Source organism: Rahnella sp. R3(2024) (assembly GCF_042920125.1).
GTDB classification, from domain to species: domain Bacteria; phylum Pseudomonadota; class Gammaproteobacteria; order Enterobacterales; family Enterobacteriaceae; genus Rahnella; species Rahnella rivi.
The window spans coordinates 4089703-4320388 of record NZ_JBHGBU010000001.1; the positions used below are offsets into that span (position 1 = coordinate 4089703).

196 protein-coding genes, 2 tRNA genes, 1 pseudogene and 1 other annotated feature (2 of these 200 running past the window's edge) are annotated in these 230686 nt (G+C 56.1%); of the genes and pseudogenes, 80 read left to right on the forward strand and 119 right to left on the reverse strand.

Translation table 11 applies throughout. The features are described 5' to 3' along the window. Positions 1–157, forward strand: the 3' end of a protein-coding gene (locus ABSH60_RS18675) for an ABC transporter ATP-binding protein (RefSeq protein ID WP_056780780.1). It extends 866 nt beyond the left edge of the window; the window shows 157 of its 1023 coding nt (coding positions 867–1023); the start codon falls outside the window, past its left edge; it ends in the stop codon at positions 155–157. A 29-nt stretch (positions 158–186) separates the two neighbouring features. After that, complete coding sequence (gene oppF, locus ABSH60_RS18680) at positions 187–1191, forward strand: murein tripeptide/oligopeptide ABC transporter ATP binding protein OppF (RefSeq protein WP_390975819.1); 1005 nt, start codon at positions 187–189, stop codon at positions 1189–1191. Between the two features lie 70 nt (positions 1192–1261). Here oppF and ABSH60_RS18685 read toward each other — a convergent pair whose 3' ends face one another. Together ABSH60_RS18685 and cls are read right to left on the reverse strand one after the other, a co-directional pair. Next, the gene (locus tag ABSH60_RS18685; RefSeq protein ID WP_056780777.1) at positions 1262–1585 is read right to left on the reverse strand and encodes an HI1450 family dsDNA-mimic protein; all 324 of its coding nucleotides are present in this window, start codon (positions 1583–1585) and stop codon (positions 1262–1264) included. A gap of 80 nt (positions 1586–1665) precedes the next feature. Further along, positions 1666–3126 (reverse strand): cardiolipin synthase, encoded by a 1461-nt coding sequence (gene cls, locus ABSH60_RS18690; protein WP_056780773.1) that lies wholly within the window; start codon positions 3124–3126, stop codon positions 1666–1668. Positions 3127–3406: 280 nt separating this feature from the next. Here cls and ABSH60_RS18695 point away from each other — a divergent pair, with 280 nt between their 5' ends. Beyond that, a complete protein-coding gene (locus tag ABSH60_RS18695; RefSeq protein ID WP_056780770.1) occupies positions 3407–3589 on the forward strand; it encodes a YciY family protein in 183 nt (60 codons plus the stop codon). On the opposite strand, the gene ABSH60_RS18700 is transcribed toward ABSH60_RS18695, so the two are convergent. Both ABSH60_RS18700 and ABSH60_RS18705 read right to left on the reverse strand, forming a co-directional pair. Beyond that, positions 3590–3781: a YnfU family zinc-binding protein gene (locus tag ABSH60_RS18700; RefSeq protein WP_338019865.1), complete on the reverse strand. Its 192-nt coding sequence runs from the start codon at positions 3779–3781 to the stop codon at positions 3590–3592. It abuts the gene before it with no gap. A gap of 83 nt (positions 3782–3864) precedes the next feature. Continuing rightward, the gene (locus ABSH60_RS18705; RefSeq protein ID WP_056780765.1) at positions 3865–4161 is read right to left on the reverse strand and encodes a YciI family protein; all 297 of its coding nucleotides are present in this window, start codon (positions 4159–4161) and stop codon (positions 3865–3867) included. A 213-nt stretch (positions 4162–4374) separates the two neighbouring features. Between ABSH60_RS18705 and ABSH60_RS18710 the strand changes: the two genes are divergently transcribed. After that, entirely contained in the window at positions 4375–5106 is a 732-nt protein-coding gene (locus ABSH60_RS18710) for an energy transducer TonB (RefSeq protein WP_122095516.1), read from the forward strand. An 80-nt stretch (positions 5107–5186) separates the two neighbouring features. On the opposite strand, the gene yciA is transcribed toward ABSH60_RS18710, so the two are convergent. The 4 genes from yciA to ABSH60_RS18730 form a co-directional block, all read right to left on the reverse strand. Then, positions 5187–5627, reverse strand: coding sequence for an acyl-CoA thioester hydrolase YciA (gene yciA, locus ABSH60_RS18715; protein ID WP_056780758.1), 441 nt, complete (start codon positions 5625–5627; stop codon positions 5187–5189). 74 nt (positions 5628–5701) lie between these two features. Further along, positions 5702–6241 (reverse strand): septation protein A, encoded by a 540-nt coding sequence (locus ABSH60_RS18720; protein WP_056780754.1) that lies wholly within the window; start codon positions 6239–6241, stop codon positions 5702–5704. Positions 6242–6340: 99 nt separating this feature from the next. Continuing rightward, complete coding sequence (locus ABSH60_RS18725; protein WP_390975244.1) at positions 6341–7093, reverse strand: YciC family protein; 753 nt, start codon at positions 7091–7093, stop codon at positions 6341–6343. Between the two features lie 122 nt (positions 7094–7215). After that, the gene (locus ABSH60_RS18730; RefSeq protein WP_136375055.1) at positions 7216–7581 is read right to left on the reverse strand and encodes a YkgJ family cysteine cluster protein; all 366 of its coding nucleotides are present in this window, start codon (positions 7579–7581) and stop codon (positions 7216–7218) included. 291 nt (positions 7582–7872) lie between these two features. On the opposite strand from ABSH60_RS18730, the gene ompW reads away from it, so the two are divergent. Beyond that, positions 7873–8505 (forward strand): outer membrane protein OmpW, encoded by a 633-nt coding sequence (ompW, locus tag ABSH60_RS18735; RefSeq protein ID WP_136375054.1) that lies wholly within the window; start codon positions 7873–7875, stop codon positions 8503–8505. A gap of 67 nt (positions 8506–8572) precedes the next feature. Here ompW and ABSH60_RS18740 read toward each other — a convergent pair whose 3' ends face one another. From ABSH60_RS18740 to ABSH60_RS18765, 6 genes and pseudogenes are all read right to left on the reverse strand, one after another. Continuing rightward, positions 8573–8887, reverse strand: coding sequence for a BON domain-containing protein (locus ABSH60_RS18740; protein WP_390975247.1), 315 nt, complete (start codon positions 8885–8887; stop codon positions 8573–8575). Positions 8888–9129: 242 nt separating this feature from the next. Next, entirely contained in the window at positions 9130–9936 is an 807-nt protein-coding gene (gene trpA / locus ABSH60_RS18745; protein WP_136375053.1) for a tryptophan synthase subunit alpha, read from the reverse strand. Continuing rightward, positions 9936–11129: a tryptophan synthase subunit beta gene (gene trpB / locus ABSH60_RS18750; RefSeq protein ID WP_183848127.1), complete on the reverse strand. Its 1194-nt coding sequence runs from the start codon at positions 11127–11129 to the stop codon at positions 9936–9938. Before trpB ends, trpA begins: the two co-directional genes overlap by 1 nt. 41 nt (positions 11130–11170) lie before the next feature. Further along, positions 11171–12535 (reverse strand): bifunctional indole-3-glycerol-phosphate synthase TrpC/phosphoribosylanthranilate isomerase TrpF, encoded by a 1365-nt coding sequence (gene trpCF, locus ABSH60_RS18755; protein ID WP_217204061.1) that lies wholly within the window; start codon positions 12533–12535, stop codon positions 11171–11173. Between the two features lie 3 nt (positions 12536–12538). Continuing rightward, positions 12539–14142: pseudogene (gene trpD, locus ABSH60_RS18760) on the reverse strand (bifunctional anthranilate synthase glutamate amidotransferase component TrpG/anthranilate phosphoribosyltransferase TrpD). Position 14143: 1 nt separating this feature from the next. Then, positions 14144–15706: an anthranilate synthase component 1 gene (locus ABSH60_RS18765; RefSeq protein WP_390975249.1), complete on the reverse strand. Its 1563-nt coding sequence runs from the start codon at positions 15704–15706 to the stop codon at positions 14144–14146. 42 nt (positions 15707–15748) lie between these two features. Next, positions 15749–15851, reverse strand: a sequence feature (Trp leader region). A gap of 327 nt (positions 15852–16178) precedes the next feature. Between ABSH60_RS18765 and ABSH60_RS18770 the strand changes: the two genes are divergently transcribed. The 3 genes from ABSH60_RS18770 (at position 16179) to rluB (ending at position 19365) form a co-directional block, all read left to right on the forward strand. After that, the gene (locus ABSH60_RS18770; RefSeq protein ID WP_056780715.1) at positions 16179–17102 is read left to right on the forward strand and encodes a PHP domain-containing protein; all 924 of its coding nucleotides are present in this window, start codon (positions 16179–16181) and stop codon (positions 17100–17102) included. A gap of 37 nt (positions 17103–17139) precedes the next feature. Next, on the forward strand, positions 17140–17760 hold the full coding sequence (locus ABSH60_RS18775) for an L-threonylcarbamoyladenylate synthase (RefSeq protein WP_056780712.1): 621 nt from the start codon (positions 17140–17142) through the stop codon (positions 17758–17760). A 714-nt stretch (positions 17761–18474) separates the two neighbouring features. Continuing rightward, positions 18475–19365, forward strand: a complete 891-nt coding sequence (gene rluB, locus ABSH60_RS18780; protein ID WP_183848129.1) for a 23S rRNA pseudouridine(2605) synthase RluB — start codon at positions 18475–18477, stop codon at positions 19363–19365. A gap of 98 nt (positions 19366–19463) precedes the next feature. Here rluB and cobO read toward each other — a convergent pair whose 3' ends face one another. Then, positions 19464–20054, reverse strand: coding sequence for a cob(I)yrinic acid a,c-diamide adenosyltransferase (gene cobO / locus ABSH60_RS18785; RefSeq protein WP_056780705.1), 591 nt, complete (start codon positions 20052–20054; stop codon positions 19464–19466). Between the two features lie 38 nt (positions 20055–20092). Then, positions 20093–20854, reverse strand: a complete 762-nt coding sequence (locus ABSH60_RS18790) for a YciK family oxidoreductase (RefSeq protein WP_390975252.1) — start codon at positions 20852–20854, stop codon at positions 20093–20095. A gap of 358 nt (positions 20855–21212) precedes the next feature. Between ABSH60_RS18790 and sohB the strand changes: the two genes are divergently transcribed. Next, the gene (sohB, locus tag ABSH60_RS18795; protein WP_056780698.1) at positions 21213–22256 is read left to right on the forward strand and encodes a protease SohB; all 1044 of its coding nucleotides are present in this window, start codon (positions 21213–21215) and stop codon (positions 22254–22256) included. A gap of 93 nt (positions 22257–22349) precedes the next feature. On the opposite strand, the gene ABSH60_RS18800 is transcribed toward sohB, so the two are convergent. After that, positions 22350–22601, reverse strand: coding sequence for a YciN family protein (locus tag ABSH60_RS18800; RefSeq protein ID WP_056780695.1), 252 nt, complete (start codon positions 22599–22601; stop codon positions 22350–22352). Between the two features lie 461 nt (positions 22602–23062). Here ABSH60_RS18800 and topA point away from each other — a divergent pair, with 461 nt between their 5' ends. The 3 genes from topA to acnA all read left to right on the forward strand — a co-directional run bounded on the left by topA (position 23063) and on the right by acnA (position 29865). Beyond that, positions 23063–25660, forward strand: coding sequence for a type I DNA topoisomerase (topA, locus tag ABSH60_RS18805; RefSeq protein WP_122095507.1), 2598 nt, complete (start codon positions 23063–23065; stop codon positions 25658–25660). 363 nt (positions 25661–26023) lie between these two features. Then, positions 26024–26998, forward strand: coding sequence for an HTH-type transcriptional regulator CysB (gene cysB, locus ABSH60_RS18810; RefSeq protein WP_056780687.1), 975 nt, complete (start codon positions 26024–26026; stop codon positions 26996–26998). Positions 26999–27189: 191 nt separating this feature from the next. Continuing rightward, positions 27190–29865, forward strand: a complete 2676-nt coding sequence (gene acnA, locus ABSH60_RS18815) for an aconitate hydratase AcnA (protein WP_122095506.1) — start codon at positions 27190–27192, stop codon at positions 29863–29865. Between the two features lie 81 nt (positions 29866–29946). On the opposite strand, the gene ribA is transcribed toward acnA, so the two are convergent. Further along, positions 29947–30552, reverse strand: a complete 606-nt coding sequence (ribA, locus tag ABSH60_RS18820; protein WP_056780679.1) for a GTP cyclohydrolase II — start codon at positions 30550–30552, stop codon at positions 29947–29949. Positions 30553–30849: 297 nt separating this feature from the next. On the opposite strand from ribA, the gene pgpB reads away from it, so the two are divergent. The 3 genes from pgpB (at position 30850) to lapB (ending at position 33358) form a co-directional block, all read left to right on the forward strand. Further along, positions 30850–31605 carry a phosphatidylglycerophosphatase B gene (pgpB, locus tag ABSH60_RS18825; RefSeq protein WP_136375330.1) on the forward strand — a complete coding sequence of 252 codons (756 nt, stop codon included), beginning with the start codon at positions 30850–30852 and terminating at the stop codon, positions 31603–31605. 265 nt (positions 31606–31870) lie between these two features. Further along, complete coding sequence (locus ABSH60_RS18830; RefSeq protein WP_056781019.1) at positions 31871–32182, forward strand: LapA family protein; 312 nt, start codon at positions 31871–31873, stop codon at positions 32180–32182. 6 nt (positions 32183–32188) lie between these two features. After that, positions 32189–33358 carry a lipopolysaccharide assembly protein LapB gene (gene lapB, locus ABSH60_RS18835; protein WP_056780671.1) on the forward strand — a complete coding sequence of 390 codons (1170 nt, stop codon included), beginning with the start codon at positions 32189–32191 and terminating at the stop codon, positions 33356–33358. Positions 33359–33433: 75 nt separating this feature from the next. Here lapB and ABSH60_RS18840 read toward each other — a convergent pair whose 3' ends face one another. Beyond that, entirely contained in the window at positions 33434–33721 is a 288-nt protein-coding gene (locus ABSH60_RS18840; protein ID WP_056780668.1) for a hypothetical protein, read from the reverse strand. A gap of 191 nt (positions 33722–33912) precedes the next feature. On the opposite strand from ABSH60_RS18840, the gene pyrF reads away from it, so the two are divergent. After that, complete coding sequence (pyrF, locus tag ABSH60_RS18845) at positions 33913–34641, forward strand: orotidine-5'-phosphate decarboxylase (RefSeq protein WP_056780663.1); 729 nt, start codon at positions 33913–33915, stop codon at positions 34639–34641. A gap of 12 nt (positions 34642–34653) precedes the next feature. Further along, positions 34654–34983: a stress response translation initiation inhibitor YciH gene (gene yciH / locus ABSH60_RS18850; protein ID WP_390975257.1), complete on the forward strand. Its 330-nt coding sequence runs from the start codon at positions 34654–34656 to the stop codon at positions 34981–34983. Positions 34984–35053: 70 nt separating this feature from the next. Here the strand turns inward: yciH and osmB are convergent, their stop codons facing one another. Then, positions 35054–35272: an osmotically-inducible lipoprotein OsmB gene (osmB, locus tag ABSH60_RS18855; protein ID WP_056780657.1), complete on the reverse strand. Its 219-nt coding sequence runs from the start codon at positions 35270–35272 to the stop codon at positions 35054–35056. A gap of 401 nt (positions 35273–35673) precedes the next feature. On the opposite strand from osmB, the gene araD reads away from it, so the two are divergent. After that, entirely contained in the window at positions 35674–36369 is a 696-nt protein-coding gene (gene araD / locus ABSH60_RS18860) for an L-ribulose-5-phosphate 4-epimerase (protein ID WP_056780654.1), read from the forward strand. Between the two features lie 12 nt (positions 36370–36381). Here the strand turns inward: araD and ABSH60_RS18865 are convergent, their stop codons facing one another. From ABSH60_RS18865 to ABSH60_RS18875, 3 genes are read right to left on the reverse strand one after another with little or no spacing between them, the layout of a single operon-like run. Beyond that, positions 36382–37125: a DNA-binding transcriptional regulator YciT gene (locus ABSH60_RS18865; protein ID WP_122095503.1), complete on the reverse strand. Its 744-nt coding sequence runs from the start codon at positions 37123–37125 to the stop codon at positions 36382–36384. Between the two features lie 60 nt (positions 37126–37185). Further along, positions 37186–39618 carry a formate C-acetyltransferase/glycerol dehydratase family glycyl radical enzyme gene (locus ABSH60_RS18870; protein ID WP_390975260.1) on the reverse strand — a complete coding sequence of 811 codons (2433 nt, stop codon included), beginning with the start codon at positions 39616–39618 and terminating at the stop codon, positions 37186–37188. Positions 39619–39623: 5 nt separating this feature from the next. Next, on the reverse strand, positions 39624–40523 hold the full coding sequence (locus tag ABSH60_RS18875; RefSeq protein WP_390975262.1) for a glycyl-radical enzyme activating protein: 900 nt from the start codon (positions 40521–40523) through the stop codon (positions 39624–39626). Positions 40524–40669: 146 nt separating this feature from the next. On the opposite strand from ABSH60_RS18875, the gene fsa reads away from it, so the two are divergent. After that, entirely contained in the window at positions 40670–41335 is a 666-nt protein-coding gene (gene fsa / locus ABSH60_RS18880; protein ID WP_056780627.1) for a fructose-6-phosphate aldolase, read from the forward strand. Between the two features lie 261 nt (positions 41336–41596). Then, a complete protein-coding gene (gene kdgT / locus ABSH60_RS18885; RefSeq protein WP_056780622.1) occupies positions 41597–42592 on the forward strand; it encodes a 2-keto-3-deoxygluconate transporter in 996 nt (331 codons plus the stop codon). 44 nt (positions 42593–42636) lie between these two features. On the opposite strand, the gene lsrK is transcribed toward kdgT, so the two are convergent. Both lsrK and lsrR read right to left on the reverse strand, forming a co-directional pair. Continuing rightward, positions 42637–44229, reverse strand: a complete 1593-nt coding sequence (gene lsrK / locus ABSH60_RS18890) for an autoinducer-2 kinase (RefSeq protein ID WP_168734077.1) — start codon at positions 44227–44229, stop codon at positions 42637–42639. 70 nt (positions 44230–44299) lie between these two features. Beyond that, complete coding sequence (gene lsrR / locus ABSH60_RS18895; RefSeq protein WP_056780619.1) at positions 44300–45286, reverse strand: transcriptional regulator LsrR; 987 nt, start codon at positions 45284–45286, stop codon at positions 44300–44302. Between the two features lie 231 nt (positions 45287–45517). On the opposite strand from lsrR, the gene lsrA reads away from it, so the two are divergent. Genes lsrA through lsrG form a run of 6 tightly spaced genes read left to right on the forward strand, consistent with a single transcriptional unit; the run spans position 45518 to position 51393 of the window. Beyond that, the gene (gene lsrA, locus ABSH60_RS18900) at positions 45518–47080 is read left to right on the forward strand and encodes an autoinducer 2 ABC transporter ATP-binding protein LsrA (protein WP_390975265.1); all 1563 of its coding nucleotides are present in this window, start codon (positions 45518–45520) and stop codon (positions 47078–47080) included. Continuing rightward, a complete protein-coding gene (gene lsrC, locus ABSH60_RS18905; protein ID WP_390975267.1) occupies positions 47074–48150 on the forward strand; it encodes an autoinducer 2 ABC transporter permease LsrC in 1077 nt (358 codons plus the stop codon). The genes lsrA and lsrC overlap by 7 nt, the downstream gene beginning before the upstream one ends. Then, complete coding sequence (gene lsrD, locus ABSH60_RS18910; protein ID WP_217204073.1) at positions 48150–49175, forward strand: autoinducer 2 ABC transporter permease LsrD; 1026 nt, start codon at positions 48150–48152, stop codon at positions 49173–49175. Before lsrC ends, lsrD begins: the two co-directional genes overlap by 1 nt. A 28-nt stretch (positions 49176–49203) precedes the next feature. Next, positions 49204–50205 (forward strand): autoinducer 2 ABC transporter substrate-binding protein LsrB, encoded by a 1002-nt coding sequence (lsrB, locus tag ABSH60_RS18915; RefSeq protein WP_371414292.1) that lies wholly within the window; start codon positions 49204–49206, stop codon positions 50203–50205. A gap of 18 nt (positions 50206–50223) precedes the next feature. Next, positions 50224–51099 carry a 3-hydroxy-5-phosphonooxypentane-2,4-dione thiolase gene (gene lsrF / locus ABSH60_RS18920; protein ID WP_390975270.1) on the forward strand — a complete coding sequence of 292 codons (876 nt, stop codon included), beginning with the start codon at positions 50224–50226 and terminating at the stop codon, positions 51097–51099. Between the two features lie 3 nt (positions 51100–51102). Continuing rightward, the gene (gene lsrG / locus ABSH60_RS18925) at positions 51103–51393 is read left to right on the forward strand and encodes a (4S)-4-hydroxy-5-phosphonooxypentane-2,3-dione isomerase (RefSeq protein ID WP_056780596.1); all 291 of its coding nucleotides are present in this window, start codon (positions 51103–51105) and stop codon (positions 51391–51393) included. A gap of 147 nt (positions 51394–51540) precedes the next feature. Here lsrG and ABSH60_RS18930 read toward each other — a convergent pair whose 3' ends face one another. The 5 genes from ABSH60_RS18930 to ABSH60_RS18950 all read right to left on the reverse strand — a co-directional run bounded on the left by ABSH60_RS18930 (position 51541) and on the right by ABSH60_RS18950 (position 56201). Next, a complete protein-coding gene (locus ABSH60_RS18930; protein WP_238485167.1) occupies positions 51541–52386 on the reverse strand; it encodes an amino acid ABC transporter ATP-binding protein in 846 nt (281 codons plus the stop codon). A 27-nt stretch (positions 52387–52413) separates the two neighbouring features. Then, entirely contained in the window at positions 52414–53328 is a 915-nt protein-coding gene (locus ABSH60_RS18935; protein ID WP_056780589.1) for an amino acid ABC transporter permease, read from the reverse strand. Between the two features lie 35 nt (positions 53329–53363). Continuing rightward, complete coding sequence (locus ABSH60_RS18940; protein WP_056780587.1) at positions 53364–53867, reverse strand: GNAT family N-acetyltransferase; 504 nt, start codon at positions 53865–53867, stop codon at positions 53364–53366. A 15-nt stretch (positions 53868–53882) separates the two neighbouring features. Further along, positions 53883–54812: an ABC transporter substrate-binding protein gene (locus ABSH60_RS18945; RefSeq protein ID WP_200930324.1), complete on the reverse strand. Its 930-nt coding sequence runs from the start codon at positions 54810–54812 to the stop codon at positions 53883–53885. A 204-nt stretch (positions 54813–55016) separates the two neighbouring features. Then, positions 55017–56201, reverse strand: coding sequence for a M20 peptidase aminoacylase family protein (locus ABSH60_RS18950; RefSeq protein WP_122095490.1), 1185 nt, complete (start codon positions 56199–56201; stop codon positions 55017–55019). A gap of 236 nt (positions 56202–56437) precedes the next feature. On the opposite strand from ABSH60_RS18950, the gene ABSH60_RS18955 reads away from it, so the two are divergent. The 6 genes from ABSH60_RS18955 (at position 56438) to ABSH60_RS18980 (ending at position 63201) form a co-directional block, all read left to right on the forward strand. Then, entirely contained in the window at positions 56438–57424 is a 987-nt protein-coding gene (locus ABSH60_RS18955; RefSeq protein ID WP_390975273.1) for an MsnO8 family LLM class oxidoreductase, read from the forward strand. A 9-nt stretch (positions 57425–57433) separates the two neighbouring features. Continuing rightward, a complete protein-coding gene (locus ABSH60_RS18960; RefSeq protein WP_136377298.1) occupies positions 57434–58771 on the forward strand; it encodes an LLM class flavin-dependent oxidoreductase in 1338 nt (445 codons plus the stop codon). 185 nt (positions 58772–58956) lie between these two features. Then, a complete protein-coding gene (locus tag ABSH60_RS18965; RefSeq protein ID WP_390975275.1) occupies positions 58957–59934 on the forward strand; it encodes an acryloyl-CoA reductase in 978 nt (325 codons plus the stop codon). Positions 59935–60128: 194 nt separating this feature from the next. After that, positions 60129–61103, forward strand: coding sequence for a chemotaxis protein (locus tag ABSH60_RS18970; RefSeq protein WP_122095487.1), 975 nt, complete (start codon positions 60129–60131; stop codon positions 61101–61103). Positions 61104–61393: 290 nt separating this feature from the next. Beyond that, positions 61394–62488, forward strand: coding sequence for a diguanylate cyclase (locus ABSH60_RS18975; protein WP_390975278.1), 1095 nt, complete (start codon positions 61394–61396; stop codon positions 62486–62488). Positions 62489–62661: 173 nt separating this feature from the next. Further along, positions 62662–63201, forward strand: a complete 540-nt coding sequence (locus ABSH60_RS18980; protein WP_056780564.1) for a DUF2058 domain-containing protein — start codon at positions 62662–62664, stop codon at positions 63199–63201. Positions 63202–63210: 9 nt separating this feature from the next. Here the strand turns inward: ABSH60_RS18980 and ABSH60_RS18985 are convergent, their stop codons facing one another. Together ABSH60_RS18985 and ABSH60_RS18990 are read right to left on the reverse strand one after the other, a co-directional pair. Continuing rightward, complete coding sequence (locus ABSH60_RS18985; protein WP_390975280.1) at positions 63211–63909, reverse strand: pseudouridine synthase; 699 nt, start codon at positions 63907–63909, stop codon at positions 63211–63213. A 219-nt stretch (positions 63910–64128) separates the two neighbouring features. Next, a tRNA-Asn gene (locus ABSH60_RS18990) sits at positions 64129–64204 on the reverse strand. 265 nt (positions 64205–64469) lie between these two features. Between ABSH60_RS18990 and ABSH60_RS18995 the strand changes: the two genes are divergently transcribed. Both ABSH60_RS18995 and katG read left to right on the forward strand, forming a co-directional pair. After that, on the forward strand, positions 64470–65495 hold the full coding sequence (locus ABSH60_RS18995; RefSeq protein WP_056780558.1) for an LLM class flavin-dependent oxidoreductase: 1026 nt from the start codon (positions 64470–64472) through the stop codon (positions 65493–65495). A gap of 261 nt (positions 65496–65756) precedes the next feature. Next, a complete protein-coding gene (katG, locus tag ABSH60_RS19000) occupies positions 65757–67967 on the forward strand; it encodes a catalase/peroxidase HPI (protein WP_390975282.1) in 2211 nt (736 codons plus the stop codon). Positions 67968–68202: 235 nt separating this feature from the next. On the opposite strand, the gene ABSH60_RS19005 is transcribed toward katG, so the two are convergent. The 3 genes from ABSH60_RS19005 to ABSH60_RS19015 all read right to left on the reverse strand — a co-directional run bounded on the left by ABSH60_RS19005 (position 68203) and on the right by ABSH60_RS19015 (position 71137). After that, positions 68203–69234, reverse strand: coding sequence for a methionine synthase (locus tag ABSH60_RS19005; protein ID WP_122095463.1), 1032 nt, complete (start codon positions 69232–69234; stop codon positions 68203–68205). Positions 69235–69261: 27 nt separating this feature from the next. Then, positions 69262–70245: a putative oxygenase MesX gene (locus tag ABSH60_RS19010; RefSeq protein WP_390975284.1), complete on the reverse strand. Its 984-nt coding sequence runs from the start codon at positions 70243–70245 to the stop codon at positions 69262–69264. A gap of 331 nt (positions 70246–70576) precedes the next feature. Next, entirely contained in the window at positions 70577–71137 is a 561-nt protein-coding gene (locus tag ABSH60_RS19015) for a TetR family transcriptional regulator (RefSeq protein WP_390975286.1), read from the reverse strand. 157 nt (positions 71138–71294) lie between these two features. Here ABSH60_RS19015 and ABSH60_RS19020 point away from each other — a divergent pair, with 157 nt between their 5' ends. Then, the gene (locus tag ABSH60_RS19020; RefSeq protein WP_390975288.1) at positions 71295–72077 is read left to right on the forward strand and encodes an SDR family NAD(P)-dependent oxidoreductase; all 783 of its coding nucleotides are present in this window, start codon (positions 71295–71297) and stop codon (positions 72075–72077) included. Between the two features lie 168 nt (positions 72078–72245). On the opposite strand, the gene ABSH60_RS19025 is transcribed toward ABSH60_RS19020, so the two are convergent. The 3 genes from ABSH60_RS19025 to ABSH60_RS19035 all read right to left on the reverse strand — a co-directional run bounded on the left by ABSH60_RS19025 (position 72246) and on the right by ABSH60_RS19035 (position 74948). Beyond that, positions 72246–72321: transfer RNA gene (locus tag ABSH60_RS19025), tRNA-Asn, on the reverse strand. A gap of 143 nt (positions 72322–72464) precedes the next feature. After that, the gene (gene mtfA / locus ABSH60_RS19030; protein ID WP_056780536.1) at positions 72465–73241 is read right to left on the reverse strand and encodes a DgsA anti-repressor MtfA; all 777 of its coding nucleotides are present in this window, start codon (positions 73239–73241) and stop codon (positions 72465–72467) included. 171 nt (positions 73242–73412) lie between these two features. Next, complete coding sequence (locus tag ABSH60_RS19035; protein ID WP_260307176.1) at positions 73413–74948, reverse strand: EAL domain-containing protein; 1536 nt, start codon at positions 74946–74948, stop codon at positions 73413–73415. A 226-nt stretch (positions 74949–75174) separates the two neighbouring features. Here ABSH60_RS19035 and ABSH60_RS19040 point away from each other — a divergent pair, with 226 nt between their 5' ends. Then, complete coding sequence (locus ABSH60_RS19040; protein ID WP_056780532.1) at positions 75175–76188, forward strand: alpha/beta fold hydrolase; 1014 nt, start codon at positions 75175–75177, stop codon at positions 76186–76188. A gap of 86 nt (positions 76189–76274) precedes the next feature. Here ABSH60_RS19040 and ABSH60_RS19045 read toward each other — a convergent pair whose 3' ends face one another. After that, a complete protein-coding gene (locus ABSH60_RS19045) occupies positions 76275–76781 on the reverse strand; it encodes a phenolic acid decarboxylase (protein WP_122095459.1) in 507 nt (168 codons plus the stop codon). Positions 76782–76941: 160 nt separating this feature from the next. Between ABSH60_RS19045 and ABSH60_RS19050 the strand changes: the two genes are divergently transcribed. Next, complete coding sequence (locus ABSH60_RS19050) at positions 76942–77388, forward strand: LysR family transcriptional regulator (protein WP_390975291.1); 447 nt, start codon at positions 76942–76944, stop codon at positions 77386–77388. 27 nt (positions 77389–77415) lie between these two features. Further along, positions 77416–77838, forward strand: coding sequence for a LysR substrate-binding domain-containing protein (locus ABSH60_RS19055; protein ID WP_390975822.1), 423 nt, complete (start codon positions 77416–77418; stop codon positions 77836–77838). A 24-nt stretch (positions 77839–77862) separates the two neighbouring features. Here ABSH60_RS19055 and ABSH60_RS19060 read toward each other — a convergent pair whose 3' ends face one another. Continuing rightward, positions 77863–79491: a phosphoethanolamine--lipid A transferase gene (locus tag ABSH60_RS19060; RefSeq protein WP_390975293.1), complete on the reverse strand. Its 1629-nt coding sequence runs from the start codon at positions 79489–79491 to the stop codon at positions 77863–77865. 383 nt (positions 79492–79874) lie between these two features. Between ABSH60_RS19060 and lpxA the strand changes: the two genes are divergently transcribed. Continuing rightward, entirely contained in the window at positions 79875–80663 is a 789-nt protein-coding gene (gene lpxA / locus ABSH60_RS19065) for an acyl-ACP--UDP-N-acetylglucosamine O-acyltransferase (RefSeq protein WP_390975295.1), read from the forward strand. Between the two features lie 21 nt (positions 80664–80684). Here lpxA and ABSH60_RS19070 read toward each other — a convergent pair whose 3' ends face one another. The 4 genes from ABSH60_RS19070 to ABSH60_RS19085 all read right to left on the reverse strand — a co-directional run bounded on the left by ABSH60_RS19070 (position 80685) and on the right by ABSH60_RS19085 (position 84358). After that, a complete protein-coding gene (locus ABSH60_RS19070; protein ID WP_390975297.1) occupies positions 80685–81698 on the reverse strand; it encodes a DUF2891 family protein in 1014 nt (337 codons plus the stop codon). A 12-nt stretch (positions 81699–81710) separates the two neighbouring features. Next, positions 81711–82658, reverse strand: coding sequence for a 5-oxoproline transporter, DUF979 family subunit (locus ABSH60_RS19075; protein WP_390975824.1), 948 nt, complete (start codon positions 82656–82658; stop codon positions 81711–81713). Then, complete coding sequence (locus tag ABSH60_RS19080; protein ID WP_056780508.1) at positions 82658–83347, reverse strand: DUF969 domain-containing protein; 690 nt, start codon at positions 83345–83347, stop codon at positions 82658–82660. The genes ABSH60_RS19075 and ABSH60_RS19080 overlap by 1 nt, the downstream gene beginning before the upstream one ends. A gap of 351 nt (positions 83348–83698) precedes the next feature. Next, positions 83699–84358, reverse strand: a complete 660-nt coding sequence (locus ABSH60_RS19085; RefSeq protein WP_056780504.1) for an epoxyqueuosine reductase QueH — start codon at positions 84356–84358, stop codon at positions 83699–83701. Positions 84359–84544: 186 nt separating this feature from the next. Here ABSH60_RS19085 and ABSH60_RS19090 point away from each other — a divergent pair, with 186 nt between their 5' ends. The 6 genes from ABSH60_RS19090 (at position 84545) to dsrB (ending at position 89473) form a co-directional block, all read left to right on the forward strand. Then, positions 84545–85555 (forward strand): AI-2E family transporter, encoded by a 1011-nt coding sequence (locus ABSH60_RS19090; RefSeq protein WP_056780501.1) that lies wholly within the window; start codon positions 84545–84547, stop codon positions 85553–85555. A gap of 215 nt (positions 85556–85770) precedes the next feature. Then, positions 85771–86829 (forward strand): alcohol dehydrogenase catalytic domain-containing protein, encoded by a 1059-nt coding sequence (locus ABSH60_RS19095; RefSeq protein WP_390975300.1) that lies wholly within the window; start codon positions 85771–85773, stop codon positions 86827–86829. A 166-nt stretch (positions 86830–86995) separates the two neighbouring features. Next, the gene (locus ABSH60_RS19100; protein ID WP_056780492.1) at positions 86996–87340 is read left to right on the forward strand and encodes a hypothetical protein; all 345 of its coding nucleotides are present in this window, start codon (positions 86996–86998) and stop codon (positions 87338–87340) included. A gap of 246 nt (positions 87341–87586) precedes the next feature. Continuing rightward, the gene (locus ABSH60_RS19105) at positions 87587–88375 is read left to right on the forward strand and encodes an ion transporter (protein ID WP_390975302.1); all 789 of its coding nucleotides are present in this window, start codon (positions 87587–87589) and stop codon (positions 88373–88375) included. Positions 88376–88673: 298 nt separating this feature from the next. Beyond that, positions 88674–88883: a transcription antiterminator/RNA stability regulator CspE gene (gene cspE, locus ABSH60_RS19110; protein ID WP_013575246.1), complete on the forward strand. Its 210-nt coding sequence runs from the start codon at positions 88674–88676 to the stop codon at positions 88881–88883. Positions 88884–89275: 392 nt separating this feature from the next. Continuing rightward, complete coding sequence (gene dsrB / locus ABSH60_RS19115) at positions 89276–89473, forward strand: protein DsrB (RefSeq protein ID WP_056780486.1); 198 nt, start codon at positions 89276–89278, stop codon at positions 89471–89473. An 85-nt stretch (positions 89474–89558) separates the two neighbouring features. Here the strand turns inward: dsrB and ABSH60_RS19120 are convergent, their stop codons facing one another. From ABSH60_RS19120 to ABSH60_RS19140, 5 genes are all read right to left on the reverse strand, one after another. Beyond that, positions 89559–91256, reverse strand: a complete 1698-nt coding sequence (locus ABSH60_RS19120) for a methyl-accepting chemotaxis protein (RefSeq protein WP_390975305.1) — start codon at positions 91254–91256, stop codon at positions 89559–89561. Positions 91257–91495: 239 nt separating this feature from the next. Beyond that, positions 91496–92110, reverse strand: a complete 615-nt coding sequence (rcsA, locus tag ABSH60_RS19125) for a transcriptional regulator RcsA (protein ID WP_183846810.1) — start codon at positions 92108–92110, stop codon at positions 91496–91498. A gap of 388 nt (positions 92111–92498) precedes the next feature. After that, positions 92499–93689 carry a glycoside hydrolase family 88 protein gene (locus ABSH60_RS19130; protein WP_217204104.1) on the reverse strand — a complete coding sequence of 397 codons (1191 nt, stop codon included), beginning with the start codon at positions 93687–93689 and terminating at the stop codon, positions 92499–92501. A gap of 31 nt (positions 93690–93720) precedes the next feature. Further along, positions 93721–95007, reverse strand: coding sequence for an oligosaccharide MFS transporter (locus ABSH60_RS19135; RefSeq protein WP_217204105.1), 1287 nt, complete (start codon positions 95005–95007; stop codon positions 93721–93723). Between the two features lie 42 nt (positions 95008–95049). Next, positions 95050–96888: a DUF2264 domain-containing protein gene (locus ABSH60_RS19140; RefSeq protein WP_390975308.1), complete on the reverse strand. Its 1839-nt coding sequence runs from the start codon at positions 96886–96888 to the stop codon at positions 95050–95052. A gap of 248 nt (positions 96889–97136) precedes the next feature. On the opposite strand from ABSH60_RS19140, the gene ABSH60_RS19145 reads away from it, so the two are divergent. Next, positions 97137–97988, forward strand: coding sequence for an AraC family transcriptional regulator (locus tag ABSH60_RS19145; RefSeq protein ID WP_122095447.1), 852 nt, complete (start codon positions 97137–97139; stop codon positions 97986–97988). A 5-nt stretch (positions 97989–97993) separates the two neighbouring features. Here ABSH60_RS19145 and ABSH60_RS19150 read toward each other — a convergent pair whose 3' ends face one another. Beyond that, the gene (locus ABSH60_RS19150; protein WP_390975310.1) at positions 97994–99382 is read right to left on the reverse strand and encodes a CoA transferase; all 1389 of its coding nucleotides are present in this window, start codon (positions 99380–99382) and stop codon (positions 97994–97996) included. A 389-nt stretch (positions 99383–99771) separates the two neighbouring features. Here ABSH60_RS19150 and ABSH60_RS19155 point away from each other — a divergent pair, with 389 nt between their 5' ends. Then, entirely contained in the window at positions 99772–101427 is a 1656-nt protein-coding gene (locus ABSH60_RS19155) for a glucan biosynthesis protein (protein WP_390975312.1), read from the forward strand. 142 nt (positions 101428–101569) lie between these two features. Here ABSH60_RS19155 and ABSH60_RS19160 read toward each other — a convergent pair whose 3' ends face one another. Then, positions 101570–101752 carry a hypothetical protein gene (locus ABSH60_RS19160; protein WP_056780449.1) on the reverse strand — a complete coding sequence of 61 codons (183 nt, stop codon included), beginning with the start codon at positions 101750–101752 and terminating at the stop codon, positions 101570–101572. Between the two features lie 389 nt (positions 101753–102141). Here ABSH60_RS19160 and ABSH60_RS19165 point away from each other — a divergent pair, with 389 nt between their 5' ends. After that, positions 102142–103239 carry a glycerol dehydrogenase gene (locus ABSH60_RS19165; protein WP_122095444.1) on the forward strand — a complete coding sequence of 366 codons (1098 nt, stop codon included), beginning with the start codon at positions 102142–102144 and terminating at the stop codon, positions 103237–103239. 33 nt (positions 103240–103272) lie between these two features. Here the strand turns inward: ABSH60_RS19165 and ABSH60_RS19170 are convergent, their stop codons facing one another. Further along, positions 103273–104559 carry a DUF445 domain-containing protein gene (locus tag ABSH60_RS19170; RefSeq protein WP_056780443.1) on the reverse strand — a complete coding sequence of 429 codons (1287 nt, stop codon included), beginning with the start codon at positions 104557–104559 and terminating at the stop codon, positions 103273–103275. Positions 104560–104708: 149 nt separating this feature from the next. Between ABSH60_RS19170 and ABSH60_RS19175 the strand changes: the two genes are divergently transcribed. The 3 genes from ABSH60_RS19175 (at position 104709) to ABSH60_RS19185 (ending at position 109795) form a co-directional block, all read left to right on the forward strand. Then, positions 104709–106367 (forward strand): multidrug ABC transporter permease/ATP-binding protein, encoded by a 1659-nt coding sequence (locus ABSH60_RS19175; protein ID WP_390975315.1) that lies wholly within the window; start codon positions 104709–104711, stop codon positions 106365–106367. Positions 106368–106396: 29 nt separating this feature from the next. Beyond that, positions 106397–107215 carry a hypothetical protein gene (locus ABSH60_RS19180; RefSeq protein ID WP_183846829.1) on the forward strand — a complete coding sequence of 273 codons (819 nt, stop codon included), beginning with the start codon at positions 106397–106399 and terminating at the stop codon, positions 107213–107215. Positions 107216–107365: 150 nt separating this feature from the next. Beyond that, on the forward strand, positions 107366–109795 hold the full coding sequence (locus ABSH60_RS19185) for a DUF3772 domain-containing protein (protein WP_056780435.1): 2430 nt from the start codon (positions 107366–107368) through the stop codon (positions 109793–109795). An 895-nt stretch (positions 109796–110690) separates the two neighbouring features. On the opposite strand, the gene ABSH60_RS19190 is transcribed toward ABSH60_RS19185, so the two are convergent. The 10 genes from ABSH60_RS19190 to ABSH60_RS19235 all read right to left on the reverse strand — a co-directional run bounded on the left by ABSH60_RS19190 (position 110691) and on the right by ABSH60_RS19235 (position 122996). After that, positions 110691–113834, reverse strand: coding sequence for a CusA/CzcA family heavy metal efflux RND transporter (locus ABSH60_RS19190; RefSeq protein WP_390975318.1), 3144 nt, complete (start codon positions 113832–113834; stop codon positions 110691–110693). After that, the gene (locus ABSH60_RS19195) at positions 113831–115072 is read right to left on the reverse strand and encodes an efflux RND transporter periplasmic adaptor subunit (protein WP_390975320.1); all 1242 of its coding nucleotides are present in this window, start codon (positions 115070–115072) and stop codon (positions 113831–113833) included. Before ABSH60_RS19195 ends, ABSH60_RS19190 begins: the two co-directional genes overlap by 4 nt. Next, positions 115069–116325, reverse strand: a complete 1257-nt coding sequence (locus tag ABSH60_RS19200; RefSeq protein ID WP_390975322.1) for a TolC family protein — start codon at positions 116323–116325, stop codon at positions 115069–115071. The genes ABSH60_RS19195 and ABSH60_RS19200 overlap by 4 nt, the downstream gene beginning before the upstream one ends. Before the next feature lie 14 nt (positions 116326–116339). Beyond that, positions 116340–116675 (reverse strand): copper-binding protein, encoded by a 336-nt coding sequence (locus ABSH60_RS19205; RefSeq protein ID WP_390975325.1) that lies wholly within the window; start codon positions 116673–116675, stop codon positions 116340–116342. A 101-nt stretch (positions 116676–116776) separates the two neighbouring features. Continuing rightward, positions 116777–117196 (reverse strand): hypothetical protein, encoded by a 420-nt coding sequence (locus tag ABSH60_RS19210; RefSeq protein WP_390975327.1) that lies wholly within the window; start codon positions 117194–117196, stop codon positions 116777–116779. Between the two features lie 173 nt (positions 117197–117369). Further along, entirely contained in the window at positions 117370–118377 is a 1008-nt protein-coding gene (gene corA / locus ABSH60_RS19215; RefSeq protein ID WP_056780417.1) for a magnesium/cobalt transporter CorA, read from the reverse strand. Positions 118378–118384: 7 nt separating this feature from the next. Further along, positions 118385–120001 carry an efflux transporter outer membrane subunit gene (locus tag ABSH60_RS19220; protein WP_390975329.1) on the reverse strand — a complete coding sequence of 539 codons (1617 nt, stop codon included), beginning with the start codon at positions 119999–120001 and terminating at the stop codon, positions 118385–118387. Continuing rightward, entirely contained in the window at positions 119985–121553 is a 1569-nt protein-coding gene (locus ABSH60_RS19225; protein WP_183846849.1) for a DHA2 family efflux MFS transporter permease subunit, read from the reverse strand. Before ABSH60_RS19225 ends, ABSH60_RS19220 begins: the two co-directional genes overlap by 17 nt. Continuing rightward, entirely contained in the window at positions 121550–122731 is a 1182-nt protein-coding gene (locus ABSH60_RS19230; RefSeq protein WP_390975332.1) for an efflux RND transporter periplasmic adaptor subunit, read from the reverse strand. Before ABSH60_RS19230 ends, ABSH60_RS19225 begins: the two co-directional genes overlap by 4 nt. Positions 122732–122822: 91 nt before the next feature. Then, positions 122823–122996: a hypothetical protein gene (locus ABSH60_RS19235; RefSeq protein WP_156362042.1), complete on the reverse strand. Its 174-nt coding sequence runs from the start codon at positions 122994–122996 to the stop codon at positions 122823–122825. Between ABSH60_RS19235 and ABSH60_RS19240 the strand changes: the two genes are divergently transcribed. Then, complete coding sequence (locus ABSH60_RS19240; RefSeq protein ID WP_122095433.1) at positions 122995–123906, forward strand: cation diffusion facilitator family transporter; 912 nt, start codon at positions 122995–122997, stop codon at positions 123904–123906. The two genes, ABSH60_RS19235 and ABSH60_RS19240, sit on opposite strands and share 2 nt — an antisense overlap. Positions 123907–123989: 83 nt before the next feature. Here ABSH60_RS19240 and ABSH60_RS19245 read toward each other — a convergent pair whose 3' ends face one another. The 10 genes from ABSH60_RS19245 to narX all read right to left on the reverse strand — a co-directional run bounded on the left by ABSH60_RS19245 (position 123990) and on the right by narX (position 134786). Further along, a complete protein-coding gene (locus ABSH60_RS19245) occupies positions 123990–124136 on the reverse strand; it encodes a DUF2474 domain-containing protein (protein WP_217204176.1) in 147 nt (48 codons plus the stop codon). A 38-nt stretch (positions 124137–124174) separates the two neighbouring features. Next, complete coding sequence (gene cydB / locus ABSH60_RS19250; protein WP_390975334.1) at positions 124175–125182, reverse strand: cytochrome d ubiquinol oxidase subunit II; 1008 nt, start codon at positions 125180–125182, stop codon at positions 124175–124177. 1 nt (position 125183) lies between these two features. Further along, entirely contained in the window at positions 125184–126608 is a 1425-nt protein-coding gene (locus tag ABSH60_RS19255; RefSeq protein ID WP_390975337.1) for a cytochrome ubiquinol oxidase subunit I, read from the reverse strand. An 827-nt stretch (positions 126609–127435) separates the two neighbouring features. Further along, positions 127436–128527, reverse strand: coding sequence for an iron-containing alcohol dehydrogenase (locus ABSH60_RS19260; protein WP_390975339.1), 1092 nt, complete (start codon positions 128525–128527; stop codon positions 127436–127438). Positions 128528–128591: 64 nt separating this feature from the next. Continuing rightward, a complete protein-coding gene (locus ABSH60_RS19265; protein ID WP_122095429.1) occupies positions 128592–129446 on the reverse strand; it encodes a MurR/RpiR family transcriptional regulator in 855 nt (284 codons plus the stop codon). A gap of 3 nt (positions 129447–129449) precedes the next feature. Then, entirely contained in the window at positions 129450–130769 is a 1320-nt protein-coding gene (locus ABSH60_RS19270) for an MFS transporter (protein ID WP_122095428.1), read from the reverse strand. A gap of 207 nt (positions 130770–130976) precedes the next feature. Further along, positions 130977–131315, reverse strand: a complete 339-nt coding sequence (locus ABSH60_RS19275) for a hypothetical protein (RefSeq protein ID WP_056780385.1) — start codon at positions 131313–131315, stop codon at positions 130977–130979. A 116-nt stretch (positions 131316–131431) separates the two neighbouring features. Further along, positions 131432–132193: a siderophore-iron reductase FhuF gene (gene fhuF, locus ABSH60_RS19280; RefSeq protein ID WP_390975342.1), complete on the reverse strand. Its 762-nt coding sequence runs from the start codon at positions 132191–132193 to the stop codon at positions 131432–131434. Positions 132194–132348: 155 nt separating this feature from the next. After that, positions 132349–132999, reverse strand: coding sequence for a two-component system response regulator NarL (narL, locus tag ABSH60_RS19285; protein ID WP_056780379.1), 651 nt, complete (start codon positions 132997–132999; stop codon positions 132349–132351). Beyond that, positions 132996–134786, reverse strand: a complete 1791-nt coding sequence (narX, locus tag ABSH60_RS19290; RefSeq protein ID WP_390975826.1) for a nitrate/nitrite two-component system sensor histidine kinase NarX — start codon at positions 134784–134786, stop codon at positions 132996–132998. The genes narL and narX overlap by 4 nt, the downstream gene beginning before the upstream one ends. A 375-nt stretch (positions 134787–135161) precedes the next feature. Between narX and ABSH60_RS19295 the strand changes: the two genes are divergently transcribed. Continuing rightward, positions 135162–136580 (forward strand): NarK family nitrate/nitrite MFS transporter, encoded by a 1419-nt coding sequence (locus ABSH60_RS19295; protein WP_056780373.1) that lies wholly within the window; start codon positions 135162–135164, stop codon positions 136578–136580. Between the two features lie 184 nt (positions 136581–136764). Beyond that, complete coding sequence (locus tag ABSH60_RS19300; protein WP_390975344.1) at positions 136765–139698, forward strand: autotransporter outer membrane beta-barrel domain-containing protein; 2934 nt, start codon at positions 136765–136767, stop codon at positions 139696–139698. 17 nt (positions 139699–139715) lie between these two features. Here the strand turns inward: ABSH60_RS19300 and rcnR are convergent, their stop codons facing one another. Then, positions 139716–139988 (reverse strand): Ni(II)/Co(II)-binding transcriptional repressor RcnR, encoded by a 273-nt coding sequence (gene rcnR, locus ABSH60_RS19305; RefSeq protein ID WP_056780366.1) that lies wholly within the window; start codon positions 139986–139988, stop codon positions 139716–139718. A 121-nt stretch (positions 139989–140109) separates the two neighbouring features. Here rcnR and ABSH60_RS19310 point away from each other — a divergent pair, with 121 nt between their 5' ends. The 4 genes from ABSH60_RS19310 to ABSH60_RS19325 all read left to right on the forward strand — a co-directional run bounded on the left by ABSH60_RS19310 (position 140110) and on the right by ABSH60_RS19325 (position 143638). Beyond that, positions 140110–140979 carry a nickel/cobalt efflux transporter gene (locus tag ABSH60_RS19310; RefSeq protein WP_390975346.1) on the forward strand — a complete coding sequence of 290 codons (870 nt, stop codon included), beginning with the start codon at positions 140110–140112 and terminating at the stop codon, positions 140977–140979. 104 nt (positions 140980–141083) lie between these two features. Next, positions 141084–142064, forward strand: a complete 981-nt coding sequence (locus ABSH60_RS19315; RefSeq protein ID WP_390975348.1) for an alpha/beta hydrolase fold domain-containing protein — start codon at positions 141084–141086, stop codon at positions 142062–142064. A gap of 47 nt (positions 142065–142111) precedes the next feature. Next, the gene (locus ABSH60_RS19320; RefSeq protein ID WP_390975351.1) at positions 142112–143041 is read left to right on the forward strand and encodes a LysR substrate-binding domain-containing protein; all 930 of its coding nucleotides are present in this window, start codon (positions 142112–142114) and stop codon (positions 143039–143041) included. A 99-nt stretch (positions 143042–143140) separates the two neighbouring features. Beyond that, the gene (locus ABSH60_RS19325; protein WP_056780352.1) at positions 143141–143638 is read left to right on the forward strand and encodes a DUF2501 domain-containing protein; all 498 of its coding nucleotides are present in this window, start codon (positions 143141–143143) and stop codon (positions 143636–143638) included. 795 nt (positions 143639–144433) lie between these two features. On the opposite strand, the gene nth is transcribed toward ABSH60_RS19325, so the two are convergent. The 11 genes from nth to ABSH60_RS19380 all read right to left on the reverse strand — a co-directional run bounded on the left by nth (position 144434) and on the right by ABSH60_RS19380 (position 156382). After that, positions 144434–145072, reverse strand: a complete 639-nt coding sequence (gene nth / locus ABSH60_RS19330; RefSeq protein WP_056780350.1) for an endonuclease III — start codon at positions 145070–145072, stop codon at positions 144434–144436. Next, the gene (locus ABSH60_RS19335; protein ID WP_122095420.1) at positions 145065–145763 is read right to left on the reverse strand and encodes an electron transport complex subunit E; all 699 of its coding nucleotides are present in this window, start codon (positions 145761–145763) and stop codon (positions 145065–145067) included. The genes nth and ABSH60_RS19335 overlap by 8 nt, the downstream gene beginning before the upstream one ends. Then, a complete protein-coding gene (gene rsxG, locus ABSH60_RS19340) occupies positions 145756–146388 on the reverse strand; it encodes an electron transport complex subunit RsxG (RefSeq protein WP_056780344.1) in 633 nt (210 codons plus the stop codon). Before rsxG ends, ABSH60_RS19335 begins: the two co-directional genes overlap by 8 nt. Positions 146389–146397: 9 nt before the next feature. After that, positions 146398–147450, reverse strand: a complete 1053-nt coding sequence (gene rsxD / locus ABSH60_RS19345) for an electron transport complex subunit RsxD (protein ID WP_056780341.1) — start codon at positions 147448–147450, stop codon at positions 146398–146400. Continuing rightward, positions 147451–149562, reverse strand: a complete 2112-nt coding sequence (rsxC, locus tag ABSH60_RS19350; protein ID WP_390975357.1) for an electron transport complex subunit RsxC — start codon at positions 149560–149562, stop codon at positions 147451–147453. It abuts the gene before it with no gap. Between the two features lies 1 nt (position 149563). Continuing rightward, positions 149564–150130: an electron transport complex subunit RsxB gene (gene rsxB / locus ABSH60_RS19355; RefSeq protein WP_056780337.1), complete on the reverse strand. Its 567-nt coding sequence runs from the start codon at positions 150128–150130 to the stop codon at positions 149564–149566. Further along, complete coding sequence (gene rsxA / locus ABSH60_RS19360) at positions 150130–150711, reverse strand: electron transport complex subunit RsxA (protein WP_056780334.1); 582 nt, start codon at positions 150709–150711, stop codon at positions 150130–150132. The genes rsxB and rsxA overlap by 1 nt, the downstream gene beginning before the upstream one ends. Before the next feature lie 39 nt (positions 150712–150750). Beyond that, entirely contained in the window at positions 150751–151191 is a 441-nt protein-coding gene (locus tag ABSH60_RS19365) for a DUF2569 domain-containing protein (protein WP_056780331.1), read from the reverse strand. 254 nt (positions 151192–151445) lie between these two features. After that, a complete protein-coding gene (dcuC, locus tag ABSH60_RS19370; RefSeq protein WP_183846874.1) occupies positions 151446–152813 on the reverse strand; it encodes an anaerobic C4-dicarboxylate transporter DcuC in 1368 nt (455 codons plus the stop codon). 1022 nt (positions 152814–153835) lie between these two features. Beyond that, positions 153836–155038 carry an FAD-dependent oxidoreductase gene (locus tag ABSH60_RS19375; protein ID WP_390975361.1) on the reverse strand — a complete coding sequence of 401 codons (1203 nt, stop codon included), beginning with the start codon at positions 155036–155038 and terminating at the stop codon, positions 153836–153838. A gap of 60 nt (positions 155039–155098) precedes the next feature. After that, positions 155099–156382 (reverse strand): MFS transporter, encoded by a 1284-nt coding sequence (locus ABSH60_RS19380; RefSeq protein WP_056777497.1) that lies wholly within the window; start codon positions 156380–156382, stop codon positions 155099–155101. Between the two features lie 138 nt (positions 156383–156520). Between ABSH60_RS19380 and ABSH60_RS19385 the strand changes: the two genes are divergently transcribed. The 4 genes from ABSH60_RS19385 (at position 156521) to ABSH60_RS19400 (ending at position 161326) form a co-directional block, all read left to right on the forward strand. Beyond that, complete coding sequence (locus tag ABSH60_RS19385; protein ID WP_390975365.1) at positions 156521–157426, forward strand: LysR substrate-binding domain-containing protein; 906 nt, start codon at positions 156521–156523, stop codon at positions 157424–157426. A gap of 164 nt (positions 157427–157590) precedes the next feature. Then, positions 157591–158814, forward strand: coding sequence for an ROK family transcriptional regulator (locus ABSH60_RS19390; RefSeq protein ID WP_056777491.1), 1224 nt, complete (start codon positions 157591–157593; stop codon positions 158812–158814). A 197-nt stretch (positions 158815–159011) separates the two neighbouring features. Beyond that, positions 159012–159698 carry a dethiobiotin synthase gene (gene bioD / locus ABSH60_RS19395; protein ID WP_056777489.1) on the forward strand — a complete coding sequence of 229 codons (687 nt, stop codon included), beginning with the start codon at positions 159012–159014 and terminating at the stop codon, positions 159696–159698. Between the two features lie 119 nt (positions 159699–159817). Then, a complete protein-coding gene (locus ABSH60_RS19400; protein WP_390975368.1) occupies positions 159818–161326 on the forward strand; it encodes an MFS transporter in 1509 nt (502 codons plus the stop codon). Here ABSH60_RS19400 and ABSH60_RS19405 read toward each other — a convergent pair. From ABSH60_RS19405 to hutC, 6 genes are all read right to left on the reverse strand, one after another. Continuing rightward, positions 161323–162981, reverse strand: coding sequence for an ABC transporter permease subunit (locus tag ABSH60_RS19405; RefSeq protein ID WP_390975370.1), 1659 nt, complete (start codon positions 162979–162981; stop codon positions 161323–161325). The two genes, ABSH60_RS19400 and ABSH60_RS19405, sit on opposite strands and share 4 nt — an antisense overlap. A 55-nt stretch (positions 162982–163036) precedes the next feature. After that, complete coding sequence (locus ABSH60_RS19410) at positions 163037–164017, reverse strand: ABC transporter substrate-binding protein (RefSeq protein WP_122095412.1); 981 nt, start codon at positions 164015–164017, stop codon at positions 163037–163039. Positions 164018–164037: 20 nt separating this feature from the next. Beyond that, positions 164038–164787: an ATP-binding cassette domain-containing protein gene (locus ABSH60_RS19415; protein WP_390975372.1), complete on the reverse strand. Its 750-nt coding sequence runs from the start codon at positions 164785–164787 to the stop codon at positions 164038–164040. 126 nt (positions 164788–164913) lie between these two features. Continuing rightward, positions 164914–165738 carry an N-formylglutamate deformylase gene (hutG, locus tag ABSH60_RS19420; RefSeq protein WP_390975374.1) on the reverse strand — a complete coding sequence of 275 codons (825 nt, stop codon included), beginning with the start codon at positions 165736–165738 and terminating at the stop codon, positions 164914–164916. Further along, positions 165735–166994, reverse strand: a complete 1260-nt coding sequence (gene hutI, locus ABSH60_RS19425) for an imidazolonepropionase (RefSeq protein ID WP_390975376.1) — start codon at positions 166992–166994, stop codon at positions 165735–165737. The genes hutG and hutI overlap by 4 nt, the downstream gene beginning before the upstream one ends. Positions 166995–167095: 101 nt before the next feature. Then, complete coding sequence (gene hutC / locus ABSH60_RS19430) at positions 167096–167896, reverse strand: histidine utilization repressor (protein ID WP_136376670.1); 801 nt, start codon at positions 167894–167896, stop codon at positions 167096–167098. A 264-nt stretch (positions 167897–168160) separates the two neighbouring features. Between hutC and ABSH60_RS19435 the strand changes: the two genes are divergently transcribed. The 4 genes from ABSH60_RS19435 to hutU all read left to right on the forward strand — a co-directional run bounded on the left by ABSH60_RS19435 (position 168161) and on the right by hutU (position 173449). Beyond that, positions 168161–169534 carry a formimidoylglutamate deiminase gene (locus ABSH60_RS19435; protein WP_390975378.1) on the forward strand — a complete coding sequence of 458 codons (1374 nt, stop codon included), beginning with the start codon at positions 168161–168163 and terminating at the stop codon, positions 169532–169534. Further along, positions 169531–170106 carry a HutD family protein gene (locus ABSH60_RS19440; RefSeq protein ID WP_390975380.1) on the forward strand — a complete coding sequence of 192 codons (576 nt, stop codon included), beginning with the start codon at positions 169531–169533 and terminating at the stop codon, positions 170104–170106. The genes ABSH60_RS19435 and ABSH60_RS19440 overlap by 4 nt, the downstream gene beginning before the upstream one ends. Before the next feature lie 81 nt (positions 170107–170187). Continuing rightward, positions 170188–171738, forward strand: a complete 1551-nt coding sequence (gene hutH, locus ABSH60_RS19445; RefSeq protein ID WP_390975382.1) for a histidine ammonia-lyase — start codon at positions 170188–170190, stop codon at positions 171736–171738. A 28-nt stretch (positions 171739–171766) separates the two neighbouring features. Then, positions 171767–173449 (forward strand): urocanate hydratase, encoded by a 1683-nt coding sequence (hutU, locus tag ABSH60_RS19450; RefSeq protein ID WP_056777453.1) that lies wholly within the window; start codon positions 171767–171769, stop codon positions 173447–173449. Between the two features lie 159 nt (positions 173450–173608). Here hutU and ABSH60_RS19455 read toward each other — a convergent pair whose 3' ends face one another. Together ABSH60_RS19455 and ABSH60_RS19460 are read right to left on the reverse strand one after the other, a co-directional pair. Continuing rightward, positions 173609–175693, reverse strand: coding sequence for a bifunctional diguanylate cyclase/phosphodiesterase (locus ABSH60_RS19455; protein WP_056777448.1), 2085 nt, complete (start codon positions 175691–175693; stop codon positions 173609–173611). Between the two features lie 389 nt (positions 175694–176082). Beyond that, the gene (locus ABSH60_RS19460; protein ID WP_390975384.1) at positions 176083–177132 is read right to left on the reverse strand and encodes a substrate-binding domain-containing protein; all 1050 of its coding nucleotides are present in this window, start codon (positions 177130–177132) and stop codon (positions 176083–176085) included. 271 nt (positions 177133–177403) lie between these two features. Between ABSH60_RS19460 and ascF the strand changes: the two genes are divergently transcribed. Both ascF and ABSH60_RS19470 read left to right on the forward strand, forming a co-directional pair. After that, complete coding sequence (gene ascF / locus ABSH60_RS19465) at positions 177404–178879, forward strand: PTS cellobiose/arbutin/salicin transporter subunit IIBC (RefSeq protein WP_238485033.1); 1476 nt, start codon at positions 177404–177406, stop codon at positions 178877–178879. A gap of 25 nt (positions 178880–178904) precedes the next feature. Then, entirely contained in the window at positions 178905–180335 is a 1431-nt protein-coding gene (locus ABSH60_RS19470; protein ID WP_390975387.1) for a 6-phospho-beta-glucosidase, read from the forward strand. 108 nt (positions 180336–180443) lie between these two features. Here the strand turns inward: ABSH60_RS19470 and ABSH60_RS19475 are convergent, their stop codons facing one another. The 6 genes from ABSH60_RS19475 to ABSH60_RS19500 all read right to left on the reverse strand — a co-directional run bounded on the left by ABSH60_RS19475 (position 180444) and on the right by ABSH60_RS19500 (position 187383). Continuing rightward, positions 180444–180695 carry a hypothetical protein gene (locus tag ABSH60_RS19475; protein ID WP_390975389.1) on the reverse strand — a complete coding sequence of 84 codons (252 nt, stop codon included), beginning with the start codon at positions 180693–180695 and terminating at the stop codon, positions 180444–180446. A 45-nt stretch (positions 180696–180740) separates the two neighbouring features. After that, positions 180741–181823: an Ig-like domain-containing protein gene (locus tag ABSH60_RS19480; protein WP_390975391.1), complete on the reverse strand. Its 1083-nt coding sequence runs from the start codon at positions 181821–181823 to the stop codon at positions 180741–180743. A gap of 90 nt (positions 181824–181913) precedes the next feature. Beyond that, a complete protein-coding gene (locus ABSH60_RS19485; RefSeq protein ID WP_390975393.1) occupies positions 181914–182804 on the reverse strand; it encodes a SinI family autotransporter-associated protein in 891 nt (296 codons plus the stop codon). 59 nt (positions 182805–182863) lie between these two features. Next, complete coding sequence (locus ABSH60_RS19490) at positions 182864–184927, reverse strand: inverse autotransporter beta domain-containing protein (RefSeq protein ID WP_390975395.1); 2064 nt, start codon at positions 184925–184927, stop codon at positions 182864–182866. Positions 184928–185496: 569 nt separating this feature from the next. Beyond that, on the reverse strand, positions 185497–186168 hold the full coding sequence (locus ABSH60_RS19495) for a helix-turn-helix domain-containing protein (RefSeq protein WP_390975397.1): 672 nt from the start codon (positions 186166–186168) through the stop codon (positions 185497–185499). A 207-nt stretch (positions 186169–186375) separates the two neighbouring features. Beyond that, positions 186376–187383 (reverse strand): LacI family DNA-binding transcriptional regulator, encoded by a 1008-nt coding sequence (locus ABSH60_RS19500; RefSeq protein ID WP_217202745.1) that lies wholly within the window; start codon positions 187381–187383, stop codon positions 186376–186378. Positions 187384–187591: 208 nt separating this feature from the next. On the opposite strand from ABSH60_RS19500, the gene ABSH60_RS19505 reads away from it, so the two are divergent. Next, positions 187592–188671: a 1,4-beta-xylanase gene (locus tag ABSH60_RS19505; protein WP_390975399.1), complete on the forward strand. Its 1080-nt coding sequence runs from the start codon at positions 187592–187594 to the stop codon at positions 188669–188671. A 45-nt stretch (positions 188672–188716) separates the two neighbouring features. Here ABSH60_RS19505 and fhuB read toward each other — a convergent pair whose 3' ends face one another. The 5 genes from fhuB to ABSH60_RS19530 form a co-directional block, all read right to left on the reverse strand. Further along, the gene (gene fhuB, locus ABSH60_RS19510) at positions 188717–190654 is read right to left on the reverse strand and encodes a Fe(3+)-hydroxamate ABC transporter permease FhuB (protein ID WP_390975401.1); all 1938 of its coding nucleotides are present in this window, start codon (positions 190652–190654) and stop codon (positions 188717–188719) included. Beyond that, entirely contained in the window at positions 190647–191549 is a 903-nt protein-coding gene (locus ABSH60_RS19515; RefSeq protein ID WP_217202748.1) for an ABC transporter substrate-binding protein, read from the reverse strand. The genes fhuB and ABSH60_RS19515 overlap by 8 nt, the downstream gene beginning before the upstream one ends. Then, positions 191549–193897 carry a TonB-dependent siderophore receptor gene (locus tag ABSH60_RS19520; RefSeq protein ID WP_390975403.1) on the reverse strand — a complete coding sequence of 783 codons (2349 nt, stop codon included), beginning with the start codon at positions 193895–193897 and terminating at the stop codon, positions 191549–191551. The genes ABSH60_RS19515 and ABSH60_RS19520 overlap by 1 nt, the downstream gene beginning before the upstream one ends. 117 nt (positions 193898–194014) lie before the next feature. Then, complete coding sequence (locus ABSH60_RS19525; RefSeq protein ID WP_390975405.1) at positions 194015–195049, reverse strand: FecR domain-containing protein; 1035 nt, start codon at positions 195047–195049, stop codon at positions 194015–194017. Further along, on the reverse strand, positions 195042–195578 hold the full coding sequence (locus ABSH60_RS19530) for a sigma-70 family RNA polymerase sigma factor (RefSeq protein ID WP_390975407.1): 537 nt from the start codon (positions 195576–195578) through the stop codon (positions 195042–195044). Before ABSH60_RS19530 ends, ABSH60_RS19525 begins: the two co-directional genes overlap by 8 nt. A gap of 193 nt (positions 195579–195771) precedes the next feature. Between ABSH60_RS19530 and ABSH60_RS19535 the strand changes: the two genes are divergently transcribed. From ABSH60_RS19535 to cobA, 7 genes are all read left to right on the forward strand, one after another. Continuing rightward, entirely contained in the window at positions 195772–196989 is a 1218-nt protein-coding gene (locus ABSH60_RS19535; RefSeq protein WP_056777404.1) for a nitrate regulatory protein, read from the forward strand. Positions 196990–197268: 279 nt separating this feature from the next. Continuing rightward, the gene (locus ABSH60_RS19540; RefSeq protein WP_056777400.1) at positions 197269–198531 is read left to right on the forward strand and encodes a CmpA/NrtA family ABC transporter substrate-binding protein; all 1263 of its coding nucleotides are present in this window, start codon (positions 197269–197271) and stop codon (positions 198529–198531) included. 11 nt (positions 198532–198542) lie between these two features. Continuing rightward, a complete protein-coding gene (ntrB, locus tag ABSH60_RS19545; RefSeq protein ID WP_056777397.1) occupies positions 198543–199451 on the forward strand; it encodes a nitrate ABC transporter permease in 909 nt (302 codons plus the stop codon). 9 nt (positions 199452–199460) lie between these two features. Continuing rightward, entirely contained in the window at positions 199461–200258 is a 798-nt protein-coding gene (locus ABSH60_RS19550; protein ID WP_056777394.1) for an ABC transporter ATP-binding protein, read from the forward strand. Positions 200259–200279: 21 nt separating this feature from the next. Next, on the forward strand, positions 200280–204476 hold the full coding sequence (gene nirB / locus ABSH60_RS19555) for a nitrite reductase large subunit NirB (protein WP_390975410.1): 4197 nt from the start codon (positions 200280–200282) through the stop codon (positions 204474–204476). Then, positions 204473–207142 (forward strand): nitrate reductase, encoded by a 2670-nt coding sequence (locus ABSH60_RS19560; protein WP_183846927.1) that lies wholly within the window; start codon positions 204473–204475, stop codon positions 207140–207142. The genes nirB and ABSH60_RS19560 overlap by 4 nt, the downstream gene beginning before the upstream one ends. Before the next feature lie 23 nt (positions 207143–207165). Beyond that, positions 207166–208026, forward strand: a complete 861-nt coding sequence (gene cobA, locus ABSH60_RS19565; RefSeq protein WP_056777505.1) for a uroporphyrinogen-III C-methyltransferase — start codon at positions 207166–207168, stop codon at positions 208024–208026. Between the two features lie 978 nt (positions 208027–209004). Here cobA and ABSH60_RS19570 read toward each other — a convergent pair. Genes ABSH60_RS19570 through ABSH60_RS19585 form a run of 4 tightly spaced genes read right to left on the reverse strand, consistent with a single transcriptional unit; the run spans position 209005 to position 214084 of the window. After that, entirely contained in the window at positions 209005–210609 is a 1605-nt protein-coding gene (locus ABSH60_RS19570; protein ID WP_390975412.1) for a dipeptide ABC transporter ATP-binding protein, read from the reverse strand. Continuing rightward, positions 210606–211436 (reverse strand): ABC transporter permease, encoded by an 831-nt coding sequence (locus ABSH60_RS19575; protein WP_056777385.1) that lies wholly within the window; start codon positions 211434–211436, stop codon positions 210606–210608. The genes ABSH60_RS19570 and ABSH60_RS19575 overlap by 4 nt, the downstream gene beginning before the upstream one ends. Positions 211437–211441: 5 nt before the next feature. Then, positions 211442–212431 (reverse strand): ABC transporter permease, encoded by a 990-nt coding sequence (locus ABSH60_RS19580; RefSeq protein WP_056777370.1) that lies wholly within the window; start codon positions 212429–212431, stop codon positions 211442–211444. A 36-nt stretch (positions 212432–212467) separates the two neighbouring features. Then, complete coding sequence (locus tag ABSH60_RS19585) at positions 212468–214084, reverse strand: ABC transporter substrate-binding protein (protein ID WP_056777366.1); 1617 nt, start codon at positions 214082–214084, stop codon at positions 212468–212470. A 317-nt stretch (positions 214085–214401) separates the two neighbouring features. On the opposite strand from ABSH60_RS19585, the gene ABSH60_RS19590 reads away from it, so the two are divergent. Beyond that, positions 214402–215694: an NtaA/DmoA family FMN-dependent monooxygenase gene (locus ABSH60_RS19590; RefSeq protein WP_390975415.1), complete on the forward strand. Its 1293-nt coding sequence runs from the start codon at positions 214402–214404 to the stop codon at positions 215692–215694. A gap of 304 nt (positions 215695–215998) precedes the next feature. Here the strand turns inward: ABSH60_RS19590 and ABSH60_RS19595 are convergent, their stop codons facing one another. Continuing rightward, positions 215999–216268 (reverse strand): hypothetical protein, encoded by a 270-nt coding sequence (locus ABSH60_RS19595; RefSeq protein WP_390975417.1) that lies wholly within the window; start codon positions 216266–216268, stop codon positions 215999–216001. A gap of 298 nt (positions 216269–216566) precedes the next feature. Here ABSH60_RS19595 and ABSH60_RS19600 point away from each other — a divergent pair, with 298 nt between their 5' ends. Then, positions 216567–218195 (forward strand): dipeptide ABC transporter ATP-binding protein, encoded by a 1629-nt coding sequence (locus tag ABSH60_RS19600; protein WP_390975419.1) that lies wholly within the window; start codon positions 216567–216569, stop codon positions 218193–218195. On the opposite strand, the gene ABSH60_RS19605 is transcribed toward ABSH60_RS19600, so the two are convergent. From ABSH60_RS19605 to ABSH60_RS19635, 7 genes are all read right to left on the reverse strand, one after another. Beyond that, complete coding sequence (locus tag ABSH60_RS19605) at positions 218192–219031, reverse strand: rhodanese-like domain-containing protein (RefSeq protein WP_390975421.1); 840 nt, start codon at positions 219029–219031, stop codon at positions 218192–218194. The genes ABSH60_RS19600 and ABSH60_RS19605 overlap by 4 nt on opposite strands. After that, positions 219018–220019, reverse strand: a complete 1002-nt coding sequence (locus ABSH60_RS19610; protein WP_390975423.1) for an ornithine cyclodeaminase — start codon at positions 220017–220019, stop codon at positions 219018–219020. The genes ABSH60_RS19605 and ABSH60_RS19610 overlap by 14 nt, the downstream gene beginning before the upstream one ends. Before the next feature lies 1 nt (position 220020). After that, the gene (locus tag ABSH60_RS19615; protein WP_390975829.1) at positions 220021–221019 is read right to left on the reverse strand and encodes a pyridoxal-phosphate dependent enzyme; all 999 of its coding nucleotides are present in this window, start codon (positions 221017–221019) and stop codon (positions 220021–220023) included. A 64-nt stretch (positions 221020–221083) separates the two neighbouring features. Beyond that, a complete protein-coding gene (locus ABSH60_RS19620) occupies positions 221084–222466 on the reverse strand; it encodes a M20/M25/M40 family metallo-hydrolase (RefSeq protein WP_390975425.1) in 1383 nt (460 codons plus the stop codon). Next, on the reverse strand, positions 222463–223377 hold the full coding sequence (locus ABSH60_RS19625) for an ABC transporter permease (RefSeq protein ID WP_136375195.1): 915 nt from the start codon (positions 223375–223377) through the stop codon (positions 222463–222465). Before ABSH60_RS19625 ends, ABSH60_RS19620 begins: the two co-directional genes overlap by 4 nt. Position 223378: 1 nt before the next feature. Continuing rightward, positions 223379–224239 carry an ABC transporter permease subunit gene (locus ABSH60_RS19630; RefSeq protein ID WP_390975427.1) on the reverse strand — a complete coding sequence of 287 codons (861 nt, stop codon included), beginning with the start codon at positions 224237–224239 and terminating at the stop codon, positions 223379–223381. Next, a complete protein-coding gene (locus ABSH60_RS19635; protein ID WP_390975430.1) occupies positions 224236–225729 on the reverse strand; it encodes an ABC transporter substrate-binding protein in 1494 nt (497 codons plus the stop codon). Before ABSH60_RS19635 ends, ABSH60_RS19630 begins: the two co-directional genes overlap by 4 nt. 188 nt (positions 225730–225917) lie before the next feature. Between ABSH60_RS19635 and ABSH60_RS19640 the strand changes: the two genes are divergently transcribed. Further along, a complete protein-coding gene (locus ABSH60_RS19640; RefSeq protein WP_390975432.1) occupies positions 225918–226574 on the forward strand; it encodes a GntR family transcriptional regulator in 657 nt (218 codons plus the stop codon). A gap of 73 nt (positions 226575–226647) precedes the next feature. Here the strand turns inward: ABSH60_RS19640 and ABSH60_RS19645 are convergent, their stop codons facing one another. From ABSH60_RS19645 to yahO, 4 genes are all read right to left on the reverse strand, one after another. Further along, positions 226648–227991 (reverse strand): LLM class flavin-dependent oxidoreductase, encoded by a 1344-nt coding sequence (locus ABSH60_RS19645; protein ID WP_122095378.1) that lies wholly within the window; start codon positions 227989–227991, stop codon positions 226648–226650. A gap of 32 nt (positions 227992–228023) precedes the next feature. Continuing rightward, positions 228024–228584: a GNAT family N-acetyltransferase gene (locus tag ABSH60_RS19650; protein ID WP_390975435.1), complete on the reverse strand. Its 561-nt coding sequence runs from the start codon at positions 228582–228584 to the stop codon at positions 228024–228026. 10 nt (positions 228585–228594) lie between these two features. Next, positions 228595–229593 (reverse strand): MsnO8 family LLM class oxidoreductase, encoded by a 999-nt coding sequence (locus tag ABSH60_RS19655; RefSeq protein ID WP_390975437.1) that lies wholly within the window; start codon positions 229591–229593, stop codon positions 228595–228597. 203 nt (positions 229594–229796) lie between these two features. Next, positions 229797–230075 carry a DUF1471 family periplasmic protein YahO gene (yahO, locus tag ABSH60_RS19660; protein ID WP_056777315.1) on the reverse strand — a complete coding sequence of 93 codons (279 nt, stop codon included), beginning with the start codon at positions 230073–230075 and terminating at the stop codon, positions 229797–229799. Between the two features lie 330 nt (positions 230076–230405). Here yahO and ABSH60_RS19665 point away from each other — a divergent pair, with 330 nt between their 5' ends. Continuing rightward, positions 230406–230686 carry the 5' portion of a phytanoyl-CoA dioxygenase family protein gene (locus ABSH60_RS19665; RefSeq protein ID WP_056777312.1) on the forward strand. It continues 487 nt past the right edge of the window, so the window shows 281 of its 768 coding nt (coding positions 1–281); the start codon lies at positions 230406–230408; its stop codon lies off the right edge, out of view.

The window sequence follows — 230686 nt, forward strand, 5'->3', positions numbered from 1 at the left end:
GGGTAACCCGCCGAACCTGCTGCGCCTGCCTAAAGGCTGTCCGTTCCAGCCACGTTGTCCGCACTCGATGGATATTTGTGCCACTGCACCTCCGCTTGAGCGTTTCGGTGATGGTCGTTTGCGTGCGTGCTACAAGCCGCTGGAGGAACTGGTATGACAGACAATACAATCATGGACAGCGCGGCAATGAACACCCATGCGCCGGAGAAAAAAGTCCTGCTCGAAGTGGCCGATCTCAAAGTCCATTTCGACATCAAAGATGGTAAACAGTGGTTCTGGCAGCCTTCGAAAACCCTGAAAGCGGTCGATGGCGTGACGCTGCGTCTGTATGAAGGGGAAACGCTGGGCGTCGTGGGGGAGTCCGGTTGTGGCAAATCCACCTTTGCCCGTGCGCTGATCGGCCTGGTGAAAGCGACCGATGGCCGTGTGGCGTGGCTTGGCAAAGACCTGCTGAATATGTCTGATAACGAGTGGCGTAAAACCCGCAGTGACATTCAGATGATTTTCCAGGATCCGCTGGCGTCGTTGAATCCACGTATGACCATCGGGGAAATTATCGCCGAACCGCTGAAAACCTATAACCCGAATATGCCTCGGTTAGAGGTGAAAGAGAAAGTGAAGGCGATGATGCTGAAGGTCGGGCTGTTGCCTAACCTGATCAACCGCTATCCGCATGAATTCTCCGGCGGTCAGTGTCAGCGTATCGGTATTGCACGCGCACTCATCCTTGAGCCGAAACTGATAATCTGTGACGAACCGGTTTCCGCTCTCGACGTTTCCATTCAGGCGCAGGTGGTTAACCTGCTGCAACAGCTGCAGCGCGAAATGGGGTTATCCCTGATCTTCATCGCGCACGATCTGGCCGTGGTGAAACATATCTCCGACCGTGTTCTGGTCATGTATCTGGGCCACGCTGTTGAGCTGGGGACCTATGATGAGGTGTACAACAATCCTCAGCATCCGTATACCCGTGCGCTGATGTCAGCGGTGCCGGTTCCCGATCCGGATAAAGAGCGCAACAAAGTCATTCAGTTGCTGGAAGGGGAATTGCCTTCGCCGATCAACCCGCCGTCAGGCTGCGTTTTCCGCACACGCTGTCCGATTGCCGGTCCGGAATGTGCGATGACCCGTCCGTTGCTTGAAGGCAGTTTCCGCCATGCGGTTTCCTGCCTGAAAGTCGACCCGCTCTGATAAAGCGCCTCAGGCGCAAAGCATAAAAAAACCTGCCGGTGGCAGGTTTTTTTTCATGCAGCTTTTAAGATTACTCTTTCCAGAGAATATGGCAGAGCTTGTGATCTTTCTCGCGGCACAGCAGTACGCGGGCAAAGATATCATTGATCGGCTGGTCTTCTGCATCAGCCAGACCAATCACCACTTCGGCGAAGAAGTCAGGATTCAGATCGAAATCGACGTGATCCACCCAGTCTTCTGCCGGATCGTACAACTCAGCGCCGCCGCGTTCTTCAAATTGCAGATTGAAGATCAGGATATCTGCGGGGTCGAGGTTATCTCCAGCCAGTTCCAGAAAGATATCATAGGCTTGCTCAAGCGTTTCGTCTTCGGTCAGGCGATTATTCAGGTCCATAGCGTTCTCATTTACAAAAAGTGTATTCAGGCATCAAAAAAGCCGGTACTGCGTCTATTACACCACGCCCAATCCGGCATTTACAGCAGCGGACTGAAAAAGTAGAACAAACGCTCGACGATACGGTGCCAGAAAGGCCGTTTGAGCCAGGCTTCGACATCCAGCAGGTGCGAACGGGCAATATAATCGTCCTGAACACGGCCAAGATCATCACCAAATCCGGCGTCATCGATCACCAGCGTTATCTCGAAATTCAGCCACAGGCTGCGCATATCCAGATTTACCGTACCCACCAGACTCAGCTGCCCATCGACAAGAATACTTTTGGTGTGCAGCAGACCGTCTTCGAACTGGTAAATTTTGACACCGGCTTCCAGTAATTCTCCGAAGAACGCTTTGCTCGCCCAATCCACCATCATTGAATCGTTTTTCATCGGCAGAATGATACTGACGTCCACCCCGCGCTGGGCGGCGGTACAAATCGCATGCAGCAGATCATCGCTTGGCACCAGATACGGTGTGGTCATCACCAGTTGTTCGCGAGCGGAATAGGTCGCGGTCAGCAACGCCTGGTGGATCATATCTTCCGGGAAACCCGGCCCGGAGGCGATAACCTGAATGGTATGGCCACTTTCCTGCTCGAACGGCATCTGGTTGAGATCCGGTTCGGGCGGCAAAATGCGTTTACCGGTTTCAATCTCCCAGTCACAGGAGTAGACGATGCCCATGGTGGTGGCGACCGGGCCTTCCATGCGCGCCATCAGATCAACCCACTGACCGACACCGGCATCCTGTTTGAAGAAGCGGGGATCGACCATGTTCATGCTGCCGGTATAAGCCACATAGTTATCGATCAGCACTACTTTGCGGTGCTGACGCAAATCCATACGGCGCAGGAACACACGGAAAAGATTAACCTGCAACGCTTCGACCACTTCGATACCGGCATTACGCATCATTGCCGGATACGGGCTGCGGAAGAAGGCCACGCTGCCCGCAGAGTCCAGCATCAGGCGGCAATGGATACCGCGACGAGAAGCCGCCATCAGCGATTCTGCGACCTGATCCACCAGCCCGCCGGGCTGCCAGATATAGAAAACCATCTCAATATTGCTGCGTGCCAGTTCGATGTCGCGCATCATCGCCTTGAGGACGTCATCGCTGGTGGTCAGCAGTTGCAGCTGATTCCCTTTGACACCCGCAATGCCCTGACGACGCTCGCACAGCTGGAATAATGACGCGGCAATTTCGCTGTTTTCGGTCGCGAAAATTCGCTGGCACTCTTTTAAATCGTTCAGCCAGCGAGCCGTGGAAGGCCACATCGCTTTCGCCCGCTCGGCGCGGCGTTTGCCCAAATGCAATTCACCAAACGACAGATAGGCAATAATTCCGACCAGAGGAATGATGTAAATGATCAACAGCCACGCCATGGCAGAAGGCACCGCGCGGCGTTTCATTAAAATACGTAACGTCACGCCGGCTATCAGTAACCAGTAACCAAAAACCAGAAATCCGCTGATTACCGTATAAAAAGTTGTCATAAAGACGAAAAATCCTGTTCGAAAGCCATGGGCATAAGTGTACGTGTTTGGGGAGTTCTTTTAACCAACTTTTTCCCACCAATCAATCAGCTACCTCTTAAAGCAACCCGGCGATAAGAAAATCATCAGGGTGCTGACTTCAAGGTTAGCTGATTACGGTCAACAAGGTGAGAAACAAGACTTGGATAACACGATCATCGGCCTATAATGTCCCGGCTAAATTCTTCCGTTCTTATTCTTTCATGATTGAACAGTGACGGCCACCACGGGACACAGGTGTATGAAACGCAGTAAAAATGAAGTCGGTCGCTGGCGCATGTTACGCCAGACTCAGCGCCGGAGAAGCCGCTGGCTGGAAGGTCAGTCGAGACGCTATCGTCACATCTACCGTATTCGTCAAATCCACCATCAACAACATCAGCGCCTGTCATTGTATGCCGTGAACTACGAATGGGGTTCATGATTAGCGGGATTTAGGCTGAAAAAGCGCGCCACATTTTTTACAGACCAGCGTGGAGTTTTTGCGAACTTTGGTGCTGATTTGTTCAGCAACATAACCGCATTCCGGGCAGGTAACCTTCGTGGTTTTACTGGTTAGAAACTTCAGTCCGTCGAAGAATGACATAATGCTTACCTCATGGGCAGGGGTGTACATCCTAACACAGAAGCCATGAAAGCATTGTGACGGGTTGCGGGGTTATTGCGTCACGAAGGTTGCGTTCGTGACGCTCACCGGGCTTAGAAAACGCGTTTGAACGGTTTTACTGTGACGGATTTATACACGCCAGCCGCGACATACGGATCGGCATCTGCCCAGACCTTTGCCTCTTCCAGCGTTTCAAACTCAATCACTACCAGCGAGCCGGTCATGCCAGCGGTACCCGGATCTTCGCTGTCAATGGCCGGTGTCGGGCCGGCAATCACTACGCGTCCCTGGTCATGTAATGCTTTCAGGCGTTCAATGTGTGCAGGGCGGGCCGCTGCGCGTTTTTCCAGTGAATCGGAAACATCTTCAGAATAGATAACGTAAAGCATGAGCCACCTTAAATTTGATTTTAATAAGCATTCTGTCCGGGTTCAGTGCGGGCAGAGTGATGTGCAGAATTAACATAGCTAAACCTGAAGCCGGATGAAAGTGCTTTGCGCGGGATCAAGGCAGAGGTTATTTGAGAATAGTTGTCATCTCGGTGTTGAATATGATTGCTATTTACATTTAAACTTGCGGCTTCACGGGGAAAAAGAATCATTATGCCGCTAAAAAAGTTTAGGTTTATTCGCAAGGTTTCTTTGCCGGTGGCACTTTCCGTCGGCTTACATGCTGCAGTTATTGCCGCTGTGCTTTATGTCACGGTGAGCGACGCACTCAAGCTGCCAGTGCAGGAACAGAAAGTCATGAGTGTGACGATGGTCAATCCTGCTGACTTTGCGCCACCACCGCCACCGCCTCAGGCAGAACCGACACCGCCGGAACCTGAACCAGAGCCGGAAGTGGTTCCAGAGCCACCGCCGCCGCCGGAAGCCGTGGTGATCCCGGAACCCCCAAAACCTAAGCCGAAACCGGTTAAAAAACCGGTGGTGAAGCCGAAGGTAAAACCCGTTGAGCGTCCGGTAGAAAAGCCGACACAAACGGTTCAGACGGCACCGGTGACCAGCAACCAGCCCGTGACCAAGCCGGCCAACCAGCCGCCAGCGTCAAGTAATACGCAAAGTTCCAGCGGTCCGCGTCCTCTTGAACGTGGCAAACCGTTCTATCCGGCGCGTGCTTTAGCGTTACGCATCGATGGCCGTGTCCGTGTTCAGTTTGATGTAGACAGTGACGGTCGCGTGGAGAATGTGCGTATTCTCTCAGCTGAACCTCGCAATATGTTTGAACGCGAAGTGAAGCAGGCGATGCGTAAGTGGCGCTATGAACCGAAGGCTGCCAGTAACCTGGTGGTTAATCTGGTATTCAAAGTGGAAGGTGGTTCGTCCGTCGAGTAAGCCACGCTTTCAGTAGCGCATAAAAAAGGTCGCCCTTTAACAGGCGACCTTTTTTGTTTCTAAAGCATGACGGCGTTTTATTAATCCTGCGACACACCGTCAGAATCAACGCTGAAATTACTGCGGCCGTCTGGCAGCTGGCGCGATTTGCCTTCTTCATCCACGGCAACATACGTGAAGACCGCTTCAGTGGCTCTGTAACGCTGCCCGATGGGCTCGGAGGAGACTTTCTTAACCCAGACTTCCACATTGATGGTGATGGAGCTGTTGCCGGTGCGGATGCAGCGTGCGTAGCAACATACAACATCTCCCACAGCGACAGGTTTGAGGAACGTCATGCCGTCCACTCGCACTGTCACCACACGACCTTTGGCGATCTCCTTGGCCTGAATCGCACCCCCCATATCCATCTGCGACATTAACCAGCCGCCAAATATATCGCCATTCGCATTGGTATCCGCGGGCATTGCCAGCGTACGCAGCACCATTTCACCATTAGGTAAGCTATGTTTTTCGTTCATAGAGAGTGGCTTCACACAGTTCAATGATTTCAAAAATTAAGGCCTTTCAGAGAAAGGCCCAGACAGGAGAACACTTATTTTTTTTCTTCATCCGGCATATGCCGGTAAATATACACCCCGCTCAGCAGGGTAAATACCAGCGTCAGGACCGTCAGGCCGAACACTTTAAAGTTAACCCAGATATTTTGCGGTAACCAGAATGCGACGTAAATATTCGCCAGACCGCAGAGCAGGAAAAATATCGCCCAGCTGACATTCAGTTTATTCCACACGTGATCGGGTAATGTCAGTTCTTTGCCCAGCATCCGCTGAATCAGCGGTTTTTTCAGCACCAGCTGGCTTATCAGCAGTGCGCCAGAGAACAGCACGTAAATCACGGTCACTTTCCATTTAATGAATTCATCATTATGGAAAACCAGCGTCAGGGTGCCGAACACGGCAACCATGGCAAAGGTGATTAATGTCATTTTTTCAATTTTGCGGTACACCACCCAGGTGATGACCAGCGCCAGCGCCGTGGCAGCGATTAACGCGCCTGATGCGACGAAAATGTCGTAAAGCTTATAAACCACAAAAAAGACAATCAGGGGAAGAAAATCGAGGAGCTGCTTCATACTTCATTCCATGTTTTATGTATGGGATGACTATACCGGAATCATTTCGCGGACAAAAGAAAAGGGCGCCTGAGCGCCCTTTAAAAAGAGTTGTAAATATTACACGCGTAATTTTGTGTAAAGACGGAACAGATAAATCAGCAATAAGGCAGAAACCAGATTGCTCAGCGCGCTCAGGATCACCGCGGCAACGTCAGGAGACAGCATCGCCAGGCGGCTCACCACCAGCAACAGCACCATTTTTGCTGCCAGCCAGAACATGATCGCCGGAACCACTAAGCGCAGATTCGCGAACGCCAGTTTGCTGCTCACTTTTACGGATTTGAACACGCCGATTTTTTCATTAACGCACAGCACCGGAGACAGGGACGTCGCCACCGCCAGCACAATGCCCGGAACGACGAACAATGTCAGACCCAGTTGCACCAGTAGCGTACAAATCAGCATCAGACCGAACAGGCGAGGCATAATCGGTGCCGCAGCGCCAAGTGCCCGCAGCGCGCTGGTCCGCATTCCGCCGGAAACCTGCTGAAGCAGAACTAACATTCCGCCAACCAGTAACACATTGCCGATCAGCGCAGAAAAAGTGGCCGCTGCAGAAACCTGAAGCAACACTTTCTGCTGGTCAGGCGACATGCTTTGAACCAGCTCCTGAATACTCATGCCGGTGTTACTCAGCAAATCGTCGCTGCCTGCACTGAGCACGCTAAGCTGGTCGCTGCCAGGCATGAAAATCTGGTTCAAGATGACGGTAATTAATGCGGTCAGCACGCAGAGCAGCAAAATGCTACCCAACTGATTACGCATAAAATTAAAACTGTCACGGTACAACGTACTGGCCGTGATAGGCATGAACGCTCCTTGGCAAAAAGCAAAAAACAATAAGACGGCGATTGTAACCTTTAAATGGTTATCGCCGATAGTTTTGCGCTGACTTCCTGTCATTTTGCATGATGATTTGCTGCCTGAAGCCATCAGCTAACAAAATCAGGTAACGGTAAATTCACTTCCAGCGGGGGCAGGCCGTAATGCGCACGGGCGCGGTCACAGGCGGAGTTACTCACGTCATTCAAACCCGACTGATCGAATTCGCGGCAGGGTGAGGGGCGGTTAAGGTAAATGGAACAGGAAACAGACTGACCCACTTCACCTTCCAGAGCGATACAGCGCGGTGACTTACTGCCAGTGCCCTGCATACAACTCAAAAAGGGAGTGACTTGCTCTGTCAGCGCCTGCGGAACGCGTCCGCCAGCCTCTTCAGATTCAGCCCAATAAAAGGATACCCGGAAATACGCACAGCATGCGCCACAGGTCATACAGGGATTGTTCATTTCGCTCATTTTGGAAAGCGGCAGACTCCTTTACTGCACCAAACCAAAATCCACAGAACTGTCCAAACTACGCAGTGCCTTTTTTTTAAGCAACAGATATTCGCTGCATTTGTGAACTCAACAAATTCCCTCGTTTTTGATGTAGATCAATTCCTTTGTTTTTATAGATTTAGATCGGTTTGCGAAAGATGCAATTTGTGAAAATTTGTTTTAAAGATGTGATCCCGCGTAGATCAAACCATGCCACAGAGTGGGTATCATTCGCGCGGTGAATACTAATCCATACAAAGGGAAGGGATAATGAAAGCAGCATATTGGGCACTCGTCGCGGCAGCGGCATTTCCGGCGGTTGCGAACGCACATCAGGCAGGGGATGTGATTTTTCGCGTAGGAACAGCCACGGTTCGTCCGACCGAAGGATCAGACAATGTACTTGGACTGGGTTCTTTTGATATCAATAACAATACGCAGATGGGCATGACACTCGGCTATATGTTTACCGATAACATCGGCGTCGAGTTACTGGCCGCCACGCCGTTCCAGCATAAAGTCGGGCTGAAAAGCACCGGCACCATCGCGGAAGTGAAACAGTTGCCGCCGTCTCTGATGGCGCAGTACTACTTCGGAGATAAGCTGGATAAACTGCGTCCGTACCTCGGTGTGGGTATCAACTACACCACCTTTTACGACACAAATTTCAACCAGACTGGCCGCGATGCGGGATTGTCAGACCTGAGCGTAAAAGACTCCTGGGGCGTGGCTACGCAGGCCGGTCTTGACTACAACCTCGATGAGAACTGGCTGATCAACATGTCTGTCTGGTGGATGGATATTGATACGGAAGTGAAATTCAAAGCCGGTGGCGAGCAGCAAAACATCAACACCCGGATTGACCCGTGGGTCTTTATGTTTGGCGTCGGCTACCGTTTCTGATCGACGATACAGGCATAAAAAAGAGGCGCTCAGGCGCCTCTTTCACGTTTATTTCCGGCAAGCCTGATTACTTCAGACGCATGTCGTTCTCAATTGAACGAACACCGGCCACGCCGCGCGTCACTTCTACCGCTCGGTTAGCATCAGCGGTTGACGTCACAAAGCCACTCAGCTGTACGCGACCTTTAAAGGTTTCGACGCTGATTTCACGCGATGCGATGGTTTTATCTGCCAGCAAGGCTGATTTCACTTTCGTCGTCACCACGGTGTCATCGATATAACCGCCGGTTCCTTCTGATTTTTTTGTTGGCGCACAGGCGGCAACGGCCATTACCACAACGGCTGCCATGCAGAACGCAGACAAGATCTTGAATAGCTTCATAAATAACTCTCCATGCTTTGTTATAAAACCAAAAGAAACGATCAGTACACATAAGGCCTGAACTCACGCAAGCGATGCGGTCAGAGCCCGTATAATCATAGGCTTGGTGAGTGATTTTAGTTTGGTTTATTCATGGGGTTTATACAAATAAATAGGCAACTATTTAAGTGCAGAAAAATCGCAAAGAGGTGAAAAGAGACAGAACGCGAGTGTTTTAACCCCTCACGTTCTGTTTATACCGGTTATGCGCGGGTGGCGGCTTTCATTTCACTGACGAAACGGGAAAGCTGAGCCAGCATTTCGGAAGGCTGGTGCAGATTGTTTTCGATAATACGCACGGTCGCAGAACCGGAAATAGCCCCTGCTGCGCCTGCAGCCAGGGTTTCTTTCACCTGCGCAGGTTCGGAAATACCGAAGCCCTGCAGAGGTGGCGCGGCGTTATATTCACGCAACTTATCGACCAGATGATTCAGAGGCGTCAGCGCACGCTTTTCAGTGCCGGTCACGCCAGCGCGTGACAGCAAATACGTGTAGCCGCGGCCGTGCGAGGAGATCTCGCGCAGCAAATCGTCTGATGCATTAGGCGGACAGATAAAGATGGGGGCGATACCGTGGCGCAGCGCGGCTGCACGGAATGGCGCAGACTCTTCGAACGGCACATCAGCCACCAGCACAGAATCGACGCCCACTTCAGCGCAGCGCTGATAGAAGGTTTCAATGCCGTTATGGAAAACCAGATTAGCGTACATCAGCAGGCCAATGGGGATGTCCGGGTGTTTTTCGCGAATGCGTGCCAGCATGTTGAAGCACTGCGTCGGCGACACCCCGGCAGCAAAGGCACGCAGGTTAGCATTCTGGATAACAGGGCCGTCGGCCAGCGGATCGGAGAACGGGATGCCCAGTTCCAGCGCATCGGCACCGGCTTCAATCAGCGTATCAATGATTGACAGTGACAGCTCAACGCCCGGGTCACCAAGCGTAACGAAAGGAACAAACGCGCCTTCTTTTTTGCTTTCCAGACGCGCGAATAATTGCTGATAACGTTCCATTAAATTTCTCCCCGGGCAGTCAGGATGTCATGTACGGTGAAAATATCTTTGTCACCGCGACCCGACAGATTCACCACCAGAATTTGTTCTTTCTCCGGTGTTTCTTTGATCATTTTCAGTGCGTGTGCCAGCGCATGTGAGGATTCCAGTGCCGGAATAATCCCTTCATGGCGGGACAAAGCTTTAAAGGCTTCCAGCGCTTCGTCATCGGTGATCGAGACATATTCCGCACGGCCAATGCTGTTGAGATGCGCATGCTGCGGGCCGACGGACGGGAAATCCAGACCGGCGGAGATAGAATAAGATTCTTCGATCTGGCCTTCTGACGTCTGCATCATGGGCGCTTTCATACCAAAATAAATACCCACGTGGCCGTGTTTGAGCGGTGCGCCGTGCTGCCCGGTTTCAATGCCCAGGCCGCCCGGTTCAACGCCAATCAGCTTCACGCTGGTGTCGTCGATGAAATCAGCAAACATCCCGATGGCATTGGAACCGCCGCCGACACAGGCGATCACCGCATCCGGCAGGCAGCCTTCGCGTTCCTGCATTTGCGCTTTGGTTTCTTCGCCGATCATGCGCTGGAATTCACGCACGATGGTCGGATACGGATGCGGACCTGCCGCGGTGCCGAGCATGTAGTGAGCGGTTTCATAGCTGCCAGACCAGTCGCGCAGCGCCTCGTTACAGGCATCTTTCAGCGTGGAGGAGCCGCTGTGCACCGGGATCACTTCCGCACCCATCAGACGCATACGGAACACGTTCGGGGACTGACGCTCGATGTCTTTGGCGCCCATATAAATGCGGCATTTCAGGCCGAGCAGGGCACAGGCCAGTGCTGACGCTACGCCATGCTGACCGGCGCCGGTTTCAGCGATGATCTCCGTTTTGCCCATGCGTTTCGCGAGCAATGCCTGACCCAACACCTGGTTCGTTTTGTGCGCACCGCCGTGCAATAAATCTTCGCGCTTGAGGTACAGCTTGGTTTTAGTGCCAGCCGTCAGGTTTTTACACAGCGTCAGCGCCGTCGGGCGGCCTGCGTAGTTTTTCAGTAAATCAATGAATTCAGCCTGAAACTCAGGGTCGCGCTGTGCGCTGACAAAAGCTTCTTCCAGCTGCGCCAGCGCAGGCATCAGAATTTGCGGCACATACTGGCCGCCAAATTCGCCAAAGTAGGGATTAAGTAAAGTCATGATATTCCGTCCTGTCTGTCAATTTTTGCGTCATTGCGTGCGGCTTAATACGCACGCAATGTCTGGAATACGGCGGTGATTTTTTCGGCATCTTTGATGCCCGGCTCGCTTTCAACACCGGAATTGAAATCCAGCCCCGCGCAACCGAGCTGCGCGGCTTCGACGCAGTTATCTGCGCTCAGACCACCGGCAAGCAGCACATTGCTCAGATCCTGACCGGCCAGCTTGCTCCAGTCGAAACGATAACCGGTGCCGCCTTTACCGTTGTCCAGCACGTAGCGGTCAACATTTTTCAGGTCGCGTGACGGGATGCTGTCTTTAACGCTCAGCGCTTTCCAGATCTGAATATTTTCTGGCAGCGCCGCGCGCAGTTCATCGATGTACGTCTGGCTTTCCTCGCCGTGAAGCTGCACGGCGGCCAGGTTCAGTGTCTGAGCCGTTTCAGCCACGTTGCTGACCGGTTCGTCACGGAATACGCCGACATATTTCAGCGGTGCGCCGTTCTGTACTTCTTTCGCCAGCGTATGTGTCACAAAACGCGGTGACCCTTCGACGAAAATCAACCCGCCGTAAATGGCACCGGCTTCATGCGCGGCCCGGGCGTCCTGAGCGCGGGTCAGACCGCAGACTTTATTATCACCCAGCAGCACACGGCGTACCGCGCTGTTCAGGTTCTGTTCAGACATCAGCGCGCTGCCAATCAGGAAACCATTGGCGAAGCGGCTCAGCTCACGAATTTGCCCGTAGGTGTTGATCCCCGATTCGCTGATGACGGTGACGCCGTGCGGTACACGCGGGGCCAGCTCGCGGGTGCGGTTGAGATCGATAGACAAATCGCGCAGATCACGGTTATTGATGCCGACCACTTTGGCTTTCAGTTGCACCGCGCGATCCAGTTCTTCTTCATTACTGGCTTCCGTCAGCACGCCCATATTCAGGCTGTGGGCGACGGCGGCAAGCTGAACGTACTGATCATCATCCAGAACTGACAGCATCAGCAGAATCGCATCGGCCTGATAGAAACGGGCCAGATGGATCTGATACGGGTCGATAATGAAATCTTTGCACAGCACCGGCTGCGTGGCGGTTTTGCTGACCAGAGGCAGGAAATCAAAGCTGCCCTGGAAGTATTTTTCGTCGGTTAATACGGAAATAGCGGAGGCGTAGTCTTTATACACGCTGGCGATTTCTACCGGATCAAAGTTTTCGCGGATCTTCCCTTTCGACGGAGAGGCTTGTTTGCACTCCAGAATAAAGGCCGTTCTTGCGCCTTGCAGGGCATGGTAGAAACTGCGCTGGCTCTGAGTTATTTCATTCTGAAAGCTGGCCAGCGGTTGTTGTTCTTTACGCGCCGCGACCCAAATTTCTTTGTCGCGAACAATCTTGTGGAGCACGGTTTCCTGCTGCATCACTTATCCTCTTGCTGCCAATGCCAACACGCGCTGGTAGGGTTCACCACTGCGCATGACGGCCAATGCCTGTTGTGCGTTTTGTTTTAAATCTTCCTGACCGAAAAGGCGCAGCAGCATCGCCACATTGACGGCTACCGCGGCTTCATGGGCCGGATCACCTTTACCTTGTAATAAGCGTGCCAGAATGTCACGGTTTTCTTCCGGTTCGCCACCGAGCAGGGATTCAATAGGGTAATTGTCCAGACCGAAGTCCTGCGGCGTCACCTCGTAGGTGGTAATTTTGCCGTCTTTCAGCTCGGCCACCTGCGTGGCTGCGTGGATCGCGACTTCATCCATACCTGCGCCGTGAACCACCGCCGCACGCTCGTAACCCAGTGCCCGCAGCGTTTCTGCAATCGGCAACACCAGTTCCGGGCTGTATACGCCTATCAGCGCCAGCGGCGGACGTGCCGGGTTAATCAGCGGGCCGAGCACGTTAAACAGGGTGCGGGTTTTCAGTGATTTGCGCACCGGCATCGCATGGCGAAAACCGGTGTGATACTGCGGCGCAAACAGAAAACACACATTCAGGTCATCAAGCGCCGCGCGGGATCCTTCCGCCGGCATATCCAGACGGATACCAAACGCGGCCAGTAAATCCGATGAACCGGAACGACTGGATACGCTGCGGTTACCGTGTTTCGCCACACGCGCACCACAGGCAGCCGCCACAAAGGCGCTGGCGGTAGAAATGTTGATGCTGTTCGTGCCATCGCCGCCGGTACCGACGATATCCGCGAACGGATAATCCGGGCGTGGGAATGGCTCGGCATGCGCCAGCAGCGCCTTTGCCGCACCGGCGATCTCAGCCGGTTGCTCGCCACGCACTTTCATACTGATTAAGGCTGCCGCTAACTGAGCCGGTTCCAGTTCGCCATTGACGATGGCGGTAAATAACTGCTGGCTTTCTTCCTGCGTCATCGGCTGTGCGCGATACAGATTCTCCAGAATGCCGGGAATAGTTTGCGTTTGCATGATCGCTCTCCTTACGCCAAAGCCCAGGCCAGTGTCTGCTCAAGCAGACGGGCGCCCTGTGAAGTTAAAATGGATTCCGGATGGAACTGGAAACCGCATACGCGATCTTCTTCATGACGCACCGCCATCACCATGTCGCCGTAGCGTGCGTTAACGGTCAGCCCGTCGGGGATCTGGCTGCCGACCAGCGAGTGGTAACGCGCCACCGGCAGAGGGTTGTTCATTCCGGCAAACATGCCTTCATTATCATGCGTAATCGAAGACGCTTTGCCGTGCAGAATTTCACCTGCCTGGCCGACAAAACCCCCGTAGGTTTCCACAATCGCCTGATGACCAAGGCAGATGCCGATAATCGGCAACTGACCGCGCAGACGTTTGAGCAATTCAGGCATGCAACCGGCTTCTGACGGGGTGCCCGGTCCCGGAGAGAGCACCAGCACCGGTTTTTCCAGCTGGCTAAGTTTTTCGATAATCACGTCAGCCGGGATCTGATTGCGGTAAATCACCACGTTGTGACCGCTTGAACGCAACTGATCGACCAGGTTGTAAGTAAAGGAATCGACGTTATCGATGAGTAAGATATCGGCCATCTTAAAATACCTCTTTCGCATTGTGGGCAGTGGCGATGGCGCGCAGTACAGCACGGGCTTTATTACGGGTTTCGTCGGCTTCGGCCTGCGGTACGGAATCCAGGACCACGCCGCCGCCAGCCTGCACGGTGGCGATGCCGTCTTCAACGTAAGCAGAGCGGATGACGATGCAGGTATCCAGATCGCCGTGGGCGGTGAAGTAACCCACCGCGCCGCCATAGCTGCCGCGTCGGGTTTGTTCGGAAGCCGAAATCAGCTGCATAGCGCGCACTTTCGGCGCACCGGTCAGCGTGCCCATATTCATTACCGCCTGATAGGCGTGCAGTACGTCGAGATCATGACGCAGCGTGCCGACCACACGGGACACCAGATGCATCACGAAAGAGTAACGGTCCACTTTGGTCAGGTCGGCGACATAACGGCTGCCCGGCTCGCAGATACGTGCCAGATCGTTACGCGCCAAATCCACCAGCATCAGATGCTCGGCCAGCTCTTTGTGATCGGTACGCATTTCCAGTTCGATGCGGCTGTCGAGATCCAGATCCAGCGAACCGTCGGCACGGCGGCCGCGCGGACGGGTCCCGGCAATCGGGTAAATTTCAATCTGGCGGTTAGTGGCGTCATATTTCAGCGCGCTTTCCGGGGAGGCGCCAAACAGCGTGAAATCATTGTCCTGCATAAAGAACATGTACGGGCTTGGGTTGTTATTCTTCAGCGTTTCATACGCGGCCAGCGGAGCAGGGCAAGGCAGGGAGAAACGGCGCGAAGGCACCACCTGGAAAATCTCGCCGGCGCGGATGGCCACTTTCATTTTCTCAACCACAGCACCGAACTCTTCATCACTCTGGTTCACGCTCAGTTGCATTTCCGGCACGTTCTGCTGCGGGATGGCGTGCGGTGGCTGTTGCAACTGATGTTGCAGTTGTTCGAGGCGGGCATGCAGACGCTGTTTCTCATCAGCCGACGGCGTAAACAGGCTGGCCTGCAAACGACAGCTGCGGTTCTGGTGATCCAGCACCAGCAGCGTTTCAGAAAGATAGAAACAGAAATCCGGGCAACGCTGGTCGGAGGCTAATACAGGTAAATCTTCAAAACCGGCGACCAGATCATAAGCAAACAGCCCGCCGAGGAACATCGCCTCTCGCTCCTCTGCCGGAGATTCAACGCAGGTCAGAATGCTGCGTAACGCGTCGAACACTGAACGGGAACGCAAACGCGCATCTTCATCCTGCATCTGATCGATACCAGGGAACGTCAGTTCGCGGCCATTCGGGCGGACGTCATTGCGAATTTCAGCAGGCAGCGCGGCATCAATCAGCGGCAGTAAAGAGGCACCGTTCGGCGTCAGGGCCTGAATGGACACCTGCGAACCCAGCGCGGTGATGCGCAGGGCGCTGTCAACAATCAGCAGGCTTTTCAGGTTTTCTTTACTGGTCACTTCGGAGGACTCAAGCAGCAGGGTCGCAGGACGCGCGCCGCACAGCTGATGAAAAATGGCCGTCGGGTCGCCGCGATAACATCCCTGCGCGGTCAGCAATTCTAAACGAGGTGTTGGAGTTGTCATTTTGCTTCCTGAATTTTTATCAACGTTTTCAAATAAACGGCCATAAAAAAGCCCGCATTAAGCGGGCTTCGGAAATCTTGCAGCGTCTGATGACAGCTATGCGTGATTACTCCGCCCGACAAGGGGAAGTACGCCACCAGCTGAGAACCGCCATCATGTGAATTTTCATCATCAGACACTCTTGTTAGTTTATGAAAGCTAAGGTTTTAAAAACTAAGCTTTCTGAATCGGTTTGTCACGACGTTCTTCAGCGAACTGCCTCGTGAACTTGCGTACTAGTAAACTAGTTCACGGATATAAAGTCAACCCTCTTTTCAGCGGATTTCACAACTTTAGTGCGCTCAGATGTTATCGCACCGTAACAGTGCGTAACGGCGAGGTGAAAACATCGGCAAGATAGCCCTAACGTGAGGCGGCCTAACGCGTTATGATATGAACTGCATTCAGAAAAGGTTAAATCCCCGACGTGACGATGACTTTACCCACAACAGTTTCACCCCCGAAAGACGACCAGAATCTCAGCACGGCCTTCACGCTTTACGATCTCCACAGCCATACCACGGCGTCGGACGGCTATTTAACGCCTGAAGCACTGGTCGCGCGGGCGGTTGAAATGCGCGTCGGCGTACTGGCGATCACCGATCATGACAGTACCGAAGGGCTGGCACGTGCGGCGCAGGCGATTGCGCAGCAGCAATTGCCGCTGGTGCTGATTAATGGTGTTGAGATTTCCACTTTGTGGGAAAACCATGAGATCCACATTGTCGGGCTGGGCATTGATCCGCAGCATCCGGCGATGATGAGTTTACTCAGTGCGCAGGCCGGTTTGCGTCAGCAACGCGCGCAGGAAATGGGCAACCGGCTGGCGAAAGCGCGCATTGACGGTGCCTGGGAAGGCGCGCTGCGTCTGGCCAATGGCGGAGCCGTCACCCGTGCGCATTTCGCCCGCTATCTGGTGGAATTCGGCGCGGCGGATAACATCGCGCAGGTGTTCAAAAAATTCCTCGCCAAAGGCAAGACCGGCTACGTTCCGCCACAGTGGTGTACAATAGAACAAGCGATTGATGCGATTCATCAGTCAGGCGGGCAGGCCGTCGTCGCCCATCCGGGGCGATATGATCTTTCGACTAAGTGGCTGAAACGCTTACTGGCGTATTTTGCTGAGCAGGGCGGTGATGCGATGGAAGTCGCCCAGTGTCAGCAGGCACCGAATGAGCGTGCGCAGCTGGCAGCCTACGCCCGTGATTATCAGTTACTGGCCTCGCAGGGTTCAGATTTCCATCAGCCCTGTTCGTGGATTGAGCTTGGCCGCAAACTTTGGCTTCCCGCAGGCGTTGAACCGGTATGGCAACACTGGCCGCTTGCGATGACACAGCCTGAAATTGAACCGGTCTGATGCCTGACCGGAAAAGAATAAAGAGTGAGAGGATCCAATGAGTCAATATTTCTATATTCATCCCGAAAATCCGCAGCCGCGCCTGATCAGTCAGGCGGTAGAGCTGCTGCGTAAAGGTCAGGTCATTGTCTATCCGACCGATTCCGGTTACGCCCTGGGTTGTCGTCTTGAAGAAAAAAATGCGATGGAGCGGATTTGCCGGATCCGTCAGTTAGACAGCAACCACAATTTCACACTGGTATGCCGCGATTTGTCCGAGCTTTCGACGTATGCCTATGTCGATAACGGCGCTTTCCGCCTGATGAAAAACAACACGCCGGGCAACTACACCTTCATTCTGAAAGCGACCAAAGAAGTGCCGCGCCGTCTGATGAGTGAAAAGCGCAAAACCATCGGTCTGCGCGTGCCCTCCAATCCTATCGCCATCGCCTTGCTCGACGCGCTGGGCGAACCGCTGATGTCTACCACGCTGATGATGCCGGGCAATGATTTTGCCGAATCTGATCCGGAAGACATCAAAGACCAGCTGGGCAAACTGGTGGATCTGGTTATTGATGGCGGCTCCATCGGCCAGCAACCGACCACGGTGATTGATCTGACCGAGTCGGTTCCGGAAGTGGTCCGCGAAGGGGCCGGCGATCCGACGCCTTTCCGCTAAGCATTTACGCGCTACTGGCTAAAAAATAATCACCCTGACAGCCCCCGAAGCATACAAATTGCAGATAATTGTGTATAATGGCGGGCTGACTTTTTGTAAGTCATTGTATTGATAAGTAATGCTGTCTGGCGATGTGTTTTATCTGTGCATGTGTCGAGTGATCCCGTGCAGAAATGAAGTTTCCGCGACAGTCCGCTTATCTCCCAAACTGAATTTTGACGGGCAGGCGATGTTCACATCGTGCTGGCCGCTCCCCCCGACGCCTGTGAAGGCGACAAATGAGGCTGCTCAATGAGCGAGAAGTATAATTCCCAGAAACACTCCAGTGACAGATCCAAACCGGCACGTTCACCAGGTGATAAGCCGAAAAGCGGCAGAAACTCCGGTGCAGCGAAAGCCCGTCCTGAACTGTCACGTGCTGAAAAACGCGGCGAAAAGCCACGTTCAGACAAGCCACGTAGCGATAAACCTAACAGTGATAAACCCCGCAGCGACAAACCGCGTTCAGACAAACCACGTTCTGATGCCGGTCGCAGCGATTCACGTTCTGATTCCCGCATCGAAAAACCAGGTCGCGGCAAGACGCGTCCTGAAAATCCACGCGGTGAAAAACCTCGTGCGGTGAAACCACGCGCCGGCAAGCCAAAAGCTGAAACGCTGTTTGATGAAACCGGTGACGAAGACGAAGTGAAGTACCAGAAGCCGAAAAATGCGCTGGACAGCACCGAAGGGCAAAGCGAAAAGCTGCAAAAGGTGCTGGCACGTGCGGGCCACGGTTCGCGTCGTGAAGTGGAAGCGATGATCCAGGCCGGGCGCGTCAGCGTCGACGGTAAAATCTCTACGCTCGGCGACCGTGTTGAAGTCACCGGCGGCACAAAAATCCGTCTCGACGGCCACGTGCTGTCAGTGATGGAGTCTCAGGACACCGTGTGCCGCGTACTGGCGTACTACAAGCCGGAAGGCGAGTTATGTACCCGCAGTGATCCTGAAGGCCGCCCGACCGTCTTCGACCGTCTGCCAAAAATGCGCGGTTCGCGCTGGATTGCCGTTGGCCGTCTTGATGTCAACACCTCGGGCTTGCTGCTGTTCACGACCGACGGTGAACTGGCAAACCGCCTGATGCACCCAAGCCGTGAAGTTGAACGTGAGTATGCGGTGCGTGTATTCGGTCAGATTGATGATGAAAAAATCAAACAGCTGAGCCGTGGCGTGCAGCTGGAAGACGGCCCTGCCGCTTTCCGCTCCATCAAATTCCAGGGTGGCGAAGGTCTTAACCAGTGGTACAACGTGACCCTGACAGAAGGCCGTAACCGTGAAGTGCGTCGTCTGTGGGAAGCCGTTGGCGTTCAGGTCAGCCGTCTGATCCGCGTTCGTTACGGTGATCTGAATCTGCCAAAAGGCCTGCCTCGCGGCGGCTATAAAGAGCTGGATCTTCCGGACATCAACTACCTGCGCACGCTGGTAGAAATGAACGAAGAAACCGTCAGCAAAATGCCGGTAGAACGTGACCGCCGCCGTGTGAAAGCTAACCAGATCCGTCGCGCCGTTAAGCGCCACACTCAGGTTGCTCCTGCACGCCGCAGTGCCCCGGCGAAAAGAGGCTAATCGCGACTTAGCGATATTGTTTCGAATCCGCTGAAGAACCGCAGTCACTGACTGCGGTTTTTTTTGATCTCCATTCAGGGAGATGACGAATACGCCTGTTACCAGTCGATTCCCTGTTGCGCCATAATTCCGGCATCAAAAGCATGTTTCACCGGGCGCAGTTCGCTGACGGTATCGGCCATTTCCAGCAAATCGCGATGGCAACCCCGGCCAGTGATGATGACTGTCTGATGCGCCGGACGCGCATTCAGTGCATCCACCACGTCCTGCAATTCGAGATAGCCGAAACTGACCATGTACGTCAGCTCATCAAGCACCACCAGATCTAAAGACGCATCGGCAAGCATCCGCTTTCCGTGCTGCCATACGGCCTGACAGGCCTGCGTATCCGTCTCTTTGTTCTGGGTTTCCCAGGTAAAGCCAGTCGACATCACCTGAAACTCAACACCGTGCGGTTCGAGCAGGTTTTTTTCACCGTTCGGCCATTCTCCTTTGATGAACTGTATGACCGCAGCGCGCATCCCGTGACCGACGGCGCGGGTGACGGTGCCGAAAGCCGCCGTGGTTTTGCCTTTGCCGTTGCCGGTGAAAACAATCAAAATTCCGCGCTGTTCTTTCGCGGCGTCAATGCGTGCATCGACCTGTTCTTTTAACTTTTGCTGGCGCTGCTTGTGGCGATCTTCGGTCATGAAAGGCTCCGTTGTATTTTCAGGGCATTCTGGCACGGCTATTCGGCAGGGCCCGCTTTGCGGCCTGGCTGGGCATCAAAACTCATGCCGGTTTTACGGCGGCTGTCATCACCCATCAGGTACAGATACAGCGGCATAATATCGGCAGGTGTCTTGAGCTTATCCTTATTTTCATCCGGAAACGCCGAGGCACGCATACTGGTGCGCGTGCCGCCGGGGTTGATGCAGTTGACCCGCAGCCCGGTGTGCTTATGTTCTTCCGCCAGCACCTGCATCATCCCTTCGGTGGCAAACTTCGAGACGGCATAGGCGCCCCAGCCGCTGCGGCCTTCGCGCCCCACGCTTGAGGTGGTGAAGACCAGTGAAGAGCTGGCCGATTTCAGCAACAGCGGCAACAGCGCCTGCGTCAGCATGAAGGTGGCGTTCACGTTCACCTGCATCACGTTCATCCAGTCCTGCAAGTCGATGTCTGCCATCGGCGTGATCTCGGTGAGCAGCCCGGCGTTGTGCAGAACACCGTCGAGATGCGGTACCCACTGTGCAATCTGATCCGCAACGCGCTGGCAATCCTGCTGGCTGGCAGTGAGCAAATCAAGAGAATAAATGAAAGCAGGTCGCAGATTTCTCGCCGCAATCTCCTGCTGAACGCTGGCCAGTTTACTTTCGGTACGGCCAAGCAAAATCACCTGAGCGCCGAAGCGGGCATAGGTGAGGGCGGCTTCGCGGCCAATGCCGTCGCCTGCGCCGGTCACCAGAATAATGCGGTGATTGAGTAAGTCAGATTTCGGATGATAGTGCACGTTCTGTCCTCATAACGGGTCGGAATGTGGCGGCAAATGGCCGTCGTCACATGCGTCATTTGTAAAATCAAAACGCCGGAAGTGGGAGATATTGCGCTCAACCAGGGTCCGGCATTTCGGCGGAATTAGGGTGTGTTTCAGGTGTGATCACCGGTTATATGCCTGAAATGAACATGAGTTTCAATGATTAACCGAAAAACAGACAGCTCTTTTGTAACAAAATTGGAACAGACACGCATCCGTATTTACCTCTGGCTGACAATGTCACATTCCCGCAAGACGCCGGTTAAGCTATTGTCTAGAATGTTCAGCATCTTTATTACCACGGTTTTATTTGCACATTGAAAAGGCGGTTTGAGTGGATTTACTTTCTCTTTATGGGTTGTTTTTAGCCAAAGTCGTCACCGTTGTCATTGCCATCGGCGCACTGGTGGTCCTGGTGGTCGGGCTTCGTCAGCGTAAATCTCAGGGTAAAGGTGAGTTACAGCTGACAGACCTGGGTGAACAATATCGCGAGATGCAGCGTGAAATGCGCACTGCAAGGCTCAATCCCGCAGAGCAAAAACTGCGCGGAAAAGAGCTGAAGAAAAAGGATAAAGCAGAAGCCAGACAGAAGAAATTGCAGGCGAAAACCGGCGAGAGCAAACGCAAGCCTTGTCTGTATGTGCTGGATTTCAAAGGCAGTATGGACGCCCATGAAGTGACCTCGCTGCGTGAGGAAATTTCTGCGGTGATGGCCGTCGCCACGCCGGAAGATGAAGTGTTGTTACGTCTGGAAAGTCCCGGCGGTGTGGTCCACGGATACGGCCTGGCGGCCTCGCAGTTAGTGCGTTTACGCCAGAGCGGCATCCGCCTGACGGTGGCGGTAGACAAAGTGGCGGCCAGCGGCGGTTATATGATGGCCTGCGTTGCCGATCGTATTGTCGCGGCACCTTTTGCCATCATCGGTTCCATCGGCGTGGTTGCGCAAATTCCTAACTTCAACCGCTTGCTGAAAAAGAATGATATCGACATCGAATTGCATACTGCTGGCGAATTCAAACGGACGCTGACCCTGCTGGGTGAAAACACCGAGGAAGGTCGCGAGAAATTCCGTGAAGATCTCAACGAAACGCATGTGCTGTTCAAAGATTTTGTGCACCAGAATCGCCCTTCACTGGACATTGATGCCGTGGCGACCGGTGAGCACTGGTTTGGCACGCAGGCGCGTGAAAAGGGGCTGATCGATGCCATCGGAACCAGTGATGATTTGCTGATTGCTGAAATGAAAAATCATGAGGTGATTGCAGTGCGTTACGCACGTCGCAAACGCATGATGGACCGGTTCACCGGCAGCGCGGCAGAAAGCGCCGACCGCCTGTTCCTGCGCTGGTTGCAGCGCAGTCAGAAACCGCTGCTGTAACCGAACATTCAATAATGAAAAAGGGACGAACGTCCCTTTTTTTATCACTGTTTTTTACCGGTAAATCTTCAGACAATCCCGGTTGGCATTCGCTTAATTTTCGAGATGGTATTTTTCTGAAAACAGATGTGCCAGATGTTTAAACATATTAAATACGGCCGTTGTTTTTCGGGTGGGTAAACCGTCGTCATCCATGAAGAATTCCCCGCGGAAAACCAGCACATTGCCTTTCTGCTCAACCTCTGTGGCGATCATTCCCTGCATGTAATCTTCATGTTCACGGATAACCTTATTCGCTTCGATCAGTAAAGCTTCACGACTAATTGCCGATGTATTTTCGTGCATGTTATTTACTCCCCACTATAATTTCTGACGATATTGTAATCCTGCTGACGATAAAACCGCAAATCTGCTGGGGTTAATCCTTTAAGTAAGTGGTCATGTTTTGCGCAGTCAGGGGAAAAGTTTCACCACTTTATCGAAATGGGGGATTCGGTGTTAATTAGGTTGCGCAGCGATTTTTATCAGGTAGAGTGTGGGATTTTGTGGCTTCAGGTGGAATGTTTTGTTTACGCTTGGTCATTATTTGACGTGAAAACAGGCACAGTCCGCTGAACCCTGTCTGGTTAATCCCTCGCAGAATCAGTGTTTTGAACCTCTGGAAGTCAGATCGCTCGTTCTTTGAAAGAAATGAGTTGACGTTCTGACTCACTGCCGCAATATAAAAAAAGACATGATATTGTGCCGCGGCATAACTAGACAAAAACTTCTTCAGCTGATGAAGAATCATTCAGGTAAAGGTAATTATGGGCAAAGCTCTCGTAATAGTTGAGTCCCCGGCAAAAGCCAAAACGATTAATAAATATTTAGGAAATGACTACGTGGTTAAGTCCAGCGTCGGTCATATTCGTGATTTACCGACCAGTGGATCCGCTGCTAAAAAAACCGCCGTCTCAACCGAAGAAAAGCCAAAGAAAAAAGTAAAAAAGGATGAGAAAACTGCGCTGGTTAATCGCATGGGCGTCGATCCTTATCACGGCTGGGAAGCGCAATACGAAATACTTCCGGGCAAAGAAAAAGTGGTTGCCGAGTTAAAAGCGTTAGCCGAAAAAGCTGACCACATCTATCTCGCAACCGACCTTGACCGCGAAGGAGAGGCGATTGCCTGGCATTTGCGGGAAGTGATTGGCGGTGACGATAAACGTTTCAGCCGCGTGGTCTTCAACGAAATTACCAAGAACGCGATTCAGAACGCTTTTAAAGAACCGGGCGAACTGAATATTGATCGTGTAAATGCCCAGCAGGCGCGTCGTTTCATGGACCGCGTGGTGGGTTACATGGTGTCGCCACTGCTGTGGAAGAAGATTGCCCGCGGTTTATCCGCCGGTCGTGTTCAGTCCGTGGCGGTGCGTCTGGTGGTCGAGCGTGAAAAAGAAATTAAAGCGTTCGTGCCGGAAGAGTATTGGGAATTGCATGCGGATTTGCTGGCGAAGAAAGATACCGCGCTGCAAATGGAAGTCACGCATCATCTCGACAAACCGTTTAAACCGGTTAATAAAGAACAAACTCACGCTGCGGTTTCGCTGCTCGAAAAAGCGCGTTACACGGTCGTCGATCGTGAAGACAAACCGACCAGCAGTAAGCCGGGTGCACCTTTTATTACGTCCACGTTGCAACAGGCTGCCAGCACGCGTCTGAGCTTCGGCGTGAAGAAAACCATGATGATGGCCCAGCGTCTGTATGAAGCCGGTCACATTACCTACATGCGTACCGACTCCACCAACCTGAGTCAGGATGCGGTAGAAATGGTTCGCGGCTACATCGGTGAGAATTTCGGTGATAAATACCTGCCGAAAGCGCCGTTGCAGTACAGCAACAAAGAGAATTCACAGGAAGCGCACGAAGCGATTCGTCCTTCTGACGTGGCCGTGGTGTCTGAACAACTGAAAGACATGGAAGCCGATGCCCAGCGTTTGTACCAGCTGATCTGGCGTCAGTTTGTTGCCTGCCAGATGACACCGGCGCAATACGATTCTTCCACGCTGACGGTGAAAGCGGGCGATTACTCCCTGCGCGCCAAAGGCCGTACTTTGCGTTTCGACGGTTGGACGAAAGTCATGCCAGCGCTGCGTAAAGGCGATGAAGACCGCATTCTGCCTGCTATTGAAGTCGGCACCGACCTTGATCTGCAACAACTGCTGCCCACTCAGCATTTCACCAAGCCGCCTGCGCGTTTCAGCGAAGCGTCACTGGTTAAAGAGCTGGAAAAACGAGGCATTGGCCGTCCGTCTACCTATGCGTCGATCATTTCGACCATCCAGGATCGCGGCTATGTTCACGTTGAAAACCGCCGTTTCTACGCCGAGAAAATGGGTGAAATCGTCACAGATCGTCTGGAGCAAAACTTCCGCGAACTGATGAACTATGATTTCACCGCGCGCATGGAAGACGGTCTGGATCAGGTTGCCAACAACAAAGCTGAGTGGAAAGCCGTGCTCGACGAATTCTTCACCGAATTCAGCAAGCAGCTGGAAACCGCAGAAAAGGATCCGGAAGAAGGCGGTATGCGCCCGAACCAGATGATCCTGACCAGCATTGAGTGCCCGACATGTGGCCGCCCGATGGGTATCCGTACCGCCAGCACTGGGGTGTTCCTGGGCTGTTCCGGTTACGCATTGCCGCCGAAAGAACGCTGCAAAACCACCATCAACCTGATCGCGGATGCCGAAGTGCTCAACGTGCTGGAAGGGGATGAGGCAGAAGCCAATGCGCTGCGTGCGAAACGTCGTTGTGGCAAATGTGGCACTGCGATGGACAGCTACCTGATCGACAACCAGCGTAAGCTGCACGTCTGCGGTAACAACCCGGAATGTGACGGTTACGAAATCGAGCAGGGCGAATTCCGCATCAAGGGCTATGACGGCCCGATCGTTGAGTGCGAGAAATGTGGTTCTGAAATGCACCTGAAAATGGGACGTTTCGGCAAGTACATGGGTTGTACCAATGACGAGTGCAAAAACACCCGTAAGATCCTGCGTAACGGTGACGTTGCACCGCCGAAAGAAGATCCGGTTCCGCTGCCTGAGTTGCCGTGTGAGAAATCAGACGCCTACTTCGTTCTGCGTGACGGCGCTGCCGGTGTGTTCCTCGCGGCCAATACTTTCCCGAAATCGCGCGAAACCCGTGCGCCGCTGGTGGAAGAGCTGAAGCGCTTTAAAGATCGCTTGCCGGAGAAACTGAGTTATCTTGCGGATGCGCCCGTCGCTGACCCGGAAGGCAACAAATCGATGGTACGTTTCAGCCGCAAAACTAAGCAGCAGTACGTGTCTTCGGAAAAAGACGGCAAAGCCACTGGCTGGACAGCGTTCTTCGTTGACGGCAAATGGGTGGAAGGCAAAAAGTAATCATTGCCGTTAGCCCGCCTGTCAGGCGATAACTCATTGTTACTCTTTTGTGAAAAACCAGTCCTCCGGGCTGGTTTTTTTATTGCATTCAGATCTATCATCGACAGGTTTCTGACAACTTTCTTCTCAGGCTTATGCTGTCTGCGTTAATCCTTATGTTATCTGGCTATACAACGTGTTAATTCTTGATATAATTGTTATATAAAATTTATTTTTATTCACAATAGTAATAAGCTAATGCGTCTGCCTCATAAAAAGGCGCGTTTACAGACTTCGGGCATTCAATAAAAATCATTTCCAGTCTGTTCAGCCGGCAGGCGAACAGGGATGGTGACAGGGTTTGAAACCAGGGTGGTATGAGATATGAAATTGCAGCAACTGCGCTACATCGTAGAGGTTGTTAATCACAATCTGAACGTCAGTTCGACGGCAGAAGGCCTGTACACGTCGCAGCCAGGGATCAGCAAACAAGTCAGAATGCTGGAAGATGAGCTCGGTATTCAGATCTTCTCCCGCAGCGGAAAACACCTGACGCAGGTCACACCGGCAGGGCAGGAAATCATCCGTATCGCCCGCGAAGTGTTGTCCAAAGTCGATGCGATCAAGGCCGTGGCCGGTGAGCACACCTATCCTGACAAGGGATCGTTGTATGTCGCCACCACGCACACGCAGGCACGCTACGCCTTGCCGAACGTGATTAAAGGCTTTATCGAGCGTTACCCGCGCGTTTCACTGCATATGCATCAGGGCTCTCCGACGCAAATCGCGGAGGCCGTTTCAAAAGGCAACGCTGATTTCGCCATTGCTACCGAAGCGCTGCACCTGTACGACGATCTGATCATGTTGCCTTGCTATCACTGGAACCGCGCGGTGGTGGTTCAGCCAGATCATCCGCTGGCGGGTAAAGAGAAGGTCACCATTGAAGAGCTGGCGGCCTATCCCATCGTCACTTATACCTTTGGTTTTACCGGTCGCTCGGAACTCGATACCGCGTTTAACCGCGCCGGTCTGACGCCAAAAATTGTGTTCACCGCCACTGATGCGGACGTGATCAAAACCTACGTGCGGCTGGGGTTGGGCGTGGGCGTGATCGCCAGTATGGCGGTCGATCCGGTTCAGGATCCGGATCTGGTGACCGTGGATGCGCGGGATATTTTCACCTACAGCACCACCAAAATCGGTTTCCGCCGCAGCACGTTCCTGCGCAGCTACATGTACGATTTCATCCAGCGCTTCGCACCGCATCTGACGCGTGACGTGGTAGATACCGCAATTGCCCTGCGCTCGAATGAAGATATCGAAGAGATGTTCAAAGACATCAAATTACCGACGAAATAATTCCGCCTCTATTTCTGATGTAAAACGTCCCGCGCCATCTTCTGATGACGCGGGATTTTTTTATCGGATGATCCGTTTGAGCTGTTATCAAAATGTTAACAATAATATGTGTTATCTTTATATATGCACTTATAAGCCAGCGGGTTATTCCTCTTTCGCCCAGCTGGTGCTGTGAAGCATAAGGAGAAGCTATGTCGTCCGATATTCGTAACAGAAGTCTGGATAAGCTGGCAGTCCAGGGTAAGGAGTTCCACTACTACAGTCTGCCACTTGCCGCCAAAACGCTGGGTGATATTCAGCGCCTGCCTAAATCTCTTAAAGTCCTGCTCGAAAATCTGCTGCGCCACGTTGACGGTGACACTGTCACGGAAAATGATTTGCTGCAGCTGGTGGAATGGCAAAAAACCGGCCACGCTGACCGCGAAATTGCTTACCGCCCGGCACGCGTTCTGATGCAGGATTTCACCGGGGTACCCGCCGTGGTGGATCTTGCCGCAATGCGTCAGGCCGTTAAACGCCTCGGTGGCAATGTCGATCAGGTGAATCCGTTATCGCCGGTCGATCTGGTTATCGACCACTCGGTCACCGTGGATGAGTTTGGCGATGAAGAGGCGTTTGATGAAAACGTCCGGCTGGAAATGGAGCGCAATAACGAGCGTTATCAGTTCCTGCGCTGGGGTCAAAAAGCCTTTAACCGTTTCCGTGTGGTGCCGCCGGGCACCGGTATTTGTCACCAGGTCAATCTGGAGTATCTCGGTCAGACCGTCTGGCATGAAGAACAGAATGGCAAAACGGTGGCTTATCCCGATACGCTGGTCGGTACCGACTCCCACACCACCATGATCAACGGCCTGGGCATTCTGGGCTGGGGTTGCGGCGGTATCGAGGCTGAGGCGGCGATGCTCGGACAGCCGGTTTCCATGCTAATCCCGGACGTGGTGGGCTTCAGGCTGACGGGAAAACTGCGCGAAGGCATTACCGCAACCGATCTGGTGTTAACCGTCACGCAGATGCTACGTAAGCATGGCGTGGTGGGTAAATTCGTTGAATTCTTTGGCGACGGTCTGGCCGATCTGCCGCTGGCGGATCGCGCGACCATTGCCAATATGTCGCCTGAGTTTGGTGCAACCTGCGGGTTCTTCCCGGTGGATGACGTCACCCTCGGCTACATGAAACTCAGTGGCCGCAGCGATGAACAAATCGAACTGGTGAAAGCCTATTCACAGGCGCAGGGCTTATGGCGCAATGCCGGTGATGAGCCGGTGTTCACCAGCACACTGGCGCTGGACATGGGCGATGTCGTGCCGAGTCTGGCCGGTCCGAAACGTCCGCAAGACCGCGTTGCGCTGCCGGATGTGCCAAAAGCCTTCAAAGCAGCCACCGAACTGGAACTGGGCAATAACAAGCCTGGGCATACCGACAAAGAAAGTTTCACTCTTGATGGTCAGCATTACTCGCTGGACACCGGCGCGGTGGTCATTGCGGCAATCACCTCCTGTACCAACACCTCCAACCCGAGCGTACTGATGGCGGCCGGGCTGCTGGCCAAAAATGCCGCTGAAAAAGGGCTGACCAGTAAACCCTGGGTGAAAACTTCGCTGGCACCGGGCTCTAAAGTGGTGACCGATTATCTGAATGCCGCCGGGCTGATGCCGTATCTGGAAAAACTGCGCTTCAATCTGGTGGGCTATGGCTGTACCACCTGTATCGGTAACTCCGGCCCGCTGCCTGAGCCTGTTGAATCCGCCATCAAAAGCGGTGATTTAACGGTGGGGGCTGTGCTGTCGGGTAACCGTAATTTTGAGGGGCGCATCCATCCGCTGATCAAAACTAACTGGCTGGCATCGCCGCCGCTGGTGGTGGCTTACGCGCTGGCCGGGAACATGAACGTGAATCTGACGACCGATCCGCTCGGTGAAGATCAGCAGGGTCAGCCGGTTTATCTGAAAGACATCTGGCCAACGGCGGCGGAAATCGCGCTTGCCGTCGGGCAGGTCACGACGGAAATGTTCCACAAAGAGTATGCCGAAGTGTTCAACGGCGACGCCAGCTGGCAGGCGATTCAGGTCGAAGGGACGCCAACTTACACCTGGCAGGAGGATTCCACCTATATCCGCCATCCGCCGTTCTTCAGTGACATGAAGGCTGAACCGGATGCCGTGGAAGATATTAAAGACGCGCGCATTCTGGCGATTCTGGCGGATTCCGTTACCACCGATCACATCTCACCGGCCGGGAACATCAAAATCGACAGTCCGGCGGGACTGTATCTGAAAAACCACGGTGTCGAACCGAAAGCCTTTAACTCGTACGGCTCCCGACGCGGTAACCATGAAGTGATGATGCGCGGGACGTTTGCCAACATCCGTATCCGCAACGAAATGGTGCCAGGCGTGGAGGGTGGCTATACGCGCCACATCCCGTCGCAGGAACAGCTGGCCATTTACGACGCGGCGATGCGCTATCAGCATGAAAGCGTGCCGACGGCGGTGATTGCCGGCAAAGAGTATGGTTCCGGCTCCAGCCGTGACTGGGCAGCGAAGGGGCCGCGCCTGCTGGGCGTGCGCGTGGTGATTGCCGAATCCTTTGAGCGGATCCACCGTTCGAACCTGATCGGCATGGGCATTTTACCGCTCGAGTTCCCGCAGGGCGTGACGCGCAAAACGCTGAAACTGACCGGCGACGAGCAGATCAGCATCAGCGGGCTGCAAACGCTGAAACCTGGGCAGGAGGTGCCGGTGCAGATCGCGTTCGCTGACGGCCAGACGCAAACTATCAACGCACGCTGCCGTATCGATACCGGCAACGAACTGACCTATTTCCAGAACGGCGGCATTCTGCATTACGTGATCCGCAAAATGTTGTGATGGGTAAAATGCGTTAATACTGCGTTTTCTGCATAAAAAAGGGCACCTTCATAAGGTGCCCTTAATATTTGCCGGTCAGAATTACTTGTGGCGCAGATCGTTATCGAGCAGATGGCCCATTTTGGCCGCTTTGGTCGATAAATAACGCTCGTTTTCCGGGTTACGCCCGACGACCAGCGGAACGCGTTCGACGATGTTGATCCCGGCTTCTGTCAGAATTTCGACTTTTTTCGGATTGTTGGTCAGCAGGCGGACCGAATCAACACCCAGCAATTTGAACATGTCGGCGCACAGCGTGAAGTCACGTTCATCGGCGGCAAAACCGAGCTGGTGGTTGGCTTCGACGGTGTCGTAGCCTTTGTCCTGCAGGGCATAAGCGCGGATTTTGTTCAGCAAACCGATGTTACGGCCTTCCTGACGGTGATACATCAGAATGCCGCGACCTTCTTCGGCGATGTCGTTTAACGCTGCTTCGAGCTGAAAACCGCAGTCGCAGCGCAGGCTGAAGAGGGCATCGCCCGTCAGGCATTCAGAGTGAACGCGTGCCAGAACGGGCGTTTCACCACTGATGTCACCAAAAACTAACGCCAGGTGGTCATGCCCGGTGGCCAATTCTTCAAAACCCACCATCAGGAAATCACCCCAAGGTGTCGGCAGATTGGCTTCTGCCACCCGTTTCAGCTGCATTTTACGCTCCAAAAAAAACACAAATTGTCTTCATTTACAGTGAGTATTTTACTTATTGATGCGCATCCTACGTGCGGATGCGGTGTCAGGATAGGGAATCGGTGCCTTTCCTTCACAACAGGGCACCATTTTGCCACAGTTTGACCTGCGCATTGACGGGAATATTTGAACAAATAGTTCATAACTTATGAACTATAACAGTAACCTCAACAACCCGGATTTAAGGAATGTGCAAGAATTACAACATTGCTACACTTCTACTCTTTTACGCATTTTACGAAAACAGAAAGGACGACTATGTTTGATATCGCCAAACGCACCGCCCTCGGGGCACTTCTTCTGCTTATCATGCCAGCGGCGGTGTGGGTCAGTGGCTGGCTATGGACACCCGGCGGCAATCCGGCGATTTTACTCCCGCTTTACTGGGTGACCGAAACCGTCAGCCAGCCCTGGGGAGTATTGACCACGGTTATTCTGTGCGGCTGGTTCTTATGGTGCCTGCGTTTTCGTCTCAAAGCGGCAATCGGGCTGGTGCTGATGATTTCTGTGGCGCTCCTGATCGGCCAGTCCACCAAGACGTACATCAAAAAGGAAGTGCGTGAGCCGCGCCCTTACGTCGCCTGGCTGGGCACTGATCATCAGATGAACGTTGAAGAATTTTACGGTCTGAAACGCAAGGCTCGCAGCCAGCAGGTGAAAGAACTGCTCGGCGATAACGTCCAGATCCCGCACTGGCTGAACAGAAGCTGGCAGAAAGATACCGGTTACGCATTCCCGTCCGGCCATACCATGTTTGCTGCCACCTGGGCGTTACTGGGTATCGGGCTATTGTGGCGCCGTAAACACTACAAGACGGTGACCGCGCTGATGGTGTGGTCGGTGGTGGTGATGGGCAGCCGGCTGATGCTGGGCATGCACTGGCCGCGCGATTTGATTGCCTCAGTGGGGATAAGCTGGCTGCTGGTGACGCTGGCCTGCTGGCTGACCGACCGTTACATCGGTCCGCTGACGCCGCCACCGGCAGAAGATCAGGACATCGCAGAGCGCGACTGAGGCGGTTTTCACGCGCACAGCATTTCTGAAAAGAGGGGGGCTTTTACCGTTCCCCTTTGATTTCACGCAGATCGTCCCCATATCACTGATATGTTGTTTTCACCGGTTCACGTCGCCGATCGCAAAAGTCGTGCGATCTTCAGACAGTTACTCTTTTAACCCTCTGCAATGTTTCCCAGCTTTGTGCAGAAATGCTAACTTATTAGGTCGGGACGAGAGTTTTTGGCATAATTCATCCGGTACACCCGGCATTACAGGAATGAATGTGAAATATCTGCTGATTTTTTTATTTTTACTGGTCATCGTGGTGATTTCCATCACGTTAGGCGCGCATAACGATCAAACTGTGACCTTCAACTATTTGCTGGCGCAGGGTGACTATCGCGTATCGACGCTGCTCGCCGTGCTGTTTGCGACCGGTTTCATTCTGGGATGGGTCATCTGCGGATTGTTTTACCTTCGTGTACGCCTTTCACTTGGCCGTGCTCAGCGCAAAATCAAACGTCTGGAACTGCAAATCGAACCCGTGGCTGTCGTGACGCCGCCTGCAGCATCTTATGATGTCAGCAAGGAATAATCCTTTATGTTAGAGCTGCTGTTTCTGTTGTTGCCCGTTGCGGCCGCCTATGGCTGGTACATGGGGCGCAGAAGTTCTCAGCAGGACAAACAGGAAAATGCTAACCGCCTGTCGCGTGAATACGTAGCCGGGGTTAACTTCCTGCTTTCCAATCAGCAGGATAAAGCGGTCGATCTGTTCCTCGAAATGTTGAAAGAGGACAGCAGTACGGTCGAAGCGCACCTGACTCTGGGTAACCTGTTCCGCTCCCGTGGCGAAGTCGATCGCGCGATACGTATCCACCAGTCCCTGATGGAAAGCGCCTCGCTGACGTTCGAACAACGTCTGCTGGCCGTGCAACAACTGGGTCGTGACTACATGACCGCCGGTTTTTACGATCGCGCCGAAGACATGTTCAACCAGCTGGTGAAAGAGCAGGATTTCCAGCTTTTCGCGCTCGAGCAGCTCCTGATCATTCATCAGGCCACCAGCGACTGGCAGAACGCCATCGATGTGGCCGAACGTCTGGTGAAACTGGGTAAAGAAAACCGTCGTAAAGAGATCGCGCATTTCTGGTGCGAACTGGCCTTGCAGGCAATGGTGTCGGACGATTTTGATAAAGCCACCGGCCTGCTGAAAAAAGCAGCACAGGCCGACAAACTTTGCGCCCGCGTGTCGATCATGCAGGGCCGCATTCTGATGGCGCAGGGCGATTATCGCAAAGCCGCCGATGCACTACAGCGGGTGCTTGAGCAGGACAAAGAAGTGGTCAGCGAAGCGCTGCCGATGCTGCAGGAGTGCTATCAGAATTTGCAGGATACGCTGGCCTGGGCGGAGTTTCTCAAACGCTGCGTGGACGAAAATACCGGCGCCACGGCTGAACTGATGTTGGCGGAAATCATTCATCAGGAAGAAGGGCGGGAAGTGGCGCAGAACTACATCAACCGTCAGCTTCAGCGCCACCCGACCATGCGCGTGTTCCACCATCTGATGGATTACCATTTGGCGGATGCGGAAGAGGGGCGAGCGAAAGAAAGTCTGGGATTACTGCGGGATATGGTCGGCGAACAGATCCGCACCAAGCCGCGTTACCGTTGCCATAAATGCGGCTTTACCGCGCATTCGTTGTACTGGCATTGCCCGTCGTGTCGTGGCTGGGCAACCATAAAACCTATTCGCGGGCTGGACGGGCAGTAGCGATATAAACGCAACATAATGGTTTTAAACGGGCAATAACCTTATTGCCCGTTTTTATGTCGGTCAGACCTGAATTTACTTCTTCTTGCTGCTCGCTTTACGGGCGCTGATCAGCGTACGTAATTTCTTGATTTCTTTGGCCGTCAGCGCCGGCTCAGACTCTTCCGCCAGATGCTGATTATCAATGTCATGTTCGGTCGCTTTCGCGGCTTTCTTCCCTTTATGCGCTTCCGGATTAAAACTTGCCTCCAGACGTGCGGCGACTTCTGCACTGAGTGAATGTTCTGCGTCTGCAGCTGCGTTCTTGATCAGCTCTTTTAATTCCACCGGAATTTTTACGGTCAGGGTCGTTATCTCACTCATTTTTCTGCCTTTCCTTCGTGTAAAAGTAACAAGCTAAGCCAGCCTTGTGACATCGTCTAGTGATTAACAAAAATTTAATAAAAGTGTCACATTAGGCATAGCTGTAAATTCAGCGTCTTGCCATGTAAAATGCGGGCGGCAGAAATTAAGCTTTCCCTTCCAGATTTGATAACTCACAAGAGGCTGAAGACATGAAGTCAGAAAATAAGATTAACAACAACGACTTAAACTCCTCACCTATTGTTGTCGCCCTCGATTATGCCGATAAATCTGCGGCGCTCGCCTTTGCAGATAAAATCGATCCCCGTGATTGCCGTCTGAAAATCGGCAAAGAGATGTTCACTCACTTCGGGCCGCAGATGGTCAAAGATTTGCAGTCGCGCGGATTCGACGTATTTCTGGATCTGAAATTCCACGATATTCCTAACACCACCGCCCACGCGGTGGCCGCGGCTGCCGATCTCGGCGTATGGATGGTCAATGTGCACGCCAGCGGTGGCGCGCGCATGATGACGGCGGCAAAAGAAGCGCTGGCCCCCTTTGGTAAAGATGCGCCACTGCTGATTGCCGTGACGGTTCTGACCAGCATGGAAGGCAGCGATCTGGCCGATTTAGGCATTACCCTTTCTCCGGCGGATTACGCAGAGCGTCTGGCTCGCCTGACCCGTGACTGCGGCCTGGATGGCGTGGTCTGTTCCGCGCAGGAAGCCACGCGCTTTAAAAGCGCGCTGGGCAGTGCATTCCAGCTGGTCACGCCGGGGATCCGTCCTGCCGGCAGCAAAGCTGACGATCAGCGCCGGGTGATGACGCCGCAGGAAGCGATGGCGGCCGGGGTGGATTATATGGTAATTGGTCGTCCGATCACCCAATCCGCCGATCCGGCGCAGACCCTGCGTGAAATCCGTGATTCATTGCGTTAAGCAGAGGCTGATATGAACAACGACAACAACAGTCGCCTGGTCTATTCAACAGACAGCGGCAGGATTGATGAACCGAAAGCAGCAGTCGTTCGCCCGAAAGTCGATGGCATTGTGCGCATTCAGCGTCAGACCAGTGGCCGTAAAGGGAAGGGCGTGTGCCTGATCACCGGCGTTGATCTCGATGACGCAGCGCTGGACAAACTGGCGGCGGAATTGAAGAAGAAGTGCGGCTGTGGTGGTTCAGTGAAAGACGGCGTGATTGAGATCCAGGGCGATAAACGCGACCTGCTCAAACAATTGCTCGAAGCGAAGGGAATGAAAGTCAAACTGGCGGGCGGCTGATTAAGCCTGAGGGTAATGAGATGCTGCGCCGGTCAACAGCGCAGCCTCTTTCTGTTTTTTGACTCTGTTTTTATTTGCTAACCTGATGACCCACAATACCACCGACTGCTGCGCCACCTAATGTACCTAACGTACTGCCATCAGTCAGAACCGCACCACCCAGTGCACCGGCACCGGCACCAATCGCCGTGTTACGGTCACGTTTAGACCAGTTACCGCAGGCGGTAACAGACATCGCAAGAGTCAGAACCAGTGCAATACTGGCAACGCGTTTATTTACGAGCATCATAGTTATCTTCCTCAAAGGATTAACGTTCAGCATCATTTATAAGTATAGGTAAGTTGCAGCATTCTCACCGAAATTCACCTTGTATTCCTTCACGCTACTTACAAATTCTCTGGCTGTTCCGAACCTTTATTCATAATTCGTATCATCCGGACGCACTTTTGCATCCGTTGAATTAAAATAGTGAAATTACCATTCATTCACTAGGTGAATAATCTTAATTCACCAGTGTGCTGCGTGAGCGGAGCACAAAAGACTAAAGGGCGGCGAGATTTCATCCAAATCTGTCCCTGCGGGCACTTTTGTGTTTGCAGCAGAACTGTACGCACTCTTTAGCGATTTCCCCCATACCTGCCACCTCCTGCCGCCCAGACAATAGGTCATCGACAGACGAGGGAACCAACATGCTGAAACAACTGAAAGAGCAGGTACTGGAGGCCAACCTGGCACTGCCTCGCCATCATCTGGTGACCTTCACCTGGGGAAATGTCAGCGCGGTAGATCGCCAGCAGGGGCTGATGGTCATCAAGCCGTCCGGCGTGGAATACGAAAACATGGGTGTGGATGACATGGTGGTGGTGGAGCTGGAATCCGGCAAAGTGGTTGAAGGCAATAAAAAGCCCTCATCCGATACCGATACCCACCGGGTGTTATACCTGAACTTCCCGCAGGCGGGCGGCATCGTGCATACCCATTCGCGCCATGCCACCATCTGGGCGCAGGCAGGCATTGATATTCCGGCATGGGGCACCACGCACGCGGATTATTTTTACGGCAATATTCCCTGCACGCGCCTGATGACTGAAGCAGAAATTGCCGGGCGTTACGAATGGGAAACCGGAGAGGTGATCGTGAAAACGTTCGCCGAACGCAACCTGTCACCGGCTGATATCCCGGCCGTGCTGGTGCATTCTCACGGGCCGTTCACCTGGGGGAAAGATGCAGATAACGCGGTGCACAATGCGGTCGTGCTGGAAGAAATCGCCTACATGGGCATCTTTTCCCGCCAGCTGACGCCGCACTTGCCAGACATGCAGCCGCAGTTACTGGATAAACATTATTTACGCAAACACGGCAAGAACGCCTATTACGGTCAGTGAGAAAGGATGAAGTCAGCCGACAAGGCTGACTTTTACCCCTGAAAGCGCAAGCTGTTGCTGAAAGTCTTCCGGCAGTTTGTCGTCTGTGATCACCCGGCTGAAGGCATTGACCGGCCCGAGGGGATTGAGGTTAATCTGGCCGAACTTCGACGAGTCCGTCAGCACAATGTTCTCAGCACCTTTCGCTATCACCGCATTGACAATATCCGCCCGCAACATATCTCTGCCGGTAAATCCGGTGGCCTCCGTAAACCCGTCAATGCCGACAAATGCCTTGCTGAAATTGGTCTGTTGCAGACACATTTTGGTCAGCGGGCCGACCACTGTCTGGCTGGTTTTTTGATACATACCGCCGAGCAATACCACCTCGCAGGGCATACTTTTCAGCAGTGACGCCACATAGCTGCTGACGGTGATCACCGTCAGATTCTTCTTGTCGGAAAGGTACTGTGCCAGCAGGGCAATGCTGCTGCCGCTTTCAAAAAAAACCGTTTCACCGTCGCGGATTAACGATGCCGCGAACCTGGCCAGTTTTTGTTTCTGGGCGAAATTCGACATCATGCGTGTATCCACGTCGTCGGTCTGAATGGCGACGGCAAAGCCGTGCGCACGACGCAGATAATCACGCTGCTCCAGCTGGGTCAGATCATGACGGATGGTCACTTCCGACACCTGACAAATCTCCGACAACTCACTGACGCTGATCCGCTGTTTATCGTTTACCCATTGCAGAATAACTTGTTGTCTGTCGTTCATAATCGCCCGAAATACGGGCGGCCACAGCCGCCCCGATAAAGGTAAATTCAGAGGTGAACATCAAAGCGTATGTTCAGTGCGCGCAATAATATCATCCTGCGCCTCAGGCGATAAAGCCGTAAAGAACGCGGAATAACCGGCAACGCGCACCACCAGATCGCGGTAGTTTTGCGGCTCTTCGCGTGCCCTGAGCAGCGTCTCGCGGGAGACAATGTTGTACTGTACGTGCCAGCCACGATGTTCCTCAAAGAAGGTGCGCAGCATCAGCATTAACGTCTGGCGGTCGCCTTCATTGTCCAGCGAGGCCGGATTCAGTTTCTGGTTCAGCAACACCCCGCCCAGTATTGCTGCGGTCGGCAATTTACCCAGCGAATTAAACACCGCCGTCGGCCCGAGATGGTCGGTGCCGGATGCCGGGCTCGCGCCTTCTGCCAGCGGAGTGTACGCTTTTCTGCCGTCTGGTGTTGCGGGAGTGGCCGCACCAAAGGGCACGTTGGCAGAAATCGACGAGGTTCCCGCGTAATAGGTGCCGCCAGTCGGGCCACGGCCAAAACGGGTGTTGTGATAATTTGCCAGTTCGTCGATGTAACACTGATAGGCGCGCACCAGCAGCTGGTCCACGTCATCATGATCGTTGCCGTATTTTTCCGCGCCGTTAATCAGACGCTGACGCAGACGCTCACCGTCCAGCCCCTCATAGTCTGATGCCAGCGCTTTAGCCAGTTCCTGCTGGCCAATCACACCCTGATCGAACACCAGTTTTTTCACCGCCGCCAGGCTGTTCCCCAGATTGGCGATACCGACCTGCAACCCTGATACCCAGTCGTACTTCGCGCCGCCCTGTTTGATGGTTTTGCCGCGCTCAATGCAGTCATCGACCAGCGCCGAGCAGAGAATATCTTGCGCATTTTCTTCCAGAACGGTATCAACCACGCATTCGATTTCGATGGATTTACGGGTGTAATAACGGATCTGCGCATCCCACTGGGCAAACACCTGTTCGAAATTCTCGAAATTCCCCTGCGACAAACCGCGTGCCTGCGGCAGGAAGCAGGTTTGGCTTTTCGCGTCCTGCCCCTGTTCCAGCGCGGCGAGCATGACGCGGGCAAAGTTGATAAAACTCATGCCGGTGCAGCGGTAACCCCATTTTCCGCCGACCGCGGTTTCGATACAGCCGATGGCGGCATAATCGTAAGCATCTTCTTTTTCGACGCCCAGTTTGATGAATTCAGGGATCACGATCTCATCGTTATTGAAGGCGGGCATCCCGAATCCGCAGCGGATCACCTGCACACAGGCATCGAGGAAATCGGCGCTCATACCGGCGTGATAGCGCACGCTCAGGTTTGGCTGGGTCGAACGCAGCTGCCCGCACGATTCCAGCACCGCGTAGGAAAGGGGATTTACAGCATCAGACGGCACGCCGTGATGCAGATTCTGACCGCCGATGGTGACGTTCTGATACAACGGGCTGCCCGCTGACGCTTTCGAGTGCGTACCGGAGCGGATCTTATTGACCTCCAGCAGTTTCAGCCAGCAGCTTTGCAGCAACTCGATCGCCTGATGGCGTTCCAGCGTCTGCTCCAGCTCAACATCGCGGCGATAGAACGGATACAAATACTGATCCATGCGGCCAAACGACACCGAGTGACCGTTGGATTCAATCTGCAAAATCAGCTGAATGAAATAGCAAAGCTGCAAGGCCTGCCAGAAGTTTTCAGGCGGTTGATGGGCGATCAGCTCGCAGTGGGCAGCGATGGTCAGCAATTCAGCACGGCGGCTTTCGCGCGGCTCCGAAGCGGCCATTTCGCGCGCCAGGCCGGCGTAGCGGACGATGTGATCGCTGACCGCCGCCAGCGTGATATCAATGGCTTTCAGCAGCTGTTCTTTATGCAAATCCTCCCAGTCAGTCAGATTAATGCGGCTGCGGCGCTCATCGACTTTCTGACGCAGCCCGTCCAGCCCCAGCTCCAGCAGCAGTGGAAAATTCACCGCCAGATGGGCATCACCGGACGTCATATTGCCTTCGGCTTTCACAATGCCGCTGTCGAGCAGCGCTTTTTGTTCGTCAGTGAACATGCCGTAGCAGCGATCCTGCACCGTCTGGCCGCGCCACCACGGGCAAATTTCATGCAGGATTTTCTTATTGGCTGCGCTGACGGCAAAACCTGCCCCCGGTCGGTCAGACAGCGCGTCTATTTCATTTTCAATCCAGCCGACGGTGTATTCCGGAAAAATCGGCGCGGCGCGCACTTCGCTGGCCTGATTGCCGACGATCAGCTCGTCATGTTTGATCCAGAGGGTGCGCTGACTCAGGTGTCTGGCCAGCGCCAACGCGCGGCGAACCGGCAGCGGTTTGTCGGCGTGTTGCTGATAAACCTGCGTGTAATGCTGCGCACGCTCGGTACAGACCGGCGGTTTAACGATATGGATCAGCGCTTCTTTATGCGCACGAATACGGGCGGAAAGGGTGTTCAGATTCAGTTGAGTCATTCTTTTTATCCTCTTAACTGTGCACAAAGCCCTTTTTCTGCGGCGTATTCTTCGGCGAACGTCAGCAGGTCAGGGGCATTTAACGGCTGGCGCGCGGCCAGATAAGGTTGTCCGAGCAGGACGTATTTATTGATACCCAGGGTGTGATACGGCAAAAAATGGATGGCTTCGCAGCCCGTTTCTTCAGCAGCAAAATCGATAATCTGACGGACAGACGCACGGTCGGCGTTGAAATCAGGGATCAGCGGAACGCGCACAATCAGCCTCTGACCGGCTGCGGCCAGACGCCGGAAATTATCCAGCACCCGTCTGGCCGAGCCACCGGTCAGACGCCGGAAGGGGGCGTCGGCGACATGTTTGAGATCGGCCAGCAGCAAATCCAGCGCGCCAAGTGAAGGGTCGATGTATTTCCACGGCACATGCAGACAGCTTTCCACGGCGGTGTGCAGCCCTTCCTGACGGCAACGTTGCAGCAGCGTCAGCGCGGTGTGCGGCTGCATAAAAGGTTCACCGCCGGAAAGCGTCACGCCGCCGCCGGTGCGCTGATAAAAAGGTTTATCGCGCAGGATCTGCGTCATCAGCGCGTCGATATCCGCCTCATTCCCGCACACGCTCAGCGCACCGGCCGGGCAAACCTGTTCTATCTGGCACATATCGCTGGCGAGGAAATCGTCCCGCCGGATCTGTATACCGTGCTCCGTGACGGCTACGGCGTGCGGAAATGCCTGCGCACAGTGCTGGCATCCGGCGCTGCACAGGCGGGCGTCGAACAGAATGTCAGGCGCAGCCGCACGGCTTTCCGGGTTCTGACACCAGGTGCAACTCAGTGAACAGCCTTTGAGAAAGACGACCGTGCGGATCCCCGGGCCATCATGAGTGGAATAACGCTGCACATTGAAAATCATACGGACACTCTCGCGGTTAAAAACCTTCACTCATAATTTACAGGCTTTCATTCGTAAGTCAGTTTGATGATGATCAACAAACCTTGCGCTTGCAGGCGTACACTCTCAGAACTTTGCATTCGCTCACAGGTTTCAAGGAGAGGGTTATGGAGCTTTATCTCGATACTGCCGATGTCATTGCGGTAAAACGTCTTTCACGCATTCTGCCGTTACAGGGAGTGACCACCAATCCGAGTATTGTGGCGAAAGAGGGGAAATCGCTGTGGGACGTACTGCCCGCACTGCGTGATGCGCTGGGCGGCACCGGGAAATTATTTGCGCAGGTGATGGCGTCAGACGCCGAGCAAATGGTCGCTGAAGCCCTGTTACTCTCACAGCGGGTATCGGGTTTAGTGGTGAAAATACCGGTCACGCGGGAAGGCCTGGCGGCGATTAAAAAGCTGAAAGGGATGAACATTCCCACGCTCGGCACAGCGGTTTACGGCGCGGGTCAGGGATTGTTATCGGCGCTGGCCGGTGCGGAATATGTTGCGCCTTATGTGAACCGGGTCGACGCGCAGGGCGGTGACGGTATCGCAATGGTCAAAGAGTTACAGACGCTTCTCACCCTCCATGCACCGCAGTCCAAAGTGCTGGCGGCGAGTTTCAGAACGCCGCGTCAGGCGATGGATTGTTTGCTGGCAGGCTGCCAGTCGATCACTCTGCCGGTGGACGTGGCTGAACAGCTGCTCAACACGCCTGCGGTCGAAGCGGCCATAGAAAAGTTTGACGCAGACTGGCGGCAGGCCTTCGGCACCACGTCCCTCGGCTGATTTTCCCTTCGTTTCACCCCCGCCCGCACAGGTCACTGTTGCGGGTTTTTTTGTTTCCATAGGTTAAGAATTTTCGTACAAAAAAGCTGGAAATGTGATTTCGCGCCGAAATTAATTATTGACGAACGCCATTAATGAAACTGCTGATCTAAAAAATAGAAACATCGTTTCATTTTATGATTGCGGTCAATTTTATAAGCCTGATGAATGGATAACGTAACGGCATAACGTCATCCAATACTTTTATATCAGGTGGAAAATATGCACATTAAAAGAGCGATAGAAAGAATCCCCGGCGGCATGATGTTGGTGCCTCTGTTCATCGGCGCGCTGTGTCACACCTTTGCCCCTGACTCGGGGAAATATTTCGGTTCCTTCACCAACGGGCTGATGACCGGCACGGTGCCTATTCTGGCGGTCTGGTTCTTCTGCATGGGTGCCTCCATCAAAATCAGCGCGACCGGTACCGTACTGCGTAAATCCGGCACGCTGGTTATCACCAAAATCGCCGTTGCCTGGATTGTGGCGGCAATAGCCTCGCGCTTTATGCCGGAAAACGGCGTCGAGTTTGGCTTCTTCGCCGGGCTGTCGGTGCTGGCGCTGGTGGCGGCGATGGACATGACTAACGGCGGTTTATACGCCTCGGTGATGGAGCAATACGGCACGAAAGAAGAGGCGAGCGCCTTTGTTCTGATGTCGCTGGAATCTGGCCCGCTGATGACCATGATCATTCTCGGCACGGCGGGTATCGCCTCTTTTGAACCGCACGTCTTTGTCGGTGCCGTTCTGCCCTTCCTGATTGGTTTTGGCCTGGGTAATCTGGATCCTGAACTGCGTGAATTCTTCGGCAAAGCGATTAAAACGCTGATCCCGTTCTTTGGTTTTGCACTCGGTTGCACCATCAATCTGACCGTGATTGCACAGACAGGTCTGCTGGGTATTCTGCTGGGTCTTTCGGTGATTGTCGTGACCGGTATCCCGCTGATGCTGGCAGATAAATTTATCGGAGGAGGTGACGGGACCGCCGGTATCGCCGCCTCCAGCTCCGCCGGTGCGGCAGTGGCAACGCCCGTGCTGATTGCTGAAATGGTGCCGGAATTCAAAGCCGTCGCCCCGGCCGCCACGGCGCTGGTCGCCACCTCGGTGATTGTGACCTCGATTCTGGTCCCGATCCTGACGGCCATGTGGTCGAAAAAAATGAAAGGAAGAGCAGCAAAACAGCGCGTTAAGCTGGAGACGGTGGCGCGAATTAAATAAGCACAAACGAAGGGGGCGTTCAGTTCCCCCTTTATCACCCCGGTTTATAACCCCGGCGCTTTCCACATCGACGTCGTCAAATGCCGGTCAACCAGCCCCAGTTGATCGGCATACACTTCCTGCCAGTTGGCTTTCTGCACCAGATATTTTGCATGATTCGCCACATCCGGCTGATATTCCCGCTCCCAGCGCACCAGGGCTTCGCCGGTATCCGCGAGAGAGGCATACACCCCGGCAGCCACACCTGCCGCAATCGCGCAGCCCAGCGCCGTGGCTTCTTTTACCACCGGCACATTCACCGGCACGCCGGTAACGTCACTTAAAATCTGACACCACAATTTCCCCTTCGAACCGCCCCCGGAAAACACCAGTGATTTGGCGCGCACGCCTGAAAAAGCGGCGATCATGTCAAGATTACAGGCCGAGACGATAGCGGCGTTTTCCTCCAGTGCGCGGAACAACGTCGGTTTGTTGCATTTTTCAGGGTCGATGGAGAGATTGATGAACGACGGCGCGGCGTGATACCAGTTTTTGAAATGCATCGCATCAGAGAACACCGGCGTCACCCCCCACGAACCGACCGGCACGCGGGCGGCCATGTCTTCCAGCAGGCTGTAAGTGTCCACGCCCAGGCGCTGCGCCAGGGTTTTCTCTTCGGTGCAGAACGCATCACGGAACCAGCGCATGGTCAGGCCGGTGAAAAAGCTGATGGATTCCGCCTGCGCCATGCCGGGGATGACGTGCGGATTCACGCGGATATTCATCTCAGGGTCGGTCACTGGCTGGGGTAAATTGACGATTTGCTGCCAGAACGTGCCGCCGAGTACGGCGGTCTGGCCGGGGCGCACCAGCCCGAGGCCGAGCGTGCCGAGCTGCGCGTCGCCGCCGCCCATGCCGACCGGTGTACCCGCTTTCAGGCCGCAGGCATCGGCGGCGCTGGCGGTGACGTAGCCGAGGCGGGTGCCGGTTTCAGCCACCGGCGACAGCATATCGGCACGCAGACCGGCCATGTCCAGCAACTCAGGCCGCCAGTTACGGGTGGTGAGGTCTAACATCCCGGTTGTGCCGGCGTTTGACGGGTCAACCGCCAGTTCGCCGCTGAGCATATATGCCAGCCAGTCGCTGATCATCGTGATGGTGGCGGCCTGACGGTAGATATCCGGGCGATGATGAGCCAGCCACAGCAAACGCGGCATGGCGCTGAGTGCCAGCGTCTGGCCGGAACATTCATAGACTTCGCGTTCAAATTCAAAATCGTGGATTTCTTTCAGTTCGGAGACTTCGCGGCTGGCGCGCGCATCCACGTTGGCGCAGGCCCAGATCGGGGCGCCGGATTTGTCATACAGCACAATGCCTTCGCGCATCGAGCAGGCGGCAACGGCCCGGATGGCGGAGGCGGGGAGATGTGCTTCCTGCAATGCCTGACGGATACACTGGCAGGCCAGCTGCCAGTTTTTTTGCAGATCAAATTCCATCGAGCCCGGCACATCCGGCACCGCCAGATGGATCCACTCGGCCTGTCCGGCGGCTATCTGTTCGCCTTCGAGATTGAAAATCACCGCGCGGACACTGCCGGTCCCGGCGTCCAGCGCCATTAAATAGCTGCGTTCGTGGTCAGAGTTCAGGGTTGAGGTCATCGCCAGGTTCTCCCGTGCCGGTTTATCGGGCACCTGTTACCTGACCGCCACACCCCTTACACCCTGCGGGTCAGCCGAGCAGCGCCAGCATGGCTCTTGCTGTGCTCTCTTCAGTAACCAGTGCGTTAATGCGTTTACCTTTCAGCGCCGCGACAATGGCCTCGGCTTTCTCGACACCGCCCGCCACGCCTAACACGGTGGGGATGCTGGCCAGTTCGTCCGGCTTCACGGCGATCAGCTCATCGTGGATCGCCATATTTTCTGCCAGCTCGCCGCTGCGCTGCATAAAGAAACCGAGAATGTCGCCGACCGCGCCTTTGCGGCCAAATAACAACTGTTCGCCTTCGCTGATATACCCGGAGCGCAGGATGGTCGCTTCCTGTTTCTGATTCAGCGAACCAATGCCGACCACCGCGATATCGGCGGCGCAGGCTGCCAGCATCACATCGTGAACGTTTCGTTCCTGACGGAAAATCGCGGCCACGCTGGCGGATGACGCCCGCAGCGGCGCGGGAATAATGCTGACCCCGCAGGCGGCATCCAGCTGGCCGATGCCGGTCATGTACGGCCCGACACCGCCGGAAAGCGTCACCATGCGGATTTGCTGCGAGGAGATAAATCCGCTCAGGTGTTGCAGCGTACTCATCGCCGTTTCGCCAAACCCTACCGCCAGCAGCTGTTCAGGTTTGAGCAGGGTCATCAGCATATGCGCCGCGCCGACGCCCAACCGCGCGCTCAGCGAGCCGTCGGCCAGCTGCGGCAGCACGCGGATTTGCTGCAAGTCAAAACGTTCCAGCAGGGTGTTTTCCAGCGACAGACACCCTTCGAAACGCGAGTTAATTTGCACCCGGATCACCCCGGACTGCCGGCCTTTTTCCAGCAGGCGCGAGACTTTCAGCCGCGTCAGCCCAAGCCGTTCACCAATCTCATTTTGGGTCAGGCCGTCGTGGTAATAGAACCACGCGGTGCGCGCCAGCAGTTCCTCTTCACCCATGCTGAATTCCAGATGATTAGTTAAATCGGACAGGACCGTTTTTGTGCCGTTTTCAGAAGTCATAGTGAACACTTATCAAAATGTAGATCAATTGTTCGTTAACGAAATGTTGTTAACTGTGATGTGTATGGCAAATTACAAATGATTGACGCCTGAATCATATCGCAGAGTATATTAGTTGAAAAAATTGTGATCGACCCAAAAGTTTTCTTCCCCGCCGCAGACTAGGTTTATGAACAATGTTAAATGATAAATACATTTGTTCACTTAATGTATCCAGTCCGAGGGCGACGCATGCAGCACAGCGAACATTCATCCGCAGCACCCGGTTGCCCGCCTGTACTTTTACAGGTCAGCGGCGTCAGCAAAAGTTTTTCCGGTATCGCCGTGCTGAAAGACATCAGTTTCAGCCTGTACTCCGGGGAAGTGCATGCGCTGCTCGGCGGGAACGGGGCCGGGAAATCAACGCTGATGAAAATCATTGCCGGCGTCGAGACAGCGGACAGCGGTGAGATGCAGCTCGCGGGGCAACCGCTGGTGGCGATGACCCCCGCGAAAGCGCATGAGGCGGGCATCTATCTGGTGCCGCAGGAGCCGATGCTGTTCCCGAGCCTGACGGTGCGCGAAAATATTCTGTTTCGCTTACCCGCCCGGCAGGCCAGCGAGAAAAAACTGCAACACACGCTGGACGGGCTGGGCTGCAACCTGCCGCTCGGTGCGCTGGCAGGCACCCTTGAGGTGGCCGATCAGCAACTGGTGGAAATCCTGCGCGGTCTGATGCGCGACGCGCGATTGCTGATCCTCGATGAACCGACCGCCTCGCTGACACCGGCAGAATCCGCCCGCCTCTTTACCCAGGTCAGGCATCTGACTGACAAAGGCGTCGGCGTGGTGTTTATCTCGCATAAACTGCCGGAAATCCGCGCGATTGCCGACCGTGTCAGCGTCATGCGAGACGGCAATATCGCGCTGAGCGGCACACTGTCTGACCTCGATAACGATGCGCTGATCCGCGCTATCACCCCGCAAAACCTGGACAACGCGCTGCCCGCAGAACAAAAACTGTGGCTGGATCTGCCCGGCACACGGCGTAATCAGGCAGGCAGCGAACCGGTCTTACAGGTGCAGAATCTGACCGGTGAAGGCTTTATCAATATTTCGTTCAGCGCCCGCGCCGGGGAAATCGTCGGGCTGGCAGGCGTGGTGGGAGCAGGGCGAACCGAACTGGCGGAAACCCTGTATGGCCTGCGCCCCGCGCAAAGCGGTCAGGTGATGCTGATGCAACAAGACATCAGCGGCCTGACGACCCTACAGCGGCTGAAAAAAGGGCTGGTGTATCTGCCGGAAGACCGGCAGGCCTCCGGCCTTTATCTGGATGCGCCGCTGAGCTGGAACACCACCTCACTCACCTTCAACCGTCAGGGCTGGTGGCTGAATATCAAACGCGAAGCCGCGGTGCTGGAACGCTATCACCGGGCACTCGGCATTAAATACCGCGACGGGGCGCAAACCGCCCGCACGCTTTCCGGCGGTAACCAGCAAAAACTGCTGATCGCCAAATGCCTCGAGGCGCAGCCAGCGGTGCTGATTGTGGATGAACCGACGCGGGGCGTGGATGTGTCCGCGCGCGCCGACATTTACCAGCTGCTGCGTAACGTGGTGGAGCAGAACGTGGCGGTGATCCTGATTTCTTCCGATCTGGATGAGATCGAAGCGCTGGCAGGGCGGGTGTTCGTTATGCATCAGGGTGAACTGAGCGGCGAATTGCGCGGGGCGGACATCAACGTCAATAACATCATGCACATCGCGTTTGGTAATCATCCCCAGACCGCCGCCACCGGAGGATCCTCATGCTAAAGCGCATACAGAACAACCGTGAGCTGACCGCGCTGATGGCGATTATTACGCTGTTTGCCCTGCTCGGCGCAATGGACAGCCAGTCGTTCAGCTTCCAGACCCTGAGCATGATATTCGGCAGCGCGCAGATCCTGATGCTGCTGGCGATGGGGGCCACCGTGGTGATGCTGACCCGCAACATTGACGTGTCGGTGGGTTCCATTACCGGCCTGTGCGCCGTGACGCTGGGCGTGCTGCTCAACGGCGGCATGAGCCTGCCGCTGGCCTGTCTGCTGACGCTCGGCACCGGCCTGCTGGCAGGGGTGTTCAACGGTGTGCTGGTCGCGTGGCTGCGCATTCCGGCGATTGTCGCCACGCTCGGTACGCTCGGGTTATACCGCGGGCTGATGCTGCTGATGACCGGCGGCAAATGGATTGAAGGCTTACCGGCCGGGCTGAAATCGCTCTCTGAACCGGTGTTCCTCAACGTTTCATCACTGGGCTGGCTGGTGATTGTTTTACTTGTGGCGATGTTCTGGATGCTCAGTCGCACCGCCTTTGGCCGCAGTTTCTACGCCGTCGGCGACAACTTACAGGGCGCACGGCAGCTCGGCGTGGCGGTCAACCGCGTGCGCATTCTGGCGTTCGGCATTAACGGCATGATGGCGGCGATCGCCGGGATCGTGTTCGCCTCGCAAATCGGCTTTGTGCCAAACCAGACCGGCAGCGGGCTGGAGATGAAAGCCATCGCTGCCTGCGTGCTGGGCGGCATCAGCCTGCTCGGCGGCACCGGTTCAATCGTCGGCGCGGTGCTCGGCGCCTATTTCCTGACCCAAATTGACAGCGTGCTGGTGCTGTTACGTCTTCCTGCCTGGTGGAACGATTTCATCGCCGGCGTGGTGTTGCTGGCGGTGCTGGTGTTTGACGGCAGATTGCGGCAGGCGTTGCAGAAAAACCTGCGCCGCCAGAAATACGCCCGTTTTCTTTCCGCCAGCCCGCCGGTTTCAAAGAAACCTGCTGAACGTAAATCTCAGCAACCGAAAAATACCAGCCGACGGCTAAGTACCGGCAAAAAGAGCGGGGTGGTGTGATGAACAAACTTCAACAATATGGCTGGGAAGCAGCGCTGCTGGTGCTGTTGATCGCCGAAATCTTGCTGTTCGGTTTCGCCAACCCGCGCATGCTGGACGCCAGCACACTGCTGTTCAGTACCAGTGATTTCATCACCATCGGCATTGTGGCGCTGCCGCTGACGCTGGTGATTGTCAGCGGTGGTATCGACATTTCTTTCGGTTCCACTATCGGCCTGTGCGCCATCGCGCTCGGCGTGTTGTGTCAGGCCGGTGTGCCGCTGGCGCTGGCGATAGCCCTCACGCTGGCGCTCGGTGCCGCCTGCGGTTTACTCAATGCGGCGCTGATCCTCTATACCGGCGTCAATCCGCTGGTGATCACGCTCGGAACGCTCTACCTGTTCGGCGGCAGCGCCTTGCTGCTTTCGGGGCTGGCGGGCGCGACGGGTTTCGAAGGCATCGGTAATTTCCCGGATGCCTTTACCAATTTCGCCAATCAGGTGGTGCTGGGATTACCCATGCCGCTGCTGATCTTCCTGCTGGCGACGCTGTTTTTCTGGCTGCTGATGCACCGCAGTCGCACCGGTCGCAACGTGTTTCTCATCGGTCAGAATGCCCGTGTGGCTCGTTACGGCGCGCTGCCGGTCAGCCGCACGGTGTTTGCCCTTTACGGCATGACCGGGCTGGCCTCGGCAGTGGCCGCCATTCTGATGACCTCTTATTTCGGCTCGGCGCGGTCAGATCTCGGTAACGCCTTGCTGATGCCCGCCATCACCGCCGTGGTGCTCGGCGGCGCCAATATCTACGGCGGTTCAGGTTCCATTCTCGGCACGGCGCTGGCGACGCTGCTGATCGGGTATCTCCAGCAGGGTTTACAGATGGTCGGCGTCTCCAGTCAGGTTTCCAGCGCGCTGTCGGGTGCGCTGCTTATCCTGGTGGTGATTGGCCGTTCCGCCAGCCTCAACCGGGGTCTTATCCGCAGTGTTTTCCAGCGTTATCGCCAGCGTTGGTCTGCGCCTTCTTCTTCTGTCACGTCTTCTCAATAAGCCGGGGTTAATGATGAAAGCCAACACAATGAAAACCGTATTAATTGCCAGCGCCGTCAGCCTCGCCTGCCTGAGCGCGCAGGCGGCAGAACGTATCGCGTTTATTCCTAAACTGGTGGGCGTCGGCTATTTCACCAGCGGCGGTAACGGCGCCACGGCGGCGGGCAAGGCGTTGGGCGTGGATGTGACCTACGACGGCCCGACCGAACCAAGCGTTTCCGGTCAGGTGCAGATGATCAACAACTTCGTCAATCAGGGATACAACGCGATTGTGGTCGCGGCGGTGTCGCCCGACGGATTGTGTCCGGCGCTGAAACGCGCCATGCAGCGCGGTGTAAAAGTGCTCACCTGGGATTCCGATACCAAACCGGAATGCCGCTCGATTTACATCAACCAGGGCACCCCGCAGCAGCTCGGATCCATGCTGGTGGAGATGACGGCGAGTCAGGTGAAAAAAGAAAAAGCCAAAGTGGCGTTCTTCTATTCCAGCCCGACGGTGACCGACCAGAATCAGTGGGTGAAAGAGGCGAAAGCCAAAATCGCCAAAGAGCATCCGGGCTGGGAAATCGTGACCACGCAGTACGGCTATAACGACGCCACCAAATCCCTGCAAACCGCCGAAGGGATCCTCAAATCTTATGGCGATCTCGACGCGATTATTGCCCCTGACGCCAACGCATTACCGGCTGCCGCGCAGGCGGCGGAAAACCTCAAACGCACCAACGTCACCATCGTCGGCTTCAGTACGCCAAACGTGATGCGCCCGTACGTTGAGCGCGGCACGGTGAAACAGTTCGGTCTGTGGGACGTGGTCAGTCAGGGCAAGATCTCGGTTTACGTGGCCGACCATTTATTGAAAAAAGGCGAATTTAACGTGGGTGACAAACTGGACGTACCGGACGTCGGAACGGTGGAAGTGATGCCGAACAGCGTGCAGGGCTACCAGTATGAGGCCAAAGGCAACGGCATTGTGTTACTGCCGGAGCGTGTGGTGTTCACCAAAGACAACATCGGTAAATACGATTTCTGACGATAAGGAGACAGGAAAATGGCAGATCTGGATGACATCAGAGACGGCAAAAACTTCGGCATCGGCACGCCGCAGCACAATCACGCCTTCTTTCTTAAAGGCTGCGGTCAGCTTGACTGGGGCATGCAGTCGCGGCTGGCGCGGATTTTCAATCCTGAATCCGGTCGTACGGTCATGCTGGCCTTTGACCACGGCTATTTTCAGGGCCCGACGACCGGCCTTGAACGCATTGACATCAACATTGCGCCGCTGTTCGCCCACACCGACGTGCTGATGTGTACCCGTGGCGTGCTGCGCAGCGTGGTGCCTGCCGCCGTCAACAAACCGGTGGTGATGCGCGCGTCCGGCGGCAACTCGATCCTGACCGAACTTTCCAACGAAACGGTGGCAGTGACGATTGAAGATGCGCTGCGCCTGAACGTCACGGCGATGGCGGCGCAGGTGTATATCGGCAGTGAATACGAGCATCAGTCGATTAAAAATATTATTCAGCTGGTTGATCAGGGGATGCGCTACGGCATGCCGACCATGGCGGTGACCGGCGTCGGGACCGACATGGCGCGCGATCAGCGTTACTTCTCGCTGGCGACCCGCATCGCAGCGGAAATGGGCGCCAACATCATCAAAACCTATTTCGTTGATGAAGGTTTTGAGCGCGTCGCGGCGGGCTGCCCGGTGCCTATCGTGATAGCTGGCGGTAAAAAACTGCCGGAACGCGAGGCGCTGGAAATGTGCTTCAAGGCCATCGATCAGGGCGCATCGGGTGTCGATATGGGGCGCAACATTTTCCAGTCAGAATCACCGGTCGCCATGCTGAAAGCCGTGAAGGCGGTGGTGCATGAAAACGCCAGCGTGGCGCATGCGTATGAACTGTTCCTGAGCGAAAAGGGGTGAATCATGGAAGTGACGCTGGTCGAAATTAATGTTCAGCCGGAGAAGGTGGAAGAGTTTCTGAAAGTGTTCCACGCCAACCATCTCGGCGCGGTGCAGGAGCCGGGAAATCTGCGGTTTGATGTATTGCAGGACGAGACGGTACCGACGCGGTTCTTTATCTACGAAGCCTATCAGGATAACGACGCGGTGCTGGCGCATAAGAAAACCCCGCATTATCTCCGCTGCGTCGAGGCGCTGGAAGGGATTATGTCGGAGCCGAGGAAGAAGACGGTGTTTAAAGGGGTATATCCGTAAGCTGACGTTTAACGTCAAGGCACATAGCGGCCTGGGTGCGGCCTGTCGCCGCCGCCCAGGTGCTTAAACCGCGCTTGCTGAAAAAGCGGGGCGTAATCCAAAACAGCAAAAGTACTTTCCTGCCAGCTTCCGGTGCAATCGGAAATCTTAAAGCACCTTTTCTAAGAAAGCCCGGGTCCTCGCATGAACCGGCCGCTCCAGCACCTGTGCGGCAGCGCCGCTTTCCACCACGCGGCCATCCACCATAAACACCACCTGATCCGCCACCTGGCGCGCAAAGCCGATTTCATGGGTGACCACCACCAGCGTGACGCCCGACTGCGCGAGTTTTTTAATCACGTCCAGCACTTCGCCGACCAGCTCCGGGTCAAGGGCGGAGGTGGGTTCGTCGAACAGCATGACTTTGGGATTGAGTGCCAGCGCACGCGCAATGGCGATGCGTTGCTGCTGGCCGCCGGACAAATGTCGCGGCCAGGCGTGGGCTTTTTCGCGCAGGCCAACGGTGTCGAGCAGATCATAGGCCCGCAGGATGGCCTGCTTACGGCTCAGAAAACCGTGCACCACCGGCGCTTCGATAATGTTATCCAGCACCGTCATGTGCGGGAATAAATTGAAATTTTGGAACACATAACCGACGTGGGTGCGCTGTTTGAGAATGGCGCGCTCTTTCAGTTCGTACAGCGTGTCACCCTTGCGGCGGTAACCGATGTACTCGCCGTCGATCTGAATAAAACCTTCGTCCACGCGTTCGAGATGATTGATGGTGCGCAGCAGGGTGGATTTGCCGGAGCCGGAGGGGCCGAGGATCACCGTGACCGTCCCCGGTTCGATGTTCAGGCTGACGTTATCCAGCGCCTTATGCGCGCCGTAATATTTGCTCAGGTTGCTGATGCTGATGTGCCCGACGGTGGCCGCCTGCGGCCTGCGCGGGAACAACGGCTTAACGGGAGTTTCCGCCGGGCGGTTTACAAATAAATCAAAGGCTTCGGACATGATGATTCTCCTGGAAAGTTAAGCCGCTCATGCGCGGGTCAGACGCCACTGGCGCAGGCGCTGAAAAAGCGTCGGGGCGGTCTGACGTACGGTGCCGCGTGAGAAATAACGCTCGACGTAATACTGTAAAACCGACAGCACCGTGGTGATCAGCAGATACCAGATGGTCGCCACCATCAGCAGCGGGATCACCTGCTGTGTGCGGTTGTAAATCACCTGCACGGTGTAAAACAGTTCCGGCATCGACAGCACGTACACAATCGACGTGCCTTTCGCCAGGCTGATCACTTCATTAAAACCGGTCGGCAGAATTGAGCGCAGCGCCTGCGGCAAAATGATGCGGAAGGTGCGGCGGTATGCCGGTAATCCCAGCGCCGCTGCCGCTTCGTGCTGACCCTGTTCAACGCCCATGATCCCGCCGCGAATGATCTCTGCGGTATACGCCGATTGCACCAGCGACAGGCCGAGCACGGCGACGGAGAACTGATCCAGCAGATCGACGGTCGGCGTGCTGAAAAACGACAGTGAGGTAAACGGAATGCCGAGCGAGAGGTTGTCGTACAGATAGGAAAAGTTGTAGAGGATGATCAGCACCAGCAACAACGGCAGCGAACGGAACAACCAGATGTAACCCCAGGCCAGCGAATTGAGCAGGTAGGATTTCGACAGGCGGGCGAGGGCCAGCGCGGTGCCGAAGATCACGCCAAATACCGTGCCGAGCAGGGTGAGAAGCAGGGTTTTACCCAGCCCCGACAAAATCACCGGTTCAAAAAACCACTGGCGAAACACACCCCATTCCCAGCGGGGATTGGTGGCTATCGACTGCACAATCGCCAGCAAAATGAACACCGAAAAAACCGCACCGGCCAGCCGCCACGGATAGCGTGCCGGCACCACTTTCAGCGGGGGATGATTCACGAACGGGGATGTGTTTTCGCTCATACTTTTTCTGCCTGTATTCAGTGTTATCGTGCCGGTCAGGTGACCGGAACATCAGCGGTCAGCGCCTTGATGAAGGGCAGACGCCCGTCATACGGCGGGCGGGAATACACTTCCGGATCCAGCCGGGTGTCGAACTGCGGCTGATAACCGTGGGATAGATACAACCCGACGGCTTCCGGCTGACGGAATCCCGTGGTCAGAAAGACCCGACGGTAACCTTGTGCCGCGACCCGACGCTCCAGTTCCTGCAAAATCTTCTGTGCCAGCCCCTGACGGCGCAGCGAACGGTGCGTCCAGATGCGTTTCAGTTCGGCAGTGTCCTCGTCGTAGCGTTTGTAGGCGCCCATCGCAATGGGCGCGCCGTTTCTCAGCAGGACGATAAATGCGCCGCCGGGCGCGGAAAATACGCTGTCATCTTCTGGCGGCTGGCTGGAGAAAAAGTCGCCGTAGCGCTCGCGGTATTCACCAAATAACCCCTCGATGACCGGCGCAATCAGCGGATCGTCCGGCACGGTCTGAATAAAGATATCGTCGCTCATGGTGCAGTCTCCTGATCAGTCGCCCAGTCCCGGCGGGTTGATTTCTGAATGGTCAATTTTCTCGACGCTCTCGCCCCAGCGATCCAGCACCTGTAAATAGGCACCGCTGGCGATAGCGCTGTTGAGCGACGCCTGCACGGCATCCACTAATCCGTTACCCTTTTTCAGCGTGACAGCGATGTTAGCCGTTTTCGGCCAGCCGCCCGGCACGGTGCCGACCAGTTGGGTTTTACCGGTCAGCAGCGATTTATACGCGCCGGTCACGTTCGGGCCGAAAGTGGCATCGGCGCGGCCAGACTGGATCGCCAGCGTCGCGGCGGCATCGTCGGTCACGTATTGCGGTTTAAACGCCGGCAGCCCCTTGGCCTGATTCTCTTTATCCCACGCCAGCAGCACGGCTTCCTGATTGGTGCCGGAGCCGACGATAATGCGTTTACCGGCGATGTCCGGTGCGGATTTTATCGAGGTGATTTTGCTGCCGGTCTTCACGTAAAAGCCCAGCGTGTCTTCGCGGTAAGTGGCGAAATCAAATTTGGTTTTGCGGTCTTTGGTCACGGTGATGTTGTAGATCGCCGCGTCGTATTTGCCGGAGGTGACGCCCAGCGGCCAGTCTTCCCAGGCAGCCGGGACCACTTTCAGCTTCAGGCCCAGACCGTCGGCCACCAGACGGGCGATATCCGCCTCGCTGCCGATCACCGTTTTGTTATCACGGGCAAACAGGCCAAAGGGCGGGGCACTGCCGAGGACGGCCAGTGCCACGGTCAGCGTCCCCGGTTCGACAAATTTAAAGTTGGCCGGAATTTTTGCCACGGCTTCCGGGCTTTTCGGCGTGTGTATCGGCGTTTCATTGGCAATCAGATCAATACCCGGCGCGGCGTAAGCTGCTGAAGAAAAACTGACGAGTGCTGCGATGGCGGTGGCTGTGAGAGTGGCGCTATGTTTCATCATTATTATTTTTACCCTGCATGCTTATTGTCTGTGGTGATGACCGTGAGGTGACACTTTCACTATTACCGAGTGTTACAGGGATGTAAAACAACAAAATTAAATAATCAAAGAGAGAAAATGGAAATACAGCGCAGCGGATAAAACCCACGAAAAATGCCCGGAATATCCGGGCGTGAGGAAATAAAATCTGGAATAAAGCGGTTATCCGGCGGTTAATTCCTGCAAGGCTTTTTCGGCCAGTTGCTGGAAATAATTCGCCGCCGGGAAAATAGCGGCTTCATCCGGATTAAACTGCGGATGATGTAAACCAAATTCGCTGGCCGAGCCGATGCTGACGAATGCACCGGGGACGTGATGCAGATAAAACGCAAAGTCTTCGCCGCCCATTTGCGCGGTGGCTACTTCGGCTTTATACCCAAACTCAGCCGCCGCCTGCAGGCTGAACTCTGCCCAGCGCGGGGTGTTGACGACCGCCGGTGGCCCGCCAAACCAATGCAGTTCGGCCTGGGCGCCCAGGGCAGCGGCAACGCCGGAAATCAGCTGGCGGATCCGCCCCGGAATTTGCTCCCTGATATCGTCGTTGTGCGTGCGCACCGTGCCTTCCAGTTCGACATGCTGGGGCAGAACGTTCCAGGTGTTGCCGCCTTCGATGCGGGTCACGCTGACCACCGCCGATTCCTGCGCCGCCACATTGCGGCTGACCAGTGTTTGCAGCGCGGTGACGATATGGCTGGCGGTGACAATGCTGTCTACACCTTCTTCCGGATGCGCCGCGTGCGCGCCTTTGCCGGTGACCGTTATCTGGAAGCGATCGACGTTGGCGTAGAACGCGCCGCCCTTGGTGGAGAAGGTGCCCACCGGCAATTCAGGCGCATTGTGCAGGCCAAAAATCGCATCAACGTTTTCCAGCGCACCGGCCTTGATCAGCTGTGAGGCACCGCCAAACCGCTCTTCCGCAGGCTGGAAAAACAACCGCACGCGGCCAGGCAATTGGTCTTCCCGCGCTTTGAGCAAATAGGCCGCGCCGAGGATCACCGACGTGTGGAAATCATGGCCGCAGGCGTGCATGACGCCCGGTTGCTGCGAGCTGAACGGCACGCCGGAGGTTTCTTCAATCGGCAGGGCGTCGATATCCCCGCGCAGCGCCACCACCGGCCCGTGCTCAGGGCCAATTTCAGCGACAACGCCGGTTTTCAGCCCGAGGGATAATATACGGATCCCCGCCGCGTTCAGCCAGTCGGTAATTTTCCGGGTGGTGACAAATTCCTGATTGGATAATTCAGGATGTTGATGTAATTCGCGACGGTGGGCGATGAGCTGCTTTTCTAATTCAGTATTTTTTGTACCTGCATCGGTACGGATTTCATCGGCAAGTGAAAGGGTCATTATAAATAGCCTTATATGGGTAGAGATTGCAGTCATTTCATCCTAGCCACTCAGGGCGAAGGGACTAAATACCCTGTGGCTATAATTTATAAACGAAATCGCAAACGCGCCGCATAGCAAAATATTCACTATAGAAACGCGATTTAATTATTTCGTTTCAGGCTGACTTCGTGGAACTCTTTTTATCATTAATGATGTTGCTACCGGACACCGGCAGATAAAAAGGAATGCCCGACGTGAATTACCGACTGAGCTTATTAGATCAAAGCCCGATACCTGACGGGCAGAGCGCTGCGCAGGCACTGGAGTCGACGCTGACCTTTGCGCAGGCGGCGGAGAAACTGGGGTATCACCGCTTATGGGTTTCCGAGCACCATGACACCGACAAACTGGCTGGCAGTTCGCCGGAAGTGCTGATCGCCTGGCTGCTGGCGCGCACCTCGCGGCTGCGTATCGGCTCTGGCGGTGTGATGCTGCAACATTACAGCCCGTACAAAGTGGCAGAGAATTTCCATCTTTTGTCCTCGCTGGCGCCGGATCGCGTTGATATCGGCATCGGCAAGGCGCCCGGCGGTTTGCCGCTTTCGACCAAAGCCTTGCGTGCGCACAATCACGCGGACAATGCGCCGGGCTTTCCCGCGCAGTTGCAGCAGCTCACGCATTATCTGACCCATCTTGATGACCACCTGGCCGGGACCGAAGCGCGCGCCTTGCCGCGTCCGCCGGTGGCTCCGCAGCGCTTTCTGCTGGGTGCCAGTAAAGAGAGCGCGCGGCTGGCGGCATCCCTTGGCTGGAACTTTGTTTTCGCCGGTTTCATCAATACGTCAGCAGAAGTGATGACTGAATCGGTGCTGGCATTCCATGAATATTCTGCGGGTCAGGGCCAGGCTCTGGTGAGCCTGGCGGTGCTGGCGGCGCAAACGCGTGAAGAGGCCGCCGCTCTGGTGGCGGAACAACATAATTTTCGCGTCACGATTGGCGACCGGCACGTCACCGTCGGCACGCGCGAGCAGGCGGAAGCCTTTGTCCGTCAGGCCGGTGAGAAACATTTCACCATCGAAAAGCAGCAGATAAGCGTGCTGCACGGCACACCCGGCGATATCCATGAGCAGTTGCGTGATATTCAGCGCCGTCTGTGCGTCAACGAATTCGTCCTGCACACCCCACTGACAGATGCCGCCGTGCGTCTGAAGTCCATTGAATTGCTGGCTGGCCAGCTGTAAGGAGATTTCATGAGCCATTCAAAAAGTATCAAGCTCGGTCTGATGTTGCACGGTGCAGGCGGCCATATGAATTCATGGCGTCATCAACAGGCGCCTGCCGATGCGAGCGTTAATTTCCCCTATTTTCGTGATCTGGCCCTGCGCGCCGAAGCCGCCGGGTTTGATTTCCTGTTTGTCGCCGACGGCCTGCACATCAACGAAAAATCGCTGCCGCATTTCCTCAACCGTTTTGAGCCGATCGCGCTGCTGTCTGCGCTGGCCTCAGCCACGCACAGCATCGGGTTGGCGGGCACCATTTCAACCTCTTACAGCGATCCCTTTACCGTCGCGCGTCAGCTGGCGACGGTAGACAACATCAGCCAGGGGCGCGCGGGCTGGAACGTGGTGACGTCGCCGCTGGCCGGTTCAGCTAAAAACTTTGGCAAGGATCACCCTGAACACGCGCTGCGTTACCAGATTGCCGAGGAGTACATCAGCGTGGTGCAGGGGTTGTGGGATTCCTGGGAAGACGATGCGTTTGTCCGTGACCGTGAAAGTGGCGTGTTTTTCGATGCCGCCAAACTGCACAAACTGAACCATCAGGGGCAGTTCTTCTCGGTGGAAGGGCCGCTGAACATACAGCGTTCGCCACAGGGGCAGCCGGTGATTTTCCAGGCCGGTGCGTCCGATGCCGGGATCGCCCTGGCGGGAAAATCTGCCGATGCCGTTTTCACTAACGCCCGCACGCTGGAAGAAGCGCAGGAGTATTCGGCCAAATTACAGGCGCAGGTGGCGAAAAATGGCCGTCATCCGGTGGGTATTTTCCCCGGCATCAGCCCGATCGTCGGCAATACCGAAGAAGAGGCCGAAGCCAAATATCAGTATTTGCTGTCGCTGTTATCCCTCGACGATGCGCTGGCGTACCTCGGGCGCTTCTTCGATCACCACGATTTCAGCCAGTATCCGCCGGACGGCCCGTTCCCGGAGCTGGGCGATCTGGGGCAAAACACCTTCCGTTCGACCACAGACAGCATCAAGAAACAGGCTAAAGAGCAGCATCTGACGCTGCGTGAAGTGGCCTATCAGACAACGCTGCCGCGCGGTGAGTTTTTCGGCACGCCGGAGCAGGTCGCCGATACGCTGATCCGTTGGGTGGAAGAGGGCGGTGCGAGCGGATTTATCATCAGCGGACCGGTACTGGTGGAAGCGCTCGCCGACATCACGCGGCTGGTGTTGCCGGTGCTGGAAGCGCGCGGTTACTGGCATCCTTCGCAGGCGACGACGCTGCGCGAACGGCTGGATATCCCGTTCAAATCCAACCGCTACAGCGTGCAGGAAACCCGCCGTGAAACGGTGAACGAGAAATAGTTACAACATACAAGCCATTGACTCCCCGCCCGCTTCGGTAGCCCCGAGCGGGCTTTTTGCTTTGCAGGGCGGTACAGGGTGCCGGGGGGTATCCTGACAAAAAGCCTTCCGGGCTTGCCTCGTCAAAAGATTGGGCGTAGGTTTCGCAAAACCCTTCGAAATCCCGGAACGCTTAAGGAAAACATATGAAAGCATTGGTTCTCGAACAACAAGACAAGGCAACGCTTGCGCACGTGAAAGAGATTGCGCTGCCGGAAATGACGGAAGGCGATGTGCTGGTCGATGTCAGCTGGTCAGGGCTTAATTACAAAGACGCGCTGGCCATCACCGGCCAGGGCAAAATTATCCGTCAGTTTCCGATGGTGCCGGGCATCGATTTTTCCGGCCACGTCAGCCGCAGCAAAGACCCGCGTTTCTCCGTCGGGCAGTCAGTGATCCTCACCGGCTGGGGCGTCGGTGAAACCCACTGGGGCGGGCTGGCGGAACAGGCCTGCGTGAAAGGCGACTGGCTGGTGCACTTGCCGGAAGGCATGGCGGCGCGTAACGCCATGATCATCGGTACCGCCGGATTCACCGCCATGCTGTGCGTGATGGCGCTGGAAGACGCCGGTGTGACGCCGGAAAGTGGCACCGTGGTGGTGACCGGTGCCAGCGGGGGGGTCGGCAGCACGGCGGTGGCGTTACTGCATACCCTCGGTTACACCGTGGCGGCGGTCACCGGCCGGGAATCGACCCACGAATACCTGCGTAAACTGGGCGCCAGCGAGATCCTCTCCCGTGATGATTTCTCCGAAACCCGTCCGCTGGAAAAACAGATCTGGGCCGGTGCGGTGGATACGGTCGGTGACAAAGTGCTGGCGAAACTGCTGGCGCAGACCAATTACGGCGGCTGCGTGGCGGCCTGCGGCCTGGCCGGAGGGTTTAATCTGCCGACTACCGTGATGCCGTTTATCCTGCGCAATGTGCGTCTGCAGGGCGTCGATTCGGTGTCGGTGCCTGCCGAACGCCGTGCGGCGGTCTGGGAACGCCTGATGAATACCCTGCCGGAAAGCTTCTACCAGCAGGCTGCCACGGAGATCACGCTGGAAAATACGCCAGCGGTGGCGGCAGATTTCCTGAACAATAACATTCAGGGCAGAACCCTGGTGAAGATCGGCGGCTAAGCTGCCTGACCCGGTATCCTCTGCGATACCGGGTAACTTTCCGCTCAATTTTCTCTTCGCTCTAAAGAATTGCCCCTGACCAGCCGATAAAAAGAATGTCCCTCTGAGAAAAAAGAGAATGAAATTCCTTATTTTCCGAATGACGCACAGCGTAATCACAGACAAAAACAAATCACGACAGGCCTGGGGAAAGTATGGACAATTTTCAGAAAGACATCGATGAGAGAACGAACCTCACTTCATCTAACCGCTTTGAATTATTGCTGTTCCGTCTGGGCTCTGCGCCAGATGAAGAAAAGTCTGAACTCTTTGGTATCAACGTGTTTAAACTCCGTGAAATCGTACCGATGCCTGCGCTGACGAAAGCGGCGGGTATGGCGTCGCCGATGATGGGGATGGCTAATATTCGCGGTGAAATTATTCCGGTGATCGACCTGCCTGCCGTGGTGGGCTGTGTACCTAAAACCGGCCTGAACATTCTGCTGGTCACCGAATATGCGCGCAGTACACAGGCGTTTGCGGTGGAATCGGTTGACGATATCGTCCGTCTTGAATGGAGCCAGGTGCTGGCTGCGGAATCCGGTGTGAAGAGCCGCAACATCACCAGCATTGCGCGTCTGGATAACGATACCTCCAGCAACCGTCTGGCGCTGGTGCTCGACGTCGAACAAATCCTCTATGACATCGTGCCGTCCAGTGGCAACGTGTCCATCGATAAGCAAAAAACCAAAGCGTTTTCTCTCAAACCGGGCGCGGTGGCGATCGTGGCGGAAGATTCCAAAGTGGCGCGTTCGATGCTTGAGAAGGGCCTGAACATGATGGAAATTCCGGCGCAGATGCATATCACCGGTCTGGAAGCCTGGAATAAAATCCGCAAAATGGCTGAAGAGTGCAAAGCCGAAGGGCGCCCGATTTCCGATAAAATTTCCTTCGTATTAACCGATCTGGAAATGCCGGAAATGGATGGCTTTACGCTGACGCTCAATATTAAGCGTGATGAGTTCCTGAAAAATATTCCGGTGATCATCCACTCTTCTTTATCCGGCAGCGCCAACGAAGATCATGTGCGCAGAGTCGGGGCTGACGGTTACGTCGCCAAATTCGAAATCAACGAACTGGAAGCGGCAATTCACAAAGCGCTGGACGCCAAAGCGGTGGCGGTGGCGTAACGGCTGAAAAGGGCAGCGGCCTGCATTGCGTGTTTCCGGTCAGGGTTGGCTCAATTTTCGATATATTGCAGGGCGGTAAGGGAAATATTCCAGATACCGCCCTGTGTGTTATTTATCACTGCCGTTTCATGTCAATAAAATAATGCACATTTAACTTCATGGTGTTAATGGTGTTAAGTTGCTGGCACGCGTGGATAATTGTAATTAATGTTATTTCCGGGTGCTTTGTTTTGCTTTTCGGGAAATGTTAGTATTGCGCACATTAAGTCCGCACAATATTGGAAAGATTGATGATGTTTTTCCTGGAAGAAACGTTAATAAATACGCTTGTCGGAATGTGTATTACCTATACCTGTATTTCAATTCCTTTTTTATATGTGAAGTTTACGCAGAAAAACAGCCTGCTGGTGAAGTGCGGCCTGGGTGTGCTGTTCGGGTTGGCAAGCGCTTATATTTTTCAGGAAGGGTCTGTCAATCATGCCAGTCTTTACAGCGTGATTATCGCTCCGGTTACCTTTGGTTTTATCTTCTACGGCTACCCGGTGCTGATTTTAGGCTTTATAACAAGCACGCTATTTATTTTCGGGAAAACCAGTTATTACGATGTGTTTTCCATTATCTATTTTATCTGTCTGACCGGATTCAGCCTGACACATCGTAAAGGCATGATGTTTGTCATTTTGTCCTACAGCATTGCTCAGTCGATTAATTTGCTGTCACATATTTCCGCACTCCACGACAACGGGTACTGGGAACTGGCGATCGTCAAAACGCTGATGAGTCTGGTATTCCTGATGGTGTTGTATTTTTCTTTTGGAAAACTGACCGACCTTTCAACCAGTAAAAATTATTTTAAAAAAGCCTCAGAAACCGATCCGCTGACCGGCGTCAGTAATCGGCGGAGTATTGATCTCTATTTAAAAGAAGCGGAAGAAAACAGCAGCAGCAATTTCTGCGTATTTATGCTGGATATCGATAACTTCAAATCAATTAATGATAATTTCGGTCACCCGTTTGGCGATGAAATTATCAGCACGGTGGCCAAAATTATTAAAAAGAATATTCGCGGCAATGATTTTGTCGGCAGGTATGGCGGCGAAGAATTTCTGATCGTACTCAATTCCGGCCTCGTCAACGCGCTGCCGGTGGCAGAAAAAATGCGCCTGAAAATCCAGGAGCATGTCAGTGCCAGTCAGGGGCCGGACAATGTCCGCATTACCGTTTCCGTCGGCGTCGCCGAACATGCACCGGGTTCCCCGGTAAACGGCACGGTCGCCAACGCCGACAGCGCGCTGTATCAGGCCAAGACCCAGGGAAAGAACCGGGTCATCGCCTGGGAAACCCTGCAGGATGCCGACGAGGGGAACGTCAGGGGGGAACCCTGACTATCATTCACGTTAACGCCCGTTTTTTTCCCTCGTGCCGAAAGCCGGAAAGCGGAGCGGGCAAGGGGCTGGTTAACCGCAAATCTTAGCGTAATCCGATCCTGCAACCTGATACAGCCCCGCCATTTACAGGTATAATCCCACAAATTTTTTAAACTGGTTTAGAAACGAAGATGACAAAACTCACCTTACAAGAGCAGTTGCTGAAAGCCGGATTAGTCTCCAGCAAGAAAATGGAAAAAGTCCAAAGAACGGCTAAAAAATCACGTGTTCAGAGCCGTGAGGCAAGGGCGGCTGTGGAAGAGAACAAAAAAGCCCAGCTTGAGCGTGACAAACAGCTCAGCGAACAACAAAAACAGGCGGCCCTGTCTAAAGAGTATAAGGCTCAGGTTAAGCAGCTGATTGAGATGAACCGAATCACTGACGCCAAAGGCGATATTGGTTTTAACTTCACCGACGGTAACTTAATTAAAAAGATCTACGTGGATAAAACGACGCAAAGCCAGCTGATCAGCGGGCGTCTGGCGATCGCCCGTCTGCTGGTTGATAGCAACGGCGAGAGCGAATACGCGATCATCCCGGCAAGCGTCGCGGATAAAATTGCGCAGCGCGATGCGGGCAGTATCGTGCTAAACAGCACGCTGAGTCAGGAAGAGCAAGACGAAGAAGATCCGTATGCTGATTTCAAAGTGCCTGATGATTTGATGTGGTAATAAACCGGTTCAGAACGGACTTTCGTGACGGGCAACCATCGGCTCCTGGCTGACGGGGTGAACAAAATGCAGTTCACTGGCATGCAGCATCAGGCGCGGTGTCCGTTCGGTTCCCGGCAGCAAAAGTCCGCCATACAGGTCACAACCCAGAATAGGGTGGCCTGTGTGCTGACAGTGGATCCGCAACTGATGCGTGCGGCCGGTTTCCGGGGTGAGCAGTACCCGCGTTAACGGCAGTGACGTCCCGTCATCCTGTTCCTGATAAAACCGCTCAATGACCTGATAGCCAGAACGCGCGGGTTTGCCGCTGAGTGCGCAAATTGACATCAGCGGGAAAAGCGCCGGATCTTTGGCAATCGGCGCGTCTATCACCCCTTCATCTTCGTCCAGATGTCCGCAAAGCAGCGCGCTGTACACTTTGGTGACGGTGCGCAGGCTGAACTGCTGGCAGAGGGCGGCATTAACCGCTTTGTTGCGGGCAATCACCATCAAACCGGATGTCCCAAAATCCAGGCGGTGAACCAGCGTGCAGCCGGGAAATATCTGTACCAGCCGGTGATGCACTGAATCAAGATTTTGCGGATTTTTGCCCGAAAGGCTGAGCAGACCGGACGGCTTATTGATGAGCACCAGATGGTCATCCTGATACAGCGTCTCAATCTGGTCATGGCACGGCGGGGCAATAAACGTATCGATAATCGTAGACATCAGGCAACCCGGACGGAAAGTGGGAGCGGATGATAACGAATTTTAAACCGAGTTACGACGTCAGGGATGTTCTCAACCAACAGCGCCTTTGTTGACTGTCGGTCGATCATACCGTTGCTCTATGCCCCCGCTGCCATAACCTAATCAGAGCTGAGTCTGAATATGACGCATAAAAAACAAAAAGCCCGCTTAAGTTTCCTTAAGCGGGCTTCTTTAATTTGGCTCCTCTGACTGGACTCGAACCAGTGACATACGGATTAACAGTCCGCCGTTCTACCGACTGAACTACAGAGGAATCGTGTGAACGGGGCGCATAATAACGAGTGACGGGGGCGGGATCAAAGGTTTTTTTGCTGCGACGTTCTGATGGGAGACAATTTGTGCAGATGGGTCAAAAAACAATAAATCTTTCCCGCAGTTCATCAAATAAACTGAACCCTTATGTTAAATAAATGACATTTATTCTCATCCTGAGTCGCGTAAAGTAATCCCATCAGTGTGCTGTTATCCGCCAGTCGGGTCCGGCGCAGCGTTTTTCGCACTATGAGGATGAATACGCGATGAAAAAGATTGGATTTTTATCATTTGGCCACTGGACGCCATCTCCGCAGTCGGGCACCCGTTCGGCAGCAGATGCATTATTACAATCTATCGATCTGGCCGTTGCGGCTGAAGAGCTGGGAGCCGACGGCGCTTATTTCCGCGTGCATCACTTTGCCCGTCAGCTGGCCTCGCCATTCCCGTTGCTGGCGGCCATTGGCGCCAAAACCCGCAAGATCGAGATTGGTACCGGTGTTATCGATATGCGTTACGAGAATCCGCTGTATATGGCCGAAAGCGCCAGCGCCGCTGATTTGATTTCCGGGGGGCGTTTGCAGCTCGGTATCAGCCGGGGTTCGCCGGAGCAGGTGATCGACGGCTGGCGCTATTTTGGTTATCAGCCGGAAGAGGGAGAAACCGAAGCCGATATGGCGCGCCGTCATACTGAAAAGCTGCTGGATGCGCTGCGCGGCGAAGGTTTTGCGAAACCCAATCCGCAACCGATGTTTCCAAATCCGCCAGGTTTGCTGCGCACTGAGCCTTATTCTGAAGGGCTGCGCGAGCGCATCTGGTGGGGCGCTGGCTCGAATGCGACCGCCGTCTGGGCCGCGAAGCTGGGCATGAATTTGCAAAGCTCAACGCTGAAAGATGATGAAACCGGCGAGCCGTTCCATATTCAGCAGGCGCAGCAAATCCGCGCCTATCGTGCGGCCTGGAAGGAAGCCGGGCATGAGCGGGCACCGCGTGTCTCGGTCAGCCGCAGCATTTTTGCCCTGATGGATGACCGCGATCGCATGTACTTTGGCGGCAGCAGTAACGATGGCGATAAAGTGGGTTTCCTCGATGAGAAAACCCGTGCGATTTTCGGTCGCAGCTATGCAGCCAGCCCGGAACTGTTGATCAAACAGCTGAAACAGGATGAAGCCATCGCCGAAGCCGACACCTTGTTACTGACCGTGCCGAATCAGTTGGGTGTTGAGTATAACGTGCATGTGATTGAGTCGATCCTTAAACATGTTGCTCCCGAAATGGGATGGCGTGAGTAGTCGCCAAGCAACATGACGAAACGAAAGCCCGTCGGGGGAAACCCTGACGGGCTTTTTTCTTTTTGCGACGCGGGCAGATAAGCCGCTGTCATTAAGGGGTTATTCTATAATCAGTGATGCCATTATTTTGATGAAAAAACCCGCAGGCATTGCACAAAATTCTGAAGGCAAGATCTATCAAATACATAGGGTGATTCAGATGTGACTGGTTTCAATCCGCGTATAGAGTAGCAATGAGACTACAAAAACAGGAGTGTGAGCATGAGCAATTCCATTGATGAAGAAGCAAAAGACGCAAAGCCCATTGTTGAAGCAGAAAGAGAAGCATCCGCCGGTAAATGCCCCTTCCATGAAGGTAATACCAATAAATCGTCCGGCGGTGGCACATCCAACCGTGACTGGTGGCCCAATCAGCTCAGGGTTGACCTGCTAAATCAGCACTCGACTCGTTCCAACCCGCTGGGCGAGACGTTTGATTATCGTAAAGAATTCGCTAAGTTAGATTACTCTGCACTCAAGTCCGATATCAAAGGGCTGCTCACCGAATCACAGGCCTGGTGGCCCGCCGACTGGGGCAGCTACATCGGCCTGTTCATCCGTATGGCGTGGCACAGCGCCGGGACGTATCGCTCCGTCGATGGACGCGGCGGATCAGGACGCGGTCAGCAACGCTTTTCTCCTCTCAACTCCTGGCCGGATAACGTCAGCCTCGATAAAGCGCGCCGCCTGTTGTGGCCTGTGAAGCAAAAATACGGTCAGAAAATTTCCTGGGCAGATCTCTATATTCTGGCGGGTAACGTCGCACTGGAAAATTCCGGTTTCCGCACCTTTGGTTTTGGTGCCGGTCGCGAAGACGTCTGGGAACCGGATCTGGACGTGAACTGGGGTGACGAAACCACCTGGCTTGAACACCGCCATCCTGAAGAACTGGCAAAATCTCCGCTGGGTGCAACGGAAATGGGGCTGATTTACGTGAACCCGGAAGGTCCAAATCACAGCGGTGATCCGGCTTCTGCCGCTCCGGCCATCCGTGCCACCTTCGGCAATATGGGGATGAACGACGAGGAAATCGTCGCGCTCATCGCCGGTGGTCATACGCTCGGTAAAACGCATGGCGCTGCATCTGCCACCCATGTGGGTGTTGATCCCGAAACCGCACCGATTGAATCTCAGGGCCTCGGCTGGGCAAGCAGCCACGGAACCGGCGCGGGCGCAGATGCCATCACCTCCGGTCTGGAAGTGATCTGGTCGCAAACCCCGACGCAGTGGAGCAATTACTTCTTCGAAAACCTCTTCAAATATGAGTGGGTGCAGACCCGCAGCCCGGCGGGGGCTATTCAGTTTGAAGCCGCCGATGCTCCGGACATCATTCCTGATCCGTTCGACACGTCAAAAAAACGCAAACCGACCATGCTGGTCACCGATCTGACGCTGCGCTTTGATCCTGAGTTTGAAAAAATTTCACGTCGTTTCCACGGCGACCCGCAAGCCTTTAACGAAGCTTTTGCCAGGGCGTGGTACAAACTGACTCACCGCGATATGGGGCCAAAAGCGCGCTATATCGGGCCGGAAGTGCCAAAAGAAGATCTCATTTGGCAGGATCCGTTGCCGGTCCCTGTGTATCACCCGACCGTTGCTGAGATTGCGCAACTGAAGGAAAAAATTGCGGCTTCCGGTCTTACCGTCAGTGAACTCACGTCGGTCGCCTGGGCTTCGGCTTCGACTTTCCGTGGCGGCGACAAACGCGGGGGCGCGAACGGAGCACGCCTGGCGCTTCAGCCACAAAGAGGGTGGGAGGTGAATGCCACGGCGGCGCGCGTACTGCCCACTCTGGAATCCATCCAGCAGTCCTCCCGCACGGCCTCACTGGCGGATGTGATCGTACTGGCGGGCGTGGTCGGTGTTGAGCAGGCAGCGAAAGCGGCTGGCGTTGATATCGAGGTGCCATTCACTGCCGGTCGTGTGGATGCCCGTCAGGATCAGACGGACATTGAGTCCTTCGAATTGCTGAAACCTAAAGCCGATGGTTTTCGTAACTACCGTGGCAGTTCGGCCAATGCCTCGACCGAAAATCTGTTGATCGACAAGGCTCAGCAACTGACGCTGACCGTGCCTGAATTAACGGTGCTCGTCGGCGGATTACGCGCGCTGGGGGCAAACTATGACGGCAGTCAGCTGGGGGTTTTCTCGCAAAACACCGGCGAACTTAACACGGATTTCTTCGTCAATTTGCTCGACATGCGCACCGAATGGAAAGCCACCGACGGAACGGGTGAACGTTTCGAAGGCCGCGATCGCGTCAGCGGAGAGGGTAAATTCACTGCCTCCCGTGCCGATCTGGTGTTTGGTTCGAATGCCGTATTACGTGCAAATGCCGAGGTTTATGCCAGCGCTGATGCTAAAGAGAAGTTTGTGAAAGACTTTGTCGCTGCCTGGACAAAAGTGATGAACCTGGACCGGTTCGAACTGTAAACGTAAAGGCAGGACAGTAAAGGGTAGTTATTACCCTCAAAGCCCGCTCAGGGATAACTGAGCGGGCTTTTTAACAGGGAGATTACGCTGTCAGAGAGGGGATCCGCCGTTGCCGCCAGCGCCGGCTGAAGCAGTATTGGATTTTTCCGGGAATGGTGTTGCGGTGGTGAAGTGAGCCTGAATGGGAATCGCACCACCCTACAGGCTCACTTCAAACATCAGAAGGGTGGCGAAGTTATTTCGCCAGAAGCTCTTTGCGGACGATTTCAGCGCCTGCACTTAAGGCATCCAGCTTGCCTCTTGCCACGCTGCGAGGCAGGGGGATCATGCCGCAGTTAGTGCAAGGATAGAGCTTGTCGGCGTCTACAAACTGCAACGCTTTGCGAAGGGTGGCGGCGACTTCTTCCGGTGTTTCGATATTATTGGTTGCCACATCAATGGCTCCCACCATTACCTTTTTACCGCGAATAAGTTCCAGCAGCTCAATGGGTACATGGGAGTTCTGACATTCCAGTGAAATAATATCGATATTAGATTTTTGCAGTTTTGGAAAAATCTCTTCATATTGTCGCCATTCGGTGCCCAGCGTTTTTTTCCAGTCTGTATTGGCTTTAATACCATAACCGTAGCAAATGTGGACAGCCGTTTCACATTTAAGCCCTTCGATAGCTCTTTCTAAAGTGGCAATGCCCCAGTCATTCACTTCATCAAAGAAGACATTAAACGCGGGCTCATCAAACTGAATAATATCGACGCCGACAGCTTCTAATTCTTTGGCTTCTTCATTGAGAATTTTAGCGAATTCCCAGGCAAGTTTTTCGCGACTTTTATAGTGGTTATCATACAGCGTATCGATCATGGTCATCGGCCCTGGCAGAGCCCATTTAATTGGTCGTGTGGTTTGCTGACGTAAAAACTTAGCATCTTCGACAAAAACCGATCGCTGGCGGCTTACCGGCCCAACAACCGTCGGCACGCTTGCTTCATAACGATTACGAATTTTAACCGTTTCGCGTTTTTCGAAGTCAACGCCGCTGAGGTTCTCAATAAACGTCGTGACAAAATGCTGACGGGTTTGCTCGCCGTCGCTGACAATATCAATACCCGCCTGTTGCTGATCTTCCAGACACAAACGCAGGGCGTCCTGTTTACCGTCAATTAATTCCTGATCCTGCAATTTCCACGGGGACCAAAGCACCTCAGGTTGTGCCAGCCAGGAAGGCTTAGGTAAACTGCCGGCAGTCGATGTCGGTAATAATTTTTTCATAACAGGTGACCTTATATTTTTTTATAATCAAAGAACGGTTTGCGCAGACCATTGTTCAAGAACGGATTGATAGGGTTTAATGAAGTTCTCTTCAGTAAACTTCCCTTGCTCAACAGCCAGCTGGCTACGTTCTTCCCGATCGTAAACAATGCGGGTTAAAGAATAATCCTGATAATTCAGGCTTGGCTGATACTGTATTCCGGCCGCAGAATTAGCATTGTAAATCTCAGGGCGGTAAATCTTTTGGAAAGTCTCCATCGTGCTGATGGTGCTGATCAGCTCAAGATTTGTGTAATCACTGAGTAAGTCGCCGGTAAAATAGAAGGCTAAAGGTGCCACGCTGTTTTCAGGCATGAAATATCGCGCCCGTAATCCCATTTTTGCGAAATATTCATCCGTCAGAGAAAGTTCGTCCTGCTGATATTCGATACCCAACACAGGATGTTTCACACCAGTGCGATAATAAGTGTTTTTACTGGAGACACTCAGGCATATCACCGGTTTCTTATTGAAGTTATCTTTATAGGTGTCTGAGTTGATGAAGCATTTAAATATATCCCCATGCAGTTCTCCAAATTTCTCAGGAAGACTGAATGCGGATTGGGTTTTATTGTGCGCTGGCAATAAAACGCTAAAATCATAATCCCTCACATAGGAGGAGAAATTATTCCCTAAAATACCTTCAATACGCTGACTGGTGTGTTTATCCACGATATTTGTTTTCAGTATTTCAATCACCGGGAAGGAATCTGAGCTGTCTTCGCCGGAAATAGTCAACTGAACAGTAATGATATCAAGTTCAACAGAATAGCGATCGCTCTTCGGGTTATCCCAGTGAGCCAGAGAGTTGAAGCGGTTATCGATCATCACTAAGGTGTTACGCAGGTTATCCTGGCGTTTCTCACCCCTTGCCAGATTAGCAAAGTTGGTGGTAATACGCGTATTTTCCGAGGGGTTATAATCTTCGTCGAAACGAATGCTCTTAATAGCAAAGGTAATATTTTTATTCATTGTTATCTGATATCCCGACATCTGATATGAAACCTGTTTTGATTGTTTGCTTTTCAGGGCTTCTCAATTTATTTTCAGATTTACCTTCAGCAGCCTCAAAATTTTCTATAGTTAATAACCGTGTATAATTTATGCCTGAGTCGCTGACTAAGGAAAAGTGATTTAATTTCACTGAACATGAACGATTTTCATGATCAGGGGAAAGATGTTCAGCTTCTCATGACAGTTCTTCACGCCTCCCGGACATAAGAAAGCCCGCTCAGATTTCTCCTCGCGGGCTTTTCAGCACTCATTTCGGCGCAGCCACGTGCACAAAGCAGGGGCGGAAAGCTCACTCCTCGCTGACGGACTTATTGAGAAGGCGCGCGCGGCATACCTCGAGGATCTCATCAGCCAGTGCTGAATCATCGGGGCAGGCGCGGGAGAGCACCAGAGCGCCAACAAGGTGGGCCATGCTGTCGATAAGGTCAGCGCGCGATGCGCTGTGCGGGCCACGTTCACTGGCTAACAGTGCCAACTGCGTTTCAATGCCTTGCGCAAATGCGGCTTTGATTGGCGCGGGCTGACGGGCGGTATCTGCCCCCAGCGCCGACATGACGCAACCCTTGCCCATGGATTCACGGTGCTCCCGGGAGAGGTAATTCTCCACAAATTGCTCACGGCTGACCCCCTGGGTACTTTCTGCCGATCGCATAAAACCGCAGCTCATTGCCTCCGACATCAAATCCGCCTTGGAGGCAAAGTGTTTATAGAAGCCGCCATGAGTGAAACCTGCCGCTGACATCAGTTCCGCGACGCCAACGCCGTCATAGCCCCGTTCGCGAAACAACACCGAAGCCGTTTCAACAATGTGTTTCCGGTTTTCACGAACCTGTTCTTTTGACACTTTCATTTTTGCCCACCTCCCGAAAATTCATGCCTCAAGTATACATTGATGATAACCGTAATCAAACCGATTGACTTTTTAGATTACGATCACCATCATTAAGTCTGTACTTTGGCCGCGCACTGGCGGATTTTGTTTACTCACCAATAAAGAAGATCAACTCATGACCAAATCATCAGTCCTCATTACTGGCGCTTCAACAGGCATCGGCGCTGTTTACGCAGAGCGTTTCGCCCGCCGGGGGCACAACCTTGTTCTGGTCGCCCGCGACAAGGCAAAACTCGACACTCTGGCCGGACGTCTGCGTCAGGAACACGGTGTGGCTGTCGACATTCTGCCCGCTGACCTGACCCAACCTGATGCACTGGCGGCTGTCGAAACCCGTCTGCGCGACGACGCGCAAATTGGCATTCTGATCAATAACGCGGGCATTGCGCAGTCCGGCGGTTTTGCGGAGCAGACGTCAGAGTCTATTGAACGACTGATTGCGCTGAATATCACTGCTCTGACGCGGCTGGCCAATGCCGCGACGCCGCGTTTTGTGCAGGCGGGAGAGGGCGCAATTGTCAATATCAGTTCCGTCGTCGGGCTGGCTCCGGAATTTATGATGTCGGTGTATGGCGCCACTAAAGCCTACGTGCTTTTCTTATCGCAGGGATTGGATCTGGAACTGTCATCCCGTGGCGTGTATGTCCAGGCGGTGCTGCCAGCCGGAACCTATACGGAAATTTGGGAACGCGCAGGCATTGACGTGACAACGTCACCTAAGATGATGCAGGTAGATGATCTAGTGGATGCCGCACTGGTCGGTTTTGACCGTCGCGAAAAGGTGACCATACCGCCACTGCAAAATGCCGCACACTGGGACACCCTCGACGGTGCGCGTCAGGCGCTGATTTCAGACATCAAACAAGATGAACCCGCAGCGCGATATAAATCCCTTTAATTAGGAAAGGTGCGTTGTGCAGGAGAACAAATGGTTGGCACAAGGGATGAGTCGCTGTGGGGAAGGAGACGTTTTACCCACGAATGTTGGCTGATATCGGGATGTTCAATCACAGAAATACCAAAGCAAAAAGCCCGCTTAAGTTTCCTTAAGCGGGCTTTTCTAATTTGGCTCCTCTGACTGGACTCGAACCAGTGACATACGGATTAACAGTCCGCCGTTCTACCGACTGAACTACAGAGGAATCGTTTGAACGGGGCGGATAATATCCAGAGGGCGCCGGGGTGTCAACGCTAAATTCAATAATAGCCGCTGACTGCTCAGCATCTAATCAATACGGCTGAAAATCATCATCAGCGCCATCAAAATATGGGGTCAGCCGTCAGATTAACAATCACAGCGTTGTCCGCGACGTTGCCGTGCCAGCGGGTCTTGCTGATAAAAACGGGTGAAATGGCCGTAAACCAGCGGAAAACGGTCAGACAGCAATTCTGGCGCACTAAAGAAATATTCAGAAAGTACGGCGAAACACTCGGCGGCGTCGGTCGCCGCGTAGGCGTCCATGCTGGCAGCCTCTTCGCCTACGGTGTCGATTTCATCCTGCAGATTTTGCATGGCGGCCTGCAAATCATGCTCCCAGGCAACCACGTCGCGCAGCGGAATGGGCGGAATGCCGCTGACTTCGCCGCCGTTACGCATATCCAGTTTGTGCGCGGCTTCGTGGATGATCAGATTAAAGCCAGAATTGTCGAAGGAGTCTTCAATGTCCTGCCAGTTGAGGACGATCGGCCCCTGATCCCAGCTTTGTCCGGCGTGGATTTGCGTTCCGGCGTGGATCAGGCCGTTCTCGTCCTGCCAGGGGGTATCGACCACAAAAGGAGAGGGATAGAGCAGGATCTCATGAAATCCGTCGAGCCAGGATGCGCCCAGCTCCATGACCGGCAGTGCAAACAGCAGAGCGATGCGCGCCTGCATTTGTTCGGTGAGCACAATGCCCTGCAAGGGCACCAGCCGTTTTTGTTGCAGCAGCTGGCTGGCGATGCGTATCAGACGTTGTTGCTCTTCGTCATTGAGAGAGGACAACAGCGGAATGTTCAGGGCGTCGTTCCACGCGTCCGATCTCTCAATTTTCAGCTCATTTGCTTTCCACGGCCACTTAATCATCATTTTGCTCGCAAAGTGATCACTTGATTTATCAGTGCCAGCTAAGCCGAAGTCACTCCAAAACAAGTAACTTCAACAAGTTAGCGTCGGACTGCACAGATTCTGAGAGGATGTTACACATCCGCTCATTTTAAGCAAAATGCGGGATCCTCTTATAAGACATAGCTCACGTTATTCTTTAAGCCATTTTTCGATGAAAGTATTTGGCGCAAGCGGCTTGCTGAAAAAATAGCCTTGCAGGAATTCGAGCTGATACGGCGTCAGGTAATCGACCTGTGCCTGTGTTTCGACACCTTCGGCCACGATAATCAGGCGCAGACGTTTTGCCAGATCGATGACGTTATCGACGATGTGCCCGGCCAGTGCGTCGGTGCCGATTCGGCCAATGAAACTCTGGTCGATTTTTAGGATATCGATGTGGAAATTTTGCAGATACGCCAAGCTGGAGTGACCGGTGCCAAAGTCATCCATGGCAATCAGGACGCCCATCCGGCGCAGCGAGCTGAATAAACTGTGGGTGATGTCCGTTTGTTCGATCAGTTCGCGCTCGGTGAGTTCCAGCACCAGATGCACAGGGTTTTCTTTAAAGGCGTCGATGAACGCTTTGCAGTCTTCCACCAGCGTCAGATCTTTAAAGTGACTGGCGCAGATGTTAAACCCGAAATGGAAGCCTTTCGGCAACTGCGCGGCCATCGGACCAAACTGATCGCGCACCTGCGCCATCATTGAACGGGTCATCGGCACAATTAATCCGCTTTCTTCGGCAAGCGGAATGAACTGGTAGGGCGGGATCAGCCCGGAATGCGGATGCTGCCAGCGCATAAGCACTTCGCAGCCGGTGATTTTATGATCCGTGCCATCCACCACCGGTTGCAGCCAGGGAATAAACTGTTTTTTCTCCAGCGCCGTTTTCAGTGCGGTGACCGGCGTGCCAAAACGGCCGAGCAGCCCGTAAGTCATGAACGCCACAAATAAGCCGACCAGCGGAAAGAGCACCAGACTGGCGGTGGCGTAATCAAAGATGTAACGCCAGTGATCGCTGCCGCTGATCACCAGGCGCATCTCATAAGGGTAACGCTGAGACGCCAGCGCCATTCTTTCGCCTTTCGGCCAGCCCAGATCACGATGAATTTTGCCCTGATTATCCATCCACTGATCGCCAACCTTCAGAACGAGAAATTTTTGCTGGCTGAGTAAACGAAGAATGTTGTGCAGGAAATAGCCGTCAACGCCGACCAGAACGCCCTGGCCGTTCACGTCGTGACGATAGGCGATCAGCGGATGATTTGGCGTTACGGCATTGCCGCTCATCAGCATCAGTTGTCCGCCAGCGTAGTGGCCTTGGGAAACGAAATCGATCTTCTCACCAAACAGGGAGGTGCAATAAATGGTGTCGCCGGTATAGAGATTGACGGTGCGCACATTCGGCACTTTCGCCACCTGCCAGCGCAGAGCCTGAATCGTCTCCTCGGTACAAGGGGCGCCGATCAGATAGTTGACGGTATCGGCGGCGACGGCGGCATTGTCGAGGGTCATATCCACCATGTAGACCGATTGCGCCAGACTGGCGGCGTGATCTTTACGCAATCCCTGTGAGGTCTGCCATGAAATCGCCAGCGTGCCCAGCGCGGCGACCAGCAGAAATGCCAGCACCGACAGACAGAGTCGGAATCGCGGCCGGTATAGCCAATGTACGGATAAGGCCAAAGGAGTGTCCACCTTAGGAATTTGTGAAGGCTTACTGTTCTTAATATAACGCATAATCAGCGAAATCTGCTGCAAACCTCGGGTAATAATGAGGGAAATCAATCTCCCACCTGCCCGATGCTCATGCTGAAAAGTCAGTTCGTGCGGTTTCAGTTTTATTGAGGGCCTAAAATTTGTAGCATAAGCGTTTACGCCGCCTGTCAGAAAAAGACATCAGGACGAACACATGCCTTCCCGCTTTTCCATACTTCTCTGCGCTGCTGTTATCTCTCTTTCCGTCAGCGGTGCTGCGCTGGCCGCCGATGCTCCAAGCTACGGGCCACAATTACAGGGGTTCGATTACCCGTTTCCGCTCAAACAGTTCTCACTGAATTCGCAGGGCGCGCCGCTGCAGATGGGCTATCTGGATGTGTCGCCGGCAGGCCACAAAAACGGACAGACCGTGGTGCTGATGCATGGAAAAAATTTCTGCGCCGCCACCTGGGGCGGGACGATTTCGGCACTGGCGGCAAAAGGCTATCGCGTGATTGCGCCTGATCAGGTGGGGTTCTGCTCTTCCACCAAACCCGGACATTATCAGTACAGTTTTCAGCAACTGGCGATCAACACGCATGAGTTACTCAAAAGCCTGAAGATCAGCAAAGCGGTGATCGTCGGGCACTCTACCGGCGGAATGTTAGCCACGCGTTACAGCCTGATGTTCGCGCCGGAAGTGTCGAAACTGGTGCTGGTCAATCCCATCGGGCTTGAGGACTGGAAAGCGAAAGGAGTGCCATACCGCACCGTGGATCAATGGTATGACCGCGAGCTGAAAACGTCGGCAGAGAGCATCAAGCAATACGAGCTGAAAACGTATTACGTAAACAAATGGAAACCGGAATATGACCGCTGGGTGGATATGCTTGCCGGTCTGAACAACGGGCCGGGGCATAAGCTGGTGGCATGGAATTCGGCCCTGATTTACGACATGATTTTCACGCAACCGGTGTTCTACGAATTTAAGAATTTACGTGTCCCCACCACGCTGATGATCGGCACGTCTGATACCACGGCCATTGGCAGCGACATCGCCCCGGCGGCAGTGAAAGCCAAAATTGGCAACTATAAAGTGCTCGGTAAACAGGCCGCGAAGCTCATCCCCCATGCCCGGCTTATCGAATTCAAAGGATTGGGGCACGCGCCGCAAATGGAAGAACCGGAAAAATTTAATGCCGCTCTGCTGAAGACCCTGGCGAACTGAAGCCGCAAGCATCATAAAAAAAACCGCAGCCTGCGTCAGGGCTGCGGTTTTTTATGGGTTTTCGTTACGACATTCTACATCGGCGATTAACGCAGATTGTCCGGGAAGTTAGCCGGTAACTCGCTGGCTGCGCAGTCGATCACGGTGTCATTGTTCGCGCCGCAGTCACGGACAAAAGTGATGGTCGCGAATTCATCAATCACTTCGGTCGGATAGGCCGGACCGGCATCGCGGTAAGCATTCATCAGCGGAATATGATCGTTCTGGAAGCAGACGGTTTTTTCCGGATTGTTCATGACCCAGCGCGGGAAGAAGATGGTGCCGTGGAACACGTTATCGCCAAGATTCACAATCAGGCTGACGTCGGTACCGGTAGGCTCGGTCCACGAAATTTTGTAAACCTCTGACGCCACACGCACGATGTAAGCTTTCTGGTCTTTCACCCAACGGTTACCCACCAGGCCACTGTGAATACGGTAATCCAGCGTCTGTGCGTTTTTCACATAGATTTCATAGTTCCAGCCGTTATCGTAGGTATAAACCACATGTTTACCAACGAAGCCGCTCAGGTCATTTTTATCAAAGTTACTCATGGTGAATCTCCTTAGGTTTTCTGGATGAAACGTGTGTTTCGTTTCGATGAAAGAATCATACCCCTCATAAATGTGATAAAAAAACGCTGATTTTCGATAAAAACAATCGGTTTATTAGATGTATTATGCGGTGACAAACTTCACTGCACAGGAGACAGATATGGCGCTGCCGAGAACCACACTTGAACAATGGGTTGTGTTGCAAACGGTGATTGAGCAGGGAAGTTTTGCGCAGGCGGCCACGGTGCTGAACCGCAGTCAGTCATCGGTCAGTTATGCGTTGAGCGGATTGCAGGAGCGGCTCGGGCTGCCGCTGCTGGAAATTACCGGGCGCAAAGCCGCGCTCACCGAACAAGGGCGAGCCTTACTGGCGCAGGCGGCGCCGCTGATCTCCTCTTTCCTGCAACTGGAGCATCGCGCGGCAGGCTTGCGCGGCGGGGTGCGCACGGAGCTGAGTCTGGTGGTGGACAGCGTGTTTCCTAAGAACCTTTTGTTCCGTGCGTTGAAACGCTTTCAGCAACAGTTTCCCGATACCCAGGTGCATCTGACGGAAATTCTGCGGGGTGAAAGTCCCGGCCAATTAAATGAACGATCAGCGGATTTGTAACTCACCACGCTGGCGCCGGAAAATGCGATACACGGCCGGTTCCTTCTCGATGTGGATTTCGTGCCGGTGGCGAAAAGCGATCATCCGCTGTTACAACTGCCGGTGCCACTTTCCGCTGAAGATCTGGCGCGCTTTCCGTTAATTACGGTGGCTGACCGTCGCTCGCCGCGAAGCGACAGCCGCCCAGCAGGTCAGGCGGCGAACTGGACGTTCACCACGGTGGAAGCGGCGATGGAGGCGATATCAGTGGGCGTGGGTTACGGCTGGCTGCCGCTGGGAAGTGTTGGTCCGGCGCTGGAAAGCGGTGTGTTGAGCAGGCTGACGCTGTCGGCCCGTACGGTGCGGCAAACGGCGTTGTATATGGTGATGGATAAAGAATCACAAAACTTTGACCAGACGGTGCATGCCCTGTCGCAAAGCATTCTGGCGGCGTGTGGCCTGCTGCCCTGAAACGCCGGGCAGCAGGTGTTCAGATTAGGTTTTTTTGCAGGCCGCGAGGAGGTCAAGCTGCGGATCCCGTGCGCTGGTCTGAACGTTCATGGCACTGAGCACGGTGTGGAACAGATTATCCTGCGACACATCGTCCTTCGCGGCATGAGCTTGCAGGCATGACACATCAATACCCTGCGCTCTGGAATAGCCGTCAGATAACCAGAACAGCATAGGCACATGCGTCTGCTCGGCGGGCGCGACGCTGTACGGCGTGCCGTGCAGGTACAGACCATTTTCACCCAGGGATTCGCCGTGGTCGGACAGATAAATCACCGCCACATTGTACTGATCCTGATATTGCTTCGCCTTTTCAATGACCTGTGACACCACATAGTCGGTGTAGTGCAGGGTATTGTCGTAGGTATTGACCAGCTGCTCCTGCGTGCAGTTTTCAATGTCACTGCGCGGGCAGTCTGGCATAAATTTACGGAATTCCGGCGGATAGCGTCTGGAGTAGGTCGGGCCGTGGCTGCCGATCAAATGCAGGCCGATCAGCGTATTCCTGCCATCCGGTTTGATGTCCTCATCGATATTTTGCAGCAACGCCATGTCGTAACAGGTGTCGCCATCGCAATATTTACCGTCTTTTTGAGTATTGAGTGTGACGTTAGGCACGCGGTCACAAACGCCTTTACAGCCTTCGTCATTGTCTTTCCAGAACACGGAGACGCCCGCTTTATGCAGAATATCCAGCAACCCTTCGCTGTTGCGCGCCCGGTTGGCGTCATAGCGGGTACGTTTCATGTCCGAGAACATGCAGGGCACCGAAATCGCCGTGGCCGTACCGCAGGAGGTCATGTGCGCAAAGAAGATCACATCAGGCATGGCCTGAGTGTATTGATTGGTCGGCTTCGCATACCCGTTAAAAGACTGATTCTGCGCACGGGCGGTTTCGCCGATCACCAGAAACACCAGGTTGGGTTTCTCGCCAGGTGTCTGCACCAGTCTGGCGTCGTTTCCGAGGGTTTCAAACGGCATTTTTGGCGTGAAGTAACGGTGATTCATGTACTGGAAGGCGCTGTAGAGGTAATTGGTCGGCACGATTTCCAGATTCAGGGTGCGGTTGTTACGGCCAACGGAGGCGTAATCTTTGTAGAACACCCCGGCGATGGAGGCAACGATCGCCAGTGACACCAACATCGACACCAGACGCACGCCCAGACGACGTAAACGCGTCTGATCATAGCTGACGGGCGTGAAGAACAGCACTATCGCCGGTAATACGCCGGTAAACACAAACCACAGCACCACTTGCAGATTCAGATACGAAGATGCTTCGGCAGACTGCGTCTCCAGAATGTTTTCGATCATCCCCCGGTCAAAGACCACCTGATAGGTCATCATGGCAAAACTGGCGAGGGCGCTCACCGGCAGTATGATGATGAAGAAAGGTTTAAGTAACGGGCGGAAGCTGAACGGCGTGAACACAAAGTTCAGCGCAAAGAAAAGTGCCACGGGGATGGTTAGTGCGAACGCCAGGCTGTAGGCAGGCAGCGCATGAAGAATGCGGTAAAAGTGTAACAAGATTGGCAGGTTAACGATAAATGTAAAATATAAGCTGAGCAGCAAAGTCAGCCAGAAGTAGCTGATCTTCGGAAATAAATGGCGCAATGAAAACTCCCAAAAAACTGAAGGATGCAGGCGTTAACGGACTGAAACCATAACGCACATAAATGAATTGTCGTGAATCATAATATTGCTAGCTTAAGAAAGCCTTAATAGAAGTGTCACAAAGGGTTCACAGCTCACATTTTTCAGAAAGGTTCAGAAAATAAATAAAATATAGTTGGCAGGGTTTAGCCCCCGGAACCCTTATGCTGGGCGGCATAGCAGGGGAATTGCGCAAAAAGCCATCAGCCTGTTTATACCTTTCTGAGTGCGACTTCCGACTCATTTTGATCTTCCCGCTGATTAATCCTCCCAGGTTTAATTTAACACTGACGATTTTGCGTCCGGCCTCTGCATGCGGAGCGATTGTCAGAAGGATTTATGCGTTGATTTCATCTTCGGCCACAATTGCGGCCAGCAGTATCATCGAACCGGGTGTTGTTATCGGCCCGCACGTTGTTGTCGGCCCTTTCTGTTTTATCTCCACGGGTGTGCGGATAGGCGAAGGGTCAGTCATTGCCTCACATGTCGTCATTAACGGCGATACGTCTATCGGTCGTGAGAACCGAATCGGGATGGGATCGTCCATCGGCGAAGTCAGCCAGGATTTGAAATACAACGGCGAAGCGGCGAGCCTCGACATCGGCGACGGCAACGAGATTGGCCGTCACTCGACGCTGCACCGGGGCACAGAGCAGGGCGGCGGTGTCACGCGCATTGGCGATCAGAATATTTTTCAGGCGGGTGTGCATATCGGGCACGACTGTCAGGTGGGCAATCACACGTCAATGGGCGATCACAGCGGGCTGGCCGGTCACGTCATGCTGGGAGATTATTCGCAACTCGGCGCATTGTGTGCGGTGCATCAGTTTTGCATCGTCGGCACCGGCTCGCTGCTGCTGGACAACACCTGCGTGGTGCAGGACGTTCCGCCGTTTGTTGTGGCGAGTGGTAACCGCGCAGTCCCGCGCGGCATCAACGAACGCGCGCTGGCGTTTACCCGCGCGAATGCCGTTGAGCGGAAGGTGATCCGCCATCTGTACGATCTTTTATATCATCAGCAGGTGGCGGCAGACGTGGTGAAGCTTGAGATTGAACGGCTCAGCGCGGAGCACCCGATACTGTGCCAGTTCAATGATTTCTTTACCCGCTCGACGCGCGGAATTATCCGCTAACCGGCGGGATGTAAAGGCCGTTCAGGCTTCCAGCGCCAGCAGGGCAAAGGTAGCCAGCCAGTGTTCGCCCATGTAATCGCTGTCGAGATTATCCAGTGCGCTGTGCAAATGCTCTTCCGCCGTGTGGCGTAAAAGGGCTGCGCGCGCGTCGCCTGCCGGTAACGCCGACGCCAAAGTTCGCTGGCACCAGGCGCGGCTGAGGTTCAGACCGTCCAGATGCCCGATCTTGCCGTCACTGCGATCCGTGACCGTGGCGGGCGTGAACAGCGTGGCGGGCTGACGTTGCGCCAGTTCCGGCAGAAAACGGTCGAACCAGAGAATAAATTCCTCCCCCGGCAGTACGCGGCGCATTAGCTCCGCTTCCATCAGCGATGGCGACAAAAATTCATCACCACCCGGTTCCCATGCCTGACAATGCACATCATCCTGATGCCAGCGCCGCGCCGTTTCTTCAATTAACGCGCACAGCGGGCCATGCTTAACGCTTCGGGCATAGTCCAGCGTCAGAGCCAGCGCGAAGGCCGTATTGAAATGGCTGCCGACGCGCAGCGGATAGGTCGCTTTCGGCAGAAACGCCGTAAAACTCTCTTCGAAAAAGCGGGCCATCGGCGCCAGATTTTTTGCCCATTCAGCGGCCTGTGGCAACGCCATTTCCTGCAACTGCTGCGTCAGCGCCAGAAACCATGCCCAGCCATAAGGACGTTCAAAACCGGCATGTTGTGGCTGTTGCAGATAAGCCATTTCGCCCGCCACGTTTTCCGCGGTGAAATGCTGCCCGACCACGGTTATGATTTTCTCCGCTTCCGGCAGTTCAGGATAAGTGTTCAGCAAGCGCAGCAACAGCCAGTAGCCGTGAACGCAGGAGTGCCAGTCGTAGCTGCCATAAAAAATCGGGTGAAGCTGGCGCGGGGTGCGGGCGTCCTGCGCGCTGCTCATCGCGTGCATCAGTTTATTGGGAAACTCACGCGTTAAATGATTGAGCGCAAGTGAGGCAAAACGGGACGCCATCGCTGGCGTCATCTGCGTTGTGGTCATCGTCTTTCCTTATCAGAAGCGGAACACAAAGAAATACATAAAGGCGGTGTTGACCAGCAACAGCAGCACGCCGGTTTTCCACTGTGCCTTGATCACGCCATTTTTATCCTGCAATTCAAGCAAGGCGGCCGGAACGATGTTGAAGTTTGCCGCCATCGGCGTCATCAGTGTTCCGCAGAAACCACACAGCATACCGATGGCGCCCATGATGGCCGGGTTGCCGCCAAGCTGATTGACGATAAGCGGCAGGCCGATGCCCGCCGTCATCACCGGGAACGCGGCAAAACCGTTGCCCATGATCATGGTAAACAGTGCCATCCCGAAGGTGTAGGCCACCACAATCGCCAGCGGTGAACCCAGAGGGATAATATTTTTCACCAGGTCTGCCACCACGCCGCCGACGCCTGCCATCGCAAACAACGCGCCCAGCGCCGCCAGCATCTGCGGCAAAATAGCCGCCCAGCCCACGGTGTCCATCGTCTGCCCGCCGGCTTTTATGGCCTTGAGTGGCGAATCGCGCAACATCACCAGCGCGGCGACAAAAGCCACCAGCGTGCCGATCACCAGAGAAATCAACGTGACGTTTTTGGCTTCCACCAGCGGAGTGTATTTCAGCGTCAGGGTGCCGATCAGCGTCACAATCGGGATCAGCAGGGCAGGAATAAACAGTTTGCTGCCAAAACGTCGGGCACCGGCTTCACGCTGTTCCACGCGTTCAGGCTGGTCGTTATCCGTTTTGCCTTTACCCAGTTTGCCGCTGCCGGCAATCACCGCCAGCAGAATCGCCAGACAGCCGGTGACAAAATGCGGCAACTCGCCGCCAAACAGAAAAGTGACGCCGTAAACGCCCCAGAACAGCGCATTCACATAGCGACGTGCATTACTTTTGTCGCGCAGATTGAAGAGCGCGAAGGCGCAGAACATCAGGCCCGCGAGAATATAAACTGACTGTAGGTTGATCATTTCGCGGTGCTCCCGTGGTGGCCGTCAAAACGTTTAGCCAGCGAGCGGTCAAGCAGCCACAAACGGATAAAGTGAATAATCAGTGCGGCAATCGCGGTCGGGATCGCCCAGACAGACAGGTGCAGGGGCTCGACGTCGATTCCGTACTGATCCAGAAAACCTTTGATCAGCAGAATCGATTGCACGGCGATAAAAATGTCCTCGCCGAAAAAGACCGCCACGTTATCTGCCGCAGCAGAATGGGCACGGATTTTCTGACGCACGTCGTTAGGTAAATCACCGTATTTGGTGGTGGCGGCGGCTTCGGCCATCGGTGCGATCAGCGGACGAACCATCTGCGCGTGTCCGCCCAGCGAGTTCAGCCCCAGCGCTGCCGTCATCTGGCGCAGGAAGAAATAGAGCATCAGGATGCGGCCGGTGGTCGCCACATGAATTTTGGAAATCAGGTGTTTCGCCTGCTCTTTCAGCCCGTTACGCTCAAGCAGCGCAATCACCGGCAAGGTCAGCCAGATAAGGCCCATATAGCGGTTATCGGTAAACGCCTTTCCGAAAGCGCTGATGATTTCCACGGTTTGCATGCCGCCGGCCAGTCCGGTAGAGATCCCGGCGATGGTAACGACCAGTAACGGATTAAACCGCAGTGCAAAACCCAGCACGACGATCGGAATACCTATTAGCACCCACATATAACTTCCCCTGTAATGATAAATACGATGTTGTGTTTTTTGTTTTACGTGCCAGTCTGCCTGCGCAATACACACGAAATAACCGTGGGTTATTTCTTATAGCGATTACGCATAAATAAAACTGAGAGGCGGAAAGTAACAAGCGATTTAACGGAACGCAAGATGCAAACCGGCGGCCATCATAGGAAATGAGTCTGGCTGTTTGAAACTTTGTTATCGAACAAAATAGTGAACTGGCAGAAGCTTTATACGCAGGGGATCAGAAGGTTGTCAGCGGGAATGATCAGCATAATTAACCCGGCACAGAGCCGGGATTAATGATAAAGGCGTATCAATACGCGGTGTGGCAGATTATTCGTCGTCCTCATCCCCGTAATATTTCACCCCAAGTTTGATCAGATCACGGCCCTGAGATTTACGGTGCAAATTACTGTCGCGCAGCGAATAGACGCAACCGCAATATTCCTGCTGATAAAAGCGTTCGCGTTTGCTGATCTCCACCATGCGCGCTGCGCCGCCTTTCTTACGCCAGTTGTAGTCCCAGTAGACCATGCCGGGATAAGGCGCGGCAGCGCGATCGCCGCAGCCATTAATTTGCTGCATATCTTTCCAGCGCGAAATGCCCAGTGAACTGGAAATAGCACTGAAACCATGTTCCCAGGCATAGAGTGCCGTGCGTTCAAAACGCATATCGAAACACATGGTGCAGCGGATCCCACGCTCAGGTTCATTTTCCATTCCTCTGGCGCGTTCAAACCAATTATCGGTGTCGTAATCGGCGTCAATTAACGGGATGCCGTGTTGTTCGGCAAAACGTATATTTTCTTCTTTGCGCAGCAAATATTCTTTCTGCGGATGAATATTCGGATTGTAGAAGAATATCGTGTAGTCGATGCCGGACGCCTGAATAGCCTCCATCACTTCTCCCGAACAGGGCGCACAGCAGGAGTGCAATAAAAGACGGTCATGCCCTTCAGGCAGGGAAAGTTTCTCACGAATTAATTCAGACATCCTGTTCACCTTTATTTCAGAATAACTTTAACGATTGTTCTGAGGGGGATGATAGAAGACCTCGCTGTCGTGTCAAAATTTTCTTAACTGTTTCTGAACACACATCATGGCGTTACAGGGTTAGATGCTATGATAGAGGCAACATTGAGGGCCAGGCCCGGGACACGTTTTTTAAGGATGCAGGCAATGCAAATTATGAGATCGAATCACATTCGCTGGCTCAGTTTGTTGATTGTGATGGGCGGGTTGTTGTTGATTCTTCCTCTTCATTTACTGGCGTGCTTTATCGCCGGTTTTGTGGTGTACGAACTGGTCAATGCGCTGACACCGCATTTTCAGAAAATCCTCAGCGGCGAACGTGCGCGCTGGGTGGTGGTGGCTTTTATCAGCACCGTGGTGGTGAGTTGCCTGATTCTGTTTGTCGCGGCTATCGCAGACTTCCTGATGGAGGACATGAAAAACCCGGTGGCGTTTAACGCCATGGTGTCACGATTGCTGACAGACGCGCAAAGCCGTTTGTCGCCGGTGCTGTTGCACTATCTTCCGGCCAATATCGAAGAGTTACAGCGTACTTTCCTGCAATGGCTGCGTGAGCACATTGTCATGATCCAGACGTTCGGTAAAAACGCCGCGCACGTTTTTGTCACCATGCTGATTGGTATGATCCTCGGGGCGATTATCTCTCTCCAACGCCATACCCGTGGCGAGCACCATGCTCCGCTGAAACAGGAATTGCTGGATCGCGTGAGCCTGCTCAGTGCTGCTTTTCGTAATGTGGTGTTTGCGCAGTTCCAGATTTCACTGATCAACACGGTGCTCTCGGGCATTTTCCTGTTTGGTATTTTGCCGCTGTTTGGCATTCACCTGCCGCTGGCAAAAACGCTGGTTGCGCTGACTTTCGTGTGCGGCCTGCTGCCGGTGGTGGGGAATCTGATTTCAAACACCCTGATTTTCATTGTAGGTTTGTCGCTGTCCTTGTGGGTGGGGGCGCTGGTGCTGGGGTATCTGATCATCATTCACAAGGTGGAATACTTCCTGAATGCGCGCATTGTAGGTAACCGCATCAAGGCCAAATCCTGGGAAGTTTTGCTGGCGATGGTGGTGTTTGAAGCCGCATTTGGTATACCGGGCGTGGTCGCCGCACCTATCTATTACGCTTATCTGAAAAGCGAACTCAAAGACGCCGGTCTTATCTAAACCTTTCTGCATTCCTTCTCAAAAGTGACGCTGCGTTGTGCGGCGTCACTGTCTGGCTATCGGATTACCCTGATTTAAAACTCCTGAAAAAAACAGATTCAGGCAAGTAATGGCGAGGATCGTTATATTTGTTTGTCTCCTTAACGCGTCATACTTTCCTGGTGCACTGCCTTTTGCCGTGCGCATGTATTCCGTTAGCCCTTCAGGAGAAATAAATGACTCTTAACGTTCGTGGTTTCGCTGCCCTTTCAGCGGATGCGCCTCTTGCGCCTCATAATTTTGTTCGCCGTGACCCGCGTGATACCGACGTTGTGATCGACATTCTGTATTGCGGCGTGTGCCACTCCGATATCCACCAGGCGCGCAATGAATGGCACCAGAGCATCTATCCGATGGTTCCGGGACACGAAATTATTGGCCGTGTGAAACAAGTCGGCGCGAAAGTCAGCGGCTTCAAAGTCGGTGATACTGTCGGTGTGGGTTGTATGGTCGATTCTTGTCAGCACTGTGAATCCTGCGCGGAGAGCCTGGAACAGTACTGTGAAGAAGGCGCGACCATGACCTATAACAGCTACGATCGTCATGACAACATGATGACCTACGGCGGTTATTCCGAACAAATCGTGGTGGCAGAGAAATTCGTGCTGCGCGTTTCTGAAAAACTGGACATCAAATCTGCTGCGCCGCTGCTGTGCGCCGGTATCACCACCTTCTCTCCGCTGAAACACTGGAAAGTCGGTAAAGGCCATAAAGTCGCGGTTGTTGGCCTGGGCGGTTTGGGCCATATGGGCCTGAAATTTGCCAAAGCATTGGGCGCAGACGTTACGCTGTTCACTCGTTCTAAAGGCAAAGAGCAGGAAGCTTACCGTTTAGGCGCCGATCACGTGGTGCTGTCGACGGATGAAGAGCAAATGGCGGCGGTGAAAAGCCACTTCGACTTCATTCTCGATACTGTGCCAAACCAGCACGATCTGAACCCGTACCTGGATACCCTGAAACGCGATGGTACCCACATCCTGGTCGGCCTGATCGAACCTATCGACCCGGCGCTGCACAGCGGCAAACTGGTGATGGGGCGTAAAACCGTTGCAGGTTCCCTGATCGGCGGGATCGCAGAAACTCAGGAAATGCTGGATTTCTGTGCTGAACACGACATTACCTCTGACGTCGAGATGATCGACATGCAGGACATCAACGGTGCTTACGATCGTATGCTGAAAAGCGACGTGAAATACCGCTTTGTTGTCGATATGGCTTCACTGAAAAACGCGTAACCCGCTGATTTCGGTTAAATAGCGACCTGATGCGTCTGCCGGAGAGTGAAGAAATTCACACCGGCAGGCGCATTGTGACGAAATTTACGCTTTCCTTCTTACGGTGGCTTCTCGGCTTGTGACGGCAGTGGTATCCTGCTGCCTTTCGCCGGGCGAAGGAAAAACAGTGGCTAAGAGTTTTGATGAACTCATCAGAGATATGGACCTGATGATTGAACATGTGGACAGACTGAAAAGCCTGCCTCCACGGGCTGCAGAGCCAAGTTCAGCGGCGGCTGAGAAACCGGCATACGATTCTTTCGGCGAGATCTTTGCGCTTAAAGCCGTGATGCGTGCCTTTATCTCTTCCGTCGATACGATTGTAAAAGTGCAGATTGCGAAGAAAGTTGAGCAGGATATTGGCCATCTGGAAAACACGGTGCGCTCTATCGGCGGTGGCAGTGCGAACGCTGAAGACGTCGCGCAAATCACCGCTTACGTCCGTAATGCCGTTTCTGAACTGATGGAATAGCGGTACGCTGCTTCCTGGCAATACACGAAAACTGTCAGCTAATAAACGCCGGTCACCTCAGTGAGCGGCGTTTTTTTTGGTCGCAAGGGTGAGCCAGACGGTAGGCGTACAGGCGATAAGGGGATATTCTTCGCGTATGTTTGATGGCTGGCGCTTGTTATGACTCAGGATTATCGCTTTTTCGCGGCAACGCGACGCAGATGTTTTGCGCTTTTGTTTGAGCACCGAACCCGCAGCGGTCACCGGATGGAAATCTTTTGGATCACCGCGTCCTTACTGAGCGTGGTGGTGCTGTTTTTCGAATCCAGCGCGACCGATCTGTTTCCCAATACGCCGAATGTTCTCTGGCGCTTCGGTTTAATCGAACTCGGATTCACGGCGCTGTTCAGCGTGGAGTACGTGCTGCGCATCGTGTGCTCGCCGCGCAAAATGCATTATCCGGTCAGTTTCTTCGGCATTATCGATCTGTGCACCGTGTTGCCGATGTATATCGTCTGGATGATGCCGTCGCTGGCCGGATCTGCCGATCTGGTGGTGGTGGTGCGATTGCTTCGCGTATTGCGCGTCCTGCGCGTGCTAAAACTCCTGCGCTATATGAATGATGCCGGGATGTTGTGGCGCAGCCTGATGCGCGCGCGCCGCAAGCTGAGCATCTTCTTTGGCTTCGTGGCCATCATCCTGTGTCTTTTCGGCGGACTGATGTTTGCGGTGGAAGAGGGCAAGGATGGATTTACGTCGCTTGGCGCATCGGTGTATTGGGCCGTTGTGACGCTGACAACCGTCGGGTACGGCGATATCACTCCGCATACCGCGCTCGGCAGAATGCTGGCATCGGTGCTGATTCTTTTAGGCTATTCAATCATTGCGGTGCCAACCGGAATTCTGACTGCTTATATGTCACAAGAGCTGGAAAAGGGGCGGGCGGCACGTTCTTGTCAGAATTGTCTGCATTCTGGACATGAATCTGATGCAAAATTTTGTGCACATTGCGGTGCGGTTCTGGAAGCGCAGAGATCACAAGCTGTTGATAAATAGACCTATAATTGTTCAATGATTGTACTGACTGGTTCATAAAAAGACTATTTTTGGGGTTTCCCCTGACATTGCGTTAAAAAGAGTTGCTATTAAATGGCAGTCATGAGTAAATACGTCTCGGCCTGTGGTACAGACCTATTTATGCACGACATCCTGAGTAAAGTTGTTCCAATTTAAAGCGTTATCCATGATAACCCTGCTCTGACGAATTTCCTTCTTAGTGCCTCCATAAGTAACGACTGAAATCCGGCTATAACATGCCCATGGTGGCGAAATTTATTTTTAAAAGGTAATTCTTATGTCAATGATGAAAGGTCAGGTTAAGTGGTTTAACGAGTCTAAAGGCTTTGGCTTCATCACTCCTGCTGACGGCAGCAAAGATGTGTTCGTACACTTCTCCGCTATCCAGGATCAAGGTTTCAAGACCCTGGCTGAAGGCCAGAACGTACAGTTCACTATCGAGAACGGTGCTAAAGGTCCGTCTGCGGCTAACGTTACCGCTATCTAATCTTACTTTACCGCTGTTACAGCGATAAACGTACAGATGACAAAAACCCGCATGCGCGGGTTTTTTTACGTCTGTCGTTTGTGAAATACCCCTTTGTCATTTTGCGAGCGCCTGTTGTTTAACGGCGGTATCTGGCAAAAAGACAAAAAAAAGCCCGCATAGTGGCGGGCAAAAATATTTCTTATGACATTCATTACGTACTCCCTCGGGGGTGAGCACGCAGGCAGTATAAAAGAAATATCTGTCAGGATTCTGGCGCTGAAATGTTAAGAAATTGAAAATTAATCCCCCCGCGTTATCTTAGGGTTTTTGCCCTGCATTCACCTTGTCCCGTGCCTTTCTCTGCCAGTCTGTACTACAATGAATACAATTGAACACTATGGGGTAACCTGATGAAAGTTAATGATCTTGTCACAGTAAAAACCGATGGCGGGCCGCGTCGTGAAGGGAAAGTGCTTGCTGTAGAAGAGTTTTACGAAGGCGTTATGTATCTGGTTGCGCTGGAAGATTATCCGGCGGGGATCTGGTTCTTCAATGAAGGCGATACCAAAGACGGAACCTTCGTCGTGCCACGGGACAGCGAAGAGTAAAATATCGCAGGTAACATGAATCAATAAAAAACACCGGAGCCATCGCTGCCGGTGTTTTTGTTTTATACGCGGGTACGGTCAGAATTTAGAACGTTTCCCAGTTCGGCTCTGTGCCCGTGGTTTTGCCTGAACGCGGCGATGAACCCGGCAGGGCGCGTGCGGCGGGCTGAGTACGCCCTGCAGGGCGATGTGTACCGTCAATTTTGAAGACGGCAACCGCCTGGGTGAGGCGCGCGGCCTGTTCTTCCAGAGAGGCGGCAGCGGCTGAGGCTTCCTGCACCAGCGAGGCGTTCTGCTGAGTTACGCCGTCCATCTGAGAGACAGCCTGGCTGACCTGGCTGATGCCGCGACTCTGTTCATCGGAGGCGGAGGCGATTTCCCCCATGATGTCAGTCACATGGCTGACGGCGGTGACGATCTCAGACATCGTCGTCCCTGCATCGCCCACCAGAATGCTGCCTTCACCCACGTAGTCCACCGATTCTTCAATCAGTGATTCGATCTCTTTTGCCGCCTGTGCGCTGCGTTGGGCAAGATTACGCACTTCGCTGGCGACCACGGCAAATCCACGGCCTTGTTCACCCGCGCGGGCGGCTTCTACGGCGGCATTCAGCGCCAGAATATTGGTCTGGAAGGCGATGCTGTTGATCACGTTGGTGATTTCAGCAATTTTGGTCGAGCTGCGCGAAATATTTTCCATTGTGCTGACGACGTTGGCGACGATTTCTCCGCCTTTCTGCGCTTTATTCGAGGCAGCCGCTGCCAGTTTGCTGGCGTGATGGGCGTTTTCAGAGTTCTGTTTCACCGTCGCGGTGAGCTGTTCCATACTGGCGGCGGTTTCTTCCAGCGCTGCAGCCTGTTGCTCGGTGCGTGAGGAGAGGTCGGTATTGCCGGAAGCAATTTCCGTTGAACCCTGATAAATGGACACTGCGCCTTCGCGCACGGTCAGCACGGTGCTGGCCAGTGAATGCTGCATGTGGTCGACATTGCTGCTCAGCACGCCGATTTCGTTGCGGCCATTATTTTGTGCCGGCTGAGTCAGATCGCCTTCGGCGATTTTCTGAATGCGCACCACCAGACGGTTCAGCGGATTGATGATCACTTTACGCATCACCAGATAAGTGATGAACGTCAGCACCAGCGCCAGCAGGAATGCGCCGCCCATCAGGCCATAACCGAGCGTGGCATTTCGCTGCGCTTTATCGTTGATTTTATTGGCTGTTTCGGTGCGATAGGCGATTGCTGCCAGCAAAGGTGTGTTGTTAGCCTGATCCAGTTCGCGCACTGTTTCGGCTTCCTGAGAAATCACTTCCTCAAAATGCGCCTGCTTCGCAGAATCCATCATCGGCAGCATGCCCTGCGTCATGTAGGCGTTGTAGGATTTTTTCAGCGGCTCATCGAGCGCCAGATCGGTGGCATTTTTACCGGGGCGGTTGATGTAAGTATCAAAAGCCGTCTGCGACTGTTTAAGGCGGGTGGCGGCATCGCTGAGATTCTTATTAAAGACGTCCTGATCGCCAACGCGGGCTGCCGCTGCGGCCTGAATCAATAACAGGCGGGCAGTGCGCAGGTGGTTGGAGCTGTTCGACAGCGCCAGGCGTATTTGCAATTCCTGCGTGGCATTCGAAAGTGCCGCATTACTTTGTTTCAGGAAAAAGCTGGATGTGCCAATCGAAATGGCAAACAGGAACAGGATCCCCACCAGAATCTGGCTGATCAAGGTGATGAGTCGAATATTGCTGATAAAAGAGGTTCGGGTATTGATGTTTAAAGGAGTATCCATTTTATTCCGCTCTGTTAATCCTGTTCACCGGCAATTGAGGGTCGGTGAGTGACAGCGATGTAGGGTCTGCCTGCGGGCAAGTCCTGCCGTGGCGAAAACACGCCATATAAGGACATCGGCAATCCAGAGAGGAGATTGAGTTTATATTTGCGACGCGGATCTCATTTCAGAAGTTTGTGTAGCCTTCTACAGGCTATGCAATGACATAGCCTGTAGAAATAGTCCGTCATTAAAGAGAATTAGCTGACATAAATACCGTCAGTAAGCTGATCACATAAACGCACAACATGATAAATAATGTGTTTGTTCGGTGATTTTATTTTCCGCTTAATATTTCCTTTATATGACGACACTGTTTTGGTCTTAATTTTCAGCTTATCCGACATTTCATTTGTGCCGTCGCCTGACATCCACATTCTCAGCATGGCCGATTCAGACCTGCTGAGCATCACGGGGCGGATGTCCAGCAGGCCGCTGCTGGCCGGGTTTTTCGCCTGCGGCAGTCGCGGGTGATTCAGCAGTTGTTTCAGGGTTTCAGCCTTAATGGATTTCGAGGTGATAATCACGTTCTTGCGAACGAAAACGTACTCTTCAAAATGAATACGTGTGCTGGACATAAAAATAAAAAATAACGTGTCGGCATATTCAGTAATCAGCGCTCGCAGGCGGGATTTACTGTCCGCATTGGATTGCATGCAATCTTCATTAATAAACACCACGGACGGCTTCAGTTTGCGGCAACTCTGGTGTAACTGATCAAAGTGGCTGACATAACTGATGTCCTGTTCCTCGGCGAGAAATTGCTGCAATCCAATGCGGGTAAAACGGCAGGGATCCAAGATTATCGTTTGCATAGTGAGTCCTCACAGGACGTCCTTGTTCGGCATAATGATTGGATTAAAACAGATGAATCTTAAAAGCACGAAGAACGTGCTGACCCTATTTCTCGCATGAAAAAACCGCATATTCAAAGTTTTTTTTAGCGTTTAAAGAGAGTTACGAGATTATATTAATTTGGTTTATGTCAGCGTTTACTTTGTGACTGAACAAAGGGATCGTGAAATTAGGACTATTCTGAGCGGATGTAAGGACATAGCAGTAAAACTTATTGATGATGGCGTAATTATAACGACAGGAAATACTTAGCATTCACATCAAGAGCCGCAAAATGCTTCAAAACAATTCACGCATTGTAAACGGCAAGTTAACGGGACGCGATACAGAGTACCGCGTCCATAAAAGTTACCAATAGGATTGCCAGCACTGAGTCAGGCGTACCAGGGCCTCAACGTAAAAATAGTCGCCCCAGCTGCAACACTCATCCACCCCTTTACCACTCGCCATGTGGTAAACCGAATGTTTAAGCAAGCCGTCACAGTCTTCCTCTTCACGGACAAGATAATGGTCGGTCAGAGAGTCCATTATGCGCAGCGCCATTTCCTCATAACAGGCGCGCTTGTCATCGGTGGCGGGCAGGGTGTTAACCAGGCTCAGCAGACCGCACACGGCAATCGCTGCCGCCGAACTGTCGCGGGGTTCCGTGGTCCCCAGCAGCGCCAGATCCCAGTGGCAGACATCATCCTGTGGCAGACGGTTGAGAAAATAATGTGCCAGACGCCGGGAAAGCTCGACCTGATCCTCGTCTCCGGTGTAGTGGTAACTCAGCAGGAAGCCGTAAATCCCCCATGCCTGGCCGCGCGACCAACATGAATCGTCGGCATAGCCCTGATGGGTGTTTCCAAACCGCGGCTCACCGGTCTGCGTGTCCATATAAAATGTGTGATAGGTCGAGGCATCGGGGCGAACAATGTATTTCGCGGCCTGCTCTGCATGGGCGCGCGCAGCCTGTGCAAAGCGCGGCTCACCGGTTTGCTCACTGGCCCAGTAAAGCAGCGGCAGATTCATATTGCAGTCGATGATCATGCGTCCGGCCTGTTCCGGATCCTGCAAATCGCCCCAGGCCTGAATGATTTTCGCTTTCGAATTAAAACGCTCCATCAGGGCTTCGGCGGCCAGCAGCGCGATGCCGCGGGCCTGGCGGTTGCCGGTCAGTTTCCAGGCACTGACGCAGGACAGGCTGTAAAGAAAACCAAGATCGTGCGTGGCGGTATCAATGCGGTTAACGATGCGATTGCCAAATGAGGTGACCTGTTTCTCTGCCGCATGACGGTAGCGATCGTCACCGGTCATTTCCCACGCCAGCCACAGCTGGCCGGTCCAGAAGCTGGTGGTCCATTCCACATTTTCAGTCAGCGGGTAATGCCCGTTCTGACAGGTTTCTGCCGGAAACTTATCGCCAAACTTTTCCACGTTGCGGGAAATTTTGCTCAGCACCGTCTGGCGCGCCCGCTGCATTTTTTCTGCAAACGCAATCCTGTCTAACTGATTCAGTTCAACCGGCAATAAATTCTCTTTCGCGATATTCATCGTCATATCTTCTCCCTTTTTCAATTAATTCATTCACTCAGCGTTTCGCCGGGGTCAGTTCTGCCGGGGTTTCCAGCGGTTTATCGGTGGAGGGGGTACCTGACCGGATGCTCTGACAGGCGGATAACGTAAAGGCTGAAACCAGCGTAAAGAACAGCGCAATACTGCCCATGATCAGATAGGTGTGTTCGAAGCCGATGCGTTCATAGAGATAGCCAGCCGGCGGGGCGATAACGATCGAACCGACGTAAATCATGGCCTGATAACCCAGCAGATACATGGTGGCGTTAACGCGTTTGCTGAAATGCTCGGCGATATATTTGAAGACCGAAATCAGCAGCAATGAGATTTCCAGCCCGTAGAACGGCTTGATGATGGAGATCAGCAGCGGATCGTGAGTCAGCCCGGAGGCTATCAGGCGGATCCCCACCACTACGCCGACCAACAGCAGGCTTTTCTTGGCACCGAAATAATTCACCAGGAACGGGATCACCATCATCATCAGGAATTCGAACCCGGACTGCACGGTGCTCAGGTAGCCATACCAGGCGTTGCCTTGCTCTTTGGTGGTAAAAAAGGTGACGAAATAGCGCGAGAACTGCTGCTCGGCGACAAACATCATCCAGGCGACACCGGCCACATAGAGCGAAAACATCCAGAATTTGCGGTTTTTCAGCAACAGGATCACATCGCTGAACACGATTTTTTGCTGCGCGATCACGTCGTTGTTTTTCAGCTCTTCATTGCCAATTTTCAGTGAAAGTAAAACGCACAGCATGACCAGCGACGTGGCACTGCTCAGGCCGAAATTCCAGGCAGGAGACAGATTAAACAACAGGCCGGAGAACGAGGCGGCCAGCGCCCAGCCGAGCGAGCCCCACATACGGACCTGCCCGAACTCCATGTGATACAGGCGGCTGAAGCGATCGGCATAAGATTCTGACGCAGCGACACCGGCATACCAGCCGAGGCTGAGGTACAGCGCGCCGACAATAATGCCGATCATCATGTGGCTTTCCAGCAGCGGCTGGTACACGAAGATGAAGAAGGGAGCCATCAGCGCCGACACCAGCACGACAAAATAGAGCAGGGATTTGCTCATGCCGATCTTGTCCATGATGTAGCCATAAACCGGCTTCATCACCACCGCAAAAACGCCGTTAATGGCGAAAACGGTACCGATGCTCATACTGTCCAGCCCGGCCTTTTGCCCCAGCCACAGGGCGTAAAGCCCGAAGCTGGAAGACCAGGTGAAGAAGTACAGGAATATAAAGCTACTCATTTTATAGTAAGCCGATTTACTGGCTGTTTTTATGGCTTTCATGGTGACTCCTCAAGCGTGAACTGCCGGGATTTACTGTGAAATTCAGGCCAGAGAAATCTGCCCGCTGCGTCCCTGATACTGCCAGTGCAACTGGTTGCCCTCGCGGATGATTTCCGGTGCTGCAAGGTCGCCGGTGTCGCTGCCGGTGCCGGCGCAGACCGCGCTGATGAGCCAGTGCGAACCGGCGGGGTAACTGGCTTTAAGCACGGGGATCACCGCCGTTTCGGCGAACATAATGCTGCTGTTCGGCGGAGTCACGACCGTCGTGGCCTCGCGCTCGCTCCCGCCGTTCAGGCTGACTATCCGGCTGATGCCGTTGCATGCCGTCACCGCCATTGCGTGCTGATTGGGGGTGATTTGTGACCGGGTCGCCGGATCCTGAATCACCGCAAATCCGCCCTCGGCGGTGTCCAGCGGACGCTGGTTTTTCAGATGATGAATGCGCAAATGCCAGTCACCACACGGGATAAGCCAGGTGCGCACTTCCACGTCGTGCCAGGGCAGCCAGCGCGAATAAATCGCATCCTCGGTGATGCGGGTTTCAGCGCAGTCCCGGCGTCCGCGAAAATATCCGTCGCCTTCGGCCAGCATCAGCATGGAGTCACAACCGGCGTGATTCAGCCCGTAGCGTCCGCGATCCAGCGTGAAACCAAACTGGCTGGAATAGGCGAATTTGGTGTATTTGGCTTCGGTGTTGACGAAGTTATTCAGCTCCAGCTGGCCGGACGTGAGCATCACAACGTGCTGACCTTGCGCGTCGCGCATCAGGATCTGACTGGCGTGAGGAATACAGTGCGTGCGCGGCAGTACCGGCAGTGGCGCTTCATCCGCCAGCCAGAACGCATCATCCTGCGGCAACGCCAGGATCAGAAAAATTTTGCACGCCCAGTAAGGCGAGCCCGGCGCGTTGTAGTCTTCGGCCATCACCAGATTGGGTGTGTGATACCCGATGCTGAGCAGGCCGTCGCGGTCGAAAATGGGCTGTTTCAGCCAGTGACGCAGATGGCGCAGGATCACGCCTTTGACGATGCCCGGCGTAAACACATCCAGTTTGCTGTACGCTGCGGCGCTCCAGAAAGCGGCTTCGGCAAAGCGGTAGGTCAGGCTGCGGCCAAACGGCACAGCGGCACCGTCGGCGGAGAAAAGAGTGATGAAATCCTGCGCAAATACCCCGGCGCGCTGGCGCAGTAAGGCCGCGCGCGAAGGATCCACATCCGCCATGTTTTGAGCGTACAGCAGGCCGTAATAGTGGAACGCCATTGAGATGTAGTAATCGCGCGGACGTCCGGGGCCGTCGGAGTACCAGCCATCGCCGAGATAATAGGCTTCCATCAGCTCAAAACGGGCGGCCACCGCGTCCTGGCTCCACGGCAGACCGGCCTGTTTAAAGCCCATCTGCACCATGATCGGAAAGAAATTCCAGTTGTTGTTGGGAATGACTGCGTCACGTCCCTGATTCAGCCAGTCGGCCAGATGTTGCTGTTCCTGCGCCGTAAAATGCTGCAACAGACGTTTATCCAGCAGCGCCAGCCCGACGCCAAACGCAGCCATTTCCACGCAGCGCTGATCGAAATCGCGCAGGGTGCCCCAACACTGCGGATGTTGCGGGTCGGTGCCGAAACGGATCGCATCCAGATAGAAGGGCAGATCGGCGCATTCGCCACCCCCGGCCACCAGCGGAAAAATCCCCCACAACATGCGGGACAGCGCTTCCATTTTGGCAATCTCTTTACCGTAATGGGTGGTGGACTCTCCGAGGTCGATACCACTTTTGCCTTTTTCGGTATAAGGCGAGACGGCCGAGAGCAGGTCATTCAACAGATGTTGTACGTCTTCGCGATTACGCAGCGGATTTTGAGTATTCACTTTATTTTGCGTCATAAAAGCTCTCCCGGTGGTGTTAAAGGACCGGTAAATAAGGTTTTTATTATTTGAAATACTATTTCAATTCCTTGTGTCGCGATTGAAATATAGAGAAATGGAAAACGCTGATTGTTACGGGGTTCACAGATTCAGCTGAATTTTGAAATTGTGATAAAGAATTTCGCCTGAAAGCGGCTTAAATTATAAAAAATGGACTGAAAATTGTGATCTGCTGTTATCCGTATTATGCGCAAAGGACATCCCCAATGCCGGTATCAGATTATCTTGAACGTATTGCCCTTAATGAACGTCAGGTTTCTTTTAACCGGATGAGTCGCGGCAGCGCTAATTATTTCCACTGGCATCAGTGTCTGGAATTACTGTTTGTCAGCCGGGGTTACGGCATTGTGATTGTTGATAATCAGCAATACACCTTAAAACCGGGGCGCCTGTTCGTGTTTCCGCCGTTCAAATTGCACAAAGTGTTTGTCGAAGCAGGCGAAAATAATGCCTATGAACGCACCACGGTTCATCTGGATCACCAGCTGCTGGACGGCTGCCTGCAATCTTTCCCGCAGCGTCGCGCCCGGTTTGCCAGGTTGTGGGATCCCGACCGCGCCGCCCACATTTTTGACCTGAGCGACCACGCCGCGCACATTGAAGTGATCCTCGAACAGTTCAACCAGCTGACCGAGCAGCAAACCCATCAGTGGGAAGAAATTGCGATGCTGGTGTTGCAGCTGATGGCCTTTATGCCCGCGCAGGGCGATACGCCGAAAACGGTCAGCCGCACAACGGCGTCAAAGGTGATGCAGTGGATTGAAGAAAATTATGTGCAGAAATTTTCGATGGCCAGCCTCTCGGCGGCGGTAGGGCTGTCAGAAAGTTATATCTCACGGGTTTTCGGGCAGGAAACCGGCGGTTCTGTTCAGGATTATCTGGCTACGCGCCGGGTGAAGCGCGCCTGTGAACTTTTACGTTTAACGGATCAGTCAGTGGAAAGTATTGGTCTGCAATGCGGATTCGCGGACGCACCATACTTCATCACCCGCTTCAAAAAAATGATAGGAAAAACGCCGCTGCAATATCGCAAGGCGGCGTTTTCATTATTGCAGTGAACTGGCTACGCCTTCCGCCAGCTGGCAGGGGACGTGCCGAGCGCAGAGGCAGGCAAATCCCATTGCCACGCGGTGCCCTCAAGCCGAACGGGTGAACGTAACCGCCAGCCCGGCCCCCAGACGGTATATTCCGGCTGCGACCAGTAGTCTTCTGCCTGCGCCGCAAAAATCCGCGACGCAGACGCTGTCTCTTGTGCCCCGGAGGTCATCAGTTCACGGGCAGTACGCGCCAGCGACAGCCGTGTTTCACTGCCCTGATGCGTTTCGACGCGCTGTGCTAACCCCTGAATCACCGCTGCCGCCATCAGATAACCGGTGACGTGATCCAGCGCCTGAACCGGCAGCGGCACAGGCTTACTCTCGCCCGATTGCTGCATACCCTGTTGCGCGATCCCGCAACTCATCTGCACCAGGCTGTCAAACCCGCGCCGCTCGCGCCACGGCCCGCTCCAGCCGTAAGCATTCAGACAGACATCCACCAGCCCCGGCGACAGGGCGCGCCGCTGCTCACTGCCATAACCGAGTTTGTGCAACGCACCGGCGCGATAGCCGTGAACGATCACGTCCGCCTCTCGCAGCAAGGTTTCAAAACGGTGCCTGTCCTGCGGGTTGTGCAGGTTGAGCCGTGCGCAACGTTTACCTAACGTCACGTCGGCTTCCTGGCCCGGTTCATCCCAGCCAAACGGGTCGATGCGCAGCACATCCGCGCCCAGTCCGGCCAGAAAACGCGTGGCTACCGGCCCGGCAATGATGCGCGTGAGATCGAGGACGCGCACGCCTGCCAGCGGACGCTCGCGGCCCAGGGCCCATGCAGGCGGCGTGGCAGGCGGGCAAAGTGCGCGCTGAAACAACGGCTCACTGACCAGCGATTTTCCCTGCACATGCTGCTGCCACTCACCGGCGCTGAACATTTGCGCGGCACAACCTCCGGCCAGCACCACCGCCTGTTCCAGCTCCGCTTTCTTCCACAGAGCCACCCGTGGCGCCAGCGCCTCCCGGTGGTTTGCCTTGCCCAGCACCGTTTCGACGACGTTGCGATGGGCGGGCGCATTGGTGTGAAGACGGATCCAGCCGTCGGCGGTGGCGTAATCACCGGCCAGACTGTCCCAGACCGGAGGAATTTCCCAGCCGTCAGGTTTGATGCTGCTCTGACACCACAACGACGCCAGCCGGCGGTCAACGGTGACAGCAGGGGTAATGCCGTCTTTCAAAGACAACAGATGCGACAGCGCCTGCGCCGCCACCGCCACGGACGCTGTGATGAGCGTTGTCACCGGATAATAAGCCGGTAAATCCCCTTCACCGGTCACATGCAGCGCCGCAGGCAGGCGGTCCCTGCCGGTGAGTTGTGCATACAGCGCGCGGGTTCGTTCCGGGATGTTTTCATCAGACATACTGCGACTCCAGAAGGCGGATAACGGAGTTACAAATTTAGAACATTTTGGCCGCAGCGTGCCAAATGAGGGAGAGAAGTGCCCTGAACCGCACGAAATTCAGGGTTCTGTAACAGAATGCTCCTAAAACGCCCGCGTGAATTACCACCAGACTATGCCCCGCAAAGGGCGGTTGGCGAACCTGCCCGCAGCCCCTGACCGGCGGGGGCTGCGCGCTTTCAGATGTGCTTACTTTTACAAGCAAAATATTAGCTGAATGCATTCAATTTCTTATACTCGGCGGGTGAATTTTACGTTAGCCTTGAGGTCGAATTTTTTCGAACACCGCGGGGGCGGCGCCCTGAGGCGAAGCCCCCAGATTTTTGCCCAGTACAGGAAACGAATCTGGCATGGAACGAAGAGCATTTATTCAAGCTTCAATGGCATTCGCCGCCTGGTGCGGTGTGCCGGCTATGTCCACACTGTTCACCCGTTCCGCTGAGGCGGCAGAGGCGAACGTGGCAGACGGCGGCGAACTGCCGTTTGATTTCAACGCCCTGCAAAAGATGGCGAAGGACTTAGCGGATAAACCCTATGGCGGTGCGCCACAGCCTTTACCTAAAACGCTGGCTGAGCTGACACCGCAGGCCTACAACGCCATACAGTACGATCACGCCCATTCCTTGTGGAACGGATTGCAGGACCGGCAGCTCGACGTCGAACTGTTCCACGTGGGCATGGGCTTCAAACGTCGCGTGCGCATGTATTCGGTGGATCCGGTCAGGCACATGTCGCGCGAAATCCATTTCCGCCCTGAATTGTTCAACTATCATGATGCTGGCGTGGATACCAAACAGCTCGAAGGTTTCTCCAATCTCGGATTCGCCGGTTTTAAGGTCAACAAAGCGCCTGAACTGACGCGCCGCGACGTCGTTTCTTTCCTCGGCGCCAGCTATTTCCGCGCGGTGGATGACACCTATCAGTACGGCCTTTCTGCCCGTGGCGTGGCGGTGGATACCTTCACCGATCAGCCGGAAGAGTTCCCGGATTTCACCGCGTTCTGGTTCGATACGCCTAAACCGGGTGATACCACCTTCACGGTGTATGCGCTGCTCGATGGCCCAAGTATCACCGGTGCCTATAAGTTCGTGATCCACTGCGAACCGACGCGCGTAGTGATGGAAATCGAAAACCATCTTCATGCCCGTGAAGACATCAAACAGCTGGGCATTTCTCCGATGACCAGCATGTTCAGCTGTGGCACCAGCGAGCGTGGCCGTTGCGACACCATCCATCCGCAAATTCATGACTCCGATCGCCTGCAAATGTGGACCGGCAACGGCGAATGGATTTGTCGTCCGCTGAATAACCCGAAACGTCTGCAATTTAATGCGTTTGCCGATAACAGCCCGAAAGGTTTTGGCTTGCTGCAACTCGACCACGAGTTCAACAATTATCAGGATGTGATTGGCTGGTACAACAAACGTCCGAGCCTGTGGGTGGAACCGGTCGGTGACTGGGGGAAGGGCGCGGTTAACCTGATGGAAATTCCGACCACCGGCGAAACGCTGGATAACGTGGTGTGCTTCTGGCAGCCGGAAACGCCGGTGAAATCCGGCGCTGAGTTCAGTTTCAGCTACAAACTGTACTGGAGCGGTACGCCGCCGCACCGCAGCCCGCTGGCCAATGTGCTGGCTACGCGTACCGGTATGGGCGGGTTCCCGGAAGGCTGGGCGCCGGGTGAAAACTATCCGGCAGTGTGGGCGCGTCGTTTCGCCATCGACTTTGTCGGCGGTGAACTGAAAGCCTATGCCGATAAAGGCATCGAGCCGGTGATCAACATCTCTCACGGCCAGATCAAAAATATCGAAATTCTGTATGTCCAGCCGTTCGACGGATACCGCATCCTGTTTGACTGGACTCCGGACAGCGATTCCGTCGCGCCGGTCGAACTGCGTATGTTCCTGCGTTCCGGTCAGACCGCGTTGTCAGAAACCTGGCTGTACCAGTATTTCCCGCCAGCGCCTGAAAACCGCAAGTACATCGACGACCGCCAAATGCGCTAACCCGCAGCGGCGTTAAAAAAACAAAAAGCCCCGATTCGCTCGGGGCTTTTGCTTTTTACTGACTTGTTTTGCAGATGCACCGGACACAGGATCTGCCTTGGGTAAAACAAGGGTACTCAGCTGACGAAGGCGAAGACGGCAATCAAAACGCCTTAACCAGCATTCCGGTCTGCGGTTGTTGCTGAGGATTTCTCAGCGCCGCGTCGAAAGATTTTTCTACCTCTTTCAACTGTTGTAAGAATTCTTGTGGCGAGAAGTCGTGTGGTTTGCTGCTCATATAGGCCAGTGCCAGTTCTTTGGCGTTGTAACGCTGAAAGTTATACATGCTGTTCCTTATTCATCTCAGAGATTATTAATGGGATGGCTAACAGCAAGCTGGTGTACTCAAACGTCCTGCCACTGCTTACGACGTGCTGCCAATGCAATGCATTCTACGGAAAAGATTGATAAGTAAAAGCTGGTGCTGTTTATGCATTTGATAGCTGAAACCTAACTCGTCACGGTTTTTTGCTTGCATATCCCAATAGTCTTTTCAGGTGATTAATTCATCAGGCCACTATCTCCGCGGGGAAAGCATTCATCCTGCTCAGAGAGAAAATTTCTTTGCCAGTCATGCTGTTAATGTGAATTAAAAGGGTGGGCGCGGGCCGCCTGCTGGGGTAGGCTGAAGGGAGTCATTCACATCTCAATGGTCTACGAAAAGAGGTTTTTATCATGAGTAAATTTATCTTCTCTTCGCCAAGAAAGTACGTTCAGGGAAGCGGTGTGCTGGATGAGTTAGGGGATTACCTGCCGGCGCTCGGCGGGAAATCTTTCCTGATTGCTGATGACGTGGTCTGGGGCATTATCGGCGAGCGCGTAAAAGCATCGCTGAGCGCCGCACAGGTCGAATTTCATTATGAACGTTTCAACGGCGAAGCTTCTGCCAGTGAAATCAACCGTCTGGCGGCCATTGCCCGCGAAGCGGGTACGCAGGTGGTGGTCGGTCTTGGGGGCGGCAAAACCCTCGATACGGTAAAAGCCATCGCGGATGAACTAAAACAAAACGTGGTGATTGTGCCGACGGTGGCCTCAACCGATGCGCCGTGCAGTGCGCTGTCAGTGATTTACACCGACGAAGGCGTGTTCGAATCCTACCGTTTCTACAACAAAAACCCGGATCTGGTGCTGGTCGATACCCAGGTGTGCGCCCAGGCGCCGGTGCGGTTGTTTGCCTCCGGGATTGCAGACGGTCTGGCGACGTTTGTGGAAGCGCAGGCGGTGTTGCGCTCACACTCCCACTCGATGGTAGGCGGTGACCCGACTATCGCCGGGATGGCGATTGCTGAAGCCTGTGAAAAAACGCTGCTGACCTACGGTTACAGCGCCTATACCGCCGTTGAGCAAAAACTGGTGACGCCAGCCGTCGAAGCGGTGGTGGAAGCCAATACGCTGTTGTCCGGTCTGGGCTTTGAAAATGCCGGTCTGGCGGGTGCTCATGCGATCCACAACGGATTCACCGCGATTTCCGGCGACATTCATCACCTGACGCACGGTGAGAAAGTCGCCTACGGCACGCTGACGCAGATGGTGCTTGAGCAGCGCCCTGACGAAGAGATCGCCAAATACGTGCGCTTCTACCGTTCCATCAAAATGCCTACCACGCTCAAAGAGATGCATCTGGAAAATGAAACCTTTGCCAGCCTGGTAAAAGTGGGGGCACTGGCGAACGGCGAGGGCGATACGCTGGGCAACCTGAATCCGCATCTGTCGGCAGAAGACGTTGCCAGCGCCATTCTGGCGGTCGATGCGTTCAGCAAGTCTGTGAAGTAAATAGTGCGTCCTCCCCTGCGCGGGGAGGACATTTCAGAACCGCGCCATCGCCCAAGGCAGTACCACAGGCAGTTGCGACAGCAGATACAGCACCAGCCCGATAAACGCGCCAACCAGCGTGCCGTTGATGCGGATAAACTGTAAATCCTTACCGATGTTCAGCTCGATTTGCCGCGACATGTCACGCGGATCCCAGCCTTTGACCGTATCGCTGATGTGGCGGGTGAGGAAGGTGGCGAAATCCGGCGCGAGTTTACCGGCGATGGTTTCCATTTGCAGATTCAGCGACGCTCGCAGTTTTTCATCCTGTGCCAGCGCATTTCCCAGCCACTGGCCGGATTCGGTGACTTTGACAAACACCCGCGAATCCTCGCTTTCTAAATCTTCTTTCAGCCAGTTACGCATGTCGCCCCACAGTTGCAGCACGTAGGCGTTCAGCTTCTCGTCATCTTTCAGGTACTGCTTAATTTCTTCGGCTTTCTGCGCCGTCGCCGGATCGTTTTGCAGCTTCCAGATAAAACTCTGCACCGAGCGGTCAAAGCCTTTGCGGAAGGCGTGGGTTTTATCGTTGCCCATATCGTCGAGCACCGAATTCACCGCATTGGACACCATATCCGCGCCGTTGCGTCCCAGCCAGCCGGTGGGCAGCAGTTTGGCCGTCAGCGGGTGTTCACGCTTCATCCAGCCGACGATTTGCGCCGAAATAAATTGCCGGGTGCTGTCCTTTGCCAGCAACACTTCCAGCTGATCCATAGCCTGATCGAGCAACTCCTGATGGCGGCCATTTCGGGTCAGGCTTTCCAGCAGCGTGGCGATGGACGACGAGAGATCGATTTTGTCGATCACCCGGTACAACGCGCGGCGAATCAGCTGCGCGATGCGCTGATCGTCAGTGACATCCAGAAAACCGCGGATCATTTTAATGGCGTAGCGGGCAAAACGTTGGGCGTTGTCCGGTGCGTTCAGCCAGTCGGTCAGCATCCGCGCCGGATCGTGCTGGCGGATAAGGTTTATCAGCGTGGCGGGTGCGAGGAACTTTTCCTGCACGAACACCGCCAGATTGTCGGCGATTTTGTCTTTGTTTCGCGGGATGATCGCCGTATGTGTGGAAACAAACGGCACAGGTACACGGCGGAACAACGCCACCACGGCGAACCAGTCGGCCATTGCGCCGACCATAGCGGCTTCGGAAATGGCTTTCAGCCCGGAAACCCAGAAATTGGGCGGCAGAAAAAGGGTGATCACAAACAGGGCCGCAGCAATCAGCAGCAGCCCCAGCGCGTTACGTTTACTTCGGCGAAGTTCTTGTTCTTTATCCATGGCCCCAGTTTAGGAAGCGAAAAGCAGGCTGTCAGCTTTTTTCTCCGTGGCGAAGAGAGTTGATAAAATGAGAATTATTCTTGATATGAGACAATGTCTCATTAAACTGCCTGCAATCAGGTTTCTGGCATTCACAATGAGAGCATTTCATGGAGTTGTTACGCGTCGTTTTTAAGCAGTATCGCTGGCCGTTTTTAGGCGTCATGTTGCTGAGCCTGCTCAGCGCCATTCTGGGCATTGGCCTGATCGCGTTTATCAATCTTAAACTGATAGAAACAACCCACGCTTCCCTGATGGTCTTACCGCAATTTCTCGGCTTATTGCTTCTGCTGATGGTGGTGACCCTCGGTTCACAACTGGCGCTGACGATTCTCGGCCACCATTTTATTTACCGTCTGCGCGGTCAGTTCATCAAACGTATTTTAGATACCGACATCGAGCGCATTGAACAAATCGGCAACGCGCAGCTGCTGGCCAGTCTGGGCAGCGATATCCGTAATATCACCCTGGCGTTTGTCCGCCTGCCGGAGCTGGTGCAGGGGATTATCCTGACCCTCGGTTGCGCGGCGTATCTGGCCTGGCTGTCACCGGAAATGCTGCTGGTCACCGTTATCTGGCTGGTGATCACCATTGTCGGCGGTTTCAAACTGGTGTCGCACGTTTACAGCCATCTGGCGAAAGTGCGTGAAGCGGAAGACAAACTGCAAACTGACTATCAGAAAGTCATCGAAGGGCGCAAAGAGCTGGCGCTTAACCGCGAACGGGCGCGCCATCTGTTTGACGATGTTTACCGCAAAGACGCCGAGGAGTACCGCTTCCACATTATCCGTGCCGATACCTTTCACCTGAGCGCCGTGAACTGGTCGAATATCATGATGCTGGGGGCGATCGGGCTGGTCTTCTTTATGGCAAACACGCTGGGCTGGTCGAATACCGATGTCGCCGCGACCTATTCCCTGACGCTGCTGTTCCTGCGCACGCCGATGCTGCAGGCCGTGGGCGCGTTGCCGACGCTGCTCAGCGCACAGGTGGCCTTTGGCAAACTGAAAGCCCTGAAACTGGCGCAATACCAGGAGGAGTTCACGCCGCCGGTCCTGGCGACTCGCTGGCAGACGCTGGAACTGCGCGATCTGGTGTTCAGCTATGAAGGCAAAGAAGATCATGCCGGTTTTGGCATCGGGCCGCTGAACCTGACCATCACCCGTGGCGAACTGGTGTTCCTGATTGGCGGCAACGGCAGCGGAAAGTCTACCCTGGCGATGCTTCTGACCGGGCTTTATCACCCGCGCGGCGGACAAATATTGCTCGACGGCGTTGCGGTTACCGCGCAGAACGCGGAGCAATACCGGCAGATTTTCTCGGCAGTATTCACTGATTTCCATCTGTTTGGTCAGCTGATGGGGCCGCAGGGGCAGGCACCCGATCCGCAGGTGGTGGAAGACTGGCTGCAACGCCTGAAAATGAAAGAAAAACTTCAGTTCAGCGGCAACGAAGTGACCAATCTGCAACTCTCCGCAGGGCAGCGTAAGCGCGTGGCGCTGCTGCTGGCGGCGGCAGAGGGGCGCGATTTTCTGTTACTGGATGAATGGGCGGCCGATCAGGATCCGCAATTTCGCCGGACGTTTTATCGCGAACTTCTGCCGCAACTGCGTGACATGGGCAAAACCGTACTGGCAATCAGCCACGATGATCACTATTTTGAACACGCCGATCGTCTGCTGGAAATGCGACAGGGTAAACTTAAAGAGCTGCACGGGCAGGAGCGCGCTGACGCCAGCCGCGATGCGGTCGCACAAATCGGTCTTTAAGCGACGTTTTTCGAGATAAAGGAACAGTCATGAACTGGAACGAAGTGATGGTGTGGGGCATCGCCGGTGTGGTGCTGGCGTCGGTGCTCAGCCTGTTACATAAAAAGGGCAAACTGGGCCGCGTGCCCGGCATCATCCTGTTTGTCGTGCTGATTGTGGGCGGCGCAATAGTGTGGGGCGGGGTGATTAAGCCGCGTGTCATGGGCGAAAGCGAAGAGCAAAAAATCGACAGCGCGCTCGCCGAACTGCCGCTGTATGGCACCATCAGAACACAGGAACCGGCGCTGTATGCGCAGATCCGCCGCGATATTTTGCAGATGAAGAAGGAAGGGAAACCGCAGCAGGAAGCCATTGATACCGTGAAACCGAGGGTGTCTGAGCTGCTCTCTGCGCGCATTGTTCATGCGCCGGATGCGGCGGTGAATGCGGCGATGCAGGTCAATCTCGAAGAGATGCAGACCCTGCTGGCGCGCAAAGACGGTTCCTGCTTTAAGTTTCTCTATCCGCAGGTGAGCGGCGGGGTGAACACCGCGCAGGTGCTGCCGCCGGAGCTGTTCCGCAAAGATCTGAGTACCATGAACGATTTACTGCTGGCGACCGGGCCGGGTCAGACCGATCTGCCGGTGGCGGTGAGCACCGAAAAGGTCATCCTGATGATGGCGCCGGTGCGCGAAGCGCTGGGAAATATGTACGGCGATCAGTTGCAAATGTTCAGCGACCTGACCAAACCGGATGTTGATCGCGAAAAAGTGTGTGAGATTTCCATCAGCCTCTATTCCGGCATTCTGGCGCTTCAGCCAGCCGATTCGGCGGCGATCCTGCGCCAGATGCTGGGTAAACCCAACTGATCCCCACGGACGGTACGCGCCCGCGTGCTGTCCGTGAAGATACTGATTAGACAAACAGACAATCCCTACTACTTTTCCGACTCAGAACAGGTATTCTTAGCCGGAAATTCATAAAACAATAATTTACCGAACTTCCGGAATCCTTTTTCTATGCAAAAATTGTTAAGAATGCCGCTGTTGCTGGCATTGTTGTCATGTCTGCTGATGACCCCCGCGCTGAGTCAGGCCGATGAAGCCACCGGCCAGCCGGACGCCCAGCAGCCGGTGAAAGTCAACGCCACTACGGCGTTACCTGCGCTGCAAAAACGTCTGGATCAGCTCAAGCAGCAGGTGTCGGCGGCGAAAACCGATAAGAAATTTACCGGCCTCAACGACGGCGCACAAAAGCTGGCCGAAGACGCCGACAAACTGGCCGTGGCGCTGGCACCGCAGCTGGAAGAAGTGCAGGCGCAGCTCGACGTTCTCGGCCCCGCGCCGGCGGCGGGTACGCTGACTGAAACGCCTCAGGTGGTCAGCCAGCGTAATAAACTCAACAACAGCAAAACGTTGCTGACTACCCAGATTGAACAAACCAAAGGTATTGCGACCGGTGCGCGAAATCTGTCCTCGCAGATTTCCGGGATGCGCCGTGACGCGCTGAAAACTCAAATCGCGCTCAATACCGGCAGTATTCTCGGCAGCAATTTCTGGTCACCGCTGATCACCCCAAATGAAGACGATGCCGCGCGCTTTGACGATTTTGGCTCGCAGGTCAGCGATGCCTGGACGCAGGCGTGGAGCCCGGACTGGCGCGTCGGCACGGGCATTTATCTGCTGCTGGCGCTGTTGATTGGCGTGTTTGGCCGGAAAACGCTGGATCGCCCGATGAACTGGATCCTGCCGCGCTGGTTACCGCAGGGGCGTTTTCGCCGCAGTTTCCTGGCCTGTTTCACCACCCTGAGCACCACCTTTACGCTGGGCATCAGCGTTCAGTTACTCGGTTTTATCTTCACCCGCCTGCCGGACACGTCGCAGTGGGTGAATGAATTTGCCGAACAACTGGTTGAACTGACCTATTTCTCGGCGGTGATCGCCGGTCTGGGTATCGCGTTACTGTCTAACGGCCATCCGTCGTGGCGTTTACCGGGGATCGCTGATCCGCTGGCGAAAACGCTGGCGTCATTCCCGGTGCTGCTGGCGGGCTTTATTTTCCTGTTCGGCATTATCGAACAGCTGAACAATCTGGTCGGCGCGAGCATCGCCGCCACGCTGTTTGGCAATGGTCTGGCGGCGTTGCTGGTGGCGCTCAACTGCCTGATTGCGCCGCTTCGCGTTAACCGTATGCGCCGTAAAATGCGCGCCGACGGTGAACAGACCGAAGCGCGCTCTACGCTGGCGGGGCTTATCCATCTGGTGATCAGCCTGACGGCCTTCGTCATTCTGATCGCCTTGCTGATTGGTTATATTCCGCTGGCGCGTTTTGTCACTTTCGAACTGTTGTGGATCGGTCTGGTGGTTTGCAGCCTGTATCTGCTGATTCACTTCTGGGTCGATCTGTGTGAAAGCGTGTTTTCGGCGACCACACACAGCGGCAAAATCCTGAAAGGCACGCTGAGCGTCAACGATCGTCACCTGTCGCTGGCGGCGACATTGTGCTCGGCACTCGGTAAAACAGCGCTGTTGCTGATGGCCGCCGTTGCGTTGCTTAACGGGACGTTCGGCACCACCACGCCGCTGGAATTGCTGAGTAAAATTGTCGACATGTGGGGCGGTAAAGGCCTCGAAAGCCTGAACATTATTCCGGCGCACGCGGTCAATGCGGTGCTGTGTCTGGTGGTGGGCTGGTACGTGCTGCGCTCCGCGAAGCGCTGGCTGGATAACGATTTCCTGCCAAAAACCATGATGGATCGCGGCATGCGCGCCTCGCTGGTGACGCTGTTCACCAACGTGGGCTATGTGCTGATCATCATGCTGACGCTGTCATCGCTGGGCATTGAGTGGAACAAACTGGCGTGGATCGTCAGCGCCTTGTCGGTCGGTATTGGTTTCGGTTTACAGGAGATCGTGAAGAACTTTATCTCCGGTCTGATCCTGCTGACGGAACGTCCGGTCAAAGTGGGGGATTTGATCAGCATCAGCGGTGTGGAAGGGGATATCCGCCGCATCAACGTTCGCGCCACCGAAATTCAGCTCAGTGATAAATCCACGGTGATTGTGCCGAATTCCCAGCTGATTTCGCAGAACGTGCGTAACGCCACCATGGGTAACGCGCAGGGCGTAGCGACCATTGTCCTGACTTTCCCGCTGGACATCGACCCCGAGCAGGTACGCACGTTGTTACTTGACGCCTACAACCTGCACGAAGCGATTCTGGAAAACCCGCCGCCGTCCGTGAGCTTTAAAGAACTGGGGCCGACCGGCATCGTGCTGAGCGTCACCGGTTACGTCAACAGCCCGCGCATGGTAGGCGGAACGCGCAGCGACCTGCTGTACGAAATCCTCAAGATGCTGCGCGCTGCCGAAATCAGCCTCAGCCAGACCCAAACCATGGTGTTGGAACAGCCGCTGGCGCGGATTGCGGCGGCAGAAGAATCCTCATAGGGAGAGGGGGCTTATTAAGGTCAACTTCAAGGTCAACTTCAAGGTCGTGGGCGCCGGCCCACACCGGGTTAAGGGGCGTAAACGCGCCCCTTAACAATCCGGCGTTTTTTTAACTGCGCGCTGTCGCTCGCTGGCTATGTTTCAGGTACTCCTGCTATTGCCGCAAACGCCGCCGCTGCGCGGTTCTCTCATTTCAGGTTCGGACCCGCTCGGAAAAACACCCTCGCGGTTTCTCACCGTTCATTCGACGTCGTTTTGAGCGCGGCCATAGGCTTCTTAAAGCACAACCTCACCGTTTTCGACTTTATAAATCAAAAATAAATCAAAAAATTAAGTCTCAATAATCATCTGAATTACATAGCCATTGGCCGCACTCAAAAATCATCTGAATTACATAGCCATTGGCCGCACTCAAAAATCATTTGAATTACATAGCCATTGGCCGCGCTCAAAAATCACGCCGAAGGGAGTGGTGGAAAACCGCGCATGTTTTTGCGCGGGTTGTAACCCGACCGGAGGGCACCGCGAAGCGGCGGGATTTTGCGGCAATAGGAGGAGTTTCTGAAACATAGCCCGCGAGCGGCAGCGCGCAGTAAAAAGACGCGGGAGATCCAAGAGGGGCCCGTCCTGGCCCCTTTTGGGCGGTTTCGGCGACAGCCGCTGAGCGATCACAGCACGTGAGAAACCGAAACTTTCACCAGGCCCCAAAAGGTCGGGTTACAACTCGTGAAATAGCCGTAGCAACAAAACATAGCCCGCGAGCGGCAGCGCGCAGTAAAAAGACGCGGGAGATCCAAGAGGGGCCCGTCCTGGCCCCTTTTGGGCGGTTTCGGCGCAGCGCGTTAAGTGATCACCGCACGTAAGAAACCGAAACTTTCTCGATCAAACTAAATGATTACTCGCAATTCAGCGACTTAATCGCCCCCTTCCTGTGAAGTAACAAATACACCGCCGGGATCACCAGCATCGAAAGCAGTGGCGCGCTGACCATACCGCCGATCATCGGGGCGGCGATGCGTTGCATCACTTCCGAGCCGGTGCCGCCGCCCCACATGATCGGCAGTAAACCCGCCATAATGGTGGCGACGGTCATGGCCTTTGGCCGCACGCGCAGCACCGCGCCGTGGTGAATCGCGTCGCACAGCTGGGCTTCAGTCATCTCCTCACCGGTTTTCTGCTGGCGCTGCACCGCCTGATTCAGATACAGCACCATGATCACCCCGAACTCCGCCGCCACGCCGGCCAGCGCGATAAAACCGACGGCAGCGGCGACCGACAGATTGTAGCTGAGCAGGTACAACAGCCAGATACCGCCGGTCAGGGCGAAGGGCAGTGTCGCCATGATCAATAGCGCATCCCGCACGCGGCTAAACGTGACGTACAACAGCACGAAGATGATCAGCAGCGTCACCGGCAGCACGATTTTCAGTTTTGCCGTGGCGCGCTCCAGATATTCAAATTGCCCCGACCAGCTCACCGTGACGCCTTCCGGTAATGTCACCTGCTGATTCACCGCCTGCTGCATCTCTTCGACGGCAGATTTCAAATCGCGGCCACGCAAATCCACATAAATCCAGTCCGACAGACGCGCATTCTCGCTTTTCAGCATCGGCGGGCCGTCAGTGACCGTGACTGATGCCAGCGCCGACAGCGGCACCTGCGCACCGGAGGCGGTCAGTACCGGCAAATCGCGCAGCGCCTGCACGTTATCGCGTAACTCGCGCGGATAGCGCAGGCTGACGGGATACCGCTCGCGGCCTTCCAGGGTTTCACCGATGTTTTCACCGCCCACCAGTGTTGAAACCAGCGACTGCAATTCCGTCACCGTGACACCGTAACGTGCTGCCTCCCGGCGGTTGATAGCAATATCGACATAGCGGCCACCTTCCAGACGTTCAGCCAGCGCCGAGGTGACGCCCGGCACGGTTTTGACAATATGCTCAATCTGCTGCGCAACCGCTTCGATCTGCGCAATATTATTGCCGTTCACTTTGATGCCCACCGGGCTTTTGATGCCGGTAGCCAGCATATCCAGCCGGTTACGGATCGGCGGCACCCAGACGTTGGCGATGCCGGGCAGTTTCACCGCGTTATCCAGCTCGGTGATGATTTTGTCCGGTGTCATGCCAGGCCGCCACTGGTCACGGGGTCTAAAGCGGATGGTGGTTTCAATCATGGTCAGCGGTGCAGGATCGGTGGCGCTGTCTGCCCGTCCGGCTTTGCCAAATACGCTGGCGACTTCCGGCACGGTTTTGATCAGGCGATCGGTTTGCTGCAACAGCCGCGCCGCTTCGCGGGCGGAAATCCCCGGCAGCGTGGAAGGCATGTACAGCAAATCCCCTTCATCCAGCGCGGGCATAAATTCGCTGCCCAGCTTTGCCAGCGGATAAAGCGACACCAGCAGAAACAGGCCGCTGAATAACAGCGTGGTTTTCGGGCGTTTCAGCACCGCGGAAAGCACCGGCTGATAGGCGGCGATAAGCCAGCGGTTGACCGGGCTGGCATTTTCATCCGGGATTTTCCCGCGAATAAAATACCCCATCAGCACCGGCACCAGCGTGATGCCCAGCCCCGCGGAAACCGCCATCGCATAGGTTTTGGTGAATGCCAGCGGGGAGAACATCCGGCCCTCCTGCGCCTCCAGCGAAAACACCGGAATAAACGACAGGGTGATGATCAGTAAACTGCAAAACAGCGCCGGGCCGACTTCCGTTGCCGCACGTTCAGACACCGTCCAGTAATCTGCGGAGGTCGGTTGCTGCCCCGGATGATCGTGCCGCCATTGTTCGAGCACTTTGTGCATATTCTCGATCATCACAATCGCTGCATCGACCATCGCCCCGATGGCAATGGCGATCCCGCCGAGCGACATAATATTGGCGCTGACCCCCTGATAGTGCATGACAATAAACGCGCCGAGAATGCCGAGCGGCAGGGTGATGATCGCCACCAGCGCCGAGCGGAAGTGAAACAGAAACAGCGCGCAGACCACCGCCACTACCGCGAATTCTTCAAGCAATTTATGTGACAACGTCACTATGGCCCGCTCAATCAGCGGCTGGCGGTCATACACCGGCACGATCTCCACGCCTGCCGGAAGGGTGCGGGCCAGCGCATTCAGGCGCACTTTCACCGCTTTCAGCGTTTCCAGCTCATTCTTGCCAGAGCGCATCACAATCACGCCACCGGCCACTTCGCCTTCACCGTTCAGCTCCGCCACGCCGCGCCGCAGTTCGGGGCCGGTGCGCACGGTGGCGACGTCAGAAATTAACACCGGAATGCCGTTGCTGGCCGTCACCACCACGTTGTTGAAATCTTCCAGGCTTTTCAGATAGCCGGAAGTGCGCACCATGTATTCGGCTTCGCCCATTTCCAGCAGTGAGCCGCTGCTTTCCTGATTGGCACTTTGTAATGCTGTCACCAGTTGCTGATGCGTCACGCCACGGGCGCGCATCCGCTGCGGATCGGCCACCACCTGATACTGGCGCACCATGCCGCCAATACTGGCGACCTCGGCGACATCCGGCACGGTTTTCAGATCATAACGCAGCGTCCAGTCCTGCAGGGCGCGCAGCTGTTCGAGGCTGTGTTTGCCGGTTTTATCCACCAGCGCGTATTCGTAAATCCAGCCGACGCCGGTGGCATCCGGCCCCAGCGAGGCTTTGGCCCCCGGCGGCAGCGTCGACTGCACCTGACTGAGGTATTCCAGCACCCGTGACCGCGCCCAGTAGGGATCGGTGCCGTCGTCAAACAGCACGTACACGTAAGCGTCACCGAACATCGAAAAGCCGCGCACGGTTTTCGCGCCCGGCACGGAGAGCAGCGTCGTGGTGAGCGGATAGGTCACCTGATCTTCAATAATTTGCGGCGCTTTGCCGGGGTAACTGACGCGCACAATCACCTGCACGTCCGAGAGATCCGGCAGGGCGTCGAGCGGTGCTTTCTGCAATGACCAGATACCCCAGGCGGCCATGATCAGCGCGGCCAGCAACACCAGCAGCCGGTTTTTCAGGGACCAGCGGATCACGGCGGCAATCATAAATCACCTCCGTGCTGATGCGCTTTTGTCGGCACGGCTGCCGCGGGCAGTGCGCTGCGCAGGCTGGCTTCGGAATCAATGAGGAATTGCCCGGAGGTCACCACAGACTGACCTTCTTCCAGGCCGGAAAGCACCTGCGTCCAGCCATCACGCGTCGCGCCGGTCGTCACTGCCTGCGCAGTGAAATGCCCATTGCCGTCGTCGAGCAGTACCGTATTGCGGCTGCCGGTCTGGATCAGCGCTTCCTGCGGGATCGCCAGAACCGGAGCCTGTGACACGGCGTCCAGCGCCATCGTCAGGTACATACCGGGGCGCAGTTTATGTTGCGAATTGTCCATCACCACGCGGGCTTTCAGCGTGCGGCTGACGGCGTCTACGTCCGGCAGCAGTTCACTGATGGTGCCGTGAAACAGCTCGCCGGGTTGGCTGTCTGCGCTGGCAGTGACCTTGCTCCCTGTCTGGATCTGACTGGCGGCGGAGGGAGGATAATCGATCACAATCCATACCTGTTGCAGGCTGGTCAGTTCGAACAGCGGCTGCGTGGCGCTGACCTGCGCGCCTTCGCGTACCGCAAGCTGGCTGAGATAGCCGTCCACCGGCGCAATCACGTCGATACGGGTTTGCGGCTGACCGGTTTTTTCGACGCGGCGCAGCACGTCCTCGGGCATAAACTGTAAGGCCAGACGCTGACGGGCGGCGGCGCTCAGGCTGCGGTCACCCAGCTGGCGTACGGCCAGATATTCCTGCTGCGCGGCGGTCCAGTCAGGGATCCACAGCGTCGCCAGTTTCTGGCCTTTTTTCACCTGCTGCTGGCTGGCGGCAACGTAGAGTTTTTCCACCAGACCGGCGGCGCGGGCAGAGACGGTGCGCAGGCTGCGCTCATCGGCGGCGACCGTGCCGTAAAGGTTAAGCGGGGCCGAGAGGATCCGCCGCTGCACTTTCTCGCTGCGCATCCCCAGATTTTGCTGCTGGCGGGCGCTGACCGTCACGCCACCGTCGTCTTCCACGTCACCGGCGTAACGCGGCAACAGATCCATGTCCATAAAGGGTGATTTTCCGGGTTTGTCAAAACGCTGATCCGGCGTCATCGGATCGTACCAGTACAGCACCTTGCGAGCGGCGGGCGCGTCAGTAACCTGCGTTTGTGCGGGAACGCTGTGGCGTCCGGCAAGGTAACCGGCGGCCAGAGCGGCCAGAATGGCGACGGCCAGCAGGCTGTAAGTTTTCGCGGATGTCATTGAAGATCCTCCTGTGGCGCGAGATAGCGCAGGGCGACCCAGAAACGGGCGGCTTCCAGTTCGGCGTTACGCCCGGCCAGCTGGCTGTCGAGCAGGCTGAGGCGCGCACCGAGTACATCATTCAGGCTGCTTTTCCCGGCGCGATACTGCGCCTGAATCACGCCAATACGCTGTTGTTGCAGCGGAATGACATCCTTCACCTGCCGTTGCCACAGCGTGACGGCGGCCTGATATTGCGTCACCAGCGTGTTCAGCTGCGCCTGATGATCCCGCGTCAGCTGTGCCAGCCGGTCGTTGCTTTCCATTGCCATTGAGCGGTCGGCGGCATGATCTTTGTCCTGTCGCGAGGCGGTAAACAGCGGTAAATCGACGGTAAACATGATGCCTGCCATGTCGTCATAATCGTCGGCACGGTGGGCGTAATACACTTCGACACCCACGTCGGGCAGCGCGGCAATCGCCGATTCGGAGGATTTCGACTGCGCGACTTCCGCCTCGCGCCGCGCCTGCAGAATTTCCGGGTGCAGGCTGACGCTGTCTGCCTGCTGTGCGCTGGCGGGCAACGCACTGACCGCAGGCACTTCACCGTGGATGTCAGGGTGATCGATGCCCGTCAGCTGACTCAGACGGGTGCGCGCCAGCTCAACGTCACGTTTAGCCTGGGTGAGTGTGTCCTGCATGGCAATCAGGGTCAGACGGGCGTCGAGTACCGAGGCAGGCAGGGCGCTGCCGCTGCTGACGCCGCCGCGCTGTACACCAATCTGCCGCTCACTTTCTGCCACCAGCGAGCCGGCCTGGCCGACGTTCTGCTCGCCTATCGCCAGCGCCATCCAGGCCAGCGCGGTGTCACGTTGCAGCCGGGCGCGGATACTTTGTGTGCCCGCCGCCACCTGCCGCGATTCGGCGCGCAGGGTGTCGGCCTTACGCTCGCGTTTCGTGCTGCTGACGTAATCCTGCATGATGCCGATGCGCTGCATGGTCATGCCTTCACGGGTAAAGCGGCGAGTGTTATTGCCACCGACCGGCAGGTTCTCAATGCCGAATTTCAGCTTCGGATCCGGCAACTGCATGGCGGCGTCTGCACGGTTATCCAGCGCGTTGATCTGGTGGCGGCTGGCTGAAAGCTCAGCGGAATATTCCTGCGCGGCAACCAGTGCCTGCGGCAGGGAAACGGGTGTGGCAAAGGCGCAGACCGGCATAAAAGCCAGCAGCCAGTGCCACGTCACCCGAGGGCGACGCGGTAAAGTCAGCATGTGTAATTCCCCTGTCAGCGTGTCAGCGGCGTCAGTGTCTGCAACTGATACGCCGACTCAGTTTTGACGAAGCTGAAGGCAACCGGTGTTCCGGCGGGCAGGGCGTTGGGGGTGATCTGTGGCGGCAGACGGAAGTTCATGGTCATGGCGGGCCATTTCAGTGCAGGAATGGCGTGATGGGAAATCCCCACGCGGTCGGCCTGCCACTGAGTGATGATGCCTTCGGATTGATAAACCGTGGCGTCTTGTTGCATCGCCCTATGATCGTGACCGGCGGGCATGACATCCGCGAAGGAATAAACGGAAATAAAGAAAAGACTAACAGAAAATAAATTAAATAAAGCGCGCATGGGAAATACTCCAATACTGTCTTAAAGGAAAGTTGCCATTAATCTGGCAGGGTAATTTCATTTAATTTCGGATGCGGAAAAACATCCGTGACAGCAGTGCGCTATTCTCTGTATCGGCAAAACCGGACTTCGGCGGGAGGAGCGATAACCGGCGGGGCAGTCCAGTCGGCCGTGGTGACGGCGGCGCTGGCATCGACGGTGATCAGGGCTAACGTCTGGGCGACCGGCACGGCCAGCAGCGGCACGGTGCCGTTATCAGACGAGGTTCTTTCCGGGACGCAATGCTTCTCGCACAACACCGACTGACTCTGCATATGCGCTTGTGTATCAGGCATTTGCATGAACTGGTTGTGTTGCATTTGGGTGTTTTCCACCGGCGGACGCAGGTCACACGGGTGGCTGGCGAGCGCCAGCTGAGCGTTCAGTATCAGCCAGCATAACGCGAACAGCAACGCACTGACCCGCTTGCCTGGCAAGCGTAGTGAATGCATAAACTGTGCAATTGCGAAGCGAACTGACATAGAAATACTATTTCCGGCGGGAAAGATGCGAATGAGTATATAAGTATTCTTCGCAGGCAGGGAAGCGAAAATAGATAAAAGCGGAAGTTAACGCACCGGAAAGGGATAATAAGGCGAATAACACCGGAAAGTGTTATTCGCATGTAACTGTTATGCATTAATCAGGTAATAGATTATAACCAGCCGGACTTTTTCAACTTCCAGTATAACCATACGCAACCGACAAACGTCACGCCGAGCGTCACCGGATAACCCCACCAGTCATCCAGTTCCGGCATGTTTTTGAAGTTCATGCCGTACAGACTGAACACCACCGTCGGGATCGCCAGAATCGCCCCCCAGCCCGCCAGACGCTGCACCACCTCATTCTGATGCACTGACACCAGCGCCAGATTCACATGCATGGCATTTGAGAGCATTTCGCGCATGTCATCGGTGGTTTTGATCACCTGATTGGCGTGATCCTGCACATCGCGGATATACGCGCGCAGGCCCTTCGGCACCAGCTCTTCGTAATGGTGGCTGAGCTGATTACAGATATCTTCCATCGGCACGGCGGCGTTGCGCAGCGACAGCAAATCGCGGCGCAGTTTATACACCTGCTGCACCGCCTGCTGATTGAAAGTGTTCTGGAACATCAGCTTTTCGATGGCATCGAACTGTTCGGTGTACTGATGCAGGATTTCCAGATAGTTATCGACCACGGAATCGAGCACGCAATACAGCGCATACGCCGGGCCTTTACTGAGCATATCCGGGCGTTCTTCCGCGTGTTTACGGATTTCTTTATAACTCGATGACGCGCCATGACGGACGGTGATCAGGAAGTTCTTGCCCAGAAACAGGTGCGTTTCGCCGTACTCAATGCTCTCTTTCACCTTCTGCGCGGTGTGCACAACAATAAACAGCGACTCGCCGTACTGTTCTATTTTTGGCCGCTGATGGGCGGTCAGCGCATCTTCAATGGCCAGATCATGCAGGCCGAATTCTTCCTGAATGCTGCGCATGTAGCTGTCTTCCGGCTGCCACAGCCCGAGCCAGACAAATGTATCCGGCTCTTTGAGCACTTCGCTGATGTCTTCGACCGTGACGTCCTGCAAACGCTGTCCGTCGCGGTAAGCCACGCTGTTGATCACTGAATCGCAGCTGGGTTTTTTATCTTCTGTTGCAATGTCGTTCATGCTGCGGTTATTCCCCGGCGGTCGTTTTTACTTTTACGTCCGGCGTAGCAGCCGGGCCAAATACCGTGTAGGTCGGTAATTCCACATTCTGGTACGGTTCCCAGCCGCCGCCCAGCGCTTTATACAATGAAACCAGATCGGTGCTGGTTTTTACTCTGGCTTCGGCAGATTGCTGGTGCGCCTGTGCCAGCTGGCGCTGGGCATCCAGCACGTTGATAAAGGTGGACAGCCCCTGACGATAGCTGTCGCTCGCCAGATCAAACGCGGTCTGCAAGGCTTCGGTCGTCTGATCCAGCCCGCTGACCTGATCCTGATCGGTGCGGTAGTTCACCAGCGCGTTATCCACATCCTGAAGCGCTGTCAGCACCGTCTGGCGATAATTGAGCGCCGCATTGGCCTGTTGCGCGCGGGAAAGGTGCACGCTCGACACCAGCCGCCCGCCCTGGAAAATGGGCACGGTGACCGACGGGCCGATGGAGTAAAAGTGGCTGCTCCAGTTGTCGAGATAGCTGGCATCGGTGTTGCGCATCCCGAACTGGCCGGTAAGCGAGATGCTCGGGAACAGTTGCGCGACGGACACGCCGATATTGGCGGTGGCGGCATGGAGATCGGCTTCGGCTTTGCGCACGTCAGGACGTCGACGGGCAAGCTGCGACGGCACGCCCACCGGCACGGCGGCGGGCAGGGCAGGCATCGGTTTGACGGCGGCCAGTTCGTTATCCAGCGAGCCCGGCGTCTGACCGAGTAACACCGCCAGGCCGTTCATCGCCTGACGTTCCTGTGCCTGATACTGCGGCAACTGGGCGCGCAGGGAACCTAACTGCGCACGGGCATTTTCCACATCAAGCTGCGGCGACAGCCCGTTTTGCTGCCGGTTCTGCGTCAGGCTCAGCGTCTGCAGAGCGACGTCGATTTGCGTCTGAATCGATGCCGTGATGCTTTGGGCACCGCGCAGTTGCAGATAAGCACGCGCAACTTCGGCCTCCAGCGACACTAACGCATCGTTGCGCTGTTCGACGGAAGACTGGGTCTGGGCGTTGGCGGCTTCCACCTGACGGCGCGTGCCGCCAAACAAATCCAGCTCCCAGCTGGCATCGAAGCTGCCCTGATACAAATCCACCGGCCGCGTGGCGGTGTCGATGGCCCCTGAGGCCTGCGGGCTGAGATCGTTTAACTGGTCAGACGCACCGCTCGATTCCAGGATCCCTTTCAGGCCGAGCTGCTGACGGGTCACTTTCGCGTTGCCCTGTACAGACGGCAGCCAGGCGCCCTGAGCCTGTTTCACCTGTTCGCGCGCACCGGCAATGCGCAGCACTGCCTGCTGCAACGAGATATTGCCGGCGATGGCACGGGTGACCAGGCTGTCGAGCTGGGGATCGTTAAAGGCTTTCCACCATAACGGGTTCGGCTCCGAAGACAGGGCAATCGACGCCCCGTCTTTGTCTTTCGGCGGGGTCATATCGTTGAATGCCCCCGGCGTGGCCGTCTGAGGTTTCTGATAGTCAGGGCCGACGGAGCAGGCGGCTAATACCAGCGTTAAGGTCGAGAGTGTCAGAAAACGGACACCGGAATGCTGATGACCCGGCGTAGAGCTTATCTTTTTCAACTTAATGTGCTCCGGCATTACCTTCGCTCTTCACAGGCGAAAGCAGGAAACAAAATGGAATCAAAATAACGGCGACGATGGCGCAATAGCCGAACACATCGATGTAAGCCAGAATGCGCGATTGCGACACCATCTCCTGATACATCCGCGCGGTGGCAAGCTGCATCGGGTCGCCCAGAACGTGGGCGAAATCACGGATGGCGGCGGCGCTTTTGGTCACGGCCTGATTAAACTGTTCGTTGAGCGGCGACATGTTGTGCACCATATGCGCGCTGTGCGCCTGCGTTCGCTCGGTCACTCCGGCGGTCGCCAGAGAGATCCCGATCGACCCGGCCACGTTACGGAACATGGTAAACAGCGCGGCGGCATCGGCGTTCATGCGTTGCGGAATGGTAATAAACGCGATAGTGGTGAGCGGCACAAACAGGAAACCGAGGCCGATCGACTGCGCACTGCGGAACATCACCAGTGTTTCGAAATCAACGTTTGGCGTCAGCCTTGCCGAATAGAGGAAAGACGCGGCCAGCAGGAAGAAGCCGAAAGCGATAATGTAACGGGTCTGGATAATCGGCATCAGCTTGAGCACCAGCGGGATCGACAGCACGATCAGTATTGCACCGGGCGACATCACCAGCCCGGAGAGCGTGGCGGTGTAACCCAGCTGCTGCTGCGCCAGTTGCGGAATAACCACCGAGCTGCCGTACAGAATCATCGCCATACCGGCCATCAGCAGGCCCGCCACCGCGAAGTTTCTGTCCTTCAGGCAGCGTAAATCCACCACCGGTTTTTTCGCGTACAGCAGCCAGTAAATCGCCCCGACAATGCCGGTTGCCGCCAGCACCGCGAAGGTGACGATGAAGCCGGATTTGAACCAGTCGTCATCTTCACCGCGGTCCATCATCACCTGCAAACAGCCCAGCCCGAGCGCGATAAGCCCGATACCGATGTAATCAATACTCAGTTTGCCTTTGGCTTTACGCTCCCACGGCGGATCTTCCAGCAGCTGATAAATCGCCAGCAGGGCAATGATCCCGACAGGGATGTTGATCAAAAACACCCAGCGCCAGCTGAAATGGTCCGTGATGTAACCGCCAAGCGTCGGGCCGATGACCGGCGCCACGATGATGGCGATGGACGACAGGCCAAAGGCTTTGCCGCGATCGGCGGGTTTGAAGTAATCGAGCAGCACCGACTGCTGAATCGGCTGTAAACCCCCGCCGAAAAAGCCCTGCAGGATGCGGAAAAGAATCATCTGCCACAGTTCGGTGGCGATACCGCACAGGAAAGAACAGACGGTGAACATGCCAATACAGATCAGGAAGTAAGTTTTACGTCCCATCACGCGGCTGAGGAAGGCGGAAATCGGCAGCACAATGCCGTTGGCGACCAGATACGAGGTCAGCACCCAGGTGGATTCGTCGTAGCTGGAAGAGAGCGAGCCGGCGACGTGCGGCAACGCCACGTTGACGATCGTGGTGTCCAGAATTTCCATGAACACCGCGATGGTGACAACGGCAGCAACCGCCCAGGGATTGGCCTTGGGTTTCCAGTAACTGCGGTCTTCGTTCATTCTACGGTCACCGTCGGCTCAACCGACAGGCCGAGCGGCAGAGGTTGTTTCGGATCCAGACCGCTGTCGATCACGATCTTGACCGGAACGCGTTGCACGATTTTCACGTAGTTACCGGTGGCGTTTTCTGCCGGGAAAGCGGAGAAGCGTGAGCCGGTGCCTTGCTGAACGCTGTCCACATGGCCCTGCAATTTGATATCAGGATAAGCATCCACGGTGATCTCAACTTTGTTACCCGGACGCATCCGCTCAAGCTGAGATTCTTTAAAGTTAGCGGCGATCCAGATGTCTTTCGACACCACGGAGAACAGCGAAGAACCGGCCTGCACCAGCGTGCCGATCTGCACGTTACGCTTGGTGACATAGCCGTCAAACGGCGCGCGAACCTGCGCATAAGACAGATTCAGCGTGGCGCTTTCCAGCTGGGCTTTCGCCTGTTCAACCTGCTGCTGACGGGCTTCTACGTTGGTTTCGGCCTGACGAATTTGCAGCTGAACCTGTGCCGCCACCTGAACCTGCGCTTTGGCATTTTCTAAATCAGCCGCGGCGGAGCGAACCTGCGCGCTGGAAGAGTCGATGTTTTGTTGCGTTGTGGCGCGGGGATCCACGCCACGCTGACGGCGGAAATCGGCGGTGGCATTCATCAGGCTGGCTTCTGCGCGGGTTTGCTGCGCTTTGGCCTGGGCAAGCTGCGCCGGATACTGCACCTTCGCCAGATCAAACTGCACCTGCGCCTGATGCAACTGAGCCACGGCCAGCCCGAGCTGCGCCTGTGCCTGATCGCGTTGCGCGGTGGCGTCACGCGGATCGATTTCGACCAGCAAATCGCCTTTTTTAACGAACTGGTTATCTTTCACTGACAGGCTGGTGACGTAACCGGCAATTTTCGGCGCAATGGTCACCGCATCGCCTTCGATAAAGGCGTCATCTGTGTTGACCTGATCTTTGGTCATCAGCCACCAGACCAGGGCGACCACCACCATCACAACGACCACAATACCCAGAATAATCAGAGGCTTCTTGCCGGGGCCTTTGCCTTTTTCGTCGGTTTCATCCTGGTCTTCTTTCTTATCTTCAGGATCCGGACTGTGTCCTTCTCCCGATTTAATCTGGCTGGAATCAAGTTCTGTGTGTGCGTCATCCGACGCGGAAGGCTGTGGCTTGTTGTCGTTTGTCATAATGCTCTTCTGATTATCGGCGTTTGTGGCCGGAACAAAGAAATCTTGTTTTAACCTAGATTGTATTGATGTAAAAGCAAGTAAATATAAGTCAATAAACCTTAGTGAGGGCACGAAGATCCACACCATAGGGAAGCTCCGAAAACGGCAAAAAGATGTATAATGCTGGGCTGGTATTTGTATTTTTCAAATAAAGTTGATTATCTGCTTCAGGATATCCCTGTGATAAACGCCCAAAATGATCTGTCTTCGTGGGGTCAGCCATGAGCCGTCCTGCACCTTCTTATAAAGGCCTGACGCGCATTGCGTCGCTGGTGTCGCTTTGCGTGGCGCTGGTGCTGGTCTGTGTGAAAGTCTGGGCATGGGCGGCCACCGGTTCGATTGCGCTGTTGACCTCGGCGGCTGACGGGCTGGTGGACGTGCTGGCTTCAATGGTGACGCTGATTGGTGTGCGCTACGCGCTGCGCCCGGCGGACAAAGGCCACCGCTATGGTCACGGCAAGGCCGAGGCGGTGGCGGCGTTTGTACAGGCACTGCTGCTGGGGGCGGCAGGGCTGGTGCTCGGCGGTGAATCCATCGGACGCATTATCAATCCGCAACCCCTGGCGCAGCTCGGTCTGGGTATCTGGGTCATTATTGGCAGCTCGCTCGCCGCCACCGGCCTGGTGCTGATGCAGACCTATGTGGTGAAACGTACCGGTTCAACGGCCATTGCCGCTGACCGCGCGCATTATGTCACCGACGTGGCGGTGAATATCGCGGTGCTGGTGGCCTTGATCCTCGAACGTCATCTCGGCTGGACCCGTTCCGACTCTATCGGCGCGCTGTTGATTTCCTTCTATATGATCTGGAACGCACGCGGCATGGCGGCGGATGCCCTCAAGCAACTGCTGGATCGTGAACTGGATATGATCGACCGCAAGCGGGTGAAAGCCGCCGTGCTGAGCGTCGAAGGCGTGCGCGGTGTGCACGATATCCGCACCCGTAATGGCGGGGACCGCGTGTTCGTGGAGTTTCATCTCGAAGTGGACGGCAATCTGACCGTCGATGTCGGTCATGAAATCGGTGATGCGGCGGAAATGGCGGTGAGTCTGCTGTTTAAATCCGCTGACGTGACCGCGCACCTTGAACCTGACGGCATTGATGATGACAGGCTCGACAACCTGCTGCTCTGATCGCTAATGAAAAACCTCCGCCAGCCATGACGGAGGTTTTTTTCTTTCTCACTGGCAGACATGTGCTGTTCTGCCTGCTTTTCCTAGTGTGTGCGCATTCCCGCTGCGGCCATCAGCAGCTTAAACACTGACGCAACGGCAAACAGCGCCAGCACGCTGCCCAGCCAGATCATCGCCATCCAGCCGATGCGTTTCCAGAACGGCTGCCTGATGACGGTGTCATCGTCCATTTCTCTGATCAGTTTTTTCATCATTTACCTCTCCAGCCTCAATGGTAGCCCTGTTCCGGCGTCACTTTCCCGCGGAAAACGTAGTAGCTCCAGAAGGTGTAAACCAGAATCACAGGGATGATAAACAGCGCGCCCACCAGCATAAAGCCCTGACTTTGCGGCGGGGACGACGCCTCCCAGATCGACACAGACGGCGGAATAATATTCGGCCAGATACTGATGCCCAGACCGGTATAGCCGAGGAACACCAGCGCCAGCGTCAGCAGGAACGGCGCATGGTGCGCCCGACGTTGCACCGCCCGCAGCATCCATACCGACACCAGCACCACCAGCACCGGAACGGGCAGGAACCAGAACAGATTTGGCCGCGTGAACCAGCGGTCGGCGATATCGCCGTGGGTGAGCGGCGTCCAGATACTGATCACCGCCAGCACGGCCAGCAGGGTGAACAGCAGCGGCCTGACGCGGCTGTGCATGTTGTCCTGCAAGTGTCCTTCGGTTTTCATGATAAGCCAGGTGCAGCCGAGCAGGGCGTAAGCCACCACCAGACCCGCGCCGCAAAACAGGTTAAACGGCGTCAGCCAGTCCAGCGCGCCACCCGCATACGCCCGGTTCACCACCGGAATGCCACTTATCACCGCGCCCAGCACCACGCCCTGACAGAACGTCGCCAGCACCGAACCGCCGATAAAAGATTTATCCCACACATGGCGTTTCTCTGCGCTGGCTTTGAAGCGAAACTCAAAGGCCACGCCGCGAAAAATCAGGCCAAACAGCATTAACGTCAGCGGGATCGCCAGCGCATCGAGGATCACCGAATACGCCAGCGGAAACGCACCGAACAGCCCTGCGCCGCCAAGCACCAGCCAGGTTTCGTTGCCGTCCCAGACCGGGGCGACGGTGTTCATCATCACATCGCGTTCATGCTCTTCTTTCACCAGCGGAAACAGCAGGCCGATCCCCAGATCAAAGCCGTCCATTACCACGTACATCATCACGCCAAAGACGATGATCAAAAACCAAATCAGCGGAAGATCGATACCCATGTCAGACTCCTTTGCTTTCGTCTTCGAGTGGTTCTTTGATGGCCGACAGCGGACGCGCCGGTGTGCGATGTTGCCCCGGACCGCCGTGTTCGCTGCTTTGTCCTTCGTGCGGCTGCGGCCCTTTGCGGATGAGCTTCATCATGTAGAGATAGCCCACGCCAAACACCGACGAGTAAATCACTACAAACAGCAGCAGGCTGATGCTCATTTGCATCGCCCCGTGGCTGGAGACGGCATCTTTAGTGCGCAGCAGGCCATATACGACCCACGGCTGCCGCCCGATTTCCGTGGTAAACCACCCCGCCAGCAGGGCAATCAGCCCGGAAGGCCCCATCCATAAGGCAAAGCGCAGGAACGCTTTGTTCTCATACAGATTGCCGCGCCAGCGCAGCACCAGACTCCACAGACCGAGCACAATCATCAGCATCCCCAGACCGGCCATGATGCGGAAGGTGTAGAAAATGATGGTCGAATTCGGGCGATCCTCTTTCGGGAAAGATTTCAGTGCCGGAATTTGCTCGGACAGACTGTGCGTGAGGATCAGGCTGCCCAGATAAGGGATTTCGAGGGCGTAACGGGTTTCCTCGCGTTGCATGTCGGGGTAACCGAACAGAATAAGCGGCGTCGGTTCACTGTTTTTATTCTCCCAGTGGCCTTCAATGGCGGCGATTTTAGCGGGCTGATATTTCAGGGTATTCAGGCCGTGCGCATCACCGAGAAAGGCCTGAATGGGCGAGACGATCAGCGCCATCCACATTGCCATCGACAGCATGGTGCGCATCGCGGGCGTGTTGCGGCCTTTCAGCAGATGCCAGGCGGCAGACGCGCCCACAAAGAACGCCGAAGACAGGAACGCGGCGGTGGTCATATGCAGCAGGCGGTAAGGGAATGACGGATTGAAAATCACTTTAAACCAGTCGACCGGGATCACCTGGTTATTGACGATTTCATACCCTTGCGGCGTGTGCATCCAGCTGTTGGAGGCCAGGATCCAGAACGTGGACATCAGCGTGCCGAGCGCCACCATACAGGTCGCGAAAAAGTGCAGGCCGGGGCCGACTCTGTTCCAGCCGAACAGCATGACGCCAAGAAAACCGGCTTCGAGGAAGAAGGCGGTCAGGACTTCATAAGTGAGCAACGGGCCGGTAATGCTCCCGGCGAACGAGGAGAAAAAGCTCCAGTTTGTGCCGAACTGGTAAGCCATCACCAGCCCGGACACCACACCCATCCCGAAGTTAACGGCAAATATTTTCGACCAGAAATGGTAAAGGTCGCGGTATTCCTCTTTCTTTGTTTTCAGCCACATGCCCTCAAGCACCGCCAGAAAACTGGCAAGCCCGATGGTGATAGCCGGAAAAATAATGTGGAAGGAAACGGTGAAAGCGAACTGTATACGTGCCAGCTCCAGGGCATCCAGACCAAACATAGAACCTCTTTTTTTGCAGGTGATCCCTTTAACCAAGGATAGGTGGTAGAACCACATTGGTTAAAATTTATTCAAATTGTGGCGTTTCATGGTTTCATGAGGGAAGGGATTGAAACATGGGGAGGGGGTGTATAACAGATACAGTTTGGTAATGGATGTGTATAACAGTTTGGCATGCTGGGGCTTTGAGTTTAAGGTCAAGTTCAAGTTCAAGTTCAAGTTCAAGTTCAAGTTCAAGGTCGTGGGCGTCGGCCCACACCGACTTGGGGGGCGGCCTATCGCCGCCGCCCCCCAAGACCCCCCGGGCTCTTGAACTGCGCGCTGCCGCTCGCGGGCTATATTCCAGCGGCTACGGCTATTGCCGCAAAATCCCGCCGCTTCGCGGTGCCCTCCGCTCGGGTTACAACCCGCGCAAAAACATGCGCGGTTTTCCACCACTCTCTCCGGCGTGATTTTTGAGCGCGGCCAATGGCATTTTAAAGTCAAAGGAAATCAGTTTGGTTTTGTTTTACTTTTCTCATACAAATCGCAGGGGAGGGGAAAAACCTCCGTTTTACATAGCCTCTGGCCGCGCTCAAAACGACGTCGAATGAACGGTGAGAAACCGCGAGGGTGTTTTTCCGAGCGGGTCCGAACCTGAAATGAGAGGACCGCGCAGCGGCGGCGTTTGCGGCAATAGGAGGAGTTTCTGAAACATAGCCAGCGAGCGGCAGCGCGCAGTGAAAGAGCCTGGGATTCTTAAGGGGGGCGGCGATAAGCCCCCCTTAAGGCCCGTTTGGGCGGCGAGCCCAAGGTTTTGACCTTGAAGTGTTAACAGAACCCCCTGATTAACTCCCCCCTGACAAGGATATCAACTCTATTCTCTCTATCGCCCCGCGAACCCCCCCAAACGTGATCTCCCCCGGCATGTTCCCCATATCCGGTGTACTCAGGCTTCTGTCAATAATCACGGCCAGATCTTCCTCTGTGATCCCCTCGGCGAGCTGAGAAAGTTGTGTCGGCACCGCACTGGCACGCGCGAGGGCGATGGCGGTCAGTAATTCTTCGTCGCTGCGGCCTTCGAGCGCCAGCAGGCACAGATTACCGTAACCGACCAGCAGGCCGTGGGCGACGTGGCGGGTTTTGGCGCAGGCGGTGAACCCTTCGTATAAGGCATGTGCTGCGCCGGTATGGGCGCCGTTACTCATCACTGAGGTCAGCCCGGCGTAGAGGAAAATTGCGTCGAGGACCTGCTCGAGGGCGTTGTTGGCTTTACCTTCCTGCACCGCGAAACAGGCATCGGCGGCGAAATGTTCGATAAGGGTATAACAGAGTTCACTGTTGGTTCGCGCAACGCCCGCCAGGCCGGTGAGCTGATTAAGATCGCTGATGGCGCGGTACTCATACCACTTTGCCAGCGTGTCGCCGATGCCTGCCGAAAGCCAGTGCAGCGGCGAGGTGGCGAGAAGATCGGCGTCAATCACCACCGCCGCCGGGCCGCAGGAGAGGGGGAACATATCGCGGAACTGACCGTCTTCGTGGTAGCGAAAGGTCAGTGAGGTGATGGCAGAACAGGTGCCTGCAATGCTCGGCAGTGTCACCACGGGAATGTTGCAGGCGACGCCCGCGGCTTTGGCGGTGTCGATGGCTTTGCCGCCGCCGGTGGCGATAATCACCTCGACGCCCTGGGTGCGGAAGATGTCGGCCAGGCGGTTGATTTCCTGCTGGCAACATTCGCCGCTGAACACTTCGCTGCCAAGATAGCTCACCATCTGCTGTTCGAGCTGATCGGCGACTTTTGCCTCGACGCTGGCAATGGCGCGTTTGCCGCCCACCAGCATGGCGCGCTGGCCTAAACGTCCGCACATCGCGCCAAGATGTTTAATCGCCCCGCGCCCGCGCAGCACGCTGGCAGGAAATACCAAACGATGGGTGAACATAGTTGCCCTCATAAAACGTCGTGTTTTAAGAAGTATAGAAGGCGCGTTCCGGATCGCAGTAAATTCAGCGGCGGCGCTGGCGGACGGCGTCGTGGGTTTTACGCAGCGCATCACGCGCACCCGGCAGACGCTGGGCGATACCGATATAAAGACAGTCGATGATCAGCAACTGGCTGGTGCGGCTGGCCATCGCGGCGGCGCGAAAACCCAGTTCGCGACCGCTGGTCAGCAGCACGACGTCAGCTTTGCGGGCGAGGGGGGAACGCCCGCCAGCGGTGATAGATAAGGTCATTGCGCCGCTGCTTTTGGCCTGCATCAGCGCGTCCAGCACGCCGGTGGTTTCACCGGAGTGGGAAATCGCCAGCGCCACATCGGCGGCGGTTAACTGGCAGGCGCTGACCAGACTTTCATCGGTGCTGCCGTAGGTCTGAGCGATGACGCCAATACGGCGCAGTTTCTGGCAAAAATCCTGTGCCACCAGCGCGGAGGCACCGGCACCGTAAACGTCGATACGCCGCGCCTGCGACAGCACGCTGACGGCCTGTTCGAGGGTGTCGCCGCTGAGCAGTTGCGCGGTAGCGCTCGCGCCTTCCACTTCAAACGCCAGCAGTTTATGCAGGATCTGTTTCGGCGTGTCGCCCTCGCCGATGTCGGCCACCAGCGGTTCTCCCGCCGGGGCATTGCGCGGCAGTTCAGCGGCTAACGCCAGCCGCAGCGCCGGATAGCCTTCGAAGCCTAAACGACGACTGGCGCGCACCACGGTTGCGGTGCTGGTGGCGGCGCGCTTTGCCAGTTCGGCCACGCCGAGCTGCGCCACGCCGGGCGGATCGCTGATGATCAGGGTAATCACCCGCTGTTCCGCCTGCGAAAAACTGCCCTGCAACGCCTCCAGCCGCGACTGCAAATTCATTCCTTTCATCGGCTATTTTTCCAGTTCGCGCAGGTGGTCATCTTTGCGCAAGGTCATTAGCGCAAACAGACTGACGATACAGGTGGCTACCACGTAGTACGCCGGAATATCCAGATTGCCGGTTTCTTTAATAAGACCGGTGATGATAAGCCCCGCACAGCCCGAAAATACCGCATTCGACAGTGAGTACGACAGACCAAGGCCGGTGTAGCGCACGCGGGTCGGGAACATTTCCGCCAGCATGGCCGGACCGGGGCCGGCGATCATGCCGATGGTGGCACCGGCGATCAGCACCGCAATGCCTTTCGCCAGCAGGCTGCTCTCAGGGTTTTGCAGCAAATGCAGCAGCGGGAAGCTGAGAATAATCACCGCCAGCACGGCGGCCATCATGACTTTTTTACGGCCAATTTTATCGCTCAGCCAGCCGGAAGGAAGAATGGCAATGGCGAAACCGACGTTCGCCAGCACGGTGGCCACCAGCGCCTGTAAGAACGTGGCGTGCAGCGAGGTTTGCAGATAAGAAGGCATCACCACCAGAAACGTATAACCGCCCGCTGACCAGCCCATCATACGGCCAATACCCAGGGCGATGGCTTTCGCGGTGGCAATGGCGGAAGCTTTTTCCGCCGCCGTCTGCCGGGTTTTGACATCCGGTTTTTTACTGGCGACAAAGCTCGGTGTTTCATCGAGTTTCAGACGCAGCCACAGCGCCACCAGCCCCATCGGCAAGGCCAGCAGGAACGGAATACGCCAGCCCCAGTCTTTCATCTGCGCTTCCGGCAGTGTCTGCACCAGAATCGCCACCAGCCCGACGCCGGTCAGTAAACCCAGTGACACGGTAAACGACTGCCATGCGCCGTAAATCCCGCGCTTGCCCTTCGGTGCGAACTCGGTCATCAGCGAAACCGCGCCGCCAAATTCTCCCCCGGCAAACAGCCCCTGGAACATGCGCATCAGCGTCAGTAACAGCGGTGCCGCCACGCCGATCTGCGCATAAGTGGGCAGCAGACCAATGATGGCGGTGGCGACGGTCATCAGCAGCACGACGGCGATAAGCGTAGGCTTACGGCCAATGCGGTCGCCGATGCGGCCAAAAATGATCGCGCCTATCGGGCGGCAGAAAAATGCCAGGGCGAAAGAGGCGTAGGTGAGCAATAAGCCGGTGAGCCCGCTCTGGCCTTCGAGGGTGAAGAAGTTACCGGCGATCAGCGTCGCCAGATAACCGTAAACACCGAATTCGTACCATTCGATAAAGTTGCCGACCGAACCGGCGACGAGTGCACGACGGGACTGGCTGGCGCTGGTTACAGCAGGGGAAGTCTGGCTGGTCATCAAAAACCTCAGATCGTTATCAGAATGGAATGTAAATAATTTTCTAAATTCAGGTGATCATTATGTCAATATTTTTCAGGAACTGAGCAAAATAAAAGCGAAATCTGTGGAGTTGAACAGAATTTAAAGAGGAATGACGAGGCAAAACAAAACAGGCGATGCCCGTGAGCATCGCCTGTTAGCGGAAAAAGGAGAGGGTGAAAAGGTTCAGAGCGTGTGGATGTCGATCCCGTCGCCGATGTTACTTTTCTGGTAATACGCGCGCGGTACTTCAACCTGATACTGTTTGTCGGCGTAAGCGACTTCCAGAATGAAGCGCTCGTTTTCATACGATTCCACCGGGATAAACCCGAAGAATCCTTCCGCCACGCTGATGGTGCGCGAGGACGGCACGGCATAACGGTGAACAATCCTTGCTCTGAGCGGCTGCTGAGTGCCAGTTAACATATTCCATACGCGGTTAACGGGTTGCGACAGCGTGGCAAGCACGTCTGAGGCCAGCGAGTTGAGGGCGGAGGGCCAGCTCTCAGGTTTTTTCATAGTCATGATAAATACCTCGTTGGTCTATATAACCTAATTCTTATAATTATCTGTGGCTAAGATCCAATGATTTTTTAGACTTAACTATGTCAATTTTTGTAAGTGGCTGGCGGGTCACGAAATTACTCCGCCAGCGTTTTGCGTCTTTTGCCAGATTTACGTTCTGCTAGCAATAACGGGCAGGAAGGGCACATCGCATGGTCAGCCAGATCGTAACGCAGACAGCACTGTTTGCGGTATTGCGGGCTGTCCGGGTCAGCCGGATTTTCGGCACGCATCGGCTGAAACAGCGGGTTTTTACCGCCATAGCGCAGTTCGCGAGATTCCATGAGCGCCATGCCGTCGGCGATATCTGCGTTCACCAGCTCGGCCTGTTTTACGCCCCAGCCAACGCGGATGGCGGCATTACTCCAGTAGATACCCGGCTTGAGGCCGGAGAATTCTGCCAGCGCTTCACACACCGGGCGTAAATGCTGCTCGATCATCACATCGAAACGCGCCATCGGTTCAGAAGAGGTCAACGCTTCGCCTTCGCCATCGAGATAAATCTGCGAGGGTAGCCCCTCTTCCTGCATACACAGGTAGACGTTTTCGGCGGCGATCGGCAACTGCCAGCCATGACGCAGCGAGACGATCACCCAGCTTGGCAGCAGGGTGGCGAAATACCACTGTGACCACATCGAAATCCGCGCGCGGCGTGTGTCGCACTGCGCGGCGTCAGCAGAATTGGCATCCAGATAGCGTTTAAGCATGCTGGCGCAGCCTTCGGGGGTGGTGAGATGCGTCACAGGCACCGCGTTGGTGACCAGCGGCGTCAGCGGTTTAAAGGTGTCCGCCACCCAACTGACGGGCGTATCACGGAAACTGTCGAGAAATCTTTGCATTGTCGGGGGCGAATAGGATTCGGCGCTATAAATCATGCGGACAGAGTAGCGAAAATTAAAGCGGAATAGTAATGATTTCGATTTAGATTGCGATGCGGCAGACAAATCCGATCAGCAGCGGGGCGACATCGCCGTGCCCCGCATAAAAGACCGTCTTACAAGACGTTACTCTGCAACACCCACACGGCGGCTTCGACGCGTGATTTCAGTTTCATCTTTTTCAGCAGATGTTTGACGTGAACTTTCACCGTGCTTTCGGTGATGTTAAGACGGCGGGCGATCATCTTATTCGGCAGACCTTCGGCGATCAGTTTGATGATGTCGCGTTCGCGCGGTGTCAGGGACTGAATATCGCGGTCACCGCTCGGGCGGCTTTCCCGCAGGCTGGCTGCTAACACCGGCGTCAGCGCTTCGCTGAGCACCATTTTTCCTGCAGCGGCGTTGTGCAGCGCGGCCAGTAAATCTTCCGGCTCCATGTCTTTAAGCAGATAGCCATCGGCGCCGCGTTTAAGCGCGGTCACCACGTCATCTTCATGATTGGAGACGCTGAAAACCACCACGCGGCCTGACAGCGAGGTCTGGCGCATTTTATCCAGTGTGTCCAGACCGTTCATGCCGGGCATATTCAGATCCAGCAAAATCAGGTCCGGATCCAGCTGTTTTGCCAGTTCCACGCCTTGCTCGCCGTTACTGGCTTCGCCGATCACTTTCAGGCTGGCGTCCAGCGCGATCAGCTGTTTCACGCCGTTGCGCAGCATAGGATGATCGTCAATCAGCAAAATAGTGGAGGGGGTGATGTCGTTCATACTTGCTCCTGGGGATTAATTGGCAGGGCTTCCGGGCGGAAACGCACGAGCACTTCAGTGCCGCCGTCCGGACGTCGGTCGAACCGACAGGTGCCATGTAAGGTGCTGGCGCGATCCTGCATGATGATCAGGCCATAATGATTTTGCCGTTCGGCGTTCGGTGAAATGCCCTGGCCGTTGTCGCTAATGCGCAGGGTAATTTCCCCGTCATCGCAGTGCAGGGACACCGACACCTGCGTGGCGCGGGCGTGTTTATAAGCATTGTTCAGCGCTTCACGGGCGATGTGCAGCAGATGAATTCCCTGATTCGCCGCAACGGAACGCGGGGGGATCTGATAATCGAAACCGATGGTCAGCCCCATGCGGCGGGAGAATTCATCCACCGTGTGTTGCAGCGCCGCGCGCAGGCCGGGGGTATTGAGGGTCAGGCGGAACGTGGTCAGCAGCTCGCGCAGCTGGCGGTAAGCGGTGCTCAGTTCATCGCGCATCTGCTGTAACAGGTTTTTATCCTCTTCGGAGAACGTGCTGGCGTGCATCTGCAAACAGGCGACCTGGATTTTCAGGCAGGAGAGTGACTGCGCCAGCGAATCGTGCAGCTCGCGGGCAATGGCCGAACGCTCTTCCATCAGCATCAGTTGCTGCTGATGTTCCGCCTGACGGGCCAGCATCAGGGTGCTGGTCAGCTGCTCCATCAGCATTTTGATCAGCTGTTGCTGATCGTCATCCAGATGCTCCCCCGGCGGCAACTGCGCCAGCAGAACGCCGTAATTGTCGCGCTCATCGCGCAGACTCCAGCTCAGTGAATCCCCGTCCTCATCCGTCTGTTCACCGACTTTCGGGCTGACCGGCTGGCGCGGCGAGGCATTATTGAACTCATTGAACACCTCGGCGCTGTTGTTTTCGTACTGACGCAGCTGCACTCCCCGCAGCGGCGTAAGAGACTGCAATTCTTTCAGCACCGGCTGCATCCGCGCATCCAGCGGCTCGCTGGTGTGCAGCTGACGGCTCACGCGGTACAGATAATCCAGCACCTGATTTTTCTGTTGCAGATCGGCGGTTTTTTCCGTCACACGCTGCGCCAGATTATCGACCATTTCCCCCAGGGCCAGAGACATGCTGTTGAGCGAATCGCCGAGGATATCCATCTCATTGTGCGCGTCGCCGTTCGCCACGCGTTTGCGCTGATAGCGGTGGCTGAAATCCCCGGCGGTGATGGCGCTGGCCTGCGACAGCAAATTGCGCCACGGCGTCAGCAGATGGCGGCGCAGGAACCAGATGGTCACGGCGAGCAGCAGCAGGGTGACGGCGACCAGTGCGCGCTGAATCAGTGAAATCTGCTGTAAATGGTATTCGGTTTTATGTTCGAGCGCGGCGACCAGCACGTCGAGCTGGCCGACAAACACCGCCATATTGGCGGAGACGTCCTGCGGATGTTTCGCCGCCATCACCTGATGGCGCAGCGTGGTTTGCCAGTAATTACGCAGTGCCAGAAATTGCGGTTGCAGGTTTTCGCGTTCCACCGCCTGCAACAAATCGGCGCTGTTCTGGTCAATCTCCATCTGGCGAATATACGCGGCGTTTTTGCCACTGAGCGGCACTTCCGACAGCAGCCGGTAACTCTGCATACGCAGCGAACCGGCTTTATTGATGGCGTGGGCATTGCCTTCGATACTTCCCGCCATCCACGCCGCCATGCCCATGCCGCCTATGCCCAGCAGGCCGAGAAGCAGCATCAGCAGGGTGATCTGGCTGACAAGCGAGAGAGAAGGCAGGGCGCGTTTGAGCATCAACAGGGTTTCCGGTGGCTGTAAAAGCGTTAAGTAATTCTTTATATACCGATTATGGCTAGGTTAACCGCATGGCAAGAGGGGGCATTTTTTATGATCCGCACGACTTTCCCTATACCCCTTTGTGATTACTCCTTTATTTCCATCGGAGGTATGGATGCGGTAGCAAGAAGCACATTGCGTTATCAACCTGATGAATATTAGCAGTTAATTGGACAGGAAGCTGATACTCACAAAGAGGCCATGGTTATTTTATCGTCATTTTCCACCTGCCTTTGCGTTGATTTGTATCAACATCCCTAAGCGGTGCTCTACCTAGTGTGTGCGACATAACTCCACCATTACAACAATAACGCGCTTCAACTCGAGGTTCATATGTCACACACATCAGCTACACCGACGGAAAAACCGTCCCGCCTGTTGCAGGACTGGCGCCCGGAGGATCCGGCATTTTGGGAAAAGACCGGTCATAAAGTCGCCAGCCGAAATTTATGGATCTCCGTCCCTTGTCTGTTACTGGGCTTCTGCGTCTGGATGCTGTTCAGCCTGGTTTCCGTGAATCTGAACAAAGTCGGCTTTAACTTCACCACCGATCAGCTGTTCATGCTGACCGCCATTCCTTCCGTTTCCGGCGCGCTGCTGCGGGTGCCTTACTCCTTTATGATCCCGCTGTTTGGCGGCCGCCGCTGGACGGCACTGAGCACCATCTTCCTGGTTCTGCCTTGTGCGTGGCTGGGCTTTGCGGTGCAGGACACCACCACCTCCTACAATACCTTCCTGGTGATCGCACTGCTGTGCGGTTTCGGTGGCGCAAACTTCGCGTCAAGCATGTCTAACATCAGCTTCTTCTTCCCGAAAGCGAAGCAGGGCGGTGCGCTGGGCATCAACGGTGGTCTGGGCAATCTGGGCGTCAGCGTGATGCAGCTGGTGGCTCCGCTGGTCATTTCCCTCGGCGTGTTTGCTGCGTTCAGCGATAAACAAACCCTGGCTAACGGTGCGGACATCTGGCTGCAAAATGCGGCCTGGATCTGGGTGCCGTTCCTGGTGATTGGCACCGTCGCTGCCTGGTTTGGTATGAACGATCTGGCGTCCTCAAAAGCCTCTATCCGCCAGCAGTTACCGGTGTTGAAACGCGGCCATCTGTGGATCATGAGCGTGCTGTATCTGGCGACGTTCGGTTCGTTTATAGGCTTCTCCGCAGGTTTCGCGATGCTGACCAAAACCCAGTTCCCTGACGTCAACATTCTGCAATACGCCTTCTTCGGCCCGTTCTTTGGCGCACTGGCGCGTTCTGCCGGCGGAATGCTTTCCGACCGTCTGGGCGGTATCCGCGTGACGCTGGTGAACTACATTCTGATGGCGATTTTCGCCGGTCTGCTGTTCCTGACCCTGCCGGTGAATGGCGTGGGCGGCAACTTCCCGGCGTTCTTTGCGGTGTTCATGGTGCTGTTCCTGACGGCCGGTCTGGGCAGTGGTTCAACTTACCAGATGATTGCCGTGATCTTCCGTAAACTGACCACCGACCGGGCGAAAGCGCGCGGTGCCAGCGAAGACGAAGCCCTGCGTGAAGCGGTCACCGACACCGCAGCGGCACTCGGTTTCATCTCTTCAATCGGCGCGATCGGCGGTTTCTTTATCCCGAAAGCCTTCGGTATTTCTCTGGCACTGACCAATTCACCGGCTGGCGCGATGAAAGTCTTCCTGGTGTTTTACGTGGTCTGTGCGCTGATCACCTGGCTGGTGTACTGGCGTAAACTGAACAAAGGTTTTGCGACCAAACAGGTCAGAAAATAACGTCTGATTTTTGATTGTCTGTCAGTAATAACCAAAGGGGCTGCGGCCCCTTTTTGCATAGACATCAGCGCTCCCGCCCCTGTGGATTTCCTCCCAAAAAAATTATTCGCCGCGTCTTAAGTCATATTTATTTACTAACCTTCCAAAATTAGACAAAGCCTGCGCTGGCGCGGGGAGGTGTGTAGTGAAGAAGCTTAAGATTTCTGCTGCGTGCTCTTGCAGGAAAATGGTGGCCTGTCTGGTCAGCCTGAGCCTTTCTGAGGCGGCACTGGCAGGCTGCGACATCTTTAATCCGGTATCAGGACAGACCGTGACGTGCTCTGTCGCTGCCCCCAACCCCTCCGCGATGGGGGCCACCGCAGTGGTAGGAAGTGACAATGTCACGGTCAATATTGACACTGGCACTATTCTGAATTTAAGCGATCAAAACGGTGTCCTGGTTTACAGCGACAGCGCGGTTTTCCAGCGCGGTACGCTGAACATCACCAATGACAGTTTCGACGGTATTTCCGCCCGTCTGGCCGGTAACTCCCTGCACAATGTCGGCACCATCACCACGCAGGGCTTTCAGTCGGAAGGTATCTATCTTTCAGGGACCACCAGTCAGGCCATCAACGAGTCCGGCGGGCAAATTATCACCAGCGGGGAGAATTCCAGCGGAATAATCAGTTTTGGCAGTTCACCGGCCACCGTCGGAAACAACACCCTGCTTAATACGGGCAGCATCTCGACCTCCGGTACGCTTTCCTCCGGGATTTATGCACAGGGCAGCGGCAACCAGCTCACTAATACCGGCAGCATCACCACCAGCGGCACCAACGCGTCCGGTTTACAGGCGAATGGCAGCGACAATTCGATCAGCAACAGCGGAACCGTGGTGACACAGGGGCTGGGCGCTAATGCCATCAATAACGACGGTGGCGCAACTCTGGGCAGCGTGACCAACTCCGGCTCGCTTTCCACCCGCGGGGATTTTGCTAACGGCGTGTATTTCGGCGCCAGTGCCGATTTCACCAACACGGCGACCGGCACGATCACCAGCACCAGTGCGCGTGGCGTGCTTGCCACCGGCGGCGGAACGCTGACCAATAACGGCATGATCAACGCCGGACGCGACGGCATCGACAGCCCTGCTGGCGCGGTAACCATCATAAATACCGGTTCGATCACCTCCGGTAATGAGCGTGCCGTGCATGTTGAAAGCAACGACAACAGCACGCTGATTAACAGTGGTGATCTCACCGGTAACGGCGTCGCGGTGCAGTTTTCCGCTGGCAATGACGTCTTTATCTGGCAAAACAGCGGGACGCTCAGCGGCTCCGCAGACATGGGCGCAGGGGACGACAGCGTGACGCTGCGTCGTCTGACTGACGTCAATCTGGCGGCCATGCCCTTACTTCAGGGCGGCGCGGGGCAGGATCAGCTGACGCTGGAAAATTCGCAACTGAGTGACCCGTCGCGCTTCATCGACTGGGAAAGTGTGCTGCTGCAATCCGCCTCGCAATTGTCGATGACCCGCCCGCTGGTGCTGGGCGATGCCACTACGCAAACCGGCACCCTCAGCATCGATTCCACCAGCGTATTGCTGGCGGGAGGGCAAAGTGCGGCGGACATTGCGGGCTTTGGCGGCGCGAATGACGTTACCGTCACCAATGCCGGGACGCTCGATCTGACCGACAGCGCAGGCAGCACCCACGATCGTCTGGCCATTCACGGCAATTACGTGGGCGATAACGGCGTGCTGAAGTTGCAGACGGTGCTAAACGGTGATGATTCGGCATCTGACCGGCTGGTGATTTACGGCGGGCAGGCCAGCGGCAGCACACAGATTCAGGTCACGAATGTTGGCGGAACGGGCGTAGCGACGGCGGGTTCCGGCATTATGCTGGTGGAAGCCACTAACGGCGCGACCACGACCGCCAGCGCCTTTACGCTGGCAGGCGGTTCGGTTTCCGCAGGAGCCTATGATTATTTGCTGTTTCGTGGCAGCAGCGACGATGCGCAGAGCTGGTATCTGCGCAACTCACTGATCGTGGTCACCCCACCAATCACGCCCCCGGTGACGCCACCCGTGACGCCGCCGGTCACCGCGCCAGAGTCTCCGTCCGTGACGCCACCCGTGACCCCGCCGGACATTCCCCCTGTTGCGCCGCCCGTCGTCCCGACGTTACCCCCGGTCGATACCGCTGTGCCGCTTTACCGGCAGGAAGCGCCGCTGTATCAGGCGGTCGCACCCGTCGCGCAGCAGATCGGCATCCATCAGATCGCCACCTATCATGACCGTCAGGGGCAGGTGAACACCACGGGGCAGGCGGCAGGCTGGGCCAGAACCTTCGGCGTCCACAGTGAACAATCCTGGTCCGGTACCACATCGCCGTCATTCGACGGTCATTACGCCGGGCTTCAGGTCGGTCAGGATTTGCTGGCCGGCGAACAGGATAACGCAGGCATCTTTTACGGTTTCACGCGGGCCAAAGGTGATGTGCGCGGTTTCATCCGTGCTCAGCCGGATGCATGGGCGGGCAATATGACACTGGAAGGTAACAGCGCGGGCGCGTACTGGACGCATCACGGCAAGGGGCAGTCTTATGTCGATCTGGTGGTGATCCACACCTGGCTTAACGGCTCGACCACGTCCGGGCGCGGTAACGATGCAGATGTCGGAGGCAAACTCTGGTCTGCGTCACTGGAAACCGGGTATCCGATCCCCCTGACAGAACGCTGGTCGCTGGAACCGCAGGCGCAAATCATCGGCCAGCGTCTGAGCCTCGATGACAGCAACGACGGCATTTCATCGATTAACTACAGCAAGGATACGGTGTACACAGGCCGGGTCGGTGCGCGGGTGCAGGGGAGTTACGGGGAGGCTGAACGGCGTTTGCAGCCGTTCCTGACGGTCAACGTGTGGCATGAATTTGACGATACCACCAGCGTCACGCTGGGTAATGATCGCCTCACGCAGGACGCCGGAAGTACCGCGCTGGAAGTCGGTGTGGGGTTAGCGGCCAGTATCAGCCGGCAAATCGAACTGTATTCATCCGCCAGCCACACCAGCGACGACGACAGCAATCACCGCGAAGACGTCAGCGGGAATCTGGGGGTCAGGATCATCTGGTAGCCGGGGTGTTGAGCGCACTACTTCACATAGGAATTCAGCACGCTCAGCACCACATCCAGATCGGCTTCGCGTTTGACCTCATCGGCCTCGTGAACAATATGTTCAGTCAGATGGCCTTTGATCACTTCCCGCATCAGCCCGTTCACTGCGCCGCGGATCGCCGCGATTTGTTGTAAAACAGCGGCACACTCGTGGGGTTCATCCAGCATTTTATTTAACGCCGCCACCTGGCCCTGGATCTTGCTGGTACGGGCCTTCAGCTTCTGTTTATCGCGAATAGTGTGGGACATGTTAACTCCTTGTATGACGCGAAATGCCGGGCCAGCTTAGCATTGCCAGTATACTGGGGGGTAGTATTTAATACTGGGGGGGAGTAGAATTCCTGCGCCTTCCTCAATGAGATACCTCACCATGAATGACTTTTCAGCACTTTTGCAGCAGGGAAATGCGTGGATGTTTATACCCGGCGCCATATTGCTGGGGATTTTGCACGGGCTTGAGCCAGGCCATTCGAAAACCATGATGGCCGCCTTTATCATCGCGATTAAAGGGACCGTCCGGCAGGCCGTTTTACTCGGGCTGGCGGCCACGGTGTCGCACACGGCGATTGTCTGGGTCATTGCCTTTGGCGGCATGTATCTGAGCAACCGTTTTACTGCCGACGCGGTGGAACCCTGGATGCAAATGGTGTCTGCGGTGATCATCCTCGGCACGGCGCTGTGGATGTTCTGGCGCACCTGGCGGGGTGAACGGTTGTGGAAAAGGGAGCACTCGCACGGGCATCATCATGATCATCACCACGCTCCCGCCCATGCCCATAACAATGTACAGCGCCACCTGCCACCTCAGGGGCTGGGCCATCTGCGCAGCATGACGCGCATCAGCCTGTCGTCGCAGGAATATCAGGATGCACATGAACGTGCACATGCCAGCGATATTCAGCGCCGCTTTGCGAGTACGGAAGTGACCAACGGGCAGATCCTGTTTTTCGGCCTGACCGGCGGGTTAATCCCCTGTCCGGCCGCTGTGACGGTGCTACTGATCTGCATTCAGCTCAAACAACTGGCGCTGGGTGCGACGATGGTAGTGTGTTTCAGTATCGGGCTGGCGCTGACGCTGGTGACCGTCGGGGTGGCTGCCGCGGTGAGTGTCCGGCAGGCAGCTAAACGCTGGAGCGGGTTAAATACGCTGGCGCGCAGGGCACCGTATTTTTCCAGTGTGCTGATCGGGCTGGTCGGGATTTATATGGGGATCCAGGGTTATATGGGTTTAACGTCGTAAAAAATCCGAACCTAATCAGTCATAAGCCATAACAATTCAGACTTTTTAAAACCGGCTCAAGGCGCTATAAATGACGGGATGAAAAATGGAGAAAAGATCCCGCGATGAAAACTGCCCACCTTGTTGACCCTGAACTGCGTCCGTTGCTCGACCTGATGCCCGCCCGCGTGCTGGAAGCCTCCGTTTTGCCCGCCATGCGTGAGCAGCGTCAGGCGGCGGCGCTGGAAAGTTTGTCACAGGATGACGGCTTGCCGGTGTGTGTCACGCATCATCACGTTGAAGGCAGCAAAGGTGCGCCGGCGGTGCGTGTGGCGGTGATTTCGCCACAACATGCCCGGAAAGGGCGGATGGGCATTTTGCATATTCACGGCGGCGGTTATGTGCTGGGCAGCCCGGAGCAGTCGATGCCGCTGACCCGTCCGACGGCGGCGCGGCATGATTGTGTGATTGTCTCGGTGGATTACCGTCTCGCGCCAGAAACACCGTTCCCCGGTCCGCTGGAAGATTGTTATGCCGCACTGGTCTGGATGGCTGAGCAGGCGGAGTCTCTGGGTATCGATTCTGCGCATATGGGTGTGATGGGGGACAGCGCCGGTGCAGGGCTGGCGGCCTCTCTGGCGCTGCTGGCCCGCGACCGTGGCGGCCCGACACTGGCGTTTCAGAACCTGATGTATCCGATGCTCGACGACCGTACCGTCACGGAGAGTCACCCTAATCCGGTGACCGGCGAATTCGCCTGGACACGTGAGGACAACCGTTTTGGCTGGCAGGCGTATCTCGGGCACGACGCAGGGCTGGCTGAGATTTCCTGTTACGCCGCCGCAGCGCGTGCAGAGGATCTCAGCGGGCTTCCGCCGGTCTGGATGGGTGTCGGTTCAATTGATTTATTCCTTGATGAAAATATCGACTACGCCCGCCGGTTAATTCGCGCCGGTGTGCCGGTGGAGTTCAGCATCTATCCGGGCGGATTCCACGGTTTTAACGGCGATCCGGCGTATGCGCTGGCACGACGCGCCCGCGAGCAGCGGCAGGATGCGCTGGCCGGTTTCAATCCTCTGCGTAATAAACATCACTATGGCTTATAATAAAAAACAATCTATAAGGCATAACCCAGGTTTAATCAGAAAATATTTTGGACATCAAACAGCTCATCTACCTGTGTAATCTCGAGCGCGAGCGGCATTTTGGCCGGGCGGCGGAGGCAAGTTTTGTCAGCCAGCCGACGCTGTCGATGCGCCTGAAAAATCTTGAGAAAGAACTCGGGCTTAGCCTGATCAACCGCGGCAATAATTTTGAAGGTTTCACCGCCGAGGGCCTGCGTGTACTGAGCTGGGCGCGGGAAATTGTCGCGGTGTACGAAGGGCTGAAGCTGGAAGTTGAGTCGTTAAAGCAGGGCATGAGCGGCACCCTGCGCATCGGCGTCATGCCGCAGTGCAGCGTTTCGCTGGCGCAGTTGATCAAAGCGGTCAGCCTGGTGCATCCGGGGCTGGATTACCGGGTCGCGGAAGTCAGTGCCGACCAGCTGATTGAAGCGCTGAGCAGCCATTCGGTGGATGTCGGCATTGGTTTCTTCGAATTTTCCACCCTCAATGAACTGCGTTTTCAGCTGGTACCGCTCGATGACGGCGGCGTGGACGTGGTTTACCATCCCGACCATTTCCCTGAGCTGCAAAACCTGACCCTGATGACCGCAGAACAGGCGGTCGCGCTGCCGTTGTGTCTGTCCGAGCCCAGCCGCTATTTTCGTCGTTATCTTGACAACTTCTTCCGTCAGTCCGGGCTGGAACTTCATCCCCGTCTGGAAAGCACATCGATATTTCAGCTGATGCAGGGCGTGTTTGTCGGTATTGGCTGCGCGCTGGTGCCGCGCGGGCATCTGATTGATGACATGCATCCGGCGCTGAAGCGCTGCCCGCTGGACATCACGCCGATGAGCCGCCACGCCGCGCTGGTGGTCGCCGAAGCGGGGCGCTCCACACCGCTGGCCCAGCATTTCTTCACCGCCTCCGGTCTGTGGCTGGCGCAACAACCTCTGGAAAAACCGCCGGCATGGCCTAAATAAAGCGCCATCAGCGTTTTCTCTCTCTTAATCCTATTGATGAAATGAGTCTTTGGGCTCAAGCTTTGCGGCATGACTTAAGTAAAATGGATGGAATAAAACATGAAAGCATTAAAAACGGTGATCCTGGCGATGGCGGCAAGCGGCATTTTACTGGCCGGCGGCGCGCAGGCAGAGAACAATTTGCTGGGGCAGTTGCAGCAGGCGGCCAATGAAGGGCTGAACGGCGCGGGCAAAAACACCAACAGCACCGGCACCACCTCATCCCTGACCTCACTGCTCGGCGGTGGCGACAGTGCGCTGACTTCCACCAGCGCGAACAACGTCGCCGGTGTGTTGCAATATTGTGTGAAGAATAACGTGCTTTCCAAAGCCAGCACCGAGAATGTCAAAGATCAGTTGCTGAGCAAACTGGGTATCCAGAGTGCATCGGGCGCAGAAAGCCAGGATTATCAGCAAGGGTTGGGCGGTTTACTGAAAACCGGTAAAGATCAGAGTGTAGATCTGAACAACCTTGGCAGCGGGCTGACGCAGGTGAAAGAGAAAGTGAAAACAAAAGCATGTGATGTGGTGCTGAAGCAGGCGAAATCCTTTATTTAATCACAAAGGCTGGCGCCATAGCGGCTTTTAACTTCAAATTCAAGGTCGTGGGCGTCGGCCCACACCGACCAGAGACCCGGTAACGCGCGGGCCTCTGGACTCCGCGCTTTTTCACAGCGCGCTTCGCTCGTTGGCTATGTTTCATCAGCCGCCGTGATAGCCGCAAAATCCCGCCGCTGCGCGGTTCCCTTCAGTCGGGTTACAACCCGCGTAAAAAGACCCGCGGTTTTCCACCTCTCCTTACGGCGTGATTTTTGAAAGCGGCCTCAGGCTTATACTTCACAACCTCACTTTCTTTATTTTTCTAAAAACTGCGGACGATTCAGAAATATTGCTGAAACATGACCCGCAGCCGCTCATTTCAGGTTACCCGGCCTAAGGCCTCACCCTTCATTCGGTGCCATTTTTAAGCGCGCCAATAAACTTATCTAAAAGATAAAAACAGTCTGCCGTTGATTTTGTCTTTGAATTTAAGATCCCACGGGCGATTCAGAAATCTTGCCGAACGGAGCGGCTTCGAGACCTGAGGCTCGAAGACCGAGAGAGGGTACCGCGCAGCGGCAAGATTTCCAGCCTGTCGCTGTGGTTGCTGAAACATAGCCAGCGCGCGGATCACGTGTTTGAAAAAGCGAGGGGAGTCCAGAGGGGAAAAGCCTTTCCCCTCTGGTCGGTTTCGGCACGAAATGCCGAGTGATAACCGTTATTAAAAAACCGAAATTTACTCAATTCTGTTTAAAAGCTTTTAATGATTTAAAGCTTTTAAAGCCATCAAAAGGGATCCAAAGGGAACCCCTTTCACTCCGCATAAACCTTCTCTTTGCTCTCGCACAAATCCTCGATCAAACATGACCCGCAGCGCGGCTTACGCGCAATGCAGGTATAGCGACCGTGCAGGATCAGCCAGTGGTGGCAGTCGAGTTTGAACTCGGCAGGGACCACTTTGAGCAGTTTCTCTTCCACGTCATCAACGGTTTTACCCGGCGCGAATTTCGTCCGGTTGCAGACGCGGTAAATATGCGTGTCGACCGCAATGGTCGGCCAGCCGAAGGCGGTGTTGAGCACGACGTTGGCGGTTTTGCGGCCAACGCCCGGCAAGGCTTCCAGCGCAGCGCGATCTTCCGGTACTTCACCCTGATGCTTTTCCAGCAAAATGCGGCAGGTTTTGATCACGTTTTCCGCTTTGGCATTAAACAGGCCGATGGTTTTGATGTATTCCTTCACGCCGTCCACGCCAAGCGCCAGAACCGATTCCGGCGTGTTGGCGACCGGGTAAAGTTTGGCCGTCGCTTTATTTACGCTCACGTCCGTGGCCTGCGCGGAAAGTAACACCGAAATCAACAGCTCGAACGGGGTGGTATACACCAGCTCGGTGGTCGGATGCGGGTTGTTGTCCCGCAAACGGCTGAGGATCGCGACGCGCTTTTCCTTATTCATGCACACTTCCTTTTGGCAGGGTTTCTTCAGCGGCAACATGTTGCACCGCTTTACGCGCTTTCATGCGCTGGTCGATCAGGTATTTCCCGGCAAGCAGCAGGCCAAGGCCGATAAAGGCGCCCGGCGGCAGCATGGCGAGCAGGAACGGGTTATCAAGGTGGATAACTTCGATACGCAGCACTTTGGCCCAGGGGCCGAGCAGCAGATCCGCGCCGTTAAACAGCACGCCGCTGCCGAGAATTTCACGCATCGAGCCGAGCACGAACATCGCGCAGGTGGCTCCCAGCCCGGTCATTGCGCCATCCAGCGCCGCCAGATGTACCGGACTGTTCGCCGCGCAGGCTTCCGCACGCCCCACCACAATACAGTTGGTGACGATAAGCGGAATGAAAATCCCCAGCGCCTGATACAGCCCGAACGCGTAGGCGTTGATCAGCATCTCTACGGTGCTTACCACCGAGGCGATAATCAGTACGTAAATCGGAATACGGATTTCATCCGGGATCCACTTACGGAACGCGGAAATCATGCCGTTGGTGCAGGTCAGCACCAGCGTGGTCGCCAGGCCTAAACCGAGCGCATTGGTGGCAGTGGAGGTCACGGCCAGCAGCGGGCAAAGGCCCAACAGCTGAACCAGCGAGGAGTTATTGGTCCACAGACCCTGAACGATTATCTTTTTGGCTTCACTCATCACGGGCTCCGCAAGGGGTAAGTTGGGAGAGCTGAGACGGTACCGTCCCGATAAATAATGCAGTCCGTTTCACGGAACGCACCACGGCGCGCGGGGTGATGGTCGCGCCGGTGAACTGATCAAACATACCGCCGTCTTTCTTCACCGCCCAGCGCTCATCGCTGGCGCCATTGACGGTCTGATTGGCGAAATGCTTGATCCAGTCAGAAATACGCACTTCAATTTTGTCGCCCAGCCCCGGCGTTTCATGCTGTTCAAGCACGCGGGAGCCGTAAACTTTGCCGTTGAAATCCGCCGCCACCAGTAACTGAATCGCACCGGAATAGCCGTCAGGCGCGGTGGTTTCCACCACGGCAGCCACCGGTTCTCCGCCTTTGCGCGCCAGATACATCCGGTGCGGGGTGGCGGTGCCCAGTGACTCATCTGTGACGTTGTAACATTCATCCTGAAGGTTGTTATCGTACACACTGGCAGGAATAACCTGATCGAACAGGGTTTTCTGCTGTAGCAGCGCCTGATGCTCAATGGTCGGTTTGGTCAGCAGGTTAACGATGGCGGTCATACCGGTCATCAGTGCGCCAAAAAATGCCAGAATCAGGCCGTGGCGTCGCATTGTCGCTAACATAATTCTTCCTCAGCGATGCCCGTAGACACGCGGTTGCGTGTAGTGATCAATCAATGGCACGGTGATATTTGCCAGCAGAACGGCAAAGGCCACGCCGTCGGGATAGCCGCCATAGGTGCGGATAAGCCAAATCAGTAAGCCGATGAGGGCACCGAACACCAGACGACCTTTCGGCGTGGTGGAAGCGGTGACCGGGTCGGTGGCGATGAAGAAGGCACCGAGCATGGTCGCGCCGGAGAACAACCCCACCAGCGGCGACGAGTAGCTCTCCGGAGCCAGTCCCCAGGCAATCGCCGCACAGAATGTCAGCATGCCGAGCATAGCCACCGGAATGTGCCAGCTGATAATTTTACGCCACATCAGATACAGGCCACCGGCCAGAAATCCGAGATTAATCCACTGCCAGCCAAGACCGGCCAGCGAACCGCCAAACAGCGGGGTGGCAAGGATCTGTTCTGCCGAATGTCCTGAGCGCAGCCCGGTTTTAAACGCATCCAGCGGAGTGGCTTGCGTCACGCCATCGACATTCATGTTCAGCTGATAGGCGGTCAGATCCTGACTGTTGTGACCGGTGAAAATGGTCAGCAGCGTGTCGGTAAAACCGACGTGATGATGTTGCAGCACGTCCGGCGGTAACCAGGTGGTCATCTGGACCGGGAACGAAATCAGCAGCACCACGTAGCCGACCATCGCCGGGTTAAACGGATTCTGTCCCAGCCCGCCGTACAACTGTTTGGCGATAATGATGGCGAATATGGTGCCGAGCACCACCATCCACCACGGCCCGAGCGGCGGCAGGCTGATGCCCAGCAACACCGCCGTCAGCAGGGCGCTGTTATCGCCCAGACGTTTTTTCACCGGTTGTTTGCGCAGTTGCAGCACCGCGCCTTCTGCCAGCAGAGCAATCATGATGGCCAGCGTCAGCTGAACCAGTGTGCCGTAACCAAAAAACCAGACCTGAGCGATCAGGCCGGGAACACAGGCCAGGATCACCATCATCATGATGGTGCTGGTGCTCTGGCGGTTATGCGTAAAAGGTGAACTTGCGATCCTGAAGGCCATCTATTCCTCGTTCGACATGGTCTGAGCGGCTTTGCGGGCCTTAACTCGGGCGATCGCAGCAGCCACGGCGGCTTTACGTGGATCGCTTTCTTGTTGTGATGGGTCTTTTTCTGATGGTGCGTCGTCTTGTAAATCACTCTGCGCGGCGGCTTTTTTCGCTTTGGCACGGGCAATCGCGGCGGCGACAGCGGCTTTGCGTTTGTCGTCAGCGGTGAGTTCAGCCGGTGCCGTTGCCACGTGTTCCTCACCGGTTGTTTCACCGGCAGGCTGTGCGGCAGCGGCTTTTTTCGCTTTGACGCGGGCAATGGCGGCGGCCACAGCGGCTTTGCGATCTGCATCCGCATCGGCGGCAGGCGCAACGTTCAGCTCACTGTCCTTTGCTTCGACTACCACGCCGTTGCCGGCTTTTTTGGCTTTGACACGGGCGATGGCGGCGGCCACGGCGGCTTTACGGTCGTCTTCGGCAGCCGGTGGCGTTTCAGGCACCGGTTCTGAGGCCACGGGGATGTCTTGCTGCGCGGCGGCTTTTTTCGCTTTGGCGCGGGCAATCGCCGCCGCCAGTGCGGCCTGGCGCGGATCGACGTCCGGCGTTTCAGCCACCGGTTTCTCTTCGGCTGGCGCGTCTTGCACCGGCGTTTCACTGAGCTTCACGGCGGCTTTCTGGTGTTTCTCTTCACGCGCTAACTTCTCGCGTTCCATGCGCGCCTGTTTGGCTTCGAAACGCGCTTTGGCTTCGGTGGCACGGGCGGTTTCGGCATCAATAGCGCGGATTTCGGCCTTTTCCTGACGGTAATACTGCACCAGCGGAATGTTGCTCGGGCAAACATAGGCGCACGCGCCGCACTCGATGCAATCAAACAAATTGTGATTGCGGGCTTTCTCGTGCTCTTCACCTTTGCTGAACCAGTAAAGCTGTTGCGGCAACAAACCGGCAGGGCAGGCCTCCGCGCACAGGCTGCAACGGATACAGGCTTCTTCCGGTTCCTGCTGACCCAGTTCGGATTCAGACGGTGCCAGCAGGCAGTTGGAAATTTTTACCACAGGCACGTCAAGCGACGGCAGGGTAAAGCCCATCAGCGGGCCGCCCATGATCACCATCTTTTTGTCGCCCTGAGGCTGCAATCCGCCTTCCTGCATCAGGTGCGCCACCGGTGTTCCCAGACGCGCCCAGACGTTGCCCGGTTTCGCCATCGCTTCACCGGTCAGCGTCACCACGCGTTCGATCAGCGGTTCGCCGTCGATGATGGCGCGTTTGATGGCATACACCGTGCCGACGTTTTGCATCAGCACGCCGATGGACGACGAGTGATGGCCTTTCGGCACTTCGAGGCCGGTCAGAATTTTGGTCAGCTGTTTAGCGCCGCCGGAAGGGTATTTGGTCGGCACCACGCGCAGTTCGAAACGCACGCCGTCGGTAATATCCGCGCCGATCGCCGCTTTGAACGCCGCAATGGCTTCAGGTTTGTTGTCTTCGATGCCAATCAGCACGCGCTCCGGATGCAGCATGTGGCACAAAATGCGCGTGCCCTGCAGGATCTCCGTCGCGTGTTCCTGCATCAGCCGGTCATCGGCAGTGATGTAGGGTTCACATTCGGCCGCGTTGAGGATCAGCGTGCGGGTGGAAGTCAGGCCGCCTGCCAGCTTGCTGGCGGTCGGGAAGCCTGCGCCGCCCAACCCGGCGATACCGGCCTGGCTGATGCGCTGATTCAGCTCATCGGCAGAAAGCTGGCGGTAATCGGCAATCAGTTCGCGCGCGCACCAGGTGTCCTGCCCGTCGGCTTCAATCAGCACGCAGAGTTCTTTCAGGCCGGAAGGGTGCGCGGTGATGTGCGGTTCGATGGCCGTGATCACGCCTGACGTTGGCGAATGCACGGGCACGGTACGGCCACGGCCTGTCGTCAGCGGCTGACCTTTTAATACGCGGTCGCCCGCACTGACGCACAGCTCGCCTTCAGGGCCAAGGTGTTGCTGAAGAGGGATGATAAAGCGCTCAGGCAACGGCACGTTGCGCAGCGGAACGTGGCTCGACTGCGTCTTCATTTCCGGCGGATGAATACCGCCGTCGAAGTCCCAGACTTTGTCTTTTTTGAGCGCGGCAAACAGATTAAACATGTTACTCCGCATGGATGACCTGAACCGGAATGGATTGCATATCCCACTTCCAGTTTGCGGTGGTGGTTTTGATCGGCAGCATTTCGATGCAGTCCGTCGGACAAGGCGCGACGCACAGGTCACAGCCGGTACATAAATCAGTGATCACGGTATGCACGGCGCGGGTGGCACCCACGATGGCATCCACCGGGCAGGCCTGAATGCACTTGGTGCAGCCGATGCAGTTGCTTTCATCGATGTAGGCCACTCTGCGCACCGGTACCGCAGCGGCGGCGTCTTCGCCCATCGGCTGCGGTTCAACGTTAAGCAGCGTGGCCAGCTTGAGCATCACGGCTTCGCCACCCGGCACACATTTATTGATGTTGTCACCGTTGGCAACGGCTTCGGCGTAAGGCTTACAGCCGGGATATCCGCATTGCGCGCACTGGCTTTGCGGCAGAATATCGTCAATCTGATCGACAACCGGGTTGCCTTCCACGGCAAAACGACGCGAGGCGTAACCCAGCAGCAGGCCAAAAACCAGCGCCAGAGCGGTCAGCGCGCCAATCGCTACCCATAATTCAAACATTAGAATTTCACCAGACCCGTGAAGCCCATAAAGGCCAGCGACATCAGACCGGCGGTGACCAGCGCAATGGAAGAACCTTTGAACGGCGCCGGGACGTCAGCCACCACCAGGCGTTCACGGATAGCGGCGAACAGCACCATGACCAGCGAGAAGCCGAGCGATGCGGCGAAGCCGTACAGCGCAGACTGCATGAAGTTCAGCTGCTGGTTAATGTTCAGCAGCGCCACGCCGAGCACGGCGCAGTTAGTGGTAATGAGCGGCAGGAAGATGCCGAGCAGGCGATACAGCGACGGGCTGGTTTTACGCACCACCATTTCGGTGAACTGCACGACCACGGCGATGACCAGAATGAACGCCATCGTGCGCAGATAAACCAGCTCCAGCGGCATCAGGATGAAGGTGTTGACCATCCATGAGCAGATATTGGACAGGGTGATAACGAACGTGGTCGCCAGCCCCATGCCGATAGCCGATTCCAGTTTCTTAGAGACGCCCATAAAAGGGCACAGCCCAAGAAACTTCACCAGAACGAAGTTATTTACCAGCATGGTGCCGACAAACAGTAATAAATAAGAGGTCATGACAATTGCCCGGACATAATAAACATTAAAACTTCAGGGTTATTCCGTGAAGGTTTCTTTAACCCGCAGAGAGCGTTTGAAATAAGGCACAAACACCGCGGCAGCCAATAAAGGTAACAATAAGTTACGCACGGCCAGATCATCGGTAACCGGCGAGAATGCAAAGGCTTTTACGGCCAGCAACACGGTGCACAGTAACCAGATAATATACATTTTCGGCAAGGCTTTGGCACGCTTGCAGAATTGCCACAACACGGCGACGGTAAATACCCCCATCGCTAATGTGGTCACTACGGAAAAATACCATTGCAGGGTAAATGCCTGCGAATTGGTGAGTAAGTAATCCCGCGATTCCGGCATAAATAATGCCATGGAAAACAATGCCAGCATTAATGCCACGCTTAACAACGTCACAATCAGATACGCCATCGGTGCCAGTAACCACCCACCAATACGTTTATAGCCCGGATTATTCGACATAAAAAACCTTTATTACGCGGGTTTTTTCACCCAGTCAGCACGGAGAGTCTTCCCCGACCTTCAAGGCGCAGTAGCTTAACCTGAGTTAGCGGTAGCCGATATCGTATTTATGTGATCAATACCTTAATCCTTCACGCCATCTCCGCGTTGGCCCCTTGGCGCGCCCCGGTCACATACTTTTGTATGCTCACGGGGCTGACCCGGTTGCCGCCTTGATTCAGCATGAAGGCTTCAGGTAATAAAATGGGGAAGGTTTAATGCACCGGCACCAGAATTTCAGTGGCGACGATCACCACAATCAGGCCGACCAGCACGGGCACGGAGGTGCGTTTGACCACTTCGAACGGGGAGATTTTTGCCATACCGGCGACGGCGACGATCACGCCTGACACCGGCGAAATGGTGCGCCCGAGGTTTGAGGCCTGCAGCATCGGGATCACCAGATATTCCGGGTTGATGCCCATTTTCGCCGCCAGTTTCGGAATAAGTTCCACAAATGCATAGAAAGAGGCGTTACCGGAGCCGGTGGTCATGGCAGCCAGCACGGTGATCACCACCAGAACCAGCATCATGAGCAGGCTGCCGGAACCGAAGTTTTGCGCCAGACCGATCAGGCTGCTGATGAAGCCGACGGTGCTCAGCCCCTGCGCGAAGACACCTGCCGCGACCAGCAGCATCACCACGTTGGCGAAGGCATCGGCCATGCCGCGATAGGCAACGTCCAGACCGGCGAACACGATTTTCCCGCTGCGGTTACGTACGGTTTCAATCAACGCAGTCAGCAACATGCAGATCACCAGAATGGTAATAATGTGCAGCCCCGGTCCCCATTTACCGTCAAAAATCAGCACGCCGATAATGGGCGTGAAGGGCAGAATGGCGTAGAACGCGGGCGCATTGGTTTCCACCACATCTTCTTTATTGGAATCCAGGGCATCCACCGTTTCGGGGGTTTCACGTTTATCGAGGTAACGCTGCCAGAAGAAATGGGCAACGGCCATCGCCACGATGGCGGCCACAGAAATCGGCAGGGTGGCTTTAAATGCAAAATCCACCAGCGGCATGTTCGCCGCCTGCGCGGCCAGCACCACGTCACCGGAGGTCGGTGAAAGAATGATGGCCGCAGGGGAGGCACAAATCGCCGCTGCTGCACCACGGCTGATGCCGACGTTGACCATGATCGGGAACAGGGTGGCCATCAGCAGCACGCCCAGCCCGGTTGCCGAGGAGACGGCCAGCGACATCAGGCACGCCAGAATGTAGGCCGCCACCATCAGAATATAAGGGGAGTTGATCATTTTCAGCGGACGCGACGCCAGCCGCACGACCACGTCGTTCGCGCCGATGTGCGTCATGTAGGCGGCGAAACCGCACAGCATCATGATCATCATCCCGAGATCGCCACCGCGGCTCATCAGCAGAATTTTGACGTATTCCACGATATCCGTGGTGTTCCAGCCGGTGCTTTTCGCCCCTTCGGGCAGCACGCTGTGGCCCATTAACACGCTTATCACCAGCAGCAAAAGGCCGCCGACCATCAGCACGCCGGTGGGCGAATAGCCTTTAATGATGTACCGCCCGACAAACACGGCAACCACCAGCCCGATCAGTAATTCCCACATAATGTTGTATCCCCGAGAGTCAATATGGATCCAAATGAAAGGCGGGCACTGTGCCGAAATAGCGCACCGGGCGTCATGACGCTTATCAATTATGGGTGATGAAAAACAGGGGAATATCAAAATATGTGATGTTTAGCGGGGAATAAGAGGGGGTTTAAAACTCGTTTTAACGTCAACTTCAACGTCAAGGTCGTGGGTTGCCACCCACACGGGCCTTAAGGTCAAAACCGTGGGCGTCGGCCCACACCGACTTGGGGGGCGGCATATCGCCGCCGCCCCCCAAGACCCCCCGGGCTCTTTTACTGCGCGCTCCGCTCGCGGGCTATGTTTCAGATGCCGCAGCGATAGCCGCAAAATCCCGCCGCTTCGCGGTGCCCTTCGTTCGGGCTACAACCCGCGCAAAAAGACGCGCGGTTTTGCGCCTCTCCTCCGGCGGAATTTTGGAACCGGCCTCAGGCTTTTACTTCACAACCTCACTGATTTTGATTTGAAAAGCCAATGGGAATGGGTTTTGAATTTAAGATCGTGCGGGCGATTCAGAAATCTTGCCTCCAGCGGAATTTTGGAACCGGCCTCAGGCTTTTACTTCACAACCTCACTGATTTTGATTTGAAAAGCCAACGGGAATGGGTTTTGAATTTAAGATCGTGCGGGCGATTCAGAAATCTTGTCTCCGGCGGAATTTTGGAACCGGCCTCAGGCTTTTACTTCACAACCTCACTGATTTTGATTTGAAAAGCCAATGGGAATGGGGTTTGAATTTAAGATCGTGCGGGCGATTCAGAAATCTTGCTGAGTGAGAGGTTGCAGACCAGAGGCTGCAATCCCGAAACGAAGGTACCGCGCAGCGGCAAGATTTCCAGCCTTACGCCGTGGTAACTGAAACATAGCCAGCAAGCGGTAGCGCGCAGTAAAAGAGCCGGAGATTCTTAAGAGGCGCGGCGATAGGCGCCTCTTAAGGCCCGTGTGGGTGGCAACCCACGACTTTGACCTCAAGACCCGTTTGGGCGGCCAACCCAAAATCAAAGCTTCGGGATTTCCCGATAAAACCCCACGCCAATCAGGCGCCCAAACAAGAACGGGATAAATTTGCGCCCGCGCAGCCACGCCTCCATCCGGGAGGGAGGTTTGGTGCGTTTTTTTTGCCCCGCACGGCTGATCATAATTTGTAGCGACTGCGTCGCCCATGTCGGAAACGCGCGGCGGCGCTGGATGCGCTTTAAATGCCTGAGCGTCAGGCGTCCGGCTTTCAAAGGTTCAGTGATGATATTTGCGGTCGCTACCGCATCCTGAATCGCCAGATTCACGCCGACGCCGCCGATAGGTGACATGGCATGAGCCGCATCGCCGATGCACAGCAGCCCCGGTTTCGCCCACGCCTTCAGACGGTCGATGCGGATCACCAGCAGACGCACGTCGTCCCAGCTGAGAATATCCTCGGCCAGGCGTGCGCGTTCGAAAGGCGATACCCCGGCCAGCAGATCGAGGAATGGCGGGATCCCTTGCGCTTTGAGCGCGTCGAGGCTGTCTTTCGGGATGGAATAGCCACACTGCCAGTAATCACCCCGGTCGATCATGATGAAGTTTTTCTTCGGACCGCGGTGGCCCATTGACCACTGCGGATCGTCCGGGCGCTTGTTGATTTTAAGCCACAGCACGTCGCGCGGCGCGCCATAACGGCGAATTTCCATACCGGCCTGTTCGCGCACAATTGAATTGCGCCCGTCGCAGCCCACCACCAGATCGGCGTTGAAGGTCTGTGTTTCGCCCGCCACGCTGGCAATCACGCCCGTTACCTGGCCTTTCTCTTCCTGCAACGACAACACCTGTGCGTGATGGATCAATCGGAAATTCGGCAGCAGGGCGGCTTTACCGGCGATAAAATTAAGAAAATCCCACTGCGGCATAAACGCGATGAATTTGCATTGTGTCGGCAGATGGCTGAAATCCGCCAGCGTGGTTTCCTTGCCGTCGATCTCGCCGTAAAGTTTTTCAGCCCGCTGGTGCGGAAGTTTCAGAAACTCGTCGAGAAAGCCGAGCTGCCAGATAATGTCGAGGGTGGAAGGATGGATGGTGTCGCCGCGAAAATCGCGTAAAAAATCACGGTGTTTTTCCAGCACCGTCACATCGATGCCCTTGCGCGCCAGCAAATACCCCAGCATTAAGCCCGCGGGGCCGCCGCCGACAATGCAACATGTGGCGGCGGAATCCGTGTTCGGTGTCATAAAAACCTGCCTGGCAAAGTGAATTTACATGATAATAATTATCATTTGCGCAAGTGCGCGTCAATTCTCAGATAACCGCATCAGTTTCACCCCAACCCCCAGGCCAGCTATCAGCATCAAACTGATGAACCCGGTGATCCCGTACCAGCCGTAGGCGTGCCAGAAGAATCCCCCGAGCGTACCGGCGACGCTTGACCCGGCGTAATAGCAGAACAGGTACAGTGAGGAAGCCTGGCCTTTGGCGCGGCGCGCACGGCGTCCGATCCAGCCGCTGGCGACCGAGTGCGCGGCGAAGAACCCGCCGGTGACCAGGATCATGCCGATGAAAATCAGCCAGACCGGTGAAAACGCGGTGATCACAATGCCCAGCAGCATGATGCCGGTGGCACCGATAAGCACCGGCCCACGGCCATAAACACCGGTCAGCACGCCCGCTTTGGGGGAGCTGTAGGTGCCCATCAGGTACACCACCGATAAAATCCCGACAATGGCCTGACTCATGTTGTAAGGCGTGCCGAGCAGGCGATAACCGATATAGTTAAACATGGTCACGAAGCTGCCCATCAGCAGAAAACCTTCGATAAACAGCAGCGGCAAACCGCTGTCGCGCCAGTGCAATTTAAAGTTGATCAGCAGCTTGCGCGGTTTCAGCGAACTGGCTCGAAAGTGCTTAGACGGCGGGAGAATTCGCCAGAACATGACTGCCGCCGCCAGCGCGAAGACACCGACCACCGCAATGGCGATGCGCCAGGAGAAGAAATCCGTCAGTACGCCGCTGACCAGACGCCCGCTCATGCCACCAATGGAGTTCCCGCTGATGTATAACCCCATCGAGAACGCCACCACGCTCGGGTGAATTTCCTCGCTCAGATAGGTCATCGCCACCGCAGCCACGCCGCTGAGCGACAGGCCAATCAGGGCGCGCATCATCAGAATGCCGTCCCAGCTTTGCATCACCGAACAGACCAGCGTGCAGCCCGCCGCCAGCAGCAGCGCCACCACCATCACAGATTTGCGCCCGACGGCGTCAGAAACCGGCCCGGTGAACAGCAGACCGATGGCCATCAGACCGGTAGACAACGACAGCGACAGGCTGCTGGTTGCCGGCGACACGCCGAAATCATGGGACAGCACCGGCAATATGGGCTGAACGCAGTAGAGCAGCGCAAAGGTCGCCAGACCCGCCGAAAACAGGGCGAGGGTGACGCGGATGAATTGCGGTGTGCCACGTTTAATGAAAGGTGTTTTAAGGCCGGAGCGGACGACGGGCATGTCCGGATTGAGTTCGTCGTCATTCACTGAATCGCGGGAGGGTGCAGCGGCATTCCGCCGGGTGGTTTTCACTGAGAGTCCTTAACCAGGGTGATAATAAAAACTATTTGAAAATGTATGAAAATTTTAACAGTCGGCTTTATATTGTCTAATATATTAATTTCGCTGAAACGATATGTTTAAAATATCAATCGGAGTCAGACCCGCGCCATGAGCCACATTGAACTGCGCCACCTGCGTTACTTTATTGCCGTCGCTGATGAGTTGCATTTCGGCCGCGCGGCGGAGCGTTTACACATTTCGCAGCCGCCGCTGAGCCAGCAAATTCAGGCACTGGAGGCCCATGTGGGCGCGGCGCTGTTTTATCGCAGCAACCGCACGGTGCGGCTGACACAGGCGGGTGCCGCTTTCCTGCCGGAAGCGCGGCAGATTTTACAGCGCGTGGAGGAAGCCTCGGAACAGGCGGCGCGTATTCATCGCGGCGAGGCGGGCAATCTGACCCTCGGGCTGACCTCATCAGCGCCTTTTCTCCAGCGTGTTTCCCGTACCTTGCACCTTTTTCGCCTGACCTATCCCGCGGTGAATATCCGCATTGAGCAGCTCAACAGCAAACAGCAGATCGAACCGCTTCTGGAAGGAAAACTCGATCTGGGGATCATGCGCAACGGCGAATTGCCGCCGCAGCTGGCGCATCAGCAGGTGTGGTCGGAGCCGCTGATTGCCGTGGTGCACAAAGACCATCCGCTCAACGATCTTCCCGCAGGCGAACTGACGTTTCAGCATCTTGCCGATCAGCCCTTCGTGTTTTTCTCTAAAGACGTGGGGACGTCACTGTATGACGACATTCTGGTGCAGCTGAAAACGCAGGGGATCACGCCTTATATCACGCAGGAGGTCGGCGAACCGCTGACCATTATCGGGCTGGTGGCGGCGGGGCTGGGCGTCTCGATTTTACCGGCCTCGTATTTGCGTATTCAGGTCGAGGGCGTGCGCTATTTACGCTTTGGAAAAATGGAAGGCACCACGCAACTGTGGCTGGTGAATCACGCCGAACGGCCCATGACGGCGTCGGCGACGGCGTTTATGGCAATGATGATGGCGGAGGACGGGCTCTGACCTATGACAAAATCTGCTGTATTTCCAGTCAATTCCGAACGTGTTTTCACGCAATATGTGCACCGAATCACATAACGAATCAAATAGTTGACGACATATAGCAAAAACCCCACCATAGCCTCTAATCTTTATTTTGAAGCGCGAAAATAACAGGAGTTCCTTGAGTGATCCCCGATGGGCAGCCCGGCCATATTGATCAAATCAAACAAACCAACGTCGGTGCTGTGTATCGCCTGATCGATCAGTTTGGTCCTATTTCGCGCATTGAGCTTTCCAAAAAAGCCCAGCTGGCACCCGCCAGTATCACCAAAATTGTCCGTGAACTGATTCAGGCGCATCTGGTGCTGGAAACGGAATTTCAGGATCCCGGCAGCCGCGGGCGTCCCGCCATCGGTTTAGCCCTGGATACTCAGGCCTGGCATTATCTTTCCGCACGCATCAGCCTGGGGTCGATCACCCTGGGGCTGCGCGATCTGAGCAGTAAACTGGTGGTGGAAGAGGTGCTGCCGCTGCCCGAGCAGGCCCCGCAGCCGCTGATGCAACGCATCATCGCCGAAATCGACCAGTTCTTCATCCGTCACCAGCGCAAACTCGAACGCCTTACCGCTATCGCCATCACCTTACCGGGCATGATCGATGCGCGGCGCGGCATTGTGCACCGTATGCCGTTTTACCATGACGTGTTCGATATGCCGCTGGGCGATACGCTCAGCACACACACCGGTTTGCCGGTTTTCGTACAACATGACATCAGCGCCTGGACGCTGGCGGAAGCATTATACGGCGCATCACGCGGCTGCAAAAACGTGGTGCAGATTGTTATCGATCACAACGTCGGCGCGGGGGTGATCACCAGCGGGCGCGTACTGCATGCGGGCAGCAGCAGCGTGGTGGAAATCGGTCACACGCAGGTCGATCCTTACGGTAAACGTTGTTACTGCGGCAATCACGGGTGTCTGGAAACGGTGGCAAGCACCGACAGCATTCTCGAACTGGTGCGCCAGCGTCTGACGGCATCCGCGCCTGCCAGCCTGCTGCACGGCGTGTCGCTGACCATTGAAGCCGTCTGCGACGCCGCGAACCGGGGCGATCAGCTGGCGCGCGATGTCATTATCGGCGTCGGTCAGAGCGTAGGCCGGATGCTGGCGATCATGGTCAATCTGTTCAATCCGGAAAAAGTGCTCATCGGCTCACCGCTTAATTTATCTCAGGATATTCTGCATCCGGCGATAATGTCCTGTATTCAGCAGCAATCACTTCCTGCATATAGCGAAAATATCAAACTTGAGTCCACGCAATTTTATAATCAGGGAACAATGCCTGGCGCGGCATTAGTTAAAGACGCGCTCTACAGCGGATCATTACTGATTAAGCTTCTGCAAGGCTGAGTTTTTTTATAACGTTACTGTCTGATTTAAAATAAATCAGAATAAGCTTTCGTTCGCTGGTCAACAAAACATTGCGCTAACGCAAACCGCTCGCATCTCGCATCGCCTAGACTTTCCGTCGTTACTTTGTCTCTGGCGGTGTTTTTTACCGGAGATTATCTTTCAATAAGACGGAGAGATCCCGGAGCCTGAATTCCATGTTAACGCACTTTTTCGTCACGGGTACGGATGCCCGTGTAGGTAAAACCATTGTCACACGTGCCTTGCTTCAGGCCTTAGCCGCGCAGGATCGCTGCGTTCTGGGCTATAAACCTATTGCAACAGGCAGCCAGGAGTTGGCCGACGGGGTTCGAAATAAAGATGCGGTAACTCTCCAGCAGTCATCTTCTATTGCTTATCCTTTCAAAAAAATAACGCCTCTGGCATTAACTGATGAAGATATTTATGCCAGTGAAATACCTGAGAATGTGTTTGAAATAATGACCAGCGGCCTCAATTTTATGCGGGAAGAGGCTGATTCGGTGATTGTTGAAGGATGTGATGGCTGGAGAACGTTGATTACTCCGCATCTTTTATATTCCGACTGGGTGCGCCAGCAAAATATGCCGGTGGTGTTAGTGGTCGGTATTCAGGAAGGGTGTGTCAGCCACGCGCTATTAACCGCGCAGGCTATTATTGCCGACGGTTTACCGTTGTTAGGGTGGGTGGCGAATCGAATTAACCCATGCCTTGCACATTATCAGCAGACTATCGATGCGCTGACCGCCAATATTTCAGCACCGCTGCTGGGTGAAATTCCCTATTTACCCCGCGCAGAAAGCCGCGATATGGCGAAGTTTATCGACCTCTCAAGCTTTGATCTGAAAACCCTGACCCGCGCCTGACGTCAGCGTTGTAAAATCTGCTCATCAATTAACCGGCTCCGTCTCTCTGACCCGGAGCCGTTTTTTTGTCTATAATTCGGGATTAGCATTAACGCATCAATCTGAAGAAAAAAGAGAACATGGCCGTCACTCACACCTCAGAAACACAATCTGCGCACGATCCTGTCGTTAAAAATGCCCACCGACCGTTGATCCTCATCGCCTGTATGTTGTCGATGTTTATGGCAGCGGTGGAAGTGACGATTGTCGCGACCGCGATGCCGACCATCATTGGCGATCTGGGCGGTTTCTCCCTGCTTGGCTGGGTGTTTGCCGTCTATCTGCTGACCCAGGCGATCACTGTGCCGGTGTACGGCAGGCTGGCCGATTTGTACGGCTGCCGGAAAATGTTTTTCATTGGCACCACGCTGTTTTTAATCGGCTCCGTTCTCTGTGGCTTTGCACCATCCCTTGGCTGGATGATCGGTTTTCGTGCGTTGCAGGGGCTGGGCGCCGGGGCGATAACGCCGATTGCGACCACGCTTATCGCCAACGTCTATGGCCCGCAGGAAAGGGCGAAAGCGCAGGGGTATCTTTCCAGCGTGTGGGGTGTTTCGGCCATCGTCGGGCCGCTGATGGGCGCGTTTATTGTGTCGCATTTCCACTGGGCGGTAGTGTTTTGGGTCAACGTACCGATCGGTCTTGTGGCGATGGGGATTTTAATCAAATACCTGCCGCCGGACGGTCAGCGTAAACAGCACCAGCTGGATCTGGCCGGTACCGGTTATCTGACCCTCTCGGTGGCGGCGTTGCTGCTGGCGCTGCTGCAGGCCGAAGTGCTGGGATATTGGGCGCTGGGGCTGATTGGGCTGGCCGTGTGCAGCGCGCTGTTGCTGATTCGTCAGGAGCGCAAAACGCCGGAGCCGCTGTTTCCGCTGGCGTTGTGGCAGAGCAAAGTGATCATCGCCGGTAACGTCGGTGGCCTGATTATCGGCGCGACCATGATGGGGATCAGCGCGTTTCTGCCGACTTACGTGCAGGGCGTGCTTGGCGGCACGCCGTTACAGGCGGGCACCACGCTGGCGCTGATGTCCATTGGCTGGCCGCTGGCGAGTATGTTAAGCAGCCGGCTGATGCAAGCGACGTCATACCGTGCCACGGCGGTCATCGGCGGAATTTTGCTGGTGGGCGGCAGTCTGGCGCTGTTGTTACTTTCACCGACGTCCGGCCTGTGGGTTGCGCGTCTGGCGGCGTTCTCCATCGGTGCGGGCATGGGATTGTGTAACACCACGTTTATCGTTTCGGTGCAAAACAGCGTCGGGCCAGAGATTCGGGGAATTGCCACGGCATCCACATTGTTTACCCGCATGCTCGGGTCGGCCATCGGCACGGCGTTGCTGGGCGCAACGCTCAATCTTAATCTGCAATACCGTTTGCCTGAGGTGAGCGATCCGGTACAGCAACTGATGGAGAAAGCCACGCGTGGCGCGATGGAAGCCGGTCAGCTCAGTGCTATAACCGAAAGCGTTGCGGCCTCTTTGCACTGGGTGTTTGTGGTCTCGGCGGTGATTTCGGTACTGGCGGTCGCCGCCGGTTTACTGATCCCTTCCGGCGACCGCCCGCACCCGCAACCTCAGCGGGAAAGTTAAGCCGCCTGCCGTTGCTGTAGCCTGAACGCCGCTAACATCAGCGTCAGGCTCAGTAACACCGCCACGGACGCCATCGCCATTCCGTCGCCCACCGAACCTTGCTCAAACTGCCGCCAGACAAACACCGACACCGTTTGTACGCCCGCCGGGGAGAGCAGCAGGGAGGTCACCAGTTCACGTGAAGCGACGGCAAACACCATCATCATCGCCGCCAGCAGGCTTGGAAACACCAGCGGCAGCAGGATCAGCCGTAAGGTCTGTGCCGCCGTGGCACCATGCACCCGCGCGGCCGCATCGAGATTTCCGCCAATCTGTTTCAGCGCTGCGCTGACGTAACGCACCGGATACGGCAGCAGCAAACAGCAATAGGCCAGCAGCAAAATCCCCCAGGTGTTGTAAGGCGTCACCGGCCAGAAACTGCGGTTCCACGCCAGAATCAACCCGACGCCGACCACAATGCCCGGCAGCGCAGCGGGCAGCAAAGAGAGCCCGTCGATCCACGCCGCACCGCGAATTTTCCGTACCACCACCAGCCAGGATGCCAGAAACCCGGTCAGCCCGGCGATCAGCGCCGTGCCCGCCGCCAGACTGAGGCTGGTAGAGAGCGCCCCGATCGCGTCACCGTGCGCAGCAAACAGCGCGCTGAAATGCCGCAGGGTCAGATTCGAAAGCGCAAGGCCGCCTGACAGTGTGCCGGAAAATGCGGTCGCCAGCATCGAAAGCAGCGGCAGCGCGACGGCAATCAGCGCCACCAGTGAAAACAAAATCATCACCGGGATCGTCCGGCCAGCCAGGGATTTTTGCGTCAGGTCTGCCGGTTTGCCGGTCATACTTTCCACATTTTTACCTGCCAGCACCGCGCGCTGGACGCTGTAAGCACACAGCGCCATCGCCACCAGCACCAGTGAAAGCACTGCCGCACCGGGCAAATCGATCGGCCAGTCGGCCAGGCGCTGCTCGATGCCGGTGGTCAGCATCAGAATGCCGCTGCGTGAACCGAGTGCGCCGGGCACGCCGTACTCTTCAATTGACAGCGTGAATGCCAGCAACAGGCTGGACGCCATCGCCGGTAAGGCCATCGGTAACGTGATCCGCCAGAATGCCCGCCACGGGCCCGCGCCGTGGATCCGCGCCACATCGGCCAGGCGACTGCCGCTGGCGGCCATGCTGCGTGAGACAGCGAAATAGACCACCGGAAAGATATTCAGCGTCATCACCACGATCATCCCCGGCAGGGAAAACAGGAAATCATTCAGATGCAGCCACGGCAGCAGTTGCTGCACATAACCGTTGGTCTGCAACGCCAGCATCCACGACAGCGCGGCGATGTAAGGCGGCAGTAAAAAAGGCACCAGAAACAGCACATCCCACAGCCCGGCGCACGGCAGCCGGAATAATCCGCGCAGGGCGCCGAGCGGAATACCGATAAGCCCACTGCATAACGCCACGCCGAGCCCGACCTGTAAGGTTGTACCGATAAGCCCTGAGAGCTGAGGTTCGGCGAAAACGCGGCGAAATGCGCTGAAAGGTGCATGATAGCTGCTGGTGTCCAGATGCGGAAAAACCGCCTGTAGCACCACAAAACTCACCGGTATAGCGACCAGCAACAGCAGCGCAAGGCCGGTCACGCCCGGTAAAAAAGCGTTCTTATTCATGATTTGTTTCTCAGAAACGGGCTGCGCAACCTGCGGCAACGCAGCCCGGCGGGCGTTATGGCTGGGCGAACAGTTTTGCGAAACGATCGAGAACGTCTTTACGTGAGGCAGAAGCCTGCGGATCTTCCGGCAACAGCTTCAGGGATTTGAACAACGGACGTTTGGCGTCGATGTCCGTGCGCGCCGGCATCAGCCAGGCATCCGCCACCAGCTTCTGGCCTTCCGGCGAGAGGGCATAATCGATGAAAGCTTTGGCGTCTTTTTGTTGCTGGCTGGATTTGAGGATCATCATCGGGCGCGGGGCAATCACGGTGCCGCTGGCGGGGAAAATCACTTTGACCGATTCGCCGTCCTGCATGCTGGCGTAGGAAACGTAATCCACCGCGCCGAACACTGCCGCTTTCGCGCCCTGTAACACCGGCGTCAGCGCCTGCGCGTTCGGCCCGGCGATAATCATGCCGTTGGCTTTCAGGTCATCAAATAATTGCCATGCCTGCTGAGCGTGGGCATTTTGTAACCCGATCAGCAAATCCAGCGAGGCGCCGGAAAGAGAGGGATCCGGCGTGGTGACTTTGTCTTTGAACTCCGGTTTAGTCAGGTCGCCCCAGTCTTTCGGTTCCGGGGTGCCGCTTTTGGTGTTCCACACAATGCCCAGCGCGGAAATGCCCTGCGCGACGTAATACGGCGTTTTAAACTGCGCCGGCACCTGTTCTGCGTTCGGGCTCTGGTATTCCAGCAGCCAGCCGCGCTGTTCGAGATCGGTCGCGGTGTCCCACGAGGCGGAAATCAGGACGTCAGCGCGCGGATTGGCCTGTTCGGCTTCCAGTCGTGCCATCACTTTACCGGTAGTTGCCTGAAAAACATCGACTTTCACGCCGGTCTGTTTTTCATAGCCTGCCGCCAGTTTTTTAGCCAGCGAACCCGGCCCGGCGGTATAGAGGGTCAGCGCCTGCGCGCTGCCTGCTGCCATTGCGAGAGAAAGAGTCATTGCGGTGATTACGCCTGTTTTGGTTCCGGAAAATCGTGTGCGATTCATGTGTGTAATTCCATCAGAGGTTAAGCAACAAAAGGGGAAACGACGGAGGCGTCATTCAGGTCAATGCTGGCGATAGCGCCCTGATCCATGCGTGCGATCCGGTGAGCCAGGGCGCGGGCTTCGTGATGATCGTGGGTGACATACACCGCCGTGGTGCCGAGCTGGCGCAGCAGCGTTGCCATCTCTTCGCACAGGCTTTCGCGCAGGTCGCGATCAAGATTGGACAGCGGTTCGTCGAACAGCAAAATCCGCGGCTCAGCGACAATCGCCCGCGCCAGTGCCACACGCTGTTGCTGCCCGCCGGAAAGCTCGGCAGGACGACGGGAGGCGAAATCGGCCAGGCCGACCCGATCCAGCGCGGCCATCACTTTCTCGTGGCGGGCTGCGCCGCGAATACCGCGCATTTGCAGCGGAAACGCGACGTTTTGCCCGACGCTCATGTGCGGCCACAGTGCGTAATCCTGAAAAGCCATGCCGAGATTGCGTTGTTCCGGCGGCAGACTGAACGTTCCGCTGGCAACGACGTTGCCGTCAAAACAGATCTGGCCGGAGGCGGGATGCAATAAACCGGCGAGCATTTTCAGCAGCGTGCTTTTGCCGCAACCCGAAGGGCCGAGGAGGGCGAGGATCGTGCCTGAAGGCACCGAAAGATTGACGTGATTGAGTACCCGGTTGCTCCCGAAAAAATGGGACACCTGATGGATGGCGATAGCGGGGGGAGAAGCAATGCGCGGTGGCGCATTCCCGCCGGTAAAAGCTGGAATGTTCATGACGGTACTATCCTCTTTGGGACTTATTGGTGAGATGAGCCTAAAGAGATTATGTGACGGGGAAATGACAGCAGGCGCTGCGGGGGAAAACGCAGGGTGCAGGCCGGAAACCTGCACCGCAAAGGGTTAAGGGTAGTGCGCCTCTCCCCATGCCAGCATGCCCGCCAGCAGCGGTTTCAGCACGCCCTGAAGTTCGGTGGCTTTATCTTCGGACCAGGCAAAGGGCTCGATTTCTTCCATGTAATTCACCTGTGCCAGCTCCAGCTGAACCGCGTGCTGGTCGGCCTGCGGTTGCCCGTACTCGCGGGTGATGTATCCGCCTTTGAAGCGCCCGTTGAGCACGTGGCTAAACCGCGTTTGTTGCAGGCAACAGCCTTCCACCGCGTCGCTCAGCCCCGGCAGGCAGCTCGCGCCGTCGTTGGTGCCCAGATTGAGATCCGGCAGTTTACCCTCGAAAAGTCGCGGAATGCGCGAGGCGATGGAGTGCGCATCAAACAGCAACGCATAGCCAAATTCCTGTTTCATCCGCGCCAGTTCCGCCTGAAGGGTCTGATGATACGGCTGCCAGATTTGCGCCAGATACTGCTGACGCTGTGCGGCGGTCGGTTCCATGCCGGGTTTAAAGGTCGGGCGTCCGTCGAACAAGGTGTCGGGAAACAGCCCGGTGGTGGCCGTGGCGTAAAGCGGTGTGTCGTCCGCCGGGCGGTTGAGATCAATCACAAAGCGGGAATATTCACCTACCAGAATGCTGGCACCGAGCGAGCGCGCAAAATCGTACAGGCGGGGAATATGCCAGTCGGTATCAGACAACGGCAGCGCCGCATCCGTCAGACCACTGGCGACTTCCGGCGTCAGGTGCGTGCCTGCGTGAGGAATGCTGATCAGCAACGGCGCAGTTCCCCGGATAAAATGGTAAGGATTGGCGATAACGTGACTAGCTGAAAGGCTCATAAACGAACGTCTCCACGGGAGTGACCACGATAAACAACGGTGCAGGGCAGCTGACCACCCAGCCAGTAAACCAGTTCAGCCGGACGCGAAAGCGGCCAGTGAATAAAATCGGCGACTTTTCCCACCTCCAGCGTGCCGTGTGTGGCCTGCAAACCCAGCGCGCGTGCGCCGTGACAGGTCACGCCTGCCAGCGCTTCCTCCGGCGTGAGGCGAAACAGCGTGCAGCCCATATTCAGCATTAAACGCAGGGAAAGGGCGGGCGACGTGCCCGGATTGGCATCACTGGCCAGCGCCATCGGCACGCCGTGCTGGCGAAAGAGGGCGACGGGCGGGCACTGCGTTTCGCGCAGCAGGTAATACGCGCCCGGCAGCAGCACAGCTACGGTACCGCTGGCCGCCATGGCGATGGCGTCGGCGTCGGTGGCGTATTCGAGATGATCGGCAGACAGCGCGTGATGACGTGCGGCCAGCGCGCTGCCGTGCAGGGAAGAGAGTTGTTCAGCATGAATTTTCACCGGCAGGCCGAGAGCCTGAGCGGCAGTGAAAACCCGTTCGACCTGTTCCGGCGAGAACGCCAGGTGTTCGCAAAAGGCATCCACGGCGTCCGCCAGGTGTTCTCTGGCAACCACCGGCAGCAGGGTGTCACAAATCAGCTGGATGTAATCATCAGCCCGGCCTTTGAACTCCGGCGGCAGGGCGTGCGCGGCAAGACAGGTGGATTTCACCTCCACCGGCAACATGTGCCCCAGCCTGCGGATCACCCGCAGCATTTTGATTTCGCTTTCCACGCTCAGGCCGTAGCCCGATTTAATCTCCACGCAGGTCACGCCCTCGGCCAGCAGCGGTTGCAGGCGGAACAATGCCTGCGCCAGCAGTTCCTCTTCGCTGGCCGCGCGGGTGGCGTTCACCGTCGATAAAATCCCGCCGCCTGCCGCCGCAATGTCAGCGTAGCTCACGCCGTTCAGACGTTGCTCGAACTCTGCGCTGCGGTCACCGCCGAAAACCAGATGCGTATGGCAGTCAACCAGCCCCGGCGTGATGATCCCGCCTGAAAACGCATGTTCCACGGCGCCGGGAAAATCCGGGCAGTCAGCCTCGCTGCCGACCCAGAGAATGTGGCCGTCGCGCACGGCGATCACGCCGTTTTCGATCAGGTTATAGTGCCCGTCCTGCATGGTGACCAGCGTGGCACCACGCCATAGGCTGTCACAATCGCGGGAGGGGGCAGAAGAGTGCGGGGACGTTGTTACCGGCATGGCAGGCTCCAGGTGGCGATCAATTGTCGGGATAATCATCTTGTATAGACAACTAAAGTCAACCTAGCGCATTCGCCGATAACCGGCAAGTGAAAAGCCGCTTAACCGTGACTGGTGAAACGTCCGAACAGCTGATAACGGGAACCGGGATAAATCAGACGTGCCGAAGTGACCACGCGGTTGCCGCTCCAGGTGCGGCGATGGATCAGCAGACAAGGCTCATGTTCGCCCAGTTGCAACAGCTCCCGCTGTTCGTCGCTGGCACTGATGGCTTCGACACGGTGCTCACCGGCGGTCAGCGGCGCAATGGTCATCAGATACGTGTACGGCGACTGTTTGTTCAGCACTTCCTGCAGATAGTCCGGCGCAGTCTCGGGGTTGACGAAACGTTCTTCAATCTGTACCGGCACCCGGTCTTCGTAATGGACAATTTGCGAATAGAACAGGATCGCGCCGGGGGCGATTTCCATCTGTTGCGCCTGAGCGGCATCAGCCAGCCGCGCTTCGCACACCAGAATTTTGCTGTCATGACGATGGCCACGCCGGGCGATTTCATCGGCAATGTTATGCACTTCCAGCATCGGGGTGTAAGCCTTGGCTTCGGCAACAAACGTGCCGACACCCTGCATGCGGATCAGAAAACCTTCGCTGGTCAGTTCGCGCAGCGCCCGGTTGATGGTCATGCGGCTGACGCCCAGTTCGTTCACCAGTTCGCTTTCAGACGGCACACGCTGATGCGGTTTCCACACGCCTGCGCGGATCTGGCTGATGATCGCCTGTTTGACGCGCTGATAGATCGGGGCGGGGGTGTCGCTCATCGCGGCGGCCAGTTCGGACAATGTCTGCTGGGACACTCCCTGTTGCGCTGCACCGTACTGCAAAAGTGGCGTCGGCTCCGACATGTCTTTTACCTCGTTCATTGAGTTTTCAACGCTCTTCATTTCACACGCATTGTCAGATGTGCAATGGCTGAATGGGATCCCTGATACAGCCCCGTAGTGTCCACCACGGGCAGGCAAACGAAAAGAGGACGACGGAAACAAAAATCAAAAAAATTCCTGTTGCAAGTTTACAGGGCAATCAGGCATATGTATATGTATAGACAAGTTGCTCAAAACTTTCTCACATCGGGTTTTGTTTCCCCATGTTTAATCAGGAACGATGTCATGGCTGCTTATTTTGCTTCACGCGCTTTACTCGCCGAAGGCTGGGCGCACGATGTACGTCTGGACGTGGATGCTGCCGGAATGCTGACGGCGGTCACCGCAGGCAGCGATTCGCAAGACTGCATCAGGCTGTCAGGGCCGGTCGTGCCGGGAATGCCTAACCTGCATTCGCATGCTTTCCAGCGGGTGATGGCCGGTCTGGCGGAAGTCGCCGGGGATCCGCAGGACAGTTTCTGGACATGGCGTGACCTGATGTATCGCATGGTGCAGCGCCTGACGCCGGAGCAAACCGGTATCATCGCCCGCCAGTTGTACATAGAAATGCTCAGGGGCGGTTATACCCAGGTCGCCGAATTCCACTATCTGCACAATGATGTCAGCGGGCAGCCGTATGCCGATCGCGGTGAAATGACCGCGCAGTTAAGCGCCGCGGCTGAGCAGGCAGGCATCGGTCTGACGCTGCTGCCGGTGCTGTATCGCTACGCAGGATTTGGCGGGCAGCCTGCGCAGCCCGGCCAGAAACGCTTTATTCAGGATGTGGACAGCTATCTGCAACAGCAGGCGGTGGTTCGCCAGCAGCTCAGCGGCAAACCTCTGCAAAATAGCGGGCTGTGCTTTCACTCCCTGCGCGCGGTGACCCTCGGGCAAATGCGTGAGGTGCTGGCGGCGGGCGATGCGCACTCGCCGGTGCATATCCACATTGCCGAACAGCTGAAAGAAGTGAACGACTGCCTCGGCTGGAGCGGACAGCGACCGATCACCTGGCTTTACGATAATCTCGACATTGACCGCCGCTGGTGTCTTATTCACGCCACCCATGCCGACCGTTTTGAGCTTGCCAGCATGGCGAAAAGCGGCGTTGTCGCCGGATTATGCCCGACGACGGAAGCCAATTTAGGCGACGGTATTTTTCCCGGAGTGGAGTACCTCGGGCACCAGGGCCGCTGGGGCATTGGCTCCGACAGCCACGTTTCGCTCAACGTCGTGGAAGAACTGCGCTGGTTTGAATACGGCCAGCGTCTGCGCGATCAGCGCCGTAACCGTCTGACGCTGGCGCATCAACACTCGGTGGGTGATGTGCTGTATTCACAGGCTTTACAGGGCGGGGCGCAGGCGTGCGGCGTTCCCGTCGGTAAACTCGCCAGCGGTTTTCGCGCCGACTGGCTGGTGCTGGACGGCAACGATCCTTATCTGGCGGCGGCGAAAAACAGTGAACTGCTCAACCGCTGGCTGTTTGCCGGTCACGCCGGGCAAATCCGCGACGTTTATGTCGGGGGGATTGCCCGGATTATTGACGGACAACACGCGCAGCAACAGGCCGCCGCCGCAGATTTCCTGCGGGTGCTTAAGCAACTGGCGGAGGACGTCGCATGACCGGCTGGCAGCATTTCACTTTCGCCGGGCTGCCGGTCACCCCCTGGCGTAACGGCGGTGGGGAAACCCGCGAAATCCTCAGCGCTGCGCAAGGAAACGCTGATTTTGACTGGCGCGCCAGCATCGCCACTATCGCGCAGGACGGCCCGTTTTCAGCTTTTCCCGGCATTGACCGCTCCATCACTTTGCTTTCCGGCGCAGGCGCACAGTTGCTCGCGCCACCGGACATCAGCCACTCCCTGACCCGCGCCGGTGAACCCTTTGCTTTCCCCGGCGAACTGGCGGTCACCGCACGTCTCACCGCAGGCGTCACCACCGATTTCAACATCATGACGCGCCGCACGGTGTGCCACGCGCGGGTGATCGCCGCGCGGGAAACGCTGTCAGTTTCCACCGATCAGAGCGGTGTGATCTATGTCGTGAGCGGTGAATGGCAGATGCCGGACGGACGGCGTGTCAGGCAGGGCGAAGGGTTTTACCGGGCCACACCGGCTGCCCGCGCGGACACCGCCCGGATACACGCCGAACATGCGGACAGCCTGCTGCTCTGGGCTGCGATCGTCTTTCACTAATCAGTAGCGTACAGCCACCCGACAGGCTCCGGTCTGGTTCGGGTAAACTCTTAGCTTCACTTGTCTATACAGGAATAGATTATGGCTTCTTCATCCACAGAATTGACCCTTTGCCACCTGCAACCGGGTCTGGTTGATTTACCGATGCTGCGCAACATTTATCAGGGCAACGTGCGTCTCGAACTGGCTGAGGAAGCACGGGCCGACGTGCAGGCTTCACAGGAAACAGTTACCCGCATTGTGGAATCCGGCAAGGTGGTGTACGGCATCAATACCGGTTTTGGCAAACTGGCGCAGACCCGTATTCCGGCGGACCGGCTGGCGGAACTGCAACGTAATCTGGTGCTGTCACACAGCGTCGGCATAGGCAAAGATCTGGCCGATAACGTGGTGCGGCTGGTGATGGCGACCAAAGTGCTGAGCCTGTCGCGCGGGCATTCCGGGATCCGGATGGCGGTGATCGACGCGCTGATCGCATTGTTTAACGCCGGGGTGTATCCCTGCATTCCGGAAAAAGGCTCGGTGGGGGCATCCGGCGATTTAGCGCCGCTGGCCCATCTTTCCCTGATGCTGATAGGCGAAGGGCAGGTGACGGTAAAAGGGCAGAAAGTGTCAGCCCGCGAAGGGTTAGCGGTCGTCGGGCTTGAGCCGTTTGAACTCGGGCCGAAAGAGGGGCTGGCGCTGCTTAACGGCACGCAGGTGTCCACCTCGCTGGCGCTCTCCGGGCTGTTTGAGGCCGAGCGGGTCTTCTCCGCCGGTCTGATCGCCGGTGCACTGTCGCTGGAGGCCATCAAGGGGTCCGTCAAACCGCTGGATCCGCGTATTCATCAGGCGCGCGGGCAGATCGGGCAAATCGCCGTGGCCGCGGCGGTGTCGGAGTTGCTGGCGGGCAGTGACATTGTCACTTCTCATGCCGGGTGCAGCCGCGTGCAGGATCCCTATTCCATCCGCTGTGTGCCGCAGGTGATGGGCGCCTGCCTGGATAATTTGCATCACGCCGCACGTATTTTACGCATTGAGGCCAACGCGGCGTCTGATAATCCGCTGGTGTTTGCTGAGAACGGAGAGGTGATTTCCGGCGGGAATTTCCACGCCGAGCCGGTGGCCTTTGCGGCAGATATCCTGGCACTGGCGATTGCTGAGATCGGCGCGATTTCAGAACGTCGCATGGCACTGCTGCTTGATACCGGGTTGTCCGGCCTGCCGCCGTTCCTGGTCAACGACGGCGGGGTCAATTCCGGCTTTATGATTGCGCAGGTCACCGCCGCGGCGCTGGCATCTGAAAACAAATCTCTGGCGCACCCCGGCAGCGTGGACAGCCTGCCGACGTCGGCCAATCAGGAAGATCATGTGTCCATGGCAACCTACGCCGCGCGGCGTCTGGGCGACATGTGCTTTAACACCAGCGTGGTGGTCGGCATAGAAGCGATGGCCGCGGCGCAGGGCATTGATTTCCACCGTCCGTTGCAAAGTTCGGCCCTGCTGGAAAACGAACTGAAAGCTATTCGCGCCGACGTGCCTTTCCTTGAACAAGACCGCCTGATGGCACCGGATGTCGAGATGATGCGTCTGTGGGCCACCCGTGAACACTGGCCGGCGGTCATTGAAGCGCTGTTGCCAAGTTTTGCCTGATTCTCCTGACCCGATAAAGGATACGAAAATGAACGCTCCTCAAAAAACTGCCGTTGCCCGCGTAGTTCGTGCCCCGCACGGCACAGAACTCAGTTGCCAGAACTGGCTGATCGAAGCGGCTTACCGCATGTTGCAGAATAACCTCGACCCCGACGTGGCCGAGCGCCCGGACGATCTGGTGGTGTACGGCGGCATTGGCAAAGCGGCGCGTAACTGGCCGGCTTTCGAAGCCATTCTCGACAGCCTGCGCAAGCTGCGTGAAGACGAAACGCTGCTGGTGCAATCCGGTAAACCGGTGGGCGTGTTTCGTACGCACACCGATGCGCCCCGCGTGCTGATCGCCAACTCCAATCTGGTGCCGCACTGGGCAAACTGGGAGCACTTCCACCAGCTGGATAAAGCCGGGCTGATGATGTACGGCCAGATGACCGCCGGTTCGTGGATCTACATCGGTGCGCAGGGCATCGTTCAGGGCACCTACGAAACCTTCGCCGAAGCAGGGCGTCAGCATTACAACAGCGACCTGCGCGGCAAGTGGATTTTAACGGCCGGTCTGGGCGGTATGGGCGGCGCACAACCGCTGGCCGGTGTGCTGGCCGGTGCCTGCGTGCTGGCGATTGAATGTCAGGAATCGCGCATTGATTTCCGCCTGCGCACCCGCTATCTCGATTACAAGGCGCACAGCATTGATGAGGCGCTGGCGATGATCGAAAAAGCCTGTGCAGAGAAGAAAGCGATTTCCGTGGGATTACTGGGTAACGCGGCTCAGCTGATGCCGCAACTGGTGGCGCGGGCCAAAGAAGGCGGCCTGCGTCCGGATATGGTCACCGACCAGACTTCCGCACACGACCCGCTGAACGGTTATCTGCCGGAAGGCTGGAGCCTGGAACAATGGCAGGCGGCGCGTCAGTCCGACCCGCAGTCAGTGATTAAGGCCGCGAAAGCTTCGATGGCGAAACACGTTCTGGCGATGCTGGATTTCCACGCGATGGGCATCCCGACCGTGGATTACGGCAACAACATCCGTCAGGTGGCAAAAGACGAAGGTGTGACTAATGCGTTTGATTTCCCCGGGTTTGTTCCGGCCTATATTCGCCCGCTGTTCTGCGAGGGCAAAGGGCCGTTCCGCTGGGTGGCGCTCTCCGGTGATCCGGAAGATATCTACAAAACGGATGCCAAACTGAAAGAGCTGTTCCCGGATAATGCCAATCTGATCAACTGGCTGGATATGGCGCGTGAACGCATTGCCTTCCAAGGACTTCCTGCGCGCATCTGCTGGCTGGGGCTGGGCGAGCGTCATATTGCCGGTCTGGCCTTCAACGAAATGGTGCGCAACGGCGAGCTGAAAGCGCCGGTGGTGATTGGCCGCGACCATCTGGACACCGGTTCAGTGGCGTCGCCAAACCGTGAAACCGAGGCGATGAAAGATGGCTCGGACGCGGTGTCTGACTGGCCGTTGCTGAACGCCTTACTCAATACCGCAGGCGGCGCGACCTGGGTCAGCCTGCACCACGGCGGTGGCGTCGGTATGGGCTTCTCGCAACATGCGGGCATGGTGATTGTGGCGGACGGCACACCCGAGGCGGATGCCCGGCTGGCGCGCGTACTGTGGAATGATCCGGCGACCGGCGTCATGCGTCATGCGGATGCAGGCTATGAACAGGCAGCCGAATGCGCAGCGCGACATGACCTGAATTTACCGATGATCTGAGCCGTAACGTGAGGTGAAAACCGCCGCCCGCTTAACGTACTCCGATAAGCGGGCGGCGGTCGTTTTATCAACGCTGTGATGTAATCGGCTGAATTAACCGAAAAAAGCCCCTTTTATTGCCCGATCAAAAAGGGCGGGTGTCGTGTCTAATGGCTAGCATCAGACAGGTGTAAAGCCCAGCAGGCGGGACTCTGAGGGCTGAGGCCGTCCAAAAAAATACCCCTGGAACAGCGAACACCCTTCTTCTTTCAGACGCCGGAACTGCTCGTCGGTTTCCACGCCTTCGGCGGTGGTCTGAATATCCAGACTGCGGCTCATGCCGGTGATGGCGCGGATAATCGCCAGCGCTTCCGGACTGTCCTGCATATCATTAATGAATGACCGGTCGATTTTGATTTTGTCGAACGGGAATGACCGCAGATAGCTCAGTGACGAATACCCGGTGCCAAAATCGTCCAGCGCGATGCGGATGCCCAGCGCTTTCAGCTGGCGCAGCGTACCGACATTTCCCAGCGTGTTGTCCAGCAGCACGGACTCGGTGATTTCCACTTCCAGCCGTTCCGGCGCAAGCCCCGAGGCGGCCAGAGCCGATTCCACGACGGACACCAGCCCGCTGTTTTTGAACTGGATCGGCGAGAGGTTGACCGCCACGGTCTGATTTCCCGCCCAGGTGGCAGCCTCGCGACAGGCTTCATGCAGCGCAAAAGATCCCAGGCTGTGTATCAGGCCCGTTTCTTCGGCAATCGGGATGAAATCGACCGGCATGATCAGTCCGTTTTGCGGATGGTGCCAGCGCATCAGCGCTTCATAGCCCATCACGGCATCGTGCCGCGCATCGGTGATCGGCTGGTAATAAAGACGCAGCTGATTGCAGGTTATGGCGTCGCGCAGATCCATTTCGACCACACGGCGTTTACGTGCGGCGGCGTCCATCTCAATGCGGAAATCTTCATAGCGGTTGCGGCCATTGCGTTTGGCTTCGTACAGCGCCATATCCGCGCAGCGCAGCAGCTGATCCGGGGAGTTATCCGTCGAATCTGCCAGCGCAATACCGATGCTCAGGCCGACCGACAACGAGTGACCGTCGATGATCACCGGCGGGCGCACTGATTCAATCAGACGTTTTGAGATCTGATGCGCATCGGAGATATCTTTCAGCCCCGGCAGCACCACGGCAAACTCATCGCCGCCAATTCGCGCCAGCGTATCGTCGTCACGCAGGGTCATGCGCAGCCGTTTGGCAATGGCACGCAGCAGTTCATCGCCGACCTGATGGCCGAGTGCGTCGTTGACGTTTTTGAAGTTATCGAGATCCAGACACAGCGTGGCCGTATGGGTGTGGCTGTAACTGTCGTGTTGCAGGGCTTCGTTGAGGCGCTGACTGAACAGGATACGGTTGGGCAGGCTGGTCAGATTATCGTGGTGCGCCATGTGATGGATACGCGCATGGGCGGCGTGCTGGTCAGTCACGTCGTCGGCGATCATCATGACGTAGCTGGTCTGCGGATCGTGCCCGCGGATCACCGAACTGGTGGTTTGCAGCGTGCGGTCACCGACGGCGGTCAGCAGTTGCTGCTCGCTTTTATGCACGCCTTCCGCCCGCAGACATTCGTCTGACTGCTTATTGATAAAGGTGCTCAGGCCGACGCCCATGCAGTCTTGCGGACGTTTACCCAGCATCTCTTCGCGCGAAATGCCCAGCAGACGTTCAGCCTGACGATTCACCAGCAAAATTTCCCGTGAGACAGCGTTTTCGACAATCACAGACGAAGGAATATTGGCGATCACCGTGTTGAGAAACTGGGTGAGGGCGGAGAGCTGCTCGCTGTTGGATTCTGCCAGATCTTTGGCATACATCAGCGCCTGTTCATTTTCGCGGCGTTCGGTGACGTCGCGGGTGATTTTGGCAAAACCGATGATGTTACCGGATTCACGCAGGGCTTCGATGATCACATGCGCCCAGAAGCGTGAACCGTCTTTGCGCTGTCGCCAGCCTTCGGATTCATAGCGGCCGGTTTCCCGTGCCGTCTCCAGCCCGTGCTGCGGCCAGCCACTTTTTTTATCTTCCTCGGTGTAAAAACACGAAAAATGCTTCCCGACCACTTCCTCAGGCGAATAGCCCTTAGCGCGCTGCGCACCGGCATTCCAGTTCGCCACGGTGCCATCGGGTTTCAGCATGTAAATAGCGTAATCTTCTACGCGTTGAACCAGCAACCGATACAGTACGTCAGAATCTTCGTTCATTATATTTTGCCTGCTAGCTGGCCGCCTCTGTGCGGGATCCTCCCAAATCAGAGTCCGGCTAAATAGTGCGCCTGTTCCCGACGCATTTCTGCTGTGATGTGCGGTGAAACGTTAGCATAAGATAATTCTCAGTTCGTCAAATTTTGCCTCTAACGTGCTTAAAATTAAGCCTTTTTAGCAAAAAGATCGGCCTTAAGTGAAATTTCACTTTTGGTCTGAAAGAGGCGTAAAAGTTATTGGCAGTAACCTGCCGGGCTTTAATGAAAGGGCACAAAAAGCTTAAGGGTTTTTAAGGCAATTGAGGGGGAGCGGGTCAGGCAGAAATAAGAAAGCCGCAACAGGTTGCGGCTTGACATAAAAAGGGCATTTCGGGCAGGGCAGACGCCGCCTTATTTTAGTGCAGGTTCGCGGTCGGAGAGCGCCGTGGAATAATATGGCCCGTCAATGACCGACTCGCGCAAAATAACGTCGGAGGTAAACTGATTCTGTTGCGATAAATACCCGCCATCGAGCATCGAAATAATCTGGTTAATCACTTCGCTGACCATATCGCTGACCGGATCTTTCACGCTGGAGAGCGCGGGAATTAAAAACGGCGCCGTGGGAATATTATCAAAGCCTATTACCGAGACCTGCGCAGGTACCGCGACGGCGGCGTGGCTGAGTTGTTTCATTGCGCCGATCGCCATGTCATCGTTGCTGGCAATCAGCGCGCTGAACGCGACGCCACGGGCGAGAAGGGTATCGACCGCCGCTGCGCCGCTGGCCGGTGACCATTTCCCGGCCACGATCAGGTCTTCCTTCACCCCGATTCCGGCAGAGATTAAGGCGTCTTTATAACCCGACAGACGTTCAGTTGCGGTCGGGGAATCCATTGAACCAGTAATAAACGCAATATCGCGATGGCCGCGTTCAATCAATGTCCGGGTGGCCTGAAAACTCGACCCTTTATGATCACAATAAATACAGTGGCTCTGATGTTTTCTGAGCTTACGGTTCACCACCATCACCGGTTTTTTATATTTATCGATGATCACGTCCATTTCATCGACCGTTAAAAAGCGCGGATAAATAATGATGCCGTCGCAGCGTAAATCGTGCAGAAAATCGATCGCCTCGCGCTCTTCGGCAGCGCTGTTTTTGCCATCCACCAGGATCAGCTGCCGCCCGTTGGCGTCCAGTTTTTTGGCGGCCTGCGAGATCAGTTCACTGAAATAATTGCCGTTATACAAGGTGTTGGTGACCACCAGGCCGATGCACATCGATTTGCTGGTCGCCAGATTACGGGCCAGTAAATTCGGGCGATAGCCGGTTTCTTCGATGGCTTTAAAAACCTGATCTTTTGTTTCCTGGGTCACGTAGCCTTTCCCGGAAAGCACCCGCGAAACCGTGGCTTTTGAGACGCCTGCTCTTGACGCTACTTCCTGCATTGTCGACATCAGGCACACCTGAAAAATAAAAATGATTCGCTATTCTACACATTTCGTCAGTTTTTCGAGGATTTCGACGCGCGAAGCCACCGCATGGAGATCGTCATCACAAAAATGAAACAGCGTTATTACTTTTTATTGAAGTCAGCATCAGAACTGAACATTCTCGTATGTAACCGGTTACCTATTATTTCACTCACCGACTTAAAAAGCGCGAATAACAGCATTTAACGCTCACAGCATCATTCATAACCCTATGAATTCGAGAGAGTTGTCACTCATGTCAAAGAATTTTGCAGCAATGTCACAGTCGATCGTCAGTGCCCTCGGCGGCGCGGACAACGTCGCGGCGGTTACGCACTGCATGACCCGTTTACGTTTTGTGCTTAATGACGCCTCGCGGGTTGATGGCGCAACCCTGAAAAACATCACCGGTGTGATGGGGGTCGTGCGTAATGAAAATCAGTGTCAGGTGATCATTGGCAACAACGTGTCGCAAGCCTATGCCGAAGTACAGAAACTGCTGCCGGAAGGCGTATCGGGAGCAAATCTTGCGCCGGTAAAACGGAAAATTACCTTAAAAAGCATTGGGTCGGGGATTCTTGACGCGCTGATTGGTACAATGTCGCCGCTGATCCCGGCGATCATCGGCGGCTCTATGGTAAAACTGCTGGCGATGATGCTCGAGATGACCGGCGTACTCGAGAAGGGCGCGTCTACCCTGGTGATTCTCAACACTATTGGTGACGGCGCGTTCTTCTTCCTACCTGTGATGGTCGCGGCTTCGGCAGCGGTAAAATTCAAAACCAATATGTCGCTGGCGATCGCCATTGCCGGTGTGCTGCTCCATCCGGCGTTTATCGATCTGATGGCGAAAGCGGCTGCCGGGCAAAAAGTCGAATTTATCGGCATCTCCATCACGGCGGTGAAATACACCTACACCGTCATTCCCGCGCTGTGCATGACCTGGATGCTGTCTTATATCGAAAGATGGGTTGACCGCATTACGCCAGTCGTGACCAAAAACTTCCTTAAACCGATGCTGATCATGCTGATTGCCGCACCGATCGCCATCGTCATTATCGGCCCGCTGGGGATCTGGATCGGCACCGGCATTTCTGCGGGCGTGTATACGGTTCACCACTATCTTGGCTGGCTTTCCGTCGCCATCATGGGGGCGGCCTGGCCGCTGCTGGTAATGACCGGGATGCACCGGGTGTTTACGCCGGGCATCATTCAGACCATCGCCCAGACCGGTAAAGAAGGCATGGTGATGCCGTCCGAAATTGGCGCCAACCTGTCCCTTGGCGGGTCTTCGCTGGCCGTCGCGTGGCGCACCAAAAATCCGGAATTACGTCAGACCGCGCTGGCCGCTGCCGCTTCGGCAATCATCGCCGGCATTTCTGAACCGGCACTTTACGGTGTCGCGCTGCGGCTGAAACGCCCGCTTATCGCCTGTCTTATCAGCGGATTTATCTGCGGCGGCGTGGCCGGGCTCGGCGGGCTCGCCAGCCACTCGATGGCCTCACCGGGGCTGTTCACCAGCGTCCAGTTCTTCGATCCGTCGAACCCGATGAGCATCGTCTGGGTATTTGGCGTGATGATTCTGGCGATTGTGATTTCCTTCGTCACCACGCTGTTGCTCGGCTTTGAAGATATTCCGGTGGAGACGGCGCAGCCTGACGTTCAGCAGCCGACGGACACCCCGCAATCCAGCCCCTTTGCCGCCGGGCAAAGTGCGCTAAAAACACATTAAAGACCCTACAGAAGAGGACTTTCTCATGGCAGCATCACCATTTCCTGACGGCTTTTTATGGGGCGGCGCGATAGCCGCCAATCAGGCCGAAGGTGCCAGTTTTGAAGGCGGAAAAGGCCTGACCACGGTGGATATGATCCCGCACGGCCAGCACCGGCTGGCGGTGAAAACCGGTCAGGAAAAACGTTTTTCGCTCAGAGACGATGAGTTTTATCCTGCCCATCAGGCGATTGATTTTTACCATCGTTACAAAGAAGACATCGCGCTGATGGCGGAGATGGGCTTTACGGTATTCAGAACCTCGATTGCCTGGACCCGTCTTTATCCGAACGGTGATGAACAGACGCCAAACGCCGAAGGCATCGCGTTCTACCGTGACGTGTTTGCGGAGTGCAAAAAATACGGCATCGAACCGCTGGTGACGCTGTGCCATTTCGACGTGCCGATGCACCTGGTGATCGAATACGGCTCGTGGCGTAACCGTAAAATGGTGGAGTTTTTCGCCCGCTACGCGCGCACCTGCTTTGAAGCCTTTGACGGGCTGGTGAAATACTGGCTGACCTTTAACGAGATCAATATTCTGCTGCACAGCCCGTTCTCCGGCGCCGGTCTGGTGTTCGAAGAAGGGGAAGATCAGGAACAGGTGAAATATCAGGCTGCGCATCACGAGCTGGTTGCCAGCGCCCTGGCGACCAAAATTGCCCATGACGTGAACCCGCAAAATCAGGTCGGCTGCATGCTGGCGGGCGGTAATTTCTATCCGCGCACCTGCAAACCGGAAGATGTGTGGGCGGCGTTGCAAAAAGATCGCGAGAACCTGTTCTTTATCGACGTCCAGGCGCGTGGTGAATATCCTTCTTATACCCGCCGCGTCTTCGCGCAGAAGGGGATAACCATTGCGAAAGAGCCGGGGGATGACGACATCCTGAAAAACACCGTCGATTTTGTGTCGTTCAGTTATTACGCCTCCCGCTGCGCCTCGGCGGACATGAACGACAATAACAGCAGCGCAGCAAACATCGTTAAATCACTGAAAAACCCGCACATCGAGGTCAGCGAATGGGGGTGGGGCATCGACCCGCTCGGCCTGCGCATCACCATGAACATGATGTACGACCGCTATCAGAAACCGTTATTTTTGGTGGAAAACGGCCTGGGTGCGAAAGATGAAATTAACGAGCGTGGCGAAATCGATGATGATTACCGCATCAGCTATTTGCGTGAGCATATTCAGGCGATGGGCGAAGCCATTACCGACGGTATTCCGGTCATCGGTTACACCTCGTGGGGCTGTATCGATCTGGTGTCGGCATCCACCGGTGAAATGAGCAAACGCTACGGTTTCGTGTATGTCGATCGCGATGACAGCGGCAACGGTACGCTGGAGAGAAAACGTAAGAAATCGTTCTGGTGGTATAAAAAGGTGATCGCCAGTCACGGAACGGATTTGCAGTAATCTGACCGGGTAAATATTCAGGCCAGCGCCATGCTGGCCTTTATTTTGGCGCATCCTTTATGACACTCCGTGGTGTTTTAAATAGGGGTCATCCTCTTATACAATCACTTAATGAATGATGGCTAACAGCTTTGCCCACTCCTCAACCTGTGAACGGTATATAAACTCAATAATATCGGTATCATAAAGTCTTATGCCTTTAATTTCTAATACAATGCAGGGGTAGTTCACAGGCATATGTCTGACCAGTTCATTTTCAATTTCAACGGCTTCAAGCATTGGCGGAAAACCGTCATCAATATATAAATAATCTTTCGTCATCCATTCTCTGTATTCGGATTCATTATTTAATAGTTTCATCGTGATTACTCATGTTTTCTGTAATGACAGACAGCGTTATGCTTTTCATTCTACACAGGCATAACCCTCAACAATATCTTGTGTGTTAGAGGAAATATGACCATCTGACAGGTAGGCATAGGCGTAGGCACTGACATCGAAACTGGAAATATCAGAAGACCAAAAGACAACGCCTGAATGCGGCATATTTTCCACACTTTCTCCCCATTCTTCCCACAAAGAGGTGCCGGGTGCGTGACGGACATGTTGCCCGGCGGAGAGTTCATCCAGCTTAGGCAGACGCAGCCCCTGGTTTTCACACGCTTTTTTGGCGTCCGGCCAATTTTTGCTGGAGGTACTTGCAGTGTAAAAACGCTCAGGGGAGAAAATCATGGATGCTCTTTTCTCATTATGTCTGGCCATAATACGCACCGCGCCTTTTGTTTTAAATGTCACCAGTCCGCTGTTCGAGACTGTCGCGATGGCACTGTTACTGGTGGTCCAGTCTAACTGGTCAGCCAGGTTATCTGTTTCCATTTGTACTTCGGCACCGGCAAAGGCGGTGTGTAAACTGTTATCGCCACTCACGGTTAATCGCGCGGAGGGATTATTCGGTGCGACGATATATCCCACAATATTGATCGCGTGCGGGTTTACCGGTCCGTCAGGAATATTATCCGAATTGTCATAACTGCTGATATCGCCGATCTGAAGGGGAGTATTTGCCTGAGGAAAACCGGTAACCGTTTTCGGGGTAATGTTCACACCGATGACACAGCCCTTGTCGGCGGGCCTGATAACATAATTTGTCGTGCCTTGTGACAGCGTTCGCTTATTATTCGCCGCATCCAGACATATCCATTCGACAGAAGGGAGGGTCACATCATCATCACCTTCATCATCATTAAAACGCCAGGATAAAGAAATACTGTCATTGATTTCGAGTTCGTCATTATCGCCAATAATATCGTTATCCCGCGTGATATTTATCGTTTCGGGAAGGTCTTTATTATTGTAAATCACAGGCGCTGTACCGGCGACGATGCCCGCTGACCCCGTCATAACTTCTGCGGTTGCCATGAATGAGACGCCGAGAGAGGTTGCCACTAAAAAAGCGATCCCGGTGACGTTGGGTTTATTCGTTTTCATTTTTTACACCATAACAGCGGGAGTCTGGTTATTCAGTAAAGGGAAATAAACCGGGCGGTCGTCGCCCGGCTTATTCAACGCCGGGAAAGATTATTTTTGACGCTTACCGGACTTTAATGTGGCTTTCACTTTTGCGGTGTAATCCACTTTCAGCTGATAACCCTGAATACCGTCCGGACCGGCGCTGGCGAAGACGTTCTTCGCATCAGCGTTGGTTAATGGCAGTTTCAGATCCTTGTTATCGGTTGAGCTGACGGCCGCACCTCCAGCTGTACCCGCCGTTGCCGAGGTACCGTCGAAGGTCCACACGTAGCTGTAGTTAGAGGAAGCATCCACTTCACCGGCATCCATGACTTTGTTGTTGTTGGTGTCATACCAGATTTTGAACTGATAGCTGTGGCCAAGGATCAACTGACTGTTCGCTTTGCCAATCAGGTTAGTGCCAGGATCGGCTGCATCGACAATCATGGTTGACACAGTTCCGCCAACGACCGGACCGTCAGGGATATTATCTGTGGTGTCATTTTTACTGATATCCTGAATGGTGAGGGTATCTCCGACCGCTGGGATACCCGTCGAGGTGGTTTCAATGATCGTCACGCCAAGATAACGTCCGGCATCGGCCTGCGCGAGCGTATAGTCGGCTTTGCCGTCAGCAGCGGTGATATCCTTTTTGTCGCTCTGACCGTCTGACGTGGTGAACCATTTAATGGTTTTTTCACTGGCGTCCGTATCCCCTTCGGCGTCTTTTAAAACATAACTCAGGGTGACTTTATCTCCGACGGCCATTCCCGTGACAGAGCCACTTTCATGTCCGTTGGAAAAGGAGACGCTGTGATCGACGGCACCCGCACCGGTACCGGTGAGAACAGGTTTGGTACCCATTATCTGACCCGCGCTGGCGGTGGTATCCGCAACGGCAAACTGTGAACAGCTCGCAAATAACAGGGTGGCGAGTAATGTTTTATTGAAATTTTTCATAGGTAATAAAGACTCTTGTTAATGAGATAATCGTAAACTCTGAATGAAGCTGCCAGTTATTATCGGGTTCGTAATGACTCAACGGATTTCAACCCTTCCTGCGTCAGCTGGTAATCCACTTTTAATTCATAACCCTGAATACCTTCTGCTCCGGCACCGGCGAAAACGCTCTTCGCCATAGTATTGGTGGCTGGCAGAATAAGGCTATGGTTGTCTGTCGCGGAAACGGCAAAGCCGCCCGGCGTTCCCTCCGGCGTGACCCCGGTAAATTGCCAGCGGTAATTCACAAGCGACGATAATGGTGTTGACGAGGTATCAGAAATAGTTTCCCGGTCACTGGCATCCCACTGACCATTGTTATTACTGTCGTAGGCGACCCTGAATAAATATTCATGACCTAACTGAAGGGTATTTCCCCGGGTAGCCGTCAGATTAATATCCGGGGCTGCTTTATCCACAATAGCGGTATAAAACATGGTGTCAGCCGGGGAGAAATTAATCAGCACCGCATTGGTCCGTTGTGTTTCTTTATTTTCTGGTGAAGCGACAATGCTATAAACGCCGCTCATGGTACTGCTGACCGCGGCTTTTCCATTATCCGGAGAACGGGTGTAGAAAAGACAAGATGTTGCTGCGTCGCATTTTTCTTTTGATGCATGAATCACCACTTCGCTGCTATGACTTTTATCTTCCATTTTATAAGCACGGAACGTCATATTCAGATCTTCTGCATTAATTGGTGTCGTTTCACCTGCCAGCCCGGCAATTTTGCTCCCGCTGGCTTCTAAATCGACCACACTTTTACCGTCAGAAAGAACTTTGGTGGTTTTCTTCTCCTCACCGGCATCATTAATAACCAGCTGATAGGAAGAAGGGGCTTCCGAAACGATTATATCCACTGCGTTTGACTGCTTGCTGCGCCCTTTATCGTCGAGCAGCATCACCGAGAGCGTATATTTATTGGCATTAGGATCCGGAGAATCCACCCAGGCCGGGAACGTCAATGTCCAGTGGTTATTGGTGCCTGCGCTGATATTTTGTTCAGGGGATAACGCGGGTAAACCTAACAGTGTTTCCGGAGTAAACGCGCCAGAGGGGATCCAGCGAGCTTCTTTAATCGCCAGATGTGAGGAAATGGAAGCATTTACGGTCCAGTGACATCCTTCATAGGCCTGTGCTTGCTCCGGTGTATCAGCAATGATGCATTGCGCGGCGGTGCCCGTCGGTTTGAGGTACAAACCGATATCCAGATCGCTTTTTTCGCGGTATTCGAGAACGATGTGATTATTACGATCGACGAAATCCATCCGGCTGCCGGCCAGCGTTCTCATTTGCGACACGGCGGAAGGATCCAGTTGTTTTGAAATGGGCACGCCGATGCGGTAATCCAGCGCGAGTTCGGCGGTCACTTCATCGCTATCAGAATTCCCTTTTTTATACCCCACGCCAAGGGTGACCATGGGAACCGGCGTATAATCTGCGCCCAGCGTGACCGCGGAAGGGTCTTTTTGCAGATCATCAGTGCCAAACAGCGCCACTTCGTCACCGTAATACTTTTCGTAAACCAGTGACGAACCAAGCTGAGGATAGGCAGGTAAATAAGCCTGCACACGCATATCCCAGCCCCTTGCCGGGCGTTCTTCATAATTTTCCAGATCGCGGGAATCTTTCCATGAAGATAAAGGCAGATAATAGTTACCGCTGAGCTTTAAAAAGTTTGTCCAGGCCTCACCACCAAAACCTATACGCCGGTGATGCCGGGTAATATCGTAATCATAGAAAGTATTGGCACCAATCATCCAGTCCTGGCTGAGATTATGACGAATACCGGCACCCAGGTTAGCTATTGTCCTGCCATCGGTATTATGAGCAGAAATTTGATTAAAAAAGAGATTATCCTTTCCCTCAATGATCGGGATGAGATAATCCAGTGACGAGCCGTCAAGGCTTCCGTCATCATCGAGAACGAATTGTGTACTGATATGCCCGTAGGGAGAAAGTAAAGATTCGGCTTGCGCCTGTGCCGCGCCGCTGGCTATTCCTTTTCCGTACTGGAATAACTGTGATTTCAATCCTTCAGGTGTCAGATTTTGAAAATTTTGTTGCGCTTCACTCGTCGCCATTTGCGCCGTCTTCGAGGCCCAAATATCATTCTCAGCCGGGTTATTTTTTGTCTCGCTTTGATCTGCGTCGTCAGATGATTCGGCACGGCTGCCGAGATCAGGCAAAGGAATATTATCAGAGGCCTGTACTGTCTCTGCAGGAATTTGACAAAATAAAGATATTGCCAATGAATAAAAAATAAATTCTTTCATCATATTATTAACCGATAATACGGGGCAAGTTCTTAAAAAAAGAATGATTGAGTATTCGCAATCAGATATTACTCTGGCTTTGCGCGGGTAAATTGTATTCCATGTGGGTGGATGAAGCAGATCTTAACAACAATGGGTTTTTACAACAACGTCCGTTTTTGGACAGTTGAGCGGACTAACCGAATGAGAGATAAGAATTTTTTTATCGAAGTGATCTCTCGCTCCCACAGCGCAGGACAGCGTGAATTTTTCAGTAATGATGTTATTTTGATTTAAAATCAGTGAGTTAAGTGATGTTTTAAAACGAGGAATATCAGAGGCTTTTGTGGAAAGATTTTGGGTGATTGACAACTATTCAGAACAAACAGAACCCCCAGTCAGAATGATTTTGGCAGTTTTCTTAATATGCTTATCAGTTTGCCACTTTCTATTTTTATATATTCACCTTGCCGCAGGTGAGATAATATTTTCATTATTCCGCTGCGCGCCAGATGACTACGTTCTAAAATAAACGTAGGGACATTGATTTTGGTTTTTATCTCAGAGGGAACCTTATCCAGTTCAAGTAACAGGGCGCGCACGATTTCGTAAGAAGTCTTATTAATGAGCATGTTTGTTCGGTACGCGTGGTAATCATTGAAATAGGACTGGCAGATCAGCAGTTCTTCAAGAAGTGAGTTTGCATTTATAATCCGGATAACAGAGGATAAAGGCAGTGTTTCTAATACACAGTCAGGGCGGGAAATGAACTTATAGATACTGTCGCGATAGGGTGAACCTTGCATCCCGAAAATAGCGGGGGCGCGGGCAGTGGCAAATAGCATATTATCCGCGTTGCGGTAAATATCCACTGTCCCTTCAATCACAAGCACGACCTGAGAATCACCTTGTTCATTGTGCAGTTTAACCTCTCCTCCGGTGCGGTCAGGCAGTAATGGAGCAGATAATTGTTTGAATAACCCGATTAATTTAATGATTGTTTTAACGGGCTTTTGCATAGGATGATGACCTGAAGTCGACATTTTTTCAGACAGGTGTTCAGTGTTCATTCCGCCTCTGATTTATTTAAAATTGACTTTCCCTGTTCAGGCGGAAGTCTACCACGGCGGAGGCGAATTGCTATGGACTTAACATGTCAGGCGTTGTTGATTAATCTTTATAACCTCCGTTGTTGCTACGGATGTTATAAAAAAGCAGAAATCTAATTTCTGAAAAATAATGTCATCATGGGTTAATGTGCATTAAAAACGGAAACATTATCCTGCGGTGCTCGCACGCACCTTCAGTTTTCCTGCCATGCGTACGCACGTTGCTGCATCTTCTCCTGAACAAATATATTCCACCGCCTGACGGCCCAGTTCGACATAAGGCAACTGTACGCTGGTCAGTTTCGGGGTCATCTGATCGGCAATGCGCTGATCGTCGTATCCGGCAACCAGAATATCCTGCGGAATACGCAGATGCAGTTCGGTCAGCGCCTGATAACAGCCAAGCGTCATCCAGTCGCTGGAGCAAAAAATGGCATCGGGCGGTTCCGGCAGTTTCATCAGTGCCAGAGTGGCCTGATAGGTTTCATTCAGCGACCAGTTGGTTGCCATCACCCGCCGTTCATCATAAGGAATACCCGCATGTGACAACGCTTCGCGGTAACCTTCACGGCGCATTTCGCAGGCCTCCATCCAGTTATCCCCCATGATATGCGCAATGCGAGTCGCACCCTGTTCGATGAGGTGGCGGGTGATCTGCAACGCGTTAGCACGGTCGTCGGGCAGGAAGGTAGGCAGCAGCGGGAAGGCGCGATCGTAGACATTGAGCAGCACAACGGGAAGCGAAGTCTGGTTGGCGAATACCGAAAAATCAATCGCCTGCGTAACGGGGGAGGCAATGATGATGCCCGCACAGCGGCGCTGATTCAGCTGCGCAATGATACGCACCGCCAGCCCGATATCATCGCCATAATCATAGACGGTTAGCAGCGTATCGTGCCGCCACGCGGCTTCACGGGCTTCGCTCAGCGCATCAACAAAGGGATCGTAACTCGGCATGGCGTTGAGCAGCAGGGCGATCTCTTCCTGTCCGTTATCCCGGTGCGGTGCAGGCATTTTTTTATAGCCGAGCGACAGGGCGGTATCGAACACCCGCTGACGGGTTTCTTCGCTGAGTTTTATGGCGCGTGAGTTGTTTAAAATAAGCGAAACCGTTGCCTGTGAAACTCCCGCTTCACGTGCGATATCACTCATTGTCACCTTATTCTTTTTCTCCATCCGCCTTTCCCCGTCACCCTGTTTTATGCCCGGCGCACTATATCACAGCACACATTTTTGCCAGACCACCCGCGAGCTTGCCTGAAAAGAGTGTGATCCCACTTGCAGAACCCGCCCCCCATATTTGCAGCCTGGCCGGTTTGATAATAACTATTAGCTAATATTATTAGCAATGGCATGTTACCGGCAACCGGACCAGGAGAACAGAATGAAAACGCAGTGGAGCGAACAACAGGCAGCAGAATGGGGAAAGCAGCAGGGGTGGATTTGCGGATTCAACTACCTTCCGCGCACGGCGATAAACTGGACAGAACTCTGGCAGCGCGAGACGTTTGACGCGCCAACCATTGATCAGGAGCTGGGCTGGGCGCACCAGGCCGGTTATAACCAGCTGCGCATCAATCTGCCGTTCATCGTCTGGCAGGACGATCGCGACGGTTTGCTGGCGCGGATTGATCAGTTCCTGAGTATCGCTGCGCGCCATCAGATCAAGGTGATGCTGACGCTGATGGACGATTGCGGATTCTCCGGTGACGAGCCGTTCCTTGGCCCGCAAAAAGCACCGGAGCCGGGCAAACATAACAGTCAGGCGGCGGCCAGTCCGGGGCGGGATGTGGTGTGCGATCGCGACAGGTGGCCGGAGATTGAGCGCTATGTACGCGATATTATTCGTCATTTTCGTACCGACGCGCGCATCGCTATCTGGGATTTATACAACGAGCCGGGCAACCGTGGCACCTTTGCCACCGGGCTTGAAGAAGTGCTGTATGACGAAAAACTCGAGGTTTTTGCGCTCGAACTGATGCAGCGGGCGTTTGTCTGGGCGCGGGAGGAGGATCCGGTTGCGCCGCTGACCGTCGGCGCATGGCATTTCCCGCAAGACCCGGATCAGCCGGAAAGCGAGTTTTTCACCCATCCGGTCGATGTCGCCGCCGCGCAGCTCTCCGATGTCATCAGTTTCCATGCTTACGTCGCCACGCCAAAGCTTTTGCAGGCGCTGCGGTTCTGGCAAAAATTCAACCGCCCGGTGCTGTGTACCGAATGGCTGGCGCGCCACGTGGGCAGCGTGTTTGAAGAACAACTGCCGTTGTTCAGCGCCTTTAACGCGGGCTGTTATCACTGGGGGCTGGTGCGGGGTAAAACGCAGACCACACTGCCGTGGCCTTCGGTGCGCAAGGGGAATCAGGATTACGCCCACTTATGGTTCCACGATGTGCTCGATGAATACGGCATTCCGTTCCGCCGTGCCGAAATGGATCTGGTTCGCCGTTTAACACGCATGAAATAATCTTTTCAACGGTCGCACAGGGACGTGCGGCCGATTCACGAATCTTCAGTGCTTACTACTTCCTTTCATCAGCAGCCATAAAAACCACGGTGCGCCGATCAGCGCGCACAGCAGCCCGGCGGAAACCGGCCACGGCCAGGCGATGTTACGGCCCAGCCAGTCGGCGATCACCATCAGCAAAGCGCCAAACAGTGCCGCGACCAGACATTGCGCACGGAAACGGATTGCGCCGCTGTAGCGGGCCAGCTGCGGGGCAATCAGCCCGACAAAACTCAGCGGGCCGATCAGCAACGTGCCGCCTGCGGTCAGCGCCGCCGCCAGCAGCAGGATCAGCATATTGCTGCGCCGCAGCCCGATGCCGAGCGACCGCGCGGTGGGATGCCCGAGGCTCAGCAATTGCACCCAGCGCTGCAACAGCAAGGCCAGCGGGATCAACACCAGCGCCTGACCCGCGCCCCAGACCGCACGTTCTGCGGTGATGCCTGCGGTGGATCCGGTGCTCCAGTTGAGCAACATCATCGCGCGCGGATCGCCGCTCATCAGCAACAGCATACTCAGCGCCATGCTCAGGTGCGTCAGACACAGCCCGACCATGACCATCGATTGTGGCTGAAAGCGCGAGCGTAACCCGAACATAAACAGCAACAGGGTCGCCAGCAAACTGCCCGCCAGCGCGGCCGGAAACAGCGAAGACAGCGGCTGATTAAACAGGACAACCATCAGTACCACCGTCAGCGATGCGCCGCTGCTGATGCCGAGCAGTTCCGGGCTGGCGAGGGGGTTGCCGCTCTGCCGCTGGATCAGCACCCCGGCGACCGCCAGCATCGCCCCTGCGCTGAGTGCGCCGAGCATGCGCGGCCAGCGCCATTCCAGCAGCGCCCGGAACGTAGCGCCTTCCGGCGACCGGTTAACCAGCAATGAGACGACGATCCCGCCCAGCAACATCAGCAGCAAGATCTGCAGCCGGGCGCGGGTCAGCCTGCGGGCGGGCGGTGCGCTGAACGGCGACGGCGTGAGAAGCGGATTGCGCTGGCGAAACAGCAACACCAGCATCAGCGGTGCGCTGAGTAATCCCGAGAGCGCACCGGTCGGCAGATCGCCGCCGGCAGGTGACAGAAACTGTGCCAGCTGATCGACCAGCGTCAGCAACAGCGCGCCACACAGCGGCACCCACAGCATCTGATGCCGGAATGAACGCACGCCGGTCAGCCGCACCAGAGCCGGAGCGGCCAGTCCGACAAAACCGATAATGCCAAGCTGACTGGTGACCAGCGCACTGAGCGCCACGGCGACGGCAAGGGTGGCGATACGCACTTTCACCACCGAAACGCCGAGCGCACCGGCGCTTTGGTCGGAAAGGCCGATCAGCGCCAGCGGCCTTGCCAGCAGGGCGCTCAGTGCCATCAGTATCAGCAGCGGCAGCAGTAAAAATTGTGTTGCCTGCCAGCCGCTCTGGCTGAGTGAACCGGCCTGCCAGCTGAACAAATCGCTGAGATAATCATGGTTGAACAGCACCATCAGCGTGTTGAGGGCATTGCCGTACAGGCTGATGACCATGCCGGTGAGGATCACTTTCAGCGGATCCAGCCCCTGACGGGCGATCAGCAGATAGAGCACCAGCGCGGTCAGCGCCGCACCCGCCAGCGCCAGATTGGTCAGGCCGACCACCAGCAGGCCGGGGAACACAATCATGCTGGCGGACATAGCGAGATTGGCACCGGCGGCAATGCCGAGCGTCGCGGGTTCGGCCAGCGGATTGCGCAATACCTGCTGAAAAAGCAGGCCCGCCATCGCCAGCGCCATTCCCGCCAGCACGCCGATCGCCAGACGCGGTAAAAAACTGTAATGCAGCAACAGGCTGGCGGTTGCCGGAGAAGGCGTATTGCCAGAACGTGAAAGATTACTGAACAGTAAAAATGCGCACAGCAGCGTCAGTAGCAGCGCGAACAGCCACGGGAGCAAAGCACGGTGTTGTTTATGCATCGCCCGTTGCCTCTCCCAGTGCCGCCGTGATGTGCTGCGCCAGACTCACCGCCGTCGCCAGACCGCCAAACGGGAAGAAGTGCGACAGTTCTCTGGCCCGGCCTGCGGCCACCAGCGGTAACTGCTGCCACATACCCTGCGGCTGACGCAGCCGCGAAACGCGCGTCAGCGTGGTCGGCAGTTCGGTATAAAACAGCCAGTCCGCCGGTAACGACACCAGTTTCTCAATGCCCACATTGGCGGTGCCCATCGCGCCGACCGGCTGCGTCCAGGCATTGCGTAACCCGAGCTGAGTGAGCAGCGCATCGGGCAGGCTGTTGCCGCCATACACCGTGGCGTATTTCCCGTCCTGACTGCGTACGGCGACCAGGATCCGTTGCCCGGCGGCATGCGCGATGCGCTGTTTGCAGCGTTCGATCGCCACCGCTGACGTCTCAGTCAGGCGGGCGGCGCGGGGGGAGATCGCCAGTTGTTGGCCGAGTTCCGCCGTGAAGTTCAGCAAAGCTGACCAGAGCGGCCCGGCAGAAGGATAGACCGACACCACCTGCAACGGCGCGATGCGTTGCAGGCTGTCGAGGAGGGCAGGCGCAAGCCTGTCGCTGAGAATAAGTCCGGGTTTCAGGGCGGCGATAAGTTCCAGATTCGGCTCCCAGTAGGGGCCGATATCCTGAACCTCTGCCGGTAACACCGGTGTGGCAATCCGGCGGCGGAAATAGCCGCCGTCAGATACCGCGAGCGGCGTCATACCGAGCGAAAGCAGGGTTTCCGCCGCCAGCCAGTTGATGGCAACGATACGGTGATCCGCAGGCGCCGCCAGCGCTGACGCTGCATCAAGCAGCGGCAGCGCCAGTAACGCCTTCAGACAGTCGCGCCGGCTGAGTAACAGGCCTGACATCAGAAGCTGTATTTCAGCGAGCCGATGAACGTGCGTTCCTGTCCCGGATAACAGCTGGTGTCGTCGTCGCAGGTGCCGACATAGTCATGATCCAGCAGATTCTGAATATTGAAACCGACAGAAACATGCTGATTAACCTGATATTTCGCCCCGGCGTCGATCAATGCAAAGTTCTTCACCGGCACGGTATTGGCGTTATCGCCGTACATGCTGCCGACATAGCGCACGCCGGTGCTCAGCAGCAAACCGTCAAGCACGCCCTGATGGAAGCCGTAATTCAGCCAGGTGGAAGCCATATGTTTGGGCACGTTGGCCTGCTCGTTGCCGCGATCGCCGTTGTTGCTGGCGGTGATTTCGGTTTCGGTGTAGGTGTACGACGCCAGGACATCGAGATTCTGCGTCAGCTTCACCGTGCTTTCCGCTTCAACGCCTCGCGAGCGAACTTCGCCGGAAGCCACCTGATAACCGGTGATCACGTTATTGACGATCTCGTTGGTCAGCACGTTACTTTTAGTGATATCAAACGCTGCCAGCGTCATCAGCAGGTCCGGGTCCGGCTGGTATTTCACGCCGACTTCGTACTGGTGCGCCTTGCTCGGATCGAAGGTGCGGTTCTGGCTGTCGGTCCCGCTGTTAGGCACGAAAGATTCGGCATAGCTGATGTACGGCGCAAGCCCGTTATCGGCCAGGTACGTCAGCCCGGCACGGCCTGTCCAGGCGCCTTTATCCAGCCAGCTGGTGCTGTCGTTGAGATTATTTTGCGTGCGCATACTGATGTCATCGTGGCGGCCGCCTAAGGTCAGCAACCATTTTGGCGTCAGTGAAATCTGATCCTGCATATACAGGCCGAGCTGCGCGGTGGTCTGATCGTTATTGTTCAGGGCATAGGTCGGATCGGCGATATTCTGGCCATACACCGGATTGTAGATATTCAGCGCCGGGGCGGCGGCCCCGAAGCGTTTGGCATTGCCATCAAGGCGGCTGTAATCGAGCCCGGTTAACAGACGGTGCGTGACGGAGGCGGTGGAGAAATCCGCCTGCAACTGGTTGTCGATATTGAACGCATTCATGTGCTCGTCAAAACGAATCGCATTGCGCGACACCGTACCGGCGTTGAAATTCACCGCGCCCGGCAGCAGGTTATTCAAAATCGTGTCAGTCTGGCCGTAACGCACGTTCTGGCGTACCTGGAAAATATCGTTGAACTGGTGGCTCAGCTCATACCCGACGGTGAACTGTTCCTGACGAAAACGGTTATAGCTGTAATCGCCGAGCAGGGTATCGGTGACCTTGCCGCCCGGTTTGGTCAGCACGGCAATGGTGCCGCCGGAGGTGTCACGCAGATAATCGGCGCGCACGGTCAGGCTGGTATCGGCGTCCGGCAGCCAGGTCAGAGAGGGGGCGAGATAGACGCGGTTATCTTCCACATCCGGGCCGTCGCGGTACTGAAACTGCGTGTCGCTGTCACGGGCCAGGCCGATCACGCGGTACAGATAATGGCTGTCATCATCGATTTTATCGCTCATATCAAACTGCGCCTGACGGCGGTTGAAATTGCCCAGTTCGACTTCCACGTCATGTACGCCCTGTGCCGACGGCAGCTTGCTGATGCGGTTCACAATACCGCCCGCGTCGCCCAGACCGAACAGCGTGGATGACGGCCCGCGCACAATATCAATCCGTTCCAGCGCGTAAGGTTCGGTGCGGAAATAGCTGTAACTGTTGTTGAGCTGGCGCAGGCCGTCGCGGTAATCATTGGTGGTCAGGGCGTTAAACCCGCGAATGTAGATCCAGTCATAGCCTTTAGGGTCCACACCGTAGGTTTCGGTTTTGACGCCTGGCACATAACGCAGCGCTTCGGTGACGCTTTGCACGTTCTGTCTGTCCATCCGTTCACGGGTAATGACTGACACGGACTGAGGCACTTCCAGCAGCGGTGTGTCGGTTTTGGTGGCGGAGTTGCTTTGCTGCGGAATGGCAGAATAGGGGCCAGTCTGCCCGGTGACCGTCAGCGTGTCGGCGGTCGCAGGCTGCGGCGCCACCACCACGGTGTCGTTGTCGAGGCTGTAACCCAGGCCGCTGCCGCCCAGCAGACGGCCAAGTGCCGCTTCCAGCGTCATGTTTCCCTGTACGGCGGGGGCATTTTTTTGTGCGACGGAGTCCGGTGCAGCAATCAGCTGTACGCCAGCCTGCTGAGCCAGCGCATTAAGCGAAGTGAGAAGCGGCTGGGCAGGCAGTGAAACCGGCAGCGTGGCTGCCGCCATAACCCCCGGTGAACAGACGGCGAGCGCGATCGCGGTCAGGCCAGTGTTGAAACGCGTACCCTGATAAAACGAAGAAATGGTCATGCGGATATCCCCAGAAATAAATCAAATAAGAATCATTATCCTTTCTGAAGACGAGACTGACGCCAAAACCCTGACGTCGTCTCAGGAATATTTTTACTTTATTTTTAACCGGGTCCTTCAGCGCCTGCGGATCTGCGTCTCGCCGGCCTGCAGATTGATTTTCACCGGCAACACTTTGGGCAGGGCGCGGGCAAAACTGTCCGGGCGATAGACGTTAAAACTGCCGCTGATGCGCAGGGCGGCAACCTCCGCCGATCCCGCCACGTAAGGCATATCGCCGTAGCGTGCGAATTCCGCCAGCGCCAGACGCAGCGGCGTGTTATTGAAATTAATGCGCGACTGCCGCCAGTCTGCGATAGCGTCCGGCGCAACCGGTGGCTGACGGGTGAGATTTCCGCGAATATCGCTGGTGGCGCGCTGCGTGGCGCCCAGCACCATCAGATGACGGTCCTGCCCGGTCAGATGCAGTGCGGCCATCGCCCGCCAGCGCATATTTTGCAGCCATGCGCGCGGGCCGACGCGCACGGCGCCGCTGCTGACCGCGACATCCACACCGTCGCCGCTCATCGACTGCGGGATATAGCGCACGCTGAAACGGGTGCCAAGCACGGTGACGCGGGAAGGGCCGCTCAGCACCACAAAGGGTTTATCCTCAAGATGCTTCACGTCAAAAAAGGCCTGCCCCTGACGGAGCGTGACTTCCCGCCGCTGCGGGTAATACGCCACGTCGAGCCGGGTTTGGGCATCGAGCGTCAGCACGGTGCCGTCCGGCAGGGTGATCTGTTGCGTTTCACCGCGTCCGGTATGCAGCTGGGTGGTCATCACCGGCGGCGACAGCCACTGCCAGGCAGGCCACATCAGCACCAGCAGCAGCGCACACGCCAGACCGGCCAGGTGCCAGACCGGGCGGCGCAAAGCCTGAGGCCGCGCGGCGGGCAGTGAGGCACGCAGACGCGCCACGTTTTTCTGCGGCAATTCACCGACCTGCTGCCACACCTGCTGCATGGCGCGGTATCGCGCGGCGTTGTCGGCCTGCGTGAGCCAGCGTTCAAATTCAGCGCGTTCCCCGGCTGACAGCCCGGTCTGCTGTTGACTCAGCCAGCGCACGGCCTGCTCATCGGTCTGCATATGTGGATCCCTGGCGCTATTCATCAAGGCCATCCTTATTCTTGTCTCGGGCTTGCTGGCCGGAATGCTCCTGCTGCCAGATGTCGTTACTGTTCCGGCAGGCCAACATGGCGCGGATAATGTGTTTTTCGACCATATTGATGGAGATCCCCATCTGGTGCGCAACCTCTTTCTGCGACAGGCCGTCAAAGCGGTGCAGAATAAAGGCTTCACGGCAGCGCGGCGGCAGGCCTTCAATGGTGCGGGTCATCAGTTCAGTATACTGATTTTCTTCGATTAATTCGTAAGGTTGCAGATAAGAAGGCGCCGCAAATTGCTCCGCGTCCGTCTCATCAGCAGCGTCGCCGGACGCTATGTCAGGGCGGCGATAGTGATCGACCAGCAAATTGCGGGCGATACGGTACAGCAGGCTGCGGTGCGACCGTATGGGCTGGGTGACCGTCAGCGCCCGGATAAACGTTTCCTGCGCCATGTCTTCTGCATGTTCACGGTCACGGAGTTTCCGGTTTATAAACCGATATAATTCAGTGTAATACTTCTCGAAAGCAGGCACTTGATTCTCTGGTGATGAAGGACAGGGGGGCTTCTGCGATGCCTATATTACGCATAAATCCCCGCGCCTGGCATACTTAAATGATAATCATTCTCGAAAATAATCTACCCAACTGGTCTGAATCTCTGCGCAGGCCGCCCTCCGGCACGCTTCTTGCTTCACCGCTGTTATCCTCCGGCGATCAGGTTCAACCATGACACTTTCTGCTCTCGATTTTGTACTGGCTTCCAAGAGAAGTGAAATCACCGGCCTGCAACAGTTGCTGCAAATGGGCAAACTGGTGGGAGCGGTCAGCCAGCTTATTCACGTCTTACAACGCGAGCGCGGCACGGCAAATATCTACCTGGGTTCGCAGGGCAAAACCTGGGGTGACCGGCTGAGCGAGCGGGCGCTTCAGGTACAGCTTGCTGAGCAGGCGGTCAGCCAGCAACTTGCGGCGCTCGATCTCCACGGACAACCGATGGCTAACGCCTCGCGGCTGTTCAGCCGGATTGCCGGCGTGTTGCATAGCCTGAGCACGCTGCCGTCGCTGCGCGCGCAGGTTCAGGCGCTGAGTATCCAACAGCCGGACGCCATGAGCCGTTACAGCGAGGTGATCCGCATTCATCTGGCACTGGTGTTTGAAGCTGCGGATACCTCCGGTGATCCTTCTGTCTCACGGGCGTTGTTGGCGATGTTCAGCTTTATGCAGGGTAAGGAACTGGCCGCTCAGGAGCGCGCGCTGGGTGCGGCGGGTTTTACGGCGCGCCACTTTGACGAGCAGACGCACCAGCAGTTACTGGCGCTGATCGAAAGTCAGGAGCGCTGTTTCCAGACATTCACCGAGTTTGCCGATCCCCGCTGTCTGGCGCTGTGGCAGCAACAGCTGAGCGCCGACAGCAGCGAGTTCGAGCGTTTTCGCCGTATTGCCTGCACCCGCGCAACACCTTCCGGCGAAGCCAGCGACGTGGCGTTGCGCTGGTTTGACGTCACCACCGCCCGTATCGACGGCATGAAAATTGTCGAGGATTTACTGGAAGATGTGCTGACCGAATGCTGCCGTCAGCGGATCCGCGATGCAGAACGTGCCGGAGAATTGCAGCAGCAGGAAATCGGCCAGATACCGCGCCATGACCCGCACTACGCCGCGCTGATCCCGCCGCAGCTCAGCCGTTCCGTCCTCGAACTGGTGGAGCAGCAATCCCGCCAGCTACAGGCGCAGGATGCTGAACTGGCCGGACTGCGCACCACGCTTGCCGAACGCAAAGTAGTGGAACGCGCCAAAGGCTTACTGATGCAACACCACGGCATGAGCGAGCCGCAGGCGCACAAGACGCTGCGCGACATGGCGATGAACCAGAACAAAAAGCTGTCAGACATCGCCGACGCGATGCTCTCGGTGGCGGCGGTATTGGGCAAATCCGCGTCCTAATCCTAAAGGAGTATCTGCACAATCTATGTGCCATACGGGTGTGCACCGCGGGCAGTGGCGGTGCACCGGAAAGCGCTGAACGCGAAGGGCACCCGCTAACTGGCTGATTTACCAGTGATGTCACAAGTTGGCACACAAGCTGCATTGTTTATCATCACAGCACTAAACCAATGGCGGTTTAGTCAGCATTTCGGATAAAGGCGTCCGTTAGCGTTCAGGAAACTGAGCGCTAACCGGACGCTTTTTTTTTGCTCATTTTTCACCTTACAGGAAGCCGTAATGACGCAAGACGACAACAACACAGTGGGCACATTCTCCCGCCGCCGTTTTCTGGCCGGCAGTGCAGTGCTGGGCGGCAGCATGATGATGCCGGGCTTTATGAACAGCGTCTGGGCGGCGGGCTCTGATGCGCCCGAGAAAAAAGAGATCCGCGTTGGTTTCATTCCGCTCACTGACTGCGCGTCAGTGGTGATGGCGGCGGTGAAAAAGTTCGATGAGAAATACGGCATCAAAATCATCCCCAGCAAAGAATCGAGCTGGGCGTCGGTGCGCGACAAACTGGTGTCCGGCGAGCTCGATGCCGCCCACGTGCTTTATGGCCTGGTGTACGGATTACAGCTCGGGGCCTCCGGTCCGCAGCACGACATGGCGATGCTGATGACCCTCAACAATAACGGGCAGGCGATCACCCTCTCAAACCAGCTGAAACAGGCGGGCGTCACCGATGCGGCCTCGCTGAAAAAAGTGGTGGATGCCAGCGCCAAAGGCACCTACACCTTTGCGCAGACGTTCCCCACCGGCACCCATGCCATGTGGCTCTATTACTGGCTGGCGAATGCCGGGATCCACCCGTTTAACGATGTGCGTAACGTCGTCGTACCGCCGCCGCAAATGGTGGTGAACATGAAAATTGGCAACATGAGCGGTTACTGCGTCGGAGAACCCTGGAACCAGCGCGCCATTTTAGATGACGTCGGTTTTACCGCCGCCACCACCCAGGAAATCTGGGCCGATCATCCGGAAAAAATCCTCGGTACCACTTCCGCCTGGGTAGCCGCGAACCCTAACGCCGCCCGCGCACTGACCGCCGCGGTGCTCGACGCCTCACGCTGGATAGACACCTCCGATGCCAACCGCATTGAAACCGCGCAGGTGGTGGCGGCGCGCGCCTACATCAATACCCCGGCGCAAACCATTCAGGGACGCATGCTCGGCGAGTACGACAACGGGCTGGGCAAAAAGTGGAAAGATGCCCACAGCATGCGCTTCTTCAACGACGGCGCGGTCAACTATCCGTACCTCTCCGACGGCATGTGGTTCCTGACGCAGCACAAACGCTGGGGGCTGATTGACAGCGATCCGGATTACCTGGCCGTCGCCAAAAAGATCAACCGCACCGACATCTACAAACAGGCCGCCACGGCGGTGGGCGGCATCAACATGCCTGCGGGTGATATGCGCAGCAGCACCTTGTTTGACGGAAAAGTGTGGGATGGCAGCAACCCCGCGCAATACGCCAACAGTTTTGCCATGAAACGTTAAGTGAGGCCGAAATGTCCATGAACCCGAAAACCAATATTGTCGCCCTGACCGCAGAGCCGGAAAGCGCGGAAATTCTGCCGCTGAACGCCGCGAAAGCCGCGCCGCCGCCGGTGGCGAAAGCCGCGACCGGCAGCAAAGGGCGTGAAATCCTGCGTCGCATGATGCAAAAACTCGTGCCGGGGCTGCTCGGCGCGATAGTGCTGATTGCTATCTGGCAGATTGCCGCACTCAGCAGCAAAGGGTTTCCGACGCCGCTGAAAACCTGGGACGCGGCGAAAATCATCTTTGCTGACCCGTTTTACATCGACGGCCCGAACGACATGGGCATCGGCTGGAACGTGCTGGCGTCGCTCAAACGCGTGGCGATGGGCTTCGGGCTGGCGGCGCTGGTGGGGATCCCGGCCGGGTTCCTGATTGGCCGCTTCCGTTTTATCGCCAATATGCTCAACCCGATCATCTCTTTACTGCGACCGGTCAGCCCGCTGGCCTGGCTGCCAATCGGTCTGCTGCTGTTTCAGCGCGCCGAACCGGCATCCGCCTGGACCATCTTTATCTGCTCAATCTGGCCGATGATCCTCAACACCGCCGAGGGCGTGATGCGCATTCCGCAGGATTATCTCAACGTGGCGCGGGTGCTCAAACTCAGTGAATTCACGGTGATGCGCAAAATCCTGTTTCCTGCCGTGCTGCCGTACATCCTGACCGGCGTGCGTTTGTCCATCGGCATCGCCTGGCTGGTGATTGTTGCGGCAGAAATGCTCACCGGCGGCGTGGGGATCGGCTTCTGGATCTGGAACGAATGGAACAACCTCAACGTGGAAAACATCATCATCGCCATCCTGCTGATTGGCGTGGTGGGCATGCTGCTGGAGCAGGGGCTGATGGCCATTGCGCGGCGCTTCAGCTACGAAAACCGTTAGGAGCCTGACATGAAAAACGACAAAGCCATTATCCGCGTAGAAAACGTCACGCAAAGTTTCCCGACCGCCAAAGGGCCATTTCTGGCGCTCGACAACGTCAGTTTTGACATCGCACAGGGTGAAACCGTCAGCCTGATCGGTCACTCCGGCTGCGGAAAATCCACGCTGCTGAACCTGATTGCCGGGCTGAGCCGCCCGACCGAAGGCGTCCTGCTGTGTGACAACCAGGAGATTAACGGCCCCGGCCCGGAGCGCGGCGTGGTGTTTCAGAACCATTCGCTGCTGCCCTGGCTGACCGCTTTTGAGAACGTCGCGCTGGCGGTACATCAGGTATTCAAAGGCCAGATGAGCAAAAGCGACATGCAGGCATGGATCGAACACAACCTTGAGCTGGTGCATATGTCACATGCCATGCACAAACGCCCCGGTGAAATCTCCGGCGGCATGAAACAGCGGGTCGGCATTGCGCGCGCGCTGGCGATGAAACCCAAAGTGCTGCTGATGGACGAACCTTTTGGCGCGCTGGATGCCCTGACCAGAGCGCATTTGCAGGACGCGGTGATGGAGATCCAGTCACGCCTGAACACCACCATTTTGCTGATCACTCATGACGTGGACGAAGCGGTGCTGCTGTCTGACCGCGTGATGATGATGACCAACGGACCGGCGGCGAAAGTCGGCGAAGTGATGCAGGTGGCGCTCGAACGGCCGCGTTCACGGCTGGCGCTGGCGAACGATCCGAGGTTCCACCAGTACCGCCAGCAGGTATTGCAGTTCCTGTACGAAAAACACCAGGCCGTGGCCTGAGTCAGTGGTGGAGTGAGCGCAATGGATAAACCTGTTCTGGTGGTGATCGGCAACGGCATGGCGGGCGTCCGGCTGGTGGAAAAGCTGTGCGAACGCGCACCGTCGCGCTTCCGCATTCTGATCATCGGTGACGAAGCGCAGCCCGCTTACAACCGCATCATGCTCACGCCGGTACTGTCGGGCGAGAAATCCTTTGCCGATATCGTGACGCACGAACAGAGCTGGTATGAACGTCACAACGTCACGTTTTTGCGCGGTGCGCCGGTCACGGCCATTGACCGTGCCGCCAGACGGGTCAGCGTTGAGGGGCAAACGTTCTCTTACCATCATCTGGTGATCGCCACCGGTTCGCGGCCTTTTATGCCGCCGCTGCCGGGGGCGCAACTGGCGGGGATCCACGGATTCCGTACGCAGCGCGACGTCGAAAACATTCTGCACGGACAGGTGGCCGGACGACCGGCGGTGGTGATCGGCGGCGGCGTGTTAGGCGTGGAAGCCGCCGCGGCGCTGGCGATGCGCGGAATGGCGGTCACGCTGTTGCATCGCGGCCCGCATCTGATGGATCAGCAACTGGATGAACATGCTGCCGGGCTGCTGCGCATGAGCCTGCTGTCACGCGGTATCGAAACGGTATTGCAGGCGCAAACGGCGGCCTATGGCGCAGACGACAGCGGCAACGTCCGGCAGGTGACCTTGTGCGATGGCCGCGTTTTGGCGGCGCATCGTGTGGTGGTGGCCGCCGGTGTCCGCCCGGATATTGCGCTGGCGCAGGCTGCCGGTCTGGCCTGTGCGCGTGGCATTCTGGTGGATAGCGGGTTGCAGACTTCTGATCCGCATATTTCCGCCATCGGCGAATGTTGTCAGCTGGGCGAACTGACTTTCGGGCTGGTCGCTCCCTGCTGGCAGCAGGCAGAAAACCTGGCGGCCAGACTGGCGGGCGATGATGCAACGCCCTTTACCGTACAAAACGTCCCGCTGCGCCTGAAGGTGACTGGCATTGACCTGTTTTGCGCCGGTGAACTTGCCGCCGGTGATGACGCCCAGATCCACAGCACCTTTGACCCGATCGACGGCCACTACCGCCGCCTGTTACTGCGCCACAACCAGCTGCAAGGTGTGCTGCTGTGGGGCGACATCAGCGACGGGCCGGACTACTTCTCACGTCTTCGCCATCCATCCATTCAGCCATCGCAACTGAGCGTTTTCAATCCAGAAGAAACGCCTGCGGTGCCTGATCTCCCCCTGAACGAACCGTTATCCCATGAGATAGCGAGGAGCAATGTAATGTCAAAACCCGTTTTAGTGATGGCCGGACACGGCATGGTCGGACACCATTTCTTGCAACAACTGGTCGAGCGCGAACTGCATCTGCACTATCAGGTGATCGTGTTTGCCGAGGAAACGTCCCCGGCATATGACCGCGTCCATTTGTCAGAGTTTTTCTCCGGACGCAGCGCCGAATCGCTGTCGATGGTAGAGGACGGCTTCTTCGAATCCACCGGTATTGAGCTGCGTCTCGCGCACGGCGTGGAGCACATTGATACCAAACACCGTTTTGTGGTTGACCGGCAGGGGCGGCAGACGGCGTACGATTTGCTGGTGCTGGCGACCGGCTCTTACCCGTTTGTGCCGCCGATACCGGGGAATGACGCGCCGGGCTGCCTGGTGTACCGCACGCTCGACGATCTGGCGGCGATCCAGGCCTGCGCCGGTAAGGGCACCACCGGCGTGGTGGTGGGCGGCGGATTGCTCGGGCTGGAGGCGGCCAATGCGCTGAAACATCTCGGGTTGCAAACGCACGTGGTGGAGTTTGCGCCACGGCTGATGGGCGTTCAGCTCGATGAGGGCGGTGCGGCCATGCTGCGCCGCAAAATTGAAGCGCTGGATGTGCAGGTGCACACCGGCAAAGAAACCCGCGAAATCGTCGCAGGTGAAACCTGCAGTTACCGCATGGTGTTTGCCGACGGCAGCCATCTGGAAACCGATCTGGTGCTGTTCTCCGCCGGGATCCGCCCGCGTGACCAGCTGGCAAAAGAGTGCGGGCTGACGGTCGGCCCGCGTGGCGGCATTGTGATTGATGACCAGTGCCGCACCTCCGATCCGGCAATTTTTGCCATCGGTGAATGTGCGTTGTGGAACGGTCAGATCTTCGGGCTGGTCGCGCCCGGTTATCAGATGGCGCGCACACTGGCGGATACGCTGTCCGGTAGCGAAGTGGCGTTCAAGGGCGCGGGCATGAGCACCAAACTGAAACTGCTCGGCGTCGAAGTGGCGTCGGTCGGGGACGCGCACGGCCGTACCCCCGGCAGCCAGAGCTACAGCTGGGTGGACGGCCCGGCGGAAGTGTATAAAAAAATCGTGGTGTCGCAGGATGGCAAACGCCTGCTCGGCGCGGTGCTGGTCGGCGACAGCACCGAATACAGCACGTTGTTACAGATGATGCTCAACGACATGCCGCTGCCCGCGAATCCGGAAGGGCTGATCCTTCCCGCCAGCACCGGTGCTGCGCCGAAAAGCCTCGGCGTGGCGGCGCTGCCGGACGGCGCGCAGATCTGTTCCTGCCATAACGTCAGCAAGTCGGATATCTGTGACGCGGTGAAAGGCGGCTGCGGCGACATGGCGGCAGTCAAAGCCTGTACCAAAGCAGCCACCGGCTGCGGCGGCTGCGCGGCGCTGACCAAACAGGTGATGGAGTTCGCGCTGACGGAAATGGGCGTCGATGTTAAAAAAGACATCTGCGAGCATTTTGCCTATTCGCGGCAGGAGATTTATCACCTGGTCCGCATGGGCAATATCCGCAGTTTCGGTGAACTGATTCAGAAACACGGCCACGGCCACGGGTGTGAAATCTGTAAACCGCTGGTGGGATCGGTGCTGGCATCATGCTGGAACGATTACCTGCTCAAACCGCAACATCTGCCATTGCAGGACACCAACGACCGCTTCTTCGCCAACATCCAGAAAGACGGCACTTATTCCGTGGTACCGCGCGTCCCTGCGGGGGAAATCACCCCGGACGGCTTGATCGCCATCGGACTGGTCGCCAAGCGTTACAACCTTTACACCAAAATCACCGGCGGCCAGCGTGTCGATCTGTTCGGCGCACGGCTGGAGCAGTTGCCGGAAATCTGGCAGCAACTGGTGGATGCCGGGTTCGAAACCGGTCACGCCTATGGCAAATCCCTGCGTACGGTGAAATCCTGCGTCGGATCCAACTGGTGCCGCTACGGCGTGCAGGATTCAACCGGGCTGGCGCTGCAACTGGAGAGCCGCTACAAAGGGCTGCGCTCGCCGCACAAAATCAAAATGGCCGTGTCCGGCTGCACCCGGGAATGTGCCGAAGCACAAAGCAAAGACGTCGGTGTGATTGCTACGGAAAAAGGCTGGAACCTTTACGTCTGTGGCAACGGCGGCATGAAGCCGCGCCATGCCGATTTACTGGCGCAGGACATGAGCACCGAAGCGCTGATCCGCACCGTGGACCGCTTTCTGATGTTCTACATCCGCACCGCCGACCGCCTGCAACGCACCAGCACCTGGATGGACAATCTGGAAGGCGGGATGGCGTATCTGCGTCAGGTGGTGCTGGAAGACAGCCTGCATATCGGCGCGGAGCTGGAAAACGAGATGAACGCCGTGGTCGGCACCTATCAGTGCGAATGGCAGACCACGCTGGCTGACCCGGATCGTCTGGCGCTGTTCAGGCCGTTTGTGAACAGCGAACTGCCGGACGAAGCGGTAGTCATGGTGCAGGAGCGGCAGCAGATCCGCCCGGCAACTCCCACGGAGCGCGCCTCACTGCCACCGGTGGTGGTGAATCAGCCGGTGATGGCCGTTCATGGTTGGGTGGATTTGTGCGAACTGAACGCCATCCCGGCCAACGCAGGAATGGCGGCGCGGCTGGCAAACCGCCAGATTGCGCTGTTCCACCTGCCGGATCATCCGCAGAAGGTTTTTGCCCTCAGCAATCATGAGCCGGACAGCGACGCTAACGTGCTGGCGCGCGGCCTGCTGGGCGATGTGAAAGGGGAACCGGTGGTGATTTCGCCGTTGTACAAGCAGCGCTTTCGTTTGCTGGACGGGTGCAGCGTGGATGACGGGCACACCGCACTCAGCGTCTGGCCGGTCAAAGTGGACGGCGGGCGCGTCTGGGTGCAGGAAAACCCGGTGAGCCACGGGGTGCGTGCCGCAGAGCGGATTGAGACGGTCAGCCTATGAAAAAAGACGCGACGTTCACCACCTGCGCATACTGCGGCGTCGGCTGCGGCGTCAGGATGCAACCGCAGGTGCAGGGCTTCAGCGCCAGCGGCGACGATGCGCATCCGGCCAGTCTCGGGCGGCTGTGCGTTAAGGGCAGCGCGCTGGGAGAAACGCTGGATTTGCAGGGACGTTTACTTCAGCCGGAAATCCACGGCCAGCCGGTCAGCTGGGAGAAGGCGCTGGACGCCGTCGCCAGCGGATTGCAACAGGTGATCCGCGAACATGGCCCGCAGGCCGTGGCCTTCTACGGCTCAGGCCAGTTGCTGACGGAAGACTATTACGTTGCCAACAAACTGATGAAGGGTTTTATCGGCGCGGGAAATATGGATACCAACTCGCGCCTGTGCATGGCGTCGGCGGTGGTCGGCTACAAACGTGCGTTCGGCGCGGATGCCGTGCCGTGCAGCTATCAGGATCTGGAACGGGCAGACTGCGTGATCCTCACCGGTTCCAATACCGCCTGGGCGCATCCGGTAGTTTATCAGCGGCTGGCGCAGGCGAAAAAAGAGCGGCCCGCAATGCGCATTATTGTGATTGACCCGCGCCAGACCGCCACCTGTGATATCGCCGATTTGCATCTGGCGTTGCGCCCCGGCAGCGATGCGGCGCTGTTTTGTGGTGCGCTGAACGCCATGGCGGACAGCGGGAAACTCGACGCCGCTTTCCTGCAACAGCATACCCGGGGTGCGGAACAGACCTTGCAGGCGGCACAAACCTGGACGCCAGCCCGCACTGCCGATGCGTGCGCGCTGCCTCCGGCAAAGCTTATGGCCTTTTATCAGATGATTGCTGACAGTGACCGGCTGGTGACCCTGTATTCGATGGGCATCAATCAGTCCAGCTCCGGCGTTGATAAATGCAACGCCATCATCAACTTACATCTGGCGACCGGCAAGATTGGCCGCGAAGGCTGCGGGCCGTTTTCCATCACCGGCCAGCCCAATGCCATGGGCGGGCGCGAAGTGGGCGGTCTGGCAAACCAGCTGGCGTCGCACATGGGGTTCAGCGCGCAGGAGGTGGATCGCGTGGGGCGGTTCTGGGCGAGTGACAACGTCACGAAAACCGCCGGACTGAACGCCGTTGACTTGTTTCGTGCCGTGGAAACAGGCCAGATCAAAGCGGTATGGATCATGGGCACCAATCCGCTGGTGTCGCTGCCGGATGCCGACCGCGTGCGTGCCGGGCTGGCGCGCTGCCCGCTGGTGATTGTCTCCGACATCATGCGCGATACCGATACCACCCGTGCCGCCCACATTTGCCTGCCCGCACAGGGCTGGGGCGAGAAAAACGGCACGGTCACCAATTCCGAACGTTGCATTTCCCGTCAGCGGGCGTTTCTGCCAGCGCCGGGCGAGGCGAAACCGGACTGGTGGATCCTCTGTCAGGTGGCGCAGCGTCTGGGTTATGACGATGCCTTCGCCTATCAGCATCCGGCAGAGATTTTCCGCGAACATGCGGCGCTTTCCGGTTTTGAAAATCAGGGCTCGCGGGCGTTTGATATCAGCGGGATGGCGCAGCTTTCCAATGAACAGTGGGACGGGCTGCGTCCGGTGCAGTGGCCGGTCAACGCCGCAAATCCGCAGGGCACTGCGCGGCTGTTCACCGATAACCGGTTTTTCCATCCTGACGGCCATGCGCGGCTGATCCCCGTTACGCCAAGGCCGCCGGTGAACCCGCCGACGGCTGCCTGTCCGCTGATCATGAACACCGGCAGGGTGCGTGACCAATGGCACACGATGACACGCACCGGGAAATCTGCGCGCCTGATGCAGCACATCAGCGAACCTTTCTGTCAGTTTCATCCCGACGATGCCCCGCAGATCCAGCCCGGCGATCTGGTGCGCGTTGCCTCCTCGCACGGCTGGCTGTTGCTGCGCGCCCAGCCGGACAGGCTGCAACCGCGCGGCAGCGTCTTTGTGCCGATGCACTGGAACAGCCAGTTCAGCCAGCAGGCCAGGGTGGATGCGCTGATTGAGGCACATACCGATCCGCTGTCCGGGCAGCCGGAAAGCAAACATATGCCGGTCAGTCTGCGCCGCTGGAATGCCGCCTGGCAGGCCGAACTGTTTATGCGCGGCGACAGCGACCGGCATCCGGCACCGCCTGACACTGCTTACTGGAGCCGCATCGCGCAGCAGGGCGTGACGCATTACACGCTGGCCGATTCGTCTTTACCGCAGGACTGGACGGCCTGGCTCAGCGAACATTTCGGCACCGGCCAGTGGGTTTGCCAGGCGGCACATCTGGGCGATGACGGTTTTCATCTTCTGGCCTGGTCCGGCGGTGAGCTGCAACTGGCGTTTTACGCGCACCGCCGTCGCCCTGCGCCGGAACGTCAGGCGGTGGTGGCCGCATTTTCTCAGCCGCCGGTGACCGCGTCGCAGCGTCTGGCGCTGCTGGCAGGCACCGCCGGAAACGGTAAAGCCCCCACCGGCGCGATGATTTGCAGCTGCTTTGCCATCGGCGAAATCGCCATCGCAGACGCCGTGCGGCAGGGATGTCACAGCGTGCAGCAGCTCGGCGCGCAGCTGAAATGCGGCACTAACTGCGGTTCATGCATTCCCGAACTCAAAAAGATCATAGCCGGCCAGCTTACGTCGCTGACGGCAGGAGACGACCAATGAACATCCTCGAAAAGTCATTACAGATGCAGCAAATCTCTCAGCTTATGGCGTCGGGGAACCTGCGCCAGCCCGTGTGCCGGGGTGAAGTCTGGCTGGTGGGCGCCGGGCCGGGCGACGTTGAGCTGCTGACGGTGAAAGCGCTGCGGGTGATTGTGCAGGCCGACGTGGTGGTGTTTGACCGGCTGGTTTCAGACCCGGTGATGGCGCTGATCCCGGACGAGGTGCTGCGCATTGATGTCGGTAAATCGACACGCAATCACACGCTCGGACAGGGTGAGATCAACCAACTGCTGGTGACGCTGGCACAGGCCGGACACCGCGTGGTGCGCCTCAAGGGCGGCGATCCTTTCGTTTTTGGACGTGGCGGCGAAGAGATGGCGCACTGCCAGCAGCATGAGGTGATCTGCCACATCGTGCCGGGGATCACTGCGGCAATGGGCTGCGCGGCAGCCAGCGGTATCCCGCTGACACACCGGGATCTGGCTCAGTCGGTCCGGTTTGTCACCGGCCACGGCGCGCAGGGCGAGCCGGACATCGACTGGTCAGCACTGGCCACCACGCGCCAGACGCTGGTGTTTTATATGGGCATTGCCAACAGTGAAAACATCAGCCAGCAGCTGATAGCGCATGGTCTGGCGGCCTCCACACCGGTGGCCGTGATCGAACGCGGTACCCGCCCCGATCAGCGGGTACTGACCGGCACACTGACCGCGCTGGCAGAGCTTATCCGCACGGAGCAGGTGCAAACGCCCGCGCTGCTGATCGTCGGGGAGGTGGTGGAGATGCATCGGGGCTGGCAACGCAGTTGCGGGTATGGAGAAGGTCAAGATCGTGGGTTGCCACCCACACCGGGTTTGAGAGGTGCTTATCGGTGTGCCTCTTAATATTTCAGGCTTATTTACTGCGTGATGCTGTTTCAGGGGGTTCTGTGAATACGTTTTAACGTCAAGATCGTGGGTTGCCACCCACACCGGCCTTAAGGTCAACACCGTGGGTTGCCACCCACACCGGCCTTAGGGGTGGCTTATCGCCGCCACCCCTAAGAACCCCGGGCTCTTTTAACTGCGCGCTGCCGCTTGTTGGCTATGTTTCAGGGGCTCCTCCTATTGCCGCAAACGCCGCCGCTGCGCGGTCCTCTCATTTCAGGTTCGGACCCGCTCGGAAAAATACCCTCTCGGTTTCTCACCGTTCATTCGACGTCGTTTTGAACGCGGCCAGAGGCTTCTTAAAGCACAACCTCACCGTTTTCGACGTTTTAAATCAAAAATAAATCAAAAAATTAAGTCTTAATAATCATTTGAATGACATAGCCATTAGCCGCACTCAATAATCATTCGAATTACATAGCCATTGGCCGCAATCAATAATCATTTGAATTACATAGCCATTGGCCGCGCTCAAAAATCACGCCGGAGGGAGCGGTGGAAAACCGCGCGTCTGTTTGCGCGGGTTGTAACCCGAGCGGAGGGCACCGCGCAGCGGCGGGATTTTGCGGCAATAGCCGGAGCTGCTGGAAAGTAGCCCGCGAGCGGCAGCGCGCAGTAAAAAAGACGTGGGAGATCCAAGAGGGGCCCGTCCTGGCCCCTTTTGGGCGGTTTCGGCGACAGCGGCGGAGCGATCACCGCACGTGAGAAACCGAAACTTTCACCTCACCCAAAACAGTCGTGTTAAAACCGGTGGAATACCCGTAGCAACAAAAACATAGCCCGCGAGCGGCAGCACGCCATAACGCGCAGTAAAAAGACGGGGGAGATCCAAGAGGGGCCCGTCCTGGCCCCTTTTGGGCGGTTTCGGCGACAGCGGCTGAGCGATCACCGCAGGTGAGAAACCGAAATTTCCCCCAGGCCCCCGCCTGCATCCCCCTACGGCATGACCGGCAGCGAGTTGATCAGCTGCTGCGTCCACGGATGGGCGGGCCGGTGGAAAACGTCATCGACGTGTCCGTGTTCTACCACGCTGCCGTCTTTCATCACCACCACGCGGTCGGCCAGATGGTGGATGACGCCTAAATCGTGCGAGATGAATAACAGTGCGGTGCGGTGTTCTGCCTGCATATCGGCCAGCAGATCCAGCACCTGCGCCTGAACCGAGACGTCGAGCGCGCTCACCGGTTCATCGGCCACCAGCAGCGCCGGATTGGGGGCGAACGCACGGGCGATCGCCACGCGCTGGCGCTGACCGCCGGATAAATCGCGCGGATAACGGCGCAGAAAACTGTCGCCCAGCTGCACTTCATCCAGCAACTGCCGGATGCGTTTCTTGCGTTCATCGCCAAAAATCCCGACGCTGTCCAGACTCTCACCGATGATTTTCTCAACGTTATATCGCGGATCAAACGAACTCAGCGGATCCTGTGCAATCAGCTGGATGCCTTTGCGTTGCAACCTGCGGTCGGATTCCGGGATCTGACTCCAGCGCCGCCCCTGAATGGTGATGGTGCCGGAACCGGGTTCGGTCAGCCCGAGCACCATGCGCGCCACCGTGGTTTTGCCGGAACCGGATTCGCCGACAATCCCCAGCGTTTCACCCGCGGCAAGGCGCAAACTGACGTGATTCACCACCGTTTTCCCCGCGAACTGTTTGCACAAACCGCTGGCTTCCAGCACCGGGATTTCCGTGGAAATATGCCGGGCAGGCAACGCGACGCCTCGCGTGCCGGAAAGCCTCAGGCCACGCGTCGCCGTTCCGGGCACCGCGGCCAGCAATTGCTGCGTGTAAGGGTGCTGCGGCGCGGTCAGCAGTGCCTCGCTGATGCCTTCTTCCACCACTTTTCCCTGATGCATCACCAGGATCCGATCGGCGAGTTTCCCCACCACGGAGAGATCATGGCTTATCAGCAGCAGGCTTTCGCCTTTATCGCGCCGCTGTTGCAGCAGATCCAGAATCTGTTTTTGTACGGTCATGTCCAGCGCCGTGGTCGGTTCATCGGCGATCAGCAAACCGGGGTTGCCCGCAAGCGCAGTGGCGATCAACACGCGCTGACGCAAACCGCCGGAAAGCTGATGCGGATAAGTGGTCAGCCGGTGTTGCGCATCGGGAATACCGACAGATTTCAGCAGGGCAAGGGTCTGCGCGTGCAGTTCACGGGGCGCGCCGGGCTGCGTGGCGATGAGGGCATCGCGCAGTTGCTGACCCACCTGACGCAGCGGATCGAGTGATACCAGCGCGTCCTGCAACACATAACCAATTTTGCTGCCGCGAATTTTACGCCAGCGGCGCTGGCTGGCGCCCAGCATGTCCTGACCGTCAATCACAAACCGGTCAGCAGTGATGCGCGCACTGGCGTCCTGTAACCCCAGCAGGCTGCGTGCGGTGACGGTTTTTCCCGAGCCGGATTCCCCGACAAAAGCCACCGATTCACCGCGTCTGAGTTGCAAATTCAGGCCGCTGACCGCCGCTTTTTCGCCCTGTGGTGAAGGAAAAGAGATCGACAGATTGCGGATATCGATAAACAGGTCGCCGCTCATGGTTGTTTCCCTTCAAAAGTGGCCTGCCAGTAACGGCCCAGCGTGTTCACAGAAATAACGGTCAGCGTAATGGCTACCCCAGGCCAGACGCCGATCCACCAGGCATTGCGCAGATAGTTACGGCCTTCGGCCAGCATCAGCCCCCATTCGGCGGTGGGCGGTTGCGGCCCCATGCCGAGAAAACTCAGTCCGGCGGTGCCGATAATGGCGCTGCCCAAACCGAGCGTTGCCAGCGCCGGCACGTGGGCAATGGCGTGAGGAAGAACGTGCCGCCACACCAGAACGTGGCGTTTCAGGCCAAAGGTGCGCGCCTGTTCTACGTAGCCCGAAGACATCACCACAAATGTTTGCGCCCGCACCACGCGGGTAAAGCGCGGTATGGAAGCCACGCCGAGCGCAAAGATCAGATTGGTGGTACCGGGGCCGGTAAAGGCGATCAGCATCAGCGCCAGCAGCAGATCAGGAAAGGCGGACACCACGTCCACCGCGCGGCTGATCAGTTCATCCAGCGGCCCCTTGAGCAAACCGGCCAGTAACCCCAGCAGGCTGCCGATGCTGACTGCGACGGCCATTGCCGCAAGGCTTATCAGCAGGGAATAACGGCTGCCGTAAATAATGCGCGCCAGCACATCGCGCCCGAGCTGGTCGGTACCCAGCCAGTGTTCAGCCGAGGGCGGCAACTGGGCGTTTACCGGATCGGCATTCAGCGGATCGTAATGGGTGAGCCACGCGGGGAAAATCACCGCCAGCAGCACCAGCAACAGGTACAGCGCGGCCAGCAGAAATCCCGCAGAAAAATGACGTTTAAGACCGGCGGTGGCGATCATCTGGCTCATGACGTGTGCTCCCCGTCCGCATCACGCAGGCGCGGATCGATGAATAAATAGAGAATGTCCACCAGCGTACTGAGCACCACGTACACCAGCGCGGAGAAAATCGCCACCGCCAGCACCACCGGAAGGTCTTTACCCAGTACCGCATCCACGGTGATTTTGCCGAGCCCCGGACGGCCAAAAACCTGTTCGGTGATCACCGCGCCGCTGAGTAAACCGCCAATCAGCCAGCCGGTCAGGGTGACGGCGGGCAGGGCGGCGTGGCGCAGTGCGTGACGCAAACGCAGGGTGGTATCGGGTAAACCCCAGGCACGCAGCGTCAGCATAAAGGGCTGATCGAGCGCGTCTTCCAGCCCGCGCCGCAGCACCTGTGACACCACCGCACCCAGCGATAAGCCCAGAGATAACGCGGGCAGCACCAGTGAGGAAAAGCTGCGATCGCCCGCCACCGGAAACCAGCGCAGTGTAAAACTGAAGATAAACAGCAGCACGATGCCCAGCCAGAAAGAGGGCGTGGAGGCCAGAACCAGCTCGACCGACCCGGCGATGCGCTGCCCCAGGCGGCGGTGCGCGGTGGTCACCGCCATCAGCACGGCAAATATCAGGCTGAACACCAGCGCCAGACCGGTGAGTTTGAGCGTTGGCCACAGCTGTGACAGCACCAGCGAACTGACGTCAGTATTGAGCATATAAGAGCGGCCAAAATCGCCGTGCAGCACGCGCCATAAATAGTGCAGATATTGCCTGTACAGAGGCTGATCCAGCCCCCATTCCGCCCGGATCGCCGCTTCGATGGCCGGAGTCTGTACCTGTTCGCCCATCAGTAAACTGACAATGTCCCCCGGCGCGAGATGCACGCTGATAAAAGACAGCGTCACCGCCGCCCATAACACCAGCGCGCCGCTCAGCAGCCGCCGGAGGATCCGCCATCGCCATGACGGCGGGGTGTCGGGCAGCCGGGGTGAAGCCAGTGAACTTTCAACCGTCATGGTGTGACTCCTTGCTTATGGATGCTGAGCGCCCGATCAGTGCTTGCTCAGCCAGACGTCGTAGGTGTTTTCCGGCATCTGTTTGAACGGCCTGAAACCCACGTCATGAACGTAAGACGCGGCGGCAATCTGGTCTTCCGGCTCGTACAGTGGGATCGCCAGCGCCTGCTGCAACACGGCAAAATTCTGCAACTGGCCGTAGAAGTTTTTACGTTCGCTGTTATCCAGCGTTTGCGACGCGCCTTTGAGCAACGGAATGATCTCCGGGGCATCGGTGCGGCTGTAGTTGATTGCCCCTCCGGCGTTCACCGGCAGGTAATGGTTTTCGATATCTATGCCGTCGGTATCGGTATTGGAGTTAGCGATCGAGCCGAATTCACCGGTTTTCCGCACTTCGGTATAGGTGCCGGAATCGACATAACGGATTTTCAGATCAATACCCAGACGTTGCCGCGCCTGCGCCTGCAAGGCCTGCAATAACACATCGCGCTGATCGCGCACCGTGGCCTGCGCCTGAATGATTTCTATGGTCAGCGGTTTGCCGTCTTTGGTGCGGATACCGTCTGCGCCTTTGGTTTTCCAGCCAGCTTCATCCAGCAGCTGATTCGCCAGTGCCGGGTTGTTGCCGTATTTATTCACCAGACTGTTGTCGTACAACGGGTCAACCGGTGAGGTGATCCCCCAGACGCGGGTGCGCTCGCCGCGATAAATCGATTGCAGGATGGGCGAAATATCCAGCCCCTGTAAAATCGCCTTACGGACGTTCAGTTCCTGCGTCGGCCCGTATTTCACGTTAAGAAACAGTGAGTAAGGGGTGCCGGTATTCAGAGCGTGCTGATAAGAGAAATCCGCGTTGTCTTTGAATTCGCCCGCATCATTGCCGGAGACGCCTTCGATAACGTCAACCTGGCCGGAAAGCAGTGCGCCGGTGCGCACCGACGATTCAGGCAGGAAGCGGTAAGTCACGCCTTCCAGATAGGCCGGGCCCTGATGGCGGGCATTGGCAGACGCCCAGTGGTAATCCGGGTTGCGCACATATTCAATCTGCTGGCCTTTCTCATAGCGTTTGAGGATAAACGGGCCGGTCCCGGCGATATCCGTGCCGCCTGATTTGAGCTGAGGCGAGGTCCAGGATGACGGCGAAATCAGTTTCAGGCCGGAGGCGAAAGAGAGGAACGGGCTGTAAGCCTGTTTCAGCGTAATGCTGACGGTGTGCTCGTCGGGGGTGGCCACGCTGTCGATCCGCCCGGCCAACGCACAGATGCTGGAGCCTGCGCAATAGGCCGGATCCTGCGCATGGCGGAAGTTTTCCGCCACGGCACTGGCGTTGAACTTCTCACCGTTGGAGAATTTCACGTCATCGCGCAGGGTAAAGGTGTAGGTTTTGCCGTCTTCTGACACCGAATATCCGGTAGCCAGCCACGGAATATAACTGCCGTCAGGTTTACGCGCGAGCAGCGACTCGTAGGCGACACGCAGGATCAGTTCCGCTTTGGACTGGCCGTTCAGCTGAGGGTTAAGCGTATTCGGTTCGGTTTCCACGCCCCAGGTGAGGGTTCCGCCTGATACCGGTTTTTCAGCCGCGTAAAGCGCCTGGCCGGAGGAAAGAATTAACAGCGTTAAAGCAGACAGTGAGGCGGCAGAGGCTTTCATATTTTTCCCATTAAAGTCATACCCGGACGGTATTTGAAATACATCAACAAAGATGAATACATTGGATCTGTTATAGGGAATCGCAATTCCCGTAATGATTATTAAAGGCGCGTTGCCGGGTTGTAAAATCACAATATTTGCTTACCAGCGTAAATAAATGACTTTGGCGCGCATCCTGCCGGGCGGGGTTATTTCTGCGGATGTGTCAGTGCGGGTTTATTCATTTTTGTCGTATTCAAATGCTTTTTTCTTCGTGGCGTAAATAACCCTGATCTCTATTTTTAACGCAGACTCATTATTCAAATTAAGGAGATCATTTGACTATCCAATCTCGCCGTCGTCTGAAAACTCTGGTCGGGGCAGGGAGCGTGGTGTACGCCTCCAATGATCAGGGACGCGTGACCGGTATTACCCGTGCTATTGCGCAGGCGAAAATAGCGGAAAAAGAGAAGATCACCGGGCTGTTTACCGCCGATCTGTTGCAGGCTGACCCGGACGGACTGTCCGGTTCGACCGGCAGTCAGGATCCTGTCGTCACCCTTGCCGCACTGAGCCAGGTCACCTCGCACATCGGGCTTATCGCCACGATTTCCACCACTTATCAGCACCCTTACAACCTCGCCCGGCTGGTCGGCACGCTCGATCACGTCAGCGGAGGCCGTGCGGGCTGGAACGCGGTGACGTCGTCGGTGGGGGAAGAGAACTTTGGTGACATCACCCTGCCTGCGCCACAGGTTCGCTATGCCCGTGCCACCGAATTTATCGAGGTGATCAACGCGCTGTTCGATGCCAACCAGCCGGACGCCGTGCGCCGCAATAAAAGCGGTTCAGTCACCATCGACCCGCGCAAGCTGCATCCGGTGCATCATCACGGCGATTTTTTCCGCGTGCAGGGGCCGCTAAATGTGCCACCTCCGCCGCAGCACCGGCCGGTACAGTTTCAGGCCGGGCAGTCCGAAGAAGGGCTGAAGCTGGGCGCCCGCTACGCCGAAGTGATTTACACCTCACAGCCCACCTTTGAGGATGCGAAGCACTTTGTCGAACAGGTACACCATCATACGGATGCGTTTGGCCGCCGCGAAAATCGCCCATTAATCATGAACTCGTTCCACTCGATCATCGGCGAAAGCCCGTCAGACGTGACGCGCCGGTTATTTGAAAAGCATGAGCGCATCGATTACGAGCAGGGACGCCTGAAAGTGGCGGACATGCTCGGTGGCGAGATTGACCTGCGGGATCTGGCGCTGGATCAGCCTGTCCCGTTGCGCCTGCTGCCCGACATTGAGCAGGTCAACCGGCGTCGCGGGCGCGCAGAAATCTTCAAACGTTTTGCCTTACAGGGGCTGACGCTGCGCGAATTGATCATTCAGGCACAGGAAACCGGCCACTGGTTTGTCGCCGGTACCCCGGAAACGCTGGCCGACGCCATCGAACAACGTTACCAGGCGGGCGTGCTGGATGTGATTTCCCTGCACGGGCTGGGCCAGCCGGATCAGGAGGACCTGCTGCTCAACGGCTTACTGCCGGAATTACGCCGCCGCGGGTTGATTGATACGGAGTACAGCGGGGGGGATTTCAGGGAGAATTTGGGGATAAGAGGGAGGGGGTAAAACAGGGGGGGGTTATCCTGTGCTTCAACTTCAACTTCAACTTCAACTTCAACTTCAACTTCAAGTTCAAGACCGTGGGTTGCCACCCACACCGGCCTTAAGGGGGGCTTATCGCCGCCCCCCTTAAGAATCCCGGGCTCTTTCACTGCGCGCTGCCGCTCGCGGGCTATGTTTCAGAAGCTCCTCCTATTGCCGCAAACGCCGCCGCTGCGCGGTCCTCTCATTTCAGGTTCGGACCCGCTCGGAAAAACCCCCTCGCGGTTTCTCACCGTTCATTCGACGTCGTTTTGAGCGCGGCCAAAGGCTATGTAAAACAAATGTTTTTCTCCTCCCCCTGCGAAGTGGGATGAGAAAAATAAAGAAAACCAAATACATTTCCTTTGACTTTGAAATGCCATTGGCCGCGCTCAAAAATCACGCCGTAGGGAGTGGTGGAAAACCGCGCGTGTTTTTGCGCGGGTTGTAACCCGACCGGAGGGCACCGCGCAGCGGCGGGATTTTGCGGCAATAACGCAAGCCGCTGCAACATAGCCCGCGAGCGATAGCGCGCAGTAAAAAGACGTGGGAGATCCAAGAGGGGCCCGTCCTGGCCCCTTTTGGGCGGTTTCGGCGACAGCCGCTGAGCGATCACCGCACGTGAGAAACCGAAATTTTCACCAGGCCCTAAAATGGTCGGGTTACAACGCGTGGAATAGCCGCCGCCCCCCAAGTCGGTGTGGGTGGCAACCCACGGTGTTGACCTTAAGGCCGGTGTGGGTGGCAACCCACGGTCTTGAACTTGACCTTAAGACCACACCACCATGGCTACCTGTTGCCCCTCAACAATATACGATATATCCTCTATGCTCACTTTCCACCCAGGAAATCCCGTTATGACCCCATCCACACCGCTTCTCGATATCCGCAGTCTTGCGATTCATACCGATTCAGGGATCCCGCTGGTAAATCCTGTCTCCTTTCAGGTGAACAGACGCGAAATAGTGGCGCTGGTAGGGGAATCAGGCTCGGGGAAAACCCTCAGTTCGCTGGCGCTGATGGGGTTGTTGCCGCCCGGCGTGTTGATGAGCGGGGGCGAAATCTGGCTGGAGGATAAACGTATTGCCAGCCCGGATGTGCCTTACGATGCGCCCGTGCGCGGCAAAGAACTGGCGATGATATTTCAGGAGCCGATGACCAGCATGAATCCGGTGCTGAAAGTCGGGGAGCAGATCGCGGAAGTGCTGGTTCGCCATCAGCAGATTGGCTGGAAACAGGCGCATCGCGACGCGGTTGCCTTGCTGGATCGCGTGGGCATCGTTAACCCCGAGCAGCGGGCGAAGCAGTATATTCATCAGCTTTCCGGCGGGATGCGCCAGCGGGTGATGATCGCCAGCGCCATCAGCTCTAAACCCCGTCTGCTGATTGCCGATGAGCCCACCACCGCGCTGGACGTCACCATTCAGGCGCAAATCCTCGCATTGTTGCAGGAACTGCAACAGGAAATGGAAATGGGGATCCTGCTGATTACTCACGATTTAAGCATCGTTGCCCGTTACGCCGACCGCGCGTATGTCATGCATCAGGGAAACCTGGTCGAGCAGGGGCTGGTCGGGCAGTTGCTGACAGCGCCGCAGGAACCCTATACCCGCAAACTGATTGCCGCCTCACAACCGCAGGCGCGTCCGGCAGGCGCACAGATAAGCGACGAGGCACCGCTTATCCGGTTGCAGGCGCTGACCAAAAGTTATGCGCAAACCCGCTCTCTGCCTTTTGTTGCCGCTAAACGCCAGACGGTGCTGTTCCCCACCACGCTGGATATCCGCCGTGGCGAAATTCTCGGGCTTATCGGGGAATCCGGTTCCGGTAAAACGACGCTGGGGCGGGCGATTATGGGGCTGATTGACACCGACAGCGGCGATATCGAATTTGACGGCGTATCCCTGACCCTCGCCAGCCAGGCCATCCGGCAGAAAATGCGTCGCCGTGCGCAAATTATCTTTCAGGATCCCTATGCCAGCCTGAACCCGAAAATGACCATTGGTGAACAAATCGCCGAACCGCTGCGGGTCTATAAATTACGTCCGGCGGGGCAGATTCAGGCAAGGGTGGCGGAGTTGCTCAAACTGGTCGGGCTGGAAGCGCATCACGCCAGTCGCTTACCCGGTGCGTTTTCCGGCGGCCAGCGTCAGCGCGTGGCGATTGCCCGTGCGCTGGCGCTGGAACCGGAGTTACTGGTCGCGGATGAAGCCGTCTCGGCACTGGATTTATCGGTTCGCGGGCAAATACTGGCGCTGCTGGACAGACTGCGTGAACAACTGGGGCTGACCGTATTGTTTATCAGTCATGATCTGGCTGCCGTGAAACAGGTCTGCGATCGCGTGGTGGTGCTGTATCACGGAAAAGTGGTGGAGAGCGGCACCACCGGCGAGGTGCTTGTCGCGCCGCAACACCCGTATACCCGCCAGCTGCTGGCCGCGGCGCCCGATATTGTGCAGGCGCTGCAACTGCGTAAAGCCAGCTAGAAACCGGTCAGCATCGGCAATTCATCATGTTCAGCCCATTCATGCCAGGAGCCGACATAAATCGCCAGATGCTGATAACCCGCCAGCTGAAGCGCGACATACACCGTGGCTGCCCGTGCGCCACGGTGGCAATAAATAATGGTGCGGCGATCGGGTGAAATCCCGGCTTTTTCAGCACGCTGACGAAGCTCACCGGCTGCCAGAAACTGACCGTCCTGTATCACATCCTCCCAAAACAGCAGTGTGGCGCCCGGAATACGTCCGGCGCGGTGACAGCATTCATGGGCAAACTCGCCGGAATACTCGCTTTGCCTGCGGGCATCGATAATCTGCGTGTGGTGTTGCGCCGCTGCCAGCACGTCAGCCCGCGTGGCGGTGAGGGGTCTGTGCATTACGGGAGCGGGTGAGAAGTCAGGGTGTTGTGCGCTGATTTCAGCCTGCAAACCCTGTCCGGGCAGCAGCGCGCCACCGGCCTGCACCCAGGCATCCACACCGCCGTCGAGCAGTAACGCCCCCGAAATGCCGGCAAACTGCGTGAACCAGACGCCCCGTGGCGAGCGCATGCCCACCTGTTGCTCGAAAAAAACCAGAGTGACGTTGTCACCGATGAGCAGCGTCTGCCACGCACGATAAAAGGCGTGAGCCATGCTGACGATCCCTTCGTCGCTGCTGTCAGGAATAAAATAGTCGTACACGTTGAGATGGCAGGCATCAGGCAGGGTGGCCTGCTGCCATTGCGCCCGTTCACGGACGTCAATCAGCGCAAATAACTCGCCCTGCGCCAGACGGGCGCGCAGTTCCGACGCACCGATCAGCAGGGAATTATTCAGGGGCATGGGGGGACTCCGGGAAAAACGGTAACAGGGTGCCGGTATCGCGTTCAGCGGCCAGCCGCAGAACCCGCGAGGCCAGGGCGATATCGAACACGTTAAGGCCAAAAGAGGAAAAATAGACGCTGTCTCCGGCGGCAGGCCGCCAGCCGTCGAGCAGCAGGTTGCCTAAATCTGCATCCACCCGCTCCCTGCTGAATTCACCGGCGCGGTACATCTGGAACAGACTTTTGGCACTGGTTTCGCAGAAATCACCCCATAAATCCACCACCACGCGGCTGGCGCAGCGGATGGCGGCAAAACTGACTTCGTGATAGCCGACCTGGATCACCAGCCGTCCGGGGTGCATCGCCTCAGCTTCCAGCAGAGGTTCTGCGGCGCTGGTGCAGGTGATCACTGCGTCAATATCCCGGCTGAGCGCCTCCTGGAAATTTTCGACGTTGACCAGCGGCCACGGCAAAGACGCGCTATCAACCGGCAAACTGCGCTGGCGGCGATCCCACCAGCTGACTTCCAGCAAATTGCCGAACAACTGACGCAGCATATCCAGATGCGCCATCGCCTGAACGCCAGCCCCCAGCAGCAGCACGCGCTGCACGGTGCGCGGCGCGGCGTGACGCAGGGCAAGTGCGCTCACGGCCGCCGTGCGGGTGGCGGTCAGTGCACCACTTTCCACCAGCCCGAGCGGCAGTCCGTTATCCGCCCGGCTGACAAGCGTGAGCGCCATTGCCTGCGGCAGATTGTCCTGTGCGTCTGGCCGGTGGGCGGTCCATTTCACGCCTGCGACATTAAAACGTCCGCCAACCCGCGCCGGTAATGCATAGGCTTTGCCACGCTGGCCGGTGAGGCTGACATGGGTTTCCGCAGGCATTTCGGCGTCGTGGTGGCGCATCAGCGTGACAACGTCACAGACATCATCCAGCGCCGCCTGCGCCAGCGTACCGCCGAGCGCGATGACGTCCTGCCGGCTCAGATAGCGAAAACCCTCCGTCATTTCAGTGCTCCAGCAGCGTTTGGGCAAAGGGATAGAGCGCCGGTGAACCGCCGCAGTGGACGAAAATCACCGTGGCACCGGCTTTAATTTTGCCTTGTTCCACCAGACCGATCAGGCCGTGCATGGCCTTGCCGGTGTATACCGGATCCAGCAGCAGGCCTTCTTCCTGCGCGACACGGTAAATGGCGTCAATCCCCCCGGCAGACGGCACGCCATAGGCTGTACCGACGTACTCATCCTCAATCCAGATATCGTCGGGAGTCCAGCGTTGCGGCCATTCGAGCAGGTCGGCGCAATCCTGCGCCATGGCGGATATACGCGTGCGGAACCATTCGGCCTTAGCACTGACGCTGATGCCGACGATGCGGGTGTCAGGCCAGTATTTACGGGCACCGACGTACAATCCGGCCAGAGTGCCGCCGGAGCCGGTGGGGGCGACGATCACCTGCGGCGGTGGCTGATTGCGCTCTTTGAGCTGAACATCCATCTCTTCGACCGCGCGCACGTAGCCCAGTGCGCCGAGCGGCGTGGCACCGCCGAGCGGAATGATCAGGGCTTTCTCGCCACGGGCTTCTGCCGCCGACGCGTGGGCGTTCATGGCGCCTTCAATCTGGGTGAAATAGCCCTCGGGGTCGAGGAACTCCAGCTCAGCGCCAAACAGCTTATCGAGCAACAGGTTGCCCTGATAACTCTGCGGCGCGTCGCCACGCAGCACCAGCACCGGTTTCATGCCGAACTTACGTGCCGCCGCCGCCACCATGCGGGCATGGTTGGACTGATGGCCGCCGGTGGTGATGACCACCTTGACCTGCTTGCGGCAGGCGTCAGCCATCAGATACTCCAGCTTACGGACTTTGTTGCCACCGCCGCCAAAGCCGGTGTAATCATCACGTTTGATGTCGAGCGTGATGCCAAGCGAGGTACTGAGCGAGGCCAGACGCTCGAGAGGTGTGGGGAAAAACCCCAGTGGAACACGTTCAAAATCATCTGCTTGTTTCATCATATTTTCCTGCTGATTATTTTTTAAAACTTTCCCGGGCGTTGACGCAAAACAGCGGCGGAGATCACTCCGTCACCGTTGAAAAAGAGGTGTCGTTGCTGAAGAACTGTATCCAGTCGGTGACGGATTGCTGAAACCGTGCCAGCCCGCGCAGGGTGACGAATTCATTGACGCCGTGGGCATTGCCACCGTGGCCGAGGCCGCCAATCAAAAAGGCTTCAGACACGTGCGCAAAGGTGTAGGCGGGGGCGCAGCCGGGCGCCCAGGGCCAGATTTGCGGCGTGGCACCCTGCGCCTGATAGCTGGCGAGCAGCGCGTCCACCCCGGCACTTTCGCGCAGGAAGCGGTGGCCGGGATAGCTGTCGTCCAGCGTCAGCGTCACGCCGCTGAATTCCGGGCGCGACAGGGTTTCCCTGATGCCGTTAAGCAGGCTTTCCCCGTCGATGCCGGGCGGCACCCGCAGTGCAAATTCGGCGCTGGCACGGTGGGGGATCACGCCGCGCGCATCGGAAGGATCGCTGCGGATTTCGGAAATGTTCAGCACCGCGCCGTTAATCAGCTGTTGCAGGCAGGCGAGCGTGTCGCCGTGTACGGACAGTTTTTCGCTGCGACGAAAGCGCAGTTCGTCTTCGATACTGAACCGTTCGGCGAGAGTGGTCAGCAGGCGGGTCGCCTGTTCGTCGGTCTGCCGTCGCGCCATCACGCCGTTGTCTTTGGCAGGCGCAATGGCATGGAGGGCGTTCACCAGGTGCCAGATGGGGTTGGCGATCCAGTTGGCATTGCTGGCATGGATTGCCGCATGAGGGCCGCCCCATTTGCCCGCGTTGACTTCAATTCTGCCGCCGCTCAGCCCGCTGAAACCGAGGTAAACCCGCGGTTCGCCGCCGCCGTATTCGCACAGCGAGGGGAAAAAGACCGCGTCAGCGGGTGCCACCGGGCAGGGTGTTTGTGCCAGATAGCGGCGTAAATGCCCGCTGCCCGTCTCTTCCTCACCTTCAAGAATGATCTCCAGATTGACCCGCAGGGCACCGCTATCGCGCAGGGATTTGATGGCCGTCAGCATCCCCGCCAGCGGGCCTTTGTTGTTTTCGGCTCCGCGCGCGACAAAGACGGCGCCAATGCCCGGCCAGTCACTGAATCCGCCGCTGAACGGCGGGTGCTCCCAGCCTTCCGGTCCGGCGGGCATGACGTCATACATGTTGTAGAGCACCAGCGTTTTCGCGGCCTGCATGTCGATGCGCAGATGCACCAGCGGCGGCGCGTCGCCTGCCGATTGCTGGCTGACGGTGATAACCGGCGTGCCGCCCAGCTCGCGGATGATCCAGGCTTCCAGCCAGCGGGCAAGTTCGCGTTGCTCATCAATTCGCCCGGCTACGCTGGCAAACGGCGTAATGGCAGACAGAACGGCGAGGGTGGGTTGCAGTTCAGCAGGGATCTCAACAGTCACAGGCGAATCCTCGGATTAAGCACGACATAAAGCAGATCGATAATCAGATTAATGCCGACAAACACCAGCGCGGCCAGCAGCACGATGGCCTGCACCAGCGGGAAATCACGGTTCTGGATCGCCTGCACCGCAAGGCGGCCAATCCCCGGCCAGGCAAAAATGATTTCCGTGACCAGCGCGCCGCCGAGCAGGGACGCAAAATACATGCCCTGAACGGTAATCACCGGGATCAGCGCATTGCGTAACCCGTGGCGCACCACAACGCGCCACTGACTCAGCCCTTTGGCGCGAGCTGTGCGGATATAATCCTGCTGTAAAACGTCTATCAGGCTGGCGCGGATCAGGCGGGCAATGGCGCTCATGTAATACGCGCCCAGGCTCAGTGCGGGCATCACCAGCTGGCTGGCGCTGCCGTAGCCGCCGGAGGGCAGCCAGCGTAAATTCAGGCTGAACACGATGATCAGCAACAGGCCGAGCCAGAACACCGGCACGGCCTGGCCGCTGAACGCCAGCAGGCGGGCGAACAGATCCCACAGCGTGTTTTGACGAAGCGCACTGAGGATCCCGAGCAGTAAACCGGCCAGCGTGCTCCAGGCCAGCGCGGTGACGGCGAGCAGTAATGTCGCCGGTACGCGCTGGGAAATCAGTTCGGTCACCGGCTGGCTGTAGCGCAGCGATTCACCCATATCGCCCTGCAGCACGCCGGTCAGGTAATGCCAGTATTGCCAGGTCAGTGACCGGTCAAAGCCCATGCTGTGACGAAAATTCTCCATCTCCTGCTGACTGGAACCGGGTGGCATCATGACGGCAGCCGGATCGCCGGTCAGATGCAGGCTGTAAAAAATCAGCAGTGACACGCCGAACATCACCAGAACGGATTGGGCGAGGCGGTGCAGGATATAGCGCAACATATCAGTCGAGCCTCGTGTGGGTTTTGCGCAGCAGACTGTCGCCGAGCAAATTGCAGCCGATCACCAGCGCGGCAATCACCAGGCCGGGATACAGCACCAGCCACTGCGCCAGCAGCATGTAAGAACGGCCTTCGCCGATCAGATTGCCAAGGGTCGGCGTCGGAGGCTGAATGCCCATGCCGAGAAAGCCAATTGACGCTTCCAGCACAATCAGCCGGGGAATATCCAGCGTCAGCAGCACGATGAGCGGCGTCATCAGATTGGGTAATACGTGGCGCAGCAAAATGCGCGGCGTGGAGAACCCCATCGCTTTCACGGATTCGATGTACTCCAGTTCGCGGATTTCCAGCGTTTTCGCCCGTGCCACGCGGGCGTAAATCGCCCAACTGGTGACGCCCATGATCACAATAATGTTGCTGAGCGTTGCGCCGAACAGCGCCATCACCAGCAGGATCAGCAGGATGAACGGCACGGCGAGCTGGATATCCATCAGGCGCATGATCACCGCGTCCAGCCAGCCCCCGACGTAACCGGCGATCATGCCGAGTGCGGAACCGATCAGCGCAGCGATCACCGCCGCCAGCATCACCACCATCAGCGAGAGGCGGGTGCCGGAGAGAATGCGGGAAAGAAGGTCGCGACCCAGCTGATCGGTGCCCAGCCAGTGCGCGCCCGCGGAGCCCGAACTGCCGGGAGGCGAGAACGCCGCCGCCAGATCGTTAATCAGCGGATCGGGCAGAGGAAGCCACGGCGCGAGCAGCGCCGGGACGAGCACCAGCAGGAGCAATAGTCCGCCGAGGACGCCGTCACCGTAAAAACGGCGGCGGGGTTTTCTCAGCAAAGCCTGTCGCGGTGAAATCATTTGAGCCTCAGATCAAACAGCGGGATACGGGCATCGGCGCGGCCGCTGAAGGTGAGGTTGTCGGCACTCGCGTACAACGCATCTTCTTTGTACAGCGGGATCAGCGGTTGCTGCTGCGCCACCACGTCCTGAATCTGTTGCAGGATTTTCTCACGACGGGCCGGATCGACGGTCAGGCGGCTGCTGTTGAGTAAGGCATCCAGCTCCGGTGAGCTGACGGTCGAATAGGGTTCGCCGGAATGCAGAATGGGGTAAAGCGCGGCGTCGGCATCAAGCGTTTGCGTTGAACCCCACGCCAGCATGTACATCGGTGCCTGTTTTTGTGCGGCAACCTGCTGGGTGTAAACCGACCACTCCGGCACTTCCAGCTCGGCTTTCACCCCGATGGCGGCCAGATCCTGCACGATGGCCTGTGCCACGTCGGCGCTGGCAATGTAACGGCGCGGCGCCTGGAAGCGCAGGGTGAATCCCTGCGGGTAACCGGCTTCGCTCAGCAAGGATTTGGCCTTCGCGATATCCTGCGCCGGGGCGGGTATCGCCTGATAACCGAAATCTTTCGGCCCGGCCATGGTACCGGTCGGCGTGCCAAATCCGTGCAGCAGATCGCGGGTATACGCGGTGCGGTTCAGTGCCAGTGACAGCGCCTGACGCACGCGCACGTCGTTAAGCGGTTTCTGATCGTTCTTCAGCCCGAGATAGATAGTCAGGCCGCCGTTTTTAACCTGTTCGAGATGAACGCCCGGCTTGTTTTTCAGCGCAGGTACCAGATCAGCCGGTACGCCATCCACCAGCTGAACTTCACCGGTCAGCAGGGCGGTAATGCGCGCGGTGGCTTCCGGGATCGGACGCCAGGTGACGGTATCGATTGCGGGCTTGCCGCGCCAGTAATCCGCGTTGGCCTGCATCACGACTTTTTCATCCGGGACAAATTCTTTCAGAATATACGCGCCGGAACCCACGGGTTTGCGGGCAAATTCAGCCGCCCCTACTTTTGTGACATAAGCTGGCGGTACAATGTACGTCGGGTAGCGGCTCATGCGGGTTGGCAGCAGCGGATCCGGGCCGGTGGTATGAATTTTCACTTCAAGATCGCTGCTGACTTCAACGGATTTTATCGTGCGGATATACGAAATGGTCGGTGAGTGGTTGGCCGGATCGAGAATGCGGTCGATGGAGAATTTCACCGCCTGCGCATTGACCGGTTCGCCGTCAGAAAATTTTACACCGGGGCGCAGTGTAAACGACCAGGTGGTGTCATCGAGGGCTTTCCATGCGGTGGCCAGACCCGGCTGCAACTGCATGTTGGCATCGCGCAGCACCAGCGTGTCAAACAGGTTGTCTACCAGCGTGGCAGGCTCTTTAAGGAAACCGGGATCCATCGCGGTTGCGGACGTTGTCTGGGCAATCACCAGTTCGGAAGCGAAGGCTACCGGCGTCATGAGGCTCATCAACACAGCCAGCGAAGCCAGCTTAAAGGCAGGTATTTTCATCTACGGTCATTCCCAAAGTGAAGCCGCCAGCAAAGTTGACGGAATTAACGTGACGTCCGGCGTCACAGAAAACGTACAAGCAATGTTCAACTCCTCAATACATGATATATCCTATATAATGTATTTTTGGCAAGCTACGGATTAAACCGCAAAAGAAAAGCCATATTTTTGCTAAAGGAAAATGTCACATGTTTGAGATGGAAAAAGCGCAGCGTGTCAGTTTAACCATGCAGGTCGAAGCCAAACTGAAAGGGGCGCTGATCGTCGGCATCCTCAAGCCCGGCGCGCGTCTGGTCACGAAAGAGATTGCGGCGCAACTGGGCACCAGCGTCACGCCGGTGCGCGAGGCACTGCTGCGGCTGGTGTCTGCGGGCGCGCTGGATGCCACGCCCGCGCAGGCATTTCTGGTGCCTAAAATCGCGCTGACGCGTTATCAGGAAATCACGCTGATCCGTAAAAATCTCGAAGGTCTGGCGGTGTCTCAGGCCTGCGAGCGGGCAACGCCCGCCTGCCTGGCGCAGCTGAAAACGCTGAATGCCCAATTTATGGCGGCGAAAGTGGTGAATAACGTGGAAGAGGCGTTACAGGCTAACCGTGAGTTTCGTTTTGCGCTGTATGACATCGCCGGTATGCCGACGCTGACGGCGCTGATTGAACAACTTTGGGTGCAAATCGGTCCGTGTTTTAACTATCTCTATCCGCAATCGGCGCACATGGCACAGGGCCAGCACAATTACGATCAGCTGCTGCTGGCGTTAGAGGCGGGTGACAGCAAACGCTGCGTGAAACTGATTCATAAATCCATTGATGACGGTTCTGCCATTCTGGAAAAGCACTATTTCTGAGAGGCTGGGCATAAACGGGTGGTGGGAATAAACAAAAGCCAGACAGGACGGTGATCACCTGTCTGGCTGCACCTTACGCGGTGGCAATTTCCTCTTGTGCGGCCTGCGCCGCAAACTGGTTTTCCGGCTCGGCTAACCCCAGATTTTCCCTCAGCGTCTTCCCTTCATACTCCGTGCGGTACACCCCGCGGGCCTGTAACAGCGGGATCACCTGGTCGGCAAAGACGTCAAATGCCGTCGGCGTGCCGCCGCGCACGATAAAGCCGTCAGTGGCGCCGGAGGTAAACCAGTGTTCCAGCCCGTCGGCGACATCCGCAGGCGTGCCAAGGAACGTCGGGCGTGGCGTGGCGGCTTCCAGCGCCGCCTGACGCAGCGTCAGCCCGCGCGCGTGCGCATTGCGTTTGATTTCGTCGGTGGTGCTGCGAAAGCTGTTCTGGCCCAGATCGCCAATGTCCGGGAAGGGCGCGTCGGGGTCGTGCTGGCTGAAATCGTAATGCTCAAAGTAACGCCCGAGGTAATCCAGCGCGCTTTCCAGCGTCACTAACTGCGCCGTTTCCTGATACTGGCGCTCAGCCTCGCTGACGGTGTCCCCGATAATCACGCTGATGCCCTGGAACACGCGGATATCGTCGGCGTTGCGGCCATTTTCCACCAGCTGACGGCGGACATCCTCGCGGAATGCGCGGGCCAGCTCAGGCGTTTCCTGCCGGGTATAAATCGCGTCAGCCGCTTCGGCGGCAAAGGCTTTGCCCTGTTCGGACGCGCCGGCCTGAAATACCACCGGACGGCCTTGCGGTGAGCGCCCGACGTTGAGCGGCCCCTGCACCGAGAAGTATTTTCCCTGATGATTCAGCGTGTGTAATTTTTCGGAAGCGAAGAATTCGCCGCTGGCTTTGTTACGCACGAACGCATCCTTTTCCCACGAATCCCACAGCCCTTTCACCACGCTGACGTACTCACTGGCGATGCGGTAACGTTCGTCGTGCTCCGGGTGTTTGTCACGGGAGAAGTTTTTGGCCGAGCCTTCCAGCGGGGAGGTGACGACGTTCCAGCCCGCCCGGCCACCGCTCAGATGATCGAGGCTGGCAAACTGACGTGCAACGGTGAACGGCTCGCTGTAGGACGTTGAAAGCGTCGCCACCAGACCAATTTTATCGGTGACCAGCGACAGCGCCGAAAGCAGGGTAATCGGCTCAAAACGGTTAAGAAAATGCGGAATAGATTTCTCAGTAATAAAAAGCCCGTCGGCAACAAATAAGAAATCAAATTTAGCCTGTTCGGCTTTTTGCGCTAATTGCTGGCAGAACTGAATATTAATACTGGCGTCGGCGACGGCGTCAGGGTGTCGCCACGCCGACATATTTCCCGATGCGCCCTGAATAATGGCACCCAGACGAAGGTATTTATTGTGGCTCATTGTGAATTCCTTATTGATTTAACCGGGCGGCGCTAAACCGGCGCGCGTAATTCAGTGAGTGTACGAACCTGTGGCTTATTTTCCTGTACGTCGAACGCCTGCTGATCGAGAATTTTACGCAGATACACCAGCTCGACGCCGAGCGGATTGGTCGCGGTATGAAACGGCTCGTAGCCACGGCGCAAATAGAGATCTGTCAGCCACGGGTGTCTGATCGCCGTGGCCAGATACACGGCGGGGGATTTCAGCGTATCGCGTAAAAACGTTTCTTCGACGTGACGGATAATTTCGCGGCCAAAACCCTGGCCCTTCGCCTGTTCGGCCACCGCGAACCAGTGCACAAAAGGCCAGGGGGCGAGATGATTTTTTGCCGGTGTCCACGGAAAACGGGTGGTCAGGGTGGCGGTCAGCCCGCCATCGGTTTCCAGTACATAAGTGGTTTCACTGCGGATCACCTGCCGCACGTCTTCCACGCTGGCGCGGGTAATGGTGAAGTGAATGTTGTGCTCAAGAAGCGGCGCGTAGGCCTTTTGCAGCAGGCTGTGCAGGGCTGCTGCGTCGGACTCACGGGCAAGACGAATACCTTGGCTCATGTTCAGATCCTCAGGCCAGCGCCACGCTGGACGTGGCGAGTAATTCGAGAGAACGCAGGCGCGCCTGCGGCTGTGCCAGCGGGGTGTCTATCACAAATTCCTCAATGCCGTATTTCGCCTGCAACGTCTCCAGTTGCTGATGGACCTCCTCGCCGGTGCCGTGCAGCACGGCGGATTTGCGCTCTTCAATTTCATGAGACGCGGCGTCCGACTGGCGCGCGTACAGCTCGGCCTGTTCCAGACTGCCGACATTGACGCTCTGACCGTCGCTGCCGGTCACGCGGTATCGCTGGCTGTTATCCACCAGACTGGCCGCTTTCGCCGCCGTGTCGGCCACGATCACCGGCACGGCCAGCAGGGCGCGCCTGCCGTTGCTGTCATGCGAATAGGCGGAAAGGGCGCGTGAAATATCGCGCTCGTCGGCATTCAGATGGGCGGCGAAAACGAAGTTCCAGCCGAGGCTCGCCGCCAGCCGCGCGCTTTGCTCACTGGCACCCAGCAAAAAGCGTGAGGCAGGCTGCGGCGGTTGCGGCGTCACAGACAGGCGGTCATCGCCATGCCCTCTGACCGGCACCGACAGCCAGTCATCCAGCTGGCGAAGCTGTTCGGCAAAATCGCCTTTACGGGCAGGATCGACGGCGTACTGCAACGCGTGGGTGGAAAGTGGCAATCCGCCCGGCGCTTTGCCGATACCGAGATCAACACGTCCCGGCGCCAGCGAGGCCAGCTGATTGAAATTCTCCGCCACCTTGAACGGGCTGTAGTGTTGCAGCATCACGCCCCCGGAACCGACCCGCAGTTGCCGGGTATGCGCCAGGATCCAGGCGATGACAATTTCAGGCGAGGAGATCGCCAGTTTGTCCGTATTGTGATGCTCCGCCAGCCAGAACCGGTGGTAGCCCCAGCGTTCGGCTTTTTGCGCCAGTTCCAGCGTGCGTCTGAGCGCACCGGCCGCATCTTCGTGGTCATCCAGCGGACTTTTTTCCAGCAAACTTAAACGGTATCCCATCGCTTTCCCTTGTTTTCGAAACAGGTTGTTAACAAGGATTATTGGATTCAGGGGGAAGGGATGTAAAACAACAATAGTTGCTATTTAAGTGCGGGAAATGAGATTAGAAAGCAGACTGGCGGGGAATATTTCATAAGACGCAAAAAATAACATGCCCATCATGAAATGGGCATGTTAAGAAAACCGGTTTTAACGTTTAAAAATCACTTTTTCTTATAAACGTCCGCAGTACCGTGGATCTTATTATTGGTATTGCCGGAGGTTAAAACGAAGACGTCACCGCCTTTTTTATCGGCTTTTTTCGACAGGTCTTCGATAGCGCCGGACTGAGAGGTTTTATTGGACGTCGTCACTGAACCCACTTTGGTGTATTCAGACGCCACTTTTTCAAAATCCACTTTCTTCATCAGTTCTGCGGAAAAAGCACTGGAAGAGATAAACGCCGTCAAAGCCACAGCCAGCAACACATTGTATTTTTTCATGTCAGCCTCAGATTGATAATTGCCCAGTAATTGACGAAACCTGGCTAGCCCTACGCCTGTTTATAATAACCCTGTTAAGTAATAAACCCGTCTGTAAACAACAGGTTCACACCTCACTAAGGTGTAGATGACGTTGTGAGTAATTTCAATGCAAAACTAAAATTTTAAATGCTTCCCGCTCTGTTTCAGGGAAAAGCCGTCATGGCGCGCTATCTCACATTCCGTTTCCGATCCCACAAAAATCCAGATCTCCGTAGGATTTTCATCGTTTTTTCCTGCTCCTTTCCCCGTAGTTTGATGTTACGCAAACGTTAACTGACGAGGCAAAACATGAACACTTCAACAGAACAGTATCTCACCGCGCTGGGCGCAAATCAGACGTTGTCACCGGCGCAACTCGATGAGCTGGAGACGAAAGGTTATGTGGTTATTCATGATGTTATCGACAAAGACTGGCTGGAAGATATGCGCAGTGCCTTTGATTCTCTGGTGGAAAAAGAGGGCGATAATCTGGCGGTGGAACACCATCAGGAAGCCACCGCGACGCGCATCGCTAACATGATTAACAAAGGCACCGTGTGGGAAAAAGTCTGGGCGCATCCGCTGATCCT

Coding starts and splice junctions, on each gene's coding strand:
- oppF (WP_390975819.1), top strand. CDS start 187: ATGAACACCCATGCGCCGGAGAAAAAAGTCCTGCTCGAAGTGGCCGAT.
- ABSH60_RS18685 (WP_056780777.1), bottom strand. CDS start 1,585: ATGGACCTGAATAATCGCCTGACCGAAGACGAAACGCTTGAGCAAGCC.
- cls (WP_056780773.1), bottom strand. CDS start 3,126: ATGACAACTTTTTATACGGTAATCAGCGGATTTCTGGTTTTTGGTTAC.
- ABSH60_RS18695 (WP_056780770.1), top strand. CDS start 3,407: ATGAAACGCAGTAAAAATGAAGTCGGTCGCTGGCGCATGTTACGCCAG.
- ABSH60_RS18700 (WP_338019865.1), bottom strand. CDS start 3,781: ATGTACACCCCTGCCCATGAGGTAAGCATTATGTCATTCTTCGACGGA.
- ABSH60_RS18705 (WP_056780765.1), bottom strand. CDS start 4,161: ATGCTTTACGTTATCTATTCTGAAGATGTTTCCGATTCACTGGAAAAA.
- ABSH60_RS18710 (WP_122095516.1), top strand. CDS start 4,375: ATGCCGCTAAAAAAGTTTAGGTTTATTCGCAAGGTTTCTTTGCCGGTG.
- yciA (WP_056780758.1), bottom strand. CDS start 5,627: ATGAACGAAAAACATAGCTTACCTAATGGTGAAATGGTGCTGCGTACG.
- ABSH60_RS18720 (WP_056780754.1), bottom strand. CDS start 6,241: ATGAAGCAGCTCCTCGATTTTCTTCCCCTGATTGTCTTTTTTGTGGTT.
- ABSH60_RS18725 (WP_390975244.1), bottom strand. CDS start 7,093: ATGCCTATCACGGCCAGTACGTTGTACCGTGACAGTTTTAATTTTATG.
- ABSH60_RS18730 (WP_136375055.1), bottom strand. CDS start 7,581: ATGAGCGAAATGAACAATCCCTGTATGACCTGTGGCGCATGCTGTGCG.
- ompW (WP_136375054.1), top strand. CDS start 7,873: ATGAAAGCAGCATATTGGGCACTCGTCGCGGCAGCGGCATTTCCGGCG.
- ABSH60_RS18740 (WP_390975247.1), bottom strand. CDS start 8,887: ATGAAGCTATTCAAGATCTTGTCTGCGTTCTGCATGGCAGCCGTTGTG.
- trpA (WP_136375053.1), bottom strand. CDS start 9,936: ATGGAACGTTATCAGCAATTATTCGCGCGTCTGGAAAGCAAAAAAGAA.
- trpCF (WP_217204061.1), bottom strand. CDS start 12,535: ATGCAGCAGGAAACCGTGCTCCACAAGATTGTTCGCGACAAAGAAATT.
- ABSH60_RS18765 (WP_390975249.1), bottom strand. CDS start 15,706: ATGACAACTCCAACACCTCGTTTAGAATTGCTGACCGCGCAGGGATGT.
- ABSH60_RS18770 (WP_056780715.1), top strand. CDS start 16,179: ATGACTTTACCCACAACAGTTTCACCCCCGAAAGACGACCAGAATCTC.
- ABSH60_RS18775 (WP_056780712.1), top strand. CDS start 17,140: ATGAGTCAATATTTCTATATTCATCCCGAAAATCCGCAGCCGCGCCTG.
- cobO (WP_056780705.1), bottom strand. CDS start 20,054: ATGACCGAAGATCGCCACAAGCAGCGCCAGCAAAAGTTAAAAGAACAG.
- ABSH60_RS18800 (WP_056780695.1), bottom strand. CDS start 22,601: ATGCACGAAAATACATCGGCAATTAGTCGTGAAGCTTTACTGATCGAA.
- topA (WP_122095507.1), top strand. CDS start 23,063: ATGGGCAAAGCTCTCGTAATAGTTGAGTCCCCGGCAAAAGCCAAAACG.
- cysB (WP_056780687.1), top strand. CDS start 26,024: ATGAAATTGCAGCAACTGCGCTACATCGTAGAGGTTGTTAATCACAAT.
- acnA (WP_122095506.1), top strand. CDS start 27,190: ATGTCGTCCGATATTCGTAACAGAAGTCTGGATAAGCTGGCAGTCCAG.
- ribA (WP_056780679.1), bottom strand. CDS start 30,552: ATGCAGCTGAAACGGGTGGCAGAAGCCAATCTGCCGACACCTTGGGGT.
- pgpB (WP_136375330.1), top strand. CDS start 30,850: ATGTTTGATATCGCCAAACGCACCGCCCTCGGGGCACTTCTTCTGCTT.
- lapB (WP_056780671.1), top strand. CDS start 32,189: ATGTTAGAGCTGCTGTTTCTGTTGTTGCCCGTTGCGGCCGCCTATGGC.
- ABSH60_RS18840 (WP_056780668.1), bottom strand. CDS start 33,721: ATGAGTGAGATAACGACCCTGACCGTAAAAATTCCGGTGGAATTAAAA.
- pyrF (WP_056780663.1), top strand. CDS start 33,913: ATGAAGTCAGAAAATAAGATTAACAACAACGACTTAAACTCCTCACCT.
- yciH (WP_390975257.1), top strand. CDS start 34,654: ATGAACAACGACAACAACAGTCGCCTGGTCTATTCAACAGACAGCGGC.
- osmB (WP_056780657.1), bottom strand. CDS start 35,272: ATGATGCTCGTAAATAAACGCGTTGCCAGTATTGCACTGGTTCTGACT.
- araD (WP_056780654.1), top strand. CDS start 35,674: ATGCTGAAACAACTGAAAGAGCAGGTACTGGAGGCCAACCTGGCACTG.
- ABSH60_RS18865 (WP_122095503.1), bottom strand. CDS start 37,125: ATGAACGACAGACAACAAGTTATTCTGCAATGGGTAAACGATAAACAG.
- ABSH60_RS18870 (WP_390975260.1), bottom strand. CDS start 39,618: ATGACTCAACTGAATCTGAACACCCTTTCCGCCCGTATTCGTGCGCAT.
- ABSH60_RS18875 (WP_390975262.1), bottom strand. CDS start 40,523: ATGATTTTCAATGTGCAGCGTTATTCCACTCATGATGGCCCGGGGATC.
- fsa (WP_056780627.1), top strand. CDS start 40,670: ATGGAGCTTTATCTCGATACTGCCGATGTCATTGCGGTAAAACGTCTT.
- kdgT (WP_056780622.1), top strand. CDS start 41,597: ATGCACATTAAAAGAGCGATAGAAAGAATCCCCGGCGGCATGATGTTG.
- lsrK (WP_168734077.1), bottom strand. CDS start 44,229: ATGACCTCAACCCTGAACTCTGACCACGAACGCAGCTATTTAATGGCG.
- lsrR (WP_056780619.1), bottom strand. CDS start 45,286: ATGACTTCTGAAAACGGCACAAAAACGGTCCTGTCCGATTTAACTAAT.
- lsrA (WP_390975265.1), top strand. CDS start 45,518: ATGCAGCACAGCGAACATTCATCCGCAGCACCCGGTTGCCCGCCTGTA.
- lsrC (WP_390975267.1), top strand. CDS start 47,074: ATGCTAAAGCGCATACAGAACAACCGTGAGCTGACCGCGCTGATGGCG.
- lsrD (WP_217204073.1), top strand. CDS start 48,150: ATGAACAAACTTCAACAATATGGCTGGGAAGCAGCGCTGCTGGTGCTG.
- lsrB (WP_371414292.1), top strand. CDS start 49,204: ATGAAAACCGTATTAATTGCCAGCGCCGTCAGCCTCGCCTGCCTGAGC.
- lsrF (WP_390975270.1), top strand. CDS start 50,224: ATGGCAGATCTGGATGACATCAGAGACGGCAAAAACTTCGGCATCGGC.
- lsrG (WP_056780596.1), top strand. CDS start 51,103: ATGGAAGTGACGCTGGTCGAAATTAATGTTCAGCCGGAGAAGGTGGAA.
- ABSH60_RS18930 (WP_238485167.1), bottom strand. CDS start 52,386: ATGTCCGAAGCCTTTGATTTATTTGTAAACCGCCCGGCGGAAACTCCC.
- ABSH60_RS18935 (WP_056780589.1), bottom strand. CDS start 53,328: ATGAGCGAAAACACATCCCCGTTCGTGAATCATCCCCCGCTGAAAGTG.
- ABSH60_RS18940 (WP_056780587.1), bottom strand. CDS start 53,867: ATGAGCGACGATATCTTTATTCAGACCGTGCCGGACGATCCGCTGATT.
- ABSH60_RS18945 (WP_200930324.1), bottom strand. CDS start 54,812: ATGAAACATAGCGCCACTCTCACAGCCACCGCCATCGCAGCACTCGTC.
- ABSH60_RS18950 (WP_122095490.1), bottom strand. CDS start 56,201: ATGACCCTTTCACTTGCCGATGAAATCCGTACCGATGCAGGTACAAAA.
- ABSH60_RS18960 (WP_136377298.1), top strand. CDS start 57,434: ATGAGCCATTCAAAAAGTATCAAGCTCGGTCTGATGTTGCACGGTGCA.
- ABSH60_RS18965 (WP_390975275.1), top strand. CDS start 58,957: ATGAAAGCATTGGTTCTCGAACAACAAGACAAGGCAACGCTTGCGCAC.
- ABSH60_RS18970 (WP_122095487.1), top strand. CDS start 60,129: ATGGACAATTTTCAGAAAGACATCGATGAGAGAACGAACCTCACTTCA.
- ABSH60_RS18975 (WP_390975278.1), top strand. CDS start 61,394: ATGATGTTTTTCCTGGAAGAAACGTTAATAAATACGCTTGTCGGAATG.
- ABSH60_RS18980 (WP_056780564.1), top strand. CDS start 62,662: ATGACAAAACTCACCTTACAAGAGCAGTTGCTGAAAGCCGGATTAGTC.
- ABSH60_RS18985 (WP_390975280.1), bottom strand. CDS start 63,909: ATGTCTACGATTATCGATACGTTTATTGCCCCGCCGTGCCATGACCAG.
- ABSH60_RS18995 (WP_056780558.1), top strand. CDS start 64,470: ATGAAAAAGATTGGATTTTTATCATTTGGCCACTGGACGCCATCTCCG.
- katG (WP_390975282.1), top strand. CDS start 65,757: ATGAGCAATTCCATTGATGAAGAAGCAAAAGACGCAAAGCCCATTGTT.
- ABSH60_RS19005 (WP_122095463.1), bottom strand. CDS start 69,234: ATGAAAAAATTATTACCGACATCGACTGCCGGCAGTTTACCTAAGCCT.
- ABSH60_RS19010 (WP_390975284.1), bottom strand. CDS start 70,245: ATGAATAAAAATATTACCTTTGCTATTAAGAGCATTCGTTTCGACGAA.
- ABSH60_RS19015 (WP_390975286.1), bottom strand. CDS start 71,137: ATGAAAGTGTCAAAAGAACAGGTTCGTGAAAACCGGAAACACATTGTT.
- ABSH60_RS19020 (WP_390975288.1), top strand. CDS start 71,295: ATGACCAAATCATCAGTCCTCATTACTGGCGCTTCAACAGGCATCGGC.
- mtfA (WP_056780536.1), bottom strand. CDS start 73,241: ATGATTAAGTGGCCGTGGAAAGCAAATGAGCTGAAAATTGAGAGATCG.
- ABSH60_RS19040 (WP_056780532.1), top strand. CDS start 75,175: ATGCCTTCCCGCTTTTCCATACTTCTCTGCGCTGCTGTTATCTCTCTT.
- ABSH60_RS19045 (WP_122095459.1), bottom strand. CDS start 76,781: ATGAGTAACTTTGATAAAAATGACCTGAGCGGCTTCGTTGGTAAACAT.
- ABSH60_RS19050 (WP_390975291.1), top strand. CDS start 76,942: ATGGCGCTGCCGAGAACCACACTTGAACAATGGGTTGTGTTGCAAACG.
- ABSH60_RS19070 (WP_390975297.1), bottom strand. CDS start 81,698: ATGACCACAACGCAGATGACGCCAGCGATGGCGTCCCGTTTTGCCTCA.
- ABSH60_RS19080 (WP_056780508.1), bottom strand. CDS start 83,347: ATGTGGGTGCTAATAGGTATTCCGATCGTCGTGCTGGGTTTTGCACTG.
- ABSH60_RS19085 (WP_056780504.1), bottom strand. CDS start 84,358: ATGTCTGAATTAATTCGTGAGAAACTTTCCCTGCCTGAAGGGCATGAC.
- ABSH60_RS19090 (WP_056780501.1), top strand. CDS start 84,545: ATGCAAATTATGAGATCGAATCACATTCGCTGGCTCAGTTTGTTGATT.
- ABSH60_RS19095 (WP_390975300.1), top strand. CDS start 85,771: ATGACTCTTAACGTTCGTGGTTTCGCTGCCCTTTCAGCGGATGCGCCT.
- ABSH60_RS19105 (WP_390975302.1), top strand. CDS start 87,587: ATGGAAATCTTTTGGATCACCGCGTCCTTACTGAGCGTGGTGGTGCTG.
- cspE (WP_013575246.1), top strand. CDS start 88,674: ATGTCAATGATGAAAGGTCAGGTTAAGTGGTTTAACGAGTCTAAAGGC.
- dsrB (WP_056780486.1), top strand. CDS start 89,276: ATGAAAGTTAATGATCTTGTCACAGTAAAAACCGATGGCGGGCCGCGT.
- ABSH60_RS19120 (WP_390975305.1), bottom strand. CDS start 91,256: ATGGATACTCCTTTAAACATCAATACCCGAACCTCTTTTATCAGCAAT.
- rcsA (WP_183846810.1), bottom strand. CDS start 92,110: ATGCAAACGATAATCTTGGATCCCTGCCGTTTTACCCGCATTGGATTG.
- ABSH60_RS19130 (WP_217204104.1), bottom strand. CDS start 93,689: ATGACGATGAATATCGCGAAAGAGAATTTATTGCCGGTTGAACTGAAT.
- ABSH60_RS19135 (WP_217204105.1), bottom strand. CDS start 95,007: ATGAAAGCCATAAAAACAGCCAGTAAATCGGCTTACTATAAAATGAGT.
- ABSH60_RS19140 (WP_390975308.1), bottom strand. CDS start 96,888: ATGACGCAAAATAAAGTGAATACTCAAAATCCGCTGCGTAATCGCGAA.
- ABSH60_RS19145 (WP_122095447.1), top strand. CDS start 97,137: ATGCCGGTATCAGATTATCTTGAACGTATTGCCCTTAATGAACGTCAG.
- ABSH60_RS19150 (WP_390975310.1), bottom strand. CDS start 99,382: ATGTCTGATGAAAACATCCCGGAACGAACCCGCGCGCTGTATGCACAA.
- ABSH60_RS19155 (WP_390975312.1), top strand. CDS start 99,772: ATGGAACGAAGAGCATTTATTCAAGCTTCAATGGCATTCGCCGCCTGG.
- ABSH60_RS19160 (WP_056780449.1), bottom strand. CDS start 101,752: ATGTATAACTTTCAGCGTTACAACGCCAAAGAACTGGCACTGGCCTAT.
- ABSH60_RS19165 (WP_122095444.1), top strand. CDS start 102,142: ATGAGTAAATTTATCTTCTCTTCGCCAAGAAAGTACGTTCAGGGAAGC.
- ABSH60_RS19170 (WP_056780443.1), bottom strand. CDS start 104,559: ATGGATAAAGAACAAGAACTTCGCCGAAGTAAACGTAACGCGCTGGGG.
- ABSH60_RS19175 (WP_390975315.1), top strand. CDS start 104,709: ATGGAGTTGTTACGCGTCGTTTTTAAGCAGTATCGCTGGCCGTTTTTA.
- ABSH60_RS19180 (WP_183846829.1), top strand. CDS start 106,397: ATGAACTGGAACGAAGTGATGGTGTGGGGCATCGCCGGTGTGGTGCTG.
- ABSH60_RS19185 (WP_056780435.1), top strand. CDS start 107,366: ATGCAAAAATTGTTAAGAATGCCGCTGTTGCTGGCATTGTTGTCATGT.
- ABSH60_RS19190 (WP_390975318.1), bottom strand. CDS start 113,834: ATGATTGCCGCCGTGATCCGCTGGTCCCTGAAAAACCGGCTGCTGGTG.
- ABSH60_RS19195 (WP_390975320.1), bottom strand. CDS start 115,072: ATGACATCCGCGAAAACTTACAGCCTGCTGGCCGTCGCCATTCTGGCC.
- ABSH60_RS19200 (WP_390975322.1), bottom strand. CDS start 116,325: ATGCTGACTTTACCGCGTCGCCCTCGGGTGACGTGGCACTGGCTGCTG.
- ABSH60_RS19205 (WP_390975325.1), bottom strand. CDS start 116,675: ATGCGCGCTTTATTTAATTTATTTTCTGTTAGTCTTTTCTTTATTTCC.
- ABSH60_RS19210 (WP_390975327.1), bottom strand. CDS start 117,196: ATGTCAGTTCGCTTCGCAATTGCACAGTTTATGCATTCACTACGCTTG.
- corA (WP_056780417.1), bottom strand. CDS start 118,377: ATGAACGACATTGCAACAGAAGATAAAAAACCCAGCTGCGATTCAGTG.
- ABSH60_RS19220 (WP_390975329.1), bottom strand. CDS start 120,001: ATGCCGGAGCACATTAAGTTGAAAAAGATAAGCTCTACGCCGGGTCAT.
- ABSH60_RS19225 (WP_183846849.1), bottom strand. CDS start 121,553: ATGAACGAAGACCGCAGTTACTGGAAACCCAAGGCCAATCCCTGGGCG.
- ABSH60_RS19230 (WP_390975332.1), bottom strand. CDS start 122,731: ATGACAAACGACAACAAGCCACAGCCTTCCGCGTCGGATGACGCACAC.
- ABSH60_RS19240 (WP_122095433.1), top strand. CDS start 122,995: ATGAGCCGTCCTGCACCTTCTTATAAAGGCCTGACGCGCATTGCGTCG.
- ABSH60_RS19235 (WP_156362042.1), bottom strand. CDS start 122,996: ATGGCTGACCCCACGAAGACAGATCATTTTGGGCGTTTATCACAGGGA.
- ABSH60_RS19245 (WP_217204176.1), bottom strand. CDS start 124,136: ATGGACGATGACACCGTCATCAGGCAGCCGTTCTGGAAACGCATCGGC.
- cydB (WP_390975334.1), bottom strand. CDS start 125,182: ATGGGTATCGATCTTCCGCTGATTTGGTTTTTGATCATCGTCTTTGGC.
- ABSH60_RS19255 (WP_390975337.1), bottom strand. CDS start 126,608: ATGTTTGGTCTGGATGCCCTGGAGCTGGCACGTATACAGTTCGCTTTC.
- ABSH60_RS19260 (WP_390975339.1), bottom strand. CDS start 128,527: ATGTTCACCCATCGTTTGGTATTTCCTGCCAGCGTGCTGCGCGGGCGC.
- ABSH60_RS19265 (WP_122095429.1), bottom strand. CDS start 129,446: ATGAAAGGAATGAATTTGCAGTCGCGGCTGGAGGCGTTGCAGGGCAGT.
- ABSH60_RS19270 (WP_122095428.1), bottom strand. CDS start 130,769: ATGACCAGCCAGACTTCCCCTGCTGTAACCAGCGCCAGCCAGTCCCGT.
- ABSH60_RS19275 (WP_056780385.1), bottom strand. CDS start 131,315: ATGACTATGAAAAAACCTGAGAGCTGGCCCTCCGCCCTCAACTCGCTG.
- fhuF (WP_390975342.1), bottom strand. CDS start 132,193: ATGCAAAGATTTCTCGACAGTTTCCGTGATACGCCCGTCAGTTGGGTG.
- narL (WP_056780379.1), bottom strand. CDS start 132,999: ATGAACGACATCACCCCCTCCACTATTTTGCTGATTGACGATCATCCT.
- narX (WP_390975826.1), bottom strand. CDS start 134,786: ATGCTCAAACGCGCCCTGCCTTCTCTCTCGCTTGTCAGCCAGATCACC.
- ABSH60_RS19295 (WP_056780373.1), top strand. CDS start 135,162: ATGTCACACACATCAGCTACACCGACGGAAAAACCGTCCCGCCTGTTG.
- rcnR (WP_056780366.1), bottom strand. CDS start 139,988: ATGTCCCACACTATTCGCGATAAACAGAAGCTGAAGGCCCGTACCAGC.
- ABSH60_RS19310 (WP_390975346.1), top strand. CDS start 140,110: ATGAATGACTTTTCAGCACTTTTGCAGCAGGGAAATGCGTGGATGTTT.
- ABSH60_RS19315 (WP_390975348.1), top strand. CDS start 141,084: ATGAAAACTGCCCACCTTGTTGACCCTGAACTGCGTCCGTTGCTCGAC.
- ABSH60_RS19325 (WP_056780352.1), top strand. CDS start 143,141: ATGAAAGCATTAAAAACGGTGATCCTGGCGATGGCGGCAAGCGGCATT.
- nth (WP_056780350.1), bottom strand. CDS start 145,072: ATGAATAAGGAAAAGCGCGTCGCGATCCTCAGCCGTTTGCGGGACAAC.
- ABSH60_RS19335 (WP_122095420.1), bottom strand. CDS start 145,763: ATGAGTGAAGCCAAAAAGATAATCGTTCAGGGTCTGTGGACCAATAAC.
- rsxG (WP_056780344.1), bottom strand. CDS start 146,388: ATGTTAGCGACAATGCGACGCCACGGCCTGATTCTGGCATTTTTTGGC.
- rsxD (WP_056780341.1), bottom strand. CDS start 147,450: ATGGCCTTCAGGATCGCAAGTTCACCTTTTACGCATAACCGCCAGAGC.
- rsxC (WP_390975357.1), bottom strand. CDS start 149,562: ATGTTTAATCTGTTTGCCGCGCTCAAAAAAGACAAAGTCTGGGACTTC.
- rsxB (WP_056780337.1), bottom strand. CDS start 150,130: ATGTTTGAATTATGGGTAGCGATTGGCGCGCTGACCGCTCTGGCGCTG.
- rsxA (WP_056780334.1), bottom strand. CDS start 150,711: ATGACCTCTTATTTATTACTGTTTGTCGGCACCATGCTGGTAAATAAC.
- ABSH60_RS19365 (WP_056780331.1), bottom strand. CDS start 151,191: ATGTCGAATAATCCGGGCTATAAACGTATTGGTGGGTGGTTACTGGCA.
- dcuC (WP_183846874.1), bottom strand. CDS start 152,813: ATGTGGGAATTACTGATCGGGCTGGTGGTTGCCGTGTTTGTCGGGCGG.
- ABSH60_RS19375 (WP_390975361.1), bottom strand. CDS start 155,038: ATGACACCGAACACGGATTCCGCCGCCACATGTTGCATTGTCGGCGGC.
- ABSH60_RS19385 (WP_390975365.1), top strand. CDS start 156,521: ATGAGCCACATTGAACTGCGCCACCTGCGTTACTTTATTGCCGTCGCT.
- bioD (WP_056777489.1), top strand. CDS start 159,012: ATGTTAACGCACTTTTTCGTCACGGGTACGGATGCCCGTGTAGGTAAA.
- ABSH60_RS19400 (WP_390975368.1), top strand. CDS start 159,818: ATGGCCGTCACTCACACCTCAGAAACACAATCTGCGCACGATCCTGTC.
- ABSH60_RS19405 (WP_390975370.1), bottom strand. CDS start 162,981: ATGAATAAGAACGCTTTTTTACCGGGCGTGACCGGCCTTGCGCTGCTG.
- ABSH60_RS19410 (WP_122095412.1), bottom strand. CDS start 164,017: ATGAATCGCACACGATTTTCCGGAACCAAAACAGGCGTAATCACCGCA.
- ABSH60_RS19415 (WP_390975372.1), bottom strand. CDS start 164,787: ATGAACATTCCAGCTTTTACCGGCGGGAATGCGCCACCGCGCATTGCT.
- hutG (WP_390975374.1), bottom strand. CDS start 165,738: ATGAGCCTTTCAGCTAGTCACGTTATCGCCAATCCTTACCATTTTATC.
- hutI (WP_390975376.1), bottom strand. CDS start 166,994: ATGCCGGTAACAACGTCCCCGCACTCTTCTGCCCCCTCCCGCGATTGT.
- hutC (WP_136376670.1), bottom strand. CDS start 167,896: ATGTCGGAGCCGACGCCACTTTTGCAGTACGGTGCAGCGCAACAGGGA.
- ABSH60_RS19435 (WP_390975378.1), top strand. CDS start 168,161: ATGGCTGCTTATTTTGCTTCACGCGCTTTACTCGCCGAAGGCTGGGCG.
- ABSH60_RS19440 (WP_390975380.1), top strand. CDS start 169,531: ATGACCGGCTGGCAGCATTTCACTTTCGCCGGGCTGCCGGTCACCCCC.
- hutH (WP_390975382.1), top strand. CDS start 170,188: ATGGCTTCTTCATCCACAGAATTGACCCTTTGCCACCTGCAACCGGGT.
- hutU (WP_056777453.1), top strand. CDS start 171,767: ATGAACGCTCCTCAAAAAACTGCCGTTGCCCGCGTAGTTCGTGCCCCG.
- ABSH60_RS19455 (WP_056777448.1), bottom strand. CDS start 175,693: ATGAACGAAGATTCTGACGTACTGTATCGGTTGCTGGTTCAACGCGTA.
- ABSH60_RS19460 (WP_390975384.1), bottom strand. CDS start 177,132: ATGTCGACAATGCAGGAAGTAGCGTCAAGAGCAGGCGTCTCAAAAGCC.
- ascF (WP_238485033.1), top strand. CDS start 177,404: ATGTCAAAGAATTTTGCAGCAATGTCACAGTCGATCGTCAGTGCCCTC.
- ABSH60_RS19470 (WP_390975387.1), top strand. CDS start 178,905: ATGGCAGCATCACCATTTCCTGACGGCTTTTTATGGGGCGGCGCGATA.
- ABSH60_RS19475 (WP_390975389.1), bottom strand. CDS start 180,695: ATGAAACTATTAAATAATGAATCCGAATACAGAGAATGGATGACGAAA.
- ABSH60_RS19480 (WP_390975391.1), bottom strand. CDS start 181,823: ATGAAAACGAATAAACCCAACGTCACCGGGATCGCTTTTTTAGTGGCA.
- ABSH60_RS19485 (WP_390975393.1), bottom strand. CDS start 182,804: ATGAAAAATTTCAATAAAACATTACTCGCCACCCTGTTATTTGCGAGC.
- ABSH60_RS19490 (WP_390975395.1), bottom strand. CDS start 184,927: ATGGCGACGAGTGAAGCGCAACAAAATTTTCAAAATCTGACACCTGAA.
- ABSH60_RS19495 (WP_390975397.1), bottom strand. CDS start 186,168: ATGAACACTGAACACCTGTCTGAAAAAATGTCGACTTCAGGTCATCAT.
- ABSH60_RS19500 (WP_217202745.1), bottom strand. CDS start 187,383: ATGGAGAAAAAGAATAAGGTGACAATGAGTGATATCGCACGTGAAGCG.
- ABSH60_RS19505 (WP_390975399.1), top strand. CDS start 187,592: ATGAAAACGCAGTGGAGCGAACAACAGGCAGCAGAATGGGGAAAGCAG.
- fhuB (WP_390975401.1), bottom strand. CDS start 190,654: ATGCATAAACAACACCGTGCTTTGCTCCCGTGGCTGTTCGCGCTGCTA.
- ABSH60_RS19515 (WP_217202748.1), bottom strand. CDS start 191,549: ATGTCAGGCCTGTTACTCAGCCGGCGCGACTGTCTGAAGGCGTTACTG.
- ABSH60_RS19520 (WP_390975403.1), bottom strand. CDS start 193,897: ATGACCATTTCTTCGTTTTATCAGGGTACGCGTTTCAACACTGGCCTG.
- ABSH60_RS19525 (WP_390975405.1), bottom strand. CDS start 195,049: ATGAATAGCGCCAGGGATCCACATATGCAGACCGATGAGCAGGCCGTG.
- ABSH60_RS19535 (WP_056777404.1), top strand. CDS start 195,772: ATGACACTTTCTGCTCTCGATTTTGTACTGGCTTCCAAGAGAAGTGAA.
- ABSH60_RS19540 (WP_056777400.1), top strand. CDS start 197,269: ATGACGCAAGACGACAACAACACAGTGGGCACATTCTCCCGCCGCCGT.
- ntrB (WP_056777397.1), top strand. CDS start 198,543: ATGTCCATGAACCCGAAAACCAATATTGTCGCCCTGACCGCAGAGCCG.
- ABSH60_RS19550 (WP_056777394.1), top strand. CDS start 199,461: ATGAAAAACGACAAAGCCATTATCCGCGTAGAAAACGTCACGCAAAGT.
- nirB (WP_390975410.1), top strand. CDS start 200,280: ATGGATAAACCTGTTCTGGTGGTGATCGGCAACGGCATGGCGGGCGTC.
- ABSH60_RS19560 (WP_183846927.1), top strand. CDS start 204,473: ATGAAAAAAGACGCGACGTTCACCACCTGCGCATACTGCGGCGTCGGC.
- cobA (WP_056777505.1), top strand. CDS start 207,166: ATGCAGCAAATCTCTCAGCTTATGGCGTCGGGGAACCTGCGCCAGCCC.
- ABSH60_RS19570 (WP_390975412.1), bottom strand. CDS start 210,609: ATGAGCGGCGACCTGTTTATCGATATCCGCAATCTGTCGATCTCTTTT.
- ABSH60_RS19575 (WP_056777385.1), bottom strand. CDS start 211,436: ATGATCGCCACCGCCGGTCTTAAACGTCATTTTTCTGCGGGATTTCTG.
- ABSH60_RS19580 (WP_056777370.1), bottom strand. CDS start 212,431: ATGACGGTTGAAAGTTCACTGGCTTCACCCCGGCTGCCCGACACCCCG.
- ABSH60_RS19585 (WP_056777366.1), bottom strand. CDS start 214,084: ATGAAAGCCTCTGCCGCCTCACTGTCTGCTTTAACGCTGTTAATTCTT.
- ABSH60_RS19600 (WP_390975419.1), top strand. CDS start 216,567: ATGACCCCATCCACACCGCTTCTCGATATCCGCAGTCTTGCGATTCAT.
- ABSH60_RS19605 (WP_390975421.1), bottom strand. CDS start 219,031: ATGCCCCTGAATAATTCCCTGCTGATCGGTGCGTCGGAACTGCGCGCC.
- ABSH60_RS19610 (WP_390975423.1), bottom strand. CDS start 220,019: ATGACGGAGGGTTTTCGCTATCTGAGCCGGCAGGACGTCATCGCGCTC.
- ABSH60_RS19615 (WP_390975829.1), bottom strand. CDS start 221,019: ATGAAACAAGCAGATGATTTTGAACGTGTTCCACTGGGGTTTTTCCCC.
- ABSH60_RS19625 (WP_136375195.1), bottom strand. CDS start 223,377: ATGTTGCGCTATATCCTGCACCGCCTCGCCCAATCCGTTCTGGTGATG.
- ABSH60_RS19630 (WP_390975427.1), bottom strand. CDS start 224,239: ATGATTTCACCGCGACAGGCTTTGCTGAGAAAACCCCGCCGCCGTTTT.
- ABSH60_RS19635 (WP_390975430.1), bottom strand. CDS start 225,729: ATGAAAATACCTGCCTTTAAGCTGGCTTCGCTGGCTGTGTTGATGAGC.
- ABSH60_RS19640 (WP_390975432.1), top strand. CDS start 225,918: ATGTTTGAGATGGAAAAAGCGCAGCGTGTCAGTTTAACCATGCAGGTC.
- ABSH60_RS19645 (WP_122095378.1), bottom strand. CDS start 227,991: ATGAGCCACAATAAATACCTTCGTCTGGGTGCCATTATTCAGGGCGCA.
- ABSH60_RS19650 (WP_390975435.1), bottom strand. CDS start 228,584: ATGAGCCAAGGTATTCGTCTTGCCCGTGAGTCCGACGCAGCAGCCCTG.
- ABSH60_RS19655 (WP_390975437.1), bottom strand. CDS start 229,593: ATGGGATACCGTTTAAGTTTGCTGGAAAAAAGTCCGCTGGATGACCAC.
- yahO (WP_056777315.1), bottom strand. CDS start 230,075: ATGAAAAAATACAATGTGTTGCTGGCTGTGGCTTTGACGGCGTTTATC.